Origin of the sequence: Kosakonia sp. H02 (assembly GCA_030704225.1) — a bacterium.
Classification (GTDB): domain Bacteria; phylum Pseudomonadota; class Gammaproteobacteria; order Enterobacterales; family Enterobacteriaceae; genus Kosakonia.
Window position 1 is genome coordinate 1 of sequence record CP131915.1, and the last position, 230,686, is coordinate 230,686.

228 protein-coding genes, 1 other RNA gene, 2 pseudogenes and 1 other annotated feature (1 of these 232 cut by a window edge) are annotated in these 230,686 nt (G+C 54.0%); of the genes and pseudogenes, 134 read left to right on the forward strand and 97 right to left on the reverse strand.

From position 1 onward, the window contains the following. Window positions 1-277 precede the first annotated feature (277 nt). The 3 genes from ghrA (at window position 278) to Q5705_00015 (ending at window position 2,612) form a co-directional block, all read left to right on the forward strand. Window positions 278-1,216, forward strand: coding sequence for a glyoxylate/hydroxypyruvate reductase GhrA (gene ghrA / locus Q5705_00005; protein ID WLI76989.1), 939 nt, complete (start codon window positions 278-280; stop codon window positions 1,214-1,216). Window positions 1,217-1,300: 84 nt separating this feature from the next. After that, on the forward strand, window positions 1,301-2,038 hold the full coding sequence (locus Q5705_00010; protein ID WLI76990.1) for a phosphatase: 738 nt from the start codon (window positions 1,301-1,303) through the stop codon (window positions 2,036-2,038). Between the two features lie 19 nt (window positions 2,039-2,057). Next, window positions 2,058-2,612 carry a molecular chaperone gene (locus Q5705_00015; GenBank protein WLI76991.1) on the forward strand — a complete coding sequence of 185 codons (555 nt, stop codon included), beginning with the start codon at window positions 2,058-2,060 and terminating at the stop codon, window positions 2,610-2,612. 41 nt (window positions 2,613-2,653) lie between these two features. On the opposite strand, the gene csgG is transcribed toward Q5705_00015, so the two are convergent. From csgG to csgD, 4 genes are read right to left on the reverse strand one after another with little or no spacing between them, the layout of a single operon-like run. Further along, a complete protein-coding gene (gene csgG, locus Q5705_00020) occupies window positions 2,654-3,487 on the reverse strand; it encodes a curli production assembly/transport protein CsgG (GenBank protein WLI76992.1) in 834 nt (277 codons plus the stop codon). Between the two features lie 11 nt (window positions 3,488-3,498). Next, the gene (gene csgF, locus Q5705_00025) at window positions 3,499-3,912 is read right to left on the reverse strand and encodes a curli production assembly/transport protein CsgF (GenBank protein ID WLI76993.1); all 414 of its coding nucleotides are present in this window, start codon (window positions 3,910-3,912) and stop codon (window positions 3,499-3,501) included. Window positions 3,913-3,938: 26 nt separating this feature from the next. Beyond that, window positions 3,939-4,325 carry a curli production assembly/transport protein CsgE gene (gene csgE, locus Q5705_00030; GenBank protein WLI76994.1) on the reverse strand — a complete coding sequence of 129 codons (387 nt, stop codon included), beginning with the start codon at window positions 4,323-4,325 and terminating at the stop codon, window positions 3,939-3,941. A gap of 4 nt (window positions 4,326-4,329) precedes the next feature. Beyond that, window positions 4,330-4,980 (reverse strand): biofilm master transcriptional regulator CsgD, encoded by a 651-nt coding sequence (gene csgD, locus Q5705_00035; GenBank protein WLI76995.1) that lies wholly within the window; start codon window positions 4,978-4,980, stop codon window positions 4,330-4,332. Window positions 4,981-5,407: 427 nt separating this feature from the next. Between csgD and csgB the strand changes: the two genes are divergently transcribed. The 5 genes from csgB (at window position 5,408) to Q5705_00060 (ending at window position 8,761) form a co-directional block, all read left to right on the forward strand. After that, on the forward strand, window positions 5,408-5,848 hold the full coding sequence (gene csgB / locus Q5705_00040; GenBank protein WLI76996.1) for a curli minor subunit CsgB: 441 nt from the start codon (window positions 5,408-5,410) through the stop codon (window positions 5,846-5,848). Between the two features lie 40 nt (window positions 5,849-5,888). Beyond that, window positions 5,889-6,329: a curli major subunit CsgA gene (csgA, locus tag Q5705_00045; GenBank protein ID WLI76997.1), complete on the forward strand. Its 441-nt coding sequence runs from the start codon at window positions 5,889-5,891 to the stop codon at window positions 6,327-6,329. Between the two features lie 50 nt (window positions 6,330-6,379). Further along, complete coding sequence (gene csgC / locus Q5705_00050) at window positions 6,380-6,703, forward strand: curli assembly chaperone CsgC (GenBank protein ID WLI76998.1); 324 nt, start codon at window positions 6,380-6,382, stop codon at window positions 6,701-6,703. Between the two features lie 89 nt (window positions 6,704-6,792). Continuing rightward, the gene (gene ymdB, locus Q5705_00055) at window positions 6,793-7,335 is read left to right on the forward strand and encodes an O-acetyl-ADP-ribose deacetylase (GenBank protein WLI76999.1); all 543 of its coding nucleotides are present in this window, start codon (window positions 6,793-6,795) and stop codon (window positions 7,333-7,335) included. Then, entirely contained in the window at window positions 7,274-8,761 is a 1,488-nt protein-coding gene (locus tag Q5705_00060) for a phospholipase D family protein (GenBank protein WLI77000.1), read from the forward strand. The genes ymdB and Q5705_00060 overlap by 62 nt, the downstream gene beginning before the upstream one ends. Before the next feature lie 20 nt (window positions 8,762-8,781). On the opposite strand, the gene mdoC is transcribed toward Q5705_00060, so the two are convergent. Beyond that, the gene (gene mdoC, locus Q5705_00065; protein ID WLI77001.1) at window positions 8,782-9,930 is read right to left on the reverse strand and encodes a glucans biosynthesis protein MdoC; all 1,149 of its coding nucleotides are present in this window, start codon (window positions 9,928-9,930) and stop codon (window positions 8,782-8,784) included. 274 nt (window positions 9,931-10,204) lie between these two features. Here mdoC and mdoG point away from each other — a divergent pair, with 274 nt between their 5' ends. The 3 genes from mdoG (at window position 10,205) to Q5705_00080 (ending at window position 14,559) form a co-directional block, all read left to right on the forward strand. Continuing rightward, window positions 10,205-11,740 carry a glucans biosynthesis protein MdoG gene (mdoG, locus tag Q5705_00070; protein ID WLI79076.1) on the forward strand — a complete coding sequence of 512 codons (1,536 nt, stop codon included), beginning with the start codon at window positions 10,205-10,207 and terminating at the stop codon, window positions 11,738-11,740. Continuing rightward, window positions 11,733-14,261 (forward strand): glucans biosynthesis glucosyltransferase MdoH, encoded by a 2,529-nt coding sequence (mdoH, locus tag Q5705_00075; protein WLI77002.1) that lies wholly within the window; start codon window positions 11,733-11,735, stop codon window positions 14,259-14,261. Before mdoG ends, mdoH begins: the two co-directional genes overlap by 8 nt. Window positions 14,262-14,331: 70 nt before the next feature. Further along, on the forward strand, window positions 14,332-14,559 hold the full coding sequence (locus tag Q5705_00080; GenBank protein WLI77003.1) for a YceK/YidQ family lipoprotein: 228 nt from the start codon (window positions 14,332-14,334) through the stop codon (window positions 14,557-14,559). On the opposite strand, the gene Q5705_00085 is transcribed toward Q5705_00080, so the two are convergent. The 3 genes from Q5705_00085 to Q5705_00095 form a co-directional block, all read right to left on the reverse strand. After that, window positions 14,560-14,949, reverse strand: coding sequence for a MysB family protein (locus Q5705_00085; GenBank protein WLI77004.1), 390 nt, complete (start codon window positions 14,947-14,949; stop codon window positions 14,560-14,562). Window positions 14,950-15,025: 76 nt separating this feature from the next. After that, window positions 15,026-16,771: an enoyl-CoA hydratase-related protein gene (locus Q5705_00090; protein ID WLI77005.1), complete on the reverse strand. Its 1,746-nt coding sequence runs from the start codon at window positions 16,769-16,771 to the stop codon at window positions 15,026-15,028. A 220-nt stretch (window positions 16,772-16,991) separates the two neighbouring features. Continuing rightward, window positions 16,992-17,912: a Kdo(2)-lipid IV(A) acyltransferase gene (locus tag Q5705_00095; protein ID WLI77006.1), complete on the reverse strand. Its 921-nt coding sequence runs from the start codon at window positions 17,910-17,912 to the stop codon at window positions 16,992-16,994. 209 nt (window positions 17,913-18,121) lie between these two features. Between Q5705_00095 and Q5705_00100 the strand changes: the two genes are divergently transcribed. Next, a complete protein-coding gene (locus Q5705_00100; protein WLI77007.1) occupies window positions 18,122-19,171 on the forward strand; it encodes a rhodanese-related sulfurtransferase in 1,050 nt (349 codons plus the stop codon). Between the two features lie 34 nt (window positions 19,172-19,205). Here the strand turns inward: Q5705_00100 and Q5705_00105 are convergent, their stop codons facing one another. The 9 genes from Q5705_00105 to mdtH form a co-directional block, all read right to left on the reverse strand. Next, entirely contained in the window at window positions 19,206-19,781 is a 576-nt protein-coding gene (locus tag Q5705_00105; protein ID WLI77008.1) for a YceI family protein, read from the reverse strand. A gap of 1 nt (window position 19,782) precedes the next feature. Beyond that, on the reverse strand, window positions 19,783-20,349 hold the full coding sequence (locus Q5705_00110; GenBank protein ID WLI77009.1) for a cytochrome b: 567 nt from the start codon (window positions 20,347-20,349) through the stop codon (window positions 19,783-19,785). A gap of 350 nt (window positions 20,350-20,699) precedes the next feature. Next, the gene (gene solA, locus Q5705_00115) at window positions 20,700-21,818 is read right to left on the reverse strand and encodes an N-methyl-L-tryptophan oxidase (protein ID WLI77010.1); all 1,119 of its coding nucleotides are present in this window, start codon (window positions 21,816-21,818) and stop codon (window positions 20,700-20,702) included. Between the two features lie 116 nt (window positions 21,819-21,934). Further along, window positions 21,935-22,189 carry a biofilm formation regulator BssS gene (gene bssS / locus Q5705_00120; GenBank protein WLI77011.1) on the reverse strand — a complete coding sequence of 85 codons (255 nt, stop codon included), beginning with the start codon at window positions 22,187-22,189 and terminating at the stop codon, window positions 21,935-21,937. Between the two features lie 276 nt (window positions 22,190-22,465). Next, complete coding sequence (gene dinI, locus Q5705_00125; GenBank protein ID WLI77012.1) at window positions 22,466-22,711, reverse strand: DNA damage-inducible protein I; 246 nt, start codon at window positions 22,709-22,711, stop codon at window positions 22,466-22,468. A gap of 76 nt (window positions 22,712-22,787) precedes the next feature. Further along, a complete protein-coding gene (gene pyrC, locus Q5705_00130; protein WLI77013.1) occupies window positions 22,788-23,831 on the reverse strand; it encodes a dihydroorotase in 1,044 nt (347 codons plus the stop codon). Between the two features lie 116 nt (window positions 23,832-23,947). Continuing rightward, window positions 23,948-24,508 (reverse strand): lipoprotein, encoded by a 561-nt coding sequence (locus Q5705_00135; protein ID WLI77014.1) that lies wholly within the window; start codon window positions 24,506-24,508, stop codon window positions 23,948-23,950. Between the two features lie 121 nt (window positions 24,509-24,629). After that, on the reverse strand, window positions 24,630-25,277 hold the full coding sequence (gene grxB / locus Q5705_00140) for a glutaredoxin 2 (protein WLI77015.1): 648 nt from the start codon (window positions 25,275-25,277) through the stop codon (window positions 24,630-24,632). A 65-nt stretch (window positions 25,278-25,342) separates the two neighbouring features. Further along, window positions 25,343-26,551: a multidrug efflux MFS transporter MdtH gene (gene mdtH, locus Q5705_00145; GenBank protein ID WLI77016.1), complete on the reverse strand. Its 1,209-nt coding sequence runs from the start codon at window positions 26,549-26,551 to the stop codon at window positions 25,343-25,345. 239 nt (window positions 26,552-26,790) lie between these two features. Between mdtH and rimJ the strand changes: the two genes are divergently transcribed. The 3 genes from rimJ (at window position 26,791) to murJ (ending at window position 30,013) form a co-directional block, all read left to right on the forward strand. Then, on the forward strand, window positions 26,791-27,375 hold the full coding sequence (gene rimJ / locus Q5705_00150; protein WLI77017.1) for a ribosomal protein S5-alanine N-acetyltransferase: 585 nt from the start codon (window positions 26,791-26,793) through the stop codon (window positions 27,373-27,375). 71 nt (window positions 27,376-27,446) lie between these two features. Beyond that, window positions 27,447-28,370: a Gfo/Idh/MocA family oxidoreductase gene (locus Q5705_00155; protein WLI77018.1), complete on the forward strand. Its 924-nt coding sequence runs from the start codon at window positions 27,447-27,449 to the stop codon at window positions 28,368-28,370. A gap of 107 nt (window positions 28,371-28,477) precedes the next feature. Further along, the gene (murJ, locus tag Q5705_00160) at window positions 28,478-30,013 is read left to right on the forward strand and encodes a murein biosynthesis integral membrane protein MurJ (protein WLI77019.1); all 1,536 of its coding nucleotides are present in this window, start codon (window positions 28,478-28,480) and stop codon (window positions 30,011-30,013) included. 58 nt (window positions 30,014-30,071) lie between these two features. Here the strand turns inward: murJ and flgN are convergent, their stop codons facing one another. From flgN to flgA, 3 genes are all read right to left on the reverse strand, one after another. After that, on the reverse strand, window positions 30,072-30,494 hold the full coding sequence (gene flgN, locus Q5705_00165) for a flagella biosynthesis chaperone FlgN (GenBank protein ID WLI77020.1): 423 nt from the start codon (window positions 30,492-30,494) through the stop codon (window positions 30,072-30,074). A 4-nt stretch (window positions 30,495-30,498) separates the two neighbouring features. Further along, window positions 30,499-30,792: a flagellar biosynthesis anti-sigma factor FlgM gene (gene flgM, locus Q5705_00170; GenBank protein WLI77021.1), complete on the reverse strand. Its 294-nt coding sequence runs from the start codon at window positions 30,790-30,792 to the stop codon at window positions 30,499-30,501. 94 nt (window positions 30,793-30,886) lie between these two features. Further along, window positions 30,887-31,546, reverse strand: a complete 660-nt coding sequence (gene flgA / locus Q5705_00175; protein WLI77022.1) for a flagellar basal body P-ring formation chaperone FlgA — start codon at window positions 31,544-31,546, stop codon at window positions 30,887-30,889. Between the two features lie 157 nt (window positions 31,547-31,703). Between flgA and flgB the strand changes: the two genes are divergently transcribed. The 11 genes from flgB to flgL all read left to right on the forward strand — a co-directional run bounded on the left by flgB (window position 31,704) and on the right by flgL (window position 41,601). Continuing rightward, window positions 31,704-32,120 carry a flagellar basal body rod protein FlgB gene (gene flgB / locus Q5705_00180; protein WLI77023.1) on the forward strand — a complete coding sequence of 139 codons (417 nt, stop codon included), beginning with the start codon at window positions 31,704-31,706 and terminating at the stop codon, window positions 32,118-32,120. Between the two features lie 4 nt (window positions 32,121-32,124). Beyond that, entirely contained in the window at window positions 32,125-32,529 is a 405-nt protein-coding gene (gene flgC, locus Q5705_00185) for a flagellar basal body rod protein FlgC (GenBank protein ID WLI77024.1), read from the forward strand. 11 nt (window positions 32,530-32,540) lie between these two features. Beyond that, the gene (flgD, locus tag Q5705_00190) at window positions 32,541-33,218 is read left to right on the forward strand and encodes a flagellar hook assembly protein FlgD (protein ID WLI77025.1); all 678 of its coding nucleotides are present in this window, start codon (window positions 32,541-32,543) and stop codon (window positions 33,216-33,218) included. 25 nt (window positions 33,219-33,243) lie between these two features. Continuing rightward, the gene (gene flgE, locus Q5705_00195; GenBank protein WLI77026.1) at window positions 33,244-34,494 is read left to right on the forward strand and encodes a flagellar hook protein FlgE; all 1,251 of its coding nucleotides are present in this window, start codon (window positions 33,244-33,246) and stop codon (window positions 34,492-34,494) included. A 20-nt stretch (window positions 34,495-34,514) separates the two neighbouring features. After that, complete coding sequence (locus Q5705_00200) at window positions 34,515-35,270, forward strand: flagellar basal body rod protein FlgF (GenBank protein ID WLI77027.1); 756 nt, start codon at window positions 34,515-34,517, stop codon at window positions 35,268-35,270. 15 nt (window positions 35,271-35,285) lie between these two features. Beyond that, window positions 35,286-36,068 (forward strand): flagellar basal-body rod protein FlgG, encoded by a 783-nt coding sequence (gene flgG, locus Q5705_00205; protein WLI77028.1) that lies wholly within the window; start codon window positions 35,286-35,288, stop codon window positions 36,066-36,068. Between the two features lie 57 nt (window positions 36,069-36,125). After that, on the forward strand, window positions 36,126-36,824 hold the full coding sequence (locus Q5705_00210) for a flagellar basal body L-ring protein FlgH (protein ID WLI77029.1): 699 nt from the start codon (window positions 36,126-36,128) through the stop codon (window positions 36,822-36,824). Window positions 36,825-36,836: 12 nt separating this feature from the next. Then, window positions 36,837-37,934, forward strand: coding sequence for a flagellar basal body P-ring protein FlgI (locus Q5705_00215; GenBank protein ID WLI77030.1), 1,098 nt, complete (start codon window positions 36,837-36,839; stop codon window positions 37,932-37,934). After that, a complete protein-coding gene (flgJ, locus tag Q5705_00220; protein ID WLI77031.1) occupies window positions 37,934-38,893 on the forward strand; it encodes a flagellar assembly peptidoglycan hydrolase FlgJ in 960 nt (319 codons plus the stop codon). The genes Q5705_00215 and flgJ overlap by 1 nt, the downstream gene beginning before the upstream one ends. A 75-nt stretch (window positions 38,894-38,968) precedes the next feature. Beyond that, the gene (gene flgK / locus Q5705_00225) at window positions 38,969-40,618 is read left to right on the forward strand and encodes a flagellar hook-associated protein FlgK (protein WLI77032.1); all 1,650 of its coding nucleotides are present in this window, start codon (window positions 38,969-38,971) and stop codon (window positions 40,616-40,618) included. Window positions 40,619-40,632: 14 nt separating this feature from the next. Beyond that, window positions 40,633-41,601, forward strand: a complete 969-nt coding sequence (gene flgL, locus Q5705_00230; protein ID WLI77033.1) for a flagellar hook-associated protein FlgL — start codon at window positions 40,633-40,635, stop codon at window positions 41,599-41,601. A gap of 84 nt (window positions 41,602-41,685) precedes the next feature. On the opposite strand, the gene Q5705_00235 is transcribed toward flgL, so the two are convergent. Beyond that, window positions 41,686-42,897: an MFS transporter gene (locus Q5705_00235; protein ID WLI77034.1), complete on the reverse strand. Its 1,212-nt coding sequence runs from the start codon at window positions 42,895-42,897 to the stop codon at window positions 41,686-41,688. Between the two features lie 30 nt (window positions 42,898-42,927). Between Q5705_00235 and Q5705_00240 the strand changes: the two genes are divergently transcribed. After that, window positions 42,928-43,944, forward strand: a complete 1,017-nt coding sequence (locus tag Q5705_00240) for a LysR family transcriptional regulator (protein WLI79077.1) — start codon at window positions 42,928-42,930, stop codon at window positions 43,942-43,944. A 41-nt stretch (window positions 43,945-43,985) separates the two neighbouring features. Here Q5705_00240 and rne read toward each other — a convergent pair whose 3' ends face one another. Further along, the gene (gene rne / locus Q5705_00245) at window positions 43,986-47,138 is read right to left on the reverse strand and encodes a ribonuclease E (GenBank protein WLI77035.1); all 3,153 of its coding nucleotides are present in this window, start codon (window positions 47,136-47,138) and stop codon (window positions 43,986-43,988) included. Window positions 47,139-47,710: 572 nt separating this feature from the next. Between rne and rluC the strand changes: the two genes are divergently transcribed. After that, window positions 47,711-48,664 carry a 23S rRNA pseudouridine(955/2504/2580) synthase RluC gene (rluC, locus tag Q5705_00250; GenBank protein ID WLI77036.1) on the forward strand — a complete coding sequence of 318 codons (954 nt, stop codon included), beginning with the start codon at window positions 47,711-47,713 and terminating at the stop codon, window positions 48,662-48,664. A gap of 102 nt (window positions 48,665-48,766) precedes the next feature. On the opposite strand, the gene Q5705_00255 is transcribed toward rluC, so the two are convergent. Then, window positions 48,767-49,351, reverse strand: coding sequence for a nucleoside triphosphate pyrophosphatase (locus Q5705_00255; protein ID WLI77037.1), 585 nt, complete (start codon window positions 49,349-49,351; stop codon window positions 48,767-48,769). A gap of 141 nt (window positions 49,352-49,492) precedes the next feature. Between Q5705_00255 and yceD the strand changes: the two genes are divergently transcribed. The 14 genes from yceD (at window position 49,493) to ptsG (ending at window position 61,864) form a co-directional block, all read left to right on the forward strand. Beyond that, window positions 49,493-50,014 (forward strand): 23S rRNA accumulation protein YceD, encoded by a 522-nt coding sequence (yceD, locus tag Q5705_00260; GenBank protein ID WLI77038.1) that lies wholly within the window; start codon window positions 49,493-49,495, stop codon window positions 50,012-50,014. 16 nt (window positions 50,015-50,030) lie between these two features. Further along, window positions 50,031-50,204: a 50S ribosomal protein L32 gene (gene rpmF, locus Q5705_00265; protein WLI77039.1), complete on the forward strand. Its 174-nt coding sequence runs from the start codon at window positions 50,031-50,033 to the stop codon at window positions 50,202-50,204. 79 nt (window positions 50,205-50,283) lie between these two features. Beyond that, the gene (gene plsX / locus Q5705_00270; GenBank protein ID WLI77040.1) at window positions 50,284-51,372 is read left to right on the forward strand and encodes a phosphate acyltransferase PlsX; all 1,089 of its coding nucleotides are present in this window, start codon (window positions 50,284-50,286) and stop codon (window positions 51,370-51,372) included. Window positions 51,373-51,378: 6 nt separating this feature from the next. After that, window positions 51,379-52,332, forward strand: a complete 954-nt coding sequence (locus Q5705_00275) for a beta-ketoacyl-ACP synthase III (protein WLI77041.1) — start codon at window positions 51,379-51,381, stop codon at window positions 52,330-52,332. Between the two features lie 17 nt (window positions 52,333-52,349). Next, window positions 52,350-53,279, forward strand: coding sequence for an ACP S-malonyltransferase (fabD, locus tag Q5705_00280; GenBank protein ID WLI77042.1), 930 nt, complete (start codon window positions 52,350-52,352; stop codon window positions 53,277-53,279). 12 nt (window positions 53,280-53,291) lie between these two features. After that, window positions 53,292-54,026 carry a 3-oxoacyl-ACP reductase FabG gene (gene fabG, locus Q5705_00285; protein WLI77043.1) on the forward strand — a complete coding sequence of 245 codons (735 nt, stop codon included), beginning with the start codon at window positions 53,292-53,294 and terminating at the stop codon, window positions 54,024-54,026. Between the two features lie 154 nt (window positions 54,027-54,180). Beyond that, a complete protein-coding gene (acpP, locus tag Q5705_00290) occupies window positions 54,181-54,417 on the forward strand; it encodes an acyl carrier protein (protein WLI77044.1) in 237 nt (78 codons plus the stop codon). 90 nt (window positions 54,418-54,507) lie between these two features. Next, complete coding sequence (gene fabF / locus Q5705_00295; protein WLI77045.1) at window positions 54,508-55,749, forward strand: beta-ketoacyl-ACP synthase II; 1,242 nt, start codon at window positions 54,508-54,510, stop codon at window positions 55,747-55,749. Window positions 55,750-55,859: 110 nt separating this feature from the next. Then, window positions 55,860-56,669 (forward strand): aminodeoxychorismate lyase, encoded by an 810-nt coding sequence (pabC, locus tag Q5705_00300; GenBank protein ID WLI77046.1) that lies wholly within the window; start codon window positions 55,860-55,862, stop codon window positions 56,667-56,669. A 2-nt stretch (window positions 56,670-56,671) separates the two neighbouring features. Continuing rightward, the gene (yceG, locus tag Q5705_00305; protein ID WLI77047.1) at window positions 56,672-57,694 is read left to right on the forward strand and encodes a cell division protein YceG; all 1,023 of its coding nucleotides are present in this window, start codon (window positions 56,672-56,674) and stop codon (window positions 57,692-57,694) included. Then, window positions 57,684-58,325: a dTMP kinase gene (gene tmk, locus Q5705_00310; protein ID WLI77048.1), complete on the forward strand. Its 642-nt coding sequence runs from the start codon at window positions 57,684-57,686 to the stop codon at window positions 58,323-58,325. The genes yceG and tmk overlap by 11 nt, the downstream gene beginning before the upstream one ends. Further along, complete coding sequence (gene holB / locus Q5705_00315; protein WLI77049.1) at window positions 58,322-59,326, forward strand: DNA polymerase III subunit delta'; 1,005 nt, start codon at window positions 58,322-58,324, stop codon at window positions 59,324-59,326. The genes tmk and holB overlap by 4 nt, the downstream gene beginning before the upstream one ends. Window positions 59,327-59,336: 10 nt before the next feature. After that, a complete protein-coding gene (locus Q5705_00320) occupies window positions 59,337-60,131 on the forward strand; it encodes a metal-dependent hydrolase (GenBank protein ID WLI77050.1) in 795 nt (264 codons plus the stop codon). Between the two features lie 299 nt (window positions 60,132-60,430). Further along, window positions 60,431-61,864 carry a PTS glucose transporter subunit IIBC gene (gene ptsG / locus Q5705_00325; protein ID WLI77051.1) on the forward strand — a complete coding sequence of 478 codons (1,434 nt, stop codon included), beginning with the start codon at window positions 60,431-60,433 and terminating at the stop codon, window positions 61,862-61,864. Between the two features lie 51 nt (window positions 61,865-61,915). Here ptsG and fhuE read toward each other — a convergent pair whose 3' ends face one another. Further along, window positions 61,916-64,108, reverse strand: a complete 2,193-nt coding sequence (fhuE, locus tag Q5705_00330; protein WLI77052.1) for a ferric-rhodotorulic acid/ferric-coprogen receptor FhuE — start codon at window positions 64,106-64,108, stop codon at window positions 61,916-61,918. Window positions 64,109-64,444: 336 nt separating this feature from the next. On the opposite strand from fhuE, the gene hinT reads away from it, so the two are divergent. From hinT to Q5705_00370, 8 genes are all read left to right on the forward strand, one after another. Then, window positions 64,445-64,804 carry a purine nucleoside phosphoramidase gene (gene hinT / locus Q5705_00335; GenBank protein ID WLI77053.1) on the forward strand — a complete coding sequence of 120 codons (360 nt, stop codon included), beginning with the start codon at window positions 64,445-64,447 and terminating at the stop codon, window positions 64,802-64,804. A gap of 1 nt (window position 64,805) precedes the next feature. After that, complete coding sequence (locus Q5705_00340) at window positions 64,806-65,180, forward strand: YcfL family protein (GenBank protein ID WLI77054.1); 375 nt, start codon at window positions 64,806-64,808, stop codon at window positions 65,178-65,180. Between the two features lie 10 nt (window positions 65,181-65,190). Next, window positions 65,191-65,844: a penicillin-binding protein activator LpoB gene (gene lpoB, locus Q5705_00345; protein ID WLI77055.1), complete on the forward strand. Its 654-nt coding sequence runs from the start codon at window positions 65,191-65,193 to the stop codon at window positions 65,842-65,844. Further along, a complete protein-coding gene (gene thiK / locus Q5705_00350) occupies window positions 65,825-66,640 on the forward strand; it encodes a thiamine kinase (protein ID WLI77056.1) in 816 nt (271 codons plus the stop codon). The genes lpoB and thiK overlap by 20 nt, the downstream gene beginning before the upstream one ends. 11 nt (window positions 66,641-66,651) lie before the next feature. Further along, window positions 66,652-67,677 carry a beta-N-acetylhexosaminidase gene (gene nagZ / locus Q5705_00355; protein WLI79078.1) on the forward strand — a complete coding sequence of 342 codons (1,026 nt, stop codon included), beginning with the start codon at window positions 66,652-66,654 and terminating at the stop codon, window positions 67,675-67,677. Window positions 67,678-67,712: 35 nt separating this feature from the next. Beyond that, window positions 67,713-68,255: an alpha/beta hydrolase YcfP gene (ycfP, locus tag Q5705_00360; protein WLI77057.1), complete on the forward strand. Its 543-nt coding sequence runs from the start codon at window positions 67,713-67,715 to the stop codon at window positions 68,253-68,255. Window positions 68,256-68,514: 259 nt separating this feature from the next. Then, window positions 68,515-69,819 carry an NAD(P)/FAD-dependent oxidoreductase gene (locus Q5705_00365; GenBank protein ID WLI77058.1) on the forward strand — a complete coding sequence of 435 codons (1,305 nt, stop codon included), beginning with the start codon at window positions 68,515-68,517 and terminating at the stop codon, window positions 69,817-69,819. Window positions 69,820-70,015: 196 nt separating this feature from the next. Further along, complete coding sequence (locus tag Q5705_00370) at window positions 70,016-70,555, forward strand: glycine zipper 2TM domain-containing protein (protein ID WLI77059.1); 540 nt, start codon at window positions 70,016-70,018, stop codon at window positions 70,553-70,555. A 523-nt stretch (window positions 70,556-71,078) separates the two neighbouring features. Here Q5705_00370 and Q5705_00375 read toward each other — a convergent pair. Then, on the reverse strand, window positions 71,079-71,714 hold the full coding sequence (locus Q5705_00375) for a TetR/AcrR family transcriptional regulator (GenBank protein ID WLI77060.1): 636 nt from the start codon (window positions 71,712-71,714) through the stop codon (window positions 71,079-71,081). Between the two features lie 242 nt (window positions 71,715-71,956). Between Q5705_00375 and Q5705_00380 the strand changes: the two genes are divergently transcribed. Continuing rightward, on the forward strand, window positions 71,957-72,214 hold the full coding sequence (locus tag Q5705_00380; protein ID WLI77061.1) for a DUF1471 domain-containing protein: 258 nt from the start codon (window positions 71,957-71,959) through the stop codon (window positions 72,212-72,214). 83 nt (window positions 72,215-72,297) lie between these two features. Here Q5705_00380 and Q5705_00385 read toward each other — a convergent pair whose 3' ends face one another. The 3 genes from Q5705_00385 to Q5705_00395 all read right to left on the reverse strand — a co-directional run bounded on the left by Q5705_00385 (window position 72,298) and on the right by Q5705_00395 (window position 78,088). After that, window positions 72,298-73,263: a L,D-transpeptidase family protein gene (locus tag Q5705_00385; GenBank protein ID WLI77062.1), complete on the reverse strand. Its 966-nt coding sequence runs from the start codon at window positions 73,261-73,263 to the stop codon at window positions 72,298-72,300. Between the two features lie 192 nt (window positions 73,264-73,455). Further along, a complete protein-coding gene (mfd, locus tag Q5705_00390; protein WLI77063.1) occupies window positions 73,456-76,902 on the reverse strand; it encodes a transcription-repair coupling factor in 3,447 nt (1,148 codons plus the stop codon). A 112-nt stretch (window positions 76,903-77,014) separates the two neighbouring features. After that, window positions 77,015-78,088: an acyltransferase family protein gene (locus tag Q5705_00395; GenBank protein ID WLI77064.1), complete on the reverse strand. Its 1,074-nt coding sequence runs from the start codon at window positions 78,086-78,088 to the stop codon at window positions 77,015-77,017. A 287-nt stretch (window positions 78,089-78,375) separates the two neighbouring features. Here Q5705_00395 and lolC point away from each other — a divergent pair, with 287 nt between their 5' ends. The 8 genes from lolC to Q5705_00435 all read left to right on the forward strand — a co-directional run bounded on the left by lolC (window position 78,376) and on the right by Q5705_00435 (window position 86,167). Beyond that, entirely contained in the window at window positions 78,376-79,575 is a 1,200-nt protein-coding gene (gene lolC / locus Q5705_00400) for a lipoprotein-releasing ABC transporter permease subunit LolC (protein ID WLI77065.1), read from the forward strand. Continuing rightward, complete coding sequence (gene lolD, locus Q5705_00405) at window positions 79,568-80,269, forward strand: lipoprotein-releasing ABC transporter ATP-binding protein LolD (protein WLI77066.1); 702 nt, start codon at window positions 79,568-79,570, stop codon at window positions 80,267-80,269. Before lolC ends, lolD begins: the two co-directional genes overlap by 8 nt. Further along, the gene (gene lolE, locus Q5705_00410; GenBank protein ID WLI77067.1) at window positions 80,269-81,513 is read left to right on the forward strand and encodes a lipoprotein-releasing ABC transporter permease subunit LolE; all 1,245 of its coding nucleotides are present in this window, start codon (window positions 80,269-80,271) and stop codon (window positions 81,511-81,513) included. Before lolD ends, lolE begins: the two co-directional genes overlap by 1 nt. A gap of 35 nt (window positions 81,514-81,548) precedes the next feature. Further along, entirely contained in the window at window positions 81,549-82,460 is a 912-nt protein-coding gene (gene nagK / locus Q5705_00415; GenBank protein WLI77068.1) for an N-acetylglucosamine kinase, read from the forward strand. A gap of 15 nt (window positions 82,461-82,475) precedes the next feature. Next, window positions 82,476-83,297, forward strand: a complete 822-nt coding sequence (gene cobB, locus Q5705_00420) for an NAD-dependent protein deacylase (GenBank protein ID WLI77069.1) — start codon at window positions 82,476-82,478, stop codon at window positions 83,295-83,297. Window positions 83,298-83,383: 86 nt separating this feature from the next. Beyond that, window positions 83,384-84,142, forward strand: coding sequence for a MipA/OmpV family protein (locus tag Q5705_00425; GenBank protein ID WLI77070.1), 759 nt, complete (start codon window positions 83,384-83,386; stop codon window positions 84,140-84,142). Then, entirely contained in the window at window positions 84,142-84,828 is a 687-nt protein-coding gene (locus Q5705_00430; protein WLI77071.1) for a response regulator transcription factor, read from the forward strand. The genes Q5705_00425 and Q5705_00430 overlap by 1 nt, the downstream gene beginning before the upstream one ends. Beyond that, on the forward strand, window positions 84,797-86,167 hold the full coding sequence (locus Q5705_00435) for an ATP-binding protein (GenBank protein ID WLI77072.1): 1,371 nt from the start codon (window positions 84,797-84,799) through the stop codon (window positions 86,165-86,167). Before Q5705_00430 ends, Q5705_00435 begins: the two co-directional genes overlap by 32 nt. Here the strand turns inward: Q5705_00435 and potD are convergent. The 4 genes from potD to potA are packed head-to-tail and all read right to left on the reverse strand — an operon-like array spanning window position 86,150 to window position 90,001. Next, window positions 86,150-87,199, reverse strand: a complete 1,050-nt coding sequence (gene potD, locus Q5705_00440) for a spermidine/putrescine ABC transporter substrate-binding protein PotD (GenBank protein WLI77073.1) — start codon at window positions 87,197-87,199, stop codon at window positions 86,150-86,152. The genes Q5705_00435 and potD overlap by 18 nt on opposite strands. Beyond that, window positions 87,200-87,985: a spermidine/putrescine ABC transporter permease PotC gene (potC, locus tag Q5705_00445; protein ID WLI77074.1), complete on the reverse strand. Its 786-nt coding sequence runs from the start codon at window positions 87,983-87,985 to the stop codon at window positions 87,200-87,202. Next, window positions 87,982-88,839, reverse strand: a complete 858-nt coding sequence (gene potB, locus Q5705_00450; protein WLI77075.1) for a spermidine/putrescine ABC transporter permease PotB — start codon at window positions 88,837-88,839, stop codon at window positions 87,982-87,984. Before potB ends, potC begins: the two co-directional genes overlap by 4 nt. Then, window positions 88,823-90,001: a spermidine/putrescine ABC transporter ATP-binding protein PotA gene (gene potA, locus Q5705_00455; GenBank protein WLI79079.1), complete on the reverse strand. Its 1,179-nt coding sequence runs from the start codon at window positions 89,999-90,001 to the stop codon at window positions 88,823-88,825. Before potA ends, potB begins: the two co-directional genes overlap by 17 nt. A 238-nt stretch (window positions 90,002-90,239) precedes the next feature. Between potA and pepT the strand changes: the two genes are divergently transcribed. After that, on the forward strand, window positions 90,240-91,466 hold the full coding sequence (pepT, locus tag Q5705_00460; protein WLI77076.1) for a peptidase T: 1,227 nt from the start codon (window positions 90,240-90,242) through the stop codon (window positions 91,464-91,466). Window positions 91,467-91,514: 48 nt separating this feature from the next. Here the strand turns inward: pepT and Q5705_00465 are convergent, their stop codons facing one another. The 8 genes from Q5705_00465 to rluE all read right to left on the reverse strand — a co-directional run bounded on the left by Q5705_00465 (window position 91,515) and on the right by rluE (window position 99,342). Then, window positions 91,515-92,636: a cupin domain-containing protein gene (locus Q5705_00465; protein ID WLI77077.1), complete on the reverse strand. Its 1,122-nt coding sequence runs from the start codon at window positions 92,634-92,636 to the stop codon at window positions 91,515-91,517. Window positions 92,637-92,695: 59 nt separating this feature from the next. Beyond that, window positions 92,696-94,156, reverse strand: a complete 1,461-nt coding sequence (gene phoQ, locus Q5705_00470; protein ID WLI77078.1) for a two-component system sensor histidine kinase PhoQ — start codon at window positions 94,154-94,156, stop codon at window positions 92,696-92,698. Continuing rightward, window positions 94,153-94,827, reverse strand: coding sequence for a two-component system response regulator PhoP (gene phoP, locus Q5705_00475; protein WLI77079.1), 675 nt, complete (start codon window positions 94,825-94,827; stop codon window positions 94,153-94,155). The genes phoQ and phoP overlap by 4 nt, the downstream gene beginning before the upstream one ends. Before the next feature lie 136 nt (window positions 94,828-94,963). Next, window positions 94,964-96,334 (reverse strand): adenylosuccinate lyase, encoded by a 1,371-nt coding sequence (purB, locus tag Q5705_00480; GenBank protein ID WLI77080.1) that lies wholly within the window; start codon window positions 96,332-96,334, stop codon window positions 94,964-94,966. A 19-nt stretch (window positions 96,335-96,353) separates the two neighbouring features. Continuing rightward, window positions 96,354-96,983 (reverse strand): high frequency lysogenization protein HflD, encoded by a 630-nt coding sequence (hflD, locus tag Q5705_00485; GenBank protein ID WLI77081.1) that lies wholly within the window; start codon window positions 96,981-96,983, stop codon window positions 96,354-96,356. Between the two features lie 73 nt (window positions 96,984-97,056). Further along, complete coding sequence (gene mnmA / locus Q5705_00490; protein ID WLI79080.1) at window positions 97,057-98,190, reverse strand: tRNA 2-thiouridine(34) synthase MnmA; 1,134 nt, start codon at window positions 98,188-98,190, stop codon at window positions 97,057-97,059. Window positions 98,191-98,219: 29 nt separating this feature from the next. Next, window positions 98,220-98,678 carry an NUDIX hydrolase gene (locus tag Q5705_00495; GenBank protein WLI77082.1) on the reverse strand — a complete coding sequence of 153 codons (459 nt, stop codon included), beginning with the start codon at window positions 98,676-98,678 and terminating at the stop codon, window positions 98,220-98,222. Window positions 98,679-98,694: 16 nt separating this feature from the next. Beyond that, window positions 98,695-99,342 (reverse strand): 23S rRNA pseudouridine(2457) synthase RluE, encoded by a 648-nt coding sequence (rluE, locus tag Q5705_00500; GenBank protein WLI77083.1) that lies wholly within the window; start codon window positions 99,340-99,342, stop codon window positions 98,695-98,697. Between the two features lie 187 nt (window positions 99,343-99,529). On the opposite strand from rluE, the gene icd reads away from it, so the two are divergent. After that, on the forward strand, window positions 99,530-100,780 hold the full coding sequence (icd, locus tag Q5705_00505) for an NADP-dependent isocitrate dehydrogenase (GenBank protein ID WLI77084.1): 1,251 nt from the start codon (window positions 99,530-99,532) through the stop codon (window positions 100,778-100,780). Window positions 100,781-100,865: 85 nt separating this feature from the next. Here the strand turns inward: icd and Q5705_00510 are convergent, their stop codons facing one another. From Q5705_00510 to Q5705_00525, 4 genes are all read right to left on the reverse strand, one after another. Then, complete coding sequence (locus tag Q5705_00510) at window positions 100,866-101,051, reverse strand: hypothetical protein (GenBank protein WLI77085.1); 186 nt, start codon at window positions 101,049-101,051, stop codon at window positions 100,866-100,868. 275 nt (window positions 101,052-101,326) lie between these two features. Then, window positions 101,327-101,578, reverse strand: coding sequence for an exopolysaccharide production protein YjbE (yjbE, locus tag Q5705_00515; GenBank protein WLI77086.1), 252 nt, complete (start codon window positions 101,576-101,578; stop codon window positions 101,327-101,329). Between the two features lie 506 nt (window positions 101,579-102,084). Continuing rightward, window positions 102,085-102,711 (reverse strand): hypothetical protein, encoded by a 627-nt coding sequence (locus Q5705_00520; protein WLI77087.1) that lies wholly within the window; start codon window positions 102,709-102,711, stop codon window positions 102,085-102,087. 174 nt (window positions 102,712-102,885) lie between these two features. Then, window positions 102,886-103,608, reverse strand: coding sequence for a YrbL family protein (locus Q5705_00525; protein ID WLI77088.1), 723 nt, complete (start codon window positions 103,606-103,608; stop codon window positions 102,886-102,888). Window positions 103,609-103,667: 59 nt separating this feature from the next. Here Q5705_00525 and Q5705_00530 point away from each other — a divergent pair, with 59 nt between their 5' ends. Beyond that, window positions 103,668-104,363, forward strand: coding sequence for a hypothetical protein (locus Q5705_00530; GenBank protein ID WLI77089.1), 696 nt, complete (start codon window positions 103,668-103,670; stop codon window positions 104,361-104,363). On the opposite strand, the gene Q5705_00535 is transcribed toward Q5705_00530, so the two are convergent. Next, complete coding sequence (locus Q5705_00535; GenBank protein ID WLI77090.1) at window positions 104,360-104,599, reverse strand: DinI family protein; 240 nt, start codon at window positions 104,597-104,599, stop codon at window positions 104,360-104,362. The genes Q5705_00530 and Q5705_00535 overlap by 4 nt on opposite strands. Before the next feature lie 188 nt (window positions 104,600-104,787). Beyond that, entirely contained in the window at window positions 104,788-105,102 is a 315-nt protein-coding gene (locus Q5705_00540) for a PTS cellobiose transporter subunit IIB (GenBank protein ID WLI77091.1), read from the reverse strand. Window positions 105,103-105,339: 237 nt separating this feature from the next. Between Q5705_00540 and Q5705_00545 the strand changes: the two genes are divergently transcribed. Both Q5705_00545 and Q5705_00550 read left to right on the forward strand, forming a co-directional pair. Then, window positions 105,340-105,594, forward strand: a complete 255-nt coding sequence (locus Q5705_00545; protein WLI77092.1) for a hypothetical protein — start codon at window positions 105,340-105,342, stop codon at window positions 105,592-105,594. Window positions 105,595-106,395: 801 nt separating this feature from the next. Beyond that, window positions 106,396-106,701 (forward strand): hypothetical protein, encoded by a 306-nt coding sequence (locus tag Q5705_00550; protein WLI77093.1) that lies wholly within the window; start codon window positions 106,396-106,398, stop codon window positions 106,699-106,701. Here the strand turns inward: Q5705_00550 and Q5705_00555 are convergent. Beyond that, window positions 106,698-107,045, reverse strand: coding sequence for a DUF488 domain-containing protein (locus Q5705_00555; protein ID WLI77094.1), 348 nt, complete (start codon window positions 107,043-107,045; stop codon window positions 106,698-106,700). The two genes, Q5705_00550 and Q5705_00555, sit on opposite strands and share 4 nt — an antisense overlap. A 135-nt stretch (window positions 107,046-107,180) precedes the next feature. Between Q5705_00555 and Q5705_00560 the strand changes: the two genes are divergently transcribed. Continuing rightward, window positions 107,181-107,888: a CTP synthase gene (locus Q5705_00560; protein WLI77095.1), complete on the forward strand. Its 708-nt coding sequence runs from the start codon at window positions 107,181-107,183 to the stop codon at window positions 107,886-107,888. 26 nt (window positions 107,889-107,914) lie between these two features. Here Q5705_00560 and Q5705_00565 read toward each other — a convergent pair whose 3' ends face one another. Beyond that, window positions 107,915-109,102, reverse strand: a complete 1,188-nt coding sequence (locus Q5705_00565) for a CynX/NimT family MFS transporter (protein ID WLI77096.1) — start codon at window positions 109,100-109,102, stop codon at window positions 107,915-107,917. Between the two features lie 99 nt (window positions 109,103-109,201). Between Q5705_00565 and Q5705_00570 the strand changes: the two genes are divergently transcribed. The 5 genes from Q5705_00570 (at window position 109,202) to Q5705_00590 (ending at window position 113,271) form a co-directional block, all read left to right on the forward strand. Beyond that, on the forward strand, window positions 109,202-109,987 hold the full coding sequence (locus Q5705_00570) for a helix-turn-helix transcriptional regulator (GenBank protein WLI77097.1): 786 nt from the start codon (window positions 109,202-109,204) through the stop codon (window positions 109,985-109,987). 231 nt (window positions 109,988-110,218) lie between these two features. Further along, window positions 110,219-111,016 carry an ABC transporter substrate-binding protein gene (locus Q5705_00575; GenBank protein ID WLI79081.1) on the forward strand — a complete coding sequence of 266 codons (798 nt, stop codon included), beginning with the start codon at window positions 110,219-110,221 and terminating at the stop codon, window positions 111,014-111,016. A gap of 2 nt (window positions 111,017-111,018) precedes the next feature. After that, window positions 111,019-111,840 (forward strand): amino acid ABC transporter ATP-binding protein, encoded by an 822-nt coding sequence (locus tag Q5705_00580; protein ID WLI77098.1) that lies wholly within the window; start codon window positions 111,019-111,021, stop codon window positions 111,838-111,840. Then, the gene (locus tag Q5705_00585; GenBank protein ID WLI77099.1) at window positions 111,840-112,589 is read left to right on the forward strand and encodes an amino acid ABC transporter permease; all 750 of its coding nucleotides are present in this window, start codon (window positions 111,840-111,842) and stop codon (window positions 112,587-112,589) included. The genes Q5705_00580 and Q5705_00585 overlap by 1 nt, the downstream gene beginning before the upstream one ends. Continuing rightward, window positions 112,579-113,271, forward strand: a complete 693-nt coding sequence (locus tag Q5705_00590) for an amino acid ABC transporter permease (protein ID WLI77100.1) — start codon at window positions 112,579-112,581, stop codon at window positions 113,269-113,271. Before Q5705_00585 ends, Q5705_00590 begins: the two co-directional genes overlap by 11 nt. On the opposite strand, the gene Q5705_00595 is transcribed toward Q5705_00590, so the two are convergent. The 4 genes from Q5705_00595 to Q5705_00610 all read right to left on the reverse strand — a co-directional run bounded on the left by Q5705_00595 (window position 113,254) and on the right by Q5705_00610 (window position 117,393). Continuing rightward, entirely contained in the window at window positions 113,254-113,700 is a 447-nt protein-coding gene (locus Q5705_00595; protein ID WLI77101.1) for a DUF441 domain-containing protein, read from the reverse strand. The two genes, Q5705_00590 and Q5705_00595, sit on opposite strands and share 18 nt — an antisense overlap. Before the next feature lie 192 nt (window positions 113,701-113,892). After that, window positions 113,893-115,227 carry an MFS transporter gene (locus tag Q5705_00600; protein WLI77102.1) on the reverse strand — a complete coding sequence of 445 codons (1,335 nt, stop codon included), beginning with the start codon at window positions 115,225-115,227 and terminating at the stop codon, window positions 113,893-113,895. A gap of 3 nt (window positions 115,228-115,230) precedes the next feature. After that, window positions 115,231-116,154: a dihydrodipicolinate synthase family protein gene (locus Q5705_00605; protein ID WLI77103.1), complete on the reverse strand. Its 924-nt coding sequence runs from the start codon at window positions 116,152-116,154 to the stop codon at window positions 115,231-115,233. Between the two features lie 63 nt (window positions 116,155-116,217). Beyond that, entirely contained in the window at window positions 116,218-117,393 is a 1,176-nt protein-coding gene (locus Q5705_00610; protein WLI77104.1) for an enolase C-terminal domain-like protein, read from the reverse strand. A 379-nt stretch (window positions 117,394-117,772) separates the two neighbouring features. On the opposite strand from Q5705_00610, the gene Q5705_00615 reads away from it, so the two are divergent. The 3 genes and pseudogenes from Q5705_00615 (at window position 117,773) to wcaA (ending at window position 120,310) form a co-directional block, all read left to right on the forward strand. Continuing rightward, window positions 117,773-118,648, forward strand: a complete 876-nt coding sequence (locus tag Q5705_00615; protein ID WLI77105.1) for a LysR family transcriptional regulator — start codon at window positions 117,773-117,775, stop codon at window positions 118,646-118,648. A 561-nt stretch (window positions 118,649-119,209) separates the two neighbouring features. Continuing rightward, a pseudogene (locus Q5705_00620) lies at window positions 119,210-119,407 on the forward strand (pentapeptide repeat-containing protein). 57 nt (window positions 119,408-119,464) lie between these two features. Further along, window positions 119,465-120,310, forward strand: a complete 846-nt coding sequence (gene wcaA, locus Q5705_00625) for a colanic acid biosynthesis glycosyltransferase WcaA (GenBank protein WLI79082.1) — start codon at window positions 119,465-119,467, stop codon at window positions 120,308-120,310. 80 nt (window positions 120,311-120,390) lie between these two features. Here wcaA and Q5705_00630 read toward each other — a convergent pair whose 3' ends face one another. Together Q5705_00630 and yeaG are read right to left on the reverse strand one after the other, a co-directional pair. Continuing rightward, on the reverse strand, window positions 120,391-121,674 hold the full coding sequence (locus tag Q5705_00630; protein ID WLI77106.1) for a YeaH/YhbH family protein: 1,284 nt from the start codon (window positions 121,672-121,674) through the stop codon (window positions 120,391-120,393). Window positions 121,675-121,739: 65 nt separating this feature from the next. Next, window positions 121,740-123,674: a protein kinase YeaG gene (yeaG, locus tag Q5705_00635; GenBank protein WLI77107.1), complete on the reverse strand. Its 1,935-nt coding sequence runs from the start codon at window positions 123,672-123,674 to the stop codon at window positions 121,740-121,742. 435 nt (window positions 123,675-124,109) lie between these two features. Between yeaG and Q5705_00640 the strand changes: the two genes are divergently transcribed. Both Q5705_00640 and Q5705_00645 read left to right on the forward strand, forming a co-directional pair. Continuing rightward, window positions 124,110-124,859: a MipA/OmpV family protein gene (locus tag Q5705_00640; protein WLI77108.1), complete on the forward strand. Its 750-nt coding sequence runs from the start codon at window positions 124,110-124,112 to the stop codon at window positions 124,857-124,859. Window positions 124,860-124,950: 91 nt separating this feature from the next. Further along, a complete protein-coding gene (locus Q5705_00645) occupies window positions 124,951-125,808 on the forward strand; it encodes an aldo/keto reductase (GenBank protein ID WLI77109.1) in 858 nt (285 codons plus the stop codon). A gap of 46 nt (window positions 125,809-125,854) precedes the next feature. Here the strand turns inward: Q5705_00645 and Q5705_00650 are convergent, their stop codons facing one another. Both Q5705_00650 and gapA read right to left on the reverse strand, forming a co-directional pair. Then, a complete protein-coding gene (locus Q5705_00650) occupies window positions 125,855-126,739 on the reverse strand; it encodes a D-hexose-6-phosphate mutarotase (GenBank protein ID WLI77110.1) in 885 nt (294 codons plus the stop codon). 75 nt (window positions 126,740-126,814) lie between these two features. Continuing rightward, complete coding sequence (gene gapA / locus Q5705_00655; protein WLI77111.1) at window positions 126,815-127,810, reverse strand: glyceraldehyde-3-phosphate dehydrogenase; 996 nt, start codon at window positions 127,808-127,810, stop codon at window positions 126,815-126,817. Between the two features lie 342 nt (window positions 127,811-128,152). Between gapA and msrB the strand changes: the two genes are divergently transcribed. Then, window positions 128,153-128,566, forward strand: a complete 414-nt coding sequence (gene msrB, locus Q5705_00660; protein WLI77112.1) for a peptide-methionine (R)-S-oxide reductase MsrB — start codon at window positions 128,153-128,155, stop codon at window positions 128,564-128,566. A gap of 38 nt (window positions 128,567-128,604) precedes the next feature. Continuing rightward, window positions 128,605-128,877, forward strand: coding sequence for a YeaC family protein (locus Q5705_00665; protein WLI77113.1), 273 nt, complete (start codon window positions 128,605-128,607; stop codon window positions 128,875-128,877). 46 nt (window positions 128,878-128,923) lie between these two features. Here Q5705_00665 and pncA read toward each other — a convergent pair whose 3' ends face one another. From pncA to sppA, 3 genes are all read right to left on the reverse strand, one after another. Further along, on the reverse strand, window positions 128,924-129,565 hold the full coding sequence (gene pncA, locus Q5705_00670) for a bifunctional nicotinamidase/pyrazinamidase (protein WLI77114.1): 642 nt from the start codon (window positions 129,563-129,565) through the stop codon (window positions 128,924-128,926). Between the two features lie 11 nt (window positions 129,566-129,576). After that, the gene (gene ansA / locus Q5705_00675; GenBank protein WLI77115.1) at window positions 129,577-130,593 is read right to left on the reverse strand and encodes an asparaginase; all 1,017 of its coding nucleotides are present in this window, start codon (window positions 130,591-130,593) and stop codon (window positions 129,577-129,579) included. A gap of 63 nt (window positions 130,594-130,656) precedes the next feature. After that, window positions 130,657-132,510 (reverse strand): signal peptide peptidase SppA, encoded by a 1,854-nt coding sequence (sppA, locus tag Q5705_00680; protein WLI77116.1) that lies wholly within the window; start codon window positions 132,508-132,510, stop codon window positions 130,657-130,659. Between the two features lie 162 nt (window positions 132,511-132,672). Between sppA and Q5705_00685 the strand changes: the two genes are divergently transcribed. Next, window positions 132,673-133,224 (forward strand): NAD(P)H nitroreductase, encoded by a 552-nt coding sequence (locus Q5705_00685; protein ID WLI77117.1) that lies wholly within the window; start codon window positions 132,673-132,675, stop codon window positions 133,222-133,224. Window positions 133,225-133,310: 86 nt separating this feature from the next. Here the strand turns inward: Q5705_00685 and Q5705_00690 are convergent, their stop codons facing one another. Continuing rightward, window positions 133,311-134,057, reverse strand: a complete 747-nt coding sequence (locus Q5705_00690) for a phosphatase PAP2 family protein (protein WLI77118.1) — start codon at window positions 134,055-134,057, stop codon at window positions 133,311-133,313. 253 nt (window positions 134,058-134,310) lie between these two features. On the opposite strand from Q5705_00690, the gene selD reads away from it, so the two are divergent. Both selD and Q5705_00700 read left to right on the forward strand, forming a co-directional pair. Then, window positions 134,311-135,354, forward strand: coding sequence for a selenide, water dikinase SelD (selD, locus tag Q5705_00695; protein WLI77119.1), 1,044 nt, complete (start codon window positions 134,311-134,313; stop codon window positions 135,352-135,354). Window positions 135,355-135,358: 4 nt separating this feature from the next. Next, on the forward strand, window positions 135,359-137,296 hold the full coding sequence (locus Q5705_00700; protein WLI77120.1) for a DNA topoisomerase III: 1,938 nt from the start codon (window positions 135,359-135,361) through the stop codon (window positions 137,294-137,296). A 43-nt stretch (window positions 137,297-137,339) separates the two neighbouring features. On the opposite strand, the gene gdhA is transcribed toward Q5705_00700, so the two are convergent. Then, the gene (gene gdhA, locus Q5705_00705; protein ID WLI77121.1) at window positions 137,340-138,683 is read right to left on the reverse strand and encodes an NADP-specific glutamate dehydrogenase; all 1,344 of its coding nucleotides are present in this window, start codon (window positions 138,681-138,683) and stop codon (window positions 137,340-137,342) included. Window positions 138,684-138,936: 253 nt separating this feature from the next. Between gdhA and Q5705_00710 the strand changes: the two genes are divergently transcribed. Continuing rightward, entirely contained in the window at window positions 138,937-139,206 is a 270-nt protein-coding gene (locus tag Q5705_00710; GenBank protein WLI79083.1) for a YnjH family protein, read from the forward strand. Window positions 139,207-139,221: 15 nt separating this feature from the next. On the opposite strand, the gene xthA is transcribed toward Q5705_00710, so the two are convergent. Further along, window positions 139,222-140,028 carry an exodeoxyribonuclease III gene (xthA, locus tag Q5705_00715; protein WLI77122.1) on the reverse strand — a complete coding sequence of 269 codons (807 nt, stop codon included), beginning with the start codon at window positions 140,026-140,028 and terminating at the stop codon, window positions 139,222-139,224. 433 nt (window positions 140,029-140,461) lie between these two features. Between xthA and Q5705_00720 the strand changes: the two genes are divergently transcribed. The 7 genes from Q5705_00720 to ves all read left to right on the forward strand — a co-directional run bounded on the left by Q5705_00720 (window position 140,462) and on the right by ves (window position 148,148). After that, window positions 140,462-141,682, forward strand: coding sequence for an aspartate aminotransferase family protein (locus Q5705_00720; GenBank protein WLI77123.1), 1,221 nt, complete (start codon window positions 140,462-140,464; stop codon window positions 141,680-141,682). Continuing rightward, window positions 141,679-142,713: an arginine N-succinyltransferase gene (gene astA, locus Q5705_00725; GenBank protein ID WLI77124.1), complete on the forward strand. Its 1,035-nt coding sequence runs from the start codon at window positions 141,679-141,681 to the stop codon at window positions 142,711-142,713. Before Q5705_00720 ends, astA begins: the two co-directional genes overlap by 4 nt. Then, on the forward strand, window positions 142,710-144,188 hold the full coding sequence (astD, locus tag Q5705_00730; GenBank protein ID WLI77125.1) for a succinylglutamate-semialdehyde dehydrogenase: 1,479 nt from the start codon (window positions 142,710-142,712) through the stop codon (window positions 144,186-144,188). Before astA ends, astD begins: the two co-directional genes overlap by 4 nt. Beyond that, a complete protein-coding gene (astB, locus tag Q5705_00735; GenBank protein ID WLI77126.1) occupies window positions 144,185-145,510 on the forward strand; it encodes an N-succinylarginine dihydrolase in 1,326 nt (441 codons plus the stop codon). Before astD ends, astB begins: the two co-directional genes overlap by 4 nt. An 11-nt stretch (window positions 145,511-145,521) precedes the next feature. Further along, entirely contained in the window at window positions 145,522-146,487 is a 966-nt protein-coding gene (gene astE / locus Q5705_00740; protein WLI77127.1) for a succinylglutamate desuccinylase, read from the forward strand. A 314-nt stretch (window positions 146,488-146,801) separates the two neighbouring features. Then, window positions 146,802-147,281: an ATP-independent periplasmic protein-refolding chaperone Spy gene (spy, locus tag Q5705_00745; protein ID WLI77128.1), complete on the forward strand. Its 480-nt coding sequence runs from the start codon at window positions 146,802-146,804 to the stop codon at window positions 147,279-147,281. 309 nt (window positions 147,282-147,590) lie between these two features. Continuing rightward, entirely contained in the window at window positions 147,591-148,148 is a 558-nt protein-coding gene (gene ves / locus Q5705_00750; protein WLI77129.1) for an environmental stress-induced protein Ves, read from the forward strand. Here ves and cho read toward each other — a convergent pair. Continuing rightward, a complete protein-coding gene (gene cho / locus Q5705_00755) occupies window positions 148,145-149,008 on the reverse strand; it encodes an excinuclease Cho (protein ID WLI77130.1) in 864 nt (287 codons plus the stop codon). The genes ves and cho overlap by 4 nt on opposite strands. A gap of 161 nt (window positions 149,009-149,169) precedes the next feature. Then, window positions 149,170-150,000: an ammonia-dependent NAD(+) synthetase gene (gene nadE / locus Q5705_00760; GenBank protein WLI77131.1), complete on the reverse strand. Its 831-nt coding sequence runs from the start codon at window positions 149,998-150,000 to the stop codon at window positions 149,170-149,172. Window positions 150,001-150,253: 253 nt separating this feature from the next. Between nadE and osmE the strand changes: the two genes are divergently transcribed. Beyond that, window positions 150,254-150,592, forward strand: coding sequence for an osmotically-inducible lipoprotein OsmE (gene osmE / locus Q5705_00765; GenBank protein WLI77132.1), 339 nt, complete (start codon window positions 150,254-150,256; stop codon window positions 150,590-150,592). Window positions 150,593-150,661: 69 nt separating this feature from the next. On the opposite strand, the gene katE is transcribed toward osmE, so the two are convergent. After that, window positions 150,662-152,920: a catalase HPII gene (katE, locus tag Q5705_00770; GenBank protein WLI77133.1), complete on the reverse strand. Its 2,259-nt coding sequence runs from the start codon at window positions 152,918-152,920 to the stop codon at window positions 150,662-150,664. Window positions 152,921-153,083: 163 nt separating this feature from the next. Between katE and cedA the strand changes: the two genes are divergently transcribed. After that, window positions 153,084-153,377, forward strand: coding sequence for a cell division activator CedA (gene cedA / locus Q5705_00775; GenBank protein WLI77134.1), 294 nt, complete (start codon window positions 153,084-153,086; stop codon window positions 153,375-153,377). Window positions 153,378-153,420: 43 nt separating this feature from the next. Here the strand turns inward: cedA and Q5705_00780 are convergent, their stop codons facing one another. The 4 genes from Q5705_00780 to hxpB form a co-directional block, all read right to left on the reverse strand. Next, entirely contained in the window at window positions 153,421-154,812 is a 1,392-nt protein-coding gene (locus tag Q5705_00780) for an L-cystine transporter (protein WLI77135.1), read from the reverse strand. Between the two features lie 130 nt (window positions 154,813-154,942). Further along, window positions 154,943-155,533 (reverse strand): metal-dependent hydrolase, encoded by a 591-nt coding sequence (locus Q5705_00785; protein ID WLI77136.1) that lies wholly within the window; start codon window positions 155,531-155,533, stop codon window positions 154,943-154,945. A gap of 97 nt (window positions 155,534-155,630) precedes the next feature. Beyond that, on the reverse strand, window positions 155,631-156,392 hold the full coding sequence (gene kduD, locus Q5705_00790) for a 2-dehydro-3-deoxy-D-gluconate 5-dehydrogenase KduD (protein WLI77137.1): 762 nt from the start codon (window positions 156,390-156,392) through the stop codon (window positions 155,631-155,633). 148 nt (window positions 156,393-156,540) lie between these two features. Further along, window positions 156,541-157,209 (reverse strand): hexitol phosphatase HxpB, encoded by a 669-nt coding sequence (hxpB, locus tag Q5705_00795; protein WLI77138.1) that lies wholly within the window; start codon window positions 157,207-157,209, stop codon window positions 156,541-156,543. 146 nt (window positions 157,210-157,355) lie between these two features. On the opposite strand from hxpB, the gene Q5705_00800 reads away from it, so the two are divergent. After that, window positions 157,356-157,892, forward strand: coding sequence for a YniB family protein (locus Q5705_00800; protein ID WLI77139.1), 537 nt, complete (start codon window positions 157,356-157,358; stop codon window positions 157,890-157,892). A 48-nt stretch (window positions 157,893-157,940) separates the two neighbouring features. Here the strand turns inward: Q5705_00800 and Q5705_00805 are convergent, their stop codons facing one another. The 3 genes from Q5705_00805 to pfkB all read right to left on the reverse strand — a co-directional run bounded on the left by Q5705_00805 (window position 157,941) and on the right by pfkB (window position 160,240). Beyond that, complete coding sequence (locus tag Q5705_00805) at window positions 157,941-158,801, reverse strand: fructosamine kinase family protein (protein ID WLI77140.1); 861 nt, start codon at window positions 158,799-158,801, stop codon at window positions 157,941-157,943. Between the two features lie 105 nt (window positions 158,802-158,906). Further along, window positions 158,907-159,197: a type V toxin-antitoxin system endoribonuclease antitoxin GhoS gene (ghoS, locus tag Q5705_00810; protein ID WLI77141.1), complete on the reverse strand. Its 291-nt coding sequence runs from the start codon at window positions 159,195-159,197 to the stop codon at window positions 158,907-158,909. 110 nt (window positions 159,198-159,307) lie between these two features. After that, window positions 159,308-160,240, reverse strand: a complete 933-nt coding sequence (pfkB, locus tag Q5705_00815; protein WLI77142.1) for a 6-phosphofructokinase II — start codon at window positions 160,238-160,240, stop codon at window positions 159,308-159,310. A 292-nt stretch (window positions 160,241-160,532) separates the two neighbouring features. On the opposite strand from pfkB, the gene Q5705_00820 reads away from it, so the two are divergent. After that, complete coding sequence (locus tag Q5705_00820; protein ID WLI77143.1) at window positions 160,533-161,288, forward strand: YdiY family protein; 756 nt, start codon at window positions 160,533-160,535, stop codon at window positions 161,286-161,288. 264 nt (window positions 161,289-161,552) lie between these two features. After that, window positions 161,553-161,765 carry a hypothetical protein gene (locus Q5705_00825; protein ID WLI79084.1) on the forward strand — a complete coding sequence of 71 codons (213 nt, stop codon included), beginning with the start codon at window positions 161,553-161,555 and terminating at the stop codon, window positions 161,763-161,765. A 155-nt stretch (window positions 161,766-161,920) separates the two neighbouring features. On the opposite strand, the gene Q5705_00830 is transcribed toward Q5705_00825, so the two are convergent. Further along, entirely contained in the window at window positions 161,921-163,366 is a 1,446-nt protein-coding gene (locus Q5705_00830; GenBank protein ID WLI79085.1) for a flagellin, read from the reverse strand. Window positions 163,367-163,602: 236 nt separating this feature from the next. Between Q5705_00830 and fumD the strand changes: the two genes are divergently transcribed. Then, a complete protein-coding gene (fumD, locus tag Q5705_00835) occupies window positions 163,603-163,815 on the forward strand; it encodes a fumarate hydratase FumD (GenBank protein WLI79086.1) in 213 nt (70 codons plus the stop codon). An 833-nt stretch (window positions 163,816-164,648) separates the two neighbouring features. Here fumD and Q5705_00840 read toward each other — a convergent pair. Genes Q5705_00840 through Q5705_00850 form a run of 3 tightly spaced genes read right to left on the reverse strand, consistent with a single transcriptional unit; the run spans window position 164,649 to window position 167,377 of the window. Then, on the reverse strand, window positions 164,649-166,103 hold the full coding sequence (locus Q5705_00840) for a glucosyltransferase domain-containing protein (protein WLI77144.1): 1,455 nt from the start codon (window positions 166,101-166,103) through the stop codon (window positions 164,649-164,651). Next, window positions 166,096-167,019, reverse strand: a complete 924-nt coding sequence (locus Q5705_00845; protein ID WLI77145.1) for a glycosyltransferase family 2 protein — start codon at window positions 167,017-167,019, stop codon at window positions 166,096-166,098. The genes Q5705_00840 and Q5705_00845 overlap by 8 nt, the downstream gene beginning before the upstream one ends. Window position 167,020: 1 nt before the next feature. Beyond that, window positions 167,021-167,377, reverse strand: coding sequence for a GtrA family protein (locus Q5705_00850; GenBank protein WLI77146.1), 357 nt, complete (start codon window positions 167,375-167,377; stop codon window positions 167,021-167,023). A gap of 343 nt (window positions 167,378-167,720) precedes the next feature. Between Q5705_00850 and thrS the strand changes: the two genes are divergently transcribed. The 14 genes from thrS (at window position 167,721) to selO (ending at window position 180,344) form a co-directional block, all read left to right on the forward strand. After that, a complete protein-coding gene (thrS, locus tag Q5705_00855; GenBank protein ID WLI77147.1) occupies window positions 167,721-169,649 on the forward strand; it encodes a threonine--tRNA ligase in 1,929 nt (642 codons plus the stop codon). 3 nt (window positions 169,650-169,652) lie between these two features. After that, window positions 169,653-170,195 (forward strand): translation initiation factor IF-3, encoded by a 543-nt coding sequence (gene infC / locus Q5705_00860; protein ID WLI79087.1) that lies wholly within the window; start codon window positions 169,653-169,655, stop codon window positions 170,193-170,195. Between the two features lie 92 nt (window positions 170,196-170,287). After that, entirely contained in the window at window positions 170,288-170,485 is a 198-nt protein-coding gene (gene rpmI, locus Q5705_00865) for a 50S ribosomal protein L35 (GenBank protein WLI77148.1), read from the forward strand. 45 nt (window positions 170,486-170,530) lie between these two features. Further along, entirely contained in the window at window positions 170,531-170,887 is a 357-nt protein-coding gene (rplT, locus tag Q5705_00870; GenBank protein ID WLI77149.1) for a 50S ribosomal protein L20, read from the forward strand. 119 nt (window positions 170,888-171,006) lie between these two features. Then, window positions 171,007-171,131, forward strand: a sequence feature (Phe leader region). Then, window positions 171,012-171,056, forward strand: a complete 45-nt coding sequence (pheM, locus tag Q5705_00875; protein ID WLI79088.1) for a pheST operon leader peptide PheM — start codon at window positions 171,012-171,014, stop codon at window positions 171,054-171,056. Its footprint overlaps the feature before it by 45 nt. Before the next feature lie 40 nt (window positions 171,132-171,171). Continuing rightward, window positions 171,172-172,155 carry a phenylalanine--tRNA ligase subunit alpha gene (gene pheS, locus Q5705_00880; GenBank protein ID WLI77150.1) on the forward strand — a complete coding sequence of 328 codons (984 nt, stop codon included), beginning with the start codon at window positions 171,172-171,174 and terminating at the stop codon, window positions 172,153-172,155. Between the two features lie 14 nt (window positions 172,156-172,169). Beyond that, window positions 172,170-174,557, forward strand: coding sequence for a phenylalanine--tRNA ligase subunit beta (gene pheT / locus Q5705_00885; protein ID WLI77151.1), 2,388 nt, complete (start codon window positions 172,170-172,172; stop codon window positions 174,555-174,557). 4 nt (window positions 174,558-174,561) lie between these two features. Beyond that, the gene (gene ihfA, locus Q5705_00890; protein ID WLI77152.1) at window positions 174,562-174,861 is read left to right on the forward strand and encodes an integration host factor subunit alpha; all 300 of its coding nucleotides are present in this window, start codon (window positions 174,562-174,564) and stop codon (window positions 174,859-174,861) included. A 102-nt stretch (window positions 174,862-174,963) separates the two neighbouring features. Next, complete coding sequence (gene btuC / locus Q5705_00895; GenBank protein ID WLI77153.1) at window positions 174,964-175,944, forward strand: vitamin B12 ABC transporter permease BtuC; 981 nt, start codon at window positions 174,964-174,966, stop codon at window positions 175,942-175,944. A gap of 34 nt (window positions 175,945-175,978) precedes the next feature. Next, the gene (locus Q5705_00900) at window positions 175,979-176,530 is read left to right on the forward strand and encodes a glutathione peroxidase (protein WLI77154.1); all 552 of its coding nucleotides are present in this window, start codon (window positions 175,979-175,981) and stop codon (window positions 176,528-176,530) included. After that, window positions 176,530-177,279, forward strand: a complete 750-nt coding sequence (gene btuD / locus Q5705_00905; GenBank protein WLI77155.1) for a vitamin B12 ABC transporter ATP-binding protein BtuD — start codon at window positions 176,530-176,532, stop codon at window positions 177,277-177,279. Before Q5705_00900 ends, btuD begins: the two co-directional genes overlap by 1 nt. 67 nt (window positions 177,280-177,346) lie before the next feature. Continuing rightward, window positions 177,347-177,811 (forward strand): NlpC/P60 family protein, encoded by a 465-nt coding sequence (locus tag Q5705_00910; protein WLI77156.1) that lies wholly within the window; start codon window positions 177,347-177,349, stop codon window positions 177,809-177,811. A 314-nt stretch (window positions 177,812-178,125) separates the two neighbouring features. Next, window positions 178,126-178,839, forward strand: a complete 714-nt coding sequence (locus Q5705_00915; protein ID WLI77157.1) for an EAL domain-containing protein — start codon at window positions 178,126-178,128, stop codon at window positions 178,837-178,839. A gap of 62 nt (window positions 178,840-178,901) precedes the next feature. Continuing rightward, window positions 178,902-180,344 (forward strand): protein adenylyltransferase SelO, encoded by a 1,443-nt coding sequence (gene selO, locus Q5705_00920; protein ID WLI77158.1) that lies wholly within the window; start codon window positions 178,902-178,904, stop codon window positions 180,342-180,344. A gap of 33 nt (window positions 180,345-180,377) precedes the next feature. Here the strand turns inward: selO and aroH are convergent, their stop codons facing one another. Both aroH and Q5705_00930 read right to left on the reverse strand, forming a co-directional pair. After that, window positions 180,378-181,424, reverse strand: coding sequence for a 3-deoxy-7-phosphoheptulonate synthase AroH (aroH, locus tag Q5705_00925; GenBank protein ID WLI77159.1), 1,047 nt, complete (start codon window positions 181,422-181,424; stop codon window positions 180,378-180,380). A gap of 154 nt (window positions 181,425-181,578) precedes the next feature. Continuing rightward, window positions 181,579-182,412, reverse strand: a complete 834-nt coding sequence (locus Q5705_00930; protein WLI77160.1) for a pyruvate, water dikinase regulatory protein — start codon at window positions 182,410-182,412, stop codon at window positions 181,579-181,581. A 331-nt stretch (window positions 182,413-182,743) separates the two neighbouring features. Between Q5705_00930 and ppsA the strand changes: the two genes are divergently transcribed. From ppsA to Q5705_00945, 3 genes are all read left to right on the forward strand, one after another. After that, window positions 182,744-185,122, forward strand: a complete 2,379-nt coding sequence (gene ppsA, locus Q5705_00935) for a phosphoenolpyruvate synthase (protein WLI77161.1) — start codon at window positions 182,744-182,746, stop codon at window positions 185,120-185,122. A 216-nt stretch (window positions 185,123-185,338) separates the two neighbouring features. Continuing rightward, on the forward strand, window positions 185,339-186,748 hold the full coding sequence (locus tag Q5705_00940; GenBank protein ID WLI77162.1) for an MFS transporter: 1,410 nt from the start codon (window positions 185,339-185,341) through the stop codon (window positions 186,746-186,748). After that, window positions 186,745-189,117, forward strand: a complete 2,373-nt coding sequence (locus tag Q5705_00945; protein WLI77163.1) for a glycoside hydrolase family 3 N-terminal domain-containing protein — start codon at window positions 186,745-186,747, stop codon at window positions 189,115-189,117. Before Q5705_00940 ends, Q5705_00945 begins: the two co-directional genes overlap by 4 nt. A 55-nt stretch (window positions 189,118-189,172) precedes the next feature. Here the strand turns inward: Q5705_00945 and rprA are convergent. After that, an RNA gene (rprA, locus tag Q5705_00950) (antisense sRNA RprA) lies at window positions 189,173-189,280 on the reverse strand. A 189-nt stretch (window positions 189,281-189,469) separates the two neighbouring features. Then, entirely contained in the window at window positions 189,470-190,579 is a 1,110-nt protein-coding gene (gene ydiK, locus Q5705_00955; protein ID WLI77164.1) for an AI-2E family transporter YdiK, read from the reverse strand. 208 nt (window positions 190,580-190,787) lie between these two features. Here ydiK and Q5705_00960 point away from each other — a divergent pair, with 208 nt between their 5' ends. The 4 genes from Q5705_00960 to Q5705_00975 all read left to right on the forward strand — a co-directional run bounded on the left by Q5705_00960 (window position 190,788) and on the right by Q5705_00975 (window position 195,805). Beyond that, complete coding sequence (locus tag Q5705_00960) at window positions 190,788-193,844, forward strand: FAD-binding and (Fe-S)-binding domain-containing protein (GenBank protein WLI77165.1); 3,057 nt, start codon at window positions 190,788-190,790, stop codon at window positions 193,842-193,844. Next, window positions 193,841-194,251: a 1,4-dihydroxy-2-naphthoyl-CoA hydrolase gene (gene menI, locus Q5705_00965; GenBank protein ID WLI77166.1), complete on the forward strand. Its 411-nt coding sequence runs from the start codon at window positions 193,841-193,843 to the stop codon at window positions 194,249-194,251. The genes Q5705_00960 and menI overlap by 4 nt, the downstream gene beginning before the upstream one ends. A gap of 208 nt (window positions 194,252-194,459) precedes the next feature. Further along, window positions 194,460-195,374, forward strand: a complete 915-nt coding sequence (gene lpxP / locus Q5705_00970; protein WLI77167.1) for a kdo(2)-lipid IV(A) palmitoleoyltransferase — start codon at window positions 194,460-194,462, stop codon at window positions 195,372-195,374. A gap of 80 nt (window positions 195,375-195,454) precedes the next feature. Further along, window positions 195,455-195,805, forward strand: a complete 351-nt coding sequence (locus tag Q5705_00975) for a hypothetical protein (GenBank protein WLI77168.1) — start codon at window positions 195,455-195,457, stop codon at window positions 195,803-195,805. 15 nt (window positions 195,806-195,820) lie between these two features. Here the strand turns inward: Q5705_00975 and Q5705_00980 are convergent, their stop codons facing one another. From Q5705_00980 to Q5705_00990, 3 genes are all read right to left on the reverse strand, one after another. Next, a complete protein-coding gene (locus tag Q5705_00980; protein ID WLI77169.1) occupies window positions 195,821-196,423 on the reverse strand; it encodes an EAL domain-containing protein in 603 nt (200 codons plus the stop codon). Window positions 196,424-196,875: 452 nt separating this feature from the next. Next, on the reverse strand, window positions 196,876-197,667 hold the full coding sequence (locus Q5705_00985) for an alpha/beta fold hydrolase (protein WLI78937.1): 792 nt from the start codon (window positions 197,665-197,667) through the stop codon (window positions 196,876-196,878). A gap of 132 nt (window positions 197,668-197,799) precedes the next feature. Continuing rightward, window positions 197,800-198,435 (reverse strand): GntR family transcriptional regulator, encoded by a 636-nt coding sequence (locus Q5705_00990; GenBank protein ID WLI77170.1) that lies wholly within the window; start codon window positions 198,433-198,435, stop codon window positions 197,800-197,802. 238 nt (window positions 198,436-198,673) lie between these two features. On the opposite strand from Q5705_00990, the gene Q5705_00995 reads away from it, so the two are divergent. The 6 genes from Q5705_00995 to Q5705_01020 are packed head-to-tail and all read left to right on the forward strand — an operon-like array spanning window position 198,674 to window position 205,629. Beyond that, window positions 198,674-199,534, forward strand: coding sequence for an alpha/beta hydrolase (locus tag Q5705_00995; protein WLI77171.1), 861 nt, complete (start codon window positions 198,674-198,676; stop codon window positions 199,532-199,534). A gap of 12 nt (window positions 199,535-199,546) precedes the next feature. After that, window positions 199,547-200,653 carry a C45 family peptidase gene (locus Q5705_01000; protein ID WLI77172.1) on the forward strand — a complete coding sequence of 369 codons (1,107 nt, stop codon included), beginning with the start codon at window positions 199,547-199,549 and terminating at the stop codon, window positions 200,651-200,653. Between the two features lie 13 nt (window positions 200,654-200,666). Further along, window positions 200,667-202,211 (forward strand): ABC transporter substrate-binding protein, encoded by a 1,545-nt coding sequence (locus Q5705_01005; protein ID WLI77173.1) that lies wholly within the window; start codon window positions 200,667-200,669, stop codon window positions 202,209-202,211. A gap of 18 nt (window positions 202,212-202,229) precedes the next feature. Continuing rightward, a complete protein-coding gene (locus Q5705_01010) occupies window positions 202,230-203,171 on the forward strand; it encodes an ABC transporter permease (GenBank protein WLI77174.1) in 942 nt (313 codons plus the stop codon). Next, window positions 203,171-203,989: an ABC transporter permease gene (locus tag Q5705_01015; protein ID WLI77175.1), complete on the forward strand. Its 819-nt coding sequence runs from the start codon at window positions 203,171-203,173 to the stop codon at window positions 203,987-203,989. The genes Q5705_01010 and Q5705_01015 overlap by 1 nt, the downstream gene beginning before the upstream one ends. Further along, window positions 203,989-205,629, forward strand: a complete 1,641-nt coding sequence (locus Q5705_01020) for an ABC transporter ATP-binding protein (GenBank protein ID WLI77176.1) — start codon at window positions 203,989-203,991, stop codon at window positions 205,627-205,629. Before Q5705_01015 ends, Q5705_01020 begins: the two co-directional genes overlap by 1 nt. Before the next feature lie 49 nt (window positions 205,630-205,678). On the opposite strand, the gene Q5705_01025 is transcribed toward Q5705_01020, so the two are convergent. Then, window positions 205,679-206,446 carry a helix-turn-helix transcriptional regulator gene (locus Q5705_01025; protein WLI77177.1) on the reverse strand — a complete coding sequence of 256 codons (768 nt, stop codon included), beginning with the start codon at window positions 206,444-206,446 and terminating at the stop codon, window positions 205,679-205,681. Window positions 206,447-206,553: 107 nt separating this feature from the next. On the opposite strand from Q5705_01025, the gene Q5705_01030 reads away from it, so the two are divergent. After that, window positions 206,554-207,363, forward strand: coding sequence for a sulfite exporter TauE/SafE family protein (locus tag Q5705_01030; protein WLI77178.1), 810 nt, complete (start codon window positions 206,554-206,556; stop codon window positions 207,361-207,363). A 68-nt stretch (window positions 207,364-207,431) separates the two neighbouring features. Here Q5705_01030 and Q5705_01035 read toward each other — a convergent pair whose 3' ends face one another. After that, the gene (locus Q5705_01035; protein WLI77179.1) at window positions 207,432-208,319 is read right to left on the reverse strand and encodes a LysR family transcriptional regulator; all 888 of its coding nucleotides are present in this window, start codon (window positions 208,317-208,319) and stop codon (window positions 207,432-207,434) included. Between the two features lie 104 nt (window positions 208,320-208,423). Between Q5705_01035 and Q5705_01040 the strand changes: the two genes are divergently transcribed. The 8 genes from Q5705_01040 to Q5705_01075 all read left to right on the forward strand — a co-directional run bounded on the left by Q5705_01040 (window position 208,424) and on the right by Q5705_01075 (window position 216,358). Then, a complete protein-coding gene (locus tag Q5705_01040) occupies window positions 208,424-209,458 on the forward strand; it encodes an NAD(P)-dependent alcohol dehydrogenase (protein WLI77180.1) in 1,035 nt (344 codons plus the stop codon). A 284-nt stretch (window positions 209,459-209,742) separates the two neighbouring features. Next, window positions 209,743-210,099 (forward strand): Fe-S cluster assembly scaffold SufA, encoded by a 357-nt coding sequence (sufA, locus tag Q5705_01045; protein ID WLI77181.1) that lies wholly within the window; start codon window positions 209,743-209,745, stop codon window positions 210,097-210,099. Between the two features lie 8 nt (window positions 210,100-210,107). After that, window positions 210,108-211,592 (forward strand): Fe-S cluster assembly protein SufB, encoded by a 1,485-nt coding sequence (gene sufB / locus Q5705_01050; protein WLI77182.1) that lies wholly within the window; start codon window positions 210,108-210,110, stop codon window positions 211,590-211,592. Between the two features lie 17 nt (window positions 211,593-211,609). Then, a complete protein-coding gene (gene sufC / locus Q5705_01055) occupies window positions 211,610-212,356 on the forward strand; it encodes a Fe-S cluster assembly ATPase SufC (GenBank protein WLI77183.1) in 747 nt (248 codons plus the stop codon). Beyond that, entirely contained in the window at window positions 212,331-213,602 is a 1,272-nt protein-coding gene (gene sufD, locus Q5705_01060) for a Fe-S cluster assembly protein SufD (GenBank protein WLI77184.1), read from the forward strand. The genes sufC and sufD overlap by 26 nt, the downstream gene beginning before the upstream one ends. Next, window positions 213,599-214,819: a cysteine desulfurase SufS gene (gene sufS / locus Q5705_01065; GenBank protein ID WLI77185.1), complete on the forward strand. Its 1,221-nt coding sequence runs from the start codon at window positions 213,599-213,601 to the stop codon at window positions 214,817-214,819. The genes sufD and sufS overlap by 4 nt, the downstream gene beginning before the upstream one ends. 13 nt (window positions 214,820-214,832) lie before the next feature. Next, complete coding sequence (gene sufE, locus Q5705_01070; protein WLI77186.1) at window positions 214,833-215,249, forward strand: cysteine desulfuration protein SufE; 417 nt, start codon at window positions 214,833-214,835, stop codon at window positions 215,247-215,249. A 98-nt stretch (window positions 215,250-215,347) separates the two neighbouring features. Then, window positions 215,348-216,358 carry a L,D-transpeptidase family protein gene (locus Q5705_01075; GenBank protein ID WLI77187.1) on the forward strand — a complete coding sequence of 337 codons (1,011 nt, stop codon included), beginning with the start codon at window positions 215,348-215,350 and terminating at the stop codon, window positions 216,356-216,358. Window positions 216,359-216,422: 64 nt separating this feature from the next. Here Q5705_01075 and Q5705_01080 read toward each other — a convergent pair whose 3' ends face one another. From Q5705_01080 to Q5705_01095, 4 genes and pseudogenes are all read right to left on the reverse strand, one after another. Then, window positions 216,423-216,659 (reverse strand): major outer membrane lipoprotein, encoded by a 237-nt coding sequence (locus tag Q5705_01080; GenBank protein WLI77188.1) that lies wholly within the window; start codon window positions 216,657-216,659, stop codon window positions 216,423-216,425. A gap of 310 nt (window positions 216,660-216,969) precedes the next feature. Further along, complete coding sequence (pykF, locus tag Q5705_01085; protein ID WLI77189.1) at window positions 216,970-218,382, reverse strand: pyruvate kinase PykF; 1,413 nt, start codon at window positions 218,380-218,382, stop codon at window positions 216,970-216,972. 80 nt (window positions 218,383-218,462) lie between these two features. Next, a pseudogene (locus Q5705_01090) lies at window positions 218,463-218,591 on the reverse strand (hypothetical protein). A 292-nt stretch (window positions 218,592-218,883) separates the two neighbouring features. Then, entirely contained in the window at window positions 218,884-219,675 is a 792-nt protein-coding gene (locus Q5705_01095; GenBank protein ID WLI77190.1) for an inositol monophosphatase family protein, read from the reverse strand. A 150-nt stretch (window positions 219,676-219,825) separates the two neighbouring features. Between Q5705_01095 and Q5705_01100 the strand changes: the two genes are divergently transcribed. The 4 genes from Q5705_01100 (at window position 219,826) to Q5705_01115 (ending at window position 223,347) form a co-directional block, all read left to right on the forward strand. After that, window positions 219,826-220,593, forward strand: a complete 768-nt coding sequence (locus Q5705_01100; GenBank protein ID WLI77191.1) for a basic amino acid ABC transporter substrate-binding protein — start codon at window positions 219,826-219,828, stop codon at window positions 220,591-220,593. A 70-nt stretch (window positions 220,594-220,663) separates the two neighbouring features. Continuing rightward, a complete protein-coding gene (locus tag Q5705_01105; GenBank protein WLI77192.1) occupies window positions 220,664-221,428 on the forward strand; it encodes an amino acid ABC transporter permease in 765 nt (254 codons plus the stop codon). Next, window positions 221,415-222,137 carry an amino acid ABC transporter ATP-binding protein gene (locus Q5705_01110; protein WLI78938.1) on the forward strand — a complete coding sequence of 241 codons (723 nt, stop codon included), beginning with the start codon at window positions 221,415-221,417 and terminating at the stop codon, window positions 222,135-222,137. Before Q5705_01105 ends, Q5705_01110 begins: the two co-directional genes overlap by 14 nt. A 154-nt stretch (window positions 222,138-222,291) precedes the next feature. Next, window positions 222,292-223,347, forward strand: coding sequence for an NAD(P)-dependent alcohol dehydrogenase (locus Q5705_01115; GenBank protein ID WLI77193.1), 1,056 nt, complete (start codon window positions 222,292-222,294; stop codon window positions 223,345-223,347). 33 nt (window positions 223,348-223,380) lie between these two features. On the opposite strand, the gene Q5705_01120 is transcribed toward Q5705_01115, so the two are convergent. The 8 genes from Q5705_01120 to Q5705_01155 form a co-directional block, all read right to left on the reverse strand. Continuing rightward, complete coding sequence (locus Q5705_01120; GenBank protein WLI77194.1) at window positions 223,381-224,562, reverse strand: acetyl-CoA C-acetyltransferase; 1,182 nt, start codon at window positions 224,560-224,562, stop codon at window positions 223,381-223,383. Between the two features lie 10 nt (window positions 224,563-224,572). After that, window positions 224,573-225,877, reverse strand: coding sequence for an MFS transporter (locus Q5705_01125; protein ID WLI77195.1), 1,305 nt, complete (start codon window positions 225,875-225,877; stop codon window positions 224,573-224,575). Between the two features lie 50 nt (window positions 225,878-225,927). Then, complete coding sequence (locus Q5705_01130) at window positions 225,928-226,572, reverse strand: 3-oxoacid CoA-transferase subunit B (protein WLI77196.1); 645 nt, start codon at window positions 226,570-226,572, stop codon at window positions 225,928-225,930. Further along, entirely contained in the window at window positions 226,569-227,234 is a 666-nt protein-coding gene (locus tag Q5705_01135) for a 3-oxoacid CoA-transferase subunit A (protein WLI77197.1), read from the reverse strand. The genes Q5705_01130 and Q5705_01135 overlap by 4 nt, the downstream gene beginning before the upstream one ends. A gap of 3 nt (window positions 227,235-227,237) precedes the next feature. Then, on the reverse strand, window positions 227,238-228,407 hold the full coding sequence (locus tag Q5705_01140) for a thiolase family protein (protein ID WLI77198.1): 1,170 nt from the start codon (window positions 228,405-228,407) through the stop codon (window positions 227,238-227,240). Beyond that, on the reverse strand, window positions 228,404-229,258 hold the full coding sequence (locus tag Q5705_01145; GenBank protein WLI77199.1) for a 3-keto-5-aminohexanoate cleavage protein: 855 nt from the start codon (window positions 229,256-229,258) through the stop codon (window positions 228,404-228,406). Before Q5705_01145 ends, Q5705_01140 begins: the two co-directional genes overlap by 4 nt. Window positions 229,259-229,407: 149 nt before the next feature. Beyond that, on the reverse strand, window positions 229,408-230,403 hold the full coding sequence (locus Q5705_01150) for an enoyl-CoA hydratase/isomerase family protein (protein ID WLI77200.1): 996 nt from the start codon (window positions 230,401-230,403) through the stop codon (window positions 229,408-229,410). A 184-nt stretch (window positions 230,404-230,587) separates the two neighbouring features. Continuing rightward, window positions 230,588-230,686, reverse strand: partial view of a LysR family transcriptional regulator gene (locus Q5705_01155; protein ID WLI77201.1) — the final stretch only. Its footprint extends 813 nt past the window's final position; the window shows 99 of its 912 coding nt (coding positions 814-912); the start codon falls outside the window, past its right edge — the gene reads right to left on this strand; it ends in the stop codon at window positions 230,588-230,590.

Sequence of the window (230,686 nt, forward strand, 5' to 3'; positions counted from 1 at the left end):
AGGCGTGCTCCTTCAGCCACTCGGACACCTCACCACATTGTCTTCCCGTTGTTGCCGGGACGGGCGCTAATGTAGGGAAAAGCCGTAACGCCGTCAATCCTCTTTTTCAATAAATTGGCGCGTTTAGACAAACTTCCAACAACCTGCTTCTTAAACGTTCTGAAATCGCTTTTTTTCTCGTCACGGCACTTTCTGCACGTGATGCGGGCGAGATTTGTTATGCTAATCAGCCGCATAAAAATAAACCGTCAACATCACAACACCCGCTGGAGTAGAGATGGAAATTATCTTTTATCATCCCACCTTTGATAACCACTACTGGGTGACTGCCCTGAGCAACGCGCTGCCGCAAGCCAATATCCGCATCTGGACGCCGGGAGATGATGCGCCAGCCGATTATGCATTGGTCTGGCATCCGCCTGTGGAGATGCTTAAAGGGCGTGCGCTGAAAGGCGTTTTCGCGCTGGGGGCCGGAGTCGATGCCATTCTCAGTCAGCTAAAAGCCCACCCCGAAATGCTCGCCGATGCTGTACCGCTGTTTCGCCTGGAAGATACCGGTATGGCGCTACAAATGCAGGAATATGCCGTAAGCCGGGTGCTGCACTGGTTTCGCCGTTTTGATGATTACCACGCATTGCAGCAACATGCGAAATGGCAGCCGCTTGATGAGTACGCACGCGAAGATTTCACTATCGGCATTCTCGGCGCAGGTGTACTCGGCGCGAAAGTCGCTGAAAGCCTGCATTCGTGGGGGTTCCCGCTGCGCTGCTGGAGCCGCAGCCGTAAATCGCTGCCTGGCGTGACCAGCTTTGCCGGCGCCAGCGAACTGAGTGATTTTCTGCACGGCACGCGCGTGTTGATAAACCTGTTGCCGAATACGCCCGAAACGGCGGGCATCATCAACCAGGCATTGCTTGAACAACTGGCAGACGACAGTTATGTGCTGAACCTGGCGCGCGGCGTTCATGTGGTTGAGGCCGATCTTTTACAGGCGCTGGAGAGCGGCAAAGTCAAAGGCGCGATGTTGGATGTTTTCCACCACGAGCCGTTAACGGCGAGCAATCCGCTGTGGGCGCATCCGCGCGTGGCAATCACCCCGCATATCGCGGCCAACACACGGCCTGCTGAGGCGATTGCCTTTATTAGCCGCACCATCGGGCAACTGGAGCGTGGCGAGCCGGTGAGCGGGCGCGTGGACAGAGTGCGCGGTTACTGATACCCACCCGGCTTTGCCGGGTTTTTCATTAAACTGCATAACAATAGCTGCTATCCTTGCCAAAAATAACTCCAGGAGTGAGCCATGTATCCCGTTGACCTGCACATGCATACCGTCGCCAGCACCCACGCTTACAGTACGCTTCACGATTATATTGCCGAGGCAAAACGCAAAGGGATCAAACTCTTTGCCATTACCGATCACGGCCCGGATATGGCGGACGCGCCGCACTACTGGCATTTCGTCAATATGCGCATTTGGCCGCGCATCGTAGATGGCGTCGGCATTCTGCGCGGTATTGAGGCTAATATTAAAAATACCGCTGGCGAGATCGATTGCACCGGCCCGATGTTAACCTCACTGGATCTGATCATTGCGGGTTTCCACGAACCCGTATTCGCACCGCAGGATAAAGCCACCCATACAGAGGCGATGATTGCGACGATGGCCAGCGGCAATGTGCATATCATCAGTCATCCAGGTAACCCGAAATTCGAAATCGATATTCCGGCAATAGCCGCCGCTGCGGCGAAATATAACGTGGCGCTGGAGATCAACAACTCCTCCTTTATTCATTCGCGCAAAGGCAGTGAAGCCAACTGTCGCGCCATCGCTGCGGCGGTGCGAGATGCAGGTGGCTGGGTCGCGCTGGGGTCGGATTCCCATACCTCTTTTACGCTGGGTGATTTTGTGGAATGCCGTAAAGTGCTGGATGACGTCGGATTCCCGGAAGATCGTATTTTGAATGTCTCGCCGCGCCGCCTGCTCAATTTCCTGGAGTCACGCGGCATGGCACCGATTAGTGAATTTGCTGAACTTTAATACTGACTGGAACAACTGAATGAATGAATTTTCTATCCTCTGCCGCGTGTTGGGCTCGTTGTTTTACCGCCAGCCGCAAGATCCCCTGCTGGTGCCGCTTTACACCCTGATCCGCGAGGGGAAGCTGGCGCAAAGCTGGCCGCTTGAGCAGGACGAATTGCTCGAACGGTTGCAGAAAAACTGCGATGCACAAACGTTGGCAGCGGATTACAACGCACTGTTTGTCGGCGACGAATGCCGCGTGCCGCCGTACCGTAGTGCGTGGCAGGAAGGGGCAACGGAAGCCGAAGTGCGTTCCTTCTTATCGAGCCGTGGTATGCCGTTAACCGATGCGCCTGCCGATCATATCGGTACGCTATTACTGGCGGCCTCCTGGCTGGAAGACCAGTCGGCGGAAGATGAAAGCGAAGCTCTGGAAACGCTGTTTGCCGACTATCTGCTGCCGTGGTGTGACGCCTTCTTCGGCAAAGTCGAAGCACACGCCACCACGCCGTTCTGGCGCACCCTGGCTCCGCTGTCGCGCGACGCTATTGCTGCGATGTGGGAAGAGTTGCAGGAAGCGTCCGACGGATAAGTTCATGCACAGCGTGACCTTAAGGCCACGCTGTGCAGATATCAGGACTCCGTCGGTACCGCCATGGTGCGGTATTTGGTCAATATCTCGTTATTACGCTCCGCCCTGTTTTGCAAATCCCACAATCCTCTGTCGATGCCGTCATTAATAAGCAGGATCACGCCCGTCTCAATGGCCGACATCAGGCACAGCATCACCGGCTCGTTAGCGGTATAGCCGATTTCGCCCTCCAGCAGACGCTGGTAATCGATAAAACGGAACACGCCCGCCTGCACCTCATAAGAGAGGATCGTTTTGCTGGTATTCACGGAGGAGAGAATTTCGCCGGTGCTGACGTTAACCACCCGCAAGTTAACGGCAATCTGATCCAGCTGATACTGCGTATCGCCGCCTATACCAAAGTAACGCGCACCAATCCCGCCCGATTTTACATTGCTCTCATAACCAATAATTGAACCTTCCACCATCACATTCGCGGCGGTCAGTGATTGCAGCGGACCACGATTATTGACCGCCACGGTGCCATTTTCCTGCGCGGCGCGAATAATCTTGCGCTCGTTGAGCAGGTTTTGCAGACCCTGACGCTCCAGCGGGACGAACCAGCGGGAATCTTTCAGAGCGGTTACCAGCATGGCTGTTGCGCTCTGCGGCACGGCAGTGGAGAAGTTACTGGCCGGATAGGGCTTAAATTGCCCGGTTTCATCCTGAATATTGTAAACCGAGACGAAAATCTTCCCCGATGGCATAGGCAAATTCGTCAGGTCGCTATAGCTCTGGGCGCGTGGCAACAACGTGGGTCTGGCGGCTTGTTTTGGCGGCGCGGTTAAGCATCCGCTTAATAAGCACACGGCGAATAAAAGAAATAAGCGCGGCATAGAAATTGTCCTTAAAAATCGGTGGAACCGCTTTGCAAACCCGATACCTCAATGGTGGAGGTTTTGCCGGTTTTGCGGTCGGTGACATTTAATTGCAACTGCCCGTCTTTATTTGAGATATCGACGATGAAATCACTGGTCACCATGCGCCCCGGTTTTCCGGTGTTGATATTGGTGAGCAAGCCACCCAATATTTGCGACTGGATAGCCTGCGTAAAGTTATCCAGTGCCGACGATGTTTCGATGCCGTAATCGTCATAGTCGGGATCTTTATACGAGTTTTGCGCCTGGGCGCTATTTAATAAAAAAGAACCGTTATTGGGATTGCCGCCAAAATTAGGGTTACGAAATTGAAATGTCATATTTCCCGCCCAGCTTGCAGGGACAATAAGCAGCAGCGAGAGTAGGGCATATGCGATACGCATATTCGCCTCCAGGTAAGCGTTACGGTTTAATATTCGTCGCTCGCCAAATCACCAATGCTGAGCAGCGCCTGGTTTATTTGTTGGCGTTCGAGTGCTTGCTGGGTTTGCTCCAGCGCAATATCGACATTCTGAGTAAAATCGCGCCGCGTCGGGAAAAGGAAGGTCTGGTAAACCACTTGCTGATTAATTGCAATGGTTATCCAGCTTCCCCAGCGGGCGCTTGGTCGTTCATTGATGGTTAAATTCCCCTTCCAGCTACTTTCCCATTTATCACTAAAGGCACGATAGAAGTCATGACCGACGGAGGAGACCGTGTGATCGGTTAATAAACCGGGTATCTCCACTTCCACCGCGCTTACGTTGCCCACGGCAAGCAGTAAACCGCCTGTCGCTAAAAGGATTGCGCGTTTCATTGCCTTATCGCCTGAGGTTATCGTTAGCCCAGGAGACAGCCTGGGTGCGATTTTTAACCGCTATCTTCCTGAAAAGATTATAAAGATGGGTTTTAACGGTATTTTCGCTAATAAACAGAGAGCGGGCTATTTCAATATTTGATGCGCCAACCCGCAGCTTGTTGAGGATCTCTTTTTCGCGGTGCGTGAGCAAAGAGGATTCATTGCTGTAATAACGATAATTTCCGGCGTGAGTAATCAGATAGTTAGCAAGTTTCTGCGAAAAATAACACTCTCCACGCCTGATCCCCTGTAATCCGTCGATGAGTTGAGTCTGATCGTCTGATGCGTAAAAGACACCAGTGATATTTGGCCAGCTTTCGATTTCATGAAAGGGATATTCATTAGGTGTGTTTAATAACAGTAATTTCAAATTCTTGTTAGACCGGGCTAAAGCCGTTTGCCAGTGATGAATGCTTTTTTTATCGGCATCCATCATATCGAATATAACAACGCTTTGTGGCGGAACATCGTCAAGAGATCGTTGAATATTCTGCAATTTTCCTGGCAATGCCAGCGCTTTTTTTAAATGCTGTAACAGCGCTGTTGCCTGTAATGACGGTTTCGTAATCAACAATAAAAGAGGAATGACAGAACTATGGACATCATTAAACATGATGAGACCCCGCTTATTTTTATCCGCAGCTATCCCCATGTATTAATGGGGAAACCAGAAGTACTGACAGATGCTGTTTTGCTTATATAGGAATAAGTACTCAGCCCATAAAGGGGAAAATAAGAAGAAGTGATTAAGACTGCCGTTTCAATCTAACCCTTACAAACGTTAATGCAAGTGTGAATCATGTAACATAATGTAAAATTAAATATTAAAATGTTATTTTTACTTTTGGCATCCGCAGTATTAGGGCGTTTCAGCCCTTTACAGACGATCCTCATAATGACGAAGGTATGAGTAATAAGAGCTTTCATGCGTTGGCGTGACCTGGATGGATAAAATCCAACTTGCGTGTGAGATATTTTATTTTTAATCCGCCCATACTCATTTCCGTAACGCAGAATTAACGAATTGTGGCGGTGACAGCATGAAAAGCAAAATGGTTTTTATGATGTTAACCATGCTGACGGGGCCGGGTATTGCCACCGCAGCAGGCTATGACCTGGCAGGTTCTGAATATAATTTGTCGCTCAATGAGTTAAATCAGGTGGCGAATATTGATCAGCGTGGCAACAATAATAATGCGCTTATTAATCAGAACGGTTCAAAATTAACAGGCGTTATTTCCCAGCAGGGTGGGCGTAATTCCTCGCAGGTAAATCAAAGCGGTAGCGATAACTTTGCTTATATTGCCCAGGCAGGAAATGCCAATCAGGCAAATATTACGCAAGGAGCTTACGGAAATAGCGCAGTGATATTGCAAAAGGGCTCGGGTAACCGGGCCGATATAATGCAATACGGTACTCAAAAGACGGCAGTTGTAGTGCAAAGACAGTCGCAAATGGCCATCCGCGTTATTCAACGCTAAATGTCCGGCGGCTTTCATATCAATCCGATGGGGGTTTACCATGAAACTTTTCAAAGTGGCAGCAGTAGCAGCGATTGTTGTTTCAGCCAGCGCCTTTGCCGGCAGTGTTCCGCAATATGGTCACGGCGGTGGCGGCAGTAGCGGCCCGAATTCTGAATTGAGTATCTATCAATACGGCAGTGCTAACGCTGCGCTGGCACTGCAAACCGATGCGCGCAACTCCGATCTCACTATCACGCAACACGGCTCTGCCAACGCTGCGGATGTAGGGCAAGGCTCGGATGAGAGTACCATTGATTTACTGCAAAGTGGCTCGCATAACAATGCGACGCTTGATCAGTGGAACAGCCGCGAGTCTGATATTTCAGTGCGTCAGTTTGGTGGCGGGAACGCCGCGCTGGTTAACCAGACGGCATCAGCCTCGTCGGTTACCGTGCAGCAAACGGGCTTTGGTAATAACGCCACCGCCAATCAGTACTGACCGTCATTCTGAGATAAACAGGGCTGCGGCCCTGTTTTTTTGGAGCCATTATGCCAAATCTGGTATTGCTGGCCGCGCTAACCAGCCAGATCACATTTACCACGGCGCATCAGGGCGATATTTATACCATCACCCCGCTGGTGGAAGTGGCACAGCCGTGCGTCTGTCAGGTCCAAATCATTACCGAACGCGAAAGTGCAGGGGGCGTAAGCCAGAGCCGACAACGCAGCCTGATGAACCTTAATGCCAACCAACCTACCGCACTTTCACACCTCACGATGAATATCCCGGCGCAGGCGAAAGTCAGCATTACTGTCACCGTCACGGATGGTCAGTCCCTGCAACTGATCCAGCAGTGGTCTCCGGAGCATTGATCCCGCGCGATAAGTTGTGCGCGCCATTTCCTTCCCGGCCAGGATACACTTAGTGAATCAAACCGTAATGGGTCGGAAAGGGGGCAATAATGGAATCACGGATGCAGGTACTTCATGGGGATATCACCACCCTCGATGTGGATGTCATTGTCAATGCGGCAAATTCATCGCTGCTTGGCGGTGGCGGTGTGGATGGCGCAATCCACCGCGCGGCAGGGCCTGAACTACTGGAAGCGTGCCGGCAAGTGCGTCAGGAACAGGGCGAGTGTCCGCCTGGCCATGCGGTGATCACCACTGCGGGAAATCTGAAAGCGAAGGCGGTAATCCACGCCGTTGGGCCTGTCTGGCGCGGCGGGAATGACAATGAAGCCCATTTGCTGGAAGACGCCTATCGAAACAGCCTGAAGCTCGCCGATGCGAATAGCTATACCACTATCGCGTTTCCCGCGATCAGCACCGGGATATATGGCTACCCGAAAGCGGCAGCCGCGGAGATAGCCGTAAACACCGTTTCGGATTATCTAACCCGCCATTCTCTGTTACGGCAGATATACTTTGTCTGCTATGACGATGAAACTACCCGACTCTATCAACGCCTACTCACCCAACAGGGCGACGAACCCACCACCTGATTCCCGGCTCGGGCGCGCAATTGCGCCCGTTTGCGATGCGCATCCAGGGCTGTGCGGTTTACATATCCTTGATGACAGCCTTGATGCGTTTGTCGCCCGTTACCGGCTGGCGGAAATGGCAGAGCGAACGCTGGATGTGCAGTATTACATCTGGGAAGACGACACCTCAGGCCGGTTGTTGATGTTAGCGCTGCTGGCCGCAGCGGATCGTGGCGTGCAGGTTCGGTTGCTGCTGGACGACAACAACACCATCGGCATGGACGGCGTTCTGCGCCAGCTCGATAACCATCCCAATATTCAGGTGCGTCTGTTTAACCCTTTCTCGTTTCGAACGTTGCGTGCGCTGGGCTATCTGACAGATTTCGCCAGGCTCAACCGGCGTATGCACAACAAAAGTTTCACCGTTGATGGCGTAGTGACGCTGGTGGGCGGGCGCAATATTGGCGATGCCTATTTTGGGATTGGCGAAGAGCCGCTCTTTACCGATCTGGACGTGATGGCGATAGGGCCGGTAGTGGCTGATGTGGCCCACGATTTTTTGCGTTACTGGAACTCGGCTTCGGTCTCGTCGCTGAGCAACGTGCTTTCTCTGTCTCCCGAGGAAATCGCCGAGCGCATCCGTTTGCCGGAAAGCTGGCGAAATGACATTACGGCGGTGCGTTACCAGGAAAAACTGGCTTCTACGCAATTTGCCACTCATCTGGAAAACAGGTCGTTGCCGCTGTTATGGGCGAAAACGCGCTTACTCAGCGATGATCCCCGCAAAGGGGAGGGAAAAGCCCGCGACCACACGCTGCTGCCCCAACGCCTGCTCAATGTGATGGGGAAACCTGACAAGCAGATTGATATTATCTCTGCCTACTTTGTACCGGGGCGAGCCGGGGTCGCGCTGTTGCTGCAACTGGCGCGCAAAGGGGTGAAGATAGCTATTCTCACCAACTCCCTGGCGGCGAATGACGTGACGGTGGTGCACGCCGGTTATGCACGCTGGCGTAAAAAATTACTGCGCCACGGCATCGAACTCTATGAACTGAAACCCACCAGCGGCGCACCACATCCACACCCGGTCCACGACCGAGGTTTAACGGGGAACTCCGGCTCCAGCTTGCATGCCAAAACGTTCAGCATTGACGGGGAAAAGGTGTTTATCGGTTCGTTTAATTTCGACCCGCGCTCGGCGGTGTTGAACACGGAAATGGGTTTTGTGATCGATAGCGAATCGCTGGCACTGCAAATCCATCACCGTTTTTTACGCAGCCAGCGCGATATCACCTGGCAACTGCGCCTCGACAGATTCGGGAGAATTAATTGGGTTGAAAAGCAGGACGGCAAAGAGGTGGTGTTGAAAAAGGAGCCACAGACCCGGCTCTGGCAGCGTATCCTGGTGCGGCTGGTTTACTGGTTGCCGGTGGAGTGGCTGCTCTGAATCCAGAGCAGCTCATGTGATTACCCGGCGTGGGCATGGTTTTTCGCGGTTTTCTCCTGCGGCTTGCCGGAGAAGAGGAACCGCAACAGCGGGATGCGTAAATGGATTTCATACAGCAGCACGGCAATCCCCACCACAAACACCAACCCGGTGATAAAACCCAGTAAATTCGACTGGATATGCGGGGTGATCCACGCACCAAACAGCAGCGTTAGCGGATGGTGAACCAGGTAGATAAACAGCGAAGCGTTAACAAAGTAACTTACCCGCGCGGACTGGAAATTCAACAGCCGGTGACCCAGCGAGAAGACCACATTTACCATCCACAACCCCAGCAGCATCGTAATCACCGCTTCGGTTTCATACAGCCACGCGTCGCCATTGCCATAACGCTGATTAAGCAGATAGGCGACAAACGCCAGCACCGAGCCTACTATGCACCACGGGGAAGGGGTGGTGAACAGCGATTTCAGGCGAGGATTGATGAACGCCAGCGCGCCAAGTAAGAAAAAGGGGATGTAAAACAGGGTCTGCATGACGGCAAAATTAAACAGCGCGTCGCGCAATATATCGGGATAAAGCACAAATACAAGCCGGCGAAACGCGGCCCACGCGATACCCAAAAACAGGAACCACAGGGAAAGCTGACCCAGCGAAATAGTGCCGAGCAGGCGATCTGCATTGTTTCTGATTTTTTTAAATAACCACATGCTGACGGTCGTTAATACGACAAGCACCAACAGGAACCATAAATGAGAAATCAGTTCCCATGACAGCGTATTGAATTTGTCGTACGTCGACAGAGTGTGCCAGTCGACGGCGTTATCTTTCACATATTGCAACATAATAAATTGCGGCAGCGTCAACAGCGGAATGGCAGTGAGCATCGGAATACCGACGCGCTCTACGCGCACTTTCCACCAGCGCTTCAGCGGGTAGCGCAGGTACAACATGTAGGAAAAATAGCCGGAAATAACAAAAAACACCTGCATGCGAAACGCATGAATAGCATCATTAAACAGCGTCAACCACCATGAGGGGTAGGCGCTATTCACGTGCCACATATGGCTGGAGTAAATGAGTGAAATGTGAAACGGGATCCCAAGCAGCATTAACCACGCGCGGATGGAATCAAGGAAATATTCTCGTTGTGCGGGGGCTTTGGTCATATATCTCCGTGCATTCTCAGACTTTTCGTCTTATCCATAAGACAAATAATGATTACATTCGAAACCAACCCTACACTATGTCAGATAACCTGTCTCCAGGATAAGACTGCAAAACGATTAAGGGGCTAGTTTCATTTGTTTAATCAATGAACCGGCAGGCAGAACAAAGCGGGGATTCAGTTGTCGGATTGCCAGAGTTTCCATTAAAATGGATCGGATCGATTTAAGCACACAAAGGGGGAAGTGCTTAGTTATTATGAAACCTAAATTACGAATGATGAAAATGCGTTGGGTGGGTGTAGCTGTTCTGTTGTCACTTTATACGTCATCAGGCTGGGCCTTTTCTATCGACGATGTCGCAAAACAGGCTCAATCCCTGGCCGGCAAAGGTTACGAAGCGCCCAAAAGCAATTTACCCTCAGTGTTCCGCGAGATGAAATATGCGGACTATCAACAGATCCAGTTCAACCACGACAAAGCTTACTGGAACAAGACGAACACCCCGTTCAAGCTTGAGTTTTACCATCAGGGCATGTACTTCGACACGCCGGTGACCATCAACGAAGTGACCGCTACCGCTGTTCGCAAAATCAAATACAACCCGGACTTCTTCAATTTCGGCAATATCCAGCACGATAAAGACACGGTGAAAGACTTGGGGTTTGCCGGTTTCAAAGTGCTTTACCCCATCAATAGCAAAGATAAAAATGACGAAATCGTCAGCATGCTGGGCGCAAGCTATTTTCGCGTAATTGGCGCAGGTCAGGTCTATGGTCTTTCCGCGCGCGGTCTGGCTATCGACACGGCGCTGCCATCGGGTGAAGAATTTCCGCGTTTTCGCGAGTTCTGGATTGAGCGACCAAAACCGACCGACAAACGCCTGACTATCTACGCACTGCTGGATTCTCCGCGTGCCACCGGCGCTTACCGTTTTGTCATTATTCCGGGCCGCGATACGGTTGTGGATGTGCAATCCAAAGTGTACCTGCGCGACAAAGTGGGCAAACTGGGCGTTGCGCCGCTGACCAGCATGTTCCTGTTCGGGCCTGCGCAGCCGTCACCTGCTACCAACTACCGCCCGGAACTTCATGATTCCAATGGCCTGTCGATGCTGGCTGGCAACGGCGAGTGGATTTGGCGTCCACTGAACAACCCGAAACACCTGGCTGTCAGCAGCTACGCGATGGAAAACCCGCAGGGCTTTGGCCTGTTGCAGCGTGGCCGTCAGTTCTCCCGTTTTGAAGATATCGATGACCGCTACGATCTGCGCCCGAGCGCCTGGGTCACGCCAAAAGGTGAGTGGGGCAAAGGTAAAGTCGAGCTGGTTGAAATCCCGACCAATGATGAAACCAATGACAACATCGTTGCCTACTGGACGCCGGATCAACTGCCGGAAGCCGGGAAAGAGATGAACTTCAAATACACCATCACTTTCAGCCGTGACGAAGACAAACTCCATGCGCCGGACAACGCCTGGGTTCTGCAAACTCGCCGTTCAACCGGTGATGTGAAGCAGTCGAACCTTATTCGCCAGCCGGATGGTACCACCGCGTTTGTCGTGGATTTCACCGGGCAGGACATGAAAAAACTGCCGCAGGACACCCCTGTTACGGCGCAAGCCAGTATTGGCGATAACGGTGAGATTGTTGAAAACACCGTTCGCTATAATCCAGTGACGCAAGGTTGGCGTTTGATGCTGCGCGTGAAGGTTAAAGATCCGAAGAAAACGACGGACATGCGCGCTGCGCTGGTCAATGCCGATCAGACCCTGAGTGAAACCTGGAGCTATCAGCTACCTGCCAATGAATAAGACAACTGAGTATATCGACGCGCTGCCGCTTCCGGCTGACCAGAAGGCGGCGCTGCCGACGGAAAGTATTCGCGCCGTGCATGAGGCGCTGGATGCGGAACACAGGGACTGGAAGCGTGAAGACGATACGCCGCTGGGTTCTGTTACCGCACGTCTGGAGCACAGCTGGCCGGACTCACTGGCGCAAGGGCAGCTCATCAAAGACGACGAAGGACGCGCACAGTTGCAGGCGATGCCGAAAGCTAAACGTTCTTCCATGTTTCCCGATCCCTGGCGCACCAACCCCCTTGGTCGATTCTGGGATCGCCTGCGCGGGCGCGAAGTCCTGCCACGCTATATGGCGCGGTTGACCAAAGAGGAGCAGGCGCAGGAGCAGAAATGGCGTACCGTCGGATCGATCCGCCGTTACATCCTGCTGGTGCTGACGCTGGCGCAAACCGTCGTTGCCACCTGGTACATGAAAACCATCCTGCCTTATCAGGGCTGGGCGCTGATCAATCCTACCGATATGGCAGGCCAGGATCTGTTGGTTTCCGTGATGCAGCTTCTGCCTTATGTGCTGCAAACCGGCATCCTGATCCTGTTCGCTGTATTGTTCTGCTGGGTGTCCGCCGGTTTCTGGACGGCATTAATGGGCTTTTTGCAACTGCTGATCGGTCGTGATAAGTACAGCATTTCAGCCTCGACAGTGGGCGATGAGCCGCTTAATCCGGAACATCGCACCGCGCTTATCATGCCTATCTGTAACGAAGACGTGGACCGCGTGTTCGCAGGCCTGCGCGCCACCTGGGAGTCCGTGAAAGCCACCGGGCAGCAACAGCATTTTGACGTTTATATCTTGAGTGACAGTTACAACCCGGATATCTGCGTCGCTGAGCAAAAAGCCTGGATGGAGCTGGTGGCTGAAGTGCAGGGCGAAGGGCAGATCTTCTACCGCCGCCGTCGCCGCCGCGTAAAACGTAAAAGCGGCAATATTGATGACTTCTGCCGCCGCTGGGGCAGCCAGTACAGCTATATGGTGGTGCTGGATGCGGACTCGGTGATGTCCGGTGACTGCCTGACTGGCCTGGTACGCCTGATGGAAGCCAATCCGAACGCCGGGATCATTCAGTCTTCGCCGCGCGCTTCCGGTATGGACACGCTGTATGCGCGTTGCCAGCAGTTTGCGACTCGCGTCTACGGGCCGTTGTTCACCGCCGGTCTGCATTTCTGGCAGTTGGGTGAATCCCACTACTGGGGTCATAACGCCATTATCCGCGTGAAGCCGTTTATCGAGCATTGTGCGCTGGCTCCGCTGCCGGGTGAAGGCTCGTTCGCCGGTTCTATTCTGTCCCATGACTTCGTGGAAGCTGCGTTAATGCGCCGTGCCGGTTGGGGCGTGTGGATCGCCTACGATCTGCCGGGCTCTTATGAAGAGCTGCCGCCAAACCTGCTTGATGAGCTGAAGCGCGATCGTCGCTGGTGTCACGGTAACCTGATGAACTTCCGCCTGTTCCTGGTGAAAGGGATGCACCCGGTGCATCGCGCTGTGTTCCTGACGGGGGTGATGTCTTATCTCTCTGCGCCGCTGTGGTTTATGTTCCTTGCGCTCTCCACCGCCTTGCAGGTGGTGCATGCCCTGACGGAACCGCAGTACTTCCTGCAACCGCGCCAGTTGTTCCCGGTGTGGCCGCAGTGGCGTCCGGAGCTGGCCATCGCGCTGTTCGCATCGACCATGGTGCTGCTATTCCTGCCGAAACTGCTGAGCATTATTCTGGTGTGGTGCAAAGGGCCGAAAGAGTACGGCGGCTTTTTCCGAGTGACGCTGTCGCTGCTGCTGGAAGTGCTCTTCTCCGTGCTGCTGGCACCGGTGCGTATGCTGTTCCACACGGTGTTCGTGGTCAGTGCGTTCCTCGGCTGGGAAGTGGTGTGGAATTCGCCGCAGCGTGATGATGACTCCACGCCGTGGGGTGAAGCCTTTATGCGCCACGGCTCTCAGCTGCTGCTGGGGCTGGTGTGGGCCGTGGGTATGGCGTGGCTGGATCTGCGTTTCCTGTTCTGGCTGGCACCTATTGTCTTCTCGCTGATCCTCTCGCCGTTTGTCTCGGTGATTTCCAGCCGTGCGACAGTGGGCCTGCGCACCAAACGCTGGAAGCTGTTCCTGATCCCGGAAGAGTATTCTCCGCCGCAGGTACTGGTGGATACAGACCGCTATCTGGAACTGAACCGCTCGCGCTCACTGGAAGAGGGTTTTATGCACGCGGTGTTTAACCCGTCCTTTAACGCGCTGGCGACGGCAATGGCAACCGCGCGCCACCGTGCAAGCCACGTGCTGGAGATCGCCCGCGATCGCCATGTTGAGCAGGCACTTAACGAAACGCCTGAGAAGCTCAACCGCGATCGCCGTCTGGTGTTATTAAGCGATCCTGTGACGCTCTCGCGGCTGCATTATCGCGTCTGGTCAGCACCAGAACGGTATCTGTCCTGGGTGAGCTATTACGAAAAGTTGAAGCTTAACCCGCTGGCGTTAAAGGCGAAGTAAGCCGACATTAAGGAAAATACCGGCCCGCGAGCCGGTATTTTTTTGACCGTTGAGTCTGAAGGGGAAACAAGTGAAAGTGATTCTGGTCGTCGTGATGGCGTGTTTACTGAGCGGGTGTGGCAGCATTATCAGCCGCGCAATACCCGGTCAGGGCCACGGGAATCAGTACTATCCCGGCGTGCAATGGGATGTACGTGATTCCGCATGGCGCTACATTACCGTACTCGATTTGCCCTTTTCACTGGTGTTTGACACGCTGCTATTGCCGCTGGATGCGCATCATGGCCCGTACGAATAATCAACGCTCGTCCCACTCATCCGCCGCGGTTTGACCCTCTTCGGTATCCAGCGGCGGTTCGAGCTGGAATTCGCCTTCGTCCCATTCGTGCAGCGTGTTCTCCTCTAACCACTCCTGGCTGATTTCGATTTCGTCGAAGTCGCCATCAAACACACTTTGCGCCGCTTCACCGCTGAACAGCGGCAGGCATTCACCTGGCTGCTCTTCGTCAGCGAAAAATTCTGCCTGCCACGCAATATCGCCATCCTGCAATACGTATTTCTGGACATTGAACTGTTGCACATTGAGATCGTCTTCATCGACATCCGGATTATTGGCGATGAACTCTTCGCGAGCCGCATCAATGGCTTCGGCCAGCGTAGAGTAATAGTTCAGTTCAGAATCGGCCATGTCAAAACTCCTTTGATAACAGAAAAAGGCATGCAGAAATCTATAGACGCTCGTGTTACGAGCGTCAAATTCCGCACTAACTTTCTTGCTGACATTCGCACGCTTCCGGCGCTGGAGTGGAGCAAGTGAGGTTATATCGCTGCAAATGATCGGGCAATTTGCAGGGGGGGTGTTTCATTACAAACGCCTTTCTGCGCGATGAAAAATTCAGATCATCATCGAAAAAGTTCGCACGCATTTTTACCAGCTCTTCCCGGCGGTAATTATCCGGTGAGCGTTCATGGCGCATGGCATGTTGGTTAAGCAGTTTTTCCTGCTGGTATATGGGCAATTGTGCAGGTGAAATCATCTCAGAAACCTGGGCGATAACCGTTTCGAGAAACGCTGAGCGGGAAGTGTCAATAACGCTATCAACCATGCCAATCGATGCGGCATGGCGGGCGCTAAGCGGCATACAATTTTCGGTCAGCGCGTGGGCCATTTCTGCCCCGACTCGCCACGGTAAGGTGAGCGTCCAGAGTTCGGAACCAAACAGCCCCATCGTTTTGTAATGCGGGTTGATAACCACCCCAGATCGCATCATGACCCGATCGGCTGCCAGCATGAGCATGGCACCGCCCGCGCCGGCGTTGGCATTGACCGCACTGATGACCAGTTTGTGATGGCAGGCGAGGATCGCCGCGGCAAGATCGTCAATCGCGTTGATCGAAGCCCATCCCTCCTCGGCGGGATTATCCGCTACGTGAATGGAATTAAGCTCAATACCGTTTGACCAGAAATCGTCCCCGCCGGCAAGAATAATGGCATCCAGGCTCGTGTCTTGTGCGGCTTGCCCGAACAGAGCGCATAATGCCAGCGAATCATTGGTCGTGAATGCGCCGTTTAGCAGCGGAAAATGGAGGATGCCGATTCGACCGCGGCGTTCCAGCCATGCCCTGTCGGGATGCGTTACAGGCAAAGTTGCCAACGGCCCAAGCGCGGGCAGTTCCTGAGCCAGTACCACCGCTGCCGGCAGTTTTACCTGGGCTAGCGGATGGTCATCTGTGCGACGCAAATGTCCAATCCATAACGCGCCATCCGCTGTTGCCACGCAAAGGGCATCCTTTGAGCGCGCGAAAATATCACCTGAGCGCCCGCGCATTTTTGCGACATCCGCATCCGCTTGCCAGACATTAAAAACGCGCACCGGTACGCCAGCAAGCACGGTGGATGCGCCCGGTATGCTGTCACTGGCCCATATTTTACGCAGAAGTGTGCTGGTGGTATCGGTGTTCCAGTCGAGGGTACGTGCGGCTGTGGTCACGGGCTTTCGCTCACGTCCCCGCGTGTATGCGCTGGCATAATCAAGGGGCTCGCCTTTCTGCTGCCCGGCGTTCAGTTTGTCTATAAGCTCCCATAAGCAGGCCACGGCGGCGTCTGTGACGAGGTGTCGATAAATCTGGCTCTTTGCCATCGGCGGGAGGGGGAACGTGCGCGTGGCCCAGATGTCGCCTGCATCCATTACCGCATTGGCCTCAAGCAGGGTGACGCCCCATTCGTTCCATCCTTCAAGGATGGCCCAGTCGAGAGAGCTTGGGCCACGATCGCCGATAATGCCTGGATGCAGGATAAAGCATTTGAATTGCTGCCAGACGTGCTCAGGGATGGCGCGTTTTAAGAACGGCGCAATGATGATGTCGGGCGGGTCGTCTTTTAGCCTCTGTTCAAGGTCTTCATTATTAGCGAAAACAATGACCGCCACCTGGTGTCCGGCATCGGTCAGTTCAACAAAAAAACGTTGAGACAAGCCATTAAACGCACTGCAAAGTAGGAGAATTTTCATAGGGTTTCCTTCCTGGAAAAAGACGATTCGCCTGTTAATAATGTGGTTGCTATTATTTCCGTCAAGTGAAAAACAACAAGCAGACAGAGGCCTTCTGTGGGTGGGGGAGTTCTTATACAGACTTGAAAAATCTTTACTGCGCGTAAGAAAGCGCCGGGGCCGGGCGGAAAGCGAAGGAAGGAGGAGAAAACCCGCACATTCATGCGGGCTATTTAAGGAATCAGTAGCGGGATGGCACCCCTTCGGGGCGGGTTTTGAAGCGGCGGTGCAGCCACATATATTGCTCAGGGGCCATTAAAATGCAGCGCTCAACCACTTTATTCATCCAGGCGGCGGTGGTTTGTGCATCGTCCAGCGGTGGTGAGCACTCTGGCTCAAGCATGATCAACTCATAACCTTTGGCGTCTGGTTTACGACGAGGAACAAAAGGGACGATACAGGCTTGCGATGTGCGCGCCAGCATCCAGGTGCCGGAAGTGGAAGCGGCTTCTTCTACCGCGAAGAATGGCGCGAAGACGCTGGCACGCGGGCCGTAATCATGATCTGGCGCATACCAGACAACGTCGCCCGCTTTCAGGGCGCGGATCATACCTTTGAGGTCTTTACGGTCGATCATGCTTTTATTGGAACGCATACGACCCCAGGTTTGCAGCAGATCGATAACCGGGTTGTCATTGGGACGGTAAACGCCAATGCCCGGCTCATTTAAGCCAAACATGCGTGCCCCGATTTCCAGGGTTAAGAAATGCACGCCAATCAGCAAAATGCCGCGCCCTTGCACCTGCACGTTGCGCACATGTTCAAAGTTTGAAACGTCCATCCAGCGGCGCATACGGCGATCGGACCAGAACCAGGCCATGCCGGTTTCCAGCAGGCCCATGCCAACAGACTCGAAGTTTTTAACCACCATTTTCTCGCGTTCTGCTTCGCTCATTTGCGGGAAGCAGAGCTCAATATTGCGACGCGCAATGATGACTCGGCGTTTCATCACGCGTTGCGCAAAGTAACCAATGCCGCAGCCGAGGCGATAAATAACGGGATAGGGGAGTTGAACGACCAACCACAGCATGCCAATTCCGAACCAGGTTGCCCAGTAGCGGGGGTGCAGCAGCGATGCCGAAAATTTGGGTAAATACGTCATGACTGTCCTGTAAAAAACTACAATTCCCTGTATTCTCGCACTATTTCCGAAATTAACCAAAATCAGGGCGTCTCTTTTTCCAGGAATTGTCGTACGGGGTGATCTGAATGAGTGAAAATGTAGCGCAAAATGTGGGGATGTAAATTATCAGTATTTGCTTTATGATGCCGCCGTTTTTTCATTCTCCACTCTTGCAGGACACGTACACCATGCCAGTGTTACATAACCGCATCTCCAATGATGAACTGAAAGCCCGCATGCTCGCCGAAACTGAGCCGCGCGTTACCGTCTCCTTTTATAAGTACTTTTCGGTCGTCGACCCGAAAGCGACGCGCGATGCGCTGTATCAGACATTAGCGCAACTGAGCGTTTTTGGGCGCGTCTATCTCGCCCATGAAGGCATTAACGCGCAGGTCAGCGTGCCGCAAAGCAAGTTTGATGCTTTCCGTCAGGCGCTTTATACCTTCGATCCGGCGCTCGACGGTTTGCGTCTGAATATCGCCATTGATGATGACGGCAAATCCTTCTGGGTGCTGCGCATGAAGGTGCGCGATCGGATCGTGGCGGACGGTATAGACGATGAAAGCTTCGATGCCAGCAATGTCGGGGACTATCTGAAAGCCGCAGAAGTGAACGCGATGCTCGACGATCCTGAAGCGATTTTCATTGATATGCGTAACCACTATGAATATGAAGTGGGCCATTTCGACCGCGCGCTGGAAATCCCTGCCGATACCTTTCGCGAACAGTTGCCGAAAGCGGTTGAGATGATGCAGGAGCATAAAGATAAGAAGATTGTCATGTACTGCACCGGCGGGATCCGCTGCGAAAAAGCGAGTGCGTGGATGAAGCATAACGGCTTCAGCAAAGTGTGGCATATCGAAGGCGGCATTATTGAATATGCGCGCCGCGCCCGTGAACAAGGGTTGCCGGTCCGCTTTATCGGCAAAAATTTCGTTTTCGACGAGCGTATGGGCGAGCGCATTTCCGATGACGTTATCGCGCATTGCCACCAGTGCGGCGCACCGTGCGATATGCATACTAATTGCCGTAACGACGGTTGCCATCTGCTGTTTATTCAGTGCCCGAGTTGTGCTGAGAAATTCAACGGCTGTTGCAGCGAGCAGTGCCTGGAAGAGAGCATGTTGCCGGAAGAAGAGCAGCGCAAACGCCGTGCCGGTCGGGAAAACGGCAATAAAATCTTCAACAAATCACGCGGTCGCCTGAACACCAAACTGGGCATCCCGGACCCGGAATAAGACAACAGGAGAGGGGAAACCCTCTCCACTGTTTTTACTTCTGACGCACACCTTCTAGCGAAATAATCAGCTCAACATCCTGCGATGCCGGGCCAAGATCGGTGGTGATATTAAAGTCTTTCAGCTTAATTTTGCCGGACGCTTCAAAGCCCGCGCGTACGCCGCCCCACGGATCGTCACCCTGGCCAATCAGCTTCGCTTCAAGTTCTACCGGTTTGGTCACGCCGTTGAGCGTCAGGTTGCCGGTAATATCCAGCTCATCGCCCTCTTTTTTCACTGACGTTGACGTAAATGTCGCCTGCGGAAATTTCGCCACGTTCAGAAACTCCGCACTGCGCAGGTGTTTATCGCGCTCGGCGTGGTTGGTATCCACGCTGTTGGTATTAATGGTGACATTGACCTTATCGGCGGCGGGATTCGCTTCGTCGAAGGTAAACGTACCGTCGAAATCTTTAAACGTTCCGTACAACCAGCTATAGCCCAGATGCTGGATGCGGAAATTAACGAAGGCGTGTTGCCCTTCTTTGTCGATTTTGTAGTCCGCAGCGATAGCCGAACCGGTAGTAAACAGCAGCGAGGCGAGAGCGAGTCCCGGCAGGATCTTCTTCATATTATGCTCCAGAGTCAGGTGACGATTTTCCCAGCATGCGCTTGAGAGTGGCGTCTTTATCAATGAAATGGTGTTTAAAGGCGGCAAGGCCGTGCAAAACGGAAAGCACAACCACACTCCATGCCAGCCACAGATGAACAGTGCCTGCCAGATCCGCCTGCGAACCGGCATCCGCCAGCGTTGCAGGAATATCAAACAGCCCGAACACGCTAATCGGTTTGCCGTCGGCGGTCGAAATCAGATAACCGCTGAATACAATGGCAAACAACAAGAGATAAAGGGCGATATGGGCGACAACCGCGCCGATATGCGTCAATCGGGAATAGCTGCTGAGCGGCGGTGGCGGCGGGGAGATAAAACGCCAGATAACGCGGATGACCAGCGCGAACATGAGCAGAACGCCAATACTTTTATGCAACTCGGGAGCCTGATGATACCAGCCATCGTAATAGCTAAGCGTCACCATCCACAGCCCCAGGGCGAATATGCCATACACCACAATTGCAATGAGCCAATGGAGCGTCATGGAAATAACCCCATAGCGCACGGGAGAGTTATGTAATTGCATAATTGTTAATCATGGTTAATCAAAAGTTAATTTAAAATGGCGGGGGCGCGATAATAATGCAACTCAAAAAATGCGAATTAAATTGTTATTTTTTCTATATCATATTTTTTGAATGATTTTGTCTGTTTGCATTCAGGTTATTAGACGGGTAACGGCTATTATGCAGAATAAATAGGGTTTGTAGGGAGTTGGCACATTTTTGATATGTTCAAAATTATTGCACTAAAATTATATTTTATTAAATCAATGTCAACTTTTGTCAGCTTTTTTATTATTCCAAAAAGAGATAAATAAGTTCGAGTGTGGCGACCATAAAGATAAAAGCGGCCTGCATGGAGGCCGCTTGTGGATTATTTGCCAAAACGGGCAAGCGAAAAGGGCTGCAAATCAAAAGGCGTATTTTTACCCTGCGCAAATGCGCTGGCGATTTCACCCAGTACCGGTGCGAATTTAAAACCGTGGCCGCTTAGACCGGTGATCACCAGCGTGTTCGGCTGATCGGGCAGGGTATCGATAATAAAATCTTCATCTGGCGAATTATCGTAGGTGCAGGACGCACCGTACAGGCAGCCGCCGATGCCGGGCAGAAACTGGCGCAGAAAACCAAAGCACTCGGAACCATCGGTCGGCTCTGCGCCAAACGGGGTGCGCTGTTGGGCATCATCAATCATCTGGCCACCATTATGACGACCGATTTTTAGCTCGTTCTCTTCAGCAGGAAAGCCATAATATTGCTCGCCGTTTGGCATTTCGCCGGTGAAGGCTGGAAAGTGGTTTTTGGTACTGTAACGCCCATCGGCCTGGAACCAGGCGAAAACTTTACGCACAGGCTGAACAGGCAGGGCAGGAAGCAGCTTTTGCACCCAGGTGCCTGCGCTGACCAGCAACTTTTTACCGTGGAATGTGCCTTCTGGCGTTTCAATCCTGACGCCGTCCTCATGGTGATGCAGGGCGGTGACCGGGCAGTTAAACAGTTGCGCACAGCCAGCCTGTTCTGCGAGACGGATCCAGGTTTTAATCGCCAACTCGCTACGCAACACGCCGGAGTCGGTTTCAAACAGGCCGATATAATTCTCCGGAACGCGGATTTCTGGCCAGCGCGCCATCAGCGAGGGTGCATCGAGTTTTTCCAGCGTCAGCTTCCACTGCTCTGCACTTTGCGCAACATTGGCAAGAAAAGTGGAATCTGCCGGGCCAATATTAATGACGCCGGTCCGCTCAAATACCGCTTCGCCACTCTCTGTGGTCAGTTCATCCCAAAGCGTCTGCGCGCGTAATACCAGCGGGACATATTTTTCACCTTCACCATAAGCATGGCGGATTAAACGCGTATCGCCGTGATGGCTGCCTTCCTGGTGCGGCGGTAAATGCGCATCGGTCATCAGCACATTTAGCCCGCTTAGGGTGGCGTAATATCCCGCCGCCGCGCCGACAGAGCCGCTGCCGATAATAATCAAATCGTACTTCATGGTTTTCTCCAGCAAATGCGTCTTCAGGAGGGTAAATAAGCCGGGGGCGTTATACAAGGACGGAAATAAGAAAGGCACCGCAAGGGTGCCTGTTGTGAAGTATGGACGCATTATGACTAATGCCTGCGATACTCATCTTCCTGGTAATCGCCTGATTCAATCTTGGCAATGCCCGCTTCGAGAATAGAAATAAACTGGCGGGCAACATCGGTCGTTAACCACAACGTCTGGCCGACTTCGGTCTCTTCCTGAGCGGCTCTGTTTGGGGTCTGGTAATGCAACCGGAGCATCAGGGCGTCGTAACTATCCACGGTGCTGATGTCCCATCCAATCAGTGGATGGGTCTGGATGACTTCATTATTCTTTACCATCATAACCCCCATATTAGCGTGTTTAATTAGACAACGACTTTCGAGGTTCAATGCGTGTTTTAATTTGAAGCTTTTTTAGTATACCAGGAAACAGTCCCTCTGAGCGAAAAAATAAACACTCTGCAACATCTTTTTTGCGCGCGTTGATTTTTCTGAATAACAAGACGTTATGTTAAGCAACTATTTTTACTGAACAATTCTTTTGCAAATGGTTTGCTTAAAAAAAATACAAAAAAGCCGGGGCGACCCGGCAATAAGAACAATCTTTAAAGTAAATTAATCGGTGATAAACCAGTCATCAGCGCTCTCCCAGGTCTCTTGCAGGATTTCGCTGATACGGTCTTTATCTTCTTTTGCGCCACCGAGAACGGAAAGATTATTTGCTGCGGCATAACGAACCGAAATTTTATTTTCGCGATCGGGATAGCAATTATTCAAACGGCGGGATAACTCGCCAGCCAGCGCGTCGATAGCACCCGGCGGTAAGGATGTGGTTTTGGCAATCGTCACTTCAATACGCATAACGGCCCCCTGTGTAATGTACTGGATATTTATACAGTTAACTCAGACTATTTACAACAGGGGGGAACAGATTTTTTTAACGCTTCACGCGCCAGCGCACAGTTTCGCCTGCCAGGAATGGCACCAATGTATCTTCCGGCAAAGCAATGGTTTCCGGCACAACGCTCTCTTCACGCACCAGTTCAATAAAGGTGTCATTCACCGGCAGGCCATAGAAACGCGGCCCGTTCAGGGAGCAGAACGCTTCAAAGTGCTGCAATGCGTTCATCTCTTCAAACACGGTGGCATAACTGCCGAGTGCGGTCGGCGCGTTAAAACAGCCTGCGCAGCCGCAGCTTGCTTCTTTGCGATGGCGGGCATGTGGGGCGGAATCGGTGCCGAGAAATGCGCGATCAAATCCGCTGGCGACCAGTTCACGCAGCGCCTGCTGGTGGATATTGCGCTTCAGAATAGGCAGGCAGTAGAGATGCGGGCGCACACCGCCCACCAGCATATGGTTGCGGTTAAACATCAGATGCTGCGGGGTAATGGTCGCTGCCAGCAATTCATTACCATCGCGCACGTACTCTGCGGCATCTTTGGTGGTGATATGTTCGAACACCACTTTCAGACCCGGCAACCGCTGGCGCAGCGGCTCCATTACCGTGTCGATAAAGCGCGCTTCGCGATCGAAAATATCGATTTCAGCATGCGTCACTTCGCCATGCACCAGCAGCGGCATGCCCAGTTTTTCCATGCGCTCCAGCACCGGCATAATGGCATCAATGCTGGTTACGCCGTGGCTGGAGTTGGTGGTGGCATTGGCCGGATAAAGTTTTGCTGCGGTGAACACCTTTTCATTAAAACCGCGCTCAATTTCATCGGCGTTCAGGCTGTCGGTCAGGTAGCAGGTCATCAGCGGCTCAAAGCGCTGCCCGGCAGGCACAGCATCAAGAATGCGCTGGCGATAGGCAATGGCGGCATCGACGGTGGTGACAGGAGGAGCAAGGTTGGGCATGACAATGGCGCGAGCGTAGGTTTCGCTGGTCCACGGCACCACGGTTTTTAGCATATCACCGTCACGTAAATGGACATGCCAGTCGTCAGGACGGCGGATTTTCAAAACCTGGGATTGTGTCATTGGAAGGCTCCGGCTGGGTGAGAAACAGGTGTTTTTGCCGGAGACCAAGCATAAGGGGAAACGTTTTCGTTTGCACCCTTTTCCTGAAAAAAAAGGCGCATCGCGCGCCCTGGGATTCAGTCGGTAAGCGGGATAATAATTTCACCTGGCTTCACCTCAATACCTTTGGCATATTTTTTCGCCAGCGCTTCGCCTTTACTGCTGTCCTCTTTCAGAACATAGGCAGGGCGTTGATTAAAGTAGTTACGCAACGACTGGTTCAGATACGGCATCACGGTCTGTAAAACGGCCTGCATTTTTTCCGGCGTGACTGTCGCATTCACCACTTCCATCTCTTGCAGGAAAATTGCGCCTTTTTCTTTATCAAACACCGGCAGTGCTTTTAGCTTCAGTTTGATAATAGCTTTCTGGTTACCGAAGAGGGACGTCATGTCGAGATTCGCGTCGCCCGTTAAGGTCACTTTGTTCGGCTCTTCACGCCCAATTTCACTGGTCAGATTGTTGAGAACAATATGTGCATCGGCCACACCCGGTACACCAATATCCTTGGCGAAGTCATTACGTTTTTGCAGCGCCTGGTTAATTTCCTGTTCGCTGATGGTGTATTGCGTCAACTGATTGCAACCCACCAGCACACCGCTCACCAATAATGCAGCGGCAAAAATCATCTTCTTCATGAATTCCTCAACGTGGTCCTGATGCCTCGATCGGGGTGTAGCATGCGTCACACACGGCGCAAAGGCTAGCGGAAAATACTTAAACGGAAGGCGGAAGCCTGTCGCTTCCGCCGTTAACAGCTTAGATAGCCATTGAGGAGAGCAGGTTAACCTGCGTCTGTTTTGCCATATTGTCGCGGTAATCTGCCACCTTAGACGGCCAGGTAATGCCGCTAACAATGGTCAGGTTACGCAGCAGCGGGAAGAGGTGGATATCGTCCTCTGACAACTCACCATTCACGGCATTGGGCTGCACAATGAGCTTATCCAGCGCACGCAGATCGTCGCTGATATTTTTCACAAGGCCTGGTGAATGGGCGAGATGTTCGGCGAAATCACCGATGGTTGCCTCTTTTTTAGCGACGAAATACGCCCGTGCCTGTGGCGTGGAGAACTCATCAAAGGCAGCTTTGGCAAAGCGCGGGATCAATAGCTTATTCACATAGCCATTCACCTTGCGCAGCCACTCTTCCACCTTCGGATTGCGCTTGCCGGTGAGCAGCGGTTTGCCGTCGAGTTTGTCGACATAATGCACAATATCCATGCTTTCAGGCAGATAACGGCTGTCATCTTTTTGCAGAATAGGCGCCATTTTCTGACCAACCATTTTGGTCGGCGTGTCTTCATCGTCATTGAGCAGCACATTGAGTTCAACCGGGATGTTCTTAAGGCCAAAAATCATGCGGGCTTTAACACAGAAAGGGCAGTGATCGTAAATGTAGAGTTTCACGTTTCTCCTCCATACTGGTTTATCCATCAGTTACCAGTATGGAAGAGGGCAAAGTGAGGCGCAAATCAGACCCCGGGTTCGGGCATCGGTGGGCGTACGCGCTTCTGACCAAACTGCCATAACAGCGCCATCGAGGTTGTCAGGCCGATGACGGCCAGCATGGTCCACGGTAATTCCGGCTGGTTAAAGGCTTTTCCGGCATCAAATAGCCAGCCACCCCCGGCATAACCGAGCGCGCCGCCGAAGGCCAGACCCAGGCGGCTAAAGCCCATATAACTGCCGCGCGCACGGGAATCAGCCAGTTGCGCGCTCAATGTTTCCCGTGCCGGTTCGGCGATAATTGACCCGATATAAAAGGTGCAGATCAATGTGAACAATTGTTGCAGCGTGCCCACCATGCCAATCGGCAACAGGCTGAAGGACATCACCAGCAGGCCAAACATCAGGCGATGCTCAAGGCGAAAACGTTTTTCACTCCAGCGGGCAATCGGGTAGAGCAGCGTTAGCGATAAGCAGGCTTCAATGGCGTACATCCATTTCACCGCCGCCGGTGAACCGGCAATATCGTTGACCATGATCGGCAGCATCAACATCACCTGCACCGCCAGCATGTAGTAGCCCGTCAGCGTCAGCACATACGTGACAAACTTTTTATCACGCAGCACCCGGGCCAGGCCTTCGCGCACCGGCGCTTTCACCGTCGACAGTTTCCACGCGGGCAGTAGCCAGGCGTTAAACGCGGCGCAGAGCACAAACATCAACGCACCTGCCGCGCACACCAGGCGAAAGTCATATTGCAGCAGCCAACTGCCGAGCAGTGCGCCAATCACCGCCCCGGCGCTGTCTTGCATCATTAGCAGTGAGAAAAACCGGCTGCGCTGGTTCGGACGCACCAGTTTGACCACCAGCGCGGACCGCGGCGGGTCAAATAATGTGCCACCCAACCCGGAAAGAATGCAGGAGAGCCATAATATCCATGGTTCATGCGCAACGCCCATCGCCACGAAACCGCCTGCGCGCATCAGCATGCCGGTCACGATTAATGGCTTAGCGCCAAAACGGTCGGCAATCGCACCGCCGAAAATGCCCAAACCCTGCTGAATAAACTGGCGTAAACCGAGCGCAATGCCGACCATTAAGGCGGCCCAACCTAGTTGATCAACAAAACGAATGGAAATCAGGGGAAAGACAACAAAAAAGCCGAGTACCACCAGCATGTTATCAACAAGCAGGAAATATTTACCCAGGCTCCTTGCCTGCGAGATGCGCGCCATTTCCCCTCCGGGGAATTATGAGAGATAAGACGCTCTTATTTTGCGGCTTTGGCAACCGTTTTCACATATTCACGGTAACAATATTTTTTTATCAAAATCAGTCTTTGATTGAGACTTTTCATCGAAAATGGCGATTAATGCAAAAAATGCTATGTTGCTGTTTTCCCGCAGCGGCAGAGCAACGGTATAGTTAAACGCACGGGGTTAAAAAAAGCCGCGAAACGAAGGAGTGGTAAGACATGTTTGGCTATCGCAGTAATGTGCCGAAAGTACGCTTAGTAACAGACAGATTAGTGGTGCGCCTGGTTCACGAGCGCGATGCCTGGCGGCTTGCGGATTATTACGCGGAAAATCGCCAGTTTTTAAAACCCTGGGAACCCGTGCGCGACGAGAGCCATTGTTATCCTTCCGGCTGGCAGGCGCGCCTCGGCATGATCAATGAATTCCATAAACAAGGCTCGGCATTTTATTTTGCGCTGTTCGATCCCGACGAAAAAGAAATCATCGGCGTGGCGAATTTTTCAAATGTGGTGCGCGGATCGTTTCACGCTTGTTATTTGGGTTATTCCATCGGGCAAAAGTGGCAGGGACAGGGATTAATGTTTGAAGCGCTGACGGCCGCGATCCGCTATATGCAACGCACGCAACACATGCATCGCATAATGGCAAACTACATGCCGCACAATAAACGCAGTGGGGATCTACTGGCGAGACTCGGGTTTGAAAAAGAGGGCTATGCCAAATCCTATTTATTGATTGATGGGCAGTGGCGCGATCACGTGCTCACGGCATTAACCGCGCAAGAATGGACCCCCGGTCGTTAAGGAGCAACGATGAAGTATCAGGAAGCCCGGGTGATTGGCTGCCTGCTATTCGCACATTTGGGAGATTAACAGTGACGACATTACGGATTGGCGTAGTCGGGCTTGGCGGCATCGCGCAAAAAGCCTGGTTACCGGTATTAGGCGCGGCAACGGGATGGACGCTTGCGGCGGCCTGGTCGCCGACGCGGGAAAAAGCCCTGCGCGTGTGCGAAACCTGGCGCATGCCTTATGCGGATTCACTGGCGTCACTGGCAGCGCAGTGCGACGCGGTGTTTGTTCATACGTCAACGGCTTCGCATTATGCGGTAGTCAGTGAATTGCTCAACCTGGGTGTGCATGTCTGCGTTGATAAACCGCTGGCGGAAAATCTGCAAGATGCCGAGCGGTTAGTCGAGCTGGCGGCGCGTAAAAAGCTGACGCTGATGGTGGGTTTTAACCGCCGTTTCTCGCCGCTCTATCGCGAACTGAAACAGCAGATGCCGCAGGCTGCGTCATTACGCATGGATAAACACCGCACCGACAGCGTCGGGCCGCAGGATCTGCGCTTTACACTACTCGATGATTACCTGCATGTGGTGGATACCGCACTCTGGCTGGCAGGCGGTACCGCGCAGTTACAAAGCGGCACCTTGCAGACCCATGATGACGGCGCAATGATCTATGCCGAACACCATTTCAGCGTTGAACATCTGCAAATCACGACCAGTATGCACCGCCGGGCAGGCAGTCAGCGGGAGTTGATCCAGGCGGTGACCGACGGCGGGCTGGTGGATATTACGGATATGCGCGAGTGGCGAGAAGAGCGCGGGCAGGGGGTGATTGCCCGTCCAGTGGCGGGCTGGCAGAGCGTGCTTGAACAACGCGGTTTTGCCGGATGCGCACGCCATTTTATTGAGTGCGTGCAAAATCAGACGGTTCCGGAAACCGCAGGCGAACAGGCGATCCTCGCCCAGCGCGTGGTGGAGAAGCTCTGGCGCGACGCCATGAGTGAATAATGGCGTGTAACATCTGGCGATAGTAATTCGCCTTTTTCCCTGTAGACTAAGCGCTTCGCTGTATACCAACGCCTGCATTGCAGGCGTTGTGTCTTATGGAAACCAGAATGAACCTATTAAAATCGCTGGCGGCAGTCAGCTCCATGACGATGTTTTCACGCGTGCTGGGTTTTGCGCGCGATGCCATTGTGGCGAGGGTTTTTGGCGCGGGTATGGCAACCGACGCCTTCTTTGTGGCGTTCAAGCTGCCCAACCTGCTGCGGCGTATTTTTGCCGAGGGGGCCTTCTCCCAGGCATTTGTGCCGATCCTGGCGGAATATAAAAGCAAGCAGGGTGAAGATGCGACGCGGGTGTTCGTGGCCTATGTGTCGGGGCTGTTGACGCTGGCGCTGGCGATTGTCACCGTTGCCGGGATGCTGGCTGCGCCATGGGTGATCCTCGTCACCGCGCCTGGCTTTGCCGATACGGCGGATAAATTCAATCTCACCTCGCAGCTTCTGCGCATCACCTTTCCCTATATTCTGCTGATTTCGCTGGCCTCGCTGGCGGGGGCGATTCTCAATACCTGGAACCGGTTTTCCGTTCCGGCCTTCGCGCCGACGTTTTTAAATATCAGCATGATTGGCTTCGCGCTGTTCGCCGCGCCTTACTTCCACCCGCCGGTGCTGGCACTGGCCTGGGCGGTGACTGTTGGCGGCGTGCTGCAACTGGTGTATCAACTGCCGCATTTGAAGAAAATTGGCATGCTGGTGCTGCCGCGCATCAATTTTCGCGATGCCGGGGCGATGCGGGTGGTGAAGCAGATGGGGCCCGCCATTCTCGGGGTTTCTGTCAGCCAGATTTCGCTGATCATCAATACCATTTTCGCCTCGTTTCTGGTCTCCGGTTCGGTGTCGTGGATGTATTACGCTGACCGCTTAATGGAGTTCCCGTCCGGGGTGCTGGGCGTGGCGCTGGGGACGATTTTGCTGCCGTCGCTATCGAAAAGCTTCGCCAGCGGCAATCATGATGAGTATTGCCGGTTGATGGACTGGGGGCTGCGGCTCTGTTTTCTGCTGGCGCTGCCAAGTGCCGTGGCGCTTGGCATTCTCGCCAAACCCTTAACGGTGTCGCTGTTCCAGTACGGTAAATTTTCCGCCTTTGACGCCGCGATGACCCAGCGCGCACTGGTGGCCTATTCGGTCGGGCTGATGGGGCTGATTGTAGTGAAAGTGCTCGCGCCTGGCTTTTACTCACGTCAGAACATCAAAACCCCGGTGAAAATCGCCATTGTCACGCTACTGATGACCCAGGTAATGAACCTGGCGTTTATCGGCCCGCTGAAACATGCTGGCCTGTCCCTGTCGATTGGTCTGGCGGCCTGCCTGAACGCCGGTCTGCTTTACTGGCAGCTACGCCGACAAAAAATATTTACCCCACAACCGGGCTGGGCAAGTTTTCTGCTGCGTCTGGTGATTGCGGTGCTGGTCATGGCGGCAGCGTTAGTCGGTGTGCTGTACGTCATGCCTGACTGGTCGCTCGGCACTATGCCGTATCGTCTGCTGCGCCTGATGGCGGTGGTATTGGTCGGTGTGGTGGCCTACTTCGCCACGCTTGCGGCGTTGGGTTTTAAAGTGAAAGAGTTCGCGCGCCGGACGGCGTAAAGACAACAGCAACGTTGCCAGGCGCCCCTGGCAACATAAATGCTTGATGATACGTGGGTTAAATCGAGATTTTCTTTCCGCCACGGTTGGCGGACGCGGTCTGACCATTCGCGCCGTACAGGCTCGGCTCCTGATGCGGTTTCAGGACGTCCAGCGCCTGCTGGTTACGCGCAATTTGCCCTTCCAGCAGCCATCCGTTGTGCTGGTTAAGATCGCGTAAATGCTGCGTTTTTTGCGTAATGGTATGCCAGCGATCGGCAACATCGTCGTTGGCGCTGTGTTGCGCTTTTTGCGTGGAACGACGCTGTTGCTCAAGGTAATCCAGTGTCGCGAGCAAGGAGCTTTTTTCTTCCGTAATACGCTGCAACGCGCTGCCATTAATGTGGCCCACGGAAAGCTGTTTTTGCTCAGCATCCATCACGTCTTTCAGAGCGCTCAGGATAACTGTCATTTGATCGAGAATGTCTGACAGTCGATTCATACGGTTATTTACTCTGTAAGTAACTCTGCGCTTCGTTAATCAGGGCATCGGCGATTTTGCCGGTATCCATTTTCAGTTCACCATTACGAATCGCGGTTTTCAGCTGTTCCACGCGTTCCATATTGATGTCATTGGCACCCGCCTGCATCAGCTTCGTTTGAGAACCGCTGAGCGTAACGTTAGTGCTGTTTGCCGTAGCGGCTTTTTCCTGACGCGTTTTCTGCGTCTGAGTCTCGTTGGTTTCGCGCTGTTGAACGGTGTTAACCGGCTTCAGGGGCGATGTACGATCAATGCTCATTGTGTTGTCCTCATGGAGGTTTCGCGGCGTTTCGGGCCTGATATCTTAAGTCGTTGCTTATTTATCGGCAGACAACATGGATTCTTTAAGAAGATTATAGGTTAATCAGAATATTCCCATCAGCGTTGACCGTACCGCTAACAATCTGCCCTGAAGCCATACGCACACGGGCGTTTTGCGCCACCGCCGCATTGTTCAGCGCCTGACCTTCGCCGTTGACACTAAAGCCTTCTCCCGACGCCACGACCTGCACCCGCTGGCCTGCTTTTATCCGCCATGCCTGACGCAACATGGAGAGCTGAATGGCCTGCCCCGGCGCGAGATCGCGTAAGCTCACCGCGTCCTGCGCCTGAGCGATATCCAGCATCGTTCTTGGCGGTAACTGATCGAGACGACCGCGTTTTAATGTCACGCTGCCGGGTTGCAAGAGGCTACCACGGGCCACGGATTGCGCCGCCACCACATAGTTGCCGGTTGCCTGAACGTTCACCTGCAAAAAGCGCTTAGTGCCTGCGCAGTTCACCAGAACATTCAGGTTGCCCCACAGTTTCGCACTCCCTACCACGCTCAGCGCAGGCTGCTCGCAGGTGGGTAGCTGATTTTGCGGGGTGCGTATATTTACCACCACCTCATCGCTAAAGCCAGCAAGACGTTGCGTGAAAAGCGAGGTCAACTGCGCCTGTAAATCCGCCGCCTGAGAAAAGCCCGTTACTAACAGTAAGATCGCGGCTAAACCGCCTTTCAACGTGTTCATCGCAGATTCCTGCCTGTTGATCAGATGAAGAGATTTTAACCGCATGGCAAATCTATCAACGCAAAAAATAGCGACGCATTTTGCCCTTATTCCAGCGATAAGTTTGCAAGGGGAGATTTAAGCTGTTGGCTAAATAATTGTCATCAGTGAGGGAGCCATGCTCGATAAACTTGATGCCGCACTGCGTTTTCAGCAAGAAGCGCTAAACCTGAGCGCCCAGCGCCAGGAAATTCTGGCGGCAAATATCGCCAACGCGGATACGCCCGGGTATCAGGCGCGCGATATCGATTTTGCCAGTGAATTAAAAAAAGTGATGGAGCGTGGTCGGGCTGAAACCAGCGGCGTTTCGTTGGCTCTGACCTCTTCGCGTCATATTCCTGCCCAGGCGATGTCCACACCGTCCGCCGATCTGCTCTATCGCATCCCCGATCAACCCTCTATGGATGGCAACACCGTCGATATGGATCGTGAGCGTACGCAGTTTGCCGACAACAGCGTCAAATACCAGACCGGGCTGACCGTGCTGGGCGGGCAGATCAAAAGCATGATGAGCGTTCTGCAACAGGGGAACTAATTAAATGGCATTACTGAATATCTTTGATGTCGCAGGCTCCGCGCTGACCGCGCAGTCCAAACGCCTGAACGTGGCCGCCAGTAACCTGGCGAACGCCGACAGCGTCACCGGACCGGACGGGCAGCCGTATCGCGCCAAACAGGTTGTCTTTCAGGTCGATGCTGCACCAGGCCAGGCCACCGGCGGCGTAAAAGTATCGGATGTGATTGAGAGCCAGGCACCGGACAAACTGGTTTACGAGCCGGGTAACCCGCTGGCTGACGCCAGTGGCTACGTCAAAATGCCCAACGTTGATGTGGTGGGCGAGATGGTCAACAGCATGTCGGCATCGCGCAGCTACCAGGCGAACGTCGAAGTGCTTAACACCGTTAAGAGCATGATGCTCAAAACGCTCACACTCGGTCAGTAAAGGGGACCCGCATGTCTATCAGCGTTAACGTAAACGACCCGACCAATAACGGTGTCGTCTCGCCCACCGGAACCAGCACCACCGGGACAAACAGCGCCTCCGACCTGCAAAGCAGCTTTTTGACGCTGCTGGTCGCGCAGTTGAAAAACCAGGACCCGACCAACCCGATGGAAAATAACGAACTGACCACGCAGCTTGCGCAGATCAGCACCGTTAGCGGGATTGAAAAACTGAATACCACCCTCGGTTCTATTTCAGGGCAGCTCGACAACAGCCAGTCGTTGCAGGCCGCAAGCCTGATTGGCCACGGCGTGATGATCCCCGGACAAACCGTGCTGGTGGGTAACGAAACATCGACACCGTTTGGCGTTGAACTGACTCAGGCTGCCGATAAAGTGACCGCCACCGTTACCGATAAAAGCGGTGCTGTGGTGCGAACCATTGAAATCGGCAGCCTGACGGCTGGCGTCCACACCTTTAGTTGGGACGGCAAGCTGACAGATGGAACCGCGGCACCAGATGGCTCTTACAAAGTCTCTATCGCCGCCAGCTCCGGCACGACGCAGTTGGTTGCTCAACCGCTGCAATTCGCGCTGGTACAGGGTGTGACCCGCGGTGACAGCGGAAGCACATTGGATTTGGGTACTTACGGTACGACTACCCTCGACGAAGTACGGCAGATTATTTAAGACTTTAACTTATCAGGAGTAAGTCATGGCCTTTTCACAAGCGGTCAGCGGCCTGAATGCTGCGGCCACCAACCTCGATGTCATTGGTAACAACATTGCCAACTCCGCCACTTATGGCTTTAAGTCCGGATCTGCGTCCTTCGCCGATATGTTTGCCGGTTCTAAAGTTGGTCTTGGCGTAAAAGTAGCGGGCATCACGCAGGACTTTGCTGACGGTACTACCACAAACACTGGGCGCGGCCTGGACGTGGCGCTGAGCGGCAACGGTTTCTTTCGCGTCGTCGACAGTAGCGGTGCGGTTTATTACAGCCGTAACGGCCAGTTCAAACTGGACGAAAACCGCAACCTGGTGAATATGCAGGGTATGCAGATTACGGGCTATCCGGTTGCCGGTACGCCGCCGGTCGTGCAGACCGGTGCGAACCCGACTGCTATCACCATCCCGAACACGCTGATGGCGGCAAAAGCCACTACCACCGCGTCCATGCCAATGAACCTGAACTCGACGGATTCAACCCCGACGGTCATCCCGTTTGATCCGACGAACTCAGACACCTACAACAAAAAAGGCACCGTGACGACCTATGACAGCCTGGGTAACTCCCACGCTATCGATGTTTATTACGTCAAAACCGCTGCTAATACCTGGGATGTCTACACCCAGGACTCCAGCATCGCTGGTGCGACATATGAAAAAGCTGCCCAGATGAGCTTCACCAGCAACGGTACGCTTGAGGGCACTAGAAGCTATGACGCTGCTGGTAACCTGGAGGCCTTAGACCCTCAGGCAAAGATTACCGTTGGCCTCGACAGCCTGAATGGTTCCGCCGCCAGCACCTTTAGCCTGAGCTTCCAGGACTCGATGCAGCAGAACACGGGCACCAGCGGCATCATTTCCATCAGCCAGGATGGTTATGCGCCGGGCTCCCTGGTGAGCTATGCCATTAACGACGACGGCACCGTAGTCGGTAGCTATTCCAACGAAAAAACGCAGCTTCTGGGTCAGATCGTGCTGGCGAACTTCGCCAACAACGAAGGTCTGCAATCCGAAGGTGACAACGTCTGGTCTGCCACCAGTTCCTCTGGTGTGGCGCTGCTCGGGACGGCGGGCACCGGTAACTTCGGTGCGCTGACCAACGGTGCGCTGGAAGCCTCAAACGTGGATCTGAGTAAAGAACTGGTCAACATGATCGTCGCGCAGCGTAACTATCAGTCGAACGCGCAGACTATCAAAACCCAGGATCAGATCCTTAACACGCTGGTTAACCTGCGTTAATCGCCTGACGGGATGGCTTAATGGATCACGCAATATATACCGCGATGGGCGCAGCCAGCCAGACGCTGAATCAGCAGGCTGTCACCGCCAGCAACCTCGCGAACGCGTCCACGCCGGGCTTTCGCGCACAGCTCAATGCCTTGCGCGCAGTACCGGTAGAGGGGCTTTCGCTGCCTACCCGTACGCTGGTGGTGGCGTCAACGCCGGGTGCCGATATGACACCTGGACAACTGGACTACACCTCGCGCCCGCTTGACGTGGCGCTGCAACAGGACGGCTGGCTGGCGGTTCAAACGGCGGACGGTTCAGAAGGGTATACCCGTAACGGGAATATCCAGGTGACTCCGACCGGCCAGTTGACTATCCAGGGTCATCCGGTCATTGGCGAAGGCGGACCGATTGCCGTGCCGGAAGGCGCGCAGGTAACTATCGCTGCCGACGGTACGATTTCAGCGCTGAACCCCGGCGATGCGGCTAACACCATTGCGCCGGTCGGCAGGCTGAAGCTGGTTAAAGCGGATGCGCGTGAAGTGGTGCGTGGCGATGACGGTCTGTTCCGTCTGAGCCAGACGGCACAAGCAACGCGTGGCGCAACGTTACAGGCCGATCCTTCCATTCGCGTGCAATCGGGCGTGCTGGAGGGCAGTAACGTCAAGCCGGTCGAAGCCATGACCGACATGATCGCCAGCGCGCGTCGCTTCGAAATGCAGATGAAAGTTATCAGCAGCGTCGATGACAACGCGCAACGTGCCAACCAGTTGCTGTCAATCGGCTAATAAACAGGACTTCCTATGATCAGTTCATTATGGATCGCAAAAACCGGCCTCGACGCCCAGCAAACCAATATGGATGTCATCGCCAACAACCTGGCGAACGTTAGCACCAATGGTTTTAAGCGTCAGCGTGCGGTATTTGAAGACTTGATGTACCAGACGATTCGTCAGCCTGGCGCACAGTCTTCTGAACAGACAACGCTGCCTTCCGGCTTGCAGATTGGTACCGGTGTTCGCCCGGTTGCCACCGAACGTCTGCACAGCCAGGGCAACCTGTCTCAGACCAACAACAGTAAAGATGTCGCCATCAAAGGCCAGGGCTTCTTTGAAGTTCTGCTCCCGGACGGCACCTCTGCATATACCCGTGACGGTTCTTTCCAGGTTGACCAGAACGGCCAGCTGGTCACGGCGGGCGGTTTCCAGGTTCAGCCTGCGATCACCATCCCGGCGAACAGCCTGAGCATCACCATCGGTCGCGACGGTGTGGTCAGCGTGACGCAGCAGGGCGCGGCGGCACCAGTGCAGGTTGGCCAGTTAAACCTGACCACCTTTATGAATGACACCGGTCTGGAGAGCATCGGTGAGAACCTGTACACCGAAACCCAGTCTTCTGGCGCGCCGAACGCGACGACGCCTGGGCTGAACGGCGCAGGCTTGCTGTATCAGGGGTATGTGGAAACCTCAAACGTGAACGTAGCGGAAGAGCTGGTGAATATGATCCAGGTTCAGCGCGCTTACGAAATTAACAGTAAGGCAGTATCGACCACCGATCAGATGCTGCAAAAACTGACGCAACTCTAAGGCGTTATCCGGTGCGGTAACCGCCGCACCGGAACCCTGATTTCGAAGATGAATGCAATGCAAAAATACGCCGTGCGCAGCTACCCGATTATGGCTTTAGTGGCATTAACCCTGAACGGGTGTGCCTGGGTTCCTTCCACACCGCTGGTACAGGGGACAACGACTGCTCAGCCGATCCCCGGCCCCGTACCGATGGTGAATGGCTCGATTTATCAGACTGCGCAGCCGATTAACTACGGCTACCAGCCGCTGTTTGAAGACCGCCGTCCGCGCAACGTTGGCGATACGCTGACTATCGTGCTTCAGGAAAACGTGAGCGCCAGTAAGAGCTCATCGGCCAATGCCAGCCGTGATGGCGACGCCAGCTTTGGTGTGGATACCACGCCGCGTTATCTCGAAGGCCTGTTTGGCAATGGGCGTGCTGACCTGAGCGCCTCCGGCAGCAATGGATTTGAGGGTAAAGGCGGAGCCAACGCCAGCAACACCTTTAGCGGCACCCTGACCGTGACGGTCGACCAGGTGCTGATCAATGGCAATTTACATGTGGTGGGTGAAAAACAGATAGCCATTAACCAGGGCACTGAGTTCATCCGCTTCTCGGGTGTCGTGAACCCACGCACCATCAGCGGGACCAATACCGTTCCGTCCACCCAGGTGGCGGATGCGCGCATCGAGTACGTCGGCAACGGCTACATCAACGAAGCGCAGAATATGGGCTGGCTGCAACGTTTCTTCCTCAACTTATCGCCGATGTAACCGGGGTGAATTATGTTTAAGTATTTGACTGGTATCGTGTTAGCGCTGGTGGCGACCTTCGCCCAGGCTGACCGTATCCGGGACCTCACCAGTGTACAGGGCGTACGTGAAAACTCCTTAATTGGCTACGGTCTGGTGGTTGGCCTGGATGGCACAGGCGACCAGACGACCCAGACGCCATTTACCACCCAGACGCTGAACAACATGTTGTCGCAGATGGGCATTACCGTGCCCACCGGCACCAACATGCAGCTAAAAAACGTGGCGGCGGTGATGGTTACCGCCCAGTTCCCGGCGTTCGCCCGCCAGGGGCAGACCATCGATGTGGTGGTTTCCTCCATGGGTAACGCCAAAAGCCTGCGCGGCGGTACGCTGTTGATGACGCCGTTGAAGGGTGTCGATAGCCAGGTTTATGCGCTGGCGCAGGGCAATATTCTGGTCGGTGGCGCGGGCGCGTCTGCTGGTGGCAGCAGTGTGCAGGTCAACCAGCTTAACGGCGGTCGTATCACTAACGGTGCGGTGATTGAGCGTGAACTGCCGACCCAGTTCGGGGCGAACAATACCATCAACCTGCAACTGAACCAGGAAGACTTCACCATGGCGCAGCAGATTGCTGACACCATCAATCGCGGTCGTGGCTATGGCAGCGCAACAGCGCTGGATGCGCGAACCGTGCAGGTGCGCGTCTCCTCTGGCAGCAGTTCACAGGTGCGTGCGCTGGCGGATATCCAGAATATGGAAGTCGGCGTCACGCAGCAGGACGCAAAAGTGATTATCAACTCGCGTACCGGTTCGGTGGTGATGAACCGTGAAGTGTCGCTGGATACCTGTGCTATCGCCCAGGGGAATCTCTCTGTGACGGTGAACCAGCAGAACACCGTCAGTCAGCCGAATACGCCGTTTGGCGGCGGCCAGACCGTGGTGACACCGCAGACGCAAATTGATTTGCGTCAGAGCGGCGGTTCGCTGCAAAGCGTGCGCTCCAGCGCCAACCTGAACAGCGTAGTGCGCGCCCTTAACGCACTGGGTGCGTCGCCGATGGAACTGATGTCCATTCTTCAGGCGATGCAGAGTGCCGGTTGCCTGCGTGCGAAACTGGAGATCATCTAATGCTGACCGACAGCCGACTGTTGACGAGCGCGGCATGGGACGCGCAATCGCTGAATGACCTGAAATCGAAAGCCGGACAGGATCCGGCGGCGAACCTGCGCCCGGTGGCGCGGCAGGTGGAAGGGATGTTCGTGCAGATGATGCTGAAAAGCATGCGCGAAGCCCTACCGAAAGACGGTATTTTCAGTAGTGATTCAACACGGCTGTACACCAGCATGTATGACCAACAGATAGCCCAGCAGATGACCGCCGGTAAAGGTCTGGGCCTCGCCGATATGATGGTGAAACAGATGACGGGCGAGCAGGCACCGGTTGACCCGGCAGATCAAATGCAGCAAGTGCCGATGAAGTTCCCGCTGGAAACCGTCACCAGCTATCAAAACCAGGCCCTGACGCAACTGGTACGTAAAGCGATCCCGAAAGTGCCGGAAGATAACAGCGATGAACTGTTAACCGGCGACAGTAAAGACTTCCTGGCGCAGCTTTCGCTGCCGGCGCGTCTTGCCAGCCAGCAGAGCGGTGTTCCGCATCACCTGATCCTGGCGCAGGCGGCGCTCGAATCCGGCTGGGGCCAGCGGCAGATCCCGCGTGAAAATGGCGAGCCGAGCTTCAATATTTTCGGTGTGAAAGCGTCCTCCGGCTGGAAAGGGCCAACCACCGAAATCACCACCACAGAATATGAAAATGGCCAGGCGGTGAAAGTCAAAGCCAAATTCCGTGTTTACAGCTCCTATCTGGAAGCGTTGTCCGATTACGTCGGCATGCTGACGCGCAATAAACGCTATGCGGCCGTCACCTCCGCCGCCACGGCGGAGCAGGGCGCTCAGGCATTGCAGAACGCGGGTTACGCCACCGATCCGAACTACGCCCGTAAGCTGACCAGCATGATCCAGCAGTTGAAATCAATGGGCGAGAAAGTGAGCAAAGCATACAGCTCAGATATTGAAAATCTGTTCTGAAAAGTCTCAAGTTTCACCCAGGGTTGCCGATAATCGTCAACAGGACTCATGTCTGAAAGTGTGTAAGGAACCTCCATGTCCAGTTTGATTAACAGCGCCATGAGTGGGCTCAACGCAGCCCAGGCCGCGCTTAATACCGCCAGTAATAACATTGCGAGTTATAACGTGACGGGCTATACCCGCCAGACGACGGTGCTTACCACTGCGAACAGTACGCTGACTGGCGGTGGCTACGTGGGCAATGGTGTTATTGTTACCGGCGTTCAGCGTGAGTATGACGCCTTTATTACCAATCAGCTGCGTGCGGCGGAAAACCAGAACAGCGGTTTGACCACGCGCTACCAGCAGATGTCAAAAATTGATGATGTGCTGTCTGACACCACCAACTCGCTGTCAACCAGCCTGCAAGATTTCTTCTCCAGCCTGCAAACGCTGGTGAGTAACGCCTCTGATCCCTCTTCGCGTCAGGCATTGCTGGGTAAAGCGGACGGGCTGGTGAACCAGTTCAAGGTCGCCGATCAGTATCTGCGCGACCAGGATAAGCAGGTGAACCTGGCTATCTCTTCAAGCGTTGATCAGATTAATAACTACGCCAAACAGATCGCCAGCCTCAACGACCAGATTTCCAAGTTGACCGCCGTGGGCGCGGGTTCATCACCGAACGATTTGCTCGATCAGCGCGATCAACTGGTGAGCGAGCTAAATAAAATTGTCGGCGTTGAAGTCAGCACCCAGGACGGGAGCTATAACGTCAGCATGGCGAACGGCATCACGCTGGTGCAGGGCCGTGAATCGCGCCAGTTGGCGGCGGTTCCATCCAGTGCCGATCCGGCGCGTACCACTATTGCCTATGTTGATAAAACCGCAGGCAATATCGAAATCCCGGAAAAACAGGTCACGACCGGTTCACTGGGTGGCTTGCTGGCGTTTCGTTCGCAAGATCTGGACCAGGCGCGTAACACGCTGGGGCAACTGGCGCTCTCTTTTGCTGACGCGTTTAACCAGCAGCACACGCAGGGTTTTGATGCCAATGGCGATCAGGGCGAAGATTTCTTCACCATCGGCGCGCCGTCATCAACCAGCAATACCAAAAACACCGGCGATGCGACGCTGAGCCCGGCGGTAACGGACAGCTCTGCGGTGCAGGCAACAGACTACAAAGTGGTATTCGACGGTACTAACTGGAATGTCACCCGTCTGTCCAATAACACCAGCTTTACCGTGGCGCCGGATGCCACCGACGGCACGCTGAATTTCGACGGCCTGAAAGTGACCATCAACAATGGCACCACCGGTGCGCAAGCGAAAGACAGCTTCACGGTTCGCCCGGTCAGCGACGCCATCGTCAATATGAGCGTGGCGGTGACCGATGAGTCGAAAATTGCTATGGCGGAAGTTGCCGGTTCCGGTGCGAGTGATAACCGTAACGGCCAGGCGATGCTGGATCTGCAAAGCGCGAAGGTGGTTGGCGGCAATAAAACCTTCAACGATGCGTATGCCACGCTAGTAAGCGATGTTGGTAACAAGACCTCGACGCTGAAAACCAGCAGCACGACGCAAACCAACGTAGTTACGCAATTGAGCAATCAGCAGCAGTCGATCTCCGGGGTTAACCTCGATGAAGAGTACGGCAACTTACAGCGTTATCAGCAATATTATCTGGCTAACGCCCAGGTTCTACAGACCGCAAGCACGCTGTTCGACGCGTTGCTGGGTATTCGCTAAGTAAGAGGTGAGTGATGCGTATCAGCACGCAAATGATGTACGAACAAAATATGCGCGGCGTAACCAATGCTCAGAGCAAATGGTTGGGATACGGCGAGCAGATGTCTACCGGCCAGCGCGTCAATCGCCCGTCTGATGACCCGATTGCCGCGTCGCAGGCGGTGGTGATTTCACAGGCGCAGGCTCAAAATAGCCAGTACGCAACGGCGCGTACCTTCGCCACGCAGAAAGTCTCGCTGGAAGAGAGTGTACTTCAGCAGGTCACGACGGCGATTACTGGCGCGCAAGGCACGATTGTCAGAGCGAGCAATGGTTCGCTGAGTGATGATGACCGCGCCTCGCTGGCATCGGAACTGCAAGGCTACCGCGATCAGCTGTTGAACCTCGCGAACAGCACCGACGGTAACGGCCGCTACATTTTCGGCGGCTACAGGACCGAAAGTAAACCGTACGATGCGAACGGCACCTACAGCGGCGGTACGCAGCAAATAACCCAGCAGGTTGATGCCGCCCGTTCGATGGTGATCGCCCATACTGGCGATCAGGTGTTTAACACCATCACCAGTAACGCGACCCAGGAACCTGTTGATCCCGCCACCGGTCTGCCTGGCACGCCGGAAACGGATCTGTTCAAAATGCTGGACACCGCGATTGCCGCACTCAATACGCCAGTAGCAGGTGATGAGGCGGCAAAAGACGCAGCGCAGGCGGTGGTCGATAAAACCAGCCGTGGTTTGGGTAACTCCCTGAACAACGTATCGAGCGTGCGGGCTGAGCTGGGTACCCAACTGACGGAACTTGATACGCTGGATGCACTCGGTGATGACCGTACGCTGGCGCTGACACAGCAGAAAAGTGATTTGATCGATGTCGACTGGAACTCGGTGATCTCTTCTTACACCATGCAACAGGCAGCATTGCAGGCATCTTATAAAGCCTTCAGCGATATGCAGGGTATGTCACTGTTCCAGATTAATAGCTAACACTGTTTCACTTTGGGCATGTTCGGAAACTGGGGCATGCCTGCTCTGCCCGCTCCATCACCCCGGAGCGGGCTTTTTTTTCACCTACGCTTTCTGTGCGGCGAGTTTAATCTGGCGGGCATCGAACAGACGAATCCCCACAGCAATCAGCCCTGATACGCTAGCCAGCACCACCACGCCCTGCCAGGAAGCGATGGCATAAAGTTTACTGCCGAGCGCCGAGCCCAGCGCCATCCCAATAAACACCCCGGTAAATAGCAGCGCATTCAGGCGACCGCGTGCCTGTGGTTCCAGGCCGTAAACCAGGTTTTGGTGCGCCACCAGGCTTGATTGCAGACCCAGGTCAAAACCCACAGCTGACAGGGCGATCAGCGCCAGTTGGCCGTGCGGTGGCAATAGCGGCAGCAGGAACATCAGTGCGAAAGAGACAGCGACCAGGCCTGCGCCAAGCTGGGTCACTTTTTCAGCACCGATTTTATCTGCCAGACCCCCTGCCAGTGGCGCCGCCAACGCGCCTGCGGCACCGGCAATACCAAATGTCCCGGCAACGGCGCTGCCAAGCTGGTATTTCTCCAGTAGCATCAGCGCAAGCGTAGACCAAAAAGCGCTAAAAGCTACCGATAAGAAACCCTGTGCCATTGCTGCACGGCGCAAGGAAGGGTAGCGCTGCCAGAGATGCGCCATGGATTTCATCAGTGCCGGATAACTCAGGGTGGAGTGCGTGGCAAAACGTGGCAACACCGACCACATCAGGACACCAATCAACGCAATGCTGACGGCGGCGAGTTGGTACATCACGCGCCAGCCGAACGCGGCACCAACAAAGCCACTCACCGTACGCGAGAGCAGAATACCCAATAGCAGGCCGGTCATCACCGTACCGACCATTTTCCCCTGTTTGCCTTGCGGCGCGAGGATGGCGGCAGCCGGAACGATATCCTGTGCCATGGTCGCCGCCATGCCGACTAACAGGCTGACAATCAACAATGAGGGCAGGTGGCTGGTCAGGCTACAAGCCAACAGCAGCACGGCCAGCGCCGCGCTTTTCACCAGGATCAGGCGGCGGCGATCGTGGCGGTCACCGAGCGGGAGCAGAAATAAGATCCCCAGCGCATAGCCTGCCTGAGTCAGGGTCGGAACCAGCCCCATACCGTTAATGGTCAGGTGCAGATCATTACCCATTAATGGCAGTAGCGGCTGCGAATAGTAGATAGAAGCGACGCTGAAGCCAGCCCCCAGTACCAGCGCGAAAATGATGCGGCTCACGCGGCTTGTCGAAAGAGATTGACGGTCCATAGAAAGTTTCCCGGAGTGTTCGGTTTGACGATGTGCGAGCATTTTTACCCGGACGGCGGTGGCGCGGTAGCCTGCGCAGTGGTAAAACGGTTATACGTGAAACGTATAGGCATAATAATTATGAAGCGACCAGAACGTATAGATAGAGTCGATCTGATGCGAACCTATATTCGTATTGTTGAAGCAGGATCGCTGTCGGCCGCTGCCCGCCAACTGGAGACGACACAGGCAACCGTCAGCCGCCGTCTGCAATCGCTGGAAACGCTGCTGGGCGTTAAGCTGCTGCTGCGCACAACCCATGCGATGAAGCTCACTGATGATGGCGAACGCTGTTATCAACATGCGAAACGCGTGATGGACGCCTGGGTGGCGCTGGAAGATGAGCTGAGCCAGTCTGATGATGAACCGGTGGGGATTCTGCGGGTACGCGCCCCTCATGTCTTTGGTCAGGAGCAGTTACTGGGGCCGTTGACCCGGTTTCTTGAACGCTATCCGCAACTGTCGGTGGAGTGGATGCTGAATGATAAAAACGTCGATTTTCTGAGTGCCAATATCGATTGTGCGATCCGTGTTGGGGCGGAGGTCGATCCGGCAACAGTATCGGTGTTACTGGCGGAAGTGCCGCGAAGCCTGGTCGCTTCACCCGCGCTGCTGGCGCGTTTCCCGGATATCGACACACCGCAGCAGCTTTCCCACGTGCCGTGGATTGCGCTGAGTACGTTCTATCAGCATGAAATCCATCTGAGACATCAGGAGAGCGGCGAAGCAGAGCAGGTGGCTATTTCGCCAAGGTTGTTTACGGACAGTCTTTACGCTGCGCGCAATACAGCGATTGCGGGTCTTGGGGTAACACTAATTTCTACCTGGGCTGTCGAAGAGGCGATCCGCAAGGGAGATCTGGTGGCACTGTTGCCGCAGTGGCAGGCAGCACCGCTACCGGTACATCTGGTGTACCCGTGGGCGCGCTACTATCCAGCGCGGTTACGCATGTTTTTGCAGCTTATGCGCGAAGTGATGCCGGGGCTTGGTGGTATGCAGCGGGTATAAAAAAAGCCGACCCGGAGGTCGGCTTAGTCATGCTCAGCGAGTTACTCGACCGCTGGCGGCTTAGTTGCCGGAGCCGTGGCGGTGTGAGTGGCACTGTGACCGCCCGCAGCGCCTTTACCGTCGAAGTTGAAGCCCGGGCGAACCCAGTCGCTGTGACGCGGCGCTTCCTGCACATACGCTGGCGCAGGCGCTTTGGTCATCGGCGCGGTGGCATGGCTGTGGGTGTCCACGGCTTTAACCGGCTCAACAACAGAAGGTGCGACCTGTACCGTTTCTTCAACCTTCACTGGTGCTGGCGTTTCTGCAACCGGGGCTGCAACAACGTCCTCTTCTTCTTTAGCCGGTTCGGCTTCTTCCGTAACTTCTTCGGCGACCGTACGATCTTCCTCAGCAATCAGCTGCGGTTGTTCGTCTACCGGCGTCGCGATAGCTTCCGGATGCGTGGTTTCCACCGCTACCGGCTCTGGTTCAGCAACCGGTGCCTGCGGTTCAACCACTTCTGGCTGCGTGCTTTCAACCGGCGCTTGCGGCTCAACGACATCCACCTGCGGATTGCTGACAAGCTGCGCTTCGGCAATGGCCGGGGCGATATCCTGATCAGGCGCGGTGTGCGGCTCAGCGACTTGCGCAAGGTTCTGCTGCACATCCTGCTGCTCTTCCTGGACACGTGAAACCGGGTAACGGACCCAGACTTTACCGGATGCCATTTCCGGCGAGGCGCAGGCAACGGTCAGCGGCATAGCAGACTGTAGCGGGTAACGCTCGTCACGGTAGCGGCGACGGCGCTGACCGCTCACACGCAGATGACGCGGGGAACGGCGTGAACGGCGCGGCATGGTGTTCTCACGCGCTTCACCGTTTTCTTCCTGTTCCTGAACCGGAGCATTGTCAACCACGGCCGGCAGATCAACTTTCGCGACCTGCGTCCCTTGTTCCGGTGCTTCCTGTACAGGCGTTTCGTCGACAGCGACTTCTGCACGGTTATCATCGATGCGGACTTTTTGCGTCAGCTGGCGCTGTTTACGACGCGGCATCACCTGGACGCGCTCTTCCTGTTCAGTTTCCTGCACAGGCTGCTCATCACGGTTCAGCTCTTTAACATCCTGCTGTGCCTGACGTTTGTCATCATTACGGCGACGGTTGCGTTCACGACGCGGCTGTTGCTGCTGCTCGTCACGGGATTTCGCTTTATCCGACTCTTCTGTTGTAGCGGCCTGACGAAGCTCGCGGTTTTCTGCGTTCTGCTGCGGTTTTTCACGGCGGTTGCGGCGGTTATCTTCGCGACCTTCGCGGTTTTCACGGCCTTCACGCGCCTCATTACCTTCACCACGCGGATCGCGACGTTCATTACGATCGCGGCGATTGCTTTGACGTGGTTTACGGCGATCCTGCTGACGCTCGGGTTTATCGGCCTTTTTCTCTTCTTTCACTTCAACCGGTGCCGGGGTTTCTTCACCCGCGAACAGGCCTTTCAGTGCAGAGACGAAACGGCTGAACAGACCCGGAGCCGCAGGTTGTGTCGCAGCAGGTTGTTTGGGTGCTGCTGGCGCCTGCGCCTGCGCTGGCGTTTGCGGTGCTGGCGGAACCTCTGGCATGACGAAGGTGGCAAGGGCCGGTTGCTCCGGCAATTTGCGCTCGGCAAACTCCTCTTCAGACGGCATGGCCATCTCTTCTTCGTGCAGCTTCGGCAGCAAGTAGCTGAGTGTCGGCGTTTCTTCGCCTTTACGGACGCGCAGCACGGAGTAGTGCGGCGTTTCCATCTGGTCGTTCGGCACGATCACGCAGCGAACACCGCCCTGACGGGCTTCGATAGCGCTTACGGCGGCACGTTTTTCATTCAACAGATAAGAAGCGACCGGCACAGGGACAATCGCATGCACTTCCTGGGTATTCTCTTTCAGCGCTTCTTCTTCAATCAGACGCAGAATCGACAGCGACAGGGATTCGTTGTCACGAATGGTGCCGGTACCGCTACAGCGCGGGCACACATGGTGGCTGGATTCACCGAGTGACGGGCTCAGGCGCTGGCGGGACATCTCCAGCAGGCCGAAGCGGGAAATATGGCTTATCTGGATACGCGCACGATCCTGGCGCACCGCTTCGCGCAGACGGTTTTCCACCGCGCGCTGGTGGCGTACCGGGGTCATATCGATAAAGTCGATAACAATCAGGCCGCCGAGGTCGCGCAGGCGCAGCTGGCGAGCGATTTCATCTGCCGCTTCCAGGTTGGTGTTGAACGCCGTCTCTTCAATATCGCCACCGCGCGTTGCGCGAGCGGAGTTGATGTCGATGGCGGTTAGCGCTTCGGTGCTGTCGATAACGATAGAGCCGCCTGACGGCAGACGCACTTCGCGCTGGAAGGCGGATTCGATTTGCGACTCAATCTGGTAGTGGCTGAACAGCGGAATTTCACCGGTGTACAGTTTGATTTTGCTGCTGAAATCCGGACGGCCCAGTGCGGCGATATGCTGGCGAGCCAGCTCCAGCACTTTCGGGTTATCAATCAGGATTTCGCCAATGTCCTGGCGCAGATAGTCGCGGAACGCGCGAACAATCACATTGCTTTCCTGATGGATCAGGAACGGAGCAGGGCGGCTTTCGGCCGCTTTCTGGATGGCTTCCCAGTGTTTCAGGCGGAAGCTCAGATCCCATTGCAGCGCTTCGGCGGATTTGCCCACGCCCGCGGTGCGTACGATAAGACCCATGCCGTCTGGCAGTTCCAGACTTGACAGCGCTTCTTTCAGCTCGGTGCGATCGTCGCCTTCAATGCGACGAGAAATGCCACCCGCGCGCGGGTTGTTTGGCATCAGCACCAGGTAGCTACCGGCGAGGCTAATAAAGGTGGTCAGCGCCGCGCCTTTGTTGCCGCGCTCTTCTTTGTCGATCTGGACGATGACTTCCTGGCCTTCACGCAGCACGTCTTTGATGTTCGGACGGCCATGCGCGTTGTAGTTGGCGGGGAAGTATTCGCGGGCGATCTCTTTGAGGGGGAGGAAACCGTGACGTTCAGCGCCGTAATCAACGAAAGCAGCTTCAAGACTCGGTTCAATGCGGGTGATTTTACCTTTGTAGATGTTGGCTTTTTTCTGTTCGTGCCCCGGGCTTTCAATATCCAGGTCGTACAGACGTTGACCATCAACAAGTGCGACACGCAACTCTTCTTGCTGAGTTGCGTTGATTAACATTCTTTTCATCGTAACTTACTCATTATTCTTACATTGACGACTAAGCTGCGGGCAAGATAACGCCTTTCCGGGGGAGAACCGATGGCCTCGAGACTATTTCACGTCGCCAACCTCACGGTTGTCGCTCGCTTAAGAGGCGCAGTGTGTCGGTTGCCTGCATTTCCTGTGGAAATACAGCGCAATTATCAGGGGAACAGCCTGGGAAAAACTCTCCAGAGAAGATTCCATCTACCGGTAAGGACTGCAACCCGCAGCCCGCTAACTGCCTGAAAGTTCAATACGTCTTACGCCATTGCTGCGTGTATGATCGGACAGGCAAAACTGGTCATTCCGCTCATTTACTTGTTTTAGCAAAATTCAACACGGAAAACGGCAACATTATTCCTTGCCAACCCTGTTATAGCAAGCTGACTTTTACCATTTATCACCCGGTTACTCACAGTTTTTTCACCTTTGACCGGTGATTGGTTTAATAACCGCCGAATCAACTGTGTCAAACCGTGTTTACCGGATGCGAATGTAAATATAAGCATAGAAAAATGAGTGGCGCTAATCATCGCGCCTATTTAGAATCGCCTCCCATGAAAACTGAGACACCATCCGTAAAATTTGTTGCTATCACTGCTGACGAAGCGGGGCAACGCATCGATAACTTTTTGCGTACGCAATTAAAAGGCGTACCGAAAAGCATGATCTACCGTATTTTGCGCAAAGGCGAAGTACGAGTGAATAAAAAACGCGTAAAACCAGAATATAAACTGGAAGCCGGCGATGAAATTCGCATTCCACCTGTGCGCGTAGCCGAAAAAGAAGACGAGGCGGTTTCACCGCACCTGCAAAAAGTTGCTCAATTAAGCGATGTTATCCTCTACGAAGACGATCATATTCTGGTGCTGAATAAACCCTCCGGCACAGCGGTGCATGGTGGTAGCGGTCTGAGTTTTGGCGTTATCGAAGGTTTGCGCGCGTTGCGTCCTGAAGCCCGCTTCCTTGAACTGGTGCATCGCCTCGATCGCGATACGTCCGGCGTGCTGCTGGTGGCAAAAAAGCGCTCGGCGCTGCGTTCGCTGCATGAGCAACTGCGCGGTAAAGATATGCAGAAAGATTACCTGGCGCTGGTGCGCGGACAGTGGCAGTCCCATGTCAAAGTGGTGCAGGCTCCGCTACTGAAAAATATTCTGCAAAGCGGTGAACGCATTGTGCGGGTCAATAGCAAAGGCAAACCCTCGGAAACGCGGTTTAAGGTGGAAGAGCGCTATGAGTTCGCGACGCTGGTGCGTTGCAGCCCGGTAACCGGACGTACACATCAGATTCGCGTGCATACGCAACATGCCGGGCATCCGATTGCCTTTGACGATCGCTATGGCGACCGCGAATTTGATAAACAACTGGCATCAACCGGCCTGTCGCGTCTGTTCCTGCACGCAGCGGCGCTGAAATTTACCCATCCGGGCACCGGTGAGACGCTGCGCATTGAAGCGCCCCTTGATAACGCGCTGAAACACTGCCTGAACGTGCTGCGTAACGCCAAATAAGGTTTTCCCCTCCTGAGCAGGAGGGGAGACGTTTAAGGTTTGAGTCCCCTTATCCCGGCGTACTTTCTCAAAAGCTTCCAGCAAACTGCTTTCGTTAAAGTATTAGCTTAATAAAGGGTTACATTGCTCGCGTCTGAGCATTTGACACAGAGCGATCAGCGGTAAACCCACCAGAGTATTCGGATCGCGTCCTTCAAGGCGTTCAAACAGTGCGATGCCTAAACCTTCGCTTTTGAAACTGCCTGCGCAATTGAGCGGGCGCTCTTTACGCACATAATCGTCAATTTCTTGCTCATTTAAATGACGAAAATGAACGTCAAAGGGTTCGCATTCGGTCTGAAGATGACCGGTTTCTGAATTAAACAGCGCCAGGCCCGTATAAAAAGTGACAATATTTCCGCTCGCTTTTATAAGCTGTTGGCGTGCATTTTCTTCCGTATGAGGTTTGCCGGTAATTTCCCCGTTGAGCACGCACACCTGATCGGAACCAATAATCAGATGTTGCGGATATTTTTGTGCCAGTGATTGCGCTTTCTCCCGGGCGAGGCGCAGCACCAGGTGGCGTGGTGCTTCACCTGCATGAGGTGTTTCGTCTGTTTGCGGTGCGGCGCATTCAAACGGTAAACCGAGTTTTTCCAGCAGGGTGCGGCGATAAGGTGACGTTGAAGCAAGAATAATAGGCAACATATTTTTTCCACCAAATATGGCTTAACCATGACAGGCAAATTAAACTGTAGGCCGCAATGTGTGCGAATTATTGGCAAAAGGCAACCTCAGGCTGCCTTTTTCTTTGACTCTATGACGTTACAAAGTTAATATGCGCGCCCTATGCAAAAGGTAAAATTACCCCTGACTCTTGACCCGGTTCGTACGGCTCAAAAACGCCTTGATTACGAGGGTATCTATACCCCCGATCAGGCTGAGCGCGTCGCCGAGTCTGTAGCCAGCGTAGACAGTGATGTGGAGTGCTCCATGTCGTTCGTTATCGATAACCAACGTCTTGCGGTATTAACCGGTGATGCGAAAGTTACGGTATCGCTCGAGTGCCAGCGCTGCGGGAAACCGTTCACCCATCAGGTTTACACAACGTATTGTTTTAGTCCTGTACGTTCAGACGAACAGGCTGAAGCACTGCCGGAAGCGTATGAGCCGATTGAGGTTAACGAATTCGGCGAAATCGATCTACTGGCGCTGGTTGAGGATGAAATCATTCTCTCCCTGCCTGTAGTTCCGGTGCACGATTCTGAACACTGTGAAGTGTCCGAGGCGGACATGGTCTTTGGGGAATTGCCTGATGAAGCGCAAAAACCAAATCCATTTGCCGTATTAGCCAGCTTAAAGCGTAAGTAATTGAGGAGTAAGGTCCATGGCCGTACAACAGAATAAACCAACCCGTTCCAAACGTGGCATGCGTCGTTCCCATGACGCGCTGACCGCAGTCACCAGCCTGTCTGTAGACAAAACCTCTGGTGAAACCCACCTGCGTCACCACATGACCGCCGACGGTTTCTACCGCGGTCGCAAGGTTATCACTAAGTAATCGCGCGCAAGCGTGATGAAGCTTAGTGAGGATTTCCCCGCGTAAGCGGGGATAGACCGAACCAGGCTGCGACGATACCTTGACACGTCTAACCCTGGCGTTAGATGTCATGGGGGGGGATTTTGGTCCCTCCGTGACAGTGCCTGCAGCTTTGCAGGCACTGAATTCTAATTCGCAACTCAACCTTCTTTTAGTCGGCGATCCCGACGCCATCACGCCATTACTTGCCAAAGCTGATTTCGAGCAACGCTCCCGCTTGCTCATTGTCCCTGCACAGTCAGTTATTGCCAGTGATGCGCGCGCGGCGCAGGCGATCCGCAACAGTCGTGGCACATCGATGCGCGTAGCGCTTGAGCTGGTCAAAGAAGGGCGCGCCCAGGCTTGCGTAAGCGCAGGAAATACCGGTGCGCTAATGGGGCTGGCGAAAATGCTGCTCAAGCCGATTGAAGGCATTGAGCGTCCGGCGCTGGTGACGGTATTGCCGCATCAGCAAAAGGGCAAAACCGTCGTGCTGGATCTCGGCGCGAATGTGGATTGCGATAGTACTATGCTGGCACAGTTCGCCGTGATGGGGGCAGTAATGGCGGAAGAGATCCTTGAGATAGCTAATCCGCGCGTAGCCTTGCTCAATATTGGTGAAGAAGAGTCCAAAGGTCACGACAGTATTCGCGACGCCGCAGCGCTGCTACGGTCTGTTCCAACGATGAACTACATTGGTTATCTGGAAGCGAATGAATTATTAACCGGTAAAACGGATGTACTGGTTTGTGACGGTTTTACGGGAAACGTCACATTAAAAACAATGGAAGGTGTTGTCAGGATGTTTCTTTCGCTGCTGAAATCGCAGAGCGAAGGGAAAAAAAGGTCGTGGTGGCTGATTTTATTGAAGCGCTGGTTACAAAAAAGTCTGATAAAGCGATTCAGTCACCTGAACCCCGACCAGTATAATGGCGCCTGTCTGTTAGGATTGCGCGGCACTGTGATTAAGAGCCACGGTGCAGCCAATCAGCGAGCATTTAGCGTCGCGATTGAACAGGCAGTGCAGGCGGTGCAGCGGCAGGTGCCACAACGGATTGCCGCTCGCCTGGAATCTGTGTACATACACGCTGTTTCGTCCGTACAGAACAACGAAAATCAGAACGTATGTATATTACCCAAGAGTGACTGAGCGCACATGTATACGAAGATTATTGGTACCGGCAGTTATCTGCCAGAGCAGGTTCGAACAAACGCCGATTTAGAAAAAATGGTGGACACCTCTGATGAGTGGATTGTCAGCCGCACAGGGATCCGTGAGCGTCGTATTGCTGCGGCACACGAAACTGTCTCGACCATGGGCTTTGAGGCCGCTAAACGCGCGCTGGAAATGGCCGGCATCGATAACGATCAAATTGGCTTAATCATTGTTGCGACGACATCCGCAACACACGCTTTTCCGAGCGCGGCATGCCAGATCCAGAACTTGCTGGGCATCAAAGGCTGTCCGGCATTTGATGTAGCAGCTGCCTGCGCGGGCTTTACTTATGCGCTGAGCATTGCCGATCAATACGTTAAATCTGGCGCAGTGAATTATGCGCTGGTGATTGGTTCCGATGTGCTGGCTCGTACATTGGATCCTGAAGATCGCGGTACGATTATTCTTTTCGGCGACGGTGCAGGTGCTGCGGTGCTGGGAGCCTCTCAAGAGCCCGGTATTATCTCAACGCATATGCACGCTGACGGAAGCTATGGCGAGCTGTTAACGCTGCCGAACCTCGATCGTGTTAAACCGGAAAATTCGACCTGGCTGACGATGGCCGGTAACGAAGTGTTTAAAGTTGCAGTTACCGAACTGGCACGAATTGTTGATGAAACCTTAGAGGCCAACAATCTCGAGCGCAGCGAACTGGATTGGCTGGTGCCGCACCAGGCGAATCTGCGCATTATCAGCGCGACGGCGAAAAAACTCGGCATGTCGATGGATAATGTGGTGGTAACACTGGATCGCCACGGCAATACCTCTGCGGCCTCTGTTCCCAGCGCACTGGATGAAGCGGTACGCGATGGGCGCATTAAACCTGGACAGTTGGTGCTGCTTGAAGCATTTGGCGGCGGGTTTACCTGGGGTTCCGCGCTGGTTCGTTTCTAAGTATTAAGGATAAAAAGATGACGCAATTCGCATTTGTGTTTCCGGGACAAGGTTCCCAGACCGTAGGTATGCTGGCCGAAATGGCCGCAAGCTTTCCGGTTATCGAAGAGACCTTCCGTGAAGCTTCAGACGTGCTGGGCTATGATCTCTGGACGCTGGTGCAGCAAGGCTCGGCAGAAGAATTGAATAAAACCTGGCAGACTCAGCCGGCGCTTTTGACCGCATCCGTTGCGCTGTGGCGCGTATGGCAGCAGCAGGGCGGTAAAGCGCCTGCACTGATGGCAGGGCATAGCCTTGGCGAATATTCTGCGCTGGTTTGCGCAGGCGTGATTGCCTTTGCAGATGCGGTCCGTTTGGTTGAATTGCGCGGCAAATTTATGCAAGACGCCGTACCGGCAGGCACTGGCGCGATGTCAGCGATTATCGGTCTTGATGACGCTTCTATTGCAAAAGCCTGTGAAGAGTCTGCCGAAGGGCAAGTCGTCTCTCCGGTCAACTATAACTCGCCGGGTCAGGTAGTGATTGCGGGCCATAAAGAAGCCGTTGAGCGTGCAGGGGCAGCCTGTAAAGCGGCGGGAGCGAAACGCGCACTGCCGCTGCCGGTAAGCGTGCCATCCCATTGCGCGCTGATGAAACCTGCGGCTGAAAATCTCGCTGCCGAATTGAAAAACATCACTTTTAACGCACCGCAGATCCCGGTTGTCAATAACGTGGATGTGGCGTGCGAAACGACGCCAGAAGCCATTCGCGACGCGTTGGTGCGCCAGCTTTATAACCCGGTGCAATGGACGAAGAGCGTGGAGTTTATGGCGTCGCAGGGCGTTGAGCACCTGTATGAAGTTGGTCCGGGTAAGGTCCTCACCGGTCTGACAAAACGTATTGTTGACACCCTGACCGCTTCGGCTCTCAACGAGCCGGTAGCCATGTCAGAGGCACTTGCGCAATAAAAGAGGAAAACCATGAGCTTTGAAGGAAAAATCGCGCTGGTTACTGGTGCAAGCCGCGGTATTGGCCGCGCAATTGCTGAGACTCTCGTTGCCCGTGGCGCGAAAGTTATCGGCACTGCGACCAGCGAAAATGGCGCGCAGGCGATCAGTGAATATTTAGGTGCTAATGGCAAAGGTCTACAGTTGAATGTGACCGATCCAGCATCTATCGAATCTGTACTGGAAAACATTCGCGCTGAATTTGGTGAGGTTGATATCCTGGTTAATAATGCCGGGATTACACGTGACAACTTGCTGATGCGCATGAAAGATGACGAGTGGAACGATATTATCGACACTAATCTTTCATCCGTTTTCCGTCTGTCAAAAGCGGTAATGCGAGCTATGATGAAAAAGCGTCACGGGCGTATTATCACTATCGGTTCTGTGGTTGGTACCATGGGAAATGCTGGTCAGGCCAACTACGCTGCGGCGAAAGCGGGTCTTATCGGTTTTAGTAAATCGCTGGCACGTGAAGTTGCGTCTCGCGGTATTACGGTAAACGTTGTTGCTCCGGGTTTTATTGAAACGGACATGACGCGTGCGCTGTCTGATGATCAGCGCGCGGGTATTCTGGCGCAAGTTCCTGCGGGTCGTCTTGGCGGCGCTCAAGAAATCGCCAGCGCGGTTGCATTTTTAGCCTCTGACGAGGCGGGTTACATCACTGGTGAAACCCTGCACGTCAATGGCGGAATGTATATGGTTTAATCACGATGAAAATTATTTGCGTTATTGGGGTGAAAAGCCTCAAAATAGCGTAAAATCGTGGTACGAACTGCCGGGATTTAGTTGCAAATTTTTCAACATTTTATACACTACGAAAACCATCGCGAAAGCGAGTTTTGATAGGAAATTTAAGAGTATGAGCACTATCGAAGAACGCGTTAAGAAAATTATCGGCGAACAGCTGGGCGTTAAGCAGGAAGAAGTTACCAACAATGCTTCCTTCGTTGAAGACCTGGGCGCTGATTCTCTTGACACCGTTGAGCTGGTAATGGCTCTGGAAGAAGAGTTTGATACTGAGATTCCGGACGAAGAAGCTGAGAAAATCACCACCGTTCAGGCAGCCATTGATTACATCAACGGTCACCAGGCGTAAGTGAACATCTCCAGGCGGTCACTCGACCGCCTGAGTTTTATCTAAGACATCCCACGACTTTCTTTTTTTATCCCTCCCTGGAGGACAAACGTGTCTAAGCGTCGTGTAGTTGTGACCGGACTTGGCATGTTGTCTCCTGTCGGCAATACCGTAGAGTCTACCTGGAAAGCTCTCCTTGCCGGTCAGAGTGGCATCAGCCTGATCGACCATTTCGATACTAGCGCCTATGCAACTAAATTTGCTGGCTTAGTAAAGGATTTTAATTGTGAAGATTTCATCTCGCGCAAAGAACAGCGCAAGATGGATGATTTCATTCAATATGGAATTGTTGCTGGCATTCAGGCCATGCAGGATTCCGGCCTCGAAGTCACAGAGGAAAACGCCCCCCGAATCGGCGCGGCGATTGGTTCTGGCATCGGTGGTCTCGGCCTGATCGAAGAAAACCACAGCTCCCTCGTAAAGGGTGGGCCGCGTAAAATCAGTCCGTTCTTTGTACCATCAACCATCGTGAACATGGTCGCCGGTCATCTGACCATCATGTTTGGTCTGCAAGGCCCCAGCATTTCGATTGCCACTGCCTGTACATCCGGCGTGCATAACATCGGTCACGCGGCACGTATCATTGCCTATGGCGATGCAGACGCAATGCTGGCTGGCGGTGCAGAAAAAGCCAGCACCCCGCTCGGTGTGGGTGGATTTGGCGCAGCGCGCGCCCTTTCCACACGTAACGATAATCCGCAGGCCGCAAGCCGTCCGTGGGACAAAGATCGTGACGGCTTTGTTCTCGGCGACGGTGCAGGCATCATCATGCTCGAAGAGTATGAGCACGCGAAGAAACGCGGCGCGAAAATCTACGCTGAGATCGTCGGCTTTGGTATGAGCAGCGATGCCTACCATATGACGTCTCCGCCGGAAAATGGTGCAGGTGCAGCAAGGGCAATGGTCCACGCCCTGCGGGACGCGGGTATTGAGCCGGGTCAGATCGGCTACGTTAACGCACACGGCACTTCCACACCGGCAGGTGATAAAGCGGAAGCGCAGGCGGTGAAATCCGTCTTCGGTGAAGCTGCTCACAGCGTAATGGTCAGTTCGACCAAATCAATGACCGGCCACCTGTTAGGCGCGGCGGGTGCGGTAGAGTCAATCTTCTCCATTCTTGCGCTGCGCGATCAGGCCGTGCCGCCAACCATCAACCTGGATAACCCGGATGAAGGTTGCGATCTGGACTTTGTGCCGCACGAAGCACGCCAGGTCAGCGGTATGGAGTACGCTCTGTGTAACTCCTTCGGCTTCGGTGGTACCAACGGCTCGTTGATCTTCAAAAAAGTCTGATCATTCTGCTGCACAAAGGCCCGCTTGCGGGCCTTTTCTATTCAGTTTTATCCCCCTTGTTCCCGGCTTTTCATCCTGCCAAACTGTCAGGCCACGTATAAGGAGTCGCTATGTTCTTGATAAATGGCACAGAGCAGCAATGGCTTGCGGTCAATGACCGGGCGACGCAATTTGGCGATGGCTGTTTCACCACCGCACGCATTATTGACGGGCAAATCCAGTTTGCCTCTGCACATCTTGAACGCCTGCGTCTTGCTTGCGAACGCTTGCTAATCCCTTTTTCCGACTGGCAGCCGCTGGCGCAAGAGATGGCGGCGCTTGCTCAAGGGCGAGAAGATGGCGTCGTTAAAGCGATCATTTCACGTGGGGCAGGCGGAAGGGGTTACAGTGCGGCAAATTGTGCTGTTCCAACGCGAATTGTCTCCGTGGCGGCAAAACCCGCGCATTACGCGCGTTGGCAGCAAGAGGGTGTCACCCTGGCCCTGAGCGATATCCGGCTGGGCCGCAATCCCGCGTTGGCGGGCATTAAACATTTAAACCGTCTGGAGCAGGTATTAATCCGCACCGGGCTGGAGCAAACATCCGCCGATGAAGCGCTGGTGCTGGACAGCGACGGCTGGGTAACCGAATGTTGTGCCGCTAATATTTTCTGGCGACGAGGCAAAGACGTATTCACGCCGCGGCTTGATCAGGCCGGTGTCGATGGCATCATGCGGCAATATTGCCTGCGCCAGTTGGCATCTTCCGGTTTTACTGTTGTCGAAGTGAATGCGCCGCCAGAGGCGCTCAAACAGGCAGATGAAGTGATAATTTGTAATGCGTTGATGCCGGTCGTTCCCGTCCGTCAGTGGGCGGAACGGCACTGGGTTGCGCGTGATTTGTACCATTTTTTAGCCCCCCTTTGTGAGCACATAAATTAGTCATGAAAAAAATGCTACGCGTTGTACTTCTCATACTGGCCGTGTTGGTCATTGCGGCTGGCGCAGGCGCCTGGAAAGTTCGCCAGTTGGCCGATAGCCCGATCCTGATAAAAGACGAGACCATTTTTACCCTGCCGGCTGGCACAGGCCGTACGGCGTTGGGTGAGTTGCTGTATCGCGATAAAGTTATCAATCGCCCGCGCGTGTTTCAGTGGTTATTGCGCCTGGAGCCGGAGCTCTCGCATTTCAAAGCGGGCACCTACCGCTTCACACCAAAAATGTCCGTGCGTGAAATGCTGCAACTACTGGAGAGTGGCAAAGAGGCACAGTTCCCGCTACGCATGGTCGAAGGAATGCGTTTAAGCGATTACCTGAAACAACTTCGCGACGCACCGTATATCAAACACACGTTGAAAGATGACGACTATGTGACGGTAGCGCAGGCGCTGAAAATGGAACATCCCGGGTGGGGCGAAGGATGGTTCTGGCCGGATACCTGGATGTACACCGCCAATACTACGGATGTGGCGTTACTCAAACGCGCCCATCAAAAAATGGTGCAGGCCGTTGCCCGCGCCTGGGAAGGACGTGCTGAAGGGTTGCCCTACAAAGATCAAAACCAACTGGTGACGATGGCGTCGATTGTCGAAAAAGAGACGGCTGTCGCCAGCGAGCGCGACCAGGTCGCATCGGTATTTATCAACCGGCTGCGGGTCGGGATGCGGCTACAAACGGATCCGACGGTTATCTACGGGATGGGGGCGCAATATAATGGTAAGCTGTCGCGCGCGGATCTGGAAAAACCGACCGACTATAACACCTATGTGATTAGCGGCTTGCCGCCAGGGCCAATCGCCACGCCAGGTGAGGCCTCGCTGAAAGCGGCAGCACACCCGGCAAAAACGCCATATCTCTATTTTGTGGCCGATGGCAAAGGCGGACACAGGTTTAACACCAATCTCGCCAGCCATAACCGGTCAGTGCAGGAATATCTGAGAGTACTTAAGGAAAAAAATGGGCAGTAAATACATCGTCATTGAAGGGCTGGAAGGCGCGGGGAAAACCACGGCGCGTGATGTCATCGTTGAGACGCTTAAAGCGCTTGGCGTCGGTGAGATGGTGTTCACCCGTGAGCCGGGCGGCACGCTGCTGGCGGAAAAACTGCGCAGCCTGGTGCTGGATATCCGCGCCGTTGGCGATGAAGTTATCTCCGACAAAGCCGAAGTGCTGATGTTTTACGCAGCCCGCGTGCAACTGGTGGAAACGGTGATTAAGCCCGCGCTGTCTCGCGGTTGCTGGGTGATTGGCGATCGCCACGATCTCTCCACCCAGGCGTATCAGGGCGGCGGGCGCGGCATCGATCGCACCATGCTGGCGACCTTGCGCGACGCCGTGCTTGGTGATTTTCGCCCGGATTTAACGCTCTATCTTGATGTAACACCCGAAGTGGGTCTGAAACGCGCGCGCGCGCGCGGCGAGTTGGATCGCATTGAGCAAGAGTCGCTGGATTTCTTCAACCGTACTCGCGCCCGCTATCTTGAGCTGGCGGCGCAGGACCCCACCATTTGCACTATTGATGCCACCCAGCCGCTGGAAAGCGTGATTGCCGCTATTCGCCAGACTGTCACCGCCTGGGTGCAGGAGCAGGGCGCATGAAATGGTATCCGTGGCTGCGACCGGACTTTGAGCAACTGGTCGCCAGTTATCAGAGTGGACGCGGGCACCACGCGTTACTGATCCACGCGTTGCCGGGAATGGGCGATGATGCGCTGATCTATGCTATCAGCCGCTTTTTGCTGTGCCAGACCCCGCAAGGCCATAAAAGCTGCGGTCACTGCCGCGGCTGCGAGTTGATGCAGGCCAGTACGCATCCTGATTACTATCTTCTGGCACCCGAAAAGGGCAAATCCACGCTCGGTATCGATGCTGTGCGTGAAGTGAGCGAAAAGCTTTACGAACATGCGCGGCTCGGCGGGGCGAAAGTGGTGTGTATCCCGGACGCCGCGCTGCTGACCGATGCGGCGGCTAACGCCTTGCTGAAAACGCTGGAAGAGCCACCCGCACAAACCTGGTTCTTCCTTGCCTGCCGGGAACCCGCGCGCTTACTGGCGACGCTGCGCAGCCGTTGTCGTTTACATCATCTTGCGCCGCCCGCAGAAAATTACGCGAGTAACTGGCTATCACGTGAGGTGACAACGTCACAAGAAGCGATATTAACAGCGTTGCGTTTATCGGCGGGTTCGCCGGGCGCGGCGCAAGCGTTATTGCAGGACAATCACTGGACGCAGCGCCAGGCGTTGTGCCAGGCAACCGGTGCTGCGCTCACCAGCGGTGACTGGTTTGCCCTGTTACCCGCGTTGAATCACGACAACGTGGCCGAACGTTTGCAATGGCTCTCGTCGCTGTTTCTGGATGCATTGAAAATCCAGCAAGGCGCGACCCTGCTCAGTAATGTGGATTCCTGGGCGCTGGTGCAAAACCTCGCACAACAACTGCGAAGCGAAACCTTACATGCACTTCTGCATGCAGTATTTACCTGCCGTGAGCAACTGCTCAGCGTGGTTGGCGTTAACCGCGAGCTGCTGCTTACCGATCTATTATTAAATGTGGAACGTTACCTGCAACCTGGCGCAACGCTTCCCGTATCCCATCTATAAGAGAGACATTATGTTTTTAGTCGACTCGCACTGCCATCTTGATGGCCTGGACTACCAGTCTTTGCATAAAGACGTCGATGATGTGCTGGCAAAAGCCGCCGCGCGCGATGTGAAATTTTGTCTGGCGGTAGCAACTACGCTTCCGGGCTACCGTTCAATGCGGGAGTTAGTGGGCGAGCGCGATAATGTGGTTTTTTCCTGCGGCGTGCATCCATTGAACCAGGACGAAGAGTATGACGTCGAAACCCTGCGCCAGCTGGCGGCGGAAGAGGGCGTTGTAGCAATGGGCGAAACCGGTCTGGACTATTTCTACACGCCGGAAACCAAAGCGCGCCAGCAGGCGTCTTTCCGCAACCATATCCGCATTGGCCGCGAACTGAACAAGCCTGTTATTGTGCATACCCGCGAGGCGCGCGCCGATACGCTATCGATTTTGCAAGACGAGAAAGTGGCAGACTGTGGTGGCGTGCTGCACTGCTTTACCGAAGATCGTGAAACGGCGGGTAAGCTACTTGATATGGGCTTTTATATCTCCTTTTCCGGGATTGTGACCTTCCGTAACGCCGATCAGTTGCGCGATGCGGCGCGTTATGTGCCGCTGGATCGCCTGCTGGTGGAAACTGACTCGCCGTATCTCGCACCGGTGCCGCATCGCGGTAAAGAAAACCAGCCTGCCATGACGCGCGATGTGGCGGAATACATGGCCGTTCTGAAAGGTGTATCCCTTGATGAGCTTGCGCTGCAAACCACGCAAAACTTTGCCCGCTTGTTCCATATCGCGCCGTCCCGCTTGCAATCCGCCTGACATCACATCTTATTTTAGTACTCGTAATTAATAACCGATCAGAGTAAAGTTCACCGCCATAAAACGGGCGGTGACGGTTATTTTTTGTCCGAAATAGAGCGGCAATTGTAAGGCATTGTTAGTTTTATGGTTGATGCTGGCTGAAACGTGACAGTGGTCAAACAAACCTGAACCGATTTATTTTACTCTGTGTAATAAATAAAGGGCACTTAGATGCCCTTCCCACGGCGCGGTTCTCCCCCCGCGCCAATGCGCGAAAGCGTAGAAAAAAGCACTAATACTCAGGAGCACTCTCAATTATGTTCAAGAATGCATTTGCTAACCTGCAGAAGGTCGGTAAATCGCTGATGCTGCCAGTTTCCGTACTGCCTATCGCAGGTATCCTGCTCGGCGTCGGTTCGGCAAACTTCAGCTGGCTGCCAGAAGTGGTTTCCCACGTTATGGCCGAAGCGGGCGGTTCCGTTTTCGCCAACATGCCACTGATCTTCGCTATCGGTGTTGCCCTTGGCTTCACCAATAATGACGGCGTTTCCGCGCTGGCTGCCGTTGTAGCCTACGGCATTATGGTGAAAACCATGGCTGTGGTTGCGCCTCTGGTTCTGAATTTACCTGCGGAAGAAATCGCGGCGAAACACCTGGCGGATACCGGTGTTCTGGGCGGGATCATCTCTGGTGCGATCGCAGCGTATATGTTCAACCGCTTCTACCGTATCAAGCTGCCTGAGTATCTGGGCTTCTTCGCTGGTAAGCGCTTCGTCCCCATTATTTCTGGTCTGGCGGCGATTTTCACGGGCGTGATCCTCTCCTTCATTTGGCCGCCGATCGGTACTGCTATCCAGACCTTCTCTCAGTGGGCTGCTTACCAGAACCCGGTTGTGGCATTTGGTATCTACGGCTTCATTGAGCGCTGCCTGGTGCCGTTTGGTCTGCACCACATCTGGAACGTACCTTTCCAGATGCAGATTGGTGAATTCACCAACGCTGCCGGTCAGGTGTTCCACGGCGACATCCCGCGTTACATGGCAGGCGACCCGACTGCAGGTAAACTCTCTGGCGGCTTCCTGTTCAAAATGTACGGTCTGCCGGCTGCCGCGATTGCTATCTGGCACTCTGCTAAACCGGAAAACCGCGCCAAAGTGGGCGGTATCATGATCTCCGCAGCGCTGACCTCGTTCCTGACCGGTATTACCGAGCCGATCGAGTTCTCCTTCATGTTCGTTGCGCCGATCCTGTACATTATCCACGCGATTCTGGCCGGTCTGGCCTTCCCGATCTGTATCCTGCTGGGTATGCGTGACGGTACGTCGTTCTCTCACGGTCTGATCGACTTTATCGTGCTGAGCGGCAACAGCAGCAAACTGTGGCTGTTCCCGCTTATCGGTGCAGGCTACGCGGTGATTTACTACACCGTGTTCCGCGTGCTGATTAAAGCGCTGGATCTGAAAACACCGGGTCGTGAAGACGCCACCGAAGAGAACAAAGCTGGCGCGACCGGCGAAATGGCTCCGGCTCTGGTTTCTGCATTCGGCGGTAAAGAGAACATCACCAACCTGGATGCGTGCATCACGCGTCTGCGTGTCAGCGTGGCTGACGTAGCGAAAGTGGATCAGGCTGGCCTGAAGAAACTGGGCGCTGCGGGTGTGGTTGTTGCAGGTTCTGGTGTTCAGGCAATTTTCGGGACTAAATCCGATAACCTGAAAACCGAAATGGATGAATACATCCGCAACAACTAAGCCATAGTCTGGGGAGACTGAGGGAGCCTGATGGCTCCCTTTTTTATTCTGTCAGAAGCTGTAATTCGCGCTGACTGAGAAGTTACGCGGCTCGCCGAAAACATACGTCCGGCTGTCGACGTTAGTGTCATATTTCTTATCGAACAGGTTATCGATGTTCGCCTGCACGGAGAGCTGTTTGGTGACGTGATAGCGGGCAAACAGATCCACCAGCGCGAAGCTACCCTGCTCGGAGCGGAAATTGCCGTTTGCGGTGCTGACATTCGCCCAGGTGGTGTTCTGCCAGTTCACGCCGCCACCGACAGTCAGCTCCTGGAGCATCGGCAGGCGATAGCTGGTGAACATTTTCACCGAGGTGCGCGGCAGGTTCGGGTTTACCGCGTTGCCATCTTTATCTTCCGCGACGTAGCGCGTTGCGCCGAAGGTCATCTGCCAGTTGTCGGTCAGCGCCCCGTTAATCTCCAGCTCAACCCCTTTGCTTACCGCGCCATCAACCGCTTCATAGGCGCTTTCACCGTTGGAGCCAGGAACAACACCTCCGGTCGTCTGACCGAGATTATCCTGCTCAATACGGAACACGGCGAGTGATGCCGTCAGGCGGCTGTTCATCCAGTCGGATTTCACGCCCAGCTCGTAGTTTTTACCGGTGACCGGCGAGAGATACTTACCTTCAGCGTCACGGTAAGCCTGCGGTTTGAAGATGGAGGTATAGCTGGCGTATGTTGACCAGGTATCGTTGATGTCATACACCAGACCAGCGTAAGGCGAGGTGTTATTCTTCTCCATCGTCTGCGTCAGCGTATCGAGCTTGTACTTGGTGTAGCGCGCGCCCACGATCAGATGCAGCGGATCGGCAAGCGAAATGCGCGTTGCCATATAGGCAGACTGCTGGCGCACCGTATCTTCCTGAGCGAGGCTCAGCGGAGCCCATTGGGTTTCCGGGAAGTTGCCATTGAAATCGTCGTAATTGCCCAGCGCGGTATCAAGGATGTTTTCCCACGAACTGAAGTAACGGTTATTTTGCTTGCTCAGATTGCCGCCGATCATCAGCTCATGCTGGCGACCAAACAGTTCATATGAGCCATTGGCAAAAGTATCCAGCGCATCCACTTTACGCACGCCGGTGTTATAACCTGTTCCGCCAACATAGGGATAAGACGCGCCATACGGACTGACCACCAGACCGGTGGTTTTGTCGACCGTGCCATCGACATACAGCGCTTTACTGTCGAGCTGCATTTCCGTGTGGGTGCCGTTAACCGTCAGCAGCCAGTCGCTGCCCAGATCCTGCTTGAGGGTGGCGAAAGTCCGTTTAGAGATTTTATTGTTATAGGCCCAGTCCGGCGCGGTGCTGTCACTGCGGCTCGGATTGGTTTTGGTGCCGTCGGTATACCAGCGCGGCAAACCGCCCCAGGTCGGGCTGTCGACATCGGTTTCCTGATAGTCATAACCGACAGAGAACGCCGTCGATTCGGTCAGATCCACATCCAGCACGCCATAAAAGAACTTCTTCTCCTGGCTGTAGCGATCGAGCCAGCTATCGTTGTGCTGGTAGCCTGCGACCACCCGGCCACGAATATTGCCATTCTCCGTCAGCGGGGAAGAGACATCCGCCACGTAACGCTGCTTGTTCCAGCTACCATATTCCGCCGAAACGTTCGATTTGAACTCACGGCTATCGGCATGTTTACGCACCATATTCACGGAAGCGGAGGGGTTACCTGAACCGGTCATCAACCCGGTTGCGCCGCGCACCACTTCAATACGCTCATACATGGCGGTGTCAGACAGCGCATCACCCAGGTTCCAGCGGGATTCAAAAATGGTCGGAATACCATCGACCATATAGTTATCAATCATAAAGCCGCGGGAATAGTAGGTGCTGCGATCGGAATCAGCCGCGCTTTCAAACACGCCAGTGGTGTTTTTCAGCACATCGCCCAGGGTTTCCAGCCGCTGATCTTTCATGCGCTGCTGCGTAGTGATGCTGATGGACTGTGGAATATCGCGCTGCACCATCGTCATTTTGGTGCCCGCCGCGGTGGTCTGCGTGTTGTAATCCTGTTCGGTGAGCGAGCTGGTATCGGCAGTACTGGAGCCTTCAACAATAACCGTTTCTTCCGTACCCGTGGTTGCAGCGACGCTGGCCGCGGGCGCTAACGCGAACGCAATGCAGACAGCAAGCAGGGAAGGGGCGGCGGCAAAGGTGCGCGCTCCGTCCTGGGCATTTTCCGTGAAAGACATGATAAACCCTTAATGGTGTGTGAGAGGGATAACCCGCCAGCGATACGTTGTCGTGGCGGGAACAAGCAACATTTGTTTTGTTGTTAGTGCGCATGGAAATGCAAATGCGAAATATACTCATTCACTCCATTGATGTAAACAGATGTAATATTCATCTATGAAATGCTATTTCATGTCAGCGGTGCTCACGGGTGGGCGATTCGGACATTGCCGAATCCTGAAAGGCGAAAGAAAAACAGCGTTATAGTTGAAACAACAAGAGAATCTCGATCATACTCTAGGGCACATAATTGACGACGGCTGCGGGCTGTCCCGCGCTTAGAAAAGGAAAACGTCATGGCCGAAGAAACTATTTTCAGCAAAATCATCCGCCGCGAAATTCCCGCGGATATCGTCTATCAGGACGAACTGGTTACCGCTTTTCGTGATATCTCTCCTCAGGCACCAACCCACGTACTGATCGTGCCGAACCTTCTTATCCCCACCGTCAATGACGTTACCGAGGCGCATGAACAGACGCTGGGTCGTATGTTGACCGTTGCGGCGAAAATCGCCCGTGACGAAGGCATTGCCGAAGACGGTTACCGTTTGATCATGAACTGTAATCGCCATGGGGGTCAGGAGGTTTACCATATCCATATGCACCTGCTTGGCGGGCGCGCGCTGGGGCCAATGCTGGCTCATAAAGGTCTTTGAGATGATAAGAGGGCGTGTCGCTTTATTACTGGCGGCGTTTGCGCTAGCAGGGTGCGGTTCGCGCCCGGCGATTCCGGTTGCCAGCAATCAAACGTTAGTGATGGAGTCCAGCATTCTGGCGGCGGGCATTATTGCGCAGCCGCCGACGCTAAATCGCCAGGAGCTCCAGCCTTCCGCGTCCTCACGGCTGTTTAACGAACGACAACAGCCTGTCACTTTGCACTATCGTTTTTACTGGTATGACGCCAGAGGTCTGGAAATGCATCCTCTGGAAGAGCCGCGCAGCGTGACGGTGCCGGGTAATTCCGGCGTAACGCTGTATGGCAGCGCCAACTATCTGGGTGCCCACAGCGTCAGACTTTATCTCTATCTGTAAGAGGTGACACTTGATTAAAACAATTGGACGCTACGCGTTACTGACTACACTTGCCATGCTACTCGCCGGCTGTATTACCGATCAACAACCGGCTCCGGTCGAACAAGCTGGCGGCGGCACTGCACAACCAACGCAGCCGCAACCGCCGCAACAACCGGTGCCGACAGTGCCTTCCGTTCCTACGCTGCCGCAACAGCCAGGGCCGATTGAGCATCAGGATCAAACCGGTCAGCCTGCGCCACGCGAACGTCATTATGACTGGAACGGCGCAGTGCAGCCGATGGTGGGCAAAATGTTGCAGGCCAGCGGCGCGAATGCGGGCAGCGTTCTGCTGGTCGACAGCGTAAACAACCGCACCAATGGTTCCATTAACACCAGCGAAGCAACGGATGTGCTGCGCAATGCGCTGGCGAACAATGGCAAATTTACGCTGATTACTGCGCAGCAACTGGCGGTCGCCAAGCAGCAACTGGGTCTTTCTCCCCAGGACAGCCTGGGTACCCGCAGCAAAGCCATCGGCATCGCCCGCAATGTTGGCGCGCAATATGTGCTGTACTCCAACGCCACCGGCAACGCCAGCGCACCGACGCTGCAAATGCAATTAATGCTGGTGCAGACCGGCGAGATTATCTGGTCGGGTAAAGGTGCAGTTCAGCAACAATAAACCCACGCGTGATGCGATCCTGTCACGCTTCTTTCCGCACTACGCGCCTGCCGCCAGCCAGAAGGCCGGGCTAAGCGGCGGGAGTTGTCTTATAAGCGACGGGCAACGGATGCTGGTGTTGCGTAAGCAACATCAGGCCACCTCGTCGCCGATTCTGCGCCAGTACCGTTTACTTCGCCGGTTGCCTGCGCGCCTCGCGCCGCAGCCGCGTTTCTATACCGGCGGCTGGATGGCTGTCGACTATTTACCCGGCGAGATCAAAACCGCGCTGCCGCAGGCCGACGCGCTGGCGGCGTTGCTGTATGATTTGCACCGCCAGGCGCTTTTCGGCTGGCGTATAACGCTGTTGCCTTTGCTCGACGGTTACTGGCAGACTAGCGCGCCCGCGCGGCGTACACCGTTCTGGCTGCGGCAGTTAAAACGTCTGCGCCGTCTGGGCGAACCCGTGCCGTTGCGGCTCGCGCCGCTACATATGGATGTCCACGCGGGCAATATTGTGCATGGTGCGTCCGGGCTGCGGCTGATTGACTGGGAATATGCGGGCGACGGCGATGTCGCGCTGGAGCTGGCCTCTGTCTGGGCAGAAAATGAGCATCAGCGGCAAGAAATCGTCATTCACTATGCGCAGCAAGCGGCTATCTCTCCGGCACAATTATGGCGGCAGGTTCGCCGCTGGCGGCCCTGGGTGCTGATGCTGATGGCCGGCTGGTACGAGTGCCGCTGGCAGCAGACGGGCGATCAACAATTTATTACGCTGGCGAATGAAATATGGCGTCAGCTACAGTCTGAAGGTTAAGTGAGGTGAGTGTGGGCCCAGTCATGTTGGATGTAGAAGGGTACGAACTGGAGGCGGAAGAGCGCGAGATTCTGGCGCATCCGCTGGTCGGCGGCTTGATCCTCTTTACCCGGAATTATCACGATCCCGAGCAGTTGCGTGAACTGGTGCGCCAGATCCGTAGCGCGTCGCATCACCGCCTGGTGGTAGCAGTCGATCAGGAAGGCGGGCGCGTACAGCGTTTTCGCGAAGGCTTTACCCGGCTGCCTGCGGCGCAATCTTTCGCCGCGCTGCACGGGCTGGAAGAGGGCGGCCGCCTGGCGCAGGACGCGGGCTGGTTAATGGCGAGCGAAATGATCGCTATGGATATTGATATCAGCTTCGCGCCAGTGCTGGACGTCGGCCATATTAGCGCAGCCATTGGTGAGCGCTCTTACCATGCCGATCCGCAAAAAGCATTAACAATGGCGACGCGCTTTATTGACGGTATGCACAGCGCCGGGATGAAAACCACCGGCAAACATTTTCCCGGCCACGGCGCGGTCACGGCCGATTCCCACAAAGAGACGCCGCGCGATCCGCGCCCGCTCGACGAGATCCGCGCAAAAGACATGTCCGTTTTTCGCTCGCTTATTGATCAAAACAAACTCGACGCCATCATGCCCGCTCATGTGATCTACACCGATGCAGACCCGCGTCCGGCAAGCGGTTCGCCGTGGTGGCTAAAAACCGTGCTGCGCGAAGAGCTGGGTTTTGAGGGCGTGATTTTTTCTGATGATTTGTCGATGGAAGGCGCGGCCATTATGGGCAGCTATGCCGAGCGCGGGCAGGCTTCACTGGATGCCGGTTGCGATATGATCCTGGTCTGTAATAATCGTAAAGGCGCAACAAGTGTGTTGGATAACCTGTCGCCGATCAATGCATCGCGTGTTACACAATTGTATCATAAAGGTTCATATTCTCGTCAGGAGTTGATGAGTTCGGCGCGCTGGAAGGCTGTCAGTAAAGAGCTGGAGCAGTTGCACGAACGCTGGCAGGAGCAAAAATCCGCCCATTAACCCTGTGGACACGGCGTCGAAGTGGTGAGGATACAATGATTATCTATTTACACGGTTTTGACTCAAACAGCCCTGGCAACCACGAAAAAGTGTTGCAGCTACAGTTTATCGACCCGGATGTGCGGCTCATCAGTTACAGCACGCGGCACCCGAAACATGATATGCAGCATCTGCTGAAAGAAGTGGACAAAATGCTGCAACTCAACGTCGATGAACGCCCGCTGATTTGTGGCGTCGGTCTGGGCGGTTACTGGGCGGAGCGCATCGGTTTTCTCTGCGATATTCGTCAGGTGATCCTTAATCCCAATCTTTTCCCGTATGAAAATATGGAAGGGAAAATTGACCGGCCAGAAGAGTACGAAGATATCGCCACCAAATGCGTGGCCAACTTCCGCGAGAAAAATCGCGATCGCTGCCTGGTGATTTTGTCACGTAACGATGAAACGCTCGATAACCAGCGCGCGTCGGAAGAACTGCATCACTATTACGAAATCATCTGGGATGAAGAACAATCCCATAAATTCAAGAACATCTCGCCGCATCTCCAGCGCATCAAGGCCTTTAAAACCCTCGGTTAATTCTCTCTCCGGCAGGGGTTTACCTGCCGGGACTCCCTTGTTTTTTTATGTCACTTGCCAGGCATTTTTCGGCGGTACAACTACACTTGCTCATCTTTCAGGCAGCAAAACTTGATGCATATCAATTTTGGTATGACCATTGACCCGTTCGTGCTATTCTCGTGGTCAATGTGCAGTTGCCAGTACGTAAACCATTGTTAATTAAAGGCTATTTTTATAACTTTTAATTAACAATTGGTTAATATTTTAGGGGGTCACGTTGACTACACCATTAAGAAAAATTGTGATTGTAGGCGGTGGTGCTGGCGGTCTGGAACTGGCAACCCAGTTAGGCAAAAAGCTGGGGCGCGGTAAAAAAGCGAAAATCACGCTGGTGGACAGAAACCACAGCCATTTATGGAAACCGTTGTTGCATGAAGTGGCGACCGGCTCGCTGGATGAAGGCGTGGACGCCCTGAGCTACCTGGCGCACGCGCGTAATCATCATTTCCAGTTCCAGCTTGGTTCCGTTATCGACATTAACCGTGAAAACAAAACTCTTACCCTTGCCGAACTGCGCGATGAGAAAGGCGAACTGCTGGTCCCGGAACGCAAGCTGGCGTACGACACGCTGGTTATGGCGCTGGGCAGCACCTCCAACGATTTCAACACGCCGGGCGTCAAAGAGCACTGTATCTTCCTTGATAACCCGCACCAGGCGCGTCGTTTCCATCAGGAGATGCTTAATCTGTTCCTGAAATACTCCGCTAACCTTGGCGTAAACGGCAAAGTGAATATCGCGATTGTCGGCGGCGGGGCAACGGGCGTTGAGCTTTCAGCCGAGTTGCATAACGCGGTCAAACAGCTGCACAGCTACGGCTATAAAGGGCTGACCAACGAAGCGCTGAACGTGACGCTGGTGGAAGCGGGCGAACGCATTCTGCCTGCGCTGCCGCCGCGTATTTCCGGCGCGGCACACAATGAGTTGACCAAAATGGGCGTGCGCGTGTTGACCCAGACGATGGTCACCAGCGCCGACGAAGGCGGTCTGCACACCAAAGAGGGCGAGTACATCAAAGCCGATCTGATGGTCTGGGCGGCAGGCATCAAAGCGCCGGACTTTATGAAAGATATTGGCGGTCTGGAAACCAACCGTATCAATCAGCTGGTGGTAGAGCCGACATTGCAGACCACGCGTGATGCGGATATTTACGCGATTGGCGACTGTGCGTCGTGTGCCCGCCCGGAAGGCGGCTTTGTGCCACCGCGTGCGCAGGCTGCGCACCAGATGGCGAGCCTGGCGCTGCACAATATTGTGGCGCAGATCAAAGGCAAGCCGCTGAAAGCGTATATTTATAAAGATCACGGCTCGCTGGTCTCGCTGTCGAACTTCTCCACCGTTGGCAGCCTGATGGGTAATCTGATGCGCGGCTCAATGATGATCGAAGGGCGTATCGCGCGGTTCGTTTACATCTCGCTCTACCGTATGCATCAGGTCGCGCTGCACGGTTACTTTAAGACCGGGTTGATGATGCTGGTCGGCAGCATTAACCGCGTGATCCGCCCGCGTCTGAAACTGCATTAATCTGTTTTCTGCTCCCTGCGCGTTTTGACGGCGGGGAGCAGCATATCCCTCTGCCTGAGTCGCTTTATGCGCTCGGATAACTCTGAATATCTCCATTTTCCTACCCCGAACCCCTATTTTTACGCGCTTTCTGATTGGCTTGCGTGCTTCTGGCGTTGCAGAATTGTTACCAATAGCCAACCAGGGAGAGAATCCTGTGAATAAATCAATGTTAGCGGGTATCGGTATTGGCGTGGCCGCTGCACTGGGCGTTGCCGCAGTCGCCAGCCTGAATGTCTTCGATCGCGGTCCTCAATATGCGCAGGTGATTTCAGCAACGCCCATCAAAGAGACGGTCAAAACGCCGCGACAGGCGTGCCGCAACGTCACCGTGACGCATCGTCGTCCGGTGCAGGATGAAAACCGTATTACCGGCTCCGTGCTGGGCGCGGTAGCGGGTGGGGTATTAGGTCACCAGTTTGGTGGCGGGCGCGGCAAAGATGTTGCCACCGTTGTCGGCGCGTTAGGCGGCGGCTATGCCGGTAACCAGATTCAGGGTGGGATGCAGGAGAGGGACACCTACACCACAACCCAGCAACGCTGTAGCACCGTGTATGACAAATCGGAAAAAATGCTCGGCTATGACGTGACGTACAAAATTGGCGACCAACAGGGAAAAATCCGCATGGATAAAGATCCCGGCACGCAAATTCCGCTGGATAACAATGGTCAGCTCGTTTTGAATAACAAAGCGTAAAAAAGTAGTACTCTGCATGTTGGCTCCTCATCGCTCAGGCTGAGGAGCCTTTTTTTGCATTAAAAAAGCCTCGCATTTCGGCAAGGCTTTTAACGGGTCAAATGAAATCGTGTTGGCGTACCACCAGCAATCCGGTAATCAGGATAGAGACAAACGCGAACAGTACTGAACCGCCCAACAGAACCCACAGACCAAATAACAATGTTATTACTATTAACACTTTGATGAATGGTAATAGCAAAATCATTTCCATTTTCCTTCTGCATGTGATTAGTCAGTGAAGTACCCTTCATCCTCAAAACAAGCGTTCAAACAGCGCGTAGAGTGAGAGCATAAAAACATTCCTGATGCGTCATCTTGACGCTTATGGTTTTTATATTGCCCCGGTGAATGCTTAGCGAAGCAATAATCACATTTAAGGATAGCAAAGCGGGAAAAATGGCTGATAGATTTTACCTATTATTACATTGTGCGATCTCTATCATAGAGTCGGAATGAGACGGTTGCCCGTCTCATTCATTTCTCAGGGTTTGATCAGATCGGGCCACAAACGCAAGGTCGTGCGGATAATTTGCAGTAACTTTTCATAGCTTGCACCTTCACGTGCACTGATCGACATGCCCTGCAAAATACAGCCGAGGAACTGCGACAGCGCCTCTACATCAACGCCTGACGGAATTTCCCCGCCTTGCTGACGCTGGCTGAGGAACTGAAGCAAGGTCTCTTCCTGCCGGGCGTGGCGCGATTTAATGGTCTTCGCAATCTCGTGTGACGAGGCCGCCAGCGTCGCGGAGGTGTTGATCATAAAACAGCCGGCGGGCGTATCTGTGCTGGTAAAGCACTTCGCCACGGCAGAAAAATAATCTAACAGCGCCCGCTCAACGGGTTTGTCCTCACACTGCAATAGTGCTTCATGTTGGTTGGCGAACCGCGCGATATAACGATCAAGCACCGCGCGGAACAACCCCTCTTTATTGGTGAATTCGGCGTACAGCGTAGGGGCTTTGGCCCCGGTCGCTTCTACCAGGTCGGATAATGATGTGGCTTCGTAGCCATGCTGCCAGAACAGCGTCATGGCTTTATCGAGCGCCGATTCCCTGTCGAACACTTTCGGTCGGCCACGGCTTTTTTTAGTACAACTTATGATTTCATTGCTCATAGCGCCGCTTAATCTTTGTTGGTTTGTTGAGCAACCATTATAAAAATAATTTCGGTGAATGACCAGCACGAAATAGCACATATTAACAAATCATATCTATATGATATTTAAGAAATTACTATTTTTATTAACGATCGTTATAAAAAAATATTGACGGGTGACATTGATCACACTTATGATTTCCCTATCGATCGTTAACTTAATCGCTAACGGCATTTTTCACCTGCATCAGGAAAATCATCATGAAAAACATCACTACACTTTTTGCTGCCGCTGTACTGAGTACCCTGTCTTTCGCAAGCTTTGCCGCAGTTGAGGTGCAATCCGCACCTGCCGGGCAACAAGAACTGGCAACCGTGGGTGTGAGCGCAGGCTCTAACCTCGCATCTGTTGAAAATCAGGTCGCGATGAAAGCGGAACAACTGGGCGCCTCTTCTTACCGCATCACATCTGTAACCGGTGATGACAAACTGCACGGGACTGCGGTGCTGTACAAATAAGTTCCAACCCCTCTGAACGTTATGCCACTGCTATAAAAAAGGCCCCGCGAAATTCGCAGGGCCTTTTCCTTTTTGCAGACGGGTTACATTGTTTGCACTGTGTTTTCCGTATGACGGGTGACCTCCACTGGCATACCGGAGCGGGCTTCCATAACCTGCTCCATGACCTCCGCATTACTTTGCGCATCCGCTTTAAATGCCTGCATTGCGGCATTCAGTACAATCGGCTGCGTTTTCGGATCGTCATCAAGTGATTTGGACAGCGGTTGATGGATTTCCACCAGCCGCGCGCCGTCCGGCTCGACGGAGACTTTTATCGGCGTATTGATGATGTTAACTGGCGTGCCGGGCGAGACTTGCGCGAAAAGGCTGGAAATATCAGCATCGCGCAGGCGAATACACCCTGAACTGACACGCATCCCGATACCGAAATCGGCATTCGTGCCATGTATCAGATAGACGCCACCAAACGCGGCCAGGCGAATAGCATGGTGACCCATCGGGTTATCCGGCCCGGCGGGCATCACCGCAGGCAGATCGATGCCCTGGGCTTTGTAGCGCGCACGGATATTCACCGTTGGCGTCCAGGTCGGGTTTGCGCGTTTGTTGATGACGGTCGTGACCATCGTCGGTGTCAGCGTATCGCCGCCCAGTTGGCCGATACCTATCGGGTAGACGGTGACTTCATTTTTTCCCGGCGGATAGTAATAAAGACGCAGCTCGGCGAGGTTAATCACAATGCCTTTGCGCGGCACATCTGGCAGCAGGGTTTGTAGCGGGATAGTCAGCACGCTACCGGCGCGGGGCACATACGGATCCACGCCAGGGTTGGCCTGCAACAGCGCAAGAAATCCAACATTGTATTTTTTGGCGATGGCTTCCAGTGAGCCGCCGTCACTTTGCACAAGGTGAAAACGGTTTTCACCGACCACCTTGCTGCCCGCAGGCGGCAGTGGCCAGGTATTTGCCCGAGCGGGCAGGGTAAGGGCGACAGTGGCGGCGACGGCAAAAAGCGTCATCCAGCGAGCGAAACGCGACATTTTTCTCATTATCATAATCCATGTAAATAATAAGGTTATTAATATTAACTTGCGTGATGGAATTATGATCGTCTGACGCGTCGAAAAAACCTGGCCTATTGCAAAATATTTGTAAATTTTGCGAAACCGCACGAAATGTTGGCCGGATGAGGCGTAAGTCGCCGTCCGGCAAACCGATCGCACCACAGCCAAAAACCGCCGTCAGGCGACGGCGTTTTCGGCAAGCTGCTGCATAAAGCTGCGCACCCACTCCATGCGGGTCTTACGCTCGTTCAGTTCTTGTATAAACTTCAGCCGCGTTGGGCCATCAAGACGGAAATGCTGTGGCTGCTTCTGCAATAACCCAATCAGCCATGCCGGGTTAACGTTATTTTTCTCGTTAAACTCGATCAGGCCGCCTTTGTCGTTGCCCTCCAGCTTACGGATCCCCAGTTTCTGCGCCTGCTGGCGTAAAAGCGCGATGTCCAGCAGATTACGTGCTGCATCAGGCAGCAGGCCGAAACGGTCAATCAGCTCCACTTTGATCTCCTCCAGCGCATTTTCATCTTTCGCGCTGGCGATACGTTTATAGAACGACAGTCGGGTATTCACGTCAGGAATAAAATCCTCCGGCAGCAGAGCAGGCATGCGCAGCTCCACTTCCGTTTGCTGACTGGTGAGATCTTCCAGCGACGGTTCACGCCCGGCTTTCAGTGCATCCACGGCATTCTCCAGCAGCTCCATATAGAGCGAGAAGCCGATGGTTTCCATCTGCCCGCTCTGATCTTCCCCGAGCAGTTCGCCCGCGCCACGGATCTCCAGATCGTGGGTCGCCAGCGCAAAACCGGCCCCCAAATCTTCCAGTGAGGCGATGGCTTCCAGACGTTTTTGCGCGTCGGTGGTCATCGCTTTAGGATGCGGCGTCAGTAACCACGCATAGGCCTGATGATGCGAACGGCCCACGCGACCGCGCAACTGGTGCAGCTGCGCCAGGCCAAAGTGGTCAGCCCGTTCAATAATGATGGTATTGGCGGTCGGAATATCGATACCGGTTTCAATAATCGTGGTACATACCAGCACGTTGAAGCGTTGATGGTGGAAATCATTCATCACCCGCTCCAGTTCGCGCTCGCGCATCTGCCCGTGACCAATAGCGATACGCGCCTCCGGCACCAGCTCCGCCAGCCTGTCTGCCGCTTTCTGGATGTTTTCTACGTCGTTGTAGAGGTAATAAACCTGGCCGCCGCGCAGCACTTCACGCAGGATTGCTTCCCGCACCACCAGGCTATCGTACTCGCGCACAAAAGTTTTCACCGCCAGGCGACGCGCCGGTGGCGTGGCGATAATCGACAGATCGCGCATCCCGCTCATTGCCATATTTAATGTGCGCGGAATGGGCGTGGCGGTCAGCGTCAGGATATCGACATCGGCGCGCATCGCTTTAATACGTTCTTTGTGGCGCACACCGAAACGGTGCTCTTCATCGACAATCAGCAAGCCCAGGTCTTTAAGCTTCACATCACTTTGCAGCAGCTTGTGGGTGCCGATAAGAATGTCGATTTTCCCTTCGGCGGCTTGTTCCAGAATTTGCGCCTGCTCTTTGGCGCTACGAAAGCGGGACAGCATCTCAATGCGCACCGGCCAGTTAGCAAAACGGTCGCGGAAATTATCAAAGTGCTGCTGAGCGAGCAGGGTAGTCGGCACCAGCACCGCCACCTGCTTGTTGTTTTCCACGGCGAGGAAAGCGGCGCGCATCGCCACTTCGGTTTTACCGAAACCGACATCGCCGCATACCAGCCGGTCCATTGCCAGCGGCTGGCACATATCGCTGAGCACGGCATTAATGGCCTGCGCCTGATCCGGCGTGGTTTCGAAGGGGAAACCGTCGCAAAAGAGCTGATACTGTTCGCGATCGTGTTTAAAGGCAAAGCCCGCTTTCGCCGCGCGCTGGGCGTAGATATCCAGCAATTCCGCCGCCACATCGCGCACTTTCTCCGCCGCTTTTTGCCGCGCGCGCGTCCAGGCGTCGCTGCCGAGTTTATGCAGCGGGGCGTTATCTTCCGCACCGCCGGCATAGCGGCTGATCAGGTGCAGCGACGAGACCGGCACATAGAGTTTGGCGTCATTGGCATAGACAAGCATCAGATACTCTGCGGTGATGCCGCCTGTTTCGAGGGTGGTCATACCGGCATAGCGCCCGACGCCGTGCTCCAGGTGCACCACCGGCTGGCCGTCATGCAGTTCGGCAAGGTTACGAATCAACGTATCCGGGTTGATCGTGCGGCGCGTGTCCTGGCGACGACGGGCAACGCGTTCGCCCAGCAGATCGCTTTCACAAATCAGCGCCCGGTTGCGCAGGGTATCGATAAACCCGCGTTCCGCCGCGCCAATCATCAGATACGCCCCCGGCTGGCTGGCGTCATCAAGTCGCAGGATGCGTTTAGGTGCAACTTTAATCCGCGCCAGCAGTTCAATCAGCGCTTCGCGACGGCCTTCACTCTCAACAGAGAACACCACCGGCCCGCTAAAGGATTCGATAAATTTGCGCAGGTTATCCAGCGGCGATTTTTGCTGCGCCTGCACTGCCAGATCCGGCAGGTTCTGATAACCCAGGTTAACCTGCCCGGATTTATCCGCCACCTGTTCGGTTTTCAACTGGATGCGTGGCCACTTTTTCAGTTCGCTGAACAGTTCGTCCACGCGTAGCCACAGCGCCTGCGGCGGCAGGAGCGGGCGCATCGGATCGACGCCGCGGTTCTCAAAACGCGCTTGGGTTTCCTGCTGAAAACGTTCCGCACTGGCTTCCAGATTGCCGGTATTCACCAACAGGGTATTCGCCGGGAAATAGCTGAATAGCGGCGGCAGCGGCTCGCTGAAAAAAAGCGGTTGCCAGTACTCGATCCCGGCGGGCAGGGTGCCTTTACTCACCTGCTGGTAGATATGCTCTGCGTCGCGCTTGACCTCAAACTTATCGCGCCACTGGCTGCGGAACAGTTCAATCGCGGTTTTATCCGTCGGGAATTCGTGCGCTGGTAATAGATTGATGGCTTCCACTTCTTCCAGCGTGCGCTGGGTATCGGCATCGAACAGACGCAAGCTGTCGATTTCATCATCGAAAAAGTCGAGGCGGAAGGGCTGAGTGCTGCCCATCGGGAAGAGATCCAACAGCGCGCCGCGCGTCGCATACTCGCCATGTTCCATCACCTGGTCAACGTGGCGGTAACCGGCGCTATCCAGTTGCGTGCGTAACTGATCGCGCGACAGGCGCTGGCCCTTTTTCATCACCAGCGCGTGGCCGTGCAGATAGGTATGCGGGCACACGCGCTGCATCAGGGTGTTAACCGGCACAATCAATACGCCGCGCTGCATGGCGGGCAGTTGATAAAGCGTCGACAGGCGCGAAGAGATTATCTCCTGGTGCGGCGAAAAGCTGTCGTAGGGCAGCGTTTCCCAGTCGGCAAGATTCATCACCAGGTTATCGGTAAATTGCTTAATCTCGTCCTGCAAACGCAATGCGTTTTGCATATCCGGGGCGATAAGCACCACCGGGCCGGTGTGACGTTCAATGATTTCTGCCACTTCGGTGGCGCAGGCCGCGCCAGTGAGTTCGCCAAACTGGCGCTGGTCGCCTGCTTTAACGGGCAGGGAATAACGGTATTGTTCAGGCATGGGGATATGAAGATCTCTCTAAAGACATACCCCCGTTATGGGGGCATATCACTGATTCGCAATACCAGGATTATGTGTGATTACGCTGTTTTAGCCAATACGATGCGCCGAATCAGCGCGCCTGTACCGTCGAGAGGTGCTTCGTTGGCGGGGTGAAAAAGAGATCGCCAAACAGCGCGGAAGAGAGTTTTTTCACCATCAGGCCGACCAGCGTACAGATCAACAGCGAAGCGAACGGATAGACCAGCAGCAGCGCCAGTTCTGCCATCGGCGGCCACGCTCCTGCGTTCAGCGGCTTGATCAGCGCCAGGCTAAAGCCTTCCACCAGGATGCGGTGAGTGGTGTAAATCGCCAGCGTATTGGATCCCACCACATTCAGCAGGCTGTTCTCACTGGGCGGGAAACGTTTTTCCAGCGCCTGGAACAGACGCATGATGGCGACGATCGACAGCATACAGAGCGGCAGAGGCATATTGAACATCCACAGCCCGAACGCCACCACCACGGCGAGCACAAACGGCAGTGCGTAGCGGCGCAGGGAGAGTGTTTTCACCCACTCCATCACGCTGGCACCGTACCAGGCCCCGAGGCTGTAGAAAATCATATTACGTATCACGCTGTTCATGCCCCACCACGGCAGCGGCAGGTAGTTAATCGCCAGGCTCGCCAGAATCATCAGCGCCAGCATCGGCACTTTCCAGCGGCTTAGCAGTTTGCACAGCGTGAAATAGACCACTAACGCGTAGAGATACCAGAGACTGGTGGTGGCCGTTATCATGCCGTGCAAAAACTCCAGCCAGCTATCGGCATACGCCGCATTCGACGAGTTACTGAGATCGCGCTCCGGCGCCAGCCAGTCATTAAGGTGGCTTAATCCTACCCACTGCAACACGCCCCACAGGATGAGCACATACGCAATGCTCCAGATGCGTTTGTCGACCGCGTCTTTCCATGGCACGTCGTCGATATAACGACGAATCAGGTAGCCGGAAATAAAAAAGAACACCGGCATGCGAAAAGGCGCAAGGTAAAGGTTGAAGTAAATCCAGCACTTAGACAGGGTTTCTGACCACGGATGCTGGAAGGCGGAAAGGTGCGGATAAAACGTAATAACCGAGTGGTAAATCACCACCAGACAAATACATAACCCCTTAATTTGGTTAATCCATAATGCTTTTTGTTTCATGCGTTTTGTGCCTGTTTTGCCATAATCCCGGCTAAAGATCCTGGTGAACGAGGCGGTGGATGTAACGGGGAAGTGTCTGTATTTGTTAAATTTCGGATAAGCCGCAGGGTGACGGTTACGCTGCGCGCAAACGTGTGCCAGCTCACAGAAATCATTGCGCGGTTAGTAATTTGATTTCCCGACGTTTTTTGGCATTGTGCTGACGAATAGTTACCGTTTCACTCATTTACGCTCGGGATTTTCACTTATATACTCCTGAGTCTGCTAACCGCAACCAGATGGATCTCATGTATCAGCCTGTCACTCTTTTCATAGGTCTACGCTACATGCGTGGACGCGCAGCGGACCGCTTCGGCCGCTTTGTCTCCTGGCTGTCGACCATTGGCATCACCCTGGGCGTTATGGCGCTGGTCACGGTGTTATCGGTGATGAATGGCTTTGAACGCGAGCTGCAAAATAACATCCTGGGGCTGATGCCGCAGGCCACGCTCACCACGCAAAAAGGGTCGCTGAACCCGCAACAACTTCCCGCCAGTGCCTTAAAACTGCAAGGCGTGTCGCGCATTGCGCCGCTGACCACCGGAGATGTGGTGCTGCAAAGCGCACGCAGCGTCGCGGTGGGCGTGATGCTGGGTATCGATCCGGCGCAAAAAGATCCGCTCACCCCTTATCTGGTGAATGTCCAACAAAGCGATTTACAAGCAGGAAAATACAACATCATTCTTGGCGAGCAACTCGCCGGGCAACTGGGCGTGAACCGTGGCGATCAAATCCGCGTGATGGTGCCTTCCGCCAGCCAGTTTACGCCGATGGGCCGCCTGCCCAGCCAGCGTCTGTTTACCGTGGTGGGCACCTTTGCCGCCAACAGTGAAGTTGATGAATACCAGATGCTGGTCAACATTGATGATGCCTCGCGCCTGATGCGCTACCCGGCGGGCAATATCACCGGCTGGCGTTTATGGCTGAACGAGCCGCTGAAAGTTGATGTTCTCAGCCAACAAACCTTACCGGAAGGCACACAATGGCATGACTGGCGCGATCGCAAAGGCGAGCTGTTCCAGGCCGTGCGCATGGAAAAAAACATGATGGGGCTGCTGCTGAGCCTGATCGTCGCCGTCGCCGCGTTTAACATCATTACTTCGCTGGGCCTGATGGTGATGGAAAAACAGGGCGAGGTGGCGATTTTGCAAACGCAGGGCTTAACGCCGCGCCAGATTATGGCGGTGTTTATGGTGCAGGGCGCCAGCGCCGGGATTATCGGCGCACTGCTCGGTGCCGCGCTGGGCGCGCTGCTTGCCAGCCAGTTAAATAATTTGATGCCGATTATTGGCGCGCTGCTCGACGGCGCGGCGCTGCCGGTGGCGATCGATCCGCTACAGGTGGTCGGCATTGCGCTGGTGGCGATGGCCATCGCGCTGCTTTCAACGCTTTATCCTTCCTGGCGCGCTGCCGCCACTCAACCCGCTGAGGCTTTACGTTATGAATAAAATCCTGTTGCAATGCGACAACCTGTGCAAACGCTATCAGGAAGGCAATGTGCAAACCGATGTGTTGCACAACGTCAGCTTTAGCATGGCGGAAGGGGAGTTGATGGCGATTGTCGGGAGTTCCGGCTCCGGCAAAAGTACGCTGCTGCACCTGCTCGGCGGGCTGGACACGCCGACCTCCGGCGATGTGATTTTTGGCGACAGGGCGATGAGCAAACTGTCGTCAACGGCGAAAGCCGAGCTGCGTAACCGCGAACTGGGCTTTATCTACCAGTTCCACCATTTGTTGCCGGATTTCACCGCACTGGAAAACGTGGCGATGCCGCTGTTGATTGGCAAAAAGAAACCGGCAGAAATTGATACCCGTGCCCGCGAGATGCTGCGCGCCGTTGGTCTTGAACACCGCGCCAGCCACCGGCCTTCTGAGCTTTCCGGCGGGGAACGCCAGCGCGTGGCGATCGCCCGTGCGCTGGTCAATAACCCGCGTCTGGTGCTGGCAGATGAACCCACCGGTAACCTCGATGCCCGCAACGCCGACAGCATTTTTGCTCTGCTGGGCGAACTGAACAAATCCCAGGGCACCGCTTTCCTGGTGGTGACGCACGATTTACAACTGGCGAAGCGCATGAACCGTCAACTGGAAATGCGTGATGGCCATCTTGATACCGACGTGACCCTGATGGGGGCAGACTAATGGCCTCACCGCTGTCGTTATTAATAGGTCTGCGTTTTAGCCGGGGCCGCCGCCGTAGCGGCATGGTGTCGCTGATTTCGGTGATCTCGACCGTGGGTATCGCGCTGGGCGTGGCGGTGTTGATCGTCGGTTTAAGCGCGATGAACGGTTTTGAACGCGAGCTGAATAACCGCATTCTGGCGGTGGTGCCGCACGGTGAAATCGAGCCGGTAAATCAGCCGTGGAATGGCTGGAATGAAGTGCTGGGTAAAGTGCAGAAAGTGCCGGGCATTGCGGCGGCTGCGCCCTACATCAACTTTACCGGGCTGGTGGAGAGCGGGGCGAACCTGCGCGCCATCCAGGTGAAAGGCGTCGATCCGGCGCAGGAAACGCACCTGAGCGCGCTGCCGAAGTTTGTGCAGGGCGATGCCTGGCAAGGGTTTAGCGCCGGTTCACAGCAAATCATTCTCGGCAAAGGCGTAGCAGACGCGCTGAAAGTGAAGCGCGGCGATTGGGTATCGATCATGATCCCTAACTCTGACGATGCCCATAAGCTGCTGCAACCGAAACGTGTGCGCCTGCACGTTACCGGCATTTTGCAACTCAGCGGCCAACTCGATCACAACTACGCCATGATCCCGCTGGCTGATGCGCAGCAATACCTCGATATGGGCCACAGCGTCACCGGTATTGCCATCAAAGTGAACGATGTCTTTAACGCCAATAAGCTGGTGCGCGACGCGGGCGAAGTGACCAACAGCTATGTTTATATCAAAAGCTGGATCGGCAAATATGGCTACATGTACCGCGACATTCAGATGATCCGCGCCATTATGTACCTGGCGATGGTGCTGGTCATTGGCGTGGCCTGTTTTAACATTGTTTCGACGCTGGTAATGGCGGTAAAAGACAAAAGCGGTGATATCGCCGTGCTTCGCACCCTTGGCGCGAAAGATGGCCTGATCCGCGCGATTTTTGTCTGGTACGGCCTGCTGGCAGGGCTGTTTGGTAGCCTGTGCGGCGTGGTGATTGGCGTCGTGGTGTCGCTGCAACTGACGCCGATTATCAATGTGATTGAAAAGTTTATCGGCCATCAGTTCCTGTCGGGGGATATCTACTTTATCGATTTCCTGCCGTCAGAATTACACCCGCTGGATGTGGTGTATGTGCTGGTAACAGCGTTGTTATTAAGCCTGCTGGCGAGCTGGTATCCGGCACGTCGGGCGAGCAATATTGATCCGGCACGCGTACTGAGCGGGCAGTAATCCCGCATGTGACAGGCCACAATCAAGGAGTGGCGATGAACTACGGATTTGATATCGGCGGCAGCAAAATTGCCCTTGGCGTCTTTGACGCCGGGCGGCGTTTGCAGTGGGAAAAACGTGTCGCCACCCCTCATGAAAGCTACGACGCCTTTCTGCATGCGATTGCCGGGCTGGTCGCCGACGCCGATGCGCATTTCGGTGTTAAAGGCAGTATCGGCATCGGCATTCCCGGTATGCCCGAAACCGCCGACGGCACGTTGTATGCCGCCAATCTTCCCGCCGCCAGCGGTAAACCTCTGCGCCGCGATCTCAGCGCGTTACTGGCGCGCGATGTGCGCATGGATAACGACGCCAACTGTTTTACCCTTTCTGAAGCCTGGGATGATGAGTTCCGCCAGTATCCGCTGGTGATGGGGCTTATTCTCGGCACCGGCGTTGGCGGCGGGCTGGTGGTTAAAGGCAAAACGATTCCCGGACGGCGCTTTATCACCGGTGAATTCGGCCACACCCGCTTGCCCGTCGATGCGCTCGGGCTGATGGGGTTTGATTTTCCTCTTACCCGCTGCGGCTGCGGCAAAATCGGCTGTATTGAGAACTATCTCTCCGGCCGCGGTTTTGCGTGGTTGTACCGACACTTCTATCATCAAACATTGCCCGCGCCGGAAATTATCGCGCGCTGGGAGCAGGGGGAGGCGAAGGCGCTGGCGCACGTTGAGCGCTACGTTGATTTGCTGGCGGTGTGTCTGGGAAATATCCTCACCATTATCGACCCGGACCTGCTGGTGATTGGCGGTGGCTTATCGAATTTCAGCGCCCTGACCCGGCTGTTGCCGGAACGGATCGCGCCACATTTATTACCGGCGGGTGACGTGCCACGTATTGAGCGCGCGCGTCATGGCGACGCGGGCGGTATGCGCGGCGCGGCCTTTCTTCACCTTACTGATTAGCTCTGAGAGGATGCCATGCAATCGCGACGTTCACATCGTCTCAGCCGTTTTCGCCGTAACAAACGCCGCCTGCGCGAGCGGTTACGCCAGCGAATCTTTTTCCGCGACATAATGGTGCATGACGTAATGGAAAAACCGAGAGTTGTTGTTCTGACGGGGGCGGGCATCTCCGCCGAGTCCGGTATTCGTACCTTCCGCGCGGCGGATGGGCTTTGGGAAGAGCATCATGTAGAAGATGTGGCCACGCCGGAAGGGTTTGCCCGTAACCCGGAACTGGTACAAAGGTTCTATAACGATCGCCGTCGCCAGCTTCAGCAGCCAGAAATTACGCCGAATCCGGCGCATCTGGCGCTGGCAAAACTGGAAGCGGCGCTGGGCGATCGCTTTTTACTGGTGACGCAAAATATCGATAACCTGCACGAGCGCGCCGGGAATGAGCACATTATTCATATGCACGGCGAGCTGCTGAAAGTGCGTTGTTCGCACAGCGGACAGGTGCTGGAGTGGACCGACGATGTGACGCATGACGATAAGTGCCACTGCTGCCAGTTTCCCTCCGCGCTGCGCCCGCATGTGGTGTGGTTCGGCGAAATGCCGCTCGGCATGGATGAAATTTACAGCGCGCTGGCGATGGCCGATGTGTTTATCGCCATCGGCACCTCCGGGCATGTTTATCCCGCCGCCGGGTTTGTTCACGAAGCCAAACTGCACGGCGCGCATACCGTTGAGTTGAACCTCGAACCGAGCCAGGTCGGCAGCGAGTTCGAAGAAAAACATTACGGCCTTGCGAGTGTGGTGGTGCCGGAGTACGTCGAGAAGTTGTTGAAAGGGTTGTAGGCCAGATAAGGCGGCAAAAACCAGTAAGTTCCCCGTAAGAATTTACTGCTGATGATAGCGCTTCCACCATTAACAGGAGCGTTATCATGGTTGTCGTCTCACGCCGCATTATCGCTGCGGGTCTGCTCTCTCTTTCCTTTACTGCTGCCGCCGAAAATCCCACCGAATGGGGGTTAGGCGTCGGGGTTGCCAGCACGCAAAAGCCTTACACCGACATCGATCGCAAATATTCCCCGTTGCCGATCCTCTATTTCTCCAGCCCGTGGTTTCGTTTTGCCGGCACCCAGGCAGAGATAATCCTGCCGGAATTGTCACTCAGTGAAACTCAACAGCTTAATTTCGGTCTTATTGCCAGCTACGACGGCTCAGGTTATGACGAGGATGATTCGTGGATCTTCCGCGATATGGCTAAACGCAAAAGCGGTTTCTGGGCTGGCGCCAAAGTCGAGTGGCAAAACGACGTGGCGAACATTTTCAGCGACTGGACACACGATATCTCCGATAACAGTAACGGGCAGCGTATTCGCCTCGGCGCAGAAAGAAGCTGGCAGTGGGGTGATATCACGCTGACGCCGCGCATTGTCGCCAATCGCTATAACGCCAGTTATGTCAATTATTACTATGGTGTGCGCCCGGATGAAGCCCGCGCGTGGCGGCCTGCTTACCAGGGCGACGCCAGTATTAACACTGAATTAGGGTTACGCAGCGTCTATCAAATAAATCCGCATAACTATCTGACATTTGATGTGGAAGTGACGCTGCTGGCATCAGACATTAAGGACAGCCCGTTAGTGGACAGGAATAACGAAAACCGCCTTTTTTTGAGCTACATGTATAAATTCTGATGGGCCGAATACTGTTAATTGAAGATCACGAATACCTGGCGCGGCTGATCGCGAAAGGACTTTCCAGCGCGGGCATCGCCGTGGATATTGTCGGGCGCGGTGACACCGCCTGGGCGGCGATCACGCAGGTGGCCTATCAGGGGCTGGTGCTCGATCGCGGCCTGCCCGATGGTGACGGCTTGCAGCTTTTGCAACGCCTGCGCCAGGCGGGGATTGCCATTCCGTGCCTGATCCTTACCGCCCGTGATGCGCTGCATGACCGGGTGCAGGGGCTGGAAGCGGGTGCCGATGACTATCTCCCCAAACCGTTTGCCATGGAGGAACTGGTAGCGCGCGCCCGCGCGTTGCTGCGTCGGCCCGCCGCCAGCCAGCCGCTGCAACCGGCGTGGGGAGATTTAACCCTGTCACCGGAATCCGCCGTGATGCAGTGCGGGCAGCACAGCATTGCGCTGGCGCCGGCAGAGTTACAGATAATGCTTACTCTTATCCAAAAGCAGGGCAGTGTGGTGCGCCGCAGCCAGATGGAGGCCGCCGGTTGGGGGCTGAGCGATGCAGTCACCCCGAATGCGCTGGATGTTGCCCTGCATCGCCTGCGACGTAAGCTCTCCTCCATCGGCTCGCAGATGCAGATTATCAACCTGCGGGGACTGGGTTATGCCATCCGTGAAGACGAACTGGCTGAATAGCCTGGCGCTGAAGATCCTGCTGGCGTTTATTGCCGGGGCGTTACTGAGTATCGGCCTGCTGGTTTCATTTAGCCTGGTGGTGAAAGAACGCCTGCCGGGCATGGACCTGAGCGACTATACGCGCGCCTTAGCCAGCGAATTACAGTTTGATCCTTCGCCGGGCAGGATGAGTGAAAGCGATCGCTATCCGCTGTGGATCTATAGCAGCCTCGCTGACGATGTGGCTTACCGGGTGCTGGACGACAAAGGGCGCGTTGTAATGAGTTCCCCTGGCGCGCAGCACTGGCCGCCGCTTAAGCAAATCATCACTCCTGTCGTTGGCGACTTTGAATTTACGCTTCATGGCAATGACTATATTGGCACTACCGAACTTTATGCGAGCGAAGGGAAAACATGGTTTATTCAGATGACCGCCAGTTCGCGGCTCGTTGATTTTTTACACCGTAGTTTTGCCCTGCCGTTTATCCGCTTTGGTATTGAGTTATTCAGCCTGGTGCTGCTGGTGGTCTTTGGTTTATGCGCCTGGGTCACCCTGAAATATTCCCTCAGGCCGCTACGTAACGCCTCCGCTGAGGCGGCAACAATCTCGCCGCGCTCGCTGGACGGGCGTTTGCAGACCGAAGGTGTGCCAGCGGAAATTTCCCCCCTTATTGACAGCTTTAACCAGGCGCTGGCGCGGCTGGAGAAGGGGTATCGCACCCAGCAGGATTTTCTGGCAAAAGCCGCCCATGAACTCAAAACGCCGCTGACGCTTATCCGCGCGGAAGTGGAGTTGATGGAAGATAACAGCGATGCGCGTGAACCGCTGCTGTGCCAGGTTGAGCATCTGGCGCGCCAGGTGCAGCAATTGCTGTTGCTGGCAGAGGCCAGCGAGCCGCTCAGTTACCGTTTCGACCGGGTTGATGCCGGCGCGGTGGCGCGTGATTGTGTGCAGTTTTTGCAGCGTATCGCCGATGACGCGCAGGTGAGTTTAACGCTTTGCGTGCCGGGTGAGGCGGTGTTCTGGCGGGCCGATCGCGGCGCGTTTTTTACCCTGTTAAAAAACCTGATGGAAAATGCCATCCAGCATGCGCCGCCGGAGTCAGAAGTGCGCACGGAAATCAGCGTGGAGCGCATTACCGTGCGCGATTGTGGGCCGGGAGTCGCGCAGGACGAATTGCCACTACTCTTCTCCCGCTTCTGGCGCGGCGCACACCGCCGGGACAGCGGTGCAGGCCTTGGGCTGGCTATCTGTCAGGAGATTGCCATTGCTCACGGCTGGACATTAGCGGCCGAAAACAGGCAACCAGGATTACAGTTATGCCTTCTGCGGCCAGCAACGTTAACGACCGGCTTTTAACTTCTGGTAATACTCTTCGTAAATGGCGCTGGCGCTGCCGACATCGTTTTGCCACTCGCCCTTATTAATGGTGTCTGCATCCGGGTAGAGGGATTTGTCGTTAGCGATTTCGGGTTTCAGCAGCTTACGCGCGGCGAGGTTTGGCGTCGGGTAACCGATGGTTTCCGCCACTTGTTTGGCAATATCCGGGCGCAGCAGGAAGTTAATCAGCTTCAGCGCGCCGTCGACGTTTTTGGCGTTCGCTGGAATCGACAGGCTATCCATCCAGAAAATACCGCCTTCTTTCGGCCACACCACTTCCAGCGGGGTTCCCGCTTCGCGCGCCACAAACGCGGAACCGTTCCACACCATGCCGAGATTCACTTCGCCTTCCATATACGGGTTCGCCGGGTTATCGGAGTTGAACGCCGCCACGTTTGGCATTAGTTTTTGCAGCTCTTTATACGCTGCTTCAATCTCTTTCGGGTCGGTGGTATTGCCGGAATAACCCAGTTTACGCAGCGCTATCTGGAACACTTCGCGCGCATCGTCGGTCAACAGCAGGCTGCCTTTGTATTGTGGTTTCCACAAATCCGCCCAACTGGTGACGGTTTTCGGATCGATAGCCTCGCTGTTCACACCAATTGCCGTTGCACCCCAGATATAGGGAATGGAGTAATCATTGCTCGGGTCAAACGGCTTGTTGAGCATCTGCGGATCGAGGTTGTGGAAGTTGGTCAGCTTCGTTTTATCGATCTTCTGAATCATGCCCTCTTTACGCATTTTGTCGACGAAGTAGGTCGACGGCACCACTAAGTCGTACGCACCTTCTTTGTAGGTTTTGAGCTTGGCATACATGGTTTCATTCGACTCATACGTGGAATAAATAACCTTGATGCCGGTCTCTTTGGTGAACTGCTCCAGCAAGCCTGGCGGCACATACTCGGTCCAGTTGTAGAAGTAGAGCGTGTTGTTGTCGTCCGCATGCGCGGCGCTGATGCCGAGGGCAAGTGCGCCTGCTGCGAGCAGGTGGCGTGACCAGTTTTTCTTCATTTACGTCCCCTGAGATTTTGTTTTATCACGAGCAATAAGCTGGCTGGCGATCACCAGAACCAGCGACAGTACTAACAGAATGGTGGCGAGGGCATTCACTTCGGGTGAGACGCCGACTTTCACCATCGAATAGATTTTTAGCGGCAGAATTTCATACCCTGGTCCGGTCACGAAGGAGGAAACCACCACGTCATCCATCGACAGGGTAAAACTCAATAACCAGCCAGCGGCCACGGCGGGCAGCGCCAGCGGCAAAATGATTTTGCGCAGAATGGTTATCTCACTGGCTCCCAGGTCTTTCGCCGCCTCAAGCATGCGCACATCAAACCCTTTTAAGCGCGAGAAGACGGTGACCACCACAAACGGCAGGCAGAAAGTGATATGGGAAAACAGCAGCGACCAGAAGCCAAGCTGCACGCCGATCAGCATAAACAGCACCAGCAGCGAAATCGCCATCACGATATCCGGCGACATCATCACCACAAACAGCATGCCGCTGACAAACGGTTTGCCGCGAAAACGGTAGCGGTAGAGCGCCACGGCGGTGAGCGAGCCAATCAGCGTGGCGAAGGTTGCTGACAGCACGGCCATAGTGAGCGAGTGTTGCGCCGCCTGTAACAGGCTGTCGTTGTTCATCAGCAGGCTGTACCACTGCGTGGAAAAGCCCTGCCAGTTAATGCCGAAGCGCGAACGGTTAAACGAATTCACGATCAGAATAATGATCGGAATATAAAGGTAAGCGTAAATGGCGGTCATAAAACCGCCTCTGAGCAGTCGACCGATCATTCCAGCTCCACCTTTTTATTCAGCAAACGCGCGGCGCGCCAGTAGACCAGCAGCATCAGCCCCATCACGATAGTCAACGTGATGCTGGTGGCGGAGCCAAACGGCCAGTCGCGAATGTTCAGGAACTGGCTTTTAATCACATTACCAATCAGCAAGTTTTTCGCGCCGCCCATTAAATCTGACACGTAGAACAGCCCCATGGCAGGCAGCATCACCAGCAGGCAACCAGCGATGATCCCCGGCATGGTCAGCGGAATAATAATGCGCGTGAAGGTTTGCAGCTTGCTGGCACCGAGATCACGAGCGGCTTCCAGCAAAGGTTTGTCGAGCTTTTCGATACTGGAGTAGAGCGGCATCACCATAAACGGCAGCAGAATATAGACCAGCCCAATGATCACCGCACTCGGGGTAAACATAATGCGCATCGGCGTGTCGATGACCCCGAGCCAGAGTAAGAACTCATTGAGATAGCCTTTGGTGCTGAGGAAAATTTTCAGCCCATAAATGCGGATAAGCGAATTGGTCCAGAAAGGAACAATCAGCAAAAACAGCAGCAGCGGGCGCACCTTTATCGGCAGCTTTGCCAGAAACCAGGCGAAAGGATAGCCAAGCACTAGACAGGCGAGGGTGGCGATAACCGCCATATTGAGCGAGTGCAGCAGCACGTCGAAATAGAGCGGATCGAGCAGCCTGGCATAGTTATCCAGCGTGAAGACCAGCTTGACGAAATTGGCGTCATCGCGGGTCAAAAAGCTGGTGGCGATGATCATCAGGTTGGGCAGAAAGACAAACAGCACAAGCCAACCAACGATAGTGGCGATCACCCCATTCTGGAATTTACTTGTGCTCTTCATCAGCCAGTACGACCTCCCAGCTTTCCACCCAGTTGATGGCCATTTTTTGATCCAGCGAGTGGTCAAAATCCGGGTCGTCTTCGTTAAAAAACTCGCTGACCATCACCATTTTGCCGTTCTCAAGTTCGACCATGGATTCCAGCGTCATGCCTTTATAGTTACGTTCGCGTACAAAACCAATCAGCCCTTCCACATCGGCGATATCGTTAATTTCTTCAACGCGCAAATCTTCCGGGCGCAGCAGGACATTAAGCTGTTGACCTTTTTCCACTGCGAAGTTGACGTAAATATTGCACTCGCGGCCTTCAACGCTGGCGCGCACGCGGCTCTCATCCAGACGCTCAATCACCGTGGCATTGAAAATGTTGATTTCACCAATAAAGCTGGCGACAAACAGGTTTTTCGGCTCTTCGTAGATTTCGCGCGGCGTACCGTCCTGCTCAATGCGCCCGTCGCGCATCACCACGATGCGATCTGACATAGTCAGGGCTTCTTCCTGATCGTGGGTGACAAAGACAAAAGTGATGCCCAGTTTACGTTGCAGCGCTTTGAGTTCGTTTTGCATCTGCTTGCGCAGCTTGTAATCGAGCGCCGAGAGGGATTCATCAAGCAGCAGTAAACGGGGTTTATTGACCACGGCGCGGGCGATGGCAACGCGCTGTTGCTGGCCGCCAGAAAGTTGGTGCGATTTGCGCTGGGCAAACGCGTCAAGTTGCACCATACGCAGGGCGTCGGTGACGCGCGGGGCGATCTCTGCCGCCGGGGTTTTTTGCATCCGCAAACCAAAGGCCACGTTTTCAAACACGGTCATATGCGGGAAAAGCGCGTAACTTTGAAAAACGGTGTTCACATGGCGGTGTTCCGCCGGGACGTGAGTAATATCCTGGGCATCAAGCTGAATATGGCCAACATCGACGCTTTCCAGCCCGGCAATCAGGCGCAGAACCGTGGTTTTACCGCAGCCAGACGGGCCAAGCAGTGTCAGAAATTCGCCGTTATTGATGGTGAGATTAAAATCAGAAATGACGGTTTTACCATCAAAGCTTTTGCGAATACCGGCCAGTTGCACCAGCGGTGAACGCGAACGCGATTGTGTGTTCAATTTTTTTACTCTGTCCCGTGTTTGCGCATCGAAAGGCTTATCAGATGCGGGGTTTGTGATTAACCACCTTCAGGGTTGTGCACGATTTAAGGGCTGGCATTCTACGGCAAAGCAATGAAATCGCCAATCGTTGATGCATTTTCGCCGCTCGATCAGTCACTTTCTCAACTACGGTTATTAAGTACGGTTATTAAGACAAACTTTAAAATATCGTCGTTTGCGGGGTAAAAGTGACCTGACGCAATATTTGTCTTTTCACGCTTACTGATAATGTCGTGACATTTTGTAGGGGGGCTTCATGGACAAATTATTAGAGCGTTTTTTACAGTACGTTTCTCTGGATACGCAATCAAAGCCGGGCGTCCGCCAGGTGCCAAGCACGGATGGCCAGTGGAAGCTCCTGCACTTATTGCAAGACCAGCTTAACGAGATGGGGCTGGCGAACGTGACGTTAAGTGATAAAGGCACGTTAATGGCAAAATTGCCCTCAAACGTGTCAACGCCCGTCCCGGCGATTGGTTTTATTTCCCACGTTGATACCTCACCCGATTGCAGCGGCAAAAACGTTAACCCGCAAATTCTTGAAAATTACCGTGGTGGCGATATCGCCCTGGGCGTTGGCGATGAGATCCTCTCGCCGGTGATGTTCCCGGTGCTGCATCAGTTGCTGGGGCAAACGCTTATCACCACCGACGGCAAAACGCTGCTCGGCGCGGATGATAAAGCCGGCGTGGCAGAAATCATGACCGCGCTGGCGGTCCTGAAAAAGAAAAACATTCCCCACGGTGATATTTGCGTGGCGTTTACGCCGGACGAAGAGGTGGGTAAAGGCGCGAAGCATTTTGATGTGGACGCGTTTGGCGCGCAGTGGGCGTACACCATGGACGGCGGCGGAGTCGGAGAACTGGAGTTCGAGAACTTTAACGCCGCGTCGGTAACCATCAAAATCGCCGGGAATAATGTGCATCCCGGTACGGCGAAAGGGGTAATGGTCAATGCCTTAACCCTTGCCAGCAAAATCCACGCGCAGGTGCCGGAAGAAGAGAGCCCGGAGCAAACTGAAGGCTACGAAGGTTTTTATCACCTCGCCAGTATTAAAGGCACCGTTGAACGCGCCGAGATGCACTACATCATTCGCGATTTTGAGCGTAAATCGTTTGAAGCGCGTAAACGTAAGATGATGGAGATTGCCAAACACGTCGGTAAAGGGCTGCACCCGGATTGTTATATCGAACTGGTGATTGAAGACAGTTATTACAATATGCGTGAGAAAGTGGCGGAGTTTCCGCACATTATCGACATTGCTCAGCAAGCGATGCGCGATTGCGATATCGAACCGGATATGAAACCGATTCGCGGCGGCACCGATGGCGCACAGCTCTCCTTTATGGGCCTGCCATGCCCGAACATTTTTACCGGCGGATATAACTACCACGGCAAACATGAGTTCGTGACCCTCGACGGCATGGAAAAAGCGGTACAGGTGATTGTACGTATCGCCGAATTAACCGCGAAAGGGGAATAAACCCGAAGAATTACCCGGTGGTGCGGTGCCACCGGGTGACATCAAAAATCAATCCTCAAAAAACCAATATCCGCTATTCACCAGCGCGGCGAGCATCGCGAGGAAGGACGGATCGTCCAGCGCGTCGCCGAACATCTCTCCGTTCAATACGATATGGCTTGCCAGCGCTTCCAGTGCCGGGCGGTGCGGCGAGTTGATTTTCTCGCCGTTGGCGTAGACATCTTCGCCGATGCGCAGTACGCGCAGGCCGCCGAGGCGCGCCAGCTTATCGCCCTGTTTTAACGCATCATAGATTTCATCCGGCTGATAAGGCGGCTCTGGCGGGGCGATATCCAGCTCATGGCGCGACTGGGAGATAAACTCGCCGAGCCACTCATTAAACTGTTCCGGCTGATTAATCAGGCCGAGCATCATCTCGCGCAGCTTATCCACCTCTTGCGGCAGAACATCCGCCGGGTGCTCGCGCTCTGGCACATCCGGGTCGCTATAACGCTGGCTACCCAGTTCACGTTGCAGCACATAATCGGCAAAACCGCTGATCAGCTCGCGACCGCTTGGCGCGCGAAAGCCGACAGAATAGTTCAGCGAGTTCTCCAGCGAATAGCCTTCATGCGGGAATCCTGGCGGAATATAGAGAATGTCGCCCGGCTCCATCTCTTCATCAATAATCGCCTCGAAAGGATCCACCTGGAGCAGATCCGGGTGCGGGCAGTGCTGTCTCAGCCGCGCTTTTTCACCCACGCGCCAGCGGCGACGGCCGGTGCCCTGAATGATAAACACATCATATTGATCGAGATGCGGACCCACACCGCCGCCAGGCACCGAGAACGAAATCATCAGATCATCGGTGCGCCAGTCGGGCAGGGTGCGAAACGGGCGCATCAGCGCGGCGGCAGGCTGGTGCCAATGATTCACCGCCTGCACCAGCAGCGACCAGTTGCTTTCACCCAGATCATCGTAGCTCTGGAACGGCCCGTGGCTCACCTGCCATTTGCCATCAAGATGGCTGACCAGGCGGCTATCCACTTCGTTCTCCATCGCCAGCCCTGCCAGCTCATCCGGGCTGATGGGGTCGACAAATGCTTTAAATCCGCGTTTCAGCACTACCGGGCGTTTCTGCCAGTAGCGTTGAAGAAAGTCTGGCCAGTTTATTTCCAGGTGATATTCCATATATGTTTCCGGCAATTAATCATTGGATGAATAATGGATTATAGCCATGTTAAGGGCGTTCAGTCGCCCGTTATCACCGTTTGCTGACGCGCAAAAATCACTTCCATCCTCGCGCCGCCCAGCAGACTGTCGCCGGTGATTATCTTTCCGCCATATTGTTCGACGATTTCTCGCGCGACGGAAAGCCCCACACCCTGGCCGGGGCGCAGCGTATCGGCGCGCTGGCCGCGATCAAACACCCTTTCACGCTGCGCGGCGGGAATTCCTGGCCCGTCATCTTCCACCACAATATGCAGCGTCTCATCGGTCTGGCTCACCGACACTTCGACAAATTCCAGGCAGTATTTACAGGCGTTATCCAGCACATTGCCCATCACTTCCATAAAGTCAGTTTGCTCACCAACAAAACTGATTTCCGGCGAAATATCGAGGGTGATGTTGACCCCTTTGCGCTGATAAACCTTATTCAGCGCCGAGGTTAAACTGTCGAGCAGCGGCGCGACGGGATGTAATTCACGGCTGAGCATACTGCTGCCGCGCATGGTCGCACGGTGCAGGTAATAACCAATCTGCTGGGAAATACGGCTGATTTGCTCCAGCATCACCGGCTCGGCATCGCTGACGCTCATTTTTTCGCTGCGTAATGAGCGCAGGGTACTTTGCAGCACCGCCAGCGGCGTTTTTAAGCTGTGGGTGAGATCCGTCAGGGTAGTGCGGTATTTGTCGTAGCGCTCGCGTTCACTTTTTAACAGGCGGTTCAGGTTGCGCACCAGACTGGTGAGCTCCCGGGTGGTGTCCGGGTTGAGCTGTACGCGGTGATGCTCTTCCAGTTCGCGCACTTCACGCGCCAGAGCTTCAATTGGCCGCAAACTCCACCAGGCCGCCAGCCACAGCAGCGGCACTACTAATAATAAGTTGGCCGCCAGCACGTAGAAGAACCAGCTCCACACCATATAGGAGCGGTTCAACTCTATAGGGATGGTATCGACAACCACAATGGTCAGTTGCGGCATATGCGCGGTGGCGGAGTAGATATTGACCGCCACCGAGTGTGTCATCTCGGAATCGCTGTCATCTTCGCGGATCTCTTTAAGCTTCTGCGCCATGGAGTGATCGTCATCAATCAGCGTGCTACTGGCATCGACATCCGCTTCAATCTCGTGAAAGCCATTGGTCGTCAGCCAGCCGGGTTCAATGCGTTTTTGCAACCACGGCACATTGCGCTGTGACCAGATAAGCTGGCCTTGCTTGTTGTAGATAAACGTCATGGTGGGGCTTTGCTGATCCAGACTCTCAGGAAGATCAACGCGCAACGTGTTGTTTTCCCAGCGTGCGAGGGTGTAGAAGAGATTACTTTCACCGCGCAGCAGGCGGAAGGTGGTTTTATCGAAGCTGACGCTGTAACCCACCAGCGCGACAACGCCATAAGCCAGCGAAAGCACCATCACCACCGCGGCGGTGGCGAGCAGAAAGCGCACTCGCAGAGAAAGCGGCAAAATATGCCGCAGCACGCGCCTCATTTGGGCAGTTCGAACAGATAACCCTGGCCGCGCACGGTGGTTATCACCTCATCGGGATATTGTGCCTGGATTTTTTTACGCAGCCGCCCCATCAGCACATCAATGGTATGGCTTTCGCGCAGCTCCGCATCGGGGTAAAGCTGCAACATCAGCGAATCTTTACTCACCACTTTGCCGTTATTACGGATCAGCGTTTCCATAATGGTGTATTCAAAAGCAGTGAGCTTGACCACTTCGTTATTGACGGAGAGTTCACGGCGGGAGAGATCGACCTGGAACGGCGGCATGGAAATCAGCTGTGAAGCGAGACCGCTGTTACGGCGCATCAGCGCCTGGATCCGCGCCACCACTTCTTCGATATGGAACGGTTTGGTGACGTAATCGTCAGCGCCGGCACTCAGCACTTCAACCTTATCCTGCCAGCCTTCGCGCGCGGTCAGCACCAGCACCGGCAGCGTGACCTCATGGCTGCGCCAGCGGCGGATCAACGACAGTCCATCTTCATCCGGCAGGCCGAGATCGACAATCGCGATATCGGGCAGATGTTCATTCAGAAAGTAATCCGCTTCCTTTGCATCTTCTGCGGCGTCGACCTGATGTCCCAGCTCCTGCAACTGAACCTTTAAATGGTGACGCAACAGAGCATTATCTTCCACAACGAGTACGCGCATCGTCAGACCTCTCCCTCTATTTTTTACCTGAATAGTTTAACGCTGATTTTGAAACAGAAGGGATAAACATTTACTCAACCGGGGAGGGAAGAAACCCTCTTTCCGGGGAAAGAGGGCGGGCAGGCAGGTGTGGTACTTATTTCAATTCATCAACCATAGTGATGGCACGACCAATGTAGTTGGCCGGGGTCATTGCTTTCAGACGCACTTTTTCATCCTCCGGCAGCGCCAGGCTGTCGATAAACTGCTTCATCCCTTCGGCGTCTACGCGCTTGCCACGGGTCAACTCTTTCAGTTTTTCGTACGGTTTTTCAATGCCGTAACGGCGCATGACTGTCTGAATCGGCTCGGCCAGCACTTCCCAGTTGTGATCCAGTTCGTCCAGCAGACGATCGCGGTTCACTTCCAGCTTGCTGATACCTTTCAGAGTCGACTGGTACGCGATCAGCGCATAGCCGACGCCGACGCCCAGGTTACGCAGCACGGTGGAGTCCGTCAGATCGCGCTGCCAGCGGGAGACCGGCAGTTTGCTCGCCAGGTGTTGCAATACCGCGTTCGACAGGCCGAGGTTGCCTTCGGAGTTTTCAAAATCGATCGGGTTAACTTTGTGCGGCATGGTCGAAGAACCAATCTCGCCAGCAATGGTTTTCTGCTTGAAGTGGTTCAGTGCGACATAACCCCAGATATCACGGTCGAAGTCGATAAGAATGGTGTTGAAACGCGCCATGCAGTCGAACAATTCAGCGATGTAATCGTGCGGTTCAATCTGCGTGGTGTACGGGTTCCACTGAATACCGAGGGAGGTCACAAACTCTTCGCTGAACTGGTGCCAGTCCACTTCCGGGTAGGCAGCGATATGCGCGTTGTAGTTCCCCACTGCGCCGTTGATTTTACCGAGGATCTCCACCTGGTTAAGCTGGCGGTACTGACGCTCCATACGGTAAGCAACGTTGGCCATCTCTTTTCCGAGGGTCGACGGCGTTGCCGGCTGGCCGTGGGTGCGGGAGAGCAACGGGATGTCGCGGTACTGCACGGCGAGCTCTTTCACCGAATCGATAAGTTTGCGCCAGTACGGCAGGATAACTTCATCGCGGGCGGTTTTCAGCATCAGCGCGTGAGAGAGGTTGTTGATATCTTCAGAAGTACAGGCGAAGTGGATGAACTCAGAAACGGCGTGCAGTTCGGGGATATCCGCCACTTTCTCTTTCAGAAAATACTCCACCGCTTTCACATCGTGGTTGGTGGTGCGCTCAATGGTTTTAATGCGCTGCGCATCTTCTTCATTGAAGTCTTCGATGATTTTATCGAGGTAACCGTTTGCGTGGGCAGCAAAAGCAGGAACTTCCTTGATCGCCGCGTGTGCCGCCAGTTTTTGCAGCCAGCGTACTTCAACCTGAACGCGAAATTTCAGCAAACCGTATTCGCTGAAGATCCCGCGCAGTACGCTGACTTTATCGCCGTAGCGTCCATCGACAGGGGAAACGGCGGTCAGTGAGGATAATTCCATAAGTCACAACTCCGGGAGGTTAACAATGAGCGAGAATTTGTTTGGCCTGCGTCGACAGGCGATTTCGGGAAAACATTAACTGTAGTCGGCCTCCGCCGACCTGATGCCACAGCACGGCGGCGCGGATCCCGGCGAGCAGGGTGGCGCGCACTTTCGCCTGCACCTGCGAGCTTTGCAGCACGGCAGGGGAACCGGTGACCTGAATACGCGGCCCGAGCGGGCTGATAACATCCACATAGATGGCGGCCATGGCGCTGAGCAGCGTTTCTGATTCAAGATCGAAATGTTCAAGCTGGCGCTGTAAACCGTTAATGCGGTTACCGAGCGTCTCCATCGCCCCTTTATTGGCGGCAAGTTTGCGCTCCAGCACCATCAGGCTCAGGGTATAGCGGGTCAATTCACCGTTCAGTCCCTGGCGGCTGCTGGCGTTGAGCACGCCGAGCAGGGTTTCCAGCCCCATACGCAGGTTGGCTTCGCTGCCGCCAAACACACTGAGGGTGGAATCCGGATTCATGTCAATCACGCTATTGAGTGAAACATGCAGCGCGTCGGCGTCACAGTGGCCCTGGTGCGCAAGTTCTTGCACCAGACGTGCGGACTGGCAGATGCCTGCCAGCGCCAGGGTAATGTCGTAATAGTTCTTCGCCACACTCACTCCTTTTTCTGCCCGCATACCGTGCTGCGGTTGCGGGCTTTCGCCAGTCCGGTATTGCTAAAATGTCTTAAAGGGGCAGCGGCAGGCGCTGCTCAATAATGCCGCCGCCGAGGCACACTTCACCGAGGTAAAACACCGCGGATTGACCCGGCGTGACGGCAGCAACCGGTTCGTCGAAACGCACCTCAATGCGATCGTCGTCCAGCGCGGTCACCGTGCAAGGAATATCTTCCTGGCGGTAACGGGTTTTCACCGTGCAGCGCAGTGTGCCGGTGAACGGCTCGCGATCGACCCAGTGCAGCTGTTGAGCAATCAGCCCGACAGACATCAGGCGCGGGTGATCGTGGCCCTGCGCGACAATCAGGATATTGTTTTCGACGTCTTTATCGACCACATACCACGGATCTTCGCTGCCCTCTTTGGTGCCGCCAATGCCCAACCCTTTGCGCTGGCCGAGGGTGTGGTACATCAGACCCTGATGTTCGCCAATCTCTTCACCGTCAACGGTAAGGATTTTGCCCGGCTGAGCAGGCAAGTAGCGCCCAAGGAACTCGCGGAATTTGCGCTCGCCAATAAAGCAGATGCCGGTCGAGTCTTTTTTCTTCGCGGTGGCAAGCCCCAGCTCTTCGGCAATTTTACGCACCTGCGGTTTTTCCAGCTCGCCGACCGGGAACAGACTCTGGGCGATTTGATCGGAGCCCAGCGTATAAAGGAAGTAGCTCTGATCCTTATTGCCATCGAGACCGCGCAGCAGGCGGCTTTTACCGTCGACATCGGCACGGCGCACATAGTGGCCGGTGGCAATATAATCCGCGCCAAGATCTTCGGCGGCGAACTCAAGGAAGGCTTTAAATTTGATCTCTTTGTTGCACAGAATATCCGGGTTTGGCGTGCGTCCGGCTTTGTATTCAGCCAGGAAATGCTCGAACACATTGTCCCAATACTCTGCGGCAAAATTCACGGTGTGAAGCTCAATGCCGAGCTTGTCGCAAACAGCTTGCGCGTCGGCAAGATCTGCCGCCGCGGTGCAGTATTCCTCGCCGTCATCCTCTTCCCAGTTCTTCATGAACAGGCCTTCCACTTTGTAGCCTTGTTGCAGCAACAAGTAAGCGGAAACAGAAGAGTCGACACCGCCGGACATGCCGACGATCACTTTTTTTGGGCTATCAGACATAAGAATACTCACAACGAAGAACTTCAGGGCGGCGTATTCTAGCACGGGCTGGCGGCTCAGGCATCCCCTGTAAACGGCCAGTTAAATTCTGCGATCGTTTCCAGCGGCAGACGTTGGCCGGCCTGGTAACAGCGGATACTCTCTGCAACCAGCGGCGAGCGCAGGTTGGACGCAGTCAGGATCTCATCTGCCGACACCCAGTGACAGCGGTCGATATCGCTATCGTGCGGTTCAGTGGCGCACATTTCGTTAAGCTCAATGGCAAAAAGGAAGCGCAGAAACGGCGTGCCGTCTGGCGCAAGCCACTGATGCATTCTGACAAAGTGCTGCGGTTCGGCGTCGATGCCGGTCTCTTCCCACAGCTCACGTTTTGCCGCCTGGGCCAGTGTTTCATCGGCTTCCAGATGACCGGCAGGCTGGTTCCACAGCGCTTTGCCGTGAATAGTTTCTTCCACCACCAGAAATTTCCCCTGCGCATGAACAACGCAGGCCACAGTGACATGGGGTTTGAACATCGTTTTCTCCCTGAGATTAAGCGTCGCGCCAGTCGCCATTGGCGAGGTTTTCCAGCGTGTAGTTCCCCATAGCGTAGCGGATGAGGCGCAGAGTGGGAAAACCGACATGGGCAGTCATGCGCCGGACCTGGCGGTTGCGGCCTTCATAAAGGGTGATTTTCAGCCAGCAGGCGGGAATGGATTTGCGCTCGCGAATCGGCGGATTGCGCGGCCACAGCCAGGCGGGTTCGTCAACACGTTCCACACCAGCGGGCAGGGTGGGGCCATCGTTGAGCGTGATGCCGTTGCGCAGCGCGTCGATCGCGTCATCAGTGGGTTCGCCTTCAACTTGCACATAATAGATTTTGCCAGTGCGTTTGCCAGGCTGCGTGAGGCTTGCCTGCAATGCGCCATCGTTGGTGAGCACCAGCAGACCCTCGCTGTCGCGGTCCAGTCGCCCGGCGGCGTACACGCCCGGAACCGGTATAAAGTCTTTCAGCGTGCTGCGTCCGGCTTCGTCTGTGAACTGGGGCAAAACATCGTAGGGTTTATTGAACAAAATCACCCGTTTCGGCTGGCTTTCCCCAGCAGGCTTAGTGGCTTGTCGTGAGCTGAATCGCTCAAGCCGGTGATTTCTATAAGAAGTTTTCTTCATGGTATTTTCAGTAGTTATCAATTGCCGCATTATAGCTGAATCATGATTGCCTTTCATGGAACCCAACTATCGGTTAGTATTGACGGGCTCATTACAATTCATTAACAAAAAACGGTTTGCTCTGTGTGATTCACGTAACAGGTGAGCGGACGCAGTCTGAGCGCCCCGGCATGAAGTCAGCGAGCAAAACAACCAGAAGCGCTCGAAGGAGAGGTGAATGGAAAGCAAAGTAGTTGTTCCGGCGGAAGGTAATAAGATCACCCTGCAAAATGGCAAGCTCAACGTTCCGAATAACCCGATTATTCCGTTCATTGAAGGTGACGGTATCGGTGTTGACGTGACCCCGGCTATGCTGAAAGTGGTCGATGCCGCCGTGGAAAAAGCCTACAAAGGTGAGCGTAAAATTTCCTGGATGGAAATTTATACCGGCGAGAAATCGACCCAGGTTTATGGCCAGGACGTCTGGCTGCCGCCTGAAACTCTTGATCTGATTCGTGATTATCGCGTTGCGATTAAAGGCCCCCTGACCACGCCCGTTGGCGGCGGTATTCGTTCTCTGAACGTTGCGCTGCGCCAGGAGCTGGATCTGTACATCTGCCTGCGCCCGGTACGTTACTACCAGGGCACCCCGAGCCCGGTGAAACACCCTGAGCTGACCGATATGGTCATCTTCCGTGAGAACTCCGAAGACATCTACGCCGGTATCGAGTGGAAAGCCGACTCTGCCGACGCGGAAAAAGTGATTAAATTCCTGCGCGAAGAGATGGGCGTGAAGAAAATTCGCTTCCCGGAACATTGCGGTATCGGCATCAAACCGTGTTCTGAAGACGGCACCAAACGCCTGGTGCGCGCGGCGATCGAATACGCAATCACTAACGACCGCGATTCTGTGACGCTGGTGCACAAAGGCAACATCATGAAGTTCACCGAAGGCGCGTTCAAAGACTGGGGTTACCAGTTGGCACGCGAAGAGTTCGGCGGCGAGCTGATCGATGGCGGCCCGTGGCAAAAAATCAAAAACCCGAAAACCGGCAAAGAGATCATCATTAAAGATGTGATTGCAGATGCGTTCCTGCAACAGATCCTGCTGCGTCCGGCGGAATACGACGTTATCGCCTGTATGAACCTGAACGGTGACTACATTTCCGACGCCCTGGCCGCACAGGTTGGCGGTATCGGTATCGCACCTGGCGCGAACATCGGTGACGAATGCGCCCTGTTCGAAGCAACCCACGGTACTGCGCCGAAATACGCGGGCCAGGACAAAGTGAACCCGGGTTCTATCATCCTTTCCGCAGAGATGATGCTGCGTCATATGGAATGGTTCGAAGCCGCAGACCTGATCGTCAAAGGCACCGAAGGCGCAATCGCTGCCAAAACCGTGACCTACGATTTCGAACGTCTGATGGAAGGCGCTAAACTGCTGAAATGTAGCGAGTTTGGCGACGCGATTATCGCGAATATGTAATCCAGTTTCTGGGTTAAATAAGAACGGGAGCCGAGTGGTTCCCGTTTTTTTATGCCTGGAAAAGTTCTTCCTCAAAACCCCGGCTTTATGACCCTGTTTTTGTGGTGACGATCACCCAGTCTTTTCCCCGGTCATCATCATAACGTTCAGTCGGCCCATGAAGCGCTCTCTTCACTCTACCGACCAGAGCCGCAACCCGCAGTTGAGTGGGCAAATAATCGCTACTGCCTGCCCACTGACTTTTTAAATCCCAAAAGTTAAAGGTTGCCATGTTTTTGCAAAACACCTTTCTCAACAAAAATGAAGAGAACCTTCTGCCCGACGCCATTCTGACACAGTAAACCATCCGCTTTTGTTTTATCGGTTATGCCCTGACAGCCCATATTGCTCACGTAAGGCTGAAATTGGTACTTAAGCGTTTTACCATCCGGTGTAAGGACATATCGTATCTCTCGAACTGTATAATCCTGGAACAGGTAGCCTGGTGCGGTGGGGGGGCATAGTGCAGTGATAAGGCGAGGCTCGCCGAACCTCGCCTAAATTATTTTACTGGGTCGATGTTGTAGTGGTGGTTGTCGTGCCGGTACTGGAACCATCGCTGCCACCGGCGGCGATCAGCGCCACACCGGTTATGGCTGTTGCTACAGTGATGCCAGCAATGGCCGACGACCCGACGGCGAATTCGGATGCATTTGCGCCTGCCGCTTCACCTGTATTGATATCCAGAGCAGAAGCGGGGGCGGCGACGGCATTACCTGCGACCAAAAGTAAAAAAATGGCAGACAGTATCTTTTTCATTTTTCTTTTCCTCATTCCTTATATGAAGTCCATCAGGGGTAGCGGTACGGAACCCTCACCCTATGGTTATAGTCACTTAAGTGAAACTTACAACGTTAAGGGCTTGTTAATTCGATTGTTATCAGAATGAGTAGAAATCGGAGCGGCTAACCTCTTGATCAATCAAGTTAAGCCAATAGCGGAGTAAATCATTTTAGGAATTAACTCAGGCCAGCATAGATGGTATGTCTCTCTATTCTGATGCTTTTATATGTGCAGCCTGGGATCAAAAGACCATGCGAAGCGGAAAAGTAAATGGGGGCCATCAGAGGAATTGCATATTCTGGCCATGGCTCGTTGATATGGCATTGGAGGGCGCATACCTTACGCGAAAGATGCGCTGGCTTATCACCCTCACTTCCTGGAAAAAACGCCGCCACGCACAGGATTATCTGAAGCAGATGCCGGTCGTGTTTGATACCCCATACCGCAGCATTATCCGTGAACATCTCGGTTGGACATGCATATTAATCACTCATCGCAAATTGGTGACTCACACTCTTCTGCCGTTGCATTAAATCGTATGAAACGCAGAACAGACCTACCATAAAGGGGATTTCATAAAGCTCTTCAATGAGGTCCTGATAAGCCGGCTTATGCAGGAAGAAATGCGCAATTAAGCGGTGATGCTCCACGCTGTCCGAGATAAGAAAAGTGACAACGACCAAACCGAACGTCCAGACCAGGAACGTTTCGTTACGAAGACGGTTTAAAATTTCGTCGCGTAACGCCCGGGAGAAGAAGACAAAAAGGACCAGCGCGCCAATCAGTAGTACGGAAATCAGGCGGAAGAGGAGACGCGGCTCCCCAGGAAAATAGTCTCTTCCCCAGCTTGTGCTGCGCCCCAATAAAACAAGCCACCATAATGCCGCCCACAGCCAGAACGCCTTTGACCCGGCGGTTAACGCAGTACTACAAGCGAAGCGTAAGGTGAAAAGAAAACCGAAAAACAGCCATAACGCCTGCGCGTTTTCTACCCACTCAACGGACAATCCATGGTCAAGCGGAAAAGAAAAATCAGCGAAAAAGGGGATCAGGCAAGAGAACACCGCCAGAACAAGGGTCGTGGGCGTCAGGCGCGTATCAAATTTCATGGGTTAGCCATAAATAAACATAATTAGCGGGCTAACTTACTTCATATATCGTGCATCTTCTTCGCTATAAGTGTCTTTATGTCGCTTCTTTTGGTAGGTGGATCTAAAAACAGCAAACCGACTGAAGAGCCGGTGCTATTCATGTTTTACGCAGGTAAGCTCTTTCTTAACGGCTTATAAAGCCTGAGCGGTACGGCTAACTTTATGGATGCGGTGTTTAAAGCGTTGAATTAACCTGTCCACTTTCCGGCGATGCAGAAAGGGGATATAAGACGCAACGGGAACAAATTCCGCTTCGCCAATATTGTCTATCACGACCAGGCTATATTCATGCGGAGCTGCCTTACGTACCAGCACGTTATACTCTTTTAACGTCATGGTGGAGATGCCATGTTCAATTAGCGTGTCGCGGAGCTCGGCAATTTTCTGCTCAAGAACCGGCATTGGCATGCGCTTATGCTTGATATAAAACGCGAGGCTTTTAGATATTTCCCCATCGTAATCGGTGACAAGATCGAAAACATAACCGGTGCCGAAATTTGTTTGCACCGTTCCGTAATAATTAGGGATCGCACGGCAAGCCTGAATCGAATCTGTTTTTTTCAGGTAATAAGACACTTCGCGCTTAACTTCTTTAAGCCCGCCATCATCAGGGTTGTAAAGGGTTTTGATGCATTTATGATTATCGAAAGGGTGCTGGTAACAATGTCTGTGACGGCCGCTACCAATATTTTCTTGAAGTATCAACACAATAATGCCTCCATGCTTAACACTATGAATGTAGACAGTTAAATATTTCCTAAACGGGAAATACAAATGGTCACAATTAGCCGAAATGGCGTTGATAAGGGCATCCGTTGCTGATTTAAGCGTAGCGTTTAAAAAGGATAAGGCCACTATTTTTGCCTGCCTTCTTTGTACTACACTCTTTTTTTATCGAAGCGACAGAGCATGAAATGGAATCCGTTGATCTTGAAAGCCTTTATGGCGCGACGAACGAAAACACGCTGACACTCTGGCAAGAAAATAGCGGCATCGGAAAACGACGGGAGGATTATTATGATCCGCGAAAACTTGCCCTGGCGGCGGGCATACAGCCTGTTTTACCACAGCCAGTAACGGCGCTTCTCAGGCAACTTCGCCATCTTATCGGGCATGATCCGCTGGCGGACGTGCTGCCAGATATGGGGTTTCACTTCACCTTTTTGCCCCTGACCTTGCCGTTGTATCAACCAAACGCACCACTACCAGAGAAAGTGCGGTTTTTGACGGAAATTTGGCAGGGTTATCAGGCCAGATCCATCCACATTCGCCAATTACGGCTAGTGGCGCTGCCGAGGCAGCTTTTGTTGGCAGGCATCCCGGATGAAACAGCGGTGTCACTTCGCCATGCTTTCTGTGAGCAGATCCTGAATTCTCCCTGGAAAGAGGAGTTGCGTGCCCGCCACAGGAATACGCCGTTGCCTGCGCCATTCTGGCATAGCACGTTGCTACGTTACCGGGCTGCATTTATGCCAGAGGCGTTGCGGACGTTTTTCCGCGAACGCCAGTCACAGCGCTTTGGTGAGGTATCCGGGGAGCTTAAGCTTGCGAGAATCAACTACAACTGGACGACATGCTATCCAGTTGCAGGGGAAAGCTTGATGAGTTAATCCTGCACCATCCACATATCCGCTTCCTCAAACATCTCTTCCAGCATGCGATTGAGTTTTTCGCGATCGCTTTTGCTGGCATCGCTGTTCAAGCCATTGGCCTGCATGGGTTTTACGCGTACATCGGCGTCGGGAAAGAGGCGGTGCACACGCTTCGTCAGTTCGGTAAGGATAATCTCTCTCGCACCGGGTAAACCTTCAACGTTACGCTTGTCATAAACCAGTTCAACAAACACAGGGTAGTCCTATTCACTCTGATTTTTCGTGCAGCATTTATACTGGATAAAAAATCAGTATTCAAGCGCGAAAAGAGGGTGAGTTGGGCAATATCTTCCTGGCTTATGCCGGTGTGGCAACCCTAATTAAAACAACGCCTGAACAGCCTAAAAAAAGCCACGTCCGCGAAGGCAGACGTAGCTTTTGGTCAGGCCGCGGGCTCAGGCATCTTTTCCATCACAAATTTCAATACAGCCTCGCCATCCATTGACGCAAAAGGATAGCTTTCGATAATCGCAATAGGGGCATTATTGCCAATGGTGGCTTTCAGTTCATCGATCTTGTACTGAATATGCGGCGCAACCAGATAGCAGTCAAAAGCCGGCGCGACGCTGGCAAAATTCTCCAGCCCTACCGCACTAACCAGTAGTGGGTAACCCAGCTCATTTGCTGCTTTTTGCATTTTTTTCGCCAGAGAATTGGCGGTATTGCCGAAAAGACAACAGATCAGTAATTTTTTCATGGACGTATCCTCCTGGAAGTTATCCTTACACTATGCCTGCCCGTGGCGAGAAAATGAGCGCTATATCCAGGTTTACATCGCCTCATACTTAGCATCGGGCAAAAAAGAGTTATTTATATCAAAGCCGTGACGAGTGATAAGAATGCTGCGTCAGCTCACTAAAGCAGGCAAAGAAGATTCTCTATTTTCAAAGCGTCAGCTACGCTGAAAATAACTTACCGCGAATGGATTTTTCTTATGAAAGGTACTGTCATTCATCACGAGCATCGCATTGGATTTATTGTTATCCGCGACGAAAAAGGAGAGTTTGCTATTGCAGAATTAATCGGAAGCTGCGACGTCGAAAGAGGGGATGTGGTATCGGGTAATATTCACACCAGCGGCGGCGCGGCGTTATTTAATGAAACGCAGGAAGAATCAATGGATGTTTTTATTAAGGAATATGGATTGTCTGAGCAGGATGCGATCAGCCTGATCCTGCGTACTCATTAAAGAGTTCAGCAGAACCCTAAAACACCATAACTATAGGTTTAGAAAGAAAAAATAAAAGATGGCAGTTTCGACATCAAAACTGCCAGCGAATGATTTGAAAACCTGTTAAATCGTATATCCGTCACTTGTGCACTTTATAACCCGCTGCCCCGATCTGCGCAAACGCAAATTTTGCGGTGGATGGATTGATAAAATTTATGATCAGCATATTAATCATTCCTGTTCCCAATTGTTATAGGGTGCGCAAGCCCTTGTGAAATTTCAAACGTCCCCATCATTGGTGCGGGAGTGAGGGCGACACAGCGTTTTGGATTACCACCAGCCGAATTGGGTTCCGGCAACGGCAACAATTGCCACGATCAGCATAATGATGGTTGTCTTTCTCACGAAAACTCCTTCACTGGCGTTAAACGCCAAAATTAAGTGGGTATGAAACCGAAAAAACAGAGATTTTTCACAATGGTATTGGCTGCGCGTGATTAAAACATGAAAGATGACAATTTGATATATCGCGGCGGGAGAGCAAAAAAAAGCCCCGTTGATGAAGCGGGGCAAAAACTCATTGATTACGGAATGATGTTCTCTGGTCATGGGTGAGAACAGGGCAAACTATAACGACCAAAAGTGCAGTAAGAATGGAGAAATCATGGAGAGTTGCCCGCTCTGGGGGCACACTGAGAAGTGTTTTCCGCCACGTGAAGGATAAAACAGCGGCATCAGGATGACAGTGCGCCTAAAGCCAGGTAAACTTCTCTATCAGAATTATCTCATTTCCAGTTTATGTGAGCGCACGAGAGAAACATGTTTCAGTTACGACCGGGCAGCCAGGCGTTAGTGATTGGTGCCCAAACCGCCACCGGGCGGAGCAATATTGGTAAATCCGTTGAATTATTCGGGCTGTGTCAGCCCGGAGAACGTTTTCTCAACCCGGTAAACGGGTTTATGACTGAAATGCCGCGCAGCGCTCCGCGTGCGCTGTGGCTGGTCACCGGGGATGTTACGGCGTTTGACGGTCAGCGCGGTTTTGCTTTTGTGCGCGCCGAACACCTGATGCCGCTCCAGCCGGACAGCCAACCGCAGGATGTATACGAGCAGGCAATCGGCTAAGCCAGCGCGCGTAGCCACTCTGCCAGTATGCGAGCGTGATTATGTTCGGTGTCTTTCGCCGCGTATAACAGCGTGATGGCGCTTTTCGCCCCCCGCGCCGCCAGCTTTTTGCCTTCCTCTTTCTGCGCCTCCAGCTCCTGACGATAGCTTTCGCGAAAGGCGGAAAAATCAATCGCTTCGCCGTGGAACGCCTTACGCAGTTCCGTTGACGGGGCCAGGGTTTTGCACCACTCATCGTACTGAAGATCCGTTTTTTTCACCCCGCGCGGCCAGAGCCGGTCAACCAGTACCCGGTAGCCATCCTCTTTAGCCGGGGATTCATAGACGCGTTTGCACTTAATCATGGCTCGTTCTCTCTTTTTACATAATTTGTAGTGATAACACCCCGCTGATTTTAAGGTGTTGTGATTACATTAAAAGACGGCTATCGTGATGTTCCTTATGTTATTACTTATCTGACACGGCATAAGGACTCTACCATGCACCATATCCCCCCCAAAAAAACAGTGCGCATCGCGCTGGTTGGTGATTACAACCACGACATCGTTGCGCACCAGGCGATCCCGCTGGCGATTGACGATGCCGCTGCCGTGCTGGAGATAACCGCAGATTACGACTGGCTGGCAACCAGCGAAATCGGCAGCGATGAAGACCTGGTTGGCTATGATGCCATTTGGGTCGTGCCGGGAAGCCCCTATAAAAATGCGCACGGTGCGTTTATCGCCATTAAATACGCGCGGGAAAATGCGGTGCCATTCCTTGGCACCTGCGGCGGTTTTCAGCATGCGGTCATTGAATATGCCCGTCATGTGCTGGGCTGGGAGGATGCGGCGCACGCCGAAACGGAACAGCAAGGGCGGATGGTGATTACGCCGCTAAGCTGCGCGCTGGTGGAGCAAACGGGGTCGATTGAGTTGCGCCCCAATACGTTGATTGCCCGCGCCTATGGCCGCGATCAGATTGAAGAAGCTTACCGCTGTAGTTTTGGCGTCTCGTCAGAATTCGCCCGTGAACTGGAGAGCGGCGATTTGCGCGTCACCGGCTGGGATGAAGAGGGCGAAATCCGCGCGGTCGAGCTGGTGACGCATCCGTTTTTTGTCGCCACGCTGTTCCAGCATGAACGCGGTGCGCTGGCCGGACGCCCGGTGCCGCTGGTGCAGGCGATGCTTCGCGCGGCGGGGGAGTAACGCTTTTCGCCGGATGGCGGGCGCTTTCACCCTGCAATAATCTCTCTGTCGCGCCCGGCATACGCGCCGAACACCGCCATCACCACCGACAATACCCCACACGCCAGCAGCGGAATATGCCAGTCGCCGCTGGCGTCGTGGATTTTCCCCATCAGCGGCGGCCCGCAGGCAGCCAGCAAATAGCCCACGGATTGCGCCATTCCGGAGAGTGCGGCAGCCTGGTGCGCCGAACTGGCACGCAGGCCAATAAAGGTCAGACCGAGGATCATGGTTGCGCCGGAGCCAAAACCATACACGATAGTCCACACGGCGGCCTGTCCGGGCTGTAACCACAAACCCAATGCGCCGATCGCGCACAGTAACGCCACCACGACTGCGATGCCGCGCTGATCCTTGAGCCGGTGCAGCACCAGCGGGACCAGTAAACCGGGCGCAGCGGTTGCCAGTTGCAGCACCCCATGCAGGGAGCCAGCCTGCGCTTCGCTAAAACCCTGGCTAATCAAAATCGACGGCAGCCAGCCAATCACGATGTAATAAATCAGCGAGTTAATGCCGAGGAACAGCGTCACCTGCCAGGCGAGCGCCGAGCGCCAGATCCCCCGGCTATGCAATGCCCCGGAGTTGCTGAGATTGGTCGGCACGCCAAAACGCAAGCGCGGTAACCATAGCAGCAGCGCCGGCAGCGGGAAAACCATCAATGTTAATAACGCGCCATGCCAGCCTGCGCCGCTCTGCGCTATCGGCACCACTGCCGCTGAACCCAGCGCCGCCGCCGCGCCCATCGTCAGGGAGTACGCGCCGGTCAGTTTTGCCACATGCTGTGCAAAATCGCGCTTCAACATGCCGGGCAGCAACACATTTCCCAGCGCAATGCCACAGCCGATCACCGCCGTGCCAGCGAACAGCAACATCGCCGAGGGCAGGGAACGAATGGCGATGCCGAGACAAATCAACACCAATGCCATAAACAGGCTGCGCTCCATGCCAAAACGGCGGGCAACACCTGCCGCCAGCGGCGAGATCAGCGCAAAAGCGAGCAGCGGCAAGGTGGTAAGCATCCCGGTTTGCGCGGTGGTTAAACCATATTCCGCGCGAATCGCATCAAGCAAAGGGGCGGCACCGGTAAAGGTGACGCGAAGCGTAGTCGCAATCATCAGGATCCCGGCAATCAGCAGGAGCCCTTGTTTGCCACGGGAAGAGAGGCTAGTGGTCATCGTATTCTCATCATTGAAAGCAGGCGGTTACGATACCGTTTTTCCCGCGCGTTTGAATCAAGCTAAAATGACACTTTATCGCTAAATTCGGACAAATTAATGCACGGACTTGGATTAGGTGGCTACGATCCCGACAGCCAGCAAGAAGCTGCCGTCGCTTTTCGCATCACGGTTGATGAGAGCGAGCAGCTTATTCCCGCGCACTACCACCGCAAAGGGCAGCTTATCCTGGCGCTGACCGGGGCAATCACCTGTGAAGTGGAACACGCCCGCTGGATGGTGCCGCCGCATCACGCGATGTGGCTACCGGGCTTCGTGCCGCACAGCAACCGCGCCACGCCGAACGCCCAGCTCTGTTTTCTGTTTATCGAAGCCTGGTCGGTGGTGATGCCGGAACACTGCTGCACGCTGAAGATTTCGCCGCTGGTTCGCGAACTGATCCTGTCTCTGGCCTCGCGCTCGCACCTACAGCGCCGTCAGCCGGAAACGCAGCGTCTGGTGCAGGTGTTATTCGATGAACTGCCGGATCAGCCGCAAATGCAACTCCAGCTTCCGGTATCGGCGCACCCGAAAATTCGCCAGATGGTCGACAGCATGGAGAGCCGCCCGGCCGAGAGGCAGACGCTGGCGCAGTGGGCGCAAGTGTTTGCCATGAGCGAGCGCAACCTGGCGCGGCTGGTGGTGAAAGAGACAGGTTTAAGTTTTCGCCGCTGGCGACACCAGATGCAGTTGATCCTCGCGCTGCGCTTATTGATTGACGGGCAATCAGTGCAGCATATCGCCCAGACGTTAGGTTATGACTCCACCACGGCGTTTATCACCATGTTTAAAAAAGGGTTAGGGCAAACACCGGGGCGTTATCTTGCCGCACTCGGCGAGCGGTAGATTTTTTTACTGCCTTTCCCTTTGCGTTACTGTGGGCTTTGTGTGTTTGTTCTGGCAGAACGAGCAAGATAAGTGATTAGTATGGCAAGTCTGGTTTTAATAACTTTTTCGGATAATCAATGCACTTTTTGATATTTGTCTGATGAAAAGGCTTATGTGACTTTAACGCTGCAATTAACACAATAACAGGGCGTAAAGATGAGCATGGCAACCACATTACACACTAAAAAAATGGGTGCGCTCAGCGCACTGGCGCTACTTTCAGCGCTCTCTTTTTCGGCTCATGCCGACAAACTGGCTGATATCAAAGCCGCAGGCGTGGTAAAAGTCGCCACTTTTGATGCCAACCCGCCGTTTGGTGCTATCGACCCGAAAACGCACGATATTGTGGGATATGACGTCGATTTCGCCAAAGCGCTGGCAAAAAGCCTCGGCGTGAAACTCCAGCTGGTCGCCACCAACCCGGCGAACCGTATTCCGCTGCTGCAATCCGGCAAAGTGGATCTGATTGTTGCCGATATCACCATTACGCCTGAACGTGCGCAGGTGATTGACTTCTCCACGCCGTATTTTGTCACCGGCCAGCAGTTCCTCGTGCCGGCCACGGCACCCGACAAACTGGACGCCTACAGCAAAGCGCGTATTGGCGCGGTGAAAGGCACCACCGGCGAACAGACGCTGCACCAGCGTTTTCCGCAATCCCGCGTACTGGCCTATGACGATATCCCGCTGGCGTTGACCGCGTTGCGTAACGGTAATGTGCAGGCGATCACGCAGGACAGCACTATTCTGGCGGGCTTGCTGGCGGAAGCGCCGGACAAAGCGAAGTTCAAAATCCTGCCGGATCTGCTGTCGAAAGAGGAGATTGGCGTGGGCGTCACCAAAGGGGAAACCGCGCTGCTGAAAGCGGTGAATGATGAGCTGGTGAACCTTGAGAAAAGCGGTGACGCGGCAAAAATCTACGATACCTGGTTTGGCCCGCAAACCAAAACCCCGGCTCCGCGCAGCTTTACCATAGAAGCGAAGTAACTATGCTGGCAGGTCTGTTTTCCGCCTCTGTGGCTGATGCCACGGAGGTGTTGCCCGTGCAAAAAGGCACGGTGGCGTTTCGCAAAGTCAGTAAACGTTACGGCGACAACGTGGTGCTCAATTCGATTGATTTGCAGGTTGCCGCCGGGGAAGTGCTGGCGGTGTGCGGGCCGTCCGGCTCCGGCAAATCAACGCTTATTCGCCTGATTAACCAACTGGAAACCCTGAGCGGTGGCGAAATTTTCGTTGATGGTCAGCCAACCAGCCGCTTAACCGGGCGCGGGTTGCGTGAGTTACGCCGCCATGTTGGCTTTGTGTTTCAGCAATTCAACCTCTACGCGCACCTGAACGCGCTGGACAATATCACCCTTGCGTTGCGGCGCATTCATGGCAAAACCGCCGCTGAGGCGCAGGCAATTGGCCTTGCATTGCTGGCGCGCGTCGGGTTGCAGGATAAAGCTGAACACTATCCATCCCAGCTTTCCGGCGGGCAGCAGCAGCGGGTGGCGATTGCCCGCACGCTGGCCGCCGATCCGCATATCATTTTGTTTGATGAACCTACTTCAGCGCTTGACCCGGAGATGATTGGCGAAGTGCTGCAAGTGATGAAATCCCTGGCACACAGCGGCATTACGCTGATTGTGGTCACCCACGAGATGCAGTTCGCCCGCGAAATTGCTGACCGGGTTATCTTTATCGACGGTGGGGAGATCCTCGAACAAGCAGCCCCGGCGCAGTTTTTTACTGCACCGCAGCACCCGCGAGCACAACGTTTTCTGCAAAAGGTGCTCAACCCGCTGCATGCCGATAGCAAGGAGTTGTAATGGCGCTGCATCTCGACTGGGCGGGCGTGCTCACCGGACAGCCCGCGCAATGGATTATTTCGGGTTTCCTGACCACCATTTGGGTCACCGTTGCGGGCACGCTACTGGCGACCGCGCTCACCGTATTGCTGCTGGCACTGCGTCTGGCGGGCGGTAAAGCGGGCAGGGGCGCGGTTGCGATATGGGTATCGCTGTTTCGCAATACGCCGCTGCTGGTGCAACTGCTGTTCTGGTATTTCGCCGCCTGGAACTTTCTGCCGCTGGGTTTTCGCCAGTACGTCAATGATGATCACGCGTTTAGCATCCTGCCGGGAGATGTCTGGTGGTTTACGCCGGAGTTTCTCTCATCGGCCTGGGCGCTGGGGCTGTTTACCGCCGCGTTTCTCGTTGAAGAGATTCAGGCGGGTTTACTTGCCGTTCCGCGCGGGCAGGTTGAAGCCGCTCAGTCGCAGGGATTCAGCCAGCTGGCACTGTTTCGCTGGGTGCTGCTGCCGCAAGGTTTGCGCAATGCCTGGCAACCGGTGGTCGGCCAGTATCTCAACCTGATGAAACTCTCGTCACTGGCGACGGGGATTGGTCTTGGGGAACTGACCTACCAGACCCGGCAGATTGAAAGTTTTAACGCCCATGCGCTGGAAGCGTTTGTCATCGGTAGCGCGCTCTATTTGCTGCTCGGTCTGCTGATGAGCGCGTTGTTTAATCTGCCGCAGGCATTACGTCGCGCGCCGGAGGTGCACCGTGATCGCTAATATCACCGTCATTACCGACAACCTCGACTATCTGCTGTGGGGGCGGGCAGCGCAGGGCGAGCCTGGCGGCGTGCTGTTATCGCTGCTGATGACCCTCGGCGCTGCCGCGCTGGCGTTTCCCGGCGGTATCTTGCTGGCATGTTGCGCCTGGCGGTTTCGTGGCTGGCCGCGCAAGGTGCTGTTTCTGTGGGCCGAACTGATTCGCGGTATTCCGCTGATTTTCGTTATCTTCTGGCTGTGGTTTTTACTGCCGTGGCTGACGGGGGCGGATTTGCCTGGCGCGGTAACCGTCACGCTGGCGCTGGCGTGGTTTACGTCTGCGTCGGTGATGTACTCGACGCTGGCAGCGCTGGGTGCATTACCAAAAGGGCAGTATGAAGCCGCGCTGAGCAGCGGATTTGGCAGTGTGCAGATCCTGCGGCTGGTGTTGCTGCCGCAGGCGTTACGCAATGCGCTCCCGTCGTATATCGGCTTGCTTATTGCGCTGTTGAAAGACACTTCGCTGGCGTTCATCGTCAACGTACCGGAACTGACCACCGTGGCCGGGCAGGTGAATAACCGGGTACAGGTCTACCCGGCAGCGTTATTTATCTTTACCGGTCTGGTCTATTACCTGCTGTGCAGCGCGCTGGAGTTTAGCGTTAAGCGCTGGCAGCGGCGTTACTCACTGCCGGCCAATTAACAGCGACACCAGACCTGCGGCAATCAGTGGCCCGACCGGAACACCCCGGAACAGGGCCACACCTAATACCGTTCCCACCAGTAAACCGGCGACCAGCGACGGTTGCGCACTCATCAGCGTGACCCCGCGACCGCCCAGCCACGACACAAACACCCCAACCGCAATGGCGAGCAGCGATTTCCAGTTAACAAACGAGTGCAGCAGCGTCGAGGGCGGAAGCGTACCGCTGGCAATCGGGGCCATCACGCCAATGGTCAGAATGATAATGCCGATGGTCAGCCCCTGTTTTTCAATCCACGGAAAGTAAGTATTGAGGGGCGTAATGCGCACAATGATCAGCACCAGGACCGCGATCGCAACGGTAGTGTTGTGGCTGGCGAACCCCAGCGCGACGAGCGCGAGTAAAATAAACAGCGTGGTATCAAACATGAAGGAATTCCTTTATACCGAAAGGCCTTGCCAAAAATGCAACCATTTTACTCTACGCATAAACGGGTGATGAGACAGGATTTTTTCTTGCTGGCGGAGAATTTCAGGCAGTTGCCAAAAACGGGATGAAAAAAAGCCATACTGCAACCGTCGAAAGCAGTATGGCTGAATGGGGAACCTGTCCCCATTGCTTCAGGATTTGTGTAAAACGGCGCTACCCGTGTGCGAAGCCGGTGTTGCATCGAGGGTCAGGCGTTCCAGTTTGCCGACGATAAACAGGTAAGCAATTACGCCAATCAGCCCCATCGAGCCGATATAGATAATCGCCCAGTCAAACGAGCCGGTGGCCTGGATAATAAAGCCGATCACCAGCGGCGTCAGGATGCCGGCAATGTTACCGAAGGTATTAAAAATACCGCCCGCCAGCCCCAGCGCCTCTTTCGGTGAGGTGTCGCTCAGCACACACCAGCCCAGGTTGCTGAAGCCTTTGGCAAAGAAGGCCAGACTCATTACAAAAATGACCAGCGGCGTCGATTGCGTATAGTTGGCAATGATGATTGAGCAGGAGAGCAACATGCCGAGCACAATCGGCAGTTTGCGCGAGAACGTCAGGCTGTAGCCTTTGCGCAGCAGGTAATCGGACAACATGCCGCCCACAATCCCGCCGACAAAGCCTGCGATTGCCGGAATCGCCGCCACCAGCCCGACTTTGATGATCGACATTCCTTTGTCCTGATAGAGATAAGTCGGGAACCAGGTAAAAAAGAACCAGGTGATTGACGTCAGGCAGAACTGGCCGATATAGACGCCAATCATCATGCGGTTGGCACACATATTTTTGACTTGCTGCCAGCTAATCACCTGCTTCGCCTGCGTGGAGGAACCGAGTTCCGGGATCCCGCCGCCGCTTCGGATGTATTCCAGCTCTTGTTGATTGATTTTTTTATGCTTCAGCGGATCGCGCACGAAACCGAGCCAGAACAGACCAAACACAATGCCCAGCAGACCGGCGCTGAAAAAGACGTAATGCCAACTGGTGAGGGTGATGACATACGACAGGATCGGCGTAAACACGCCCAGCGCGACGTAGGGCGCGGTCTGGTAAATCGAGGTGGCGAAACCGCGCTCGTTATTGGGAAACCACTGCACTGACAGGCGGCTACTGGCTGGTGTCGCCGGGGATTCCGCCATGCCCATCAGAAACCGGAAGACAAATAACATCACAAAGGTGGAAGGGAAAAGGTAGACCGCGCCTTGTAAGAAGGTAAACACCGACCAGACGATCATCGCCAGGCCGTAAACCAGCCGGGAGCCAAATTTATCCAGCAAAATACCGCCGGGGATCTGGCATAACATATAGGCCCAGCCAAAGGCGGAAAATGCCCAGCCCATATCGGCGGGGCTAAAACCTAACTCTTTGCTCATCACCGGGGCGGCGACGGAAAGCGTTGCGCGATCGATAAAATTGACCAGCATTGCCGCCCCCATAAACCCCAGCATCACGTAACGTACGTTGCTTTTTTTCATGGCTTACACTCCGAAACGTTGAGGGGCTTGCACGCTTACTGACTCGTACGCCGCAATAAGGCGCGAGCGGATATCTGAAGGGAGTGCGCACAATGGCGGGCGCACCGTTTCCCATGATGCTTCGCGCGTTGTGTAAGCCAGCAGGGTTTTTACTGCCGGAATGGTGTCCGCCATGCCTACCACCTGGCGCACGCGGCTAAGCTGCTCCTGCGCCGCCAGCCCGTCGGCATTGTCATAGTTGCGGTAGATAAATGCCGTTAACGTTGAGGCAATATTGGTGGTGGCGGTGATACACCCAGCCGCACCGGCCTGCATCACCTGGGCAAAGGTGACGTCGGCACCGGAGTAAACCTCAAAGCCCCCGGCGGAAAAACGGTTGATATAAGCCACGGTGTTGGCGAAATCACCGCTGCTGTCTTTGATGCCCTGGAACACGCCGGGGTGGCGCGCGATAAGGCGTTCAATCAGATCCAGCGTGATCGCAATGGTGCTCTGCTGCGGGAAGTTATAGAAATAGAGTTTCACGTCGTGACCGACCGCCTCGGCAATCGCGCTGTAAAAAGCAAACAGCCCCTGTTCTGAGGGTGCTTTGTAATAGAAGGGCGGCAGCAGTAAGACGCCGGGGCAGCCCAGTTTTGCTGCGTGGCGCGTTAATCGAAGGGTGGTTGGGATATCGCAGGCGCTGGTGCCGGGCAGCATTTTCGCCGGTGAAATCCCGCTGCTCACCAGTTCTTCCAGCAAGGTTTCCCGCTCTTCTGCGCTGAGCGAGTTGGTTTCGGAGGTGGTGCCGAGCACCGCCAGGCTGTCGCAGCCGTTAGCCAGTAAATTGTGGCAATGGGCGACGGTTTTCGCGTAATTCAGCGTCAGATCGTCATTGAAGAAGGTGGCCGCCGCAGCGTTCACCCCCGCGTAAAGTGCGTTTCGCATGTTCTTTTCCTTACCGCCAGCCCTCTGCGTGGCTGGCGGGATCGGGTTTGTAGGGTCGAAGCGTTATTTTTTGCCAAACACAAAACGGTTGGTGGCGTGGTAGTTAAGCCAGTCCCAGTCGTAGGTCACACCGAGGCCAGCGCCGTCCGGCACCGTCACGCAGCCGTTTTCGTCAATGGAGTCCAGCTCGTCCTGGTAGCCGCAGGCGTAGCACGGCGGCAGGATATTTTTCAGTTTCGGGCCGACTTCCGCCATTTCGTAGAAATTGGTATTGCGGATGCTGGCCATCAACTGGCGATGCGCCGGGCCTGGGGCGTGGATCTCCACATCCAGGCCGAAGGCTTCGGCCATATGCGCGGTTTTCAGCGCGCCGGTAATGCCCATGTCATATTCCGGATCGACGCGCACAAAGTCGGTCCCGCCCGCCATAATAAAGTCACACTTCGCCTCCAGCGCGCGCACATGCTCGGTGATAAGCAACGGCGTTTTGATCATCGAACGCAGTTTCTTATGGGAAAAGGCGGAGAGGGAGTTGTCGCGATAGGGATCTTCATACCAGAAGAAATTCGCCTCGTCGCAGGCACGGCCCACATACAGCGCATCGGCAAAGGTTTTCAGATCCGAGGCGGCGTCGTACATCAGTTTCATTTTGTCGCTGAGCGCTTCGCCGAGAGCCAGCACCAGCGAGGCTTCTTTACGGGCGTCGCCGTCGAACCAGCCGTGGTGTTTAAAGGCGCGATAGCCCATCTCGTAACACTGCTTAGCAAAGTCCACGAAGGCGGCATTGCTGTTGAGCATGCCCTCATCGCCGTGATAGGTGCTGGCGTAGGTCGGCAACTTATTGCGGTACTGGCCGATCATTTTCGAAATGGATTTGCCCGCCTGTTTGCCCGCCAGATCCCACAACACAATGTCCACCGGCCCCTGACCCATATGATCCATATGGCACAGGCGGCGGTTCCATTCGGTATAAAACGCTTCACGCTGATCGCTATCGCGGCCCGGCAAATCGCTTGCCAGCATCAGGGTTTGCGCCAGCGCCGGGCGGGTGCCGCCCCAGAGGGCGACATATTCACCGCGTGAACCATCATCACACTCCACGACGATGGCATATTTCGATAATGACAGCGTTGATCCTTCCACATAGCCCACATGGTTGTGCGCATGGGTAAATGAGGAACCCATATCTTTCACATCATATTTAAAGTCAATGACTTCGACACGTTCAATAATCGGCATTCTCGCTCTCCTGAAATAAACGTTATTCTTTTTTCGCTCAATAACGGTATGCAATGGATGAGAGTCAGAATGAGTTTGTTCTTAATAGTCGTCCATTTTAGAGAGAGTATTGTCTGATACCGAAAAGGTATCAGGCGCAGGACGCTTTTTTTGTGAAATTAACGCTGGGCCACAGAAGTGAATAATTCTTTATAACATGTTATTTATTAATTGCTTGATATGTAACATTTTATTGGTTGTTTATTGACTGTGTTTACCGCACGACCACTGGGCGATTTTTTATGATACTCCTCACATAAACAGTGATACCTTTTTGCCAGGCGGAAAAAGTTTCTGCACAGTCTGGGGCATTCATCACATTATTAAATGCTGGCTGTCGATGCTGAATATTAACCAGGTGAGATGTTTTATTGCAGTAGCAACGGAGTTAAGTTTCCGTCGCGCGGCGCAGTCGCTGAATATGAGCCAGCCGCCGTTAACCCGGCAAATTCAATTGCTGGAGCAGCATTTAAATATCACCTTGCTGAACCGGGATAAACGCAGCGTGACGCTGACCACGGCGGGAAAAGCGTTTTTTCAGGAAGCCTCGGAGTTGATGAAACATATTCATCAAATTGAGCAATACACCCGGCGGATTGCCAGCGGCGAAGTGGGTTCCGTGGCCATTGGTTTTGTCCCCAATGCCTTCTATCAATTTTTGCCGCACCTGCTGGTCCGGCTGAGAGACGCCTTTCCGTTTATCCATATTTCCCTGCAACAAACCAATACCTTCCAGCAGGTCGAAGCGGTGATCAATCGCCAGATTGATTTAGGCATCGTGCGCATTATTCCCGAGAACAACGCCCTTGAGAGCGCGCTCTGTATTGATGAGACGTTCGTGGCGGCGGTTCCACGCCAGCACGCGCTGGCAACCCGCGAAACGCTGCAACTGGAAGATTTCGATAATCAGCCGGTTGTCATGTACTCCATCTCCTGGAAGCCGTTCTTTGATTTATTGACCCATGCTTTTGATGCCGCCGGTGCCAGGCCAGACTACGTGCAGTATGAATCCAACACCGTGAATATTCTGTCGCTGGTGAATGTGGGTCTGGGCGCGGCGGTAGTGCCGCAAAGCGCCACGACGTTTAAATTTGACAATGTGGTTTACCTGCCGCTGAAAACCCCGCAGCGGTTAGCGAATCGCATGTATTTTATCTGGCGCAAAGATAACGAGAATGAAGCCTTTCATCTGGTTAAGCAGTGCATTATGGGATGACGGCAGGCGAGCAGAAAAAAGCCGCCCGGTTGGGCGGCGAAGAAATACAAGCACTACAAACAACGCTTTTTGTGTGTACTGTCTTTTTTATTCAACAGCCTGACGAGGCCTGAAATGCTGACAGTGCGAAAGGCGACGACGTAAGCCGCCGCGCAACAAATTCATCAATAACGTTAATGTGCCACATTTATTTACCAGCAAGGCGTGAAATAGACGGGGGTTTATAGGGTAATTCGGCCCTTTACGGTTTCTTGCTCAGGGTGTTAACCGTATCTTTCAGTGAGGTGTCCATCGGTTTATGAAGGGATTGTTTTCATAGAGGAAAATAACGATGTTGGCATGCGATAAATCTTAAATTAGATGCAGGACACGTAAGCATGTTTATCTAAATGTGAACAATTGCTACTCTGATGCCATAATTTATACGAAGCGGCTGTCGAGACAACAATGTCTACTTATAGAAGCGCAAACGCCTTGCATAACAAAACATTCAAATATCATAAAAACTTAAGTATCGATAACGGAAACTACTCCAGACGGGTCGGGGGAGATATGCGTTTTATGGACTTAACGGATAAGAATTTAAAAAATATAAATCTTTCAGGTTGTGATTTATCATTCAGCAATCTGACATCGGCTGATTTTTCTTACGCTTCTTTAAAAGGTGCGAATTTATCTCACTGTACCCTTAAAGGTGCCATCTTTAATTTTACCGATTTCAGATGCGTAGATCTTACGGGAAGTGATGTAGAGAGTGCTTCTTTCACCGGAGCAATCACTGAACGCAATGATCTGGCAAAAGATACCTTTTCGGCGTTGCCATTAATTACTGTATATATGCCCACCTGGAATCGAGAAGATTTAGCTATCAGGGCTATAAAGTCCGTTATTGCGCAGGATTATCAACATTGGGAATTGATCGTTATTGATGATTGCTCTCCAGGTTACGAAAAAATCAGTAATTACCTTAATGAAATACAAGATTCAAGAATAATATTTATCAGAAATGAATTTAATTCTGGCGCTTGTGCGGTAAGAAACCAGGCTATAAAAATGGCCACAGGATATTTGATAACAGGTATCGATGATGACGATACATGGCTACCCAATCGTTTATCATCATTTCTTGAGAAACAACATCGGCTATATCAGCACGCGTTTCTGTATGCAGATGACTACATTTGCGATAAAAAAGATTATACAGATCTATCTGAATTAAACATTTATCCTAAGCCACCTTTCGAAAAAAACGTGTTCGATAAAAAGAATATTATCGGCAACCAAATGTTCACATTAACTCGTCGTCTAAAAGATGTACTTTTTGATACAAAACTATTAGCTGCTCAAGATTATGATGCGTTTTATCGGCTTACAGAGAAATTTGGTACACCGTTAAAAATTGACAAAGTAACGCAAGTTCTATTTGTCAATCATGGCGAGGCGAGGATTACCGGATCGCGTAAGAAATTTGCGGGATATTGGGGATTCTATAAAAAGCACAAATGGAATTTTGATAAATCGAGCAAAAAATATCAATTGTTTACGCTTTATTATATCCGAAATAAGCCAATGGGATTGCGGACCTTTTTGATATTAATGACCCTAAGAAATATGAAGAGATATTTTATGCTTTTTACTAATTTCAAAAAAAGAAAGTTTTAGTAAAAGGCAGGGCAATGTCGTTATCCTGAATAAATCCAATATAAAAAAACAGCCAGCAAAGGTCACTGGCTGATTTTTTATTACGATCCGCTGGTCGCGTTTTGTTTATGAAACAGTTCGCGGAACACCGGGTAGATATCTTCCTGATCGCGAATATGCTGGATGGCGAAATTATCAAACATCGTTTGCAGATGCTCATACTCGCGCCACAAAGTCTGGTGCGCCCGGCGGGTTATCTCGATATAGCTGTAATAACGCACCACTGGCAGGATTTTCTTCGCCAGGAGTTCGTGACACAGCGGCGAGTCGTCCGCCCAGTTATCGCCGTCTGACGCCTGCGCGGCGTAGATGTTCCACTGCGCCGGGTCATAACGCTCTTTCACCACTTCATCCATCAGTTTCAGGGCGCTGGAGACGATCGTGCCGCCGGTTTCCTGGGAGTAGAAGAACTCATGCTCATCCACTTCTTTCGCCTGAGTGTGATGGCGGATATAGACCACTTCGACGTTTTTATAGGTCCGGCTCAGGAACAGATAGAGCAGGATGTAAAAACGCTTGGCCATATCTTTGGTGGCCTGATCCATTGAGCCGGAGACGTCCATCAGGCAGAACATCACTGCCTGGCTGGAGGGTTCCGGGCGTTTCTCGTAGTTTTTGTAACGTAAGTCAAAGGTGTCGATAAACGGCACGCGATCGATTTTTGCGCGCAGTTCGGCTATCTCTTTACGCAAACGCTCCTCTTCCAGTAGCTGAGCAGGCTCGCTTTTGGCGACGGTCTCCAGGCTACTTTCCAGCTCACGCAGTTCACGGCGTTTACCTGCGGTCATTGCCGTGCGGCGGGCGAGGGAGTTCTGCAACGAACGCACGACGCTGATGTTCGCCGGTACACCGTTGGCGGTATAGCCTGCGCGGTGAGTTTTGTATTCATTCATCTGCCGTTGCTGATTTTTCTTCAGGTTGGGCAGGGCTAAATCTTCAAACAGAAGATCGAGATATTCATCTTTGGAGATCTGGAACACGAACTCATCCTGGCCTTCGCCGTCCGGGCTGGCTTCGCCCTGACCGCTGCCACCACCGCCACCGCCGCCCTGCGGGCGCTCGATACGGTCGTTTTGCACAAAATGGTCGTTCCCCGGATGTACGCGATGGCGTAAACCGCCGCGCCCCTGATGAAACATCGGTTCGCTGATATCTTCCGACGGGATAGAGACGGACTCGCCGTTCTCTACGTCTGTGACCGATCGTTTATTGATCGCCTCGGAAATCGACTGCTTAATTTGCGCTTTGTAACGGCGTAAAAAACGCTGGCGGTTAACCGTGCTTTTATTTTTGCCGTTCAGACGCCGGTCAATGAACCAGGTCATAGTTCCCTCCCGCTGCGTATGCCAACTTTGCAACAGGCCGCGCACGCGGCGCGGCCGGGGTGTTGTTATGAGGATTTACGTACACGCAAATACCATTCGCACAGCAGGCGAACCTGCTTACGGGTGTAGCCTTTCTCCATCATACGATCCACAAAGTCGTCATGCTTTTTCTGCTCGTCGGTAGAGGTTTTGGCGTTAAACGAAATGACTGGCAGTAACTCTTCGGTGTTGGAGAACATTTTCTTCTCGATAACCGTGCGCAGTTTTTCGTAGCTGGTCCAGTTCGGGTTGCGACCGTTGTTGTTGGCGCGGGCGCGCAAGACGAAGTTGACGATTTCATTACGGAAATCTTTCGGGTTACTGATCCCGGCCGGTTTCTCGATTTTTTCCAGTTCCGCATTCAGGGATTCACGGTCAAACAACTGGCCGGTATCCGGGTCGCGGTACTCCTGATCCTGGATCCAGAAATCCGCATAGGTGACATAACGATCAAAGATGTTCTGCCCATATTCGGAATAGGATTCAAGGTACGCCGTCTGGATCTCTTTGCCGATAAACTCGGCGTATTTCGGGATCAGGTAACCTTTGAGGAACTCAAGGTAGCGTTCTGCTATCTCTTGCGGGAACTGTTCACGCTCGATTTGCTGTTCCAGTACATAGAAGAGATGCACCGGGTTGGCGGCCACTTCGGCGTGGTCGAAGTTAAATACCCGCGAGAGGATCTTAAAGGCGAAACGCGTTGACAGCCCGTTCATCCCTTCGTCGACACCGGCGTAATCGCGATACTCCTGATAGGACTTCGCTTTCGGGTCGGTATCTTTCAGGCTTTCACCGTCATAAACACGCATTTTCGAATAAATGCTGGAGTTTTCCGGCTCTTTAAGGCGCGACAGAATGGAGAAGCGTGCCAGCGTTTCCAGCGTGCCGGGAGCGCATGGGGCGTGAGAAAGCTCTGAGTGATTGAGCAGTTTCTCGTAAATTTTCATCTCTTCCGAAATACGCAGGCAATACGGCACCTTGACGATATAGACACGGTCGAGGAAGGCCTCGTTGTTTTTGTTATTACGGAACTGTACCCATTCTGATTCGTTTGAGTGAGCAAGGATGATGCCGTTAAACGGTAGGGCGGAAATACCTTCTGTGCCGTTGTAGTTCCCCTCCTGCGTGGCGGTCAGCAGCGGGTGCAGCACCTTAATAGGCGCTTTAAACATTTCGACGAATTCCATTACCCCTTGGTTGGCACGGCACAGTGCGCCGGAGTAACCGTAAGCATCGGGATCGTTTTGCGCGTGGTTTTCCAGTTTGCGGATATCCACTTTCCCCACCAGCGCCGAAATATCCTGGTTGTTTTCATCGCCCGGTTCTGTTTTGGCGATGGCGATCTGTTCGAGGATGGACGGCCAGACTTTGACGACGCGGAATTTACTGATATCGCCGCCGAATTCGTGCAGCCGTTTCGCCGCCCATGGCGACATTATGGTACCGAGGTAGCGGCGCGGAACGTTATATTCCTTTTCGAGGATCTGCGCGTCTTCCTGCGGGTTGAACAGGCACAACGGGTGGTCGTTGACCGGGCTGCGTTCGCCATTGGCGCTCAGCACATAAATGGGCACCCGCTGCATTAATGATTTCAGCCGTTCTGCGAGGGAGGATTTACCGCCGCCAACCGGGCCGAGCAGGTAGAGGATCTGTTTCTTCTCTTCAAGCCCCTGGGCGGCGTGTTTGAGGTAAGAGACGATCTGCTCGATGGCTTCTTCCATACCATAGAATTCTTCAAACGCCGGGTAGCGTCCGATAACCCGGTTCGAAAAGAGACGGGAAAGCCGTGGCTCCTGGGCAGTGTCAACCATCACTGGCTCACCAATGGCCATCAATAGCCTTTCTGCCGCGTTAGCATAGGCACTGCGATCTTGCTTACAGATAGCAAGAAACTCCTGCAGTGTGAACTCTTCGTCCTTGGCAGCTTCATAGCGCTGGCGATAGTGATCGAATATATTCATGGCATGCCGTCCTTTCGTTTTTAGCACAGACAGGTTAAGAGCCGTTCATATGAGTAGTGGAGGCTCCCGGAAGCGTTCACTGAAGGGCGCTAAAAGTCACAGAGCAACACTTGTGCCAGGTCGCATGCCAATGGCTTCGCGCGGATCAGTTAAATCATCTTCTTAAATTAAGCGTAGATGGCTTTGCAAAACTTGCATCCAGCCAAAAACCAATTTCAATGACATATCAATAACTCATCCAAAAATTCCTGGTTTAGAGATAAGCCTTTGGCCGCACTCTCTTCTGTTAGTCATATAACTGTAAGCCGCGTGTCATTAAACGAATGCACAGTGAAGGATTTAATTTTGTAATGTAAAGGTAAAAAAAATTGGGTAGGATGCGCAGGACGGTTAAACTTCTTGCGCCAATTATTTGACTACAGGAAAAAAAGGATTGTGACCAAATTCAAACTCCTGGCACTGGGCGTGCTGGCTGCGACGTCCGCCTTTGCGGCCAATGCAGAAAATACCTTTTCTCTCGGCGCGGGCGTGGGTGTCGCAGAAACTCCCTATAAAGAGTACGACACGCGCGTTCTGCCAATCCCGGTGGTGACCTATGAAGGCGATGATTTCTGGTTTCGCGGCCTGGGTGGTGGTTACTACTTGTGGAATGACGCGGCGGATAAATTATCGATAACGGCGTTTTACTCACCGTGGCAGTTCAGACCCAAAGACAGTGATGACAGCCAATTGCGTCGGCTGGATCGCCGTAAAGCCACGGCGATGGCGGGGCTGAGCTATATCCATAATACTGCGCAGTATGGTTTCCTGCGTACTACCCTTGCGGGTGACGTGCTGGATAACAGCAACGGTGTGATGTGGGATATCGCCTGGCTGTACAACTACATCAACGGCGGGCTGAGCGTCACGCCGGGCATTGGTGTTGAGTGGAGCAGTGATAACCAGAACGAATACTATTATGGTGTCTCCCGTTCTGAATCTCGCCGTAGCGGCCTTGCCAGCTACGATCCGGACAGCAGCTGGAACCCGTATCTGGAGTTGAGCGTCAGCTATCGTTTGTCGGATAACTGGAGCGTTTACGGCACTGGCCGTTACACGCACCTGTCTGATGAAGTGAAAGATAGCCCGATGGTTGATAAATCCTGGGCAGGTTTGTTCTCGACAGGGGTCACTTACCGCTTCTGATTGGGCACCTGAACAGTGCAATCTGTGTAATAAAACAGGGCCGATGGCCCTGTTTTGCTTTACGGTGGTGCATGTAGCCGAGGAGGAGGAAATGGCAGATAAACAGGTTATCTTTGCAGGTCAGGTCGCTCAGCCCGCTATTGGTCAGGGTACCTGGTATATGGGCGAAAATGCGCAGTTACGCTCAAAAGAAGCGGATGCACTACGCGCGGGCATCGATCTTGGATTGACGCTTATCGATACCGCCGAAATGTACGCCGATGGCGGAGCGGAAGAGGTGGTCGGCGAGGCGTTGCGGGGCGGATATCGCGATAAAGTCTTCCTGGTCTCCAAAGTTTACCCGTGGAATGCGGGTGGACAGAAAGCCATTGCCGCATGCGAAGCCAGCTTGCGTCGCCTGAAAACCGAGGTACTCGATCTTTACCTGTTGCACTGGCGCGGTAATTACTCTCTGGCTGAAACCGTCGAGGTGATGGAAACGCTGATCCAGCAGGGCAAAATCCGCCGCTGGGGCGTTTCGAACCTTGATTACAGCGATATGCAGGAACTGATGCAGGTGAGCGGCGGCGAAGCCTGCGCCACCGATCAGGTGCTGTACCACCTTGCTTCACGCGGGATTGAGTACGATTTGCTGCCGTGGTGCCAGCAGCACGCCATGCCGGTGATGGCCTACTGCCCGCTGGCGCAGGCAGGCCGCTTACGCGATGGTTTGCTGGAAAGTAGCGTGGTGCAGGATATCGCGCAGGCCCACGGCGCCAGTGCGGCGCAAATCTTACTGGCGTGGGTGATTAGCCATCAGGGCGTGATCGCCATTCCGAAAGCGTCAAGCGTGAAGCATGTCGAGGAGAATGCGGCGGCACTGAAGATTTCGCTAACCCATGATGATCTGGTGTGGCTGGATAAAGCTTTCCCGGCACCGAACCGTAAAACGCCACTTGATATGCAGTAATGCGCTGTTAAAACCCTCTCCCGGCGGGAGAGGGCAGGCAGGACAATCAGCGTTTAACGACGCGAATGGTTTGCCCCAGGCGGGATGGTTTCTCTTCGCTGGCTTTCTGCGGCACGGTCGCATTGACTGATTCCACACAGACGAAGGTTTTGTAGCCGTCATCTGGCATGTCGGCCATGCTGACGGAAAGGGCCGGGCCAGGGTTCCACGCTACAACGTTGGCGTTATGGCTGTGGATCACTTCGATGGTGCGGCTCAGTTTCCCATCGTGGATCAGGCTGCACGCTTCGGCGTTCAGGTAGACGCGGTCGGTGCGATCCGGGAAGGTCTGTACGCCATCAGCCAGCACATCCTCTTTCGCGTCATTCACTTTATCGATAAAGCGATCGCCGAGGCCGCTCACTTTCACCGCCGCAATATCGCCAACGTTGAAATAGGTGTGCAGCGCGGAGGTGGTTTCAAACTCGCCGTGGGCTTCCAGCTCCATTTCACAGGTCGCACCCAGCTTATAACGCGCATAAACGGTGAAATCATGCGGCCAGTACTGGCGGGACGCATCGCTGCTTTGCAGTTCGAACGTCAGCACGACGCCATTAGCGTCTTCGTTGTGCGCTTTCAATACCCACGGCAGGTTACGCGCAAAACCGTGCGCAGGCAGACCTTGCTGTTTGGCCGGGCCAAACCACGGCCAGCACACCGGCACGCCGCCGCGCAGTGCCACACCGTTTTTAAACGGCGTGTTGCCACTTAGCCACAGAACCTCGTCTTCACCCTGCGGTTTCCAGGAGAGCAGATGCGCGCCCTGGTAAGCGAATGACGCTTTCACCTGCGGATGGTCGATAACCAATACATCAAGTTCGTCCATTTTGCGGCGGGAGAGTGTCGGGGTAATTTGTTCGACTACCGGAAGTGCAAAAATTTTATTAATCATTAACGCAATCCTCTGTCTTCAAAACAAAAAAAGAGCGACCGAAGTCGCTCTTTCAGATCTTGTTCTCATCTCAACTTATTTGGAGATGTGAGCGATCAGGTCCAGAACTTTGTTGGAGTAACCCGTTTCGTTGTCGTACCAGGAAACCAGTTTCACGAAGTTGTCGTTCAGTGCGATACCGGCTTTAGCATCGAACACGGAAGTGCAAACTTCACCGTTGAAATCGGTAGAAACAACGTCGTCTTCGGTGTAACCCAGAACGCCTTTCATCGGGCCTTCAGAAGCGGCTTTGATGGCTTTCTTGATTTCTTCGTAGGACGCTGCTTTTTCCAGACGTACAGTCAGGTCAACAACAGACACGTTCGGAGTCGGAACGCGGAACGCCATACCGGTCAGTTTGCCGTTCAGTTCCGGCAGTACTTTACCTACCGCTTTAGCAGCACCGGTAGAGGACGGGATGATGTTCTGGGATGCGCCGCGGCCGCCGCGCCAGTCTTTGTGAGACGGGCCATCAACGGTTTTCTGAGTTGCGGTAGTGGCGTGAACAGTGGTCATCAGACCTTCGATGATGCCGAAGTTGTCGTTGATAACTTTAGCCAGCGGAGCCAGGCAGTTGGTGGTGCAGGAAGCGTTAGAAACGATGTCCTGGCCAGCATATTTGTCGAAGTTAGCGCCACGCACGAACATCGGGGTATTGTCTTTGGACGGACCAGTCAGAACTACTTTTTTCGCGCCAGCAGTGATGTGCTTACGAGCAGTTTCGTCGGTCAGGAAGATACCGGTAGCTTCAGCAACAACGTCAACACCGATTTCGTTCCATTTCAGGTTAGCCGGGTCTTTCTCAGCAGTAACACGGATGGTTTTGCCGTTAACAACCAGGTGGCCGTCTTTCACTTCTACGGTACCGTTGAAACGGCCGTGAGTGGAGTCATACTTCAGCATGTACGCCATGTATTCAGCGTCCAACAGATCGTTGATACCAACGATTTCGATGTCAGAACGTTCCTGAGCAGCACGGAAAACAATGCGACCGATACGGCCAAAACCGTTGATACCTACTTTGATAGTCATATATTCCACCAGCTATTTGTTAGTGAATAAAAGGTTGGCTGTAAAATTACAAAAACCTTACGCAGCGTCAAGCGGAATCGTGTCAATCATTGCGACAAATCAATCCCAGCATATCCTTTGTTCAACTGATTAGTCCCACTTTCCTTTTGAGCATCTTCCCCATATCGGGGCGCCGCCCGGAATTTTAAAGGTCGGTAAGGATAAAAATGTGAGAGCCATCACAATTCCCTGGCTGCTTTACCGCAACTGCTAAGTTTAGAACAAAAGTCGCCCCCTGGGTGTTAATGTTTTGTTAGAATCAGACGGATAAGTTGTCGAATTTTTACCGCGAGACGTAAGCAAATGGCGAATAATTCCTCTCAAGACGACCTGAATAAAGATCTGACCGAAATGCAGTTTTACGTGACCCAGAATCACGGCACAGAACCGCCGTTCACCGGGCGTCTACTGCATAACAAGCGTGATGGCGTTTACCACTGCCTGGTGTGCGATGCCGCGCTGTTTAACTCCCAGACCAAGTACGATTCCGGCTGCGGCTGGCCGAGCTTTTTTGAACCCGTCAGCGAAGACGCAATCCGCTATATCAACGACTATTCACACGGCATGCAGCGCATTGAAATCCGCTGTGGCAAGTGTGATGCGCACCTGGGGCATGTTTTCCCCGATGGCCCGCAGCCAACCGGTGAACGTTATTGCGTCAATTCGGCCTCGTTAAGCTTCACCGATGATGAAAACGGCGACCAGACACGTGGTTGAAAAATCGATTCAGCAATTATTCCACGGAGTTGAGTAACATGAATCTCGAACAAATTGTTAACAGCATGACGCCGGAAATCTACCAGCGCCTGGCCACGGCTGTGGAACTGGGAAAATGGCCAGATGGTGTGGCGCTGACGCCGGAACAAAAAGAGAACAGTCTGCAACTGGTGATGTTATGGCAGGCGCGTAATAACGTGCAGGCAGAGCATATGACCATCGATACCAACGGGCAGATGGTGATGAAGAGCAAGCAGCAGCTTAAAGAGGATTTTGGTATCACGCCAAAACCGATTGCGACCTTTAAATAAATTCTGACGGCTTGCCTGATAAGGCGAAGCCGCCATCAGGCAAATACTACGCCTGTGTTTCCTGCCAGTCCGCCAGCGTGTACAGCGTCGCGCCCGCTGCGGACATCTCCATAAACGCGTTTGCGCTATCCTGCGCATGCAGGTTCACACCGCGGCAGCCATCGGTAATCACATTTACCTGATAACCCAACTGTAAGGCGTCCAGCACCGTAAACTTCACGCAGTAATCGGTGGCGAGCCCCATCACAATGAGTTCTTCGATACCATGATGTTGCAACCAGCCATGCAGCGCCGTTTCCTGCCGGTGTCCGTTATCAAAGAACGCGCTGTAGCTGTCAATCCGTGGGTTTTCACCTTTGTGAAAAACCACATCGATTGCCTGGCTGTTCAGCAGCGGATGCAGCGCAGCACCTTCGCTGTTCTGTACGCAGTGATCCGGCCAGAAGGTTTGCGCTAAGCCGTCCAGCTCCCCCACAACAAACGGTTCGACACCGTGCTGGCTGGCAAAGCTGCCATGATTCGCCGGGTGCCAGTCCTGGCTTGCCAGCACCGCTTCGCCGCGCGTTTTACACCATGAAATCAATGTATTGGCGACATCCACGGTGCTATCGCCTTCGGCGACGGCCAGCGCGCCGCCCGCACAAAAGTCATTTTGCAGATCGACTAACAGCAGAGCACGTTGTTTCATCGGGAGGATCCTTATTCGTCCGGCGTCAGTTCGCCGCGCAGATTTTGCGTCATCGCGGTGCGGATGGCGTTCGCATCAAGATTCTGGCTTAACAGATAATGAAGTTTAGTCAGCGTCGCTTCCACCGTCATATCCGCGCCGCCAATCACACCCGCATGAGCGAGGGCGTTACCGGTGGCGTAACCGCCCATATTCACTTTGCCGGACATACATTGCGTCAGGTTAACCACCACGATACCGCGCGCGCTGGCTTCCTGAAGCTCTTTCAGGAACTCACCGTTTTGCGGCGCGTTACCGACACCGTACGAGCGCAAAATCAACGCTTTTACCGGCTGGCGCAGGAAATTACGCACCACGTCGGCGGAAATACCCGGATAGATAGTAACCACGCCAATCGGCTGCGGCGTAATCGGGTGCACAATCAGCTCGCCAACGGTATGCGGCGCAGGCGGCGTACCGAGGCGGCGAATATGAATACCCGCTTCGAGTAACGGCGCAAGGTTTGGCGAAGCAAAAGCATCAAAACCGTCGGCGTGGGCTTTGGTGGTGCGGTTACCGCGATAGAGGCGATTATTGAAAAACAGCGTGACTTCGTTGATCGGGAAGTTCGCCGCGACATATAACGCGTTAAGCAGGTTGATTTGCCCGTCTGAACGCAGCTCGGCAAGCGGGATTTGCGAGCCCGTGACAATCACTGGTTTGCCAAGATTTTCGAGCATAAATGACAGCGCTGACGCGGTGTAGGCCATGGTGTCGGTACCATGCAGAATGACAAAACCGTCATAGTCGTTGTAATGCGCTTTGACATCATCGGCGATGTGCTGCCAGTCTTCCGGCGTCATATCGGACGAGTCCATCAATGGCGCATATTCATGAATAGTGAAGTCCGGCATTTCCTGGCGATGAAACTCAGGCATCAGCGCCAACTGGCGTTGCAGGTGACCGGAAACCGGCACATAACCGTGTTCTGAGCGCTGCATACCGATAGTACCGCCGGTATAGGCGACGTAAATGGATTTCTTTTGCATGGCGTTGTGTTCTGGCTGACTCGAAAAAATCCCCTCCGGCGGAGGGGATACGTAATGATGATGTTAGCGGATAGTGGCGCAGTTCAGGCACAGCGCATAGCGATTTTGTGGATCGTTAAACACCGCCAGTTTGTCCGTTTCGGCTTTCACTTCCTGTGCCGCGCTGGCAAGCGGGGCAGGCAAATAAGCCTGCAATGCTTGCGGTAGCATCGCGCGTACCGAACCGGTCATGCTGTCCATCACGCGCTCAAAGAAGGTGGGTTCCTCTTCGTAGTAATCGATATGCCACTGTTTCAGTTTTGCCAGTTCAGCGGCTTTTGTTACTGCATCGTCGAAATCACCCAGCGCATCGACCAGACCGTTGGTTTTCGCATCCTGTCCGGTCCAGACATGGCCCTGCGCGATTTTATCAACCTGCTCCGGCGTGCTGTGACGCGACTGCGCCACCAGCGTGATAAAGCGCTTATAGCCGTTCTCAATGCTCAGTTGCATCATTTGCTGCACTTCATCCGGCAGGGCTTTGGTCATGCTGACATCGGCCAGCGGCGAGGTGGCCACACCGTCCGTATGCACACCGATGCTATCAAGGCTGTTTTCCAGCGTATTGATCACGCCGAAAATGCCGATGGAACCGGTCAACGTGCTGGGGTTAGCAACGATGTAATTCGCCGGGGTGGAGATCCAGTAACCGCCAGATGCCGCCATGCCGCCCATCGATACCACCACCGGTTTGCCAGCGGCTCTGGCTGCGGCCAGTTCTGAACGGATGATTTCCGACGCGCTGACGCTACCGCCAGGGCTGTTGACGCGCAGCACAATGGCTTTCACTTTGTCATCCAGGCGCGCATCGCGGATTTGTGCGGCAGTGGTATCGCCGCCGACATTTCCTGGGGTTTCTTCGCCGTCCATAATCGCGCCGTTAGCGAAAATCACCGCGACGGTTCCGCCGACATCGGCCGGGGTTTTGGTCGGGTAATCGTAGAAGCTGATGGCGCGGAAGTTTTTATCTTCATTGCTCCAGCCAAACTGTTTCACCATCGCTTTTTCCGCATCGGCGGCGGAGCCTAGTTCATCCACCAGTTTGTTATCGAGCGCATATTTCGCGGTATCGCCATCGACTTTACGCAGACCGTCGAGCATCGCTTGTGCGCCGGGGAACACTTGTTGCGCGGTGATTTGGCGGTTAGCCGCCACGGTATTGAGATAGTTTTGCCACAGCTCGCCTATCCAGCGGCTGTCCGCCTCGCGCGCGGCGGGGGACATATCATCACGGATAAACGGCTCGACGGCGGATTTGTAAGTCCCGACGCGGAACACGTGGGTGGTGACTTTCAGTTTGTCGAGCAGCGTTTTGTAGTACAGACCGTTGGTGGCAAAGCCGTGCAGATCGACCACGCCCTGCGGCGAGAGCCAGATTTTATTGGCGAAGCTGGCAAGGTAATACTGGCCCTGGCTGTAGTTATCGCCCACCGCATACACCGGTTTGCCACTGTCGCGGAACGCGCGCAGTGCTTTACCGATGTACTGCATCGAGGGCTGATCGGCCCCGGCGAAGTTTTTCAGATCCATCACAATACCGGTGATATTGCGATCGCTCTGCGCCTGGCGAATAGTTTCGACGATGTCGAACAGTGAATTTTCCTGCAAACGATCGGAACTGGCACCAAACAACTGGCGACCCAGCACGCCCAAACGACCGCTGGTGGAGGTTTTATCGACGACCACGCCGGAGATATCCAGCAGCAATGCGCCACGACTATTGTGCTCAGCTTTACTGTCGCTGAGCTGCATCCAGACACCGACTGCAACCAGCACCAGCAAGATGAAAACAATATTCATCACCAAATTGCGGGTAAAGTTCAGCAATCGCCAGCACCACTTAAAAAAACCGGCAATAATTCGCCAAAGGGTTCGCATGTATTCTCCCTGGTAGTTAACGCCCACCGCTGCCCGAGCGGCAAAGTGTGGTTATCCTAATTACCCCGCTGTCTCTTGTCAGCAGGAATCGGCTCCGGCGCTGTAACAATTTCTACGCCCGTGTTAATTTTATGAACAAATTTCAATACAGGAGGTTAACTAATGGACGCACTTGAACTTCTCGTCAACCGCCGCAGTGCTTCCCGCCTGGTAGAACCGGCTCCGGCAGGAGAACAACTGGATAACATTCTTCATGCCGGTATGCGCGCGCCCGATCACGGTACGCTTCAGCCGTGGCATTTTTTCGTCATCGAAGGCGAAGGGCGCGAGCGTTTTAGTCAGGTGCTGGAACATGCCGCCGTTGCCGCAGGCCAGGATGAGAAGGGCATTGAAAAAGCGCGCACCTCGCCGTTTCGTGCACCGTTGATTATCACCGTGGTGGCAAAATGTCAGGAACATCATAAAGTGCCGCAGTGGGAACAACTGCTTTCTGCTGGCTGTGCGGTGATGGCGATGCAAATGGCGGCGCTGGCGCAGGGGTTTAATGGGATCTGGCGTACCGGTCCGTTGACCGACCGCCCTGAAGTGCGTAGTGCATTCAACTGCCGCGAACAGGATCAGATTGTCGGTTTCCTCTACCTCGGCACACCGCAGTTAAAAGCATCAACCACCGTTACCGTGCCGGATATCGCCCCGTTTGTAACGCGTTTTTAAATGCCGGATGGCACTGCGTTTATCCGGCCTACAATCACGTAGGTCGGATAAGACGAAGCCGCCATCCGACAATCGATGACGACCTCTTATTTATTCTTCGCAGCGAACTCTTCTTTGGCTTTCTGCAACTGCTGCTGGAACGCCGGACTGGTGTGCAGCGTAGCCACAACCGCCGAACCGACAATGCGCGCGGCATCCACGTCGCTCTGCCAGTGATAGCCACAGATCACCCGGCTTTGACCGAGATCGTAACCGCGCTTGAGGATCTGATCCTGACGCTGCGGATTCACTTCCGCCAGCACCAGCGCGGTCGCCCAGCCGATAGACGTGTGTCCTGACGGGTAAGAGCCATTTTTTGACAGCTCATTCTGATCTTTAGTATTGCAGGTTGGCACACCGTAAAAGGCAAAAGGACGAATACGCATGTACTTCTGTTTTGCGCCGCGCGTGGCCAGATCGCCCGCATCCTCAATCATATTGGTCAGAAGCTTATGCAGTTGCGGTGCATCTTTCTGCGTAATCGGCGATCCAAACGCGCCAGAGAACGCATTCGCCACGCCGCCGCTGCCGAGGTTAGCATCTTCCGCAGCCAGCTTACCGCGCTCGGTGCTGCGCAGCAGGCGGCCTTGTTCATACATTGCCTGGTCGTTTAAAAACGCGATGCTGCCCACTTCCGGCGGGGGCGGCAGCAGCGCCAGGCTATCAATCGCCTGGGCGTTTTTCAGGTAGTAGAGATCGGGTTTGGTGGTGGCGTCATTCCCGGCAGGGACAAGGGCAAAGGCGTTGGCAGAAAGCAAACTGGCAAGACAAATTGTGATAAAGCTTTTTTTCATGAGTGTTCCCTTAAAATGATGTTACTTCCGTAGCCATAACTGGCTGCTGTCATATTTCTGTCATAAAGCGATTCACATTACGTTGCGGTGGCTCGCAAATAATCCGAACGCAGATGAAATGTTGCAAAGATAGCCGCCAGTTATGGCTTATTCGCTCGCTTAATGAGCAACAGCACGCGAATTAAGCGTGTCAGACTTACCACCTTGCGCTTTGGGCGCTACCATAGCCGGATTGCAATGACAGGAGATGTCCATGAGCGAGCAAACTATTCGTTTAACGCAATACAGCCACGGAGCTGGTTGCGGTTGTAAAATTTCACCCAAAGTGCTCGATACCATTCTGCACAGCGAGCAGGCGAAGTTTCTCGACCCGAACCTGCTTGTCGGTAACGAAACGCGTGATGACGCCGCCGTTTACGATCTCGGTAACGGCACCTGTATTATCAGCACCACCGATTTTTTCATGCCGATTGTCGATAACCCCTTCGATTTTGGTCGCATTGCGGCAACCAACGCCATTAGCGACGTGTTCGCCATGGGCGGTAAACCGATTATGGCGATTGCCATTCTTGGCTGGCCGCTCGACAAACTCGCGCCGGAAATTGCCCGTGAAGTGATCGACGGCGGGCGTTTTGCCTGCCAACAAGCGGGGATTGCGCTGGCGGGCGGTCACTCGATCGATGCGCCTGAACCGATCTTCGGCCTGGCGGTGACGGGCGTGGTGCCAACCGAACGGGTGAAGAAAAACAGCACTGCGCAGGCGGGCTGCAAACTGTTCCTCACCAAGCCGCTGGGGATTGGCGTGTTAACCACCGCTGAGAAAAAATCCCTGCTCAAGCCGGAACATGTCGGTCTGGCAACGGAAGTGATGTGCCGTATGAACATTGCTGGCGCCGCTTTCGCTAATATCGAAGGCGTAAAAGCGATGACCGATGTCACCGGCTTTGGTCTGCTCGGCCATCTGAGCGAAATGTGCCAGGGCGCAGGCGTGCAGGCGCAAGTCTGGTATCAGGAGGTGCCGAAACTGCCGGGCGTGGAAGCCTATATTGCCCAGGGCGCTGTGCCGGGTGGCACGCAGCGCAACTTTGCCAGCTACGGTCATCTGATGGGCGAAATGCCGGATGCGGTGCGCAATCTGTTGTGCGATCCGCAAACTTCTGGTGGCCTGCTGCTGGCGGTAACGCCGGAGGCTGAAGCGCAAGTAAAAGCCACGGCGGCGGAATACGACATCACGCTTAGCGCGATTGGTGAACTGGTCACCGCCCGCGGCGGTCGTCCGATGATTGAGATCCGTTAATTCGATGCGGTTATTTATTGCCGAAAAGCCCAGTCTGGCGCGCGCTATTGCCGATGTGTTGCCAAAACCGCATCGCAAAGGCGACGGCTATATTGAGTGCGGTAATGGCCAGGTGGTGACCTGGTGTATCGGTCATTTGCTGGAGCAGGCGCAGCCGGATGTCTATGACAGCCGCTATGCACGCTGGAACCTGGCCGATTTACCCATCGTGCCGGAAAAATGGCAATTGCAACCGCGCGCCTCGGTGCTCAAACAGATCAACGTTATCAAGCGCCTGCTCGCCGATGCGGAGCAGGTGGTGCATGCCGGTGATCCGGATCGCGAAGGGCAGTTACTGGTCGATGAAGTGATCGATTACCTGCAACTGCCCGCCGAAAAGCGTCAGCAGGTGCAGCGCTGTCTGATAAACGACCTCAACCCGCAGGCGGTGGAACGTGCCATTGAGCGCCTGCGCGCCAACAGTGAATTTATTCCACTGTGTGTCTCAGCGCTGGCCCGCGCCCGCGCCGACTGGCTCTACGGCATTAATATGACCCGCGCCTATACGCTGCTCGGGCGTAATGCCGGTTATCAGGGCGTGCTTTCGGTTGGTCGCGTGCAGACCCCGGTACTCGGGCTGGTGGTGCGCCGCGACGAAGAGATCGAAAACTTCGTCTCGAAAGATTTCTTTGAAGTTAAAGCGCATATCGTGACGCCTGCTGGAGAGCGTTTCACCGCCCTGTGGCAGCCGAGCGACGCCTGCGAGCCGTATCAGGATGAAGAAGGGCGCTTGCTGCACCGACCGCTGGCGGAACATGTGGTTAACCGCATCAGCGGCCAGCCCGCCATTGTCACCGCCTATAACGATAAACGGGAATCAGAACTGGCTCCGCTGCCGTTTTCCCTTTCGGCATTGCAAATTGAGGCGGCAAAGCGCTTTGGCCTCAGCGCGCAGAACGTGCTGGATATCTGCCAGAAGCTGTATGAAACCCACAAGCTGATTACTTATCCGCGTTCGGATTGCCGCTATCTTCCGGAGGAGCATTTCGCTGGTCGCCATGCGGTGATGAACGCCATTGGCGCACACATGCCGGATTTACTGCCGCAGCCAGCCGTCAACCCCGATACGCGCAACCGCTGCTGGGATGATAAAAAGGTCGATGCGCACCACGCCATTATTCCTACCGCGCGCGCCTCGAAAATCAGCCTCAGCGATAACGAAGCCAAAGTGTATAACCTGATTGCGCGGCAATATCTGATGCAGTTCTGCCAGGATGCGGTGTTCCGCAAATGCCAGATAGACCTCGATATCGCCAACGGCAAGTTTGTTGCCAAAGCGCGTTTCCTGGCGGAAGCGGGCTGGCGCACGTTGTTGGGTGCCAAAGAGCGCGACGAAGATAACGACGGTACGCCGCTGCCGGTGGTGGCAAAAGATGACGAGCTATTGTGTGAGAAAGGGGAAGTGGTGGCGCGCCAGACCCAGCCGCCGCGCCATTTTACCGACGCGACGCTGCTCTCGGCGATGACCGGGATTGCGCGTTTTGTGCAGGATAAAGATCTGAAAAAGATCCTCCGCGCGACCGACGGGCTGGGCACAGAAGCGACCCGCGCCGGGATTATCGAACTGCTGTTTAAGCGCGGTTTTCTGGTCAAGAAGGGGCGTTATATCCACTCAACGGAACCCGGCAGAGCGTTAATTCATTCGTTGCCGGAAATGGCGGCGCGACCGGATATGACCGCGCACTGGGAATCGGTACTGACGCAAATCAGCGAAAAGGAGTGTCGCTATCAGGACTTTATGCAGCCGCTGGTTGGCACGCTGCATGAATTGATCCACCAGGCGCGTAACACGCCGGTACGCCAGTTCCGCGGCCTGGTGGCACCGGCTGGTGAGAAGAAGAAAACCTTCGCCAAAGGGCGGGGTAAAAAACGCCCGCCATCAGAACAGGCAGCAACCTCGTAGGCCGGATACGCCATTTTTGTCGCCACCCGGCAACGGGGCGAGGTTAAATCACCCCTTGCGCCATCATCGCGTCGGCCACTTTCACAAAGCCCGCGATATTGGCACCGCGCACATAATGTGTCTGCTTGCCTTCGCCGCCATACTCGACGCATGCCTGGTGAATATCCAGCATGATGTGATGCAGCCGCGCATCGACTTTTTCCGCTTTCCAGCCCATCCGCGCGGCATTCTGCGCCATCTCAAGCCCCGATGTCGCCACCCCACCCGCATTGGCCGCTTTACCCGGCGCGAAGAGCACGCCCGCCTCAAGGAACAGTTCTGTTGCATCAATGGTGGTCGGCATATTTGCCCCTTCAGCGACCGCTTTTACGCCATTGGCGATAAGCTGTCGTGCAGCATCAATGTCCAGTTCATTTTGCGTGGCGCACGGCAGGGCGATATCGACCGGCACTGCCCACGGCTGCTTGCCTTCGAGATACATCAGGCCAAATTCGCGGGCGTAATCCGCAAGACGGCCATCGCGGCTGGCTTTGATTTCACACAGGCGGGCGAGTTTTTCCGGGGTAAATCCGGCTTCATCAATGACGGTTCCGGCAGAATCCGAGGCGGTAATCACGCGCGCGCCAAAGGCCATCGCTTTTTCAATCGCGTATTGCGCCACATTCCCCGAGCCGGAAACCGCGACGCGCATCCCTTCAAAACTCAGGCCGTGGCGTTTAAGCATCGCTTCAGTGAAATAGACCAGGCCATAGCCGGTGGCTTCCGGGCGGATCAGGCTGCCGCCAAACGATAACCCCTTGCCGGTAAACACGCAGGCGGTGTTATTGGAGAGCTTTTTCATCATCCCGGCCATAAAGCCCACTTCCCGCGCGCCAACGCCGATATCCCCGGCCGGTACGTCAGTGTCTGCGCCGAGATGACGATACAGTTCAGTGATTAACGACTGGCAGAAACGCATCACTTCGCCATCGCTTTTGCCTTTCGGATCGAAATCGCTGCCGCCTTTACCGCCGCCCATTGGTAGGGTAGTTAGCGCATTTTTAAAGGTTTGTTCAAAGCCGAGGAATTTCAGGATCGACAGATTCACCGACGGGTGAAAACGCATGCCGCCTTTATAGGGGCCGATGGCGGAGCTGAACTGCACGCGCCAGGCGCGGTTAACTTGCACCTGATTGCGGTCATCCACCCACGCCACGCGGAATTGAATCACGCGTTCCGGCTCGACCAGGCGTTCAAGCAGAGAAAGCTGGCGGTAGCGGGGGTTATTTTCAAGAAACGGCCAGAGGGTGGTCATCACTTCGCGAACGGCCTGGGAGAACTCCGGCTGGTGCGGGTCGCGTTGTTGAACATAATTGAGAAATGAAGCAAGAGAGTGAGTCTGATCCATAGATATAAGTGTCTCTTATTGTGTTGGTGAATTTTTGTGTTTGCAGTGCGCAAAAAACGGGCGCTCGCCGACTATAGCATTCGTAATGCAGCACGCTGCAAGGGAAAATTCCCCGTCATCAGACAAATTAAGAACCTGTTTAACGTCATAAGAAAAAAGGATGACGGCGGAAATTAAAGTCCCGGAAAATAGATCCGTTATAGTAATAAGTGGAGTCAATCAGAAAGGATAAATTATGACCCGATTCACGTGGATGGCCGCTGCGTTATGGCTGGCAGCTTCTGGCAACGCGCTGGCTGAGCGCTATCCTTCGCCCGGTATCGAAGTGAATGTGCCGCCGGAAGTATTCAGTTCCGGCGGGCAGACGCAAACCCCGCAACCCTGCATGCAGTGCTGCGTCTATGGCAATCAAAATTACAGTGAAGGTGCGGTCATCAAAATGGAAGGCGTGCTGCTGCAATGCCAGCGCGATGAACGCACTATTTCCACCAATCCGCTGGTCTGGCGGCGCGTAAAACCGTAAACGCCGCCAGCCGGATCAGATCTTGAATTTCGCCCACACCGGCGCGTGGTCAGAGGGTTTTTCCATGGCGCGAATGTCGTAATCAATGCCGGTTTCGATGCAGCGTTCCGCCAGCGACTTGCTCGCCAGCAGCAGGTCGATGCGCAGCCCGCGGTTGTCATCAAAGCCTTTTGAGCGGTAATCAAACCACGAGAAGCGATCCTGGGTTTCCGGGTTCGCTTCGCGGAACGTGTCCACCAGACCCCAGCCTTTCAGGCGCTCCATCCATTCACGCTCTTCCGGCAGGAAGGAGCATTTCCCGGTACGCAGCCAACGCTTGCGGCTCTCTTCGCCGATACCGATATCCAGATCCGTTGGGCTGATATTCATATCGCCCATAATCAACACCGGGTTCTCTTTTTTCAGTTCCTTATCGAGGAAATGTTGCAGATCCTGGTAGAACTTCGCTTTCGCCGGGAATTTCACCGGGTGGTCGCGGCTTTCTCCCTGCGGAAAGTAACCGTTGATCACGGTGATCGTGCCGATGGCTGAAGGGATCTCCGCCATGATAATGCGACGCTGCGCCTCTTCCCCATCATCCGGGAAACCGCGACGCACCAGAATCGGCGTCTCTTTCGTCAATAATGCGACGCCGTAGTGACCTTTTTGCCCGTGATAAAAAACGTTGTAACCCAGGCGCGCCACATCCTCCAGCGGAAACATATCGTCATGGACTTTGGTTTCCTGTAGGCCAATGACATCCGGCTGGTGCTGTTCGACAAGGGCTTCAAGCTGATGCGGCCTGGCGCGCAGGCCGTTGATATTAAACGAAACAAATTTCATAGTCGCAGCCACTGATAGTGTGAAAGATGCGAGGATGTTATCAGAGTTTACATTTAATCACTGCCACTTATTCCTTCCCCACGCGACTTTGCGCATAAAACGGGCCAGGCGCCTCTTTTTAGGGCGTAACGCGCCAAAATGGGGCATTCCGGTAAAATTAATTTCGCGGACGATCACAGTTCCAGAATTATATTTTATAAATGCATAAACTTTCGCGAAATCCCGCCTTTCATCCCGCCATGATATAAAATTATTCACTTTTTATGCATTTTAAGTGAATAGCGACAGGTTGTAAGTTGTTGAAATTCCGTTGTCGCAAACCATTTATGCATTTTTATCGCTAGCTGGCATGAAGCATGCAATCTACATTAACAGCGAAAACGCCATATTAATTAACATTTATTCAACTATTTATTTACCGGAAGAGGTCGCTATGTCTGTGTCAATTACGCGTGAAAATTTCGATCAATGGATGCTGCCGGTTTACGCGCCAGCGCCTTTTATTCCGGTTCGCGGTGAGGGTTCACGCCTGTGGGATCAGCAGGGCAAAGAGTATATCGATTTTGCTGGCGGGATTGCGGTCAACGCGCTGGGCCACGCGCATCCTGCACTGTGTAAAGCACTCAGTGAGCAGGCGGCGAAGTTCTGGCATACCGGCAATGGCTACACCAATGAACCGGCGCTGAAACTGGCGAAACGGCTGATTGATGCCACCTTTGCTGACCGCGTCTTCTTTTGTAACTCCGGTGCAGAAGCCAACGAAGCGGCGTTAAAACTGGCGCGTAAATATGCCCACGATACGTTCGGGGCGCAGAAAAGCGGCATTGTGGCGTTCAAAAACGCCTTTCATGGCCGCACGCTGTTTACCGTCAGCGCTGGTGGGCAACCGGCTTATTCGCAGGATTTTGCGCCGTTGCCGCCGCAGATCCAGCATGCGGTTTACAACGATCTGGCTTCTGCCAGCGCGTTAATCAACGACGACACTTGCGCGGTGATTGTCGAGCCGATGCAGGGCGAAGGCGGCGTGGTTCCAGCAAGCCAGGCGTTTTTGCAGGGGCTGCGCGAACTCTGTACCCGCCATAATGCGCTATTGATTTTTGATGAAGTGCAAACCGGCGTTGGCCGCACCGGCGAGCTGTATGCCTACATGCACTACGGCGTGACGCCGGATGTATTAACTACCGCGAAAGCGCTGGGTGGCGGTTTCCCGATTGGCGCGATGCTGACCACAGACCCGTTTGGCAAGGTGATGAATGCCGGTACGCACGGCACGACGTATGGCGGCAACCCGCTGGCTGGCGCCGTAGCGGGCGCGCTGCTGGATATCGTCAACACGCCGCAAACCCTGGCTGGGGTAAAACAGCGTAACCAGTGGTTTGTCGAACAATTGACGGCGTTAAACGCGCGTTTTCCATTGTTTAGCGAAATCCGTGGCTTAGGGCTGCTGATCGGCTGCCAGCTAACGCCGGAATATGCCGGGAAAGCGAAACAGATTTCACAACTGGCGGCAGCGGAAGGGGCGATGGTGCTGATTGCCGGGGGCAATGTGCTGCGTTTTGCCCCGGCGCTGAATATCAGCGAAGAGGAGATCCGTACCGGGCTGGAACGCGTTGCCCGCGCCTGTGAAAAATTCCTTGCGGAGAGCTCATCATGATGATTATCCGTCCGGTCGCCGCGAGCGATCTCGCGGCTCTGATGAAACTTGCCGGGAAAACCGGCGGCGGCCTGACCTCGCTCCCGGCGGACGAAACCACGCTGGCGGCCCGCATTGAGCGCGCGCGCCGCACCTGGCTTGGGGAGTTACCGAAAGGCGAGCAGGGTTATGTGTTTGTCCTGGAAGATACCGACAGCGGCGACGTGGCGGGGATTTGCGCGATTGAGGTCGCCGTCGGGCTAAACGATCCCTGGTACAACTACCGTGTCGGCACGCAAGTTCATGCCTCGAAAGAGCTGAACGTCTATAACGCCTTGCCGACGCTGTTTCTCAGTAATGATCACACCGGCAGCAGTGAACTCTGCACGCTGTTTCTCGATCCCGGCTGGCGCAAAGCGAGTAACGGTTATTTATTGTCGAAATCCCGTTTTCTTTTTATGGCGGCGTTTCGCGATCGCTTTAATGAAAAAGTGGTCGCTGAAATGCGCGGCGTCATTGATGAGCATGGCTACTCACCGTTCTGGGAAAGTCTCGGCAAACGCTTTTTCTCGATGGAATTCAGCCGGGCCGATTATTTGTGTGGCACCGGACAGAAAGCTTTTATTGCGGAGTTAATGCCAAAGCACCCGATCTACACCCATTTTCTCGCCCCGGAAGCCCAGGCGGTGATTGGCGAAGTGCATCCCCAAACCGCCCCGGCGCGCGCGGTACTGGAAAAAGAGGGGTTTCGCTACCGCAACTATGTCGACATCTTTGATGGCGGGCCAACGCTGGAGTGCGATATCGACCGGGTGCGGGCAATCCGCAAAAGTCGGCTGGTGGAGACTGGCGAAGGGCAACGTGCGCCGGGCGAATGGCCAGCCTGTATGGTATCGAATGAGCGTTACCACGATTTTCGCGCCATGCTAATACAGGCCGATCCGCAGACCGAACGTCTGCTGTTAACGGCGGCAGAACTGGATGCCCTGAAATGTCAGGCTGGCGATACCGTGCGGCTGGTACGCCTTTGCGCAGAGGAGAAATCACAATGAGTTTATGGATCAACGGCGACTGGATAACCGGCCAGGGCGAACGCCGGGTCAAAACCAACCCGGTCAGTAATGAAGCACTGTGGCACGGTTTCGATGCCGATAACGCGCAAGTAGAGCAGGCCTACCAGGCGGCGCGTGCTGCATTTCCGCGCTGGGCGCGCCAGCCCTTTAGCGCCCGTCAGGCGATCGTCGAAAAATTTGCCGCGTTGCTGGAGAGCAACAAAGCGGCGCTGACGGAGATTATTGCCCGCGAGACCGGCAAACCGCGTTGGGAGGCCGCCACTGAAGTGATGGCGATGATCAACAAAGCGGCGATTTCGGTAAAGGCGTACCACTCGCGTACCGGTGAGCAGCACACCGATATGCCCGACGGCGCGGCAACTCTGCGCCACCGCCCGCATGGTGTGCTGGCGGTCTTCGGGCCGTATAACTTCCCCGGCCATTTACCCAATGGACACATTATTCCGGCGTTGCTGGCGGGCAATACGCTGCTGTTTAAACCCAGCGAACTGACGCCGTGGAGCGGCGAAGTGGTGGTGAAACTGTGGGAACAGGCAGGATTGCCGGCGGGTGTGCTCAACCTGGTGCAGGGCGGGCGCGAAACCGGGCAGGCGCTGAGTGCGCTACCGTGGATTGATGGGTTGCTGTTTACTGGCAGCGCCAGTACCGGTTATCAACTGCATCGCCAGCTCGCCGGGCAACCGGAGAAAATCCTCGCGCTGGAGATGGGCGGCAATAACCCGCTGATAGTGGAAGATCCCGACGATAGCGATGCCGCCGTGCATCTGGCTATTCAGTCAGCATTTATTACCGCAGGCCAGCGCTGTACCTGTGCCCGACGGCTGCTGGTAAAACGATCGGCGGCGGGCGATGCGTTTTTGGCGCGGCTGGTAGAGGTCGCTGCACGTCTGGTGCCGCAAGCGTGGGACGCAGAACCTGCGTCGTTTCTTGGCGGTTTGATCTCCGCCCAGGCTGCACAGCATGTTTATCAGGCGTGGCAGGCCCATGAAAAACGCGGCGGCAACACGCTGCTGGCTCCGCGCTTACTTCAGGAAGGCACCTCATTACTGACGCCGGGCATTATCGACATGACCGGTGTCGCCGACGTGCCGGATGAAGAGGTGTTTGGCCCGCTGTTGTGCGTCTGGCGCTATGACGATTTTGATGAGGCGATAGCGCTGGCGAATAACACCCGTTACGGGCTGGCGTGCGGCTTGATTTCGCCGGAAAGGCAGAAGTTCGACCAACTGCTGCTGGAAGCGCGCGCCGGAATTGTCAACTGGAACAAACCGTTGACCGGTGCGGCCAGCACCGCGCCGTTTGGCGGGATTGGCGCGTCCGGTAACCATCGCCCCAGTGCGTGGTACGCGGCGGATTATTGTGCCTGGCCGATGGCAAGCCTCGAAACGGCGGAATTAACGCTGCCGCAAACCTTGAGCCCGGGGCTTGATTTTTCCCGCGAGGAGCAGCCATGAAAGCCCGTGAAGTGAATTTTGATGGCCTGGTCGGCCTGACCCATCATTACGCCGGGCTATCCTTTGGCAACGAAGCCTCGACGAAACACCGCTTTCAACGATCCAACCCAAAACTTGCGGCGAAGCAGGGCTTGCTGAAAATGAAGGCGCTGGCGGATGCCGGTTTTCCCCAGGCGGTGATCCCGCCCCATGAACGCCCGAATGTGGCGGCGCTGCGCCAGCTTGGTTTTACCGGCAGTGATGAAAAGGTAGTGGAAAAAGCCGCCGCCCAGGCGCCGCAATGGCTCTCTGCCGCCAGTTCCGCATCGGCAATGTGGGTCGCCAATGCCGCTACCGTTTGCCCATCCGCAGATGCCATGGATGGCAAAGTCCACCTGACGGTGGCGAACCTGAATAACAAGTTCCACCGCGCGATGGAAGCACCGACCACCGAAGCGTTGCTGCGGGCTATTTTTCGCGATCGGGAAACGTTTGCCGTTCATGGCGCGCTGCCGCAGGTGGCGTTGTTCGGTGATGAAGGTGCCGCCAACCATAACCGCTTTGGCGGTGAGTATGGCGAACCGGGTGTGCAGCTGTTTGTCTATGGCCGCGATGAGGAGAGCCCGCTTGCGCCAGCCCGCTACCCGGCGCGCCAGACTTTGCAGGCAAGCCAGGCCGTCGCGCGACTTAACCAGGTTCACCCGCAGCGGGTAGTTTATGCCCAGCAAAACCCGGCGGTTATCGATCAAGGGGTATTTCATAATGATGTGATTGCCGTATCGAACCGTCAGTTACTGTTTTGCCATCAACACGCCTTTGCCGACCAGCCGCGTCTGCTGGCGGAACTGGCAGAGAAAGTACCGGGATTTATGGCTATCGAAGTACCGCAGCAGGCGGTGTCGGTGGCCGATGCGGTGGCGACGTATCTGTTTAATAGCCAGTTACTCAGCCATGACGATGGGCGGATGGTGCTGGTGCTGCCGCAGGAGTCGCAGGCGCATCCTGGCGTCTGGCGTTATCTCAATCAATTACTGGCCGAGGACAATCCCATCAGTGAACTGAACGTCTTTGACCTGCGCGAAAGTATGGCGAACGGTGGAGGGCCAGCGTGCCTGCGTTTGCGCGTGGTGCTCAACGAGGCGGAGCAGCGGGCGGTTAATCCGGCAGTGATGATGAACGACACGCTGTTTGCCAGCCTGAATGCGTGGGTTGACAGGTACTATCGCGATCGCCTGACGCAGGCGGATTTGGCCGATCCGCACCTGCTGCGTGAGGGGCGAGAGGCGCTGGATCGGTTGACACAGTTGTTGGATCTCGGTTCGGTTTATCCTTTCCAGCGTTAACCGGAGGATGTATGGATAACTTTCTTGCTGCAACGATTGCGGGTGACATCCCGCGTAAAATGTCAGGCGAAGTGGGCGGTATTCACTGGTTGTGGCATGAGCAAGGGATCCTCGAACTGGTACCGCCGCAACCCACCGGGCGCTCGCTGGTCATCTCATGCGCTATTCACGGCAATGAAACTGCGCCGGTTGAAATGCTCGATATGCTGCTACAAAACCTCTTTTCCGGCAGCCAGCCGCTGACCTGGCGGCTGCTGGTTATCCTCGGTAATCCGCAGGCACTGGCGCAGGGTAAACGCTATCTGAAAAACGATCTTAACCGCATGTTTGGCGGGCGCTGGCAGCAACTGCCGCCCAGTGATGAAACCATTCGCGCCGCCCAGCTTGAACGGGCGGTAACGCACTTTTTTTCGCAAGGTGGCGAAGTGCGCTGGCATCTTGATTTGCATACCGCCATTCGGGGTTCGCATCATGTTCGCTTCGGCGTATTGCCGCAACGCGCCGAGCCGTGGGATGAAGTGTTCCTCGCGTGGCTGGGCGCAGCCGGTCTGGAAGCGCTGGTGTTTCATCAGGCGCCTGGCGGGACGTTTACCCATTACAGTTGCGAAGCGTTCGGCGCCCTGGCCTGCACGCTGGAGCTTGGTAAAGCGCTGCCATTTGGCGCGAATGATTTAAGCCAGTTCCAGCGAACAGCCTGGGCGCTGGCGGCGTTGCTTGCCGGTGAGCCCGCGCCGGATAGCGAAAATACCCCGTTGCGCTACCAGGTGGTGCAGCAGCTGACCCGCCACAGCGAAGCGTTCAAACTCAACATGTCGGCAGACACGCTTAATTTCACCCCGTTCAAGGCGGGTACGTTGCTGGCGGAAGACCGGGGTGAACATTATGTCGTTCAGCGCCCTGAAGAGTATGTTTTGTTCCCAAATCCTAATGTCGCCATTGGCTTACGTGCGGGATTAATGCTCGAAAAAATAAATTAAATCGTAGCCCTGCGATCGCGGGGCTTATTTTTTATCGGCGGCTGAAATAAATTACAGAATTATCTTGTTGAATGGGTTTATTTATTAGCGTGCCTGCTTTATGATTCTCCACAATTCCTTATTTATCAGCGTATTGATTATTTAATTTTCGACTCTCCACGTTTTATCCTTATTTCCTTCATATTTGACGTAAAAACGCTATTTACACTTTCATTGTTTTACCCTCGCTCTGATTAATTGACGATAAACACCGTAAAGTGCATAGCGTCAACACGGCAACCGCCGTAAGTAAAACCGAAGTAAGGAATAAAATTATGCGTAAATTGACTGCTCTGTTTGTTGCCTCTACCCTGGCTTTCGGCGCTGCAAACCTGGCGCACGCTGCCGATACCACTGCCGCGCCTGCCGATGGCAAACCGATGATGCACCATAAAGGTAAAGGGCCGCATGACATGATGTTCAAAGGTCTGAACCTGACCGATGCGCAAAGACAGCAAATCCGCGACATTATGAAAAGCCAGCGTGAAGAGATGAAACGCCCGCCGGTTGAGGATATGCGTGCGATGCACGACCTGGTTGCCAGTGACAGCTTCGACCGTGCCAAAGCTGAAGCGCAAATCACCAAAATGGATGAACAGCGTAAAGCGGGTATGTTGAAACATCTGGAAACCCAGAACAAGATTTATAACATCCTGACCCCGGAACAGAAAAAACAGTTCAACGCCAATTTTGAGAAGCGTCTGACAGAACGTCCGGCCGCAGAAGGTAAAATGCCTCCTGCACCGGCTGAATAATTCGGTAACCCCCTTAAGACCGCCGGCTTTGCCCATCGCACGCTGTAAGTGATGGGCAGAACCGGCGGTTTTTTCTTTCATGCCCTCTTGCCAGCCGCTACCGGCGCGGTATTCTCGTTCAGCCCGTTGTTCACGGTCATGTTACTTATCTGAAATTTATGCTTTTTTACCTGTCTGGTTACGTCGTAGCCTGAGGCAAATCTGCCCGGCTGCCGATAATCCGGCATGGCAAACTACACAATAGCAAGTATGCACGCTGCCCCCAGAAGCAGCGGCGCAGGCGATACGCTGCGCCATTCAGGAGTGATGATGGAATTCTTTGATATTCGTAAGATGCCGGTAAATCTCTGGCGTAATGGCGCGGGCGAAACCCGCGAGATTTGTTGTTTTCCGCCTGCGACCCGTGATTTTAACTGGCGGGCAAGCATCGCTTCTTTAGCCAGTAACGGTGAGTTTCCGCAATTTCCCGGTGTGGATCGCGTGATAACGCTGATAGAAGGCGGTGAAGTGACGCTGGTTGGCGGAAACGCGTTTTGCCATACCCTGAAACGCTACCAGCCTTTTGCCTTTGCGGGTGAGCAGGCGGTCAAAGCTGAGCTTTCTGAGGGCCGCATGTCGATGGATTTCAATATCATGACCCGCCGCGATCGCTGTCGGGCGAGCGTGCGTATTGCCGATCGCACCTTCACCACCTTTGGTACGCGCGGCGGGGTGGTTTTTGTCCTTAGCGGTGCCTGGCAACTGGGCGATAAACTGTTGACGGCAGATCAGGGGGCGTTCTGGCAGGAGGGGAGACATACCCTGCGGCTGTTGCGATCCGAAGGGCAGTTATTATTCAGCGAGTTAACCTGGCTGGCAGGGCACTAACCCAGCTCAATGATCTCATGGTTGCCAGCAAGCAGTGGTTTGCAGAGGATTTTGTAACCATCGTGATCGAAACCGGCGGGTGTGCGCAGCAGTGCCGCTGCTTCGCCCGGTGTGTTGACCGATCCCAGCCAGAACCAGTTATGGATGATATGGTATTGCGTTATCTCTGTTGTACTCTCTTTCAGTGCGATCGGGCCAGGCCACGGCCAGCATATCAGTTGCATACGCGCCATCGCGACAAGAAAACGGCTATGGTGCGCCTCAACCGTCTCTTTACCACAGCACGCGCCGGCGCAGCGCTTGAGCGCGGAGCGAAAACAGGCGCGACCCCGACTTAAGGGCTCAAGGCCCAGCAATCCATAGCAGAGCTTTTCGTCATCGGCGATGGATTGCAGCGCCTGCAACGCCGCACGTCGGTTGGCGAACAGGCCATAGAGATCGGGCGAGGAGGAAAAATCCACTTCGCGCGCGTAGACCACCTGGGGTTTGCTGCCATCAAAACGCAGGGAGCAGAGCTGACGGTTACGGCGCAGGCGCTTATTAAACAGCGGCTGTTGTTCTTTGATAAGCCTCGCTTCCAGCAGCAGCGCACCGATTTCGCCCGCAGTGCAGATCCAGCTAACGCGCCGGGATTGACGCAGCATGGCCGCTTCATCGGGGGTGCGAAAATGCGACATCACGCGGCTGCGGATATTGACGCTTTTGCCGATATAGAGCGGCATCGCTTCGCTTTCGCCATGGAAAATATAGACGCCGGGCTGTTTAGGCATTGCCTCAAGCCACTGGCGTAAATGTTCGGGGTATTCATAAATTGCCGCCGCTTCAAATTCAAGACGCGGGGCGGATTGACGCCTGACCACAACGGACTCCTGATACTGTTTGCTTGTACAGTGTAGCAGGGCAAGTCAGGTTAAAAAAGAGACATTTGGAAACATTAAGCAAGGCGGGAACTTAAATTGCCTGATGGCGCTTCGCTTATCGGGCTTACGTACACGTTGTAGGCCCGATAAGACGAAGTGTTTTATTGCTGTTTCCAGAAATCGTCAAATACCGTGATCGGCGGGCGGCGTTTATGCTCGGTTTTCAGATACCAGCCCTCAATAATATGAGCGGTAGCCGCATCCAGAGTTTTGCCTTCCAGATAATCATCAATATTTTCATAGGTCACGCCCAGCGCGGCTTCATCCGGCAGCGACGGACGGTCATCTTCCAGATCTGCCGTTGGCGCTTTTTTGTAGAGGTGTTCCGGGCAGCCGAGATACTCAAGCAGTTGTTTTCCCTGGCGCTTATTCAGACGAAACAGGGGGTTAATGTCGGTGCCACCATCGCCATACTTGGTGAAGAACCCGGTTACTGCTTCGGCAGCGTGGTCTGTACCGACGACAACACCTTTGCTCATTCCGGCGATGCTGTATTGGGCTTTCATTCGCTCGCGCGCTTTCTCGTTGCCGCGCACAAAATCGCTCAGCTCAATACCGGCTTCGCGCAGCGCCTGTTCGCTCGCCAGCACTGACGCTTTGATATTCACCGTCAGCACGCGATCCGGCTTAATAAAGTTGATGGCGTCCTGGCAATCCTGCTCATCCGCCTGTGCGCCGTAAGGCAGGCGTACGGCGATAAACTGGTAAGCGCTGTCGCCGGTTTCTTCTCGCAGTTCGTTAATGGCTAGCTGGGAAATTTTACCGGCCAGCGTTGAATCCTGACCGCCGCTGATACCCAGTATCAGGGATTTGATAAAGGGATAGGTTTTTAGGTAGGTTTTCAGGAAATCCACACTACGGCGAACTTCCTCTTCGGCATTGATTGCAGGCTTGACGCCCAGCGCCTGAATAATCTCTTGTTGCAGAGCCATTTACCCCTCCGTTGTTGAATCCTGCTGTGCAGGTTGCAAATAGATATGGGATAAAGCTAACCCCTTCGCGGTAAAACGACAAGGATCACAGTCTGGAGTGTCGCAATTTGCGCCGTTTTGGTGGCTTTACGCACTTTTATTAGATTTTTCCGAAAGATAGACCATCGCCCGTCGATAGTTGAAAAAAGCAATTTTATATTCCAGGCTTAGATAACACGCTGATACAGAAGCTGATACTAAAAGAGGATGGAATATGAATAAGAATATTGCAGGAATTCTGGGCGCTGCGGCAGTGATGACAATGCTGGCAGGTTGTACTGCTTACGATCGCGCCAAAGATCAAGTTAGCCAACCGGTTGTAAAAGACGTGAAAAAAGGGATGAGCCGCGAACAGGTTACGCAGATCGCAGGCCGTCCTTCTTCTGAAGTCACCATGATCCACGCACGTGGTACTTGCCAGACTTATATTCTGGGTCAACGTAACGGTAAAACCGAAACCTATTTCGTGGCGCTGGATGAGACCGGTCACGTGATGAACTCCGGCTACCAGACTTGTGCCGAATACGACACCGACCCGCAAGCTAAGCAGTAATTTTCTTTTTTTAAGCCTGAGCAGACAAAAACCGGCCAAAAGGCCGGTTTTTTATTGCCTGGCGCTCAATCAGGCCGGTACGTTATCGATTTTGCTGATCCGTGACCAGACGCGGTGAGCGGCAAGCTGATCGATAAAATTATCCACCAGCGCGCTCGACGCGGTATCGCCTTCAATAATGCCTTCTTCACCTTGTGCATCCACATGCAGCACGTTTTTAAACTGCCGCGCATCGCCCGCCAGCGCGATAGTTTTCAGATGCTTATAGGCTTCCAGCAAGTAATACTTCGCATCGCCATTTTGCAGCAGTGTGCTGACATCCCCGCCAGGAACGAAAACGCCATCGACGGTCAATGACGGCGAACCCGCAAACGTTGCGGCAACCGGCAATCTGGAGCCATCATCGGCGATCACTTCGCCCATGCGCGAGTAAAGCAGTTTGGCATGCACGCCTTTGGCTTTTAACCCTTGCAGCAGCGTTAGCACATCCTGCGCGCGGACATTATCATGCAGCAGCACGGCCACGACACGGCCTTTCACTTCACCATCGGGGATCGCATACAGGCTGAGAGAGGGATCTTTCTCCACGCCGTTGACGTTAGCTGGCGGCGTAATATTGAGCTGATCTTCGCTCAGGGTGATACCGAGATTGTCCGCCACTGCCTGCGCCAGGTTGACATCAATATGCGCCAGTTGATCGACCACGCGCTCGCGAATATAGGGCCGGGCGACTTTACTCAGCTCGAAACTAAACGCATCGATAATATGGCGTTGCTCAAACGGCGTCTGGCTCAGCCAGAAGAGGCGCGGATGCGCATAATACTCGCCAAAAGAGGGGCTGCGCTCGCGCACTTTGTGGCCCTCTACGCGCTCCTGATAAGTTTCAAACCCGCCGCGTTTCGGGCCGGGAGGCGTTTCGCGTGGCCAGTTATCATTGATGGAGTTTGGCTCGTAGTTCGCCGGATTGGTGTCGATATCCATCCGGTGCATGCCGTCACGCTGGAAATTGTGATACGGGCAGGTCGGGCGGTTTATCGGGATTTCATGGAAGTTAGGCCCGCCGAGACGGCTGATTTGCGTATCGGTGTAGGAGAACAGTCGCCCCTGCAAGAGCGGATCGTTGGTGAAATCCAGCCCCGGAACGATATGGCCTGGGTGAAACGCCGCCTGTTCATTTTCGGCAAAGAAGTTATCCGGGTTGCGGTTAAGCACCATTTTGCCCACGCGCTGCACCGGGACCAGTGCTTCGGGGATCAGTTTGGTGGGATCAAGCAGGTCAAAATCAAATTTGAACTCATCCTCTTCCGGGATCAGTTGCAGGCCCAGTTCATATTCCGGGTAATCACCGGCTTCAATGGCTTCCCATAAGTCACGGCGGTGGAAATCCGGATCGCGCCCGGTCAGTTTCTGCGATTCATCCCACACCAGCGACGCTTTGCCCGCCAGCGGTTTCCAGTGGAAACGCACAAACGTCGCTTTGCCTTCGGCATTAATCAGCCGGAAGGTGTGAATACCAAACCCTTCCATGGTGCGATAGCTGCGTGGAATACCGCGATCGGACATTGCCCACGTTACGTTGTGCAGGGTTTCAGGTTGCAGAGAAACATAATCCCAGAAGGTGTCGTGCGCGCTCTGGCCTTGAGGAATGGCCCAGTGCGGCTCGGGTTTCACCGCGTGGACAAAATCCGGGAATTTATGCGCATCCTGAATGAAAAAGACCGGAGTGTTGTTACCGACAAGATCAAAAATGCCCTCTTCGGTATAGAACTTGGTGGCGAAACCGCGAATATCGCGCACGGTATCCGCCGAGCCTGCGCCACCCTGGACGGTGGAGAAGCGCACGAAAACCGGGGTGATTTTATCCGGATCGGAGAGGAAATCGGCTTTGGTTATCTCTTTCAGGCTGCGGTAGGGCTGGAAATAGCCATGCGCTGCCGAACCACGCGCATGGACGATACGTTCCGGAATGCGCTCATGGTCGAAGTGCGTGATCTTTTCCCGCAGGATAAAATCTTCCAGCAGCGTCGGACCGCGCGTACCCGCCCGCAGGGAGTTTTGATCATCACTGATACGCACACCCTGGTTCGTGGTCAGCGGGAAGTTTTCGCTGCCTTTTCGGAAAGTATCAAGGGCGTTCAGCTTTTCATTCGCGGTATCCGGCGCTTTCAGGCTCCCCGGTGCCGTTGGCTGCTCGCCGGGCGCGGTCGGTTCGGGGGAAGGGCGGTGAGAGTTATCTTCAGGGGCCAGGGAATCCAGCCCTGGACGTGATTCACTGGCATCGTGAACCGGGGAACGTGGATTATGAGTATCTTTCTCGTTGTGCGACATTGAACTCGTCTCCTGTTTTCATTACTAAAAATGAGGTTGTTACATTAACCCTCCTAACTATAGAACAATGTCCCGGCCTCGCCCGTGCGCGCAGGGGGAAGAAAAATCGCCAGGGAATAAGAGAAAGTCACGCCGGGCGCGACGCGCAGGGCAACAATCGGCTATGATAGGTCTTTCCTGTTTCTGGAATTTGCCTTTAGTGAATGCATCGCTTATGAAACCTTTGCGTCAACAAAACCGTGTCGTTGTTAGCTATGTCCCGCGTGTCGAACCGGCACCGCCCGATCATGCCGCGAAAGTGGACGGCTTTCGTGATGTCTGGTTGTTACGTGGAAAATATGTGGCGTTTGTGTTGATGGGCGAACATTTTCGCCGCTCGCCCGCGTTCGGCGTGCCGGAAGCGGCTCAGCGCTGGGCCACGCAGATTCGCCAGGAAGGCGAAATAGACGAAGAATAAAAAAACGCCTGCATTGCAGGCGTTTCGCATTTCAAAGACGTACTTAGCGGTGGGCCAGTTCGGCGTTCTCTTCGCTGTCCATCACGGCTTTATCGGTCTGCTTCAGCCACTGGCTGGTCAGCGTCCCGGCGGTCATTGAGCCGCTCACGTTAAGTGCGGTACGACCCATATCGATCAGCGGTTCAACGGAGATCAGCAACGCGACCAGGGTGACCGGCAGACCCAGCGCAGGCAGCACGATCAGCGCGGCGAATGTGGCACCGCCGCCCACACCGGCAACGCCCGCAGAACTCACGGTGACAATACCCACCAGTGTTGCAATCCACATCGGATCCAGCGGGTTTATGCCAACGGTTGGCGCAACCATCACCGCCAGCATCGCCGGGTAAAGCCCTGCACAGCCGTTTTGCCCGATAGTCGCCCCGAAGGACGCCGAGAAGCTGGCGATCGATTCCGGTACGCCCAGGCGGCGGGTTTGTGCTTCCACATTCAGCGGAATGGACGCCGCGCTGGAGCGGCTGGTAAAGGCAAAGGTCAGCACTGGCCAGACTTTGCGGAAGAATTTCAGCGGGCTTACGCCGTTCACGCCCAGCAGCAAGCCGTGCACCACGAACATAATGCCGAGGCCGAGGTAAGAGGCGATAACGAAGCTACCCAGTTTGATGATGTCCTGGATGTTCGAACCCGCAACCACTTTGGTCATCAACGCCAGTACGCCATACGGCGTCAGTTGCATGACCAGACGTACCAGCTTCATCACCCAGCTTTGCAAAGTGTCGATTGCCGTTAATACACGCTGGCCTTTCGCCGCGTCGTCCTTCAGCAGCTTGAGCGCCGCGACACCGAGGAAAGCAGCAAAGATAACAATGCTGATAATTGACGTCGGGTTCGCGCCGGTGAGATCGGCAAACGGGTTTTTCGGTACAAACGACAACAGCAGTTGCGGTACGGTTAAGCCGGCGACTTTACCGACATAATTGCTCTGAATGGCATTAAGACGCGCGGTTTCTGCCGTGCCCTGCACCAGACCTTCGGCGCTCAGGCCAAACAGATTGGTGACAAGCACCCCGACCAGCGCGGCAATCAGCGTGGTGAAAAGTAACGTCCCGATGGTTAAGAAACTGATTTTACCCAGTTGCGAAGCGTTATGCAGACGCGCAACGGCACTCAGAATGGAGGCGAAAACCAGCGGCATGACGATCATTTGCAGCAACTGCACATAGCCGTTACCGACCACGTTGAACCACTGAATAGATTCTTTCAGTACCGGATTATCGGCACCGTAAATAGCCTGAAGCGCAAGGCCAAATACGACGCCCAGACCTAAACCGACCAGTACTTTTTTTGCCAGACTCCACTGCTTGTGGCGCGCCTGCGCCAGCAAAAACAGCAGTGCCACGAACACGACAACGTTCGCGATTAGTGGAAAATTCATCCCCGTTCTCCTGATATCATTATGCGCTCGACCTGCCCGGTCGATCCTGGGGCGCAAGGTTAGCAGAAGTGCCGGAGGGGCTTTATATCCAAATGGAATGGGTTATTCCGATTTGGGAAAATCAGGCGAATTAACGTTCAGATTGATGATGAATAAAGCGATCGAACTGATTTTGTAGCGTATTTATCATTTCAGATGACCAGCGGACTGCACCATTTTCGGGCAACGTTTGCGGCATCCACACGGCATAGGTAAAAAGCGCCATGCATAATACGCGCTCCAGTTGATTACCTTTTTGCGGGACCAGCAGCGGCAGACGAAACCGCCAGCGACAGGGCCAGAGCAACGGTACACCGGCAGGGGTGAGCATATCGGCGACAATATGGCTCAGGTATCCCACCACCATGCCTTGCAGAGCATCAGCGGGGATAATCCAGCTTGCCGGGACTTTTAAATAGAACAGCGTGAGCGCCAGAAACACCGCCATCAGGCTATGAGTGAACCCGCGATGGCCGAACGCGCGCGCCACGGGTTTTGATATCCACTTGAGGCGTTGCCCGAGAAAGGATTTCGGGTGATCGATATCCGGCAGCAGACAGGTGAGAATGGCGGAAGGCACGATATGCCACCAGTCGCCCTGAGCCAGGACGGGCGTCAATTCTGCATTCTTGGTAAACACCGCGCAGGCAATGGAGAAAAGCAGGTGTCCTTCCGCCGTCATGATCAAACTCGCTAAACTGTCGATGCATACAGTATAGGATGTTTGTACAGTAGGCGGAAGAGGTGACGGTGTAACTCTTTGTCACAATCTTGTCAAATTAACGCGCCAGCCAGCCGCCATCCACCGCAACTGTGTAACCGTTGATATAGTCCGACGCTTTCGAGGCCAGAAAAACGACCGCGCCTTGTAAATCTGCGGGGTCGCCCCAGCGCCCGGCAGGAATGCGATCGAGGATTTCCTGGCTGCGCTCTGCGTCTTCGCGCAATTGCTGGGTGTTGTTGGTTGCCATATAACCCGGCGCAATGGCATTGACGTTAATATTGTGCGCCGCCCATTCATTGGCCAGCAGGCGGGTTAGCCCCATCACGCCGCTTTTTGAGGCGGTGTACGATGGCACACGGATGCCGCCCTGATACGAGAGCATAGAGGCAATATTGATGATTTTGCCGCCGCGGCCCTGCGCGATGAATTGCCTGGCAACGGCCTGCGAGAGAAAGAAGAGAGATTTCAGGTTCAGATCCATCACGTCGTCCCAGTCTTTCTCGCTAAAGTCCAGCGCATCGCAGCGGCGAATGGTGCCTGCGTTGTTAACCAGAATATCGATGTGACCCATCTTTTCGACCGCCTCGCTGACAATATCCGCAAGCCCTTGCTGGTGGCGTAGATCGGCCTGAATGGCGTGAAAGCGGCGACCGAGCGCCTCAACGCGTTGGGCGGTTTCGTGCGGAATTTTACGGTTAACACCGACAATATCGCAGCCTGCTTCCGCCAGCCCTATCGTCATTCCCTGGCCGAGGCCGGTATCGCATCCGGTTACTATGGCCACTTTGCCCGTAAGCTTAAAAGCATCCAGTATCATATTTACTCCGGCGTAATGAAGTGTTGTCGTGACGGGGCGTCAGCGCCTGAGGATCAGAATAGAAGGCGGGCGATAAAAACACAAATAAATGAAATGATGTTTCAATTAGTTATGGGGCAGGAGCAGCAGAACGCTGCTCCGTCGTGTGTTAGCCCCGCAGATGGGCGAGCGTAAGCTGTTGTAAGCTGTCGAGTTTGACATTCGCCAGTACATAACGCGGATCGGCGCGATGCTCTTCATCGGGGACGACAATCGAGCGCATGCGCGCGGCTTTACTGGCAATCATGCCATTGACAGAATCTTCCAGCGCCACGCAGGTTAACGGATCGACACCCAGCTTCGCCGCGCAATCAAGATACACCTGCGGATGCGGCTTGCTGTACGGCAATTTCTCTGCCGAAGCCAGTGCATCGAAACTGTCGCGCAGTTCGAACATCGTCAACACTTTTTCCAGCATGTGTAGCGGCGACGCCGACGCCAGGCCAACCAGCAAGCCATTCGCTTTACACAACGCAATGGCCTCACGCACGCCGGGCAATAACGGGCGCTCTGCTTCAACCAACGAGATGGCACGCTCAATAATACGGTCGGTCACTTCCTGGCGAGACGGGCCATTCCACGGTTGCTGCGCGTACCACAGCTCAACAACCATATCGATGCGCAAGCCGAGCGTGTCGGGCAGTTCGTTGCGCCGGGTGATGTCTACCCCGAGACTTGACACTACCTCCAGCTCGGCGCGATCCCAAAGCGGTTCTGAATCGATAAGCAAGCCATCCATATCAAAAATTGCAGCAAGAATTTGGCGCTGGGCAGACATAGTACCTCTCTGGTTGACGGAATTTTGCAGGGTGAAAATGCAGATTATGGCAAAGCGTCTATCATAGCGCCTTTAAAAATCAGGCGAAAATGATTATCAGCAGGTAGACTAAGGCACAAACAGTGCGTCACCAAAAAGGGGAATCCATGACGTATCAACAAGCTGGACGCATCGCCGTGCTGAAACGCGTTCTCGGTTGGGGGATTTTTATTCCGGCTGTCATTTCGACCATTATTTCTGTGCTCAAGTTTATGTACGATCACAGCGATAAACAGCCCGGTATCAATGCCGTGATGCTTGATTTCGCCCATGTGATGATTGAAATGATGCGTTTTAATACGCCTTTTCTGAATCTTTTCTGGTACAACTCGCCGACCCCTAATTTCCACCAGAGCCTGAACATCCTGTTCTGGATTATCTTCGCGCTGATCTTTGTTGGGCTGGCATTGCAGGCTTCCGGCGCGCGCATGAGCCGCCAGGCGCGCTTTCTGCGTGAAGGTGTAGAAAATCAGATGATCCTCGAAAAAGCCAAAGGCGATGAAGGGTTAACCCGCGAGCAGATCGAAGCGCGTATTGTCGTGCCGCATCACACCATTTTCCTGCAAATCTTCCCGCTCTATGTTCTGCCGGTGATTGTCATCGTGGCGGGATACTTCTTTTTTAAGCTGCTTGGTTTTTTGTGAGGAAGAAATTGCCCGATGGCGCGTTGCTTATCGGGCCTGCGTACTTGCTTATGCGGCCAACACCCGATCCAGCGCTTTTTGCGCATTCAACAAATGCTCGCCACCAAAGAGAATGGCCCGGTTGAACAGAGTGTAGAGCTGATAAAGCGGCTGACGCTCCAGAAAATCGGCGGGGAGTGGCGAGATAGATTGGTAGCCATCGTAAATCTGCGGTGGCTGATCCGGGTGCAGTGGCAGCATCGCCAGGTCGCACTCCCGATCGCCCCAATAACAGGCTGGATCGTAGATGTAAGGCCCGTCCGGCCCCAGCGCGCAGTTAGCCGACCATAAATCGCCATGTAATAAAGAAGGTTGTGGCTGATGGGCGCTCAGGCGCTGCTGAACGTGCTCGACAATCGCATCGATATTGCCGAACTCCAGCCCTTTCTCGGCCGCCAGTTCAAGCTGCCAGCCAATACGCTGTTCAGCAAAAAATGTCGACCAACGACGTTGCCAGGCATTGGGCTGCGGGGTGGTGGAGAGGTCGTTATCGAAATCAAGACCGAACTGCGGCTGGTCGCTCCACTGATGCAGGCGAGCAAGTTGGTGGCCTAACAGGAACGCGCTGTGTGCGTCCAGCGGACGGGCAGGGAGATATTCCATCACCAGGAAACAGTAGTCCCGATCGCTGCCTACCGCCCAGACTTTTGGCACCCGCACCGTGTTACTGCGCGCCAGCAGCGCCAGTTGATCGGCTTCGGCGGTAAATATGGGTAACAGGGCGCGTTCATCGCACTTCACGAAGAGATCGTGACCGGCATAGCGTAAATACCATGCAGCATGAATTTCACCGCCCGGTAACTCGTCGCGCTGTTCAATTTCGCCATCGCCCAGTTGTTCGCGTAACAGACCACTTATCGCTTGCCACATGATGTCTCTCCCATGTAATCAGCCAGATCATAAGGTTAGCGCACTAAAGCTGTGAAAATACTCGACTCAACGCACACCAGACACACGGACGGCGCGGGATGGCACTTAATGCGCTTCCTGCTGCCAGGCTTCCCAGGTACTGACCGTAATGTCAGTTTTCTGATGGACTGCGCTTTCTGCTAAACCATCCGCCAACGCGTGCACCTCTTGTTCGCTCAGCGCACTGATAAACCCGAAAGTATTGGTGCCAAGATCGTGTACTTTGCCCTCATCGTCCGTCATGGTGATGAGAAAGCCCGCGCGTGTAAAGTGGTTATTCAGCTCATTGAGATCGGTCAGGGTCTGATCGTGAAATTTGACCGTGACTACGTAGCGTGTGATGCCATCGCTGCCCATATTTCACCTCATTGTTATCACAAGTTTTTTCAGCATAGTCGGCGAGGGGCATTTGTCGACCACTATCCGGTCTTTGTCTTCCCCCCGTCTCACTGAAAAAGCCAGCGCCTTCACACTTTGCGCAGGTAATCATAAATTTTCTGCGTATCTTCCAGCGCGCATAAACGCGTGCCCTGATTGATGGTGGCGGCACTCCCGGCGGCGACGCCAAAACGCACCATATCATCAAGTGGCGCATTCTGCGCAAGCTTAAGCGTCATTGCGCCGACCATGCTGTCACCCGCACCGACGGTGCTTTGGCTTTTCATCGGCGGTGGCACGACCTGCACACAGTTTTGCGCATCAACGGCGAGTGCCCCCTGGGGACCAAGAGAAACCACTACGCGTAACACTTTTCCGCTGCGGATAAGTTCTTGTGCCGCCAGGCGCACGTCATCCGGCTGGGTTAAATCCCGGCCAACCAGCGCGCTTAACTCCTTCTGATTGGGTTTGACCAGTTCGATATTGCCAATGGCGAGTGCAGCGCTGAGCGCTTCGCCGGAGCTATCGACAATGCAGCGAATGCCTTGTTTTTGTGCGGCGGTAATCAATTGCGTCAGCTTTTCGACCTGAATGCCCGGCGGGAGGCTCCCGCTGATAACCAGAATGGCGCCGCTTTCAATAGTAAGGACTTTTTCTTCCAGTTGGCGAAACTCATCTTCGCTTAGGGCGGCGCCAGGCATGACGAAACGGTATTGTTCCCCGCTGGATTCGACATGAACATGCAGATTTTGCCGGGTCCAGTCGGCGGTTTGTACGCTGACGGTGGGGACATTTTCATCGGCCAGTAGTGACGTGAGATGTTCCCCGGTTGCGCCGCCAGCCGGGAAAATGGCGGTGGCTTTCCCGCCGAGGTGCGCAATGGCGCGGGCTACGTTAATGCCGCCACCGCCCGGTTCAAAAACCGGTGAGGTGCAGCGGAGTTTACCTTCAGGATAAATTTGCGGTGTCAATGTCGCGCTATCGAGTGAGGGCGCGAGCGTCAGTGTATAAACAGATACCATGATGACCTCCTTTTACTCAGCTTGCAGTAAGCCTGGCACCGATTAGGCGCCAGGGAAAGGAAATAACAGTATGATTTTCAAAATAATATAGGTTTAATCGGCCTCGGTGATTAATAACCGTTTTCTCATTTTTGAGATCTCTCTTATTCAAAAAATCAAATAAGATTTCATTGATCTGTTTAAGCGGCCTTTTTATAATTTGTTACCTTTCTTTGGACCGTTGGTCGTTGATCCTAATGAAAGTTTCCGGGACCGTGTTGGTCTCTTTTTTTGCTGTACGGACTCTAAAAAAATGAAGCTTTTGAAGACAGTACCCGTGCTGGTAATGGCTGCGGGCGTGCTTGCGTCGATGAATGCCGCCGCAGATGATACCGTTTTTACTGTCATGGATGACCCTTCCACCGCGAAACAACCGTTTGAAGGCAGTGTGAACGGCGGCTATCTCGGTCAGTCCGGCAACACAAAGAGCTCTTCTTTGACTGCCGATTCCACTTTAACCTGGTACGGCGACAACACCGCCTGGTCCTTGTGGGGCAACGCCAGTAATACCTCGTCGAACGATGAACGTTCGTCTGAGAAATACGCTGTAGGTGGCCGTAGCCGTTATAACATGACCGACTACGATTATCTGTTTGGCCAGGCGAGCTGGTTGACCGACCGTTACAATGGTTACCGCGATCGCGACATCCTGACCGCCGGTTATGGTCGCCAGTTCCTGAATGGCCCGGTTCACAGCCTGCGCTTTGAATTCGGTCCGGGTGTACGTTACGACAAGTACACGAATGGCGACACGGAAACCACCGCGCTGGGCTACGCTTCAGGTACGTATGCATGGCAAGTGACTGATAATACGAAATTCACCCAGGGCGTTTCTGTATTTGGCGCGGATGATACTACCGTCAACTCTGAAACCGCACTGAACGTTGCTATTAATGCGCATTTCGCACTTAAGGTCGCTTATAACGTCACCTGGAACTCTGAGCCGCCGTCAACCGCGCCAGAGCATACCGATCGCCGTACCTCGGTAACGTTAGGTTATAAAATGTAATTTGCCGGGCCGGAAATATCGGCCCGCTTTTTTATTTGTGAATTCGTGCTATTTTCCCTCGACGACTATTCAGTTTTATTTAAGTAAACAATCCTCTCCTTAATTTCTTCATAATTAATTAATGCGTAACACATTCAGTTTATTTGACACGAATGGATAAATAAATTGACTGGGCAAAAGTGTGATCCAGATCTACACTGAATTTATGGGCAAAAACATCTCGCCCGGCCAGTCAATGATTAATTCAAGTAAGAGAACAATATGATGAAAACAATCAAAACAGCCGCAGCCGCCGTGGTGCTTTCTGCACTTTCATTTGGCGCATTCGCTGCACAGCCTGCAACTTCTGCCAGCCAGTCAAACGCTAACATCACGAATATTGAAGCCGGTTCCAACATGGTCACAGTTGCTCATTCTCAGGGTTCGAATGACGCTGCGTTCGACGCGCATACACTGGTTGCCGGTGAGTGGGATTAATCTAGTTGCTGTTAAGTTGTTCATTTCAAAACCGGATCATGTCGTACCGGTTTTTGTATAAAAACTTGTGTAAAGCGAATAATACAAATCTTATTCTTTATTGACGAAACGTGCGCTTAATATTGTCCGCGTTGTTATTCCCTGATTTACAAACGTTAACCGCGCAGCAGTGAAAGAATATTTTCAGCCGACTGGTTAGCCACTTTCAGTACCGCATCCTGACTCTGCTGTAATATTTGTGCTTTTGCCAGTTTGCTCGTTTCCAGGGCATAATCTGCATCTTCAATGCGGCTTTTTGCCGCCTGGGTGGCGACATTTTGCTGCGCCAGTACCGACTTATTCGACTCGAAGCGATTGATATACGCGCCGTACTGCGCCCGATAGCTGCTCACTGTATCCAGCGCTGTATCGAGCTTACCCATGGCACCGTTCGCCGCCTGCATCGTCAGCAGGTCGGTACTGGTTAATCCCAGCGATTTCAAATCCGACGGCGTGGTTTCCATGGTGATTGATTTGATGTCATCACCGAAACTAGCGCTTGTGACGACCTCCCATGGCCGGCTCTGTTTGGGCGGTTCCGCTGGCGTAATGGTTGGCTCAGGGAGCGAATCCCAGGTCAGGTTACTGGTAAACGAACCGCTCCCCACCACCATCACCACCAGATCTTCCGTCACATTATCGATTTGCAAACGCTCAAGCCGGTTAGAGCCATTGCTGCCGTCGTTATAGGCCGGTCCTGTCTCGTAACGATCGCCATCACCGCTGTAGCTGATGGTCATGCCGTTGTAACTGAGCGTGGCGCTGCCATTCAGTGACCAGGATGCGCCTCCTTCGATAAGCTGTGAATCATCATAGGTTGCCCCGTTTTCGAATCCGTTCGCTCCAGTTAATACCCGGCTGGTCGCTTTCGCGGAATCGGTGATGCCGCGACTACTCCATGTGTAATCCGGATCGCTGCCATTGATTGGCGTTCCCGCCAGATGTTTACCATCACGGGTGAAAAGCTGAATGTCATCATCCAGACCCAGTGAATCGATAGTGATGGCGATATTTTTCGCACCCGCGGGGATATAGGCCAGTGAAACAATGCCTGAGCTAAATGAATAATCGCTACCCTGCACCGGGAATTTCACCTTCAGCGGTGGAACATCGCCAATCAGCACGGGCGGGAGCTCCGGGGAATCCGTCGCCAATGGATAGCTACCAAAAATTTCCGTACTTTCAGAGATCGACTGAATGTTGTTAAGAATGCTTTGATATTCGTCCTGAATGCTTTGCCGATCGCTGTCCGTGAGCGTGCTGTTGCCAGATTGAATAGCGAGGCTTTTGGCGCGGATCAACAGCTCACCAATAGTATTCAGCGCGCCATCGGCGGTCTGCCCCATACTGATGGCGTCATCAAGCCCGCGGGATACCACGTTATCGGCGCTGGCATTTGAGCGCATCCGGTTAGCAATGGCCTGGCCTGCCGCATCGTCTTTTGCGCCATTAATCCTTAAGCCTGATGAAAGACGTTCAATAGATTCTTGCAGCGTTGACGCTGTTGTCTTTCGGGCCGTCAGGTTGAGCCCCGTCATTTCGTTATAATTGATCGCTTGCATTACCGTCATTAATTCACTCAAGCCATGAATGTGTCATTAATCGGCAGCCCAGGCGGTTAACTTTAAGGCAAATTGATTGAAAAATTTAACTTTGTGCAAATGACCGGAAAGGGAGGCGCTTTCACAATAAGGTTGTAATCAGGCTAACATGTGAAAGCATTGCGGCCGGAATGGCTTTATCAGAAGTTTGTCTTAAAGAAAGTTTTCTTATTAAAACAACAACAAACGGAGGGGTGATGGGGAAGCATAAAGATGATGAGCTTTATAAGGAAATGTGCCGGGTTGTGGGGAAAGTGGTGCTGGAAATGCGCGATCTTGGACAAGAGCCTAAGCACATTGTAATTGCTGGTGTGGTCAGGACAATGCTGGCTAATCAAAAGATCACACGTTCAGCCTTGACCCATGACGCCATGGAAGAGGTCATTCGGGCGCTGGGTTTCAATACCTGATTTAAAGACAAAAAAGGCACGCAGGGTGCGTGCCTTGTGGGGGAGAACGTTTCAGCGTCGTTTCTTAGGACGGCTGGGGAGGGTTCTTGATGACTTTATGCTGTGGTGTTTATAAAACGAAAAAATAGCAATTGCGATGAGCGCAATAATAACTAAGAGATAAACTATTACCATGCTTTATCAGTAAGTTAGGTGTTAAAGGGTAGCCAACTAGAATACCTGGAGCATATCTGTGTCAAGGCAGTATTGGAAATTAGGATTAAACTCAGATTTTTCGCCGCTTTTGAAGCCCTTTTTAGCAACCATTTTTCGGGCTTGCTGCGTCGAACATGATTGACCTTCATCACACTAATTCTTTCAACCCTCCGTGCAAATGTGTACTATTGCCCGGTACATAACAGTGGCGGGTAAGGGTACGTTGTGGTCAAAAAAGCACAGTGCATATTCCGCAGAGTGAAGCGAGAAAACTTATCTTAACTGCTGTTATATCTTTAAAATCTCATTTTGTATGTGCTCTTTCGTGGAGAGGTTGATCTGCGTCGATTGGGGGCGCCAGCTGGTGTTGTTGCATTTCAAATTACCCTTGCGGATATTTGCTCAATCCAAATTGCTGAACTCCGTGTAACCAAAACTTCTGAGGCTCCTCAGGTTTCTGGCACTTATTACGGAACTGCCGCTCCTTCTTTCGGATTTTTTAAAGGGGGGGATGTTGTTAAGAATGCTGGCCCTGCCGTGGGATCTCCAAAAGGTTGGGTATGCACAGCTTCAGGTGTGCCTGGGACGTGGGTATCAGAAGGTAACCTATAAAGTTGCGCCACGGATGGCGCTTTACCTTAATCCCTTCCAGGAAGCCTGCCAAGCCTTACTATCAACACCCCATCTTTGAGTTGTACTGAATCGTCATGAGGCCATTGAGGATGATTGACAGCATAACCCCTAAATTTATTTACATCTTTAGGAGCGATCATTTTCAGATCGGCAATTCCTTCTGCCCTCAAAAATTCATGAATGCGTTTATTAACCCCACCATTCCACGAAAATATTGTCCCCCCAAAAGTATCTGAATTATCAATTTTCCATGTCTTAACGGTATAGTATCCTCCATAAAAATATACAGGAGTTTTAGATGGGGAAAAATCAGGGTATTTATTATAAATAGATTGCATTATAAATCTTGCATTATTTGAATCTGACTTATAAGCCATCATGTCGCTATAAAATAGCTTGCTTGAGTTGGCGCATCCGATTGCCAGAGCGATAGCGGCAACACCAATTTTTACGGCATTGCTATGGATATCCATTAGAGATAGTGTGATTATGACGGAAAAAGACACACTCAATCCAAGCATAGTCCTTGGTGGTAGGTTTGAGCAAAGAGCCGCTATCATTATCATTGGTGATATTAATAACAAGGCAGGCAGGAGTAAGTTAGAGGTCGTAATTTGCCTTCTCATGAATAATTTTGCAACAACTACACCATAAGCGAGCATAGTGGTGGAATAAATTTTGAGCCCAAAATATGATCGCCCATTAAAATAACTTATAACGTACTCAATATCTTGAACAATAGAGTTATTGATATCAGAAAAATCCCAGCCGACCTTGTTTTGTAAGTAAGTGGAAGAAAGGCCTAATTTACTTTGTATATAACCATTGAGACAGTAATAAATTATTGTGGCTGTTGCCGCTATAGCCCCGAACCTTATAAGGTTCATTAGATTGTCTGCGATTGTATATCTCGCCCTTATGTTTTCAGTCGTAATATATGCAATGTATATTACTATCGGGAGTATAGCGAAAGACTGATAGACACTTATTGATAATGTGTACAGAACTACAGCTATGAACGTTCTAAATGATAAGATACGTTGCTTACCTTTCAGGAAATAATGAACAGCCAAAGTACTCGCTACAAGGGCTATAGAAACAGTGTCGCTTTGATTGGAAAATTCTAACTGATATGCGAACTGAGGTAAGCTTATATACAATACTGCTAGTATTGATGCGTTAAAAGTATCAAGCTTTAGCAATCTTGCAGTTAGGAAGGCTGCTAAAGATAGAGCTGCCAAAGATAGTAAGGTTGTGAAAAATGGGACGTATGGCTCAGGGAGAATGAATACCTTTAAAAATGCATGACCCCATCTACCTAAAGAAATTGTATTATTGAAGTTATCGCTAAACTCCTCGTCAACTGACATGGTGAAATTAGTTAATTCGTAGCCATATACAATAAGTGAGCTAAACAGCGCACTTAAATAAATGATAATGCTATTTTTATACTTATTCACTTTTCGAACCCTTTAAGATATAACGAGGACGCTGTTTAACCTCTACATAAATTCTGCCGATATACTCGCCGAGAACGCCAATTCCTATTAACTGAATGCCACCAAGGAACAGTATTGAAACCAAGAGAGAAGGGTAACCGCGAACTGCATTACCAAACACTATCGTGTCGAAAATCATCCATGCTCCGTACAGGAAGGAAATGCCTGCGACGAAAAGTCCAATATAGGTCCACATGCGTAACGGAAATGTAGAGAAGCTGGTGATCCCCTCAAGTGCTAGGTTCCATAGCTTCCAGCCGTTGAATTTGGATTTTCCAGCTACCCGTTCTGCGCGGGCATACTCAACGACGTCAGTGCGTCCACCGACCCAACTTAAAACCCCTTTCATGAACAGGTTTCGCTCAGGCATCAGCTTGATATTTTCGACCACTTCCCGCGACATCAGGCGGAAGTCACCAACGTTTTCCTCAATTTGCGGATTACTGATTTTGTTATGCAGCTTATAGAACCATTCCGCTGTCTTGCGCTTCAGGCGCCGGTCCGTAGAGCGATCAGTGCGCTTGGCAAGCACAATATCCGCGCCATCCTGCCATTTGCGGATCAGGTGCGGGATAACTTCAATGGGGTCCTGCAAATCGACGTCAACAGGGATTACAGCGTCACCACTGGCGTAGTCAAGACCGGCAAACAGCGCGGACTCCTTGCCGAAATTTCGTGTGAACGAGAGGGGAACGACAAGGGGATCGGAAACAGCCAGAGCATTAACAATTGACTCGGTGGCATCTTTGCTACCGTCGTTTATGAAGATGATTTCAACTTCATGATCCCTTAATTCTTCGAACTCCCTCACCGTTTTATAAAAAACGGGTATCGCGTCCTCTTCATTGAAGACCGGCACGACCAGAGATATTTTCATTTCATTCCCTAAACACAATGAGCTTTGAATAGATAAATCCGCACACCAAACTGATGGCGGAGAACACGATTAATGTGATGATGGGTGCCATTCCAGATTTGTCAGCACACCAACCAAAAGCAGCGCTTAGCGTCCCCATAAAGCCAACGTAAAGCATGTAACGCATGGTTGTTGTTGATGACTTAAAAGTGAATCTGGCATTGGCGAAAAAGCTGAACGATACGGACACAACGAACCCGGCGAAATTTCCAAGTGCCTGACCTGTATGAAATGCGTATATGCAAATGGCGAACACCACCCAGTGAATGAGCGTGTTAATGACACCTATCGATGTGTACCTGGCGAATAACTTTAACATTACAGAAATCAGTGAATTCGGAAAAGTCTGGAGTTTAGCACCAAGCCTTCACTTGATCGACCTTCCGGGCAAACGAGACACTCACCGGCGAGTTCGGTGATAATCCGATGATGTGATTCATCAGCATGATTCTATTCACGCTTTTATGTGATCGCGATGCCGTGTACTATTGAGGTGCGTTATCAGCAAGGTGAGGTGGGTATATTGTGAAAGTAGTACACCATGATGTACACAGTTTGCAGAGTGAAGCAAATAAACACCTTTAACCTTCTGATATTTAAAATCTATTTGTTTTTGTATGTGCTCTTTCGTGGGGGGCACCACTGCAAATTAAGGAAATGAAATGCCTGTAATTACTCTTCCTGATGGCAGTCAACGCCATTACGACCATGCCGTTAGCCCAATGGATGTTGCGCTGGATATAGGTCCGGGCCTGGCGAAAGCCTGCATCGCGGGTCGTGTTAATGGCGAACTGGTTGATGCCTCAGATGTTATCGACAGCGATGCCAACCTGGCTATCATCACGGCGAAAGATGAAGATGGTCTGGAAATTATCCGTCACTCTTGCGCGCACCTGTTAGGTCATGCCATCAAACAACTGTGGCCGCACGCTAAAATGGCTATCGGTCCGGTTATCGATAACGGCTTTTATTACGACGTTGACCTTGACCACACGCTGACTCAGGAAGATATCGACGCGCTCGAAAAACGTATGCATGAGCTCGCCGAAACCAACTATGACGTCATCAAGAAAAAAGTGAGCTGGCAGGAAGCCCGCGAAACATTTGTTGCTCGCGGCGAGAATTACAAAGTGGCCATTCTTGATGAAAACATTGCGCATGATGACAAGCCTGGTTTGTATCATCACGAAGAATACGTTGATATGTGCCGTGGACCGCACGTGCCGAACATGCGTTTTTGCCATCATTTCAAATTGATGAAAACCGCCGGGGCTTACTGGCGCGGCGACAGCAACAATAAGATGCTGCAACGTATTTACGGTACCGCGTGGGCGGATAAAAAAGCCCTTAACGCCTATCTGCAACGTCTGGAAGAAGCGGCGAAGCGTGACCACCGTAAAATCGGTAAACAGCTTGACCTGTATCATATGCAGGAAGAAGCGCCGGGTATGGTGTTCTGGCATAACGATGGCTGGACTATTTTCCGTGAACTGGAAACGTTCGTACGTTCTAAACTGAAAGAGTATCAGTACCAGGAAGTAAAAGGGCCGTTCATGATGGACCGTGTGCTGTGGGAAAAAACCGGCCACTGGGACAACTATAAAGATGCGATGTTTACGACGTCTTCCGAGAACCGTGAATATTGCATCAAGCCGATGAACTGCCCGGGGCATGTGCAGATTTTTAACCAGGGGCTAAAATCCTATCGCGATTTGCCGCTGCGTATGGCCGAGTTCGGCAGCTGCCATCGCAATGAGCCATCAGGCGCGTTGCACGGGCTAATGCGCGTTCGCGGGTTCACTCAGGACGATGCGCATATCTTCTGTACAGAAGAGCAAGTTCGCGATGAAGTGAACGCATGTATTCGTATGGTCTACGATATGTACAGCACCTTTGGCTTCGAGAAGATCGTCGTCAAGCTCTCCACTCGTCCGGAAAAACGTATCGGTAGTGACGAGATGTGGGATCGTGCTGAGGCGGATCTGGCAGTTGCGCTGGAAGAGAACAATATCCCATTTGAGTATCAATTGGGTGAAGGCGCATTTTACGGTCCGAAAATTGAATTTACCCTTTATGACTGCCTCGATCGTGCATGGCAGTGCGGAACGGTACAGCTGGACTTCTCCCTGCCGGCTCGTCTGAACGCCTCTTATGTGGGCGAAAGCAACGAGCGTCAGGTGCCAGTAATGATTCACCGCGCGATTCTTGGGTCTCTGGAGCGCTTTATCGGCATCCTGACAGAAGAGTTCGCTGGCTTCTTCCCGACCTGGCTCGCGCCAGTGCAGGCAGTCGTAATGAACATTACTGATTCGCAGTCTGAATACGTTAACGAATTGACCCGCAAATTACAAAATGCTGGCATTCGTGTAAAAGCAGACTTGAGAAACGAGAAGATAGGCTTTAAAATCCGCGAGCACACTTTACGTCGCGTCCCTTATATGCTGGTTTGCGGTGACAAAGAGGTTGAAGCCGGCAAAGTTGCTGTGCGCACCCGTCGCGGTAAAGACCTGGGAAGCCTGGACGTAAATGAAGTTATCGAGAAGCTGCAACAAGAGATTCGCAGCCGCAGTCTTCAACAACTGGAGGAATAAGGTATTAAAGGCGGAAAACGAGTTCAAACGGCGCGTCCCAATCGTATTAATGGCGAGATTCGCGCCACGGAAGTTCGCTTAACTGGTCTGGAAGGCGAGCAGCTTGGTATTGTGAGTCTGAGAGAAGCTCTGGAAAAAGCTGAAGAAGCCGGGGTTGATTTAGTCGAAATTAGCCCTAACGCCGAGCCGCCCGTATGCCGTATAATGGACTACGGCAAGTTCCTCTATGAAAAGAGCAAATCTTCTAAGGAACAGAAGAAGAAGCAAAAAGTTATTCAGGTTAAGGAAATTAAATTCCGACCTGGTACAGATGAAGGTGACTATCAGGTAAAACTCCGCAGCCTGATTCGCTTTCTCGAAGAGGGCGATAAGGCCAAAATCACACTGCGTTTCCGTGGTCGTGAAATGGCCCACCAACAGATCGGTATGGAAGTGCTTAATCGCGTGAAAGAAGATCTGAATGAACTGGCAGTTGTCGAATCCTTCCCAACGAAGATCGAAGGCCGCCAGATGATTATGGTGCTTGCTCCGAAGAAGAAACAGTAAGGCCATCAAGTAATTAAACCTGTAGGCCACAAGCTTACAGGTTTAGTTCGCCTTTGTTTCGTTTATTAACAATGCGAAGTGGAAATTGAAAAATGCCAAAGATCAAGACCGTACGCGGTGCTGCTAAGCGCTTCAAAAAAACCGGTAAAGGTGGTTTTAAGCACAAGCATGCTAACCTGCGTCATATTCTGACCAAAAAAGCTACCAAGCGTAAACGTCACCTGCGTCCGAAAGCCATGGTTTCCAAAGGCGATCTGGGCCTGGTAATCGCGTGCCTGCCGTACGCATAAGTCGTTAACCTTTTAACTTTTTAATTAGAATATACAGGAGAGCATATGGCTCGCGTAAAACGTGGTGTGATTGCACGTGCACGTCATAAGAAAATTTTGAAACAAGCTAAAGGTTACTACGGCGCGCGTTCACGCGTTTACCGTGTTGCCTTCCAGGCTGTTATCAAAGCTGGTCAGTACGCTTATCGTGACCGTCGTCAGAAAAAGCGTCAGTTCCGTCAACTGTGGATTGCACGTATCAACGCAGCAGCACGTCAGAACGGTATCTCTTACAGCAAATTCATCAATGGCCTGAAAAAAGCCTCTGTTGAAATCGACCGTAAGATTCTGGCTGACATCGCTGTATTCGACAAAGTGGCATTCTCTGCACTGGTTGAAAAAGCGAAAGCAGCTCTGGCATAAGCCAGTTTAAGAGAGGGAGCCTGGCTCCCTCTTTTGCTTTAACAGTATCAAAACATTGACATTTTGCCGTGATGCGTTTTCAATAGCCCATCGCCGTCACTTACCCTTTTAAGGTAACGCAAGCATGAATGCTGCTCTTTTCCGCTTCTTTTTTTACTTTAGCACCTGAACCCGGGAGGCTAGCGCGTGAAAGAAGAAACGGAAAACAGCGCCAGAAAGCCTCCCTTGTGGAGGCTTTTTTTGTATTTGCCGCTTGTAAATATCGTCATATAACGAGGAAAACCATGTCACATCTCGCAGAGCTGGTTGCCAGTGCGAAGGCAGCCATTAATGATGCCTCAGATGTCGCCGCGCTGGACAATGTCCGTGTCGAATACCTGGGTAAGAAAGGGCACCTGACCCTTCAGATGACCACCCTGCGTGAGCTGCCGCCAGAAGAGCGCCCGGCTGCCGGGGCGGTAATCAATGAAGCAAAAGAACACGTTCAGCAGGCGCTGAACGAACGTAAAGCCGCTTTAGAGAGCGCAGCGCTGAATGCACGTCTGGCCGCAGAAACTATCGACGTTTCTTTGCCTGGACGTCGTATTGAGAACGGCGGTCTGCACCCGGTAACCCGCACCATTGATCGCATCGAAAGCTTTTTCGGCGAACTGGGTTTTACCGTCGCCACAGGCCCGGAAATTGAAGATGATTACCACAACTTTGACGCGCTGAATATTCCTGGTCATCACCCGGCTCGTGCGGATCACGACACCTTCTGGTTTGACGCCACGCGCTTGCTGCGTACCCAAACTTCTGGCGTACAGATCCGCACCATGGAAAACCAGCAGCCGCCAATTCGTATTATCGCGCCTGGCCGCGTTTATCGTAACGATTACGATCAGACCCACACTCCGATGTTCCATCAGATGGAAGGGCTGATTGTCGATAAACACATCAGTTTTACCAACCTGAAAGGTACGCTGCACGATTTCCTGCGTAACTTCTTCGAAGAAGATCTGCAAATTCGTTTCCGTCCCTCTTATTTCCCGTTCACTGAGCCGTCCGCAGAAGTGGATGTCATGGGTAAAAACGGCAAATGGCTGGAGGTGTTAGGTTGCGGGATGGTTCACCCGAACGTGCTGCGTAATGTAGGAATCGACCCGGAAATCTACTCTGGCTTCGCTTTCGGTATGGGGATGGAGCGCCTCACGATGCTGCGTTACGGTGTCACAGATTTGCGCGCATTCTTCGAAAACGATTTGCGTTTCCTCAAACAGTTTAAATAAGGGCAGGCAAGACAATGAAATTCAGTGAACTGTGGTTACGCGAATGGGTTAATCCCGCCATTGATAGCGAAGCGCTGTCCGGGCAAATCACCATGGCTGGTCTTGAAGTCGATGGCGTTGAACCCGTAGCCGGTGCATTCCACGGCGTGGTGGTTGGCGAAGTCATGGAGTGCGCACAGCACCCGAACGCTGACAAACTGCGTGTAACAAAAGTGAATGTTGGCGGCGATCGCCTGCTGGACATCGTCTGCGGTGCGCCTAATTGCCGTTCAGGCTTGAAAGTTGCTGTCGCAACCGTCGGCGCGGTGCTGCCGGGCGATTTCAAAATTAAAGCGGCGAAACTGCGTGGCGAGCCGTCTGAAGGCATGTTGTGCTCCTTCTCTGAACTGGGCATTTCCGACGATCATAATGGCATCATCGAACTGCCGGTCGATGCCCCAATCGGAACGGATATTCGCGACTACCTGAAACTTGACGACAACACGATAGAAATCAGTGTGACGCCGAACCGTGCGGATTGCCTCGGTATTATCGGTGTGGCCCGTGACGTTGCGGTGCTGAACAAGTCCCCACTTGTCGAGCCAGAGATTGCGCCGGTTGACGCGACCATTACCGATACACTGCCGATTGTTGTTGAAGCGGCCGATGCCTGCCCGCGTTACCTGGGCCGTCTGGTTAAAGGCATTAACGTTAAAGCGCCGACCCCGCTGTGGATGAAAGAGAAACTGCGCCGCTGCGGTATTCGTTCCATTGATGCCGTTGTGGATGTGACCAACTACGTTCTGCTGGAACTGGGTCAGCCAATGCATGCCTTCGACAGCGATCGTCTTGAAGGCGGGATTGTCGTGCGTATGGCGAAAGAAGGAGAAACCCTGGTGCTGCTGGACGGCAGCGAAGCAAAACTGAATGCTGACACCTTGGTCATTGCGGATCATAACAAAGCGCTGGCGATGGGCGGCATTTTCGGGGGTGAACACTCTGGCGTGAACAGCGAAACGCAGAATGTGCTGCTGGAGTGTGCATTCTTCAACCCGCTTTCCATTACTGGCCGCGCGCGTCGCCATGGCCTGCATACCGATGCTTCTCACCGTTACGAGCGTGGTGTTGATCCGCAGTTGCAATACATGGCAATGGAACGTGCTACCCGCCTGCTGCTGGATATTTGCGGCGGTGAAGCTGGCCCGGTCATTGATGTCACTAACGAAGCGACGTTGCCAAAACGTGCGACCATCCGCCTGCGCCGCAGTAAGCTGGATCGCCTGATTGGCCATCATATTGCTGACGATCAGGTGAGCGATATCCTGAAACGTCTGGGCTGTGAAGTGACGGAAGGCCAGGATGAGTGGCTGGCCGTTGCGCCGAGCTGGCGTTTCGATATGGAAATTGAAGAGGACCTGGTAGAAGAAGTTGCCCGTATCTACGGTTACAACAATATTCCTGACGAGCCAGTGCAGGCAGGCTTGATAATGGGCGCGCATCGCGAAGCCAACTTGTCTCTTAAGCGTGTGAAAACTATGCTTAACGACAAAGGCTACCAGGAAGTGATCACCTACAGCTTCGTTGATCCGAAATTGCAACAGCTGATCCATCCAGGTGAAGAGGCGCTTATTCTGCCAAGCCCCATTTCCAGCGAAATGTCGGCCATGCGTCTTTCTCTGTGGACGGGTCTGTTAGCGACTATTATCTACAACCAGAACCGTCAGCAGAGCCGCGTACGCATCTTCGAAACCGGTCTTCGTTTTGTGCCGGATACGCAGGCGAACCTGGGGATCCGCCAGGACGTCATGCTGGCAGGCGCAATGTGTGGCAACCGCTATGAAGAGCACTGGGATTTGGCTAAAGGCAGCGTCGATTTCTTCGATCTGAAAGGCGATCTGGAGTCTGTACTGGAGCTGACGGGCAAATTATCAGCCATTGAGTTCCGCGCCCAGGCGAATCCGGCGTTGCATCCGGGGCAATCTGCCGCGATTTATCTGAAAGATAAGCGGATTGGTTTCATCGGTGTGGTTCATCCGGAACTGGAACGCAAGCTTGATCTGAATGGTCGTACCGTGGTGTTTGAGCTGGAATGGGATGCGCTCGCAGACCGCGTGGTGCCTCAGGCTCAGGAGATTTCTCGCTTCCCGGCGAACCGCCGCGACATCGCTGTTGTGGTCAACGAAAACGTGCCCGCAGCAGATGTTTTGGCTGAATGTAAGAAAGTTGGCGCAAATCAGGTAGTTGGCGTAAACTTATTTGACGTGTACCGCGGTAAGGGCGTAGTGGAAGGGTCTAAGAGCCTTGCCATTAGTCTTATCCTTCAGGATACCGGCCGTACACTCGAAGAAGAGGAGATTGCCGCTACCGTTGCCAGATGTGTAGAGGCATTAAAAGAGCGATTCCAGGCATCATTGAGGGATTGAACCTATGGCGCTTACAAAAGCTGAAATGTCAGAATATCTGTTTGATAAGCTAGGGCTTAGCAAGCGGGACGCAAAAGAGCTGGTAGAGCTGTTTTTCGAAGAGATCCGTCGTGCTCTGGAAAACGGTGAACAGGTAAAACTCTCCGGCTTTGGCAACTTCGATTTACGCGACAAGAATCAACGTCCGGGACGTAACCCGAAAACGGGTGAAGATATTCCCATTACAGCACGGCGCGTGGTGACCTTCAGACCCGGCCAGAAGTTAAAAAGCCGCGTTGAAAACGCTTCGCCCAAAGCTGAATGATTTGAACTAACTAAAAAGGCCGCATCTCGCGGCCTTTTTTCTTTTCAGCGCCCGGCATCACTCTTAGAATCAGTCACCTGGCTGATAGATTAAACGGATAACATGCAGGCATACGCTCATCTGCAACAGCAACGTAATCGCCGCTGGCTTGGCGGCTTGTGGCTCCTTCTTCTTCTCGCGCTATTTCTTAGCCTTTGCGCGGGCGATCAATGGATTGCGCCCACCGCCTGGCTCTCGCCGCAAGGTCAGCTTTTTGTCTGGCAAATTCGCCTGCCGCGCACCCTGGCGGTGATATTGGTCGGCGCGGCACTGGCCCTGTGCGGCGCAATTATGCAAGCCCTGTTCGAAAACCCGCTGGCGGAGCCAGGCCTGCTCGGCGTATCCAGTGGCGCAGGTGTCGGGTTAATCGCTGCGGTATTGTTAGGGGGCGGCCTGTTGCCCGGCTGGGCGCTGGGCGTGTGCGCCATTGCCGGGGCGCTGACAGTCACGATTATTCTGCTACGCTTCGCCCGCCGTCATCTCTCTACCAGCCGTCTGCTGCTCGCTGGCGTTGCGTTGGGCATTATCTGCACGGCATTAATGACCTGGGCCGTTTACTTCTCAACCTCTTTTGATTTGCGTCAGTTGATGTACTGGATGATGGGCGGTTTTGGCGGCGTCGACTGGCAACAAAGTTGGTTGATGCTGGCACTGGTGCCGGTTATGGTCTGGATCTGTTTCCAGTCGCAGCCACTCAATGTGCTGGCGCTCGGTGAAATCTCTGCCCGTCAGCTAGGATTACCGCTGTGGTTGTGGCGTAACCTGCTGGTGGTGGCTACTGGGTGGATGGTGGGCGTCAGCGTTGCGCTGGCCGGAGCGATTGGCTTTATTGGCCTGGTCATTCCTCATATTCTACGTTTATGCGGCCTGACCGATCACCGGGTCCTGCTTCCGGGCTGCGCGCTGGCAGGCGCGGTGGCACTACTGTTTGCCGATGTAGTGGCTCGCCTGGCGCTCAGCGCCGCCGAACTGCCGATCGGGGTGGTGACCGCAACGCTGGGTGCGCCAGTATTTATCTGGCTATTATTGAGGGTCGGGCGCTAAGCCCACAAACCGTAACATCAATGAAGGTGACGCTATGCAACAGGATATTCTTGATACCGAAGTGACGACAATTGATGGTGAACGCACCACGCTGGCCTCGTATCGCGGGGATGTGCTGCTGGTGGTTAATGTGGCGTCTAAATGCGGCCTGACGCCGCAATATGAGCAACTGGAGAATCTCCAGAAAGCATGGGAAAGCGAAGGCTTTACGGTACTCGGTTTTCCGTGCAACCAGTTCCTGGGCCAGGAGCCAGGTTCGGAAGAAGAGATCAAAACCTTTTGCAGCACCACTTATGGCGTGACGTTTCCGCTGTTCAGCAAAATTGAGGTGAATGGCGAAGCACGTCATCCTCTGTATAAAAAGCTGATCGCGGCGGCACCCACGGCGGTTGCCCCCGCAGACAGCGGTTTTTATGAGCGAATGGTCAGCAAAGGTCGCGCACCAAAAGAGCCGGGCGATATTCTGTGGAATTTCGAAAAATTCCTGATTGGCCGCGATGGCAATGTTATCCAGCGCTTCTCACCGGATATGACGCCAGACGATCCGGTTCTGGTTTCTGCAATTAAGCAGGCTGTAACGAAATAATGCCGATGCTGTTGCAACTTCAGGATGTGGGTGAGCCTGGCAGGCTGGGGCCTGTCACCGCGTCGGTAACGCGCGGTGAGCTTTTGCATTTAGTCGGGCCGAACGGTGCGGGGAAAAGTACCTTATTGACCCGCATCGCTGGTTTATCCAGCGGGCAGGGCGAGGTGCTGTTTAACGGGCAGGCGCTTTCGCAGTGGCAGGCACCGCAACTGGCGCAGCACCGTGCTTACCTCGCCCAGCAGCAGATGCCGCCTTTTGCCATGCCGGTCTGGCACTACCTGTCGTTGCATCAGCGCAAGCCTGCGCAGGGTGAATTGTTGGCAGAGGTTGCCGGAAAACTGGGGCTTACCGATAAGCTGGGAAGGGCCGTCAATCAGCTTTCCGGCGGCGAGTGGCAGCGGGTGCGGCTGGCGGCAGTGATTGTCCAGATTCATCCACACGGCAACCCGGACGGGCAGCTTTTACTGCTGGATGAACCGATGAACAGCCTGGATGTGGCACAGCAGGCAGCGCTCGACAGTGTCATCACCGGGCTGGTGAAGTCCGGCATTACGGTGATTATGAGCAGCCATGATTTAAACCACACGCTGCGCCATGCGCATCAAGTGTGGTTACTGAGCGGGGGAAAATTGCTGATGAGCGGCCCGAAAGAGGACGTCTTAACCCCGTCTCATTTGGCTACAGCCTACGGTTTGCCATTTCGTCAGCTGGATACCGAAGGGCATCGTATGTTGATCCCGGCGACGTGACTTGCCACACGTCTCGTTCCCACTGTAGATTAATCCGATAAAAAGAGATGAAGAGGCGTATTTCAGGATGCGTATCTGGTTTTTGCTGGCAGCGGCGCTATTTCTTGCAGGATGTAGCTCTCATCGCGCACCGCCGCCAAACCCAAGGCTGTCGGACTCCATCACCGTTATCGCGAATCTGAACGATCAGCTTAGCGAATGGCGGGGCACACCCTATCGATACGGGGGAATGGCGCGTTCAGGGGTGGATTGCTCTGGCTTTGTGGTGATGACCTTTCGCGATAAATTCGCGCTCCAGCTGCCGAGAGAAACGCGCCAGCAAGCCGAAATTGGTACTAAAATCGATAAAGACGATTTACTGCCGGGCGATCTGGTGTTCTTTAAAACCGGTTCGGGCGACAGCGGGCTTCATGTTGGCATTTACGATACCGATAACGAATTTATTCATGCCTCGACCAGCCGGGGCGTAATGCGCTCCTCGCTAAATAACGTTTACTGGCGCAAAAATTTCTGGCAGGCGCGGCGTATCTGACAGACATTAACGAGGTATCGGGTAAGAGGGATCGCGGGCATTGCAAGCTGTCCCTCTTTTTGTTTGTCTTTACGTTGTGTTTTTTATTAAACCAGGATGTTTCCACTAATGGATATTTATAAGATTAATTATGATTAGCCTACACTAACAACCAGATACCAGAACAATTAGTGAGCAAGCGAATAAAAACGGAGAGGAGAGTAATAATAAAACGGGAAAAAAATGAGAATAAACTCATCGAAATCAGTAATTATGAAAAAATTTTCCTTATGTTTGTTAAAGCCGGATCTCACCCTTAATGCGGGGCTGGCACAATGATAGTTTCACTCGATGACACATATCGCTCTGAGCTTTTATTACTACCGGCAAGAAACGGTAACGGAATGCTTCGGGGTGTCGAAATTATTGTTAACTTTGCGGGGAAGGACAGCACTGTCCGCGCCCCCACAGAGCTGGTACTACCACGTTTGTCGCCAGCCGAAACGCTGGAATTGTTCACCGAGCAACTGGCACTTATAGAAGCTTGCCAGCTCTTTTTAATTCAACATCAATTGACCGCGTGGATTAATATTTCTCCTAATATTGTCGATGCATTACTGACGGATGAAACACTGGCTGCGCGTGTCAGAAAATTCCCTTTCCTCGAATTTACCGTCTCTGAGAATTATCCAGATTTAAATAAAGGCAGGGATAACCCGCCATTGTTTCTATTGGCGAAACAATATCCGCTGGTGCTATCGAATTTCGGAACCGGAACAGCATCGACAAAAGCCATTTTTGATGGGTTGTTTAAACGGGTGATACTGGATAAAAATTTCACCCAGCAGCGATTAACCTCTCCCTCTTTCGAACCCTTTATGCGCGCCATCATTTCGCAAGTCGAACCGTATTGCGAATCCGTAATGATTGCGGGCATTGATGATGAACAAGCCCTGAAACGGGCGGCCGCTTTTCAGTTCAGCGCCATGCAAGGTGCGCTCTGGCCACCCGTCACCGCCGCACAACTTACTACCCTGGTCCATCCATAGCCCTTGTTTTGCCCGGTGTTTAAACAACGAAGAAGGCACTACACTAAAAGGCTGGAGGACTTATGACCCTGACTTTTACCCCTCGCTGGCGGGATGAACTGCCAGATTTTTACACCGCATTATCTCCAACTCCGTTGCTCAATGCCCGCCTGATCTGGCGCAACCAGCCACTGGCGCAGACATTAGGCGTGCCCGACGCGCTTTTCCATCCCGAAACGAGGGCGGGCGTCTGGGGCGGAGAAACACTGCTGCCGGGTATGTCGCCGCTGGCGCAAGTCTACAGCGGGCATCAGTTTGGTGTCTGGGCCGGGCAACTGGGCGACGGGCGCGGTATTTTGCTCGGTGAACAACAATTGCCGGATGGCACCACCCGCGACTGGCACCTGAAAGGTGCCGGGCTGACGCCTTACTCGCGAATGGGCGATGGCCGCGCGGTGTTGCGCTCGACAATCCGTGAAAGCCTGGCCTCGGAAGCGATGCATTACTTAGGCATTCCGACCACCCGCGCGCTCAGTATTGTCACCAGCGATACGCCCGTTCAGCGTGAAACCCGCGAACAGGGCGCGATGCTGATGCGCATTGCCGAAAGCCATGTCCGGTTCGGTCATTTCGAGCATTTTTATTACCGTCGCGAAACAGAAAAAGTCCGCGAGTTGGCCGATTTCGTCATCCGCCATCACTGGCCGCAATTGCAGGATGAGCGCGATAGCTATGTCGCCTGGTTCCGGGATGTGGTGCGCCGCACCGCGTCGTTGATTGCCCGCTGGCAGGCGGTGGGCTTTGCCCATGGCGTGATGAATACCGACAACATGTCGATTCTCGGCCTGACTATCGATTACGGGCCGTTTGGTTTTCTGGATGATTACAACCCCGGCTTTATCTGCAACCACTCTGACTACCAGGGGCGATACAGCTTCGATAACCAACCGGCGGTGGCGCTGTGGAATCTCCAGCGTCTGGCGCAGTCGTTATCGCCGTTTATTGCTGTCGATGCCTTAAACGCCGCGCTGGACGAATATCAGCACATTTTGCTGACGGAATACGGCACCTTAATGCGTGACAAGCTGGGTTTTTTCACCGCGCAACAAGGGGATAATGAGATTCTGAATGCCCTGTTTGCATTAATGGCGCGGGAAGGCAGCGATTACACGCGCACGTTCCGTTTGTTAAGCCAGACCGAACAACAGAGTGCAGACTCACCACTGCGTGATGAGTTTATCGATCGCGGCGCGTTTGATAGCTGGTTTACCGGCTATCGCCAGCGTTTGCAGCAGGAAAATATCGACGATGCGCAACGGCAGCAACGCATGCAGAGCGTTAACCCGGCCGTTGTATTGCGCAACTGGCTGGCGCAACGCGCCATTGACGCGGCAGAGAAAGGTGATTTTGACGAGCTGGAACGGCTGCATGCGATTTTGCGCGAGCCGTTTAACGATCGCCGCGATGAGTATGCGCGCCGTCCGCCAGACTGGGGCAAACGGCTGGAAGTCAGCTGCTCGAGCTAGAAGTCATCTCCCGCCGCAAAGGGCGGGAGAGTTTCACAGGCGGGTGGCGACGGCTGCCGCCAGTTTTTCCAGCAGCAGTTCGCTATCATCCCAGCTCAGGCAAGGGTCAGTAATGGATTGCCCATAAACCAGTGGCTGGCCATTAACGATTTTTTGCGTTCCTTCTTGCAGGAAACTTTCCGCCATCACGCCGGCAATCGCCGTTGAACCGTTACGGATTTGCGTACAAATATCGTCACAAACGTCCAGCTGGCGGCGATGCTGCTTCTGACAGTTGCCATGACTAAAATCCACCACCAGATGTTCCGGCAGGCCGAATTCATGCAGCGTGTCGCAGGCATTAGCGATATCTTGCGCATGATAATTGGGCGTTTTACCGCCGCGCATAATGATATGGCCGTATGGGTTACCGCTGGTCTGGTAAATAGTCATCTGCCCGGTTTTATCCGGCGAGAGGAACATATGGCTGGCGCGCGAGGCGCGGATCGCATCTACCGCGATGCGTGTATTGCCATCGGTGCCGTTTTTAAAGCCGACCGGGCAGGAGAGCGCCGAGGCCATTTCACGGTGGATCTGACTTTCGGTCGTGCGTGCGCCAATGGCACCCCAGCTAATCAGATCGGCAATAAACTGGCCGGTCACCATATCGAGAAATTCTGTTGCCGTGGGCACGCCCAGTTCGTTGACCTGTAGCAGCAACTTACGCGCCAGTTCAATGCCGTGGTTAACCCTATAGCTGCCGTTGAGATCCGGATCGGAAATTAACCCTTTCCAGCCGACCACGGTACGTGGTTTTTCAAAGTAGGTACGCATCACGATTTCTAACTGCGCATGATGCTGAGTGCGAAGTGTTTGCAGGCGGCGCGCATAATCCATGGCCGCATCAAGATCGTGAATAGAGCAGGGGCCAATAATCACCAGCAATCGGCGATCTTCGCCATTCAGGATTTTTTCAATGCGTCGGCGGGACGCGGTGACCCGCTCCGCAACCTCCGGGCTGACAGGATAGCGCAGCGCCAGCTCCGCAGGCGTCACCAGGCTATCAATACGCGCAGTGCGAAGTTCATCAGTTTTGTTCATGGGAAGTCTCAAAAATTAGGTGCTTCAGCGGCAGGAATGCCGGAAGTGATGCGCAACACCTTAAACCAATCGCGGCTTATTACAAGCCTGGCTGTGATGCGCATCACATCTGTGGACGGCATAATAGCGCAGAATGCATTCATGTACTAGCTTGTTAGTACATGCGGCGATTCAGCCCCATAATATCGAGCATCTTGGTGGCGATTTCTTCGACAGAGTAGTTAGTACTGTTCAGGCACGGGATCTGGTTTTTGCGGTAAAGCGCTTCCACTTCCGCCACTTCCATGCGGCACTGGCGTAACGATGCATAACGGCTATTTTCTCGTCGCTCTTCGCGAATGGCCGCCAGACGCTCCGGATTAATGGTCAGACCAAAAAGCTTATGCTGCAACGGCTTCAACGCAGCGGGAAGGGTAAGGTTATCCATGTCATCGGCAATAAAGGGATAATTTGCCGCACGAATACCAAATTGCATTGCCAGATAGAGGCTGGTTGGCGTTTTACCGCAGCGTGAAACGCCCAGCAAAATCACTTGTGCCTGATCGAGATTACGCAACGAAATACCATCGTCATGCGCCAGGGTGTAATCAATTGCCGCAATCCGCGCGTCATATTTGATTAAATTGCCTGGGTTCAGGCCGTGTGTACGATGCGCAATCGGCGTCGGATCAAGTTTTAATTCCTGCTGAAGCGGAGCCACCAGCGCCTGCACGATATCCTGACAAAACCCTTCGCTTTGTAAAATAATGGCGCGAATTTCCGGGATCACAATCGAGTAAAAAACCAGCGGGCGGTTACCGGTTTGTTGATAGAGCGCGTCTATCTGCTCTTTCACGGCACGGGCGCGGCTCTCATTTTCCACGAACGGCAGGGTGATGCTGCTTACGGCCACCGGGAATTGTGACATGACCGCATGGCCTAATACTTCAGCGGTGATAGCGGTTCCATCGGAAATATAAAAAACGTGGCGATCTACAGAACTGTCCATTAACCTCATCCTGAATGTCATGCGTAATTATCTGAAAGCATAAATTAAATCTTCCAGGCTGCGTATAACCTTTTTCTCATTTTAAAATGAAATGCTGTTTTTATATTTACTGAACTGTACGGTTCACTTTTTTCGAGGACGTATAAAAAATAAGGACATAGGGAAAACAGAATTATCCAGGTGCGGTTTTAATGATGGGAATCTGTCCGAAAAACCAGAAAACCTAATTGCTTACACGATTCACCGTTTTTTCAACGGAATTAATTATGCCAGGATAAAAACGCAGTCAGACGTTTTATACCCATTCATATATCACAAAAGGATTGTCTCGATGTCCAACAATGGCTCGTCTCCGCTGGTGCTTTGGTATGACCAACTCGGCATGAATGATGTAGACAGAGTTGGGGGCAAAAATGCCTCCCTGGGTGAAATGATTACTAATCTGTCCGGCATGGGGGTCTCCGTGCCAAACGGATTTGCGACCACCGCCGACGCGTTTAATCAATTCCTCGAACAAAGCGGATTAAACCAGCGCATTTACGCATTACTGGATAATACCGACATCGACGACGTTTCCGAACTGGCAAAAGCCGGGACGCAGATCCGCCAGTGGATTGTGGATACGCCTTTCCAGCCGGAACTGGAAAAAGCTGTTCATGAAGCCTATGCAAAATTGTCAGAAGATGACGCGCAGGCCTCGTTTGCCGTGCGCTCATCAGCGACGGCAGAAGATATGCCGGATGCCTCCTTTGCCGGGCAGCAGGAAACCTTTCTCAATGTGCAGGGCTACGACGCCGTTCTGGTGGCGATAAAACATGTCTTTGCTTCTCTCTTCAACGACCGCGCTATCTCCTATCGCGTACATCAGGGCTATGACCACCGTGGCGTAGCGCTCTCTGCGGGCGTGCAGCGTATGGTGCGCTCAGATATCGCTTCGTCCGGCGTGATGTTCTCTATCGATACTGAATCCGGTTTTGATCAGGTGGTGTTTATTACTTCCGCCTGGGGCCTGGGCGAAATGGTGGTGCAGGGCGCGGTGAACCCGGACGAGTTTTATGTCCATAAACCGACGCTGGCCGCCGATCGTCCGGCCATCGTGCGCCGCACAATGGGCTCGAAAAAAATCCGCATGGTCTATGCACCGACCCAGGAACATGGCAAGCAGGTGCAAATTGAAGATGTGCCGCAGGACGATCGCGACCGCTTCTCCCTGACCGATGATGAAGTGCAGGCGCTGGCAAAACAGGCCGTACAGATTGAAAAACATTATGGTCGTCCGATGGATATCGAATGGGCGAAAGATGGCCATACCGGCAAACTGTTCATTGTGCAGGCGCGCCCGGAAACCGTGCGTTCGCGCGGCCAGGTGATGGAACGCTACACGCTGCATGCGCAGGGCAAAATCATCTCCGAAGGTCGCGCCATCGGTCATCGTATCGGCGCGGGTACGGTAAAAGTTATCCACGATATCAGCGAAATGAACCTTATCCAGCCGGGCGATGTGCTGGTCACCGACATGACCGACCCGGACTGGGAACCGATCATGAAAAAAGCCGCAGCGATTGTCACCAACCGTGGCGGGCGTACCTGCCATGCGGCGATTATCGCCCGTGAACTCGGCATTCCGGCGGTAGTCGGTTGTGGCGACGCCACCGATCGCATTAAAACCGGCGAGAAAGTCACGGTCTCCTGCGCCGAAGGGGATACTGGTTATGTCTATGCCGACCTGCTGGATTTCAGCGTGAAAAGCTCCAGCGTCGATACCATGCCGGATCTGCCGCTGAAAATTATGATGAACGTGGGTAACCCCGATCGCGCGTTTGACTTTGCCTGCTTGCCGAATGAAGGCGTAGGTCTGGCGCGCCTGGAATTTATCATCAACCGCATGATCGGCGTGCACCCGCGCGCGCTGCTGGAGTTTGATGACCAGGAGCCGAAACTGCAAAACGAAATCCGCGAGATGATGAAAGGCTTTGACTCGCCGGTTGAGTTTTACGTTGGCCGCCTGACAGAAGGGATTTCAACGCTGGGCGCGGCGTTCTGGCCAAAACGCGTGATTGTGCGTTTGTCAGATTTCAAATCGAACGAGTACGCGAATCTGGTCGGCGGCGAGCGCTATGAACCGGAAGAAGAGAACCCGATGCTCGGTTTCCGCGGTGCAGGTCGCTATGTGGCAGACAGCTTCCGCGATTGCTTCGCCCTTGAATGTGAAGCGGTAAAACGCGTGCGTAACGAGATGGGGCTGACCAACGTGGAGATCATGATCCCGTTTGTGCGTACCGTTGAGCAGGCGAAAGCGGTGGTGGACGAGCTGGCGCGTCAGGGCCTGAAGCGCGGCGAAAACGGGCTGAAAATCATCATGATGTGTGAGATTCCGTCGAACGCGCTGCTGGCGGAGCAGTTCCTCGAACATTTTGATGGTTTCTCCATCGGCTCTAACGATATGACGCAACTGGCGCTCGGTCTCGACCGCGACTCCGGCGTGGTGTCAGAACTGTTCGACGAGCGTAACGACGCGGTGAAAGCGCTGCTGTCCATGGCTATCCGCGCGGCGAAAAAACAGGGTAAATACGTCGGTATTTGTGGGCAGGGGCCGTCGGATCACGAGGATTTTGCCGCGTGGTTGATGGAGGAGGGAATCGATAGCCTCTCTCTGAACCCGGACACCGTGGTGCAGACCTGGCTGAGTCTTGCCGAACTGAAAAAATAATCGCTAATGTGAAATCCCCGGCATAATGTCGGGGATTTTTTTATTACACCCGCTTTTACGTGGCCGATCACAATAACTAAAAATCGTAAAAAGCCTGGTAATTATTGCAATTGTTACCCCCACACCTTCTTCCAATACTTGAGCCTGTAGTGAGCGGTGCGATAAGAATCTTCGCACCAGGTTGAAATACGTTTTCACCTCACAAGGCTAATAAAAATGACAATTTCCTCTGTCCTGCGTACTCAAGACAAAATAGGCTATGGCCTCGGAGATATGGCGAGTGCACTGGTCTGGCAAACGGCAACGCTATTTCTCGCTTATTTTTATACCGATGTGTTTGGCTTACCCGCTGCGATCATGGGGACCATGTTTTTAGTGGTTCGTATTATCGATGCGTTTGTTGATCCCTGTATCGGTGCGCTGGTGGATCGCACACAAACCCGGCATGGCCGTTTTCGCCCGTGGCTATTATGGTTTGCCATTCCGTTTGGCGTCAGTTGCGTTATCACCTTCTATGTGCCGGACGTCGGCGCGACGGGCAAAATTATTTATGCCTGCGTCACTTATGCCATTCTCAGTTTTATCTATTCCGCTATTAACGTCCCGTACTGCGCCATGCCGGGCGCGCTGACGATGGATCCTCACGAGCGGCATTCGCTGCAATCCTGGCGCTTTGGCCTGTCATTTATTGGTGGATTGATTGTTACGGTGATTGCGCTGCCGCTGGTGGCTCACCTTGGTGATGGCAACGTGCAAAAAGGCTATTTCTACGCCATGAGCATGATGGGCGTACTCGGTATTCTTCTTTTCTTCGGCTGCTTCTTTATGACCCGCGAGCGTTTTACGCCGCGTAATGATACCTCCGGGTCGATATTCAGCGATCTCAAACTGCTGGCGGCAAACAGCCAGTGGCGCATTGTTTTCCTGTTTAATATTTTGCTGTTAACCGCCGTGGTAACGCGCGGGTCGGCAACCATGTATTACGTCAAATATGTATTACAACGCCCGGAGATGGTGTTTACCTTTATTGTTTCGGGAATGATTGCCGCGCTGACAGGCGCATTATTATCGGCACGCTTATTGGGGAAATTCGATCGCGTTCGCGCTTATCAGTGGACAATTATTACTTTCGTGATCTTTGCGGCGCTGATTTTTATCATCCCGCCGACTCAGGTGTGGCTTATTTTTGCCCTTAATATTGTGTTCAGTTTTATTCAAAACCTGACCACGCCGCTACAGTGGACCATGTTCTCCGATGTGGTGGATTACGAAGAGCATCGCAGCGGGCGACGCCTGGATGGCCTGGTCTTTTCCACGGCGTTATTCGCCATCAAATTTGGCCTTGCGCTGGGTGGCGCAGTGGTGGGGTGGATCCTCGGCGCCGTCGATTACATTCCCAACCAGGCTCAACAAACTGCCACTGTACTGAACACCATCAACGCGCTGTTCACCCTGATCCCGTGCCTGCTATTTATCTGCATGGTGCTGCTGTTAACCCGCTACAAACTGAACAGCAGCGTTGCCGACAACATCGCTCAAGCGTTGTTGCGTAAACGTGGTGACAACCACAGCGCCACCGTGCCAGAGGCTTCCCCGGATATCAGTAACCCAGGAGTTACCCGATGACCACAATCTATAAAGACGCAAACCGCCCCGTTGCCGAGCGTGTGGCGGATCTTCTTGCCCGTATGACGCCGGAAGAGAAATTCGCCCAGATGCACGCCCTGTGGCTGGTGCTCTCGCAAGAGGGCGATCACCGCGAACGAACCGATCTCAGTGATGAGTTTGCCGGTGTGAGTGCGCAAGACGCGCTGGCTGAGCGGCTTAAACGGGGCATAGGGCAAATAACCCGCCCGCTGGGAACGCATATTGTTGATGCGAAAAGCGGCGTGCGCGCCGCCAACCGGCTGCAAAAAACGCTGATGGAAGAGACGCGCCTCGGCATCCCGGCGCTGTTCCATGAAGAGTGCCTGGTCGGCTTACTGTGCAAAGATGCCACCCTGTTTCCCTCTTCCCTGAATTACGGTTCCACCTGGGATCCGGCGCTCGTTAAACGCGCAGCGCAGCAGATTGGCGAGGAAGCGCGTTCCACCGGGTGTAAACAAGGCCTGGCTCCGGTGCTGGATGTCTCACGCGATGTGCGCTGGGGGCGAACTGAAGAGACATTTGGCGAAGATCCGTGGCTGGTCGGGGTAATGGCCTGCGCCTATGTTGAGGGCCTCCAGGGCGAGAAGCGCGATATGCTGGCAACGCTCAAGCACTATGTCGGCCACTCCTTTAGCGAGGGCGCGCGTAATCATGCGCCGGTCCACCTCGGTTTTTGCGAATTAAACGATACCTTCCTGTTGCCGTTTGAGATGGCGGTAAAACTCGCCAACGCCGGTTCGGTGATGCCGGCTTATCACGATATCGATAATCAGCCGGGCCATAGCGATCATTTTCTGCTCACCACCGTGTTGCGTGAGCAGTGGGGCTTTGACGGTCTCATTGTTGCCGATTACGGCGGCGTCAGTTTGCTGCACCAACATCACGGCGTGACGCACGATGCCGCTGAATCTGCGGCGCTGGCCTTTAACGCCGGGCTGGATGTGGAACTACCAAAAGATGATTGCGCGCGCCATCTGGCGCAGGCCGTGGAGCGCGGGTTGATTTCGATGCAGAAAGTGGACGAAATTGTGGCCCGCGTGCTGGCGGTAAAATTCCACCTCGGCCTGTTTGAACAACCCTATAGCGATGAGCAGGGCATTGCGCTGCAATCAGCGAAGACGCGGCAAGTGGCGCGTGACGTCGCTACCCGTTCGCTGACGCTGCTGGAAAACAACGGCATTCTGCCCTTAAGCGGTACACCAAACGTGGCGGTCATCGGCCCGACCGCCGACGATCCGCTGGCGTTACTGAGCGGCTACAGCTTCCCGGTACATCTGATAATCAGCGATATGCTGGAAGAGACCTCGCAGGTCACTACGCCGCTGGCGGCGTTACGCCAGACGCTGGGTGAAGGCAACGTTCGCTATGCGAAAGGCTGCCACATTATTGAAAAACGCATGGCGGGCGCACCGGTCTTTCCGGGTGATACTTCGGGTAAACCGATGCAACAATCGCCCGTATCAACCGATTTGAGTTTGATCCCGGAAGCCGTGCGTGTGGCGCAACAAAGCGAGGTCATTATTGCCTGTGTGGGCGATCTCGCCGGCTTGTTTCAGAGCGGGACGGTGGGTGAGGGCTCGGATACCGATAGCCTGACGCTGCCGGGGGTTCAGCAACAATTACTGCAAGCGCTGGTGGAAACCGGTAAGCCGGTGATTGTGGTGATGACCGGCGGTCGCCCCTATAACCTGCAAGGGCTGGAAACGAAAGTAGCCGCGTGGTTAATGGCGTGGGCGCCAGGTCAGGAGGGCGGCTGGGCGGTTGCCGATGTGCTCACCGGGCGGGCGGAGCCGCAGGGGCGGCTGGTGGTCAGCGTGCCGAAAAGCGCCGGGGCGATGCCCTATTACTACAACCACAAACTGAAAAGTGGCGGCACGCCGTTTGCCTTCCATTTTGGTTCGCGCTACCCCTTCGGTTACGGAAAAAGCTGGACGCAGTTCGCGTACGCTGCGCCTGAATTACTGACCCCGGAAGTGGCGATTGACGGCGAAATCGCGTTGCGTGTGCAGGTGACAAATACCGGTGAGCGCAGCGGCAGTGAAGTGGTGCAGCTCTACGTGCGCGATAAAGTCGCGTCGATGGTGCGGCCGGTGCAGGAGTTAAAAGCTTTCCAGCGCGTGGCGTTAAACCCCGGTGAAACGGCGGCGCTGACCTTCACCTTACCGGTCGATATGCTTAATTTCACCCGACGCGACGGGCAACGCATTGTCGAGCCGGGGGAGTTTGAGTTGCAGGTGGGCGCATCGTCGGCGGATATTCGTGGGCGTGTGACGGTGCAGGTCTCCGGGGAGACGCGCGTGTTGCCATCAGCGTGGCGAATGATGAGTCATTGTGAAGTAAACCGTTAACTTACTCAGCAGCCCATCACCACTGGTGGGTTGCGCTGTTTCGCCCGAAAAAAGGATAAAAAAAAGCCCATCGTGGGAGATGGGCAAAGACTACACACAGCAATTCGTTGTTTCACTCAGGGGATTTCCATGCTTATAAATCAAGGTGTTGATTTATAACCGTGTCCTTATAGTAGGCACGCTGGAATTTTGCGTCGATCAGATTCGTCTCATTAGTTAAAGGGACGTAAAGAATATATGCGCCAGATTGCGCATTCTGCGGGAGATTATGCAAGAAAATCGGAAATATGCCGTGGAAATGATAAGTATCGCTTAATGATTTATTAAGGCGGGCTACCCCGCCTTACGGGAATCAGGCGGGATCGTCTAAATCATGTACTTCGCTGAGGGCATTATCAGTTGGCGTCGAGGGTTCCGGCACTTCATTCACCCAGGCGGAGAAAAGACGCCAGGAGACCGCCAGTAACACCGGGCCGATAAACAACCCAATCATTCCGAATGCGACCAGCCCGCCAATGACGCCGGAGAGAATGAGGATCAGCGGCAAATCTGCCCCCAGACGAATCAGCACCGGGCGAATAAAGTTATCCAGCGTGGCTACCACGCAACTCCATACCAGCAATACCGTGCCCCATGTGGAATCACCGCTCCAGTAAAGCCAGATGATGGCAGGCACCAGCACCAATAACGGGCCAATCTGTATCAGACAGGTCATTAACATCAGCACAGTGAACAGCGTGGCGTAAGGGACACCGGAAATCGCCAGCCCGATACCGCCCAGTATCGCTTGCACCAGCGCGGTGACCACAACGCCCAGCGCGACTGCGCGAATCGCTTGTCCGGCCAGCAGTACCGCGGCATCACCGCGCTCAGCCGCCAGGCGAGCCGCAAAATGACGGATGCCTTTAGCCACCTGCTCTCCGCGCCAGTACAGGAGGGCGCTGAACAGCAGCATCAGGCCGCAGTGCAGCATAAATCGCCCGATATGTGCGGCCTGGCCGACAAACCACGTTGTGGTGGCGCCGACATAGGGGCGCAGCTTCGCCATAATCGCGCTGCCGCCCATATCCAGCAGGCTATGCCAGCCCGCGTACAGTTTTGCGCCGACCAGTGGAATGCTGTTCAGCCATACCAAATCAGGCGGAGACGAAACGCCGGTAGTAATGGCATGGATAACCGGGCCGCTGGAGTCAACCAGGCTATTAACCAACAGGGCAACCGGGATGATAAACAGCAGGATCAGCAGCAGCATCATCGCCAGAACCGCCAGCGAACGACGGCCAAACAGCACCCGCTGAAGACGCAGTAAAAGTGGCCATGTGGCGATCACCACCGTGCCCGCCCAGGCAAAGCCGAGGATGAAAGGCTGCACAACCCACAGACAGGCAATAATCATGATTGCTAAAAACAGTACCGACAGCATCAATTGCGGCACATCCCTGGACTGACGTATATCAACCATATGAATTATTCACCTTTAATAAGTGCTGAAAATGTGACGTTGCAGGACAACACCGGGAGTAATGATTAATGATTTCAGCGATTTTGCCCAGAAAGATTCTGCCTGCAATTCTGCTGGGCGCATAAGAAAAAAATGTGATACAACGTTGAAGGCTTAAAGCAAACGATTAACACTTCACAACATTAACTGTCAGGCAGGGTCAAGCATAATGATCCCACAGATTTCCCAGGCACCAGGCGTCGTTCAACTGGTGCTGAATTTTTTGCAGGCACTGGAGCAGCAAGGTTTTACAGGTGATACCGCCACAAGTTACGCCGACCGGCTAACCATGGCGACGGACAACAGTATTTACCAGCTATTACCCGACGCAGTCGTCTTCCCCCGTTCCACATCAGATGTCGCCCTGATTACCCGCCTTGCGGCGCAGGAGCGCTTCCGTTCGCTGATCTTTACCCCGCGCGGCGGCGGTACCGGCACCAATGGTCAGGCGCTAAACCAGGGCATTATTGTCGATATGTCCCGCTATATGAACCGCATCATAGAGATTAACCCAGAAGAGGGTTGGGTGCGCGTTGAAGCGGGCGTGATTAAAGATCAGCTCAACCAGTTTCTGAAACCTTACGGCTTCTTTTTCGCGCCGGAACTCTCCACCAGTAATCGCGCAACGCTCGGCGGCATGATCAATACCGATGCTTCCGGCCAGGGATCGCTGGTGTATGGCAAAACCTCCGATCATGTATTAGGCGTGCGCGCGGTACTGCTCGGCGGCGATATTCTCGATACTCAGGCAATGCCGGTCGCGCTGGCGGAAACGTTGGGAAATGCCAGCACCGCCACGGGCCGAATTTATAAAACTGTGCTCGAGCGGTGTCGCGATAACCGACAGCTGATCCTGGATAAATTTCCTAAACTTAACCGCTTTCTCACTGGCTACGATTTACGTCATGTCTTTAATGATGAGATGACCGAATTCGATCTTACCCGCATCCTGACGGGTTCAGAAGGAACGCTGGCCTTTATTACTGAAGCGCGTCTGGATATCACCCGGCTGCCTAAAGTCCGCCGTCTGGTGAACGTCAAATATGACTCTTTCGACTCCGCATTACGTAACGCGCCATTTATGGTCGATGCCCGCGCGTTATCGGTGGAGACCGTCGATTCGAAAGTGCTGAACCTGGCGCGGGAAGATATTGTCTGGCACTCGGTGAAAGAGTTGATTACCGATGTTCAGGATAAGACATTACTCGGCCTGAACATTGTCGAATTTGCTGGTGATGATGAGCCGCTCATTGATGCGCAAGTTGAGTCGCTGTGCCAGCGCCTTGATACGCTGATGGCTAATGGCGAAAGCGGGATTATCGGCAGGCAGCGGTGCGACGATCTGGCGGGCATTGAGCGTATTTACGCAATGCGTAAAAAAGCGGTGGGGCTGCTCGGAAACGCTAAAGGCGCCGCCAAACCGATTCCTTTCGCTGAAGATACCTGCGTACCACCGGAACATCTGGCGGATTACATTGTGGAGTTTCGTGCGCTACTCGACAGCCACGGCTTAAGCTACGGCATGTTTGGTCACGTCGATGCTGGTGTGCTGCACGTGCGCCCGGCGCTGGATATGTGCGATCCGCAGCAAGAAGTGCTGATGAAGTCTATCTCTGATGACGTGGTGGCGCTGATGGCGAAATACGGCGGTTTGTTGTGGGGGGAGCACGGCAAAGGATTCCGCGCACAGTACAGCCCGGATTTCTTCGGTGAGCAACTGTATGGCGAACTGCGCAAAATCAAAGCGGCCTTCGACCCGGAAAACCGCCTGAACCCCGGTAAAATCTGCCCGCCAGAAGGTGTCGATGCGCCGATGATGCAGGTGGATGATGTGAAACGCGGCACCTTCGACCGGCAAATTCCGATTGCCGTGCGCTCATCCTGGCGCGGCGCGATGGAGTGCAACGGCAACGGCCTGTGCTTTAACTTTGATGTCAAAAGCCCGATGTGTCCATCGATGAAGATCACCGCCAATCGCATTCATTCGCCGAAGGGGCGTGCCACGCTGGTGCGCGAATGGTTACGTCTGCTGGCCGATCGCGGTATCGATCCGCTGAAGCTGGAAAAAGAGCTGCCGGAAAAACGCGCCAGCCTGCGCACGCTGATTGAACGGACTCGCAATAGCTGGCATGCCCGTCGTGGGGAGTATGATTTCTCTCACGAAGTGAAAGAGGCGATGTCCGGTTGCCTGGCCTGTAAAGCCTGTTCCACGCAGTGCCCCATCAAGATTGATGTCCCGGAATTTCGCTCGCGATTTTTGCAGATTTACCACGGTCGCTATCTGCGCCCGGTGCGCGATCACCTTGTCGCCACGGTCGAAAGCTATGCGCCGTTGATGGCGCGCGCGCCGAAAACATTCAATTTCTTTATGAGCCAGCCGTGGGTGCGCACGCTTTCGGCGAAACATATCGGCATGGTGGATTTACCTCTGTTGTCGGTGCCGTCGTTACAGCGGCAAATGGTCGGCCACCGCACCGCGAACATGACGCTGGAGCAACTGGAAGCGCTGAATGACGCGCAGAAAGCGAAAACTGTGCTGGTGGTGCAGGATCCATTTACCAGCTATTACGATGCGCAGGTCGTTGCCGATTTTGTCCGCCTCGTCGAAAAGCTGGGGTTCGAGCCGGTCGTGTTGCCGTTTTCGCCGAACGGCAAGGCGCAGCACATTAAAGGGTTCCTGAACCGCTTTGCCAAAACGGCGCAAAAGACCGCCGATTTCCTCAATCGCGTGGCGCAACTGGCGATGCCGATGGTCGGTGTCGATCCTGCGCTGGTGCTCTGTTATCGCGACGAGTACAAACTTGCGCTGGGCGAGCAGCGCGGCGATTTCCATGTGCAACTGGTGCATGAATGGCTGCCTGCGGCGTTAGCAAGCGTGGAAAGCCGGGACGTGAGCGGTGAACCCTGGTATTTGTTCGGCCACTGTACGGAAGTGACCGCGTTACCGGGCGCGACGACGCAGTGGGCGTCGGTCTTTGCCCATTTTGGCGCGCGCCTTGAAAATGTCAGCGTTGGCTGTTGCGGTATGGCCGGTACGTATGGTCATGAAGTGAAGAACCATGCTAATTCGCTGGGGATTTATGAGCTCTCCTGGCATCAGGCGATGCAACGGTTACCGCGTAATCGCTGCCTGGCGACGGGGTATTCCTGTCGCAGTCAGGTGAAGCGCATTGAAGGTAACGGTGTACGTCATCCTTTGCAGGCGCTACTGGAGATTGTCGGATGATCTGGAAACGTGCGGTGACGCTGGAAGCCCTCAACGCGATGGGAGAGGGCAATATGGTCGGTTTGCTGGATATACGTTTTGAGCGCATTAGCGAGGATACGCTCGAAGCTTCAATGCCGGTCGACAATCGTACGCATCAGCCGTTTGGTTTACTGCACGGTGGTGCATCGGTGGTGCTGGCGGAAACTCTGGGTTCGGTGGCCGGGTATCTGTGCACGGAAGGTGAGCAAAAAGTGGTCGGCCTGGAGGTGAATGCCAACCATGTGCGCTCGGTACGCAGCGGGCGCGTGCGTGGCGTCTGTCGGGCGTTACATACAGGCGGGCGGCACCAGGTGTGGCAAATCGATATTTTCGACGATCAGGCGCGCCTGTGCTGCTCCTCCCGCCTTACCACTGCGGTTGTTTAAGACTTTTCGGCGTGCTACGCGCCGAAAAACTTCATTTTTTATTCATTATTCTGAGGGTTAATTTTTTGCCCCTCCGTGATATATTGCCCGGCACGGGATGTGTCGCTTGCGAGGTAACGTAAGCGAGTGACTGTAACGCATAATGACCTGATGAAGTGATTCATTGCCTCCTTAAGCGCTACTGATTAAAGGCTTTTAGGTAACATTGATGACATCATTTAAATTGGCGTTTTTACACCCGCGACACTGGGTGACATGGGCCGGCTTAGGTTTACTTTGGCTCCTCGTTCAACTTCCGTATCCTCTTCTTTCCCGCCTTGGCGCTGGCCTTGGTCGGCAATCCCGGCGGTTTCTCAAGCGTCGCGAGCGCATTGCGCAACGTAACCTCGAACTCTGCTTCCCCTATATGAACAAAGATGTTCGCGAAGCAATGATTGCGAAAAACTTCGTCTCGTTGGGCATGGGGCTGATCGAAACCGGAATGGCGTGGTTTTGGTCCGACAAACGCGTACGACGCTGGTTCGATGTGGAAGGCTACCAAAACCTGCAAGCTGCCCAGGCAAGCCAGCAGGGCGTCATGGTTGTCGGCGTGCATTTTATGTCGCTGGAGCTTGGCGGCCGCGTAATGGGGCTGTGCCAGCCAATGATGGCGACCTATCGCCCGCATAACAATCCGTTGATGGAATGGGTGCAAACCCGCGGTCGTATGCGCTCGAACAAATCAATGATCGATCGCCGCAACCTGAAAGGTCTGGTGCATGCTCTGAAGCAGGGCGAAGCCGTCTGGTTTGCGCCGGATCAGGATTATGGTCGTAAAGGCAGCAGTTTCGCGCCATTCTTTTCGGTGAAAGACGCAGCGACCACCAACGGCACGTTCGTTTTGTCCCGTCTCTCCGGGGCGAAAATGTTGACGGTTACGATGGTGCGTAAAGAGGGCCGCTCTGGCTACTCATTGCATATTGGGCAAGCGTTAAGTGATTACCCGGCGCAAGATGAGTTCGCGGCTGCCAGCTATATGAACCGGGTGATTGAACGTGAAATTTTACGTGCTCCAGAACAATATTTGTGGATCCACCGGCGTTTCAAAACCCGCCCGCTCGGTGAACCATCACTCTATAGCTGATTTTTTTCAACGCCCCGCTTCAGGGGCGTTGTTCTATTCTTTGCAAAAAAAACTTTCCAGAAAACGAACACGGGATATTTATGGTCAGGTTTATTGCAGGCAGTTGTTTTGTATTCTTCTGCGCGTATTCATGCGCGGCCGGTATCAATCTTTCATGTGATGAGTACACCGCCGTTGTCGAGCCAAACGGGTTAACTGTGAATGGCCGCCACTATGCGCAGCCGGAGGAAACGCCCTATGAGATATCCGATCAATATTCGGGGCGCACATTGACGTATACCGATAGCCAGGATCAGAACGCCGATACCAGGTGGGTTGCCATTCACATCATTACGCAGCTTGAAACAGGCAAAAAAGCGTTTTTCTTTTCTGACAGTAAACACACCGATAAGAAAGCCATCCTCTGCACCCGCGAGAAAGAGGCGCAGTAACGGCTCGGCTTTTGATTACTCGCTAATATCTTCCCGCAGTTGCAACTGCGAAAGGGTCAATGACCGATGCAGCGCATATCCCTGAATGGCAGGGAACAGAGGGCGTAATTCGGGGTCGCAAGCCCGCTCTGCGCCGTCGCTGGCATTCTCAAGCGAGAGCATAAAACCGTACGCTTTGGCCTGGTTCAAAAAGGGCAGGCTGGCCAGCAACTGATGGCGAGTGATCTGTTTGCTGATAGCTATTTCAATGCGCTCTGGACGCACATCGTTTGACACACATTGATGATGGAGCGTGGCGAGATAATCCCTGTCGTTCAATCGCTGTTGCGGCAGAGTAAAAGAGAAGCAAAGCGTCTCTTTCTTTTTTGCCAACTGGCAAAGCGTATCAAAAATAAAATCGGCGATGTGGTTAACCAGGACGGGATCCTGAATGTGCGCGGTTATTGGGTATGGCAAATCGGGAGTATCATTGGCCTCAAAAAAACGGGCAACAACCTGGTAGCAGAGAATATTTTTCCCGGTAAAATCTATGATGGGTCTAAATTCTGCCGTCACAAGAATTTTTTTATCTGCAATTTCGACTATTATTGATTTCATTTCCCTGACTAAGCTCCCCACTCAAAAGAACAGGACTTTTCCAATATACAATTTCTTAATTTTACACAGGCGATACTGACAATTGAAAATTGTTTTAAATGATCGATCCTAACATTTTGATAGTCTCTATCTATTGCTATCACAAAACTGATCGCTTAAATCTATATATAAATTCGGTTGTATATGCGTAATATTTTTATTTAAAAAGCGTTATTGGCTGTTTGTTTGCCCTGTATTTGCTTTATGTGACTGTTTTATGGAGGAAAAAAGGGTTGACTTCAGACTGATTTGCCTTCAAGACTGCCTGCTGTTTTCGCCAGGAAAGATGAGAGTGGTCGGTTCACTGCAAGAATAAAAGCATTAAATGTTTAAGCTGTAGCTATTTTGCATTTAAGCGTGGCTGTCTTACGGCCAAATAATAAAAAAAGCACGCCTTAAACGAAAAAGCGTGCTCAGTTCAACCCCGAGGCGAATTATTGATGCTGCGTGAGGAAATCAATAATCAATTGCGTCACAACGCGCGGGTTTTCGCGGTTACTGATATGCGCAGCCTGCGGAATTAACGTAAATTCACAACCTAATTTCTCTGCCATTAGCCGTCCTTCAACAGGCGGGCGCGGTAAATCGAGTTCGCCAGTAGCGACATGTGCCGGGCAGGTAATGGCATTAAGAATTGCCATTCTGTCGGGACGACCAAAAATCAGTTTTCCGAGCGGAACGATACTGCTGCGTAATTGCTGCGCTGAGAGAGATGAGAGGTATGTTCTCAGGTGTTGCACATCGGCGGGGTTAGCATTCCGGGAATAAAACTGCGAAACGACATAATCCAGCAGTGGCGGAGGCAGCGTGCCCGCCGCATCAATAGCATTCAGCATGGCGAAATATTTTTCGCGCGCTTCGTCGGTTTCGTTGCCAACGAAGGTATCGAACAACATTAACGATTTCACGCGTTGCGGTGCCAGCGCCGCTAACTCCGCTCCCCACATGCCGCCGACCGATAAACCCACCACGGCAAACTCCCCGATATTGAGGGAATCCATTAACGCCAGATGATCGGCGGCGAGATCCGCCATCGAAGACGTTGCTGCGGGCAGGGCGGGCGACTCACCGTGCCCCCATAAATCTGGTGCTATTACACGAAACTGTTTAGCCAGGGCCTCAATCTGCGTTGACCACATTGATTTATCAAACAGATAGCTGTGTCCTAATAAAACGGGAAACCCGCTACCGGTATCTGAAAATGACATCGTTGGTGTTGTGTGCATCATTACTTTCCTTGTCCGATCGCTCAACGGCGTGAGCACAGTGAAATAGGGTCTTCATCATATCGGACTTAGGCGGGCAGCATGACTATGTAAATTCTTATTTTGCGCCCTTGTTGGCCGCGTTTAAATCCCTTATCCATGCCGTCTCGGATTGTCTTCTTGCAGGATATGCTGGCGCAGGAGTTGCTCAAGCGCAGGGGCATCTTTGTGTTCAATGGCGGCAACCATCGCGAAATGCTCTTCAGACGACTGGACAATTCTGGCGTGGGAATTCCATTGCCCCAGCGCCGCAGAGGGCACCCGGCTGCGTAATTCAAAAATGAGTTCGATCATGTCCTGATTGGAGCAAGGGGCGAGCAGCGCGCGGTGAAAAGCCAGGTTGGACTCATACTGCTGTAACAGCGTGCCGTACTGGGTGTAATGGTCAAATAACTCGGCGCACTGGCGCAAATTATCCAGTTGTTGCGGTTGAATATGTTCCACGATGTCCGCCGCCGACGCGCTTTCCAGGATCGCCCGGATCGAGGAAATGTTACGACGTTGTTGCTCATTAGGCGTGTAAACGTGGTAGCCCCGGTTGGGAACATGCTGAACTAAGCGTTCAATAACCAGCTGATCCAGCGCCCGACGCACATCGCTGCGAGTACACTGATAACGTTCAGCCAGCTCCACCTGTTTCAGCCACGCGCCGGGCTGAAATTCCCCGGTATTGATGTCCATCGCGAGGCGATTGGCGACATGCACCAGTGCGCTTTTGCGGTGCGTCATATCTACTGTTCCTTCTGCTGTTTCCGGCTTCTTATGCTGTTGACCAGTCAATGGATAATGACGGGTTCACTCTTTTTCCGCCAGCGTAAACCCTGCCGTTATCGTTTTTTTATCTGACTCGGGGGCGAATTGTGACACGAGCCAGATCTTTTGTTAATAAATTGTTTTTTAAATTGGTGCCAATTTTGGTTTTGTGTTTGAATCTAATTTAAACAGCCAATGAGCGAGCGAATAATTTATGCAAGGTACTGATATAAAACTAAATATAGAAGATGCTGCCGTGCGGGGTCTGGCGCTTTACTACCGGGGCAGCACAACCATCTTTTCCAGCCAGCACGATCCACGTTTTCAGTATTGCCTGTATGTTCCGCCGGGTTTTGATGATGACAAAACCGGCTACCGCCTGATAGTCGCCATGCACGGCACCGGTCGCTCAATGGTGCAGTATCGCGACGCCTTCGCCGAGTTTGCCCGTTACAACCGCTGCGTTGTGCTGGCGCCGCTGTTTCCGGTTGGGCCGCTGGGCGACGGCAATTCGCATGGCTTCAAATACATCATCGAGCAGGATATTCGCTATGACCAGGCGCTGCTGGCAATGATCGAGGAAGTCAGCACCTTGCTGGAATATGACTTTGGCCGCTTTCTGCTGTTTGGCTACTCCGGCGGAGGACATTTTGCTCACCGCTTCCTCTACATCCACCCGGAAAAACTGCTCGGTGTCTCAGTTGGCGCGCCGGGGTCCGTTACGCTGCTGGATGACAGTAAAGCCTGGTGGCCTGGCATACAGAATTTTGAGCAGATTTTCGGCAAGCCTTTAAATTACAGCGCGTTGCGTGAGGTGGCTGTACAACTGGTGGTGGGGAAGGTGGATCTGGAAACCTGGGAAATCACCCATAAGCCCGGCGGTCGCTACTACATGCCCGGCTGTAACGATGCCGGTGTCACCCGCATTGAGCGCAACACGGCGTTGCTGAATAGCCTGCGGGAACACGGCGTTGATGCCATTCAGGATATTGTCCCTAACGTCGGTCACGACGGGATGAAAGTGCTGGATCAGGTAAAAGAATTCTTCCTGCGGGTTTTGCAGGCTAATCGCTGAGGAACAGACAACGTGACGCAACCTTTTCCATTAATTGAAATTTCCGGCACGCCCTATGAGCGCGGCTGCCAGTACGGCGAACAAGCAAAGGCGCGCATTCACGCAAGCGTCGCCATTTATGGGGACCAGCTTAATGCCCTGCATATTACACAGGCGCAGCGCGAAGATCTCATCAACAGCTTCAGCGCCATAATCCGTGATTTTGACGCAGATTATCTTGACGAGATGCGGGGCATTGCCGCGGCGTCAGGCGTGCCGCTGGAAGCGATTGTGATGATCAACGCCCGGACCGAAGTGATAGCCCAGGCGCGAAACCTGCAACGCTATGCCACCCCCCATGATGACGCGATAAAAGACGGGTGTACGGGGGCGGTGATCCTGCCGGAACGCAGCCATCACGGGAAACTCATTCACGGGCAGAACTGGGACTGGCGAGCCGAATGCGCAGAGAGTTCCGTGGTGGTAAAAATCAAACGCGAGCAGGGGCCGGATGTCCTGACCTTTGTTGAGGCGGGGGGGCTTGGACGAAGCGGCATGAACAGCGCGGGGATTGCCATCACCGCCAATTATCTTCGTTGCGAGCGCGACTACCAGCAGCAGGGCGTTCCTTTGTCGCTGATCCGACGTAAGGCGCTGGAACAACAGCACATGGCGCTGGCGATGAAAGTGGTCGCCACCACGCCGAAATCCTGCTCCAACAATATGATCCTCAGTACTAAAGCGGGTTTTGCCATCGACTTTGAATGCGCGCCGGACGAGAGCTTCACCCTGTACCCACAAAACGGCCTGCTGGTACACGCCAACCACTGGGAGAGCCTGCCTGCGCGTTGCAAAGTGCGCGAAGAGGGAATTGATGCCTCGCCCGATTCGTTGTATCGGGCATGGCGCGTCAGCGAGTTGCTGAAAGGTAAAGAAAAGCTCGGCGAAGAGGAGATGAAAAACGCCTTTTTCGATGATTTCGGCACGCCATATTCCGTGTGCCGCCCGCCGCGTCCCGGCTTCAGCAGCGATTTATCCGCAACCGTAGCGATGATTGTCATGACACCGGCTGATGGGGTGATGGACGTAGCACCGCTTCCGGCATTGAACCGCAACTTTACACGTTACACGCTCGACTAATTGAGAGGCTGGTATGAAAAAGTTTTTAACTGCGGTAGCCCTGCTTATGCCGGGACTGATGGCGCAGGCGGCAGATAATAATGTGATCCGTTTCGCCCTGAACCAGGATATCCGAAGCAGCCAGCCGGGCGTTAACCGTGACGGCAACACCGATGATGTGCTGATGCACGTTGTGGAAGGCCTGGTCGGTTATCGTGAAGATGGCACCGTTGGACCGATGCTGGCTTCATCATGGGATGTCAGCGACGAGGGTAAAACGTATACCTTTCATCTGCGCGACGGCGTGAAGTTTCACAATGGCGACACCATGACGGCGCAGGACGTCGTATGGAGCTGGAAACACTGGAACGACCCGAAAACCCAGTGGCGATGTTTGCGTGAATTCGACGGCAGCGGCCTGATTCATGTGACCGACGTCAGCGCACCGGATAACAGCACGGTGGTGATGAAGCTTGCCAAACCGGTGGCGCTGTTCCTTGATACGCTGGCGCGTACCGACTGCGGTGCCGCTGCCGTTATCAGCCCGAAATCCGTGGCGTCAGATGGCACCTGGGGTTCGCCAATAGGCACCGGCCCCTTCGTGTTCGGCGACTGGAAACATGGCGAATATGTCTCTCTGAAACGGTTTGCGGATTACAGCGCCTTGCCGGGTAAACCAGATGGGTTTGTCGGCGGTAAAAAAGCGCTGGTGGATGAAGTGCGCTTTATGGCGGTACCGGATGCGGCGACGGTAAAAGCCGGTCTGCAATCCGGGGCGGTGGATCTGGCTCAGGTCAGTCCGATTGATGGGATCGATCTGAAAAAAGACCCGAATATCGCTCTTGAAGTGGCACCGAACGCCCAGCGTCACGTCATGCTGATTCAGACTGACGATCCGCTGCTGAAAAACGTCAAGCTGCGCCAGGCGATAGCTTCTGCGCTGGACAGTGAACAGATAGCGCTGGGCACCAGCCAGAATATGGCTCACGCATCAAACTCTAATATTTCTGTGGCCTCGGCGTTTTACAGCAATGTGCAGAAGCAAGGGTACAAGTACGATCCGGCACGCACCGCGCAGTTGCTGAAAGAGGCGGGTTATAAGGGGCAACCGCTGGAAATTATCGCCAATAAACGCGCCACGGTACCGAGCTTTGACATGGCGATTATCATTCAGGCGATGTTGCAAGGAGCGGGAATCAACGCCCGTGTCACCACCATGGAGTGGGCGACGCAACTGGAGCGTTATCAGTCCGGCCGCTATCAGATGATGACCTTCACCTATTCCGCGCGCTTCAACCCTGCGCTGGCATTCGAGCAGATTACCGGCGACAAAACCAAACAGAAACGCAAGGTATGGGGAGATCCGCAGGCGATTGCGATGACCGATAAGCTCGCCACCCTCGACGATCCGGCGCAAATCCAGGCTCTGACCGACAAACTCCATCAGCAGATGATTGCAGATGTTCCGTTGATCATCTTCTATCCGGGGCTGGATATTGTTGCGCACCGCAAGGCGATTAGCGGCTATAAAGCCTGGCTGGCGGCAGCGGCGCGGCTGTGGAATGTCAGCAAAGCCTGATGAGATAAGGAGACGCGCATGTTGCAGTTCCTGCTTACCCGTATTTTGACCGCCATTCCCACCTTATTGCTGGTGACGGTGCTGGTCTTTTTGCTCACCCGCCTGGTGCCGGGCGATCCGGCGCTCCTGATGCTGGGCGATATGGCGACGGAAAACAGCCTTGCTGATTTGCGCCACAGCATGGGGTTGGATCAGGGCATGGTTCAGCAGTTCATTATCTGGTTCGGCAACGTGTTGCAGGGGAATTTTGGCCACTCGATTCAGAGTGGTCAGGATGTCTTACCGCTTATCCTGCAACGTTTCGGCGTGACGCTCAGCGTGGTGCTGATGGCGATAGTCATCGCCTCGCTGCTGGCCGTGCCCGCCGGGATGCTGGCGGCGTGGAAGCAGAACTCTTCGCTTGATACCGGGCTGGTGATGTTTTCCACTTTTTTGCTCTCCATTCCCAGCTTCTGGATGGGGTTGCTTATCCTGCTGCTGTTCGGCCTGCAACTGGGCTGGCTGCCGGTGGTCGGGTATGTCTCGTTAAGCGATAACTTAAAAGCAGGGGTTTTGTATCTGCTGATGCCGGTGATGACGCTTGTGCTGGTGGAGGTCGGGGCGCTGGTGCGCATGATGCGCGCCAGTACGCTGGAAGTACTGAGGCTGGATTATGTCTCCCATGCCCGGGCCAAAGGGCTGCGCGAGCGTACTGTCCTGTCGCGTCATGTGTTCCCGAATGCCTTCGGGCCGACATGGACGCTGATTGGTTTAACGCTTGGCAACCTGCTCAGTGGTGTCGCGGTGACGGAGACGGTTTTCAGCCTGCCTGGCCTTGGGCGCTTGCTGGTTGATGCTATCTATGCCCGCGATTACCCGGTTATCCAGGGCTGTATGTTGTTTATCGCCACGCTTTATGTGCTGACCAATTTGCTGATTGATGCGCTTTATCCGCTCTTTAACCCGAGGGTATCCGCCTGATGAAAAGACGAATTGCGCTCGCGCCGAATGCGCTTTTGGGGATGCTGCTGCTTGGCGTCATTGTGCTGGCCGGTGTGGTCGGCTTTTTCTGGACGCCGTTTGACCCAGGACGGATCAACATCCTGGCGCGCCTGGAAGCTCCCGGTAGTCATTACCTGCTCGGGACGGATGAATATGGCCGCGATGTCCTCAGCCGCCTGCTCGCCGGAGCCAGCGCCAGTATGACCATTTCGCTGGTGACGGTAAGTTTCGCGCTGCTGGCGGGTATTGTGCTGGGGCTTATCAGCGGCTATCTGCGGGGCGTGGTGGATCGTGTCATCATGATGGTGACCGACACGCTGCTGGCCTTTCCCGGCATTCTGCTGGCGTTGGGGCTGTTGAGTATTCTTGGCAATAACCGTTACGGCATTATTCTCGCGCTGGGGCTGGCCTATACCCCCTCGGTGGTGCGCATTGTGCGCGGAACGGTGATGGGGCTGCGCGAAGCCGATTTTGTCGCCGCCGCACGGATAATGGGACATAACGAACTGACTATTCTGCGCAGACACGTTCTGCCAAATTGCCTCGCGCCGCTGACCGTGCTGGCGACGTCCATGCTTGGCTGGGTGTTGATTTCTGAAAGTGCGCTCTCGTTTTTAGGTCTTGGCGTGCCGCCGCCGGAACCCACCTGGGGCAATATGCTGGCAGCAAGCCGCAGCTATCTGGCGCAGGCCCCCTGGCTTGCGCTGCTGCCGGGAGGCTGTATCTCTCTGGCGTTGCTGGGCGTGAATATGCTTGGCGATGCGTTACGTGATTATCTTGATCCGAGGATGCATTGATGAACAATCAGACGCCATTATTGCAGGTCACTAACCTGCGGGTCAGTGCGGCGGAGCGTGATGTCGTGAAAGGCATCTCCTTTTCCCTGGCACCGAGAGAAGTGCTGGCCGTGGTCGGGGAATCAGGCAGTGGTAAAACTCTGGCGATGCGCGCCTTGATCAAACTGTTGCCTGCGGGGATCTCCAGCCAGGCAGGATCCCTGATATTCGACGGCCAGGATTTGCAGCAACTGAGCCCGGAGCAACTGCGGAACTTGCGCGGCGCGGGCATTGGCATGGTGTTTCAGGAGCCAATGACCTCCCTGAACCCGGCGATGACAATCGGCCGTCAGCTTGATGAAGGGCTGGTTTTGCATAGCCAACTGACGGAGCGTGAACGGCGCGAAAAGATTATTGCCATGCTGGAGCGCGTCGGTTTAACGGATGCCGCGAATCTGTTGGGCCGTTATCCTCACGAGTTTTCAGGGGGAATGCGCCAGCGCGTGATGATTGCCGCCGTGATGCTGCTGGAGCCGAAACTGATTATTGCCGATGAGCCGACGACAGCGCTTGACGTACTGGTTCAGCATGAAGTGATGGAGTTGATGCTGTCGCTGACGGCCGAAAAGGGAAGTGCGGTGATCCTTATCAGCCATGATTTATCGATGGTGGCGCGTTACGCCTCGCGCATTATGGTGATGGAGCAGGGCGAGCTGGTAGAGCAGAACGACAGCCAGCGCCTGTTGGCCGATCCTCAACATCCTTATACCCGACGGCTGCTGGAAGCCTTGCCGGTGCGCCAGCCCGCCCCGGATCGGCAACGGTTACTGGCAGCGGAAAGCGTGATCGCCCTGACCGATGTCGAGATTACTTACACGGGGCGTAAAGCGTGGTTTCGTCCGGCTTCGGTAACGAAAGCGGTGCAGGGGGTGAGTTTTAACGTCCGCGCGGGGGAAACGGTCGCGCTGGTCGGTGCGAGTGGTTCAGGTAAAACCACCATCGGTAAACTGATTGCTGGCATGTTAAAGGCCAGCAACGGGACACTGGCGTTTCGCGGGCATCTGGTGGCAACGTCGGATAAGAAGCTGGTGTCAACCTGGCGTCGTGAATGCCAGATGATTCAGCAGGATCCGTTCTCCTCACTCGATCCGCGGATGTATATTGCGCAAATTCTCGAAGAGCCGCTGTTGCTGGTGGAAACCATGAATCGCAGCGCCCGCGAGCAGCGAGTGCGTGAAGTGCTTGATGAGGTGGGGCTGGGGGCCATGTTTTTGACCCGTTATCCGCATCAGCTATCGGGCGGGCAACGCCAGCGGGTGGCGATCGCCCGGGCAATTATTCGCCGTCCTGCATTTATCATTGCGGATGAGCCCACCTCCGCGCTGGATATGACTGTACAAAAACAGATCCTGCAACTGTTAAAACGGCTCCAGGAGCATTACGGATTCGCCTGCCTGTTTATCACTCACGATCTCGGGGCGGTCGAGCAGGTTGCAGACCGTATCCTGGTTATGGAGAAAGGCGTTCTGGTGGAGAGCGGCTGGAGTGACGACGTTCTCGATAACCCGCGTCATCCTTATACGCAGCGGCTACTGCGCTGTCTGCCGGTGCTGAAGCCGCTGACTCAGGGCGGGTATCAGCTACAGCAACAGCCGGCATGAGCAGGGCCCGGGGATAGGCAAAGCCGTTATGATCCCGTGAGCGGCAACATTATGTGGTTCGCCGGTGGGTGCCCGGAGCGGCCCCTGTCTGGCGACGATACATGCTGGAGAAGGCCCCAGGGCTGTCATAGCCCAGCCCCAAAGCCACGCTGGTGACGCTTTCTCCACATGAGAGACGCGTTACGGCGGCCATAAGGCATGCCTGCTGACGCCATTTGCCAAAAGAGGTTCCCGTCTGCTGGCGAAAAAAACGGGAGAATGTTCTGGGGCTGCAATTGAGCTGGTGAGCCCATTCTTCAGCAGACGTGGTGATATACGGGGTTCGCAGAAACGCCCGGCATAGCATGGACAACCGTTCATCCTGCGGTAGCGGTGCAAACAGCGGCAAGGCTGACGCCGATCGTAGCTCATCTATGGCAAGACGAAGGATGTGTCCCGCCCGTTCGTTTTCATCATACAACGCGGGGATGTCCTCGCTTGCCAGCAGTAACTGATGAAGCAATGGCGACACGATTAACGCTTCACATTGGTTCCCGTTACGTACCGGCAGTGTTTTCTCAATATAGAGGCTGCGGGTACTCACGCCACGCATCAGCACCTGATGCCGTTTCCCAGCGGGGATCCATACCCCGGAATAAGGGGGGATCACCCACGCGCCGTCGTCAGTTTCCACTTCCATCAGGCCACTAATCCCATACAGAAACTGTGCCCGACGATGTGTATGGGGAAGAAGTAATGTCTCTGGCGGATAATCCGTGCTGATAGCCAGAACGGCTCGGTTCACCTGATCAACGTCTGAAAGCGGGATATTGCGCATTTGAGCTCCTGTTGGCCGAAACTCACCTATTATTGTCCGTTTCGCGAATGTCGGCCATCGCTGAAAAGAGTAACTTCTCTGTCCTTGCTCTCATCCGGAGGATAGTCATGTTCTGGTTCCTGCTTGCAGCATTCGGCATTATTTCGGGGGTGACCACCGTACTGTTCGGGTTTGGTGGTGGTTTCGTCGCGGTTCCCCTTCTGTTTGCGCTCACCACGCTGTCGTACCCCCCAGGATCGTTAATCGGGCAGTCGGCGATGCATATTGCCGTTGCAACGTCCACTGCCGCCATGATGTTCGGGGCGGGTTTAGCCACGTTTAAGCGTCACCGGGAAGGCAAATTACAGTGGGGAATTATTCGGCCACTGTTGATACCTGTTGCGATAGGGGCCATAGCAGGGGCGCTGTTAGCGGTTGCCGTTAGCGGAGCCTGGATCCAATGGGTTTTTGTCGCCTACCTTGGCATCACCGTCCTGGATAATGTATTGCGTCCCGGGTTTATGCACAAATCCACAGGTCATTTCCGGCCAATGAGCCCCCGGGCAAACATCGTTATTGGCTTGGGTATTGGTTTGATCGCCGCGTTTCTGGGCGTCGGGGGCAGTGTATTAAGCGTTCCGGTTATGCGCCGCAGAGGCGCATCCATGGCCCAGGCGAGTGCGCTTGCCAATCCGGTGTCGTTACCCATGGCGGTGGCCGGATCGTTGGTTTACGTTGTTCTGGCCTGGCAGGGCAAATCATTAGGCTCGGGTTTTGTGGGGTATATCAATTTGCCCGCGCTCTCTCTGCTGATTGCAGGCTCATGGTGTGGGATCCGCCTGGCCGCGCCTCTTCTGCATAAGATCCCTGATGTTGTGTATGCGCGAATGTATATCCTGTTGTTAGTTTTGATGTTTTTCGTGATGTTAGCGCCCTGAAGAGAAAACGGTATAGACACAAGGGGATAGCGCGCACTGGCGAGGCAGGCGCTGACATCCACAACACGCTAGTGACGAATAAAATCGACCAGCGCCCGCATCGCGGGCGTCATAAACGCGTTTCGCGGGAAATAAAGGTAGAAACCCGCTACAGGTTGATACCATTGCGGCAGTATGTGGATCAGACGCCCGGCGGCCAGGGCGTCTGACACATGACCCTCTTCTAAAAGTGCCAGACCTGCGCCACGCTCGGCGGCGGCCAGTAGCATATCGTTATCGTTCACCGTGAATGCCGCAGTAACGGGGATCTCCACCGCTTCCTGTTGATGTTGCAGTACCCAGCGATACTGGGCGCTATTTTCGCGCCAGCGATAGTTAACGATCCGATGCTGGCTTAGCGCTTCAGGCCGTTCAGGGAGAGGCAACCCGGCAAAACAGGCTGGCGCGGCAACCACAATCATCTTCAGGTCTGGCGATACCCGTACGGCAATCATATCGCGCGGGACATGGTCGCCTGTACGGATCCCGGCATCAAACCCTGCACCGACCACATCCTCAAGATGATCATCAATCACCAGATCCAGACGAATATCCGGGTAACGGGACATGAATTCATCAAGTCGCGGCAAAATGACGCGCTGCGCTGCCAGACGTGACATGTTGAGGCGTACTCGCCCGCGCGGCATGAGCTGGGTTTCGCCCGCGTTTTCTACCGCATCGCTGAGTGCTTTCATCGCCGGGGACAAGTGCGTCATAAAATGAAGCCCGGCGTCTGTCAGCGACACGCTGCGGGTCGTACGGTTAAACAGACGGATCCGCAACCGCGTTTCCAGCGCGCGAATAGTATGGCTGACTGCTGAGGGCGAAATACCCAGCCGTTGCGCAGCGCGGCGAAAATTTTTCTCCTCCGCCACCGCCAGAAACGCGACCAGCTCAGTGTATTCGGATCCTTTCACATTGTTGTCTCCCGTTCACCAGTTCATGCCGATTATAGGGTATTAATTCGCAATCTCAGCACAGGCAAAATAGAACCTCATGTGAAAAACGAGGATATAAGGCAATGAAGACAATGAAACGCTGGGAAATGCTGCGAACAGGTCGCGACGCGCTGGAACTTAACACCGTGCTTGTGCCACAACCGGCCTCAGATGAGGTGCTTGTAAAGGTGCTGGCGGTGTCACTTAACCACCGCGACAAAATGGTGATTGAGCATGGCCGTGGATTGCCGCTGCGTTTTCCCTTTACGCCGGGTTCCGACCTTTCCGGCTGTGTCGTGGCAACCGGCAGTGATGTGACGCGCTTCGTTCCAGGGGATGAGGTGATTTCCGTCTTTACACCTGACTGGCAGGATGGACTCCGGCCGGGAAATGCCCGCGAGCTCTCTTATCGTACTTTGGGCGGCTTTTATCCTGGTGTGTTGGCTGAGTACGTTGCGATGAAACAGCACTGGCTGGTACGTAAACCCGTCGCGCTTAACCATGTTGAGGCCAGCACGTTACCCTGCGCCGCGCTTACGGCATGGTTCGCGCTGGTCGAGCGCGGCAATATTCAGTCCGGGGAAACGGTACTGATTCAGGGGACGGGCGGGGTGGCGCTCTCGGCGTTGCAAATCGTCAAAATGAAAGGGGCGCAGGCGTTACTGGTGACCCGAACCAGTAAAGTCGGGCAAATAGCGACGTTGGGTGTCCGGGACATTATCGACAGGGACCATGAGGACGTTGTGGAGCGTGTATTAGCGTTAACGCAGGATCGCGGCGTGGATCATGTGCTGGAAATTGTCGGTGGCGATAACCTGGGCAAAGCCGCCGCGATGGCAGCCATAGGCGGCAAAATTTACCTGATTGGTGCCCTCAAGGGCTTTGACGTTTCCTCCCCGCTGGAGCCGTTGCTGTTTAAGGATCTGCATATTTACGGTATTGGTACCGGGCATCGACGCGCGCTTACAGAACTTTGTGCTGCCATTGACCAGCAGGGTTTCGCCCCCGTGATAGACAAAGTCTATGCCCTGGAAGCACTCCCGGCGGCGCTTGAGCACCTTGACCGGGGGCCGGTAGGCAAGTTGGTTATTTCTTTAGAGAAAGAATTTATCCAATGACCAGGTGTTGATTTTTCATATTCCTATCCCATAAATAGGTAGTTCCTATACATCTTTTCCCTCGTGCCCTGTTGTTCGTGTAACGCTGTCTAAATCCATTATTTATCAATTTATTAAACATTTTCTCACTTATCTGTAATGCCTTTCAGCAGCGTCTATGCTTATAGCAACAGCTGAAAAAGGGGCTACGGGGGGAATAACCCTTCAGGATAGAGGTTGAAGTGAGAATTATTATCACTAACATAGCATTATGCCCTTCAGATCAGGTGAAGTGAGGTAATACGATGGAATCATTTAATCCCGACGATTTTGCGTGGCGTGGGCTCACCCTGACGCCTGCCGCAGCAGAACATATTCGTGCGCTGACCAGCAAGCAAGATGGGGTGCTGGGCGTACGGCTTGGCATCAAACAGACCGGTTGTGCGGGCTTTGGCTATGTACTCGACACGGTGACCGAGCCGAAAGATGACGATTTACTCTATGAATCTGACGGCGCGCGCCTCTACGTCCCGCTCCAGGCAATGCCTTTTATTGACGGCACGGAAGTGGATTACGTGCGTGAAGGCTTAAATCAGATCTTCAAATTTCATAACCCGAAAGCGCAGCACGAATGCGGCTGCGGCGAAAGCTTTGGGGTATAGGCGGTACTATGTCTCGTAATACTGAAGCAACTGACGATGTCAAAATCTGGACCGGCAACATCAATTATAAAGAGGGTTTTTTCACCCGCTTAAGCACTGATGAACTGGCGAAAGGCATCAATGAAGAGGTCGTGCGTGCCATCTCGGCCAAACGTAACGAGCCTGAATGGATGCTGGAATTTCGTCTGAATGCGTTTCGTGCCTGGCTGGAGATGGAAGAGCCGCACTGGCTGAAAGCCCATTACGACAAGCTGGATTATCAGGATTACAGCTATTACTCCGCGCCGTCTTGCGGCAACTGCGATGACACCTGCGCGTCGCAGCCCGGCGCTGTGCAGCAAACCGGCTCCAACGCCTGGCTGACGGAAGAAGTGGAAGAAGCCTTTAACCAGCTTGGCGTGCCGGTACGTGAAGGGAAAGAAGTGGCGGTTGACGCCATTTTTGACTCTGTTTCCGTCGCCACGACCTATCGTGAAAAGCTATCAGAACAGGGGATCATCTTCTGTTCCTTTGGCGAAGCGATTCACGACCATCCTGAACTGGTGAAACAGTACCTGGGCACCGTTGTTCCGTCGAATGACAACTTCTTCGCCGCGTTGAACGCCGCCGTGGCGTCTGATGGCACCTTCATCTATATCCCGAAAGGCGTGCGCTGCCCAATGGAACTGTCGACCTATTTCCGTATCAACGCGGAGAAAACCGGCCAGTTCGAACGCACGATCCTGATCGCCGATGAAGACAGCTACGTTAGCTATATTGAAGGCTGCTCCGCGCCGGTTCGCGACAGTTACCAGCTGCATGCAGCTGTGGTGGAAGTGATCATCCACAAAGACGCAGAAGTAAAATATTCCACGGTACAGAACTGGTTCCCCGGTGATAACAACACCGGCGGGATCCTCAACTTTGTGACCAAGCGTGCGCTGTGCGAAGGCGAGAACAGCAAAATGTCGTGGACCCAGTCGGAAACCGGCTCGGCGATCACCTGGAAATACCCAAGCTGCATTTTGCGCGGCGATAACTCGATTGGCGAGTTCTTCTCCGTTGCGTTGACTAGTGGGCACCAACAGGCGGATACCGGCACCAAGATGATCCATATCGGCAAAAACACCAAATCGACCATTATTTCGAAAGGGATCTCTGCCGGACACAGCCAGAACAGCTATCGCGGGCTGGTAAAAATCATGCCGACCGCCACCAACGCGCGCAATTTTACCCAGTGTGATTCGATGCTGATTGGCCCGGATAGCGGCGCACATACCTTCCCGTATGTCGAGTGTCGTAACAACAGTGCGCAACTGGAGCATGAAGCCACCACCTCGCGTATTGGTGAAGATCAGCTGTTCTACTGCCTGCAACGCGGCATTAGCGAAGATGATGCTATCTCTATGATTGTCAACGGCTTCTGTAAAGACGTCTTCTCCGAGCTGCCGCTGGAATTTGCCGTCGAAGCGCAAAAACTGCTGGCTATCAGCCTTGAACACAGCGTCGGTTAAGAATCAAAGGATAATAAATGTTAAGTATCAAAAATTTGCAGGTGAGCGTTGAAGATAAAGAGATTTTGCGTGGTTTGAGCCTTGAGGTTCGACCGGGCGAAGTGCATGCGATTATGGGGCCGAATGGCTCCGGTAAAAGTACGCTTTCTGCTACCCTGGCCGGGCGCGAAGATTACGAAGTGGTCGGCGGCAGCGTGGAATTTAAAGGCAAAGATCTGCTGGAGCTATCGCCGGAAGACCGCGCCGGAGAAGGCGTCTTTATGGCCTTCCAGTATCCGGTTGAAATTCCGGGCGTCAGTAACCAGTTCTTCCTGCAAACCGCGCTGAATGCGGTGCGTGAATACCGAGGGGAAGAGGCGCTGGATCGCTTTGATTTCCAGGATCTGATGGAAGAGAAGATCAAGCTTTTGAAAATGCCGGAAGATTTGCTGACCCGCTCGGTGAACGTGGGTTTCTCCGGCGGTGAGAAAAAGCGTAACGACATTTTGCAAATGGCGGTGCTGGAGCCGGAACTGTGCATTCTTGATGAAACCGACTCCGGGCTGGATATCGATGCGCTGAAAATCGTCGCTGAGGGCGTGAATGCGCTGCGTGACGAAAACCGGGCTTTTATTATCGTTACGCACTACCAGCGCATTCTCGATTACATCAAACCGGACTTTGTTCATGTGTTGTATCAGGGACGCATCGTGAAATCCGGTGATTTCACGCTGGTGAAGCAACTGGAGGAGCAGGGCTATGGCTGGCTTACCGAACAGCAGTAACGCGCTACAACAGTGGCACCATCTGTTCGAAACGCAGGGCGGCGCGCACTCTGAAGCGGCGCAACAGCACCTGCAACAGATGCTGCGTCTGGGGTTGCCGACGCGCAAACATGAAAACTGGAAATACACACCGCTTGATGGCCTGTTAAACAGCCAGTTTGTCGCAGCAAAAGGTTCGCTCACCGAACAACAGCGCGATGCGCTGGCATTGCCGGTGGATGCGCTGCGGCTGGTGTTTGTTGACGGGCAGTTCAGTGCGCAATTAAGCGATGATACGCTCGGTTCCGGATTTGAGGTGACCGTTAGTGATGCGCGCGCCAGCCTGCCTGCACCGGTGCAGCCAGAAGTGTTTCTGCATCTCACCGAAAGCCTGGCGCAAAGTGTGACGTCCATTCATGTCGCGCGTGATCAACGGCCTTCTAAGCCGTTGCTCTTAATGCACGTAACGCAAGGGCTGGCGGGTGAAGAGATGAACACGGCGCACTATCGCCATCATCTGGAGCTGGCGCAGGGCGCAGAGGCGACGGTGTACGAACATTACGTCAGCCTTAATGATGCCCGGCATTTTACCGGCTCGCGCTTAACCATGAAGGTGGGCGCGAATGCGCGGCTGCATCATGTGAAACTGGCGTTCGAAAACCCGCTCAGTTACCACTTCGCCCATAACGATATTTTGCTCTCAGACGATGGTGCAGCGGATAGTCACAGTTTCCTGCTCGGCGGCGCGGTACTGCGTCATAACACCAGTACGCAACTGAACGGCGAAAACACTCAACTGAATATGAACAGCCTGGCGATGCCGGTGAAATCGGAAGTCTGCGACACGCGCACCTGGCTTGAGCATAACAAGGGTTACTGCAATAGCCGCCAGTTGCATAAAACTATCGTCAGCGATAAAGGGCGTGCAGTGTTCAACGGCTTGATTAACGTTGCGCAACACGCCATTAAAACCGACGGTCAGATGACCAACAACAACTTGCTGCTGGGTCGGCTGGCGGAAGTGGACACCAAGCCTCAGCTTGAAATTTACGCTGATGACGTCAAATGTAGTCATGGTGCAACCATTGGCCGCATTGATAATGAGCAGATGTTCTATTTGCGTTCGCGCGGGATCAATCAGGATGCGGCGCAACAGATGATTATCCATGCCTTTGCCGCTGAGTTGACGGAAGCCATCAGCGACGAGGCGTTAAAACAACAGATTCTGGCGCGTATCAGCCAGCGTCTGGCAGGGGGCGTAGCATGAGTTTTCCCGTGAACAACGTACGTGCCGATTTCCCCGTACTGCTGCGTGAAGTGAACGGACTCCCGCTGGCATATCTCGACAGCGCAGCCAGCGCGCAAAAACCGAATCAGGTGATTGATGCCGAGGCGGATTTTTTCCGCCACGGTTATGCGGCGGTGCATCGCGGCATCCACACGCTGAGTGCAGAAGCCACCCAGCATATGGAAAACGTGCGCGTGAAGGCGGCAGCGTTTCTCAACGCCCGTTTGCCGGAAGAGCTGGTGTTTGTCCGTGGCACCACCGAAGGGATCAACCTGGTCGCCAACAGCTGGGGTAATAGCCAGGTGCAAGCGGGCGATAACATCATCATCAGCGCCATGGAACACCACGCCAATATTGTGCCGTGGCAGATGCTGTGTGAACGCGTTGGCGCGCAGCTTCGCGTGATCCCGTTGAACCAGGATGGCACGTTGCAACTGGACGTGCTGCCAACACTGCTCGATGAGCGCACGCGCCTGGTCGCCATCACCCAGGTTTCCAACGTGCTGGGCACCGAAAACCCGGTGGCGGAGATCGTTAGCCTGGCACATCAGCACGGCGCGAAAGTGCTGGTGGATGGCGCGCAGGCAGTGATGCATCATCCGGTTAATGTGCAGGCGCTGGATTGCGATTTTTATGTCTTCTCCGGCCATAAACTGTATGGACCCACGGGCATTGGCGTGTTGTATGTCAAAGAGGACATTTTGCAGGACATGCCGCCGTGGGAAGGGGGCGGGTCGATGATCGCCACCGTCAGCCTGACCGAAGGCACCACCTATGCCAAAGCGCCGTGGCGTTTCGAAGCCGGGACGCCGAATACCGGCGGGATTATTGGCCTTGGCGCAGCCATTGACTATGTCACCCAACTTGGCCTTGAAGCGATTGGGGAATATGAACAAACGCTGATGCGCTATGCCCTGGATGCGTTGAAAGGGGTTCCGGATCTGACGCTGTATGGCCCGGCACAGCGCCAGGGCGTGATTGCGTTCAACCTGGGTAAACACCACGCTTATGATGTCGGTAGCTTCCTCGATAATTACGGCATTGCGGTGCGCACCGGCCACCATTGCGCGATGCCATTGATGGCGTTTTACAATGTGCCAGCGATGTGTCGCGCGTCGCTGGTGATGTACAACACCCATGAAGAGGTGGATCGTCTGGTCGCTGGCCTGAAACGCATTCATCAGTTGCTGAGCTAACAAGGAGGTGAGAATGGCTGCATTACCCGATAAAGAGAAATTGCTGCGCAACTTTAGTCGCTGTGCCAACTGGGAAGAGAAGTATCTCTACATTATTGAGCTGGGGCAGCGACTGCCGGAACTGAGTGCAGAGGCGCATAACCCGGAAAATATTATTCAGGGTTGCCAAAGCCAGGTGTGGATTGTGATGCGGGAGAATGAAGCCGGTGTTATTGAGCTGGCAGGCGATAGCGATGCCGCGATCGTAAAAGGGCTTATCGCCATCGTGTTTGTGCTCTACCAGCAGATGACCGCGCAGGACATCGTGGCGTTTGATGTGCGCCCGTGGTTTGAAAAAATGTCCCTGACGCAACATTTAACCCCGTCGCGCTCGCAAGGGCTGGAAGCGATGATCCGCGCTATCCGCACCAAAGCTGCCAATCTTAGCTAAACTCAAAAGACCTCTTTCATCCTGTTACGCGGGGCGTTTGCCGCCTCGCTGGAACTTCAGCTTTCTGACACCTTGTCAGTGGATACAGGAACCTCAGCATGAAACGCGCGTCTTTTCTTTCACTCTGTCTTTTCGGTGCGTTCAGCACCTTTCATATGGCCGTTGCGGCGCAATATCCCTTGCCTGCGAGTAACAGTCGCCTTATCGGTCAAAACCAGACTTACACCGTGCAAGCAGGAGACAAAAATCTGCAAGCCATCGCCCGCCATTTCGATACGGCGGCGATGTTGATTCTGGAAGCTAACGACACGATTGCCCCCGTGCCGAAACCGGGTACAGTCGTCACCATCCCGTCGCAAATGCTACTGCCTGACACGCCGCGAGAAGGGATTGTGATCAATCTTGCGGAGCTACGCTTGTACTATTTCCCGAACGGGGAAAACAGTGTGCAAGTGTACCCGATTGGCATTGGGCAGCAGGGGCTGGAAACACCGGTTTCCGTGACGCGGGTCAGCCAGAAAATCCCGAATCCCACCTGGACGCCAACGGCAGGCATTCGCGCGCGCTCCCTTGAGCGGGGGATTGAATTACCTAAGGTTGTCCCTGCCGGGCCGAATAACCCGCTGGGGCGCTTTGCGCTGCGTCTGGGGATTGGAAATGGTGAATATCTGATTCACGGCACCAATGCGCAGGACAGCGTTGGGTTGCGGGTCAGTTCCGGCTGTATTCGCATGAATGCGCCGGATATCGAAGCGTTGTTTGCACAAGTCTCTGCCGGGACAAAAGTCACCATTATCAATGAGCCGGTGAAATATGCCGTGGAGCCGGACGGCAAGCACTACATTGAAGTGCATCGTCCGCTGGCGCAGACCGTGGAGGAAAACACGCAGACGGTGCCGATTAGCTTCTCATCAGAACTGGGGACACGTATTTCAGGCGCGGGTGGTGACAAGGCGATAATTGACAAGGCGCTCTCTCGCCGCGCCGGTTACCCGGTTGCCATTCCGACAGCGAAAGCCGCGGCGCCAGGCAATGTGTTGTCCGTGCAGAACAGCACCAAAGGCACGGCAATGAATGCGGAAGATCAGGGAGAGGTGGTGACGCAGTAGGAAGAGGGTAAATTACAGGCAAAAAAAATGGCGCACAATGTGCGCCATTTCATTACAGGTACTCTTACTTACGGTAAGAATGAGCCTGGTTGTCCAGACGCTGGTTAGCGCGAGCTGCGTCGTCTTTAGCAGCCTGAACGTCAGAACGGATTGCGTTCACGTCGTTGCTCAGCTGGTCAACTTTAGCGTTCAGAGTCTGAACGTCAGAAGACAGCTGATCGATTTTAGCGTTGCTGGAGCAACCAGCCAGCAGAGTAGAACCCAGGATTACCGCGCCCAGTACCAGTTTAGTACGATTCATTATTAATACCCTCTAGATTGAGTTAATCTCCATGTAGCGTTACAAGTATTACACAAAGTTTTTTAGGTTGAGAATATTTTTTTGATGAGAATGCACTTAAATTTGATCGTTCGCTCAAAGAAGCATCGACTTTGAATTAGGTAGCAAAAAACGCGTGTTAAAACAGCAGACTTTCATCGGATTCATCTTAGAAATCACCCTGCTTAAATAGTGAAATTCGATTTGATTTTTTATTTATGCAGGAGACGGGAATATAAAAAAAAGCGCCACGAGGGCGCTTTTTTAATCAGACTTTAACATCCGGTTATTATTACAGGACGTGGACAGAAGCGGTGTTTGTCGTGCCGCTCGGAACCAGTGCGCCGGATACCATTACCACCACGTCACCTTTGTTCGCGAGGCCGCTTTCCAGCGCCACTTCTTTACCCAGACGGTAGAAATCATCGGTAGAGGAGATCTCTTTCACCAACTGCGATACAACGCCTTTGCTCAGCACCAGCTGACGGGCAGTCAGTTCGTTGGTGGTCAGCGCCAGAATTGTCGCATCCGGGAAGTATTTACGCACAGCGCGCGCAGATTTACCGCCCTGGGTTGCCACAACGATCAGCGGCGCTTCCAGTTTCTCAGCCGTTTCAACCGCGCCACGGCATACTGCTTCGGTAATGCGCAGCTTGCGGCTGTCATTGTTGAAATCCAGACGGCTGGTCATCACGCGATCGGTACGCTCGCAGATGGTCGCCATGATGGAGACCGCTTCCAGCGGGTATTTACCTTTAGCAGACTCACCAGACAGCATCACTGCGTCGGTGCCATCAAGAATGGCGTTCGCCACGTCGCCTGCTTCAGCGCGGGTCGGACGCGGGTTTTTGATCATCGAGTCAAGCATCTGGGTCGCAGTGATCACCACTTTGCGTGCGCGGATACATTTTTCGATCATCATCTTCTGCGCGAAGATAACTTCTTCAACCGGGATTTCAACGCCCAGGTCGCCACGCGCAACCATGATGCCGTCTGACGCTTCGAGGATTTCGTCGAAGTTATTCAGGCCTTCCTGGTTTTCGATTTTGGAGATGATCTGAATGCGTTCACCGCCGTGCGCTTTCAGGTGCTCACGGATTTCAACCACGTCAGAGCGCTTACGGATAAAGGACGCGGCAACAAAATCAACGCCTTGCTCGCAACCGAAGATCAGGTCTTGCTTATCTTTTTCAGCCAGTGCCGGCAGGGCGATGGAAACGCCTGGCAGGTTAACGCCTTTGTTTTCACCCAGGTCGCCGTTGTTCAGCACCTTACAAATAACGTTGTTGCCTTCAATCGCGGTCACTTCCATGCCGATCAGACCATCGTCGACCAGCACAGTGTTGCCAACGCTCAGATCGCTGGTAAAGCCTTCATAGGTAACGGCAACGGTTTCGCTGTTACCCACAACGGATTTGTCAGTGGTGAAGGTGAAGGTCTGGCCTGCTTTCAGGGAAACGTCGTTACCGCCTTCCAGCTTGATGGTGCGGATTTCAGGACCTTTGGTGTCCAGCAGAATTGCCGCTTTTTTACCGGTTTTGCTCATCACGTTGCGCAGGTTCTGAATGCGCTGGCCGTGCTCAGCATAGTCACCGTGAGAGAAGTTTAAACGCATGACGTTCATGCCCGCGTCCAGCATTTTCGCCAGCATCTCTTCGGATTCGGTTTTCGGACCGATGGTGCAAACAATTTTGGTCTTTTTCATGACAGTTCTGGTCTTTAAGTTGGAGTTGAGAAGGATAGGAAATTCGTACTCCGGGAAGCACACAGCTTCGGAGTTAAATCTGTATTACGAAAAGAGCGATGCCACAGCCTAAGGATAGGTGACATCAAAAAAGCGTGCAGAGTAATGTGTGCCTGAGTTTCAGCCCAACCGGGAAAAGAGTGATGTACGTTATGTTTTTTACAGTTCAATCAGCTGAAACCATTCAAGAGTGAATAGACGACCATTATACGACGAAAAAAGGGCAAAAGGAAAACAAAAACGCTGTTTCAAAAATCATATGGGCAGTTTCACAACGAAGTGTTATCAACGTGTTAAGGTTGCACAATATCAATTTGATGAATTACGCGTAAAAGTGCTGCCTTTGCCGCGAAATGGGCAAAGGCAACAGTAAACCAGGGCTATTTTTACGCCGTTTCGCTTGCTCTTTTCGTAATGGTTATCGGCACTTACAGGTAAAAGCTGTAACGGTTTAGCTCATTTTTAACCATTCAGGATGCGCAACGCCTGTTCGTGCAACTGCGGGCACCCCGCGGCAAGGATATTTCCGCCAGCTTCCGGGCGATCGCCACTCAGGGTGGTGACGACGCCGCCAGCCTGTTCAATAATGGGCACCAGCGCGACGATATCGTAAGGCTGCAAGCCATATTCCAGACAGAGATCGATCTGTCCGGCGGCCAGCATTGCCATGGCGTAACATTCACCGCCGTAGCGGATCATCAATGTTTGCGCTTCCAGGGCGGCGAAATTGACCTCAGGATGTCGCGCAACAGGCTCCGGCGAGGTGAGATGCAAAATCGCCTGGTCGAGCGGCAGCCCGCGGCGGGTCTGTAACTGTGCTGTCCCTTGCGGCCCGCTGCGCCAGGCATGTTGCCCGTCGGCCCAGAAGCGTTCACCCGTGAGCGGCTGGCTCATCATCCCCAGATGCCCGCGCTGCTCAACCGTTAAGCCAATCAAGGTTCCCCAAACCGGCAACCCGCAAAGAAAAGGGCGGGTGCCATCGACCGGATCCAGCACCCATTGCAGCGGGCCGGAACCGGTCAGGCCGAACTCTTCGCCCATAATCGAGTGCGAAGGATAACGTGCAGTGATGAGTTCGCGCATTACGCGCTCAGCTTCGCGATCGGCATCGGTCACCGGATCGAAGCGAAAACCCTCTTTTGGTTTACTGCCGACATGCAGGTTCATCGAGGTACGAAAACGCGGCAGCGTCTGTTTATCTGCCGCGTCGGCCAGTTCGTGCAGAAAAGCGATATCGGGTACGGCGTGGTTCATGGCGTAATCCTCCGCTAAGACATAGGAATGACTGCTCCGGTTTTAACACATCACGGCGGTTTATTCTTTCCCGACGGGATAATAACCATTGCACAGGCAGAGTGTTGTATGTATTTTTATGCAGATAATTTGCATAAAAAGGTGATAAATATGTTCAGGAAGTGGATTCAGGCAGGTTGTCTCTTTGCCGCGTTCGCCAGCAGTGCCTTTGCCGCCCAGGAAACCTATGTAGTTGGCGCGGGTGGGACTTACCGTCCGTTCGAATTTGAAAACAGCCAGAAACAGCTGGAAGGTTTTGATATCGATATCATCAAAGCCATCGCCAAAGCGGAAAACTTCAATATCAAACTGATCAACACACCGTGGGAAGGGATTTTTGCCACCCTCGGTTCCGGCGATCGCGACATCATTATTTCCGGCATTACGATTACCGATAAACGTAAGCAGATGGTCGATTTCTCCGCACCGTATTTCCCGGCAGAGCAATCCATCGTCGTTCCGGCGACGTCTAAAGTGACGTCACTTGCGTCGCTGAAAGATGAAAAAGTCGGCGTAGTGAACTCCAGCACCGGCGACATCGTGGTGTCCGATGTGCTGGGCAAAAACAGCACCGCTATTAAGCGTTTCGATAACACGCCGCTGATGCTGCAAGAGCTGTTTGAAGATGGCGTCAGCGCGGCGGTTGGCGATGTCGGCGTGGTGAAGTACTACATCAAACAGCACCCGGAGAAGCAATTTAAGCTGGTGCCGGATGCAAAATTTGAGCGCCAGTACTTCGGTATTGCCGTGGCGAAGGGAAACACAGAACTGCTGGCGAAACTTAACAGCGGCCTGAAGAAAATTATCGCCGATGGCACCTACGCCAAAATCTATAACACCTGGTTTGACGAAAACGTGCCGGCATTACCCGCGCAGTAACTCACTTTTCTTTTTCAATCCGGCTATCGCAGCCCATCTGCGGTAGCCGGTATTTTTTCAGGGTTTACGTATGTCAGGATTCCGCTGGGAAATAATCCAGGAGTATGCACCGCTGTTTATGGAAGGTGCCTGGATGACCATCAAATGCACCATTATTTGCGTGATTTTAGGCACGCTCTGGGGGCTGACGCTGGGCCTTGGCAGAATGGCGCAGGCCAGCCACGGCCCGTGGAAGTATGTGCTGCGTTATCTGGTGCAATTCCCGGTTCGTTTTTATGTCAGCGCCATTCGCGGCACGCCGCTGTTTGTGCAGATCATGGTGGTGCATTTTGCGCTGGTGCCGCTGTTTATTAACCCGCGCGACGGCATTCTGGTCACCAGTGGGGTGATGAGTAGCGATCTGGCGCGCGCATTGCGTTCAGACTACGGCGCGTTCCTCTCCTGTATTGTCGCCATTACGCTCAATGCAGGCGCGTATGTGTCGGAGATCTTCCGCGCCGGGATCCAGTCCATCGATAAAGGGCAGATGGAAGCCTCACGCGCGCTGGGCATGCCGTGGTGGAAAACTATGCGCAAGGTTATCCTGCCGCAGGCGTTTCGCCGCATTCTGCCGCCGCTCGGCAACAACGCGATTGCTATCGTGAAAGATTCGTCACTGGCGTCGGCAATTGGTCTTGCTGATCTGGCTTATGCCGCCCGCACGGTTTCAGGAGCGTATGCGACCTACTGGGAACCCTATCTGACGATTTCGCTGGTCTACTGGGTTATTACCTTCCTGCTCGCGCAGTTGGTTAATCGGCTGGAAAAGAGGTTTGGCAAAAGTGATTCACATTAAAAACTTGCATAAACATTTTGGCGACAGCCATGTTCTGCGCGGTATCAGTTGCGATATCCAGCCCAAAGAAGTGGTCTGTGTTATTGGGCCGTCCGGCTCCGGGAAAAGCACTTTTCTGCGCTGTATGAATGCGCTGGAAAGCGTGACGGAAGGGGAAGTGCAGGTCAACGGCTTTGCCATTCACGATGCGAAAACGGATCTCAACAAACTGCGCGAGAGCGTCGGGATGGTGTTCCAGCGTTTTAATCTGTTCCCGCATATGACGGTGCTGGAAAACCTGATGATGGCCCCGATAAGCCTGAAAGGGATGAAACGCGCCGATGCCGTCACCCTCGCCGAGAGCCTGCTGGCGAAGGTGGGATTAAGTGATAAGCGCGATGCCTGGCCATCAAGCCTTTCCGGTGGGCAGCAGCAGCGCGTCGCCATTGCCCGCGCGCTGGCGATGAACCCGTCCATTATGCTGTTTGATGAACCGACATCCGCGCTCGATCCCGAACTGGTGGGCGATGTCCTTCAGGTAATGAAAGCGCTGGCGACGGAAGGGATGACCATGGTTATTGTTACCCATGAAATGGGCTTTGCCCGCGAAGTGGCCGATCGGGTGATTTTTATCGATCAGGGCGTGATTCAGGAAGAGGGCACGCCGCAACAACTGTTTACCGCACCGACTAATCCACGCACCGCGGCATTCCTCAGTAAAGTCCTTTAATTTCAAGCTCTCGGCGGAGAGCTTTTCCCTCTCCCGATGACAGAAAGTGCAAAGCACGCGTTGTTGGCACGGCGGATACTGCCATGCGCCATACTCAGGTAGTGTGGATCCACAAACGGGTGCTACCGCCCGGATAACCTCCCGGAGAACAACCATGACGATGAAAGTCCTCGGCTATGCCGCACAGTCAAATAAAGCCCCGCTGGCACCGTTTCATTTTGAGCGTCGCGATCCGCGCGCCGATGATGTGACTATCGATATTCTTTATTGTGGCGTCTGCCACTCTGACCTGCATCAGGCGCGCAACGATTGGGGGTTCAGCCAGTATCCTGTCGTGCCGGGCCACGAAATTATTGGCCGCGTCGTCTCTGTGGGCGACGGCGTAAATAAATTCAAGGCCGGTGATTTAGTCGGTATCGGTTGTATGGTCGACTCCTGTCGCGAATGTTCGCCCTGCAAACAGGGGCTGGAGCAGTATTGCGAAGAGGGCAATATCCAGACCTATAACGGCATTGACCGCCACGATCACCGCCCAACCTACGGCGGTTATTCACAGTCGATTATCTGCTCGCAAGATTTCGTGCTGCGCATTCCTGAAAATCTTGATGCGCACGCCGTCGCACCGCTGCTCTGCGCCGGGATCACCACCTGGTCGCCGCTGCGTCGCTGGGGCGTGAAAGCGGGCAGTAAAGTGGCGGTAATTGGTCTTGGCGGCCTGGGCCATATGGCGCTGAAGCTGGCGCATGCGCTGGGCGCAGAAGTGACGCTGTTTACCCGCTCGCCGGGTAAAGAGGAGGATGCCCGCCGGTTAGGCGCGCACCACGTGGTGCTCTCGACCGATGCGCAACAGATGGAAGCAGTGAAAGGGCAGTTTGAGCTGATTATTGATACGGTTCCTTACACCCACGACATCAACAGCTATATGTCGACCTTAACCCTCGACGGTACGCTGGTGTTTGTCGGGCTGCTGGGGGATATCGAACCGACGGTGAACACGGTTCCGATGATTATCGGTCGCCGCTCGGTCGCCGGTTCGTGCATTGGGGGTATTGCCGAAACCCAGGAGATGCTCGATTTCTGCGGCCAACATAACATTACCGCCGATTCCGAAATGATCCGTATGGATGAGATTAACGAGGCATTTGAACGTCTGCTGAAAAGTGATGTGAAATACCGCTTTGTTATCGATATGCAGACGCTAACGGCATAACCGCTGTGTGAACCGGGGGCCTGGTGGCCCCCCTTAAATCCGCTCCACAATCATAGCCACGCCTTGCCCACCACCGACGCACAACGTTGCCAGCCCTACCGTTTTGTCCCGGCGGGCCAGGGCATGCAGCAATGTCACCAGAATGCGCGCGCCCGATGCCCCGATAGGGTGACCGAGGGCGATAGCCCCGCCGTTAACATTGGTGCGCTCCCAGTCCAGATCCAACTCTCGCGCAACGGCGATACTTTGCGCAGCGAAAGCTTCATTGACCTCCAGCAGATCAAGATCGGCGATACTCATTCCCGCCCGACGTAGCGCCAGCCGGGTCGCAGGGATCGGCCCAAGACCCATTAACGCCGGATCGACACCGCAGGCGGCATAACTGCGTACGCGGGCGAGCGGGGTGATGCCTTGTTCGTGCGCCCGCTGTTCGCTCATCAGTAACAGTGCCGCGGCACCGTCATTGATGCCCGATGCGTTACCCGCTGTGACTGAACCGTCGTTGGAAAATGCCGGCGATAAGCGCGCCAGATCTTCCATCGTCACGCCTGCGCGTGGGTGTTCATCGACGCAAAACAGCGTGTCACCTTTTTTATTGCGCACCACGACCGGCACAATCTCCTCGCGAAAATCTCCCCGATCTATCGCTGCCGCCGCACGTTGCTGGGAGAGCAGCGCCAGTTGGTCCTGGTGCTGGCGGCTGATGTCGCATTGACGGGCGACATTCTCTGCGGTCATCCCCATGTGGTAGTGGTTTATCGCACATGACAACCCATCATTTACCACGCTATCCACTACGCGCTGATCGCCCAACCGATAGCCCCAGCGAGCTTTATCCAGCAGATAGGGGGCCGCCGACATGTTTTCCATTCCTCCTGCCAGCACCACGTCGGCATCACCGGCTGCAAGGGTTTCAGCAGCAAAAATAACGCTCTGCAACCCGGAGCCACAGACCATATTGATGCTGGTGGCCGGTGTTGATTGCGGGATACCCGCCTCCAGCATGGCCTGGCGTGCCGGGTTCTGGCCTAATCCTGCTTGCAATACATTGCCAAAAACGATCTGTTCCACGCAGTCTGGCTCGACGCCGCTGCGTTGCAGTGCCGCCGTCATCATCTGAGCCCCCAGCGTCGGGGCGCTCAGGGTGCTGAGGCTGCCGCCAAACTTGCCAATAGCCGTGCGCACGGCGCTAACAATCACGATCCCACTCTTCATTCTTTCCTCCTTACATATTCACGGGCCGGGTGTCGGTGCAGCAAAGCAGCACGAAGGTGATCGCGCCGACCCCCACCAGTAGTTGATAAGCGCCGCTATAACCGCCAAGCCAGGCAAGGCCGAAAGCCAGAATCGAAAACGCGCAGCAGCGCACCACCGACTGGATCGGCAGGATGATGGCAATCGCGCGAATGTAGTGTTGGCGAGGAAATTTGGCCGCGATCAGCGCCGTGCTGAGGTTGGTCGCGCCCGGCATACATAAACCGATCATCACGAGCGACAACCACAACATCAGCGTGTGGTGAGCAAACATGTTGATGACGATGGCGACTATCCAGCACAGGACATAAAGCAGGATCGTGCGCTTAATCCCCATGCGGTGATTGAGCCAGCCCCATCCGTAAGCGCCTGGCGCGCCGATGAGCGCGGCCACTGTCATATAAAAGATGGCCGTAGTCTGGGAAAACCCCATCTCCATCAACCTGGGAACAAACTGGCCGACCACCCCAACCAGCATGATATAGATACCGCCGGTGGCGATACCGATGAGCCATATATCACGCATTTTCAGCAACTGGCGGATGCGTATATGGCTAATGTAGCTGCGCGAAGCCGTTACTTCGCTGCTTTGCCCGTCATCGGCCAGCGGTTGATTGTCGGGAGCAAGCCCGACATCTTCCGGTTTATTAGCGATAAACCGCCATGCCCAGCCGGCCATCAGCAACATCATCAGCGAAATACCCCAGAAGCCGTAACGTACGCCCAGCCAGACGAACAACGCGGCCAGAGTCGGCACATAAAAGGCGCTCGACAGTGTCTGGCCGATGGTGCACCAGCCCAGCGCCAGCCCTTGTTTACGCACAAACCAATTGGCGATCAGCGCCGTTCCCCCAACATAGGCGAAACCGGTGCCAAAAAAACTCACGGCGGCGAACAGTAAGGTAAAGCTGAGAAAAGAGGTGCTCAGGCCGAGCAGCCCGAAGCTGAGGCCACAGGCCAGCAGACAAAAAATAATATTGAATTTGACGCCTCTTTTTTCACACAACCAGGCGCAGGCCGGGCTGGCGAAAATGGAGGCCCACGAGGCGGGTGTTGCCAGCGCCAGCAGCGTGTTGTAATCCAGTCCATACAGCCCTGATAACGTGGGCAGCACCACGTTAAGACCGTGGGTGACCGTTCCTGCGGCTATCCAGAACAATAGCCCCTGGAAAACAATCACGTTCCAGCCCTGGACACCGAAATCAGGCCTGCCGCGCCTGTCGTCGGCGAGACAATCGTGGTTGTTCAGCAGCGGGCGGCTTTGCTGTTCGATCATAATGTGGCATCTCCGGCAACGAGTAGGGCAAGTTAAAAAGAGCCAGCCGGTCAGGCTGGCATAAGTGTCGGTGGCGAAAGCACAATGAGCGTCGGTTCGATCTGGCGTTGAATATCTTGCGGTGTCAGCCCTTCCAGCAGTTCGGCCAGCACTAACCCATCGGGCGTGACATCAATAACGCACTGTTCGGTCACGATGTGATCGACGCACTGCTTGCCGGTCAGCGGGTAACTACAGCGATTGACTACCTTCGGCTTGCCGTCTTTGGTACACAGTTCCATGGTGACAATCACTTTGCGGGCACCGCTGACCAAATCCATCGCGCCACCCATGCCGAACACGCGTCCCGGCTGCGCCCAATTCGCCAGGTCGCCATTTTCCGCCACCTGCAACCCGCCGAGCACCGTTGCCGCCAGTTTGCCACTGCGCACCAGCGCGAAGGATTCGGCGCTGTCAAAGGCGCTGGCCCCCGGTACGGGCGCAAAACGTAGCGCGGTGGCATTGGAAAACCCTTCAACCGCCCGTACGCCTTCCACCAGCGGCCCCATGCCGATCAGGCCGTTTTCGGTATGAAACATCACCCCGGCGGGGGCGTAATCGCTGCACAGGCTGGGAATGCCAATCCCCAGATTGATAACATCGCCATCGGTAAAGTAACCCGCCGCACGGCGGGCAATTCGTTCGCGTGCATTCATAACGCTTCTCCTTGCCGCACAAGGATTTTGTCGACATAGACACCCGGCGTGATAATGCTGTCGAGCGTTAACTCGTCGACATCAACCAGCCTGTCGGCATCGACCAGTGTCAGGTGGGCCGCTTTTGCCACCAGCGGATTAAAGTTGCGCATGGTGCCACGATAGGTGAGGTTGCCCAGCGGATCGGCCGTGCGGGCGCGCACCAGACCAATGTCCGCGCGCAGGGGTGTTTCCAGCATCCACTCTTCACCGTTCACCACCATGTGCGGCTTATCCTTATCCACCAGCGTGCCAAGACCGGTACGCGTCAGCACACCGCCCAGCCCCGAACCGCCACAGCGCATCCGTTCCGCCAGGCTGCCTTGCGGCACCAGTTCCAGTTCAATTCTGGCGTCTGCCACCAGCGCGACAGTTTCGGTATTGCGCCCGATATGGGAAGCAATCAGCTTATCCACCAGACCGTGATGGATAAGTCGGCCAATCGTCAGGTCGGCGTCGCCGCTGTCGTTAGAAATCAGCGTGAAATGCCGTGCGCCGCTGGCGATCACGCAGTCAATCAGCCGGTTGGGCACGCCGTGATTGGCAAACCCGCCGCACATCAGTGTTTGCCCGTCGTGAAACAGGGCGATTATCTCTTCCGGTAAAGCAAATTTGTTCGCCATGACTTACTCCCTCGTCAGCAGCACCGCCACGCCCTGGCCGCCACCGACACAAAACGTGATCACGGCGTTATCCAGTTGGCGTTGCTGCATGTCATAGACGGCTTTCGTCGCGAGAATGGCACCGCTACCGGCTAATGGATGGCCCAGTGCAATAGCGCCCCCGTTGGGGTTAACCCGCTTCGGATCCATACCGATTTCCTGCATACAGGCCAGCGACTGAGAAGCAAATGCCTCGTTGAGTTCCCACAGGGCTATCTCATCGACGCGCAGCCCGTTCTGGCGCAATAATTTTGCGCAGGCAGGCACTGGCCCCATGCCCATATAGTTCGGGTCGACGCCGGAGACGGCATAACCGCGAAAAACCGCCAACGGCTGGAGATTGCGACGCCGTGCCAGCTCTCGCTCCATCACTACCAGCGCGCCAGCCCCGTCGCTCATCGGCGAGCTGTTGCCAGCGGTCACAAGGCCATCGGGAAGAAAGCTGGGGCGCAGGGCGGCTAACCCCTCTGCGGAGCAGTCGGAGCGGACGGATTCATCATGATCGAACTGCGTAATCTGGCTTTTGCGATCCTGCAACGGAACCGGCACGATCTGCTCCGTGAAGCGTCCCGCCCGCCAGGCGGCGCTGGCCAGGTGGTGGCTGCGTAAGGCAAACGCATCCAGTTGCTGGCGGCTAAAACCATAGCGTGTCGCGATGTTTTCCGCAGTAATGCCCATTGGCGGATTGCCGAGGGCATCCGGCGCGGTATGAATGTCAGCAAAGCGCGGCGGCTGTACTGACCACGCGGTTTCTGTTTTTTCCAGCGTCCAGGTACGGCGGGAGTCACTCTCCACGCCACCGGCAACGATCACATCGGCGAAGCCCGCCATGATCTGGATGGCAGCGTAAGCCAGCGCGTTAAGCGATGCGGCGCATTGCCGGTCCAGGGTAATGCCCGGCACCGAAACGGGTAGCCCGGCTTCCAGCGCAACCATTCGCCCCATGTTATTGATTTCATGGTTCATCAGATTGGCGAAGATGACATCGTCAATCCGCTCAGCATCAATGCCAGCACGCCGCACAGCTTCCTTGACTGCCAGCGCGCCCAGACGGTGGGCCGGTACGGAAGCCAACATGCCACGACAGCGACCAATCGGCGTACGCGCCGCGGAGACAATCACAGCCTCTTTCATTGGATGCCTCCCACTAACGGCGGCAAACCGAGTATTTCCCTGGCGATCGCCGGGGTGGCGACGCGTTTGCCAAACAGTTTCACCGCCTGCGCGGCGCGTTCGACCAGTTGGCTGTTGGTGGCCTTCACACCCCTGCTGAAATAGACGTTATCTTCGAGGCCGACGCGCACATGGCCGTTTAGTGCCAGTGAGGCGAACAGAATAGGCAGGTGATGTTTGCCGACGCCGAATGCTGACCAGGTTGCTCCGGCGGGAAGTTGTTGTGTGAGATAGACCAGGTTCGCGACAGTGGCGGGCATACCGCCGGGGATACCGAGGCAAAACTGATAATGCAGTGGCGCACGCAGCTTGCCTTGCTCGACGAAATACCCGGCAACCCCCAGCATGCCGCTATCGAAAATTTCGACTTCTGGCTTGATGCCGCGTGCCGTCAGAACCTCTCCCAACTTGCCGAGAAAGTCAGGAGAGTTAACGAAGACACCCGCCGGCATCCAGTTGAACGACCCCGCGTCCCAGGAGGCCATTTCGATCCCCGCAAGCGTCGAGACATGCGCCATACGTTGTTCATCGTGGGCCCGGCTGTCGCCGGATGTGGTGCAATTAATGATCACGTCGCAATCGCGGTACTCGCGCAGCAGACGCAGAGTTTGCGCAAAACGTTCGCTGGACATGGTGCCCAGACCGTTTTCGTCGCGCATATGCAGATGCACAACCGCTGCGCCCGCCTGCCAGCAGCGGTAAGCGTCTGCGGCTATCTCCTCAGGTGTTAGCGGAATATGTTCGTTAATATCTTTCGGTGTCACTGCGCCGGTGAGGGCGGCGGAGATAATCACGTCGTCTGCGGTATTCATGAACCAACCTCCGTTTGTTATTTCCTTTATTGCCATTACGGTTATTGCTATTGCTTTGAACGGCAAAAAATAGGTATTGCGACGCGCGTCATCATGACGACGCGTCACCTTTGTCTTAATTCAGGAAAATAAGTAAAAACTGAGGCGCGTTATTTTATTTCGTGCTCTTCATTTCCCCCACCAATGCGCGGTCGCACCACTTTTCCTTTTTTCTCTGCCGCTTTAACTAATTCCGCTTCTTCGTGCGCCCAATTCCAGTAATTGATCTCGTGGGGTGAATGTTCCGTCGCGGTAACGTACATTTCCGTGGCGAAGGCGTTGCGCAACTCATTGGCAATATCTTCTTTCCAGGGTTTACGTAATTGCTGTGTAGTAATACGGCGGGTGACGCGCGTACCGGTGCGCATAATCAGCTCGGCAATTTCCTGAGCACGTTGATAGCACGCTTCCGTATCGGGACAAATTTCATTGACCATGCCCAGCGCCAGTGCTTTGCGGGCGGTGATAATCTCCCCGGTCAGCTCGGCATAGGCGTAGCGTTTGCGACCCATCAATTCGCGCCAGGCAATTTGAATGCCATCTCCCGGTACCATGTTGACGCGATAGTGCATTTCAGTCGTCCAGGCATCTTCGGTGCACAGGGTGATATCACTGAACAGCACCAGATCGGTGTGAAATGCCGCGCCGTTCCAGACGCCAATGGTCGGTACTTCGACATCAAACACCTGGCCTTCGATATCATTGGTGCCGTCATAGTATTGATATTCATACATTTTCCACGCTTCATCCGGCGCAGAAGCGAACTCGGTCGCGGGCTGCCATTGGCCTTTCTCATCCAGCCGACCAATACCGGCCATAAAATCTTCCCCGCTACCGCCGAGAATAATGACTTCATTTTCCGGGTCGCGTCCTGCCCAGTCGAAGAAATAATGTAACCCCTGGTGCGCAGGCGCACCCCATTGCAGGCTGCCGCCGTTGGTATGTAAACGCGCTTCGAGAATGCCGTTTTTACGCTTCATGGTGAAGCAATGTTTCAACCGTTCTGAATATTCCTCAAACGGCATGTGCGGAATGGTGCCTAATTCTTTATGGGACATCTCTTTACGTTTATCGTGATCGGATGCAAAGTTGGCTTTAATCACCATGGTGTTCTCCTTTTATGAACGGGTGATATTTCACAGAGTGTTCGTGTTAGCTTTCAGCCTATAATTCAGCCCTTGCGGATAGAAATTCTTTTTATTTTTTCGGCTATGCTATTTGCGCATAACCAGCGCAAAAATAATTCTCAGCGTCGCAATGTTAATTTAAAGCAGGGGGGCATTCCGATAATTAAGCCGGTGCGGCGCGCGCGCGTTGATATTGACTAAAGGCCTGGCAAAACCAATCAACACAGGGATTTCGGTTGCGCAGCGGCCAAATGAGTTCAAG

Coding starts and splice junctions, on each gene's coding strand:
- Q5705_00240 (WLI79077.1), top strand. CDS start 42,928: ATGTGCGAGCATTTTTACCCGGACGGCGGTGGCGCGGTAGCCTGCGCA.
- Q5705_00600 (WLI77102.1), bottom strand. CDS start 115,227: ATGAAAAAAAGCAACGTACGTTACGTGATGCTGGGGTTTATGGGGGCG.
- Q5705_01075 (WLI77187.1), top strand. CDS start 215,348: ATGAAACGCGCGTCTTTTCTTTCACTCTGTCTTTTCGGTGCGTTCAGC.
- fabG (WLI77043.1), top strand. CDS start 53,292: ATGAGCTTTGAAGGAAAAATCGCGCTGGTTACTGGTGCAAGCCGCGGT.
- Q5705_00135 (WLI77014.1), bottom strand. CDS start 24,508: ATGAAGAAGATGATTTTTGCCGCTGCATTATTGGTGAGCGGTGTGCTG.
- lolE (WLI77067.1), top strand. CDS start 80,269: ATGGCCTCACCGCTGTCGTTATTAATAGGTCTGCGTTTTAGCCGGGGC.
- rimJ (WLI77017.1), top strand. CDS start 26,791: ATGTTTGGCTATCGCAGTAATGTGCCGAAAGTACGCTTAGTAACAGAC.
- Q5705_00375 (WLI77060.1), bottom strand. CDS start 71,714: ATGAGCAATGAAATCATAAGTTGTACTAAAAAAAGCCGTGGCCGACCG.
- Q5705_00575 (WLI79081.1), top strand. CDS start 110,219: ATGGGTGCGCTCAGCGCACTGGCGCTACTTTCAGCGCTCTCTTTTTCG.
- yjbE (WLI77086.1), bottom strand. CDS start 101,578: ATGAAAAAGATACTGTCTGCCATTTTTTTACTTTTGGTCGCAGGTAAT.
- Q5705_00560 (WLI77095.1), top strand. CDS start 107,181: ATGCACCATATCCCCCCCAAAAAAACAGTGCGCATCGCGCTGGTTGGT.
- Q5705_01115 (WLI77193.1), top strand. CDS start 222,292: ATGACGATGAAAGTCCTCGGCTATGCCGCACAGTCAAATAAAGCCCCG.
- astE (WLI77127.1), top strand. CDS start 145,522: ATGGATAACTTTCTTGCTGCAACGATTGCGGGTGACATCCCGCGTAAA.
- astD (WLI77125.1), top strand. CDS start 142,710: ATGAGTTTATGGATCAACGGCGACTGGATAACCGGCCAGGGCGAACGC.
- pabC (WLI77046.1), top strand. CDS start 55,860: ATGTTCTTGATAAATGGCACAGAGCAGCAATGGCTTGCGGTCAATGAC.
- Q5705_01010 (WLI77174.1), top strand. CDS start 202,230: ATGTTGCAGTTCCTGCTTACCCGTATTTTGACCGCCATTCCCACCTTA.
- Q5705_01120 (WLI77194.1), bottom strand. CDS start 224,562: ATGAAGAGTGGGATCGTGATTGTTAGCGCCGTGCGCACGGCTATTGGC.
- csgB (WLI76996.1), top strand. CDS start 5,408: ATGAAAAGCAAAATGGTTTTTATGATGTTAACCATGCTGACGGGGCCG.
- csgG (WLI76992.1), bottom strand. CDS start 3,487: ATGCCGCGCTTATTTCTTTTATTCGCCGTGTGCTTATTAAGCGGATGC.
- phoP (WLI77079.1), bottom strand. CDS start 94,827: ATGCGCGTACTCGTTGTGGAAGATAATGCTCTGTTGCGTCACCATTTA.
- gapA (WLI77111.1), bottom strand. CDS start 127,810: ATGACTATCAAAGTAGGTATCAACGGTTTTGGCCGTATCGGTCGCATT.
- purB (WLI77080.1), bottom strand. CDS start 96,334: ATGGAATTATCCTCACTGACCGCCGTTTCCCCTGTCGATGGACGCTAC.
- pheT (WLI77151.1), top strand. CDS start 172,170: ATGAAATTCAGTGAACTGTGGTTACGCGAATGGGTTAATCCCGCCATT.
- Q5705_00395 (WLI77064.1), bottom strand. CDS start 78,088: ATGAAACAAAAAGCATTATGGATTAACCAAATTAAGGGGTTATGTATT.
- Q5705_01125 (WLI77195.1), bottom strand. CDS start 225,877: ATGATCGAACAGCAAAGCCGCCCGCTGCTGAACAACCACGATTGTCTC.
- yceG (WLI77047.1), top strand. CDS start 56,672: ATGAAAAAAATGCTACGCGTTGTACTTCTCATACTGGCCGTGTTGGTC.
- flgK (WLI77032.1), top strand. CDS start 38,969: ATGTCCAGTTTGATTAACAGCGCCATGAGTGGGCTCAACGCAGCCCAG.
- Q5705_00710 (WLI79083.1), top strand. CDS start 138,937: ATGGCCGCTGCGTTATGGCTGGCAGCTTCTGGCAACGCGCTGGCTGAG.
- Q5705_00700 (WLI77120.1), top strand. CDS start 135,359: ATGCGGTTATTTATTGCCGAAAAGCCCAGTCTGGCGCGCGCTATTGCC.
- flgL (WLI77033.1), top strand. CDS start 40,633: ATGCGTATCAGCACGCAAATGATGTACGAACAAAATATGCGCGGCGTA.
- osmE (WLI77132.1), top strand. CDS start 150,254: ATGAATAAGAATATTGCAGGAATTCTGGGCGCTGCGGCAGTGATGACA.
- Q5705_00105 (WLI77008.1), bottom strand. CDS start 19,781: ATGAAGAAGATCCTGCCGGGACTCGCTCTCGCCTCGCTGCTGTTTACT.
- Q5705_00495 (WLI77082.1), bottom strand. CDS start 98,678: ATGTTCAAACCCCATGTCACTGTGGCCTGCGTTGTTCATGCGCAGGGG.
- Q5705_00615 (WLI77105.1), top strand. CDS start 117,773: ATGCTGAATATTAACCAGGTGAGATGTTTTATTGCAGTAGCAACGGAG.
- pyrC (WLI77013.1), bottom strand. CDS start 23,831: ATGACACAATCCCAGGTTTTGAAAATCCGCCGTCCTGACGACTGGCAT.
- flgC (WLI77024.1), top strand. CDS start 32,125: ATGGCATTACTGAATATCTTTGATGTCGCAGGCTCCGCGCTGACCGCG.
- mdoH (WLI77002.1), top strand. CDS start 11,733: ATGAATAAGACAACTGAGTATATCGACGCGCTGCCGCTTCCGGCTGAC.
- rplT (WLI77149.1), top strand. CDS start 170,531: ATGGCTCGCGTAAAACGTGGTGTGATTGCACGTGCACGTCATAAGAAA.
- sufA (WLI77181.1), top strand. CDS start 209,743: ATGGAATCATTTAATCCCGACGATTTTGCGTGGCGTGGGCTCACCCTG.
- Q5705_00200 (WLI77027.1), top strand. CDS start 34,515: ATGGATCACGCAATATATACCGCGATGGGCGCAGCCAGCCAGACGCTG.
- astA (WLI77124.1), top strand. CDS start 141,679: ATGATGATTATCCGTCCGGTCGCCGCGAGCGATCTCGCGGCTCTGATG.
- potC (WLI77074.1), bottom strand. CDS start 87,985: ATGATCGGTCGACTGCTCAGAGGCGGTTTTATGACCGCCATTTACGCT.
- Q5705_00690 (WLI77118.1), bottom strand. CDS start 134,057: ATGAAAAAAAGCTTTATCACAATTTGTCTTGCCAGTTTGCTTTCTGCC.
- btuD (WLI77155.1), top strand. CDS start 176,530: ATGCCGATGCTGTTGCAACTTCAGGATGTGGGTGAGCCTGGCAGGCTG.
- cobB (WLI77069.1), top strand. CDS start 82,476: ATGCAATCGCGACGTTCACATCGTCTCAGCCGTTTTCGCCGTAACAAA.
- Q5705_00520 (WLI77087.1), bottom strand. CDS start 102,711: ATGAAATTTGATACGCGCCTGACGCCCACGACCCTTGTTCTGGCGGTG.
- mdoC (WLI77001.1), bottom strand. CDS start 9,930: ATGACCAAAGCCCCCGCACAACGAGAATATTTCCTTGATTCCATCCGC.
- thrS (WLI77147.1), top strand. CDS start 167,721: ATGCCTGTAATTACTCTTCCTGATGGCAGTCAACGCCATTACGACCAT.
- lolD (WLI77066.1), top strand. CDS start 79,568: ATGAATAAAATCCTGTTGCAATGCGACAACCTGTGCAAACGCTATCAG.
- Q5705_00645 (WLI77109.1), top strand. CDS start 124,951: ATGGCAGATAAACAGGTTATCTTTGCAGGTCAGGTCGCTCAGCCCGCT.
- acpP (WLI77044.1), top strand. CDS start 54,181: ATGAGCACTATCGAAGAACGCGTTAAGAAAATTATCGGCGAACAGCTG.
- Q5705_00605 (WLI77103.1), bottom strand. CDS start 116,154: ATGCGAAACGCACTTTACGCGGGGGTGAACGCTGCGGCGGCCACCTTC.
- ves (WLI77129.1), top strand. CDS start 147,591: ATGGAATTCTTTGATATTCGTAAGATGCCGGTAAATCTCTGGCGTAAT.
- flgG (WLI77028.1), top strand. CDS start 35,286: ATGATCAGTTCATTATGGATCGCAAAAACCGGCCTCGACGCCCAGCAA.
- Q5705_00845 (WLI77145.1), bottom strand. CDS start 167,019: ATGAAAATATCTCTGGTCGTGCCGGTCTTCAATGAAGAGGACGCGATA.
- Q5705_00275 (WLI77041.1), top strand. CDS start 51,379: ATGTATACGAAGATTATTGGTACCGGCAGTTATCTGCCAGAGCAGGTT.
- xthA (WLI77122.1), bottom strand. CDS start 140,028: ATGAAATTTGTTTCGTTTAATATCAACGGCCTGCGCGCCAGGCCGCAT.
- potB (WLI77075.1), bottom strand. CDS start 88,839: ATGAAGAGCACAAGTAAATTCCAGAATGGGGTGATCGCCACTATCGTT.
- Q5705_00720 (WLI77123.1), top strand. CDS start 140,462: ATGTCTGTGTCAATTACGCGTGAAAATTTCGATCAATGGATGCTGCCG.
- potD (WLI77073.1), bottom strand. CDS start 87,199: ATGAAGAAAAACTGGTCACGCCACCTGCTCGCAGCAGGCGCACTTGCC.
- Q5705_00530 (WLI77089.1), top strand. CDS start 103,668: ATGGAATCCGTTGATCTTGAAAGCCTTTATGGCGCGACGAACGAAAAC.
- yceD (WLI77038.1), top strand. CDS start 49,493: ATGCAAAAGGTAAAATTACCCCTGACTCTTGACCCGGTTCGTACGGCT.
- cedA (WLI77134.1), top strand. CDS start 153,084: ATGATAGGTCTTTCCTGTTTCTGGAATTTGCCTTTAGTGAATGCATCG.
- ghoS (WLI77141.1), bottom strand. CDS start 159,197: ATGGGCAGCGATGGCATCACACGCTACGTAGTCACGGTCAAATTTCAC.
- Q5705_00085 (WLI77004.1), bottom strand. CDS start 14,949: ATGGCCGATTCTGAACTGAACTATTACTCTACGCTGGCCGAAGCCATT.
- csgD (WLI76995.1), bottom strand. CDS start 4,980: ATGTTTAATGATGTCCATAGTTCTGTCATTCCTCTTTTATTGTTGATT.
- kduD (WLI77137.1), bottom strand. CDS start 156,392: ATGATACTGGATGCTTTTAAGCTTACGGGCAAAGTGGCCATAGTAACC.
- fabD (WLI77042.1), top strand. CDS start 52,350: ATGACGCAATTCGCATTTGTGTTTCCGGGACAAGGTTCCCAGACCGTA.
- Q5705_00465 (WLI77077.1), bottom strand. CDS start 92,636: ATGGAATATCACCTGGAAATAAACTGGCCAGACTTTCTTCAACGCTAC.
- csgA (WLI76997.1), top strand. CDS start 5,889: ATGAAACTTTTCAAAGTGGCAGCAGTAGCAGCGATTGTTGTTTCAGCC.
- Q5705_00090 (WLI77005.1), bottom strand. CDS start 16,771: ATGAAAATTCTCCTACTTTGCAGTGCGTTTAATGGCTTGTCTCAACGT.
- ghrA (WLI76989.1), top strand. CDS start 278: ATGGAAATTATCTTTTATCATCCCACCTTTGATAACCACTACTGGGTG.
- pncA (WLI77114.1), bottom strand. CDS start 129,565: ATGAAACAACGTGCTCTGCTGTTAGTCGATCTGCAAAATGACTTTTGT.
- Q5705_00990 (WLI77170.1), bottom strand. CDS start 198,435: ATGACGCACCGCAAAAGCGCACTGGTGCATGTCGCCAATCGCCTCGCG.
- Q5705_01145 (WLI77199.1), bottom strand. CDS start 229,258: ATGAATACCGCAGACGACGTGATTATCTCCGCCGCCCTCACCGGCGCA.
- sufS (WLI77185.1), top strand. CDS start 213,599: ATGAGTTTTCCCGTGAACAACGTACGTGCCGATTTCCCCGTACTGCTG.
- flgD (WLI77025.1), top strand. CDS start 32,541: ATGTCTATCAGCGTTAACGTAAACGACCCGACCAATAACGGTGTCGTC.
- Q5705_00210 (WLI77029.1), top strand. CDS start 36,126: ATGCAAAAATACGCCGTGCGCAGCTACCCGATTATGGCTTTAGTGGCA.
- flgM (WLI77021.1), bottom strand. CDS start 30,792: ATGAGCATTGATCGTACATCGCCCCTGAAGCCGGTTAACACCGTTCAA.
- Q5705_01135 (WLI77197.1), bottom strand. CDS start 227,234: ATGGCGAACAAATTTGCTTTACCGGAAGAGATAATCGCCCTGTTTCAC.
- Q5705_01140 (WLI77198.1), bottom strand. CDS start 228,407: ATGAAAGAGGCTGTGATTGTCTCCGCGGCGCGTACGCCGATTGGTCGC.
- Q5705_00570 (WLI77097.1), top strand. CDS start 109,202: ATGCACGGACTTGGATTAGGTGGCTACGATCCCGACAGCCAGCAAGAA.
- Q5705_00610 (WLI77104.1), bottom strand. CDS start 117,393: ATGCCGATTATTGAACGTGTCGAAGTCATTGACTTTAAATATGATGTG.
- pykF (WLI77189.1), bottom strand. CDS start 218,382: ATGAAAAAGACCAAAATTGTTTGCACCATCGGTCCGAAAACCGAATCC.
- Q5705_00060 (WLI77000.1), top strand. CDS start 7,274: ATGAAACTACCCGACTCTATCAACGCCTACTCACCCAACAGGGCGACG.
- Q5705_00430 (WLI77071.1), top strand. CDS start 84,142: ATGGGCCGAATACTGTTAATTGAAGATCACGAATACCTGGCGCGGCTG.
- ihfA (WLI77152.1), top strand. CDS start 174,562: ATGGCGCTTACAAAAGCTGAAATGTCAGAATATCTGTTTGATAAGCTA.
- menI (WLI77166.1), top strand. CDS start 193,841: ATGATCTGGAAACGTGCGGTGACGCTGGAAGCCCTCAACGCGATGGGA.
- Q5705_00385 (WLI77062.1), bottom strand. CDS start 73,263: ATGAGAAAAATGTCGCGTTTCGCTCGCTGGATGACGCTTTTTGCCGTC.
- katE (WLI77133.1), bottom strand. CDS start 152,920: ATGTCGCACAACGAGAAAGATACTCATAATCCACGTTCCCCGGTTCAC.
- Q5705_00960 (WLI77165.1), top strand. CDS start 190,788: ATGATCCCACAGATTTCCCAGGCACCAGGCGTCGTTCAACTGGTGCTG.
- dinI (WLI77012.1), bottom strand. CDS start 22,711: ATGCGTATTGAAGTGACGATTGCCAAAACCACATCCTTACCGCCGGGT.
- Q5705_00545 (WLI77092.1), top strand. CDS start 105,340: ATGAAAGGTACTGTCATTCATCACGAGCATCGCATTGGATTTATTGTT.
- Q5705_00930 (WLI77160.1), bottom strand. CDS start 182,412: ATGGACAGTTCTGTAGATCGCCACGTTTTTTATATTTCCGATGGAACC.
- btuC (WLI77153.1), top strand. CDS start 174,964: ATGCAGGCATACGCTCATCTGCAACAGCAACGTAATCGCCGCTGGCTT.
- ydiK (WLI77164.1), bottom strand. CDS start 190,579: ATGGTTGATATACGTCAGTCCAGGGATGTGCCGCAATTGATGCTGTCG.
- Q5705_00425 (WLI77070.1), top strand. CDS start 83,384: ATGGTTGTCGTCTCACGCCGCATTATCGCTGCGGGTCTGCTCTCTCTT.
- holB (WLI77049.1), top strand. CDS start 58,322: ATGAAATGGTATCCGTGGCTGCGACCGGACTTTGAGCAACTGGTCGCC.
- rpmF (WLI77039.1), top strand. CDS start 50,031: ATGGCCGTACAACAGAATAAACCAACCCGTTCCAAACGTGGCATGCGT.
- flgJ (WLI77031.1), top strand. CDS start 37,934: ATGCTGACCGACAGCCGACTGTTGACGAGCGCGGCATGGGACGCGCAA.
- Q5705_00580 (WLI77098.1), top strand. CDS start 111,019: ATGCTGGCAGGTCTGTTTTCCGCCTCTGTGGCTGATGCCACGGAGGTG.
- Q5705_01080 (WLI77188.1), bottom strand. CDS start 216,659: ATGAATCGTACTAAACTGGTACTGGGCGCGGTAATCCTGGGTTCTACT.
- Q5705_00010 (WLI76990.1), top strand. CDS start 1,301: ATGTATCCCGTTGACCTGCACATGCATACCGTCGCCAGCACCCACGCT.
- nagK (WLI77068.1), top strand. CDS start 81,549: ATGAACTACGGATTTGATATCGGCGGCAGCAAAATTGCCCTTGGCGTC.
- Q5705_00550 (WLI77093.1), top strand. CDS start 106,396: ATGTTTCAGTTACGACCGGGCAGCCAGGCGTTAGTGATTGGTGCCCAA.
- Q5705_01005 (WLI77173.1), top strand. CDS start 200,667: ATGAAAAAGTTTTTAACTGCGGTAGCCCTGCTTATGCCGGGACTGATG.
- sppA (WLI77116.1), bottom strand. CDS start 132,510: ATGCGAACCCTTTGGCGAATTATTGCCGGTTTTTTTAAGTGGTGCTGG.
- Q5705_00850 (WLI77146.1), bottom strand. CDS start 167,377: ATGTTAAAGTTATTCGCCAGGTACACATCGATAGGTGTCATTAACACG.
- Q5705_00630 (WLI77106.1), bottom strand. CDS start 121,674: ATGACCTGGTTCATTGACCGGCGTCTGAACGGCAAAAATAAAAGCACG.
- fumD (WLI79086.1), top strand. CDS start 163,603: ATGGGGAAGCATAAAGATGATGAGCTTTATAAGGAAATGTGCCGGGTT.
- mfd (WLI77063.1), bottom strand. CDS start 76,902: ATGCCTGAACAATACCGTTATTCCCTGCCCGTTAAAGCAGGCGACCAG.
- Q5705_00095 (WLI77006.1), bottom strand. CDS start 17,912: ATGACGTATTTACCCAAATTTTCGGCATCGCTGCTGCACCCCCGCTAC.
- Q5705_01020 (WLI77176.1), top strand. CDS start 203,989: ATGAACAATCAGACGCCATTATTGCAGGTCACTAACCTGCGGGTCAGT.
- Q5705_00320 (WLI77050.1), top strand. CDS start 59,337: ATGTTTTTAGTCGACTCGCACTGCCATCTTGATGGCCTGGACTACCAG.
- Q5705_00585 (WLI77099.1), top strand. CDS start 111,840: ATGGCGCTGCATCTCGACTGGGCGGGCGTGCTCACCGGACAGCCCGCG.
- Q5705_00800 (WLI77139.1), top strand. CDS start 157,356: ATGACGTATCAACAAGCTGGACGCATCGCCGTGCTGAAACGCGTTCTC.
- Q5705_00510 (WLI77085.1), bottom strand. CDS start 101,051: ATGGCAACCTTTAACTTTTGGGATTTAAAAAGTCAGTGGGCAGGCAGT.
- murJ (WLI77019.1), top strand. CDS start 28,478: ATGAACCTATTAAAATCGCTGGCGGCAGTCAGCTCCATGACGATGTTT.
- Q5705_01040 (WLI77180.1), top strand. CDS start 208,424: ATGAAGACAATGAAACGCTGGGAAATGCTGCGAACAGGTCGCGACGCG.
- lolC (WLI77065.1), top strand. CDS start 78,376: ATGTATCAGCCTGTCACTCTTTTCATAGGTCTACGCTACATGCGTGGA.
- pepT (WLI77076.1), top strand. CDS start 90,240: ATGGACAAATTATTAGAGCGTTTTTTACAGTACGTTTCTCTGGATACG.
- sufC (WLI77183.1), top strand. CDS start 211,610: ATGTTAAGTATCAAAAATTTGCAGGTGAGCGTTGAAGATAAAGAGATT.
- phoQ (WLI77078.1), bottom strand. CDS start 94,156: ATGAGGCGCGTGCTGCGGCATATTTTGCCGCTTTCTCTGCGAGTGCGC.
- Q5705_00985 (WLI78937.1), bottom strand. CDS start 197,667: ATGCACACAACACCAACGATGTCATTTTCAGATACCGGTAGCGGGTTT.
- yeaG (WLI77107.1), bottom strand. CDS start 123,674: ATGAATATATTCGATCACTATCGCCAGCGCTATGAAGCTGCCAAGGAC.
- Q5705_00830 (WLI79085.1), bottom strand. CDS start 163,366: ATGCAAGCGATCAATTATAACGAAATGACGGGGCTCAACCTGACGGCC.
- Q5705_00945 (WLI77163.1), top strand. CDS start 186,745: ATGACCACAATCTATAAAGACGCAAACCGCCCCGTTGCCGAGCGTGTG.
- ycfP (WLI77057.1), top strand. CDS start 67,713: ATGATTATCTATTTACACGGTTTTGACTCAAACAGCCCTGGCAACCAC.
- Q5705_00015 (WLI76991.1), top strand. CDS start 2,058: ATGAATGAATTTTCTATCCTCTGCCGCGTGTTGGGCTCGTTGTTTTAC.
- Q5705_00650 (WLI77110.1), bottom strand. CDS start 126,739: ATGATTAATAAAATTTTTGCACTTCCGGTAGTCGAACAAATTACCCCG.
- csgF (WLI76993.1), bottom strand. CDS start 3,912: ATGCGTATCGCATATGCCCTACTCTCGCTGCTGCTTATTGTCCCTGCA.
- rluE (WLI77083.1), bottom strand. CDS start 99,342: ATGCGGCAATTGATAACTACTGAAAATACCATGAAGAAAACTTCTTAT.
- pheS (WLI77150.1), top strand. CDS start 171,172: ATGTCACATCTCGCAGAGCTGGTTGCCAGTGCGAAGGCAGCCATTAAT.
- solA (WLI77010.1), bottom strand. CDS start 21,818: ATGAAGTACGATTTGATTATTATCGGCAGCGGCTCTGTCGGCGCGGCG.
- Q5705_00825 (WLI79084.1), top strand. CDS start 161,553: ATGAAAACAATCAAAACAGCCGCAGCCGCCGTGGTGCTTTCTGCACTT.
- nadE (WLI77131.1), bottom strand. CDS start 150,000: ATGGCTCTGCAACAAGAGATTATTCAGGCGCTGGGCGTCAAGCCTGCA.
- spy (WLI77128.1), top strand. CDS start 146,802: ATGCGTAAATTGACTGCTCTGTTTGTTGCCTCTACCCTGGCTTTCGGC.
- Q5705_00380 (WLI77061.1), top strand. CDS start 71,957: ATGAAAAACATCACTACACTTTTTGCTGCCGCTGTACTGAGTACCCTG.
- sufE (WLI77186.1), top strand. CDS start 214,833: ATGGCTGCATTACCCGATAAAGAGAAATTGCTGCGCAACTTTAGTCGC.
- Q5705_01105 (WLI77192.1), top strand. CDS start 220,664: ATGTCAGGATTCCGCTGGGAAATAATCCAGGAGTATGCACCGCTGTTT.
- flgB (WLI77023.1), top strand. CDS start 31,704: ATGCTCGATAAACTTGATGCCGCACTGCGTTTTCAGCAAGAAGCGCTA.
- pfkB (WLI77142.1), bottom strand. CDS start 160,240: ATGGTATCTGTTTATACACTGACGCTCGCGCCCTCACTCGATAGCGCG.
- Q5705_00665 (WLI77113.1), top strand. CDS start 128,605: ATGAATCTCGAACAAATTGTTAACAGCATGACGCCGGAAATCTACCAG.
- Q5705_00685 (WLI77117.1), top strand. CDS start 132,673: ATGGACGCACTTGAACTTCTCGTCAACCGCCGCAGTGCTTCCCGCCTG.
- astB (WLI77126.1), top strand. CDS start 144,185: ATGAAAGCCCGTGAAGTGAATTTTGATGGCCTGGTCGGCCTGACCCAT.
- Q5705_00805 (WLI77140.1), bottom strand. CDS start 158,801: ATGTGGCAAGCGATAAGTGGTCTGTTACGCGAACAACTGGGCGATGGC.
- sufB (WLI77182.1), top strand. CDS start 210,108: ATGTCTCGTAATACTGAAGCAACTGACGATGTCAAAATCTGGACCGGC.
- Q5705_00915 (WLI77157.1), top strand. CDS start 178,126: ATGATAGTTTCACTCGATGACACATATCGCTCTGAGCTTTTATTACTA.
- Q5705_00565 (WLI77096.1), bottom strand. CDS start 109,102: ATGACCACTAGCCTCTCTTCCCGTGGCAAACAAGGGCTCCTGCTGATT.
- Q5705_01150 (WLI77200.1), bottom strand. CDS start 230,403: ATGGTGATTAAAGCCAACTTTGCATCCGATCACGATAAACGTAAAGAG.
- ansA (WLI77115.1), bottom strand. CDS start 130,593: ATGCAAAAGAAATCCATTTACGTCGCCTATACCGGCGGTACTATCGGT.
- Q5705_01015 (WLI77175.1), top strand. CDS start 203,171: ATGAAAAGACGAATTGCGCTCGCGCCGAATGCGCTTTTGGGGATGCTG.
- Q5705_01095 (WLI77190.1), bottom strand. CDS start 219,675: ATGAACCACGCCGTACCCGATATCGCTTTTCTGCACGAACTGGCCGAC.
- gdhA (WLI77121.1), bottom strand. CDS start 138,683: ATGGATCAGACTCACTCTCTTGCTTCATTTCTCAATTATGTTCAACAA.
- flgA (WLI77022.1), bottom strand. CDS start 31,546: ATGAACACGTTGAAAGGCGGTTTAGCCGCGATCTTACTGTTAGTAACG.
- Q5705_01030 (WLI77178.1), top strand. CDS start 206,554: ATGTTCTGGTTCCTGCTTGCAGCATTCGGCATTATTTCGGGGGTGACC.
- msrB (WLI77112.1), top strand. CDS start 128,153: ATGGCGAATAATTCCTCTCAAGACGACCTGAATAAAGATCTGACCGAA.
- Q5705_00780 (WLI77135.1), bottom strand. CDS start 154,812: ATGAATTTTCCACTAATCGCGAACGTTGTCGTGTTCGTGGCACTGCTG.
- ymdB (WLI76999.1), top strand. CDS start 6,793: ATGGAATCACGGATGCAGGTACTTCATGGGGATATCACCACCCTCGAT.
- aroH (WLI77159.1), bottom strand. CDS start 181,424: ATGAACAAAACTGATGAACTTCGCACTGCGCGTATTGATAGCCTGGTG.
- Q5705_01100 (WLI77191.1), top strand. CDS start 219,826: ATGTTCAGGAAGTGGATTCAGGCAGGTTGTCTCTTTGCCGCGTTCGCC.
- Q5705_00215 (WLI77030.1), top strand. CDS start 36,837: ATGTTTAAGTATTTGACTGGTATCGTGTTAGCGCTGGTGGCGACCTTC.
- Q5705_00995 (WLI77171.1), top strand. CDS start 198,674: ATGCAAGGTACTGATATAAAACTAAATATAGAAGATGCTGCCGTGCGG.
- ppsA (WLI77161.1), top strand. CDS start 182,744: ATGTCCAACAATGGCTCGTCTCCGCTGGTGCTTTGGTATGACCAACTC.
- Q5705_01130 (WLI77196.1), bottom strand. CDS start 226,572: ATGAATGCACGCGAACGAATTGCCCGCCGTGCGGCGGGTTACTTTACC.
- Q5705_00540 (WLI77091.1), bottom strand. CDS start 105,102: ATGAAAAAATTACTGATCTGTTGTCTTTTCGGCAATACCGCCAATTCT.
- Q5705_00975 (WLI77168.1), top strand. CDS start 195,455: ATGGTCAGGTTTATTGCAGGCAGTTGTTTTGTATTCTTCTGCGCGTAT.
- hxpB (WLI77138.1), bottom strand. CDS start 157,209: ATGTCTGCCCAGCGCCAAATTCTTGCTGCAATTTTTGATATGGATGGC.
- rne (WLI77035.1), bottom strand. CDS start 47,138: ATGAAAAGAATGTTAATCAACGCAACTCAGCAAGAAGAGTTGCGTGTC.
- Q5705_00255 (WLI77037.1), bottom strand. CDS start 49,351: ATGTTGCCTATTATTCTTGCTTCAACGTCACCTTATCGCCGCACCCTG.
- Q5705_00900 (WLI77154.1), top strand. CDS start 175,979: ATGCAACAGGATATTCTTGATACCGAAGTGACGACAATTGATGGTGAA.
- csgE (WLI76994.1), bottom strand. CDS start 4,325: ATGAAACGCGCAATCCTTTTAGCGACAGGCGGTTTACTGCTTGCCGTG.
- rpmI (WLI77148.1), top strand. CDS start 170,288: ATGCCAAAGATCAAGACCGTACGCGGTGCTGCTAAGCGCTTCAAAAAA.
- Q5705_00785 (WLI77136.1), bottom strand. CDS start 155,533: ATGACGGCGGAAGGACACCTGCTTTTCTCCATTGCCTGCGCGGTGTTT.
- Q5705_00435 (WLI77072.1), top strand. CDS start 84,797: ATGCCATCCGTGAAGACGAACTGGCTGAATAGCCTGGCGCTGAAGATC.
- sufD (WLI77184.1), top strand. CDS start 212,331: ATGGCTGGCTTACCGAACAGCAGTAACGCGCTACAACAGTGGCACCAT.
- bssS (WLI77011.1), bottom strand. CDS start 22,189: ATGGTAAAGAATAATGAAGTCATCCAGACCCATCCACTGATTGGATGG.
- Q5705_00100 (WLI77007.1), top strand. CDS start 18,122: ATGCCAGTGTTACATAACCGCATCTCCAATGATGAACTGAAAGCCCGC.
- fhuE (WLI77052.1), bottom strand. CDS start 64,108: ATGTCTTTCACGGAAAATGCCCAGGACGGAGCGCGCACCTTTGCCGCC.
- rluC (WLI77036.1), top strand. CDS start 47,711: ATGAAAACTGAGACACCATCCGTAAAATTTGTTGCTATCACTGCTGAC.
- Q5705_00910 (WLI77156.1), top strand. CDS start 177,347: ATGCGTATCTGGTTTTTGCTGGCAGCGGCGCTATTTCTTGCAGGATGT.
- csgC (WLI76998.1), top strand. CDS start 6,380: ATGCCAAATCTGGTATTGCTGGCCGCGCTAACCAGCCAGATCACATTT.
- flgE (WLI77026.1), top strand. CDS start 33,244: ATGGCCTTTTCACAAGCGGTCAGCGGCCTGAATGCTGCGGCCACCAAC.
- selD (WLI77119.1), top strand. CDS start 134,311: ATGAGCGAGCAAACTATTCGTTTAACGCAATACAGCCACGGAGCTGGT.
- flgN (WLI77020.1), bottom strand. CDS start 30,494: ATGAATCGACTGTCAGACATTCTCGATCAAATGACAGTTATCCTGAGC.
- icd (WLI77084.1), top strand. CDS start 99,530: ATGGAAAGCAAAGTAGTTGTTCCGGCGGAAGGTAATAAGATCACCCTG.
- selO (WLI77158.1), top strand. CDS start 178,902: ATGACCCTGACTTTTACCCCTCGCTGGCGGGATGAACTGCCAGATTTT.
- hinT (WLI77053.1), top strand. CDS start 64,445: ATGGCCGAAGAAACTATTTTCAGCAAAATCATCCGCCGCGAAATTCCC.
- Q5705_00235 (WLI77034.1), bottom strand. CDS start 42,897: ATGGACCGTCAATCTCTTTCGACAAGCCGCGTGAGCCGCATCATTTTC.
- Q5705_00595 (WLI77101.1), bottom strand. CDS start 113,700: ATGTTTGATACCACGCTGTTTATTTTACTCGCGCTCGTCGCGCTGGGG.
- Q5705_00940 (WLI77162.1), top strand. CDS start 185,339: ATGACAATTTCCTCTGTCCTGCGTACTCAAGACAAAATAGGCTATGGC.
- ptsG (WLI77051.1), top strand. CDS start 60,431: ATGTTCAAGAATGCATTTGCTAACCTGCAGAAGGTCGGTAAATCGCTG.
- lpxP (WLI77167.1), top strand. CDS start 194,460: ATGACATCATTTAAATTGGCGTTTTTACACCCGCGACACTGGGTGACA.
- Q5705_00555 (WLI77094.1), bottom strand. CDS start 107,045: ATGATTAAGTGCAAACGCGTCTATGAATCCCCGGCTAAAGAGGATGGC.
- Q5705_01025 (WLI77177.1), bottom strand. CDS start 206,446: ATGCGCAATATCCCGCTTTCAGACGTTGATCAGGTGAACCGAGCCGTT.
- mdoG (WLI79076.1), top strand. CDS start 10,205: ATGATGAAAATGCGTTGGGTGGGTGTAGCTGTTCTGTTGTCACTTTAT.
- mdtH (WLI77016.1), bottom strand. CDS start 26,551: ATGGCGCGCATCTCGCAGGCAAGGAGCCTGGGTAAATATTTCCTGCTT.
- Q5705_00340 (WLI77054.1), top strand. CDS start 64,806: ATGATAAGAGGGCGTGTCGCTTTATTACTGGCGGCGTTTGCGCTAGCA.
- tmk (WLI77048.1), top strand. CDS start 57,684: ATGGGCAGTAAATACATCGTCATTGAAGGGCTGGAAGGCGCGGGGAAA.
- Q5705_00110 (WLI77009.1), bottom strand. CDS start 20,349: ATGCAATTACATAACTCTCCCGTGCGCTATGGGGTTATTTCCATGACG.
- Q5705_00820 (WLI77143.1), top strand. CDS start 160,533: ATGAAGCTTTTGAAGACAGTACCCGTGCTGGTAATGGCTGCGGGCGTG.